Genomic DNA, 224140 nt, shown 5'->3' with positions numbered 1-224140 from the left:
TCCTCGGCCTTTGGTTCGACCACGATGCGCGCCTCGCCGAATAGGTTTTGCTCGTCGGCAAAGCGCGAGCGGCGATCGCGCGGATTGATGAAGGTGATGGCCGGGCGCCCAAGGCCGAGCGACTGGATCGTCGCGGTACCAGCCTGGCTCATCACGACATCCGAAGCCTCGATCAGATTACCCATGGCGCTGCCACGGGCCATATGGACGGTCAGATTGCCGTCGCTCAATTCCCCGAGGTCGGCCGATTCCGTGCTGAGGAGAGGCGTTCGCCGCAGGTTCGCGGCCTTGGCCAGTTCATCGACGCTGACGCTCCCGGCGACAGCGAGGAAAACGTCGGGCCTTTCGCTCTCGGGGATAAGGCGGAGGGCCGAAACCTGCAAAGCGAAGCTTTCCGCCGTCAGCGCCCGGCTACCCGGTAGCAGGGTCACCGCCAGTGGGGTGCGGCGCCGGGCGCGGGCGTTGTACTCGCCGACGGGAATGGCATCCATCATGATATTGCCCGCCGCCCGAGCGTCGACGCCGATATCGGTCAGCTTCTGTGCAAGGCTTTGCGCGCGGCAGAAGACGGTCTTGCAGGTGCGCTTGATGGCCCACGCTTCGGCAGCAGAATATAGTCTTGCCGAGCCGGTCTTATAGACATCGAGATAGATGAGATCGCAGAGACCAACGGCAAGCGCGGCGAGAACGCCGACCATATCGCCGATGACGATGATCTTGTCATAATGGCCGCGCACCGAGCGGAGGAATTTGAGCGCCGGCGGCACGGTGAGCAGGCCGCCGCTGACGACATCGCGGCGGAGCGAGCCTTTCACGTTGCGCCAGCCTTCCGAGGCAAGCGTGGCGCGCGGACCGACAATGGCACACGCGCCATCATAGGCCTTGCCGCTGCCGATCATGGGATAGGCTTCGACCACGGCCTCGCGCGACAGGCGCCGAACCAGCGCCGCCGCAATGGCGTCTTCGCCATGACCATTGGAGATGATGAGGTAGCGCTGACGCGTCGCTGCCTCGACCACCCCTAATTGCCTCGGCCGTAGCGGACGAAAGCCTCATGGGCGGTCGATGCATCGGCATAGGGCTCCTGCCGGTCGACGCTCCAATATTGGAGTTCTTCGAGGGGGATGGGCCGGCCGCTGATGGCGCAGCGCACGAAGGTCCCCTGCTTGAGCACCACATAATCTCCATCGAGATAGCGAATGCTTGCTTCGGAGGGCGAAAACCCCTTATCGAAGATATTCATCAGCCCGTTCCTGTTGATCGGTTCCGATATAATCGGAAAATCGGACAATCAAAAGAGACTTTCCTGCGTGCCGTCACCGGCAGGGCTGCGCGCGGGCTTTTTGCGGGCCGGCGGCGCCCCGGCGACGGTTGCGCCAACTTCGCCATCGGCAAAGGTCAGCTTCAATGCATCGCCCGGCGAAAGCGTTGCAGCCGCGGTGACGACGCCACCCTCGGCGTCCTGCACGAGCGCATAGCCACGGGCGAGAACGCTGCGATAGCTCAAGGTTTCGAGCAGTTTGGAAAGCTGCGTCAGCGTCTGGCGCCTTTCGGCCGTGATCCGCTCCGGGACTTGCTCCAGGCGCCGGGCCAGCGGCGCAAGTTCGGCCTGCGCCTGCCGTAGTTCGGCGCGGAGCGGTTGCGGCGTCAGGCGCGGTGCGAAACGGCCCAACTGCGTGCGCTTGCGCTCGAGCGCCTGGTCGGCCGCCTTGGGCAATCTCTGCGCGCAGGGATCGAATGTCAGGCGCGCGCGATCGACGGTCTTGTTGAGCCCGGCAAGGCCGCGATGATCAAGCGTCTCGAGGCGCCGCGCCAGTTCGGCGTGCCGCTGCGTAACGAGGCGGGGCTGGATGGCGCCGGCAGCCTTGGAGAAGGCAAGGCGCCGCGCCTGAACGAAATGCCTCAGGCCGCTAGAGAGCTGGGCAGCGGCCATGTCAAGGCTCTGGCGCTGCGTCGCCACGAGATCGGCGGCGCGGGGCAGGCCGGCACTCGCGGCGCGGAGGCGATCCTTGAGGCTCGCAAGACTGCGCCGCGTCGCCTGGCGCTGGCGTGCCCCTTGATCGTCGACATAGGCAATGAGTTCCGCGCGTACCGGAACTGCCGCCTCGGCTGCGGCGGTGGGAGTTGGCGCGCGTATGTCCGAAGCATAGTCGATCAGCGTCGTGTCGGTCTCGTGCCCCACTGCCGAAATGACGGGAATGCCGGACGCCGCGACGGCGCGAACCACGGCCTCTTCATTGAACCCCCAAAGATCCTCGATGGAGCCGCCCCCGCGGGCGACGATCAGGAGATCGGGTCGCGGGATGGGGCCGCCGACCGCCATGGCGTTAAAGCCTTCGATGGCATTGACGACTTCGGGTGCGCAGGTTTCGCCCTGCACGCGGACGGGCCAGACGAGCACATGACTCGGAAACCGATCCGCAAGGCGATGAAGGATATCGCGAATGACCGCACCGGTCGGCGAGGTGATGACGCCGATGACGCGCGGCAGATAGGGGAGGGGACGCTTGCGCTCACGGGCGAAAAGACCTTCGGCGAGTAGCTTTTTCCGCCGCTCCTCGAGAAGCGCCATCAGCGCACCGGCACCGGCCGGCTCGATCTGCTCGATGACGATCTGATATTTCGAGGAGCGCGGGAAAGTCGTCAGGCGCCCGGTGGCAATGACCTCGAGGCCTTCCTCTGGCTTGAAGGCGAGGCGCCCGAAACTGCCCTTCCAGATGACGGCATCGATCGAGGCGGCGTCATCCTTGAGGGTAAAATAAGCATGGCCCGACGAATGCTGTCCGCGATAACCGGAAATTTCGCCGCGCACGCGCACGTGGCCGAACTCATCCTCGACCGTCCGCTTGACCGCCTGAGCGATCTCGGACACGGAAAATTCGGCGGCATTGGTCAGAACCTGAGACATGGGTTCTTGGTGCGGTAAATGCCGCACCGGGTCAAGGCCGCCCGGCGACTACTCCGCCGCTTCGGACTGGTGCGGGTGGTCGAGATTGCCCATGGACTGGACAATGTGGTTGGCAAGGGCGTCGTAAATGCCGCCATAGGCGTGGCTCGCGCGCATCAGGGCGATCTGTGCGTCGGGCAGCGGCGGCAGGCCGTGATTGTCGGAAACAACGCGCATGCCCGGCTGCAGCGCGCTTTCCGGCAAGAAGCCGATGGCGAGGTCCGAGAGGACCGCCGAGGAAATCGCCGTGGCATTGGAAGAGGTATAGGCGATGCGGTAATCGGTGGCCGAACGCTCGAGCGCTTCCATCGCATCCTTGCGCCAGATGCAATATTGGGGTCCGCAGGCAATGGCGATAGGCTCGCTGGCAATAGCGCGGCCGCCATGGCTTGCCACCCAGAACATCTTTTCGGTGCGGAACAGCTCGCCGAAATTCTGCTCGGTGCCTTGCGTGAAGACGATCAGATCGTAACGCCCCGCGCGCATGCCTTCGAGCAAATGCTCGGACGCCATGCAGGAGACGTCGACGACGATCTTGGGATGGGTGCGCTGAAAACTTGAAAGGATGACCGGCAGGAGGCGGACCGCGTAATCATCCGGGACGCCGAAGCGGATCGAGCCGGCGAGGTCGCCGTCGGAAAAATGGTCGAGGATCTCGGCATTGGTTCGCAGCATCTTCCGGGCGCGCTCATAGAGCACCTCGCCATGATGGGTTAGCGTTACGCTGCGCCCATCGCGCGTCAGGAGGGTATGGCCGAGCCGTTCTTCGAGACGCTTGATCTGCATCGAGACGGCGGATTGCGTCTTGTTCACGCGCCGTGCGGCTTCGGTAAAACTGCCGCAATCGGCAATGGCGCAGAAGCTTTGCAATTGGTCGAGATCGAGGGGCGTTGCCATGGCGATCCACCATCACTCAAATTGATTGATTGGATGAAATCTATTTGTTGGACGAATGGATGTCCAGCGCGTTACCTCACTATCGTCGCTCGATAAGCGCACCGGCCGACTTCCCTCTGGCCAGACCCTGAATTTTGGAGACTTGAAATGGCTCTCTCGCTGCCCGGCGAGCGGTCAGTTGCGGCCGCCATGCCGACTACCCCTGTTCGCGCCTTCTTTGCGTGGCTTGCGAAGGGAAATGCTGACCGAACCCGCCGGAATGCCCTCAAGAGCCTTCTCGCTCTCGATGTCGATCGCCTCCATGATCTCGGCATTACCCATCAGGATATCCATGCAGCCATTCGGGCCGGCAACGGCCAGACCCCGGGCATGGTGCTCAACGCCGCACGCGCGCGCCGATCTCGCGCTTAAGGCTTTCCCATTCCCCGGCAACAACCGCCGGGTTTCTGCCTTGGTTCGGGCATTTTGCCATGCTCGTTCCATCTCCCGGGCCAGTTTTGCCGCTGGTCCCGTTTCCTGAAGACTTGCCGGGCGGTGCACTGCACTTGCCCGGTTTTTTTGCCGAGGATTTTGGATCGCCCGGCCAGCATGGCGGCGATAAGACCCGCAAGATCAGGACGAAAGAAACTTTACGCCGATTTCGGTCTCGGTGTGCCAGACCATTTCGCAATCGAAGCGCCGGCCATCCTGTAGCGCCAGGAGAAAGCGCTGCGGCAGTCCGATGATGCTCGTCACCGCGAGCTTGGCCCCTTCATCGGAAAGATTGCGAATGGTGCAATCGAAGGTCGAATGACCGTCATTGGTCACGATCCGTCCACCCTTGAGGGTCCGATTGCGATGATTCTTGCGCTGGTCGTCGTCCATCGCTGTCCTCTCGATCAGGGGAGGGCGGCAAAGCCTTCAGAGAAACCTTCGAGCGAAACGGGGATGCCGACGCCTTCCTCGGGTGTCTTGAAGACGACAAAAATGGCGCTCGTGCCCTTCGAGAGCACATCGATAAGGTCGTCGTCGAGTTCGACTTCGGCAACGCAGCCATTGGGAAGGCAGCGCACAAAGGCGACGCGCCCCATATCGGTGCCATCGACATTGAGCCCCAGGCCGTTGGGCAGGAGAACGCCGAGCGGGGCAAGGACGCGCAGGAGCCGGGCTTCACGATCGGCCGTGCGCAGCACGATGACCGAAAGCCCGACATTGGGCTGGTCTTCGGCAAGAACGTTCTGAATGATGGCACATTGTTCGGAGCTGGCGCCCGGCGGCGTGTCGCAGCTCATCTGCCAGTCGCCATATTCGCCCCGCACCGTGCCTTGGGCCTGGGCTGGGCTGGTTCCGGCAAGAGCAGTCAGGGCGAGGGCTACGCCCATCAGCCGCTTCGAAAATTCCATCACTTGCATTCGTCTCCTGGCGAAAGCTGGCCGCGGATCGGTCGGACCTGTTTCGGTTATCCTCGCTGGCCTGTCAACCAAGCGCCCGGTCGGCTGGCGATCTGGCGGCGCAACTGCGGCGCCCTTGAGGCAAAGGCTGCTGATTTTGTCCAGTTTTAAACACGTTCAACTCTTTCAAGCCGCAATAGACTCGGCTCAAGCAATGTGATTTAGGTCGAGCCTGAGTTTTGCGCTCCGAGGTTGAGTCGGGGCGGCGTGAGCTATGCCGCTGTTTTGCCCTCTCTTTCTCGGTGCTTGCCACCGGAATATATCAATTAGGGGGTTTATGGTGACCGGTCAGTTCTTGAGGAAGTTGGGTGCTGCCGCAGGCGCCGCACTGGCGCTGTCGCCGGCCCTCGCTTTTGCGCAGGAAGTCGGCAAGGGGCATCCCGAGCCGGGCCAGTTCCATCTGCAGCAATCGGTAACGCCGATCATGGATTCGATCGTGGCCTTCCACGATGGTCCGCTGATGTGGACGATCACGCTGATCGTCCTGTTTGTCCTGGCGCTCCTGATCGTCATCGTGGTGCGCTTCAACGCCAAGGCCAACCCAGTCCCGGCGCGTTTTACACACAATACCTTGATAGAAATCATCTGGACCGTGGTGCCCATCATCGTCCTGATCGTCATCGCCGTGCCGTCGTTCGGCGTCTTGTCCGATCAGCTGACGACGCCCGATGGCGAGCGCAAATATCTTGGCGCCAATATCTTCTCGTTCGGCGAAGTCGAGGTGCCGGCGGCATCTCTGACCATCAAGGCGACGGGCCAGCAGTGGTATTGGGACTATGAATATGTGCAGTACGACAACTATGTCGAAGGCGCTTCTCCAGACCAGATTCTTGGCTTCAGCCAGAACATCATGCCCGAAGACGACACCCCGGGCGTCAATGGCGCTGCACCAACGCCTGGCCGCAAGAGCGCCAAGCCGAACCAGCCGCGTCTTCTTGCCGTCGACAACGAGCTGATCGTGCCGGTCAACACCACCGTGAGCATGCAGGTCACCGCCGACCCGGCTGGCGTGATCCACGCCTTTGCCGTGCCGTCCTTCGGCATCAAGGTCGACGCCGTACCGGGCCGTCTCAACGAGACATGGTTCAATGCGCGCGAGACCGGTCTTTACTATGGTCAGTGCTCCGAGCTTTGCGGCAAGGATCATGCGTTCATGCCGATCGCCGTGCGCGTCGTCACCGAAGAAGAATTCCGAACCTTCATCACGGCCTATGCTGCCAACCGTGATTATGCCGCAGCCGCCGCGCTGCTGCCGGCAATCCAGTAGTCTTGGGTCAGGGGAGACCTTTAATGTCTGAAGCACACCTCGAGGCCCATGCCACTGGGCATGATTATGCATCCCAGCATGACCACCACACCCCCACGGGCTGGCGGCGCTGGGTCCTCTCGACCAACCACAAGGACATCGGGATCATGTATCTCGTGTTCTCGATCATCACAGGCATCATCGGTGGCCTGCTCTCGGGCGTGATGCGCCTCGAACTGCAGGAGCCGGGCATCCAGATTTTCCACGGCCTTGCCGCCATGGTTTATGGCCTCGATGCATCGACGGTCAGCGCGGTCGATGCTGGCAAGCAGATGTATAACGTCTTCACCACGGCGCACGCGCTTATCATGGTGTTCTTCGTTGTCATGCCGGCAACGATGGGCGGCTTTGCCAACTACTTCGCGCCCCTCATGGTCGGTGCACCCGACACCGCCTTCCCGCGCATCAACAACATCGCCTTCTGGCTTTTGCCGGCTGCCTTCATCCTGCTCCTCATGAGCCTTTTCTTTGAAGGCGCGGGTGGCGTTGGTGGTTTCGGCGGCGGCTGGACGATCTATCCCCCGCTTTCGACGACGGTGGGTCACCCCGGCCCGGCGATGGATTTTGCCATCCTTTCGCTGCACGTCGCAGGCGTGAGCTCGATCCTTGGCGCGATCAACCTCATCACCACCATCTTCAACATGCGCGCCCCCGGCATGACCATCCACAAGATGCCACTCTTTGCCTGGTCCGTGCTCGTGACTGCGTTCCTGCTGCTCCTGGCGCTTCCGGTTCTCGCCGGCGCCATCACAATGCTGCTGACGGACCGCAACTTCGGCACCAAGTTCTTCTCGCCTGAAGGCGGCGGTGACCCGATCCTCTTCCAGCACCTCTTCTGGTTCTTTGGCCATCCGGAAGTGTACATCATGATCCTGCCCGGCTTCGGCATCGTGTCGCACATCGTGGCGACCTTCAGCCGCAAGCCCGTGTTCGGCTACATGGCCATGGCCTACGCAATGGTCGCCATCGGCTTCGTCGGCTTCGTTGTGTGGGCCCACCACATGTATACGACCGGCCTCAGCCTCGACGTCCAGCGCTACTTCGTGGCCGCCACCATGGTTATCGCGGTGCCGACGGGCGTGAAGATCTTCTCCTGGATTGCGACCATGTGGGGTGGCTCGATCACCTTCCGCATTCCCATGCTCTGGGCCATCGGCTTCATCTTCCTCTTCACCGTCGGCGGTGTGACGGGTGTGGTTCTGGCCAATGCCGGTGCGGACCGCGCGCTTCACGACACCTATTACGTCGTGGCGCACTTCCACTACGTGCTTTCGCTTGGCGCTGTGTTCTCGATCTTTGCCGGCTGGTACTACTGGTATCCGAAGATGTTCGGCTACATGTACAACGAGTTCCTTGGCAAGCTGCACTTCTGGACCATGTTCGTCGGCGTGAACCTGATCTTCTTCCCGCAGCACTTCCTCGGCCTTTCGGGCATGCCGCGCCGCTATATCGACTATCCGGACGCCTTCGCGCTCTGGAACCGCGTCTCCTCGATCGGCTACTATGTCACCTTCGTTGCGATGATCATCTTCTTCTACGCAACCTGGGAAGCCAGCCGTAAGAAGCGTCCGGCCGGTGACAATCCGTGGGGCGATGGTGCAACGACCCTGGAATGGACGCTCTCGTCGCCGCCGCCGTTCCACCAGTTCTCGACCCTGCCGCGCATCGACTCGACCAACGCGCACTAAGACGTCATTTGAAAACTCGGTGGATCGCGCCTTCGGTGCGGTCCACCCGGAAGGACCTGAGCAGTGACCTATATCGACGACAGCAAGGGAATGCCCGCCATGGCGGGTGAGGCACGGGTCGAGGATTACCTCGCCCTGCTCAAGCCCCGTGTCATGTCGCTGGTGGTCTTTACCGCACTTGTCGGCATGCTGGTCGCGCCTGGCGGTATCAATCCGGTCCTCGGTCTGATTGCCATCGTCTGCATCGCCATCGGCGGTGGCGCCTCGGGCGCGCTCAATATGTGGTACGATGCCGATATTGACGCGATCATGAGCCGTACGCAGAACCGGCCCATTCCGGCCGGCCGCATCACTTCGGGCGAGGCGCTCAGCTTCGGACTCGTGCTCGCGGCCTTTTCGGTATCGCTTTTGGGCCTTGCCACCAATTGGGTGGCAGGCGGGCTCCTTGCCTTCACGATCTTTTTTTATGCCGTCATCTATACGATGTGGCTCAAGCGTTCGACGCCGCAGAATATTGTCATCGGCGGCGCGGCCGGTGCATTTCCGGCCATGATTGGCTGGGCTGCCGTTACCGGGACGATCACCTGGGAAAGCCTGTCGTTGTTCCTGATCGTCTTCCTCTGGACCCCGCCGCATTTCTGGGCGCTGGCACTCTACAAGCAGGGCGACTATGCCGCCGCCGGCATCCCGATGATGCCCAATGTTGCCGGCGAAGCATCGACCAAGCGGCAGATTTTCGTTTATTCGATCATTCTCGCCGTTTCCGCCTTCGTGCCGGTCTATCTGGGCATGGCCGGCTGGATCTATGGTCTCGTGGCCGCCGCGACCGGCGCCGCCTTCGTTTATCTCGCGATCCGTATTCTCCGCGCGCCGAACGGCGTCGACATGAAGAAGGCGGCGCGCAAACTGTTCACCTATTCACTGAGCTATCTTTTCGTGCTGTTTCTCGCGCTGCTCGTCGATAATTTCGTTGCCCGCATGGGAGGGCTCTGGCCGTGAGCAAGGATAGCCCAAGCGTGCCGCAGACCGAAGCCGAGCTCGAGGCGCTCAAGCGCGTGCGTCGCCGCCGCTCTATCGCTCTTGCCGGCGCTCTCGCGCTCTTTGCCATCACCTTTTACGTGTTGACCATCGTCAAGATGGGCCCGGCAATCTTTGATCGGGCGCTCTGATGACCACTATCGCTCCGGAAAATACGCCCAACACTGCAGGCAAGCGCAACCGCCGGGTCGGCGTAATGCTGGCTGGCATGGCTGCGGGCATGGTGGGGCTCGCTTTTGCCTCCGTGCCGCTTTACCAGCTCTTCTGCCAGGTGACCGGCTATGGCGGGACCACGCAGACCGCCGACGCCAACCCCAAGGGTGTTATCGCGCGCGAAATGAAGGTCCTCTTTGACGTCAATGTCGAATCGAGCCTGCCATGGACCGTGCGCCCGGCCGCGCCGATCACCGACAAGATCGGCCAGGTCGATACCGTCAACTATGTCGCGACCAACAATTCGGACAAGCCGATCACCGGCCAGGCGATCTTCAACGTCGTGCCTGAAAAGGCCGGCGTCTATTTCAACAAGATCGAATGCTTCTGCTTCACCGAGCAGACCCTGCAGCCGGGCGAGACAGTCGACATGCCGATCGTGTTCTTCGTCGATCCCGATCTCGACGAAAACCACGAACTCAACACCATAAAAGAGATTACGCTCTCTTATACATTCTACGCTTCAGACAGTGAGGGAAGCTGAACATGGCCGCCATTGAGAAGAACCATGACTACCATATGGTAGAGCCGTCGCCCTGGCCGTTCGTCATGTCCGCCGCGGTGCTGGTCATGATGGTCGGTGCGGTGTTCTGGATGCACCAGTGGACCCCATGGGTGTTTTTCATGGGCCTGGCTGGCGTGCTTTACACCTTCTATGCCTGGTGGGCGGACGTGGTGAAGGAAGCCAATGACGGCGTCAGCCATACTCCGGTTGTGCAGATGCACCACCGCTATGGCATGATCCTCTTCATTGCGTCCGAAGTCATGTTCTTCGTCGCCTGGTTCTGGGCCTATTTCGATGGATTCTTTCGCCTCGATGACATTGAGCAATATGCCCGTGTTGCTGCCACCGGTGGTCATTGGCCGCCGACCGGCGTCGAACTCTTCGATCCCTTCCACCTGCCGCTCTTCAACACCCTGATCCTGCTCACCTCGGGCACCACCGTCACCTGGGCCCATCACGCGCTGCTCGAAAACGACCGCCAGGGCCTGCGTTGGGGCCTTGTGCTCACCGTGGCGCTGGGCGTGCTGTTCTCCTTCGTTCAGTATCTCGAATATACCCATGCCGGCTTCATGTTCGGCGGCGATGGCGCGACCATGTATGGCGCAACCTTCTTCATGGCGACCGGCTTCCACGGCTTCCACGTCCTGATCGGTACCATCTTCCTTGCCGTCTGCCTGATCCGTGCCGAGCGCGGCGACTTTACCCCAGAGCGTCACCTGGGCTTCGAATTCGCCGCCTGGTACTGGCACTTCGTGGACGTCGTATGGCTCTTCCTCTTCGCCTCGATCTATGTATGGGGAAGCTGGGGCGTGGCGCTCAACCACTAGGGCGAGCCAAGATCTTTTCAGGGGCGCGGCGAGGCTGCGCCCCTTTTCGCTTCTGACGAGACCTGATGCTCCAGCCCCACCCGATCCTGACTGGCCTTCTCGGCCGCTGCCCGCGATGCGGCAAGGGCAGGCTGTTTTCCGGCTACCTGAAACTGGCACCGGCCTGCGATATGTGCGGCCTCGATTTCAGCTTTGCCGATAGCGGCGATGGTCCAGCGGTGTTCGTGATTTTTCTCGTGGCGCCAATCGTCGTGATCCTCGCGATGGTCGTCGGCGCCATCTATCCGATCGCGCCCTGGATGCATCTGGTGCTCTGGATCCCGGTAACCATCGGGCTTAGCCTCGCGCTCCTGCCGCCTTTCAAGGGCGTGCTCGTCAATCTTCAATATCGCCACGATGCGCATGAGGGCCATCAATGAACCTGCGCGCTCTACGTTGGACAGATTGGGTCTTTGCGGTTCTGATGCTTGGGCTTGCCGGCGTCTGCTTTTATCTTGGCAATTGGCAGATGAGCCGCCTTGCCGAGAAGGAAGCGCTGATCGCAGCGGTCGATAGCCGGATCGATGCTGCCCCCATTCCTGTGCCCGCACCTTCTACTTGGGACAGCCTTAAAGTTGAGGACCTCGTCTATCAGCCTGTCGAACTAACCGGCACTTACCGATACACTCAGACAACGACGGTCTTCACGAGCCTCGCCGATCCGAAGGGGCCTCTGGGCGGGCCGGGATACTGGGTGATGACCCCGTTCGAACTGGTCGGCGGCGGCACGGTGTTCATCAATCGCGGCTTCGTGCCCCAGCAATATCAGGAGGTCGCAGCGGTCGGCGATCTTCATGGCGACGACCCGGGTCCGGTGACCATCACCGGGCTTTTCCGCGCGCCCGAATCTGCCGGCATGATGACGCCCGAGGCGGATATGTCGAACCGAATCGAATGGGTGCGCGACCCAAAGCGCCTCGCAGCCATGGTCGATCCCTCGCTGGCCCCGATCGCGCCGTTTTTCATCGATCTGCCGGCCGGCGCTGCCGGTGACCTGCCGCAATCGGGCGAGACCACGGTGAGTTTCCCTAACAACCATTTCGGCTACGCGCTGACCTGGTATGGCTTTGCCATTATCGCCATCGTCATGCTCGGCTTCTGGCTCTGGAGCCGCGGCAAGCGCTCAACGATCGAGCCATAGCGCGGCAAAACCTTGCGGCGGAGCGTCGCATTCACTAGGTTGCAACAATTCTAAAAGGGCTTTCCCTTCCGATGCAGTTTGTTTCGACGCGCGGCCAGGCGCCGGCGCTAGGTTTCTCCGATGCGGTACTGGCTGGTCTTGCAGCCGATGGTGGCCTTTATGTTCCCGCCTCCTGGCCGCAGCTGAGCCACGACGACATCGCCGCCTTCGCCGGAAAGCCTTATGCCGATGTCGCCTATGACATCATCTCGCGATTCACCGGCGACGAAATTCCGGCGGGCAAGCTGCGCGCCATTATCGACGCTGCCTATGCGAGCTTTCGCCACCCCTCGGTGACCCCGCTCGTCGAACTCGAAACCAATCACTTCGTGCTCGAACTGTTTCATGGTCCCACGCTTGCCTTCAAGGACGTGGCCATGCAGTTCCTCAGCCGCACCATGGACTACATCCTGACCGAACGCGGCCTCAGGGCTACCATTGTCGGGGCGACCTCTGGCGACACGGGCTCTGCCGCGATCGAAGCCTTCCGCGGCCGCGACACCACCGACATTTTCATTCTCCATCCGCTCGGGCGCACCTCCGAGGTGCAGCGCCGGCAGATGACGACCGTGTTGGACGCCAACGTCCACAATATTGCGCTCGAGGGCACGTTCGACGATTGCCAGGACGCGGTAAAGGCGATGTTCAATCACCACGCCTTCCGCGACTCCGTGCGCCTTTCCGGGGTCAATTCGATCAACTGGGGGCGCATCGTCGCGCAGATCGTTTATTACTTCACCGCCGCCGTGTCGCTCGGCGCGCCGCATCGCGCGGTGAGCTTTACTGTGCCGACGGGCAATTTCGGCGACATTTTTGCCGGTTATTGCGCCAAGCGTATGGGTCTGCCGATCGACCGGCTGGTTATCGCGACCAACGCCAATGATATCCTCCGGCGCACGATAGATACCGGCCGCTACGAGGTGACCGGCGTCGCCCCCACCATCAGCCCGTCGATGGATATCCAGATTTCGTCCAATTTCGAACGGCTGCTCTTCGAAAGCGCCGGCCGCGACGCTGAGGCTGTCACGAGGATGATGGCCGCGTTGAAGCAATCGCGCGGCTTCGATCTGCCGGATGCGTCGATTGCCGCCATTCGCGCCGAATTTGCCGCCGGTACGTCCGACGAAGCGGCAACCGCTAAAACCATTGCCGACACTTGGGCAAGATCGTCCTATCTGCTCGATCCGCACACGGCGGTCGGCGTCAGCGTAGCGCGCGGCCTCGGCTCTGGTCCGACGCCGATGATCACGCTGGCTACAGCGCATCCGGCGAAGTTTCCAGCAGCCGTCAAGGCAGCGAGCGGGGTCGATCCGGCCCTGCCGGCCTGGCTCGAAGATCTTTATCAGCGGCCCGAGCGGGTCGATATCTTGTCCAACGACCAGAAGGTCGTGGAAGACTTTATCGGGACGCGCAGCCGCGCGGCCTGACCGAACAATCGGGCCCGGCGGCAGAGGCATAAGCCCGCCCGCTGGCTCAGGAGGATGAGTGTGACGGTACAAACGACGACTCTCGACAACGGCATGGTGGTGCTGACCGACGACATGCCGCACCTCGAGAGTGCTTCGATCGGCGTGTGGGTGAAAGCCGGCGCGCGATCCGAGCGAAAGGCGGAACACGGCATTTCCCATCTTCTCGAGCACATGGCGTTCAAGGGCACAAAGACCCGCACTGCCCTCGAGATCGCCGAGGCGATCGAGAATGTGGGTGGCGATCTCAATGCCGCGACATCCATCGAGCACACGGGATATTTTGCCCGCGTGCTCAAGGACGACGTCAACCTGGCCGCCGATATTCTCTCGGACATCCTGCAGAATTCCGTTTTCGACGAAGGCGAGATGACCCGCGAGCAGCAGGTTATCGTTCAGGAAATCGGCGCCGCGCGCGACAATCCCGACGACCACGTCTTCGACCTTTTCCAGCAGGCTGCCTATCCGAGCCAGCCCATCGGCCGCACCATTCTCGGCACCGTCGATTCGGTCCGCGAGTTTTCGCCCGAGATGGTCCGCAAATATATGCGCCGGAACTATGTGGGCGACCATATGGTCATCGCAGCGGCCGGCAATGTCGACCATGACAGCCTCGTCGAAGTGGCGCGGGACAGGTTTGCCGATCTTGCTCCGAGTGGCGCACCGGCGCCGCAACGCGCCGAATATCAGGGCGGCGAAGAGCGGCTGATTTCGGACCACGAACAGGCCCATATCGTCCTCGGCTTCGAAGGCCGCGCCTATAACTCGGATGGGTTTTACGCCGCGCAGGTGCTCGCCTCCATTCTTGGTGGTGGCATGAGTTCGCGCCTCTTTCAGGAAGTGCGGGAAAAGCGCGGCCTCTGCTATTCGGTCTATGCCTTTCACTGGGCGTTTGCCGATAGCGGCGTGTTCGGCGTTGCTGCCGCAACCGGCGAAGACGAGGTCGGCGAACTCGTGCCCGTCGTTCTCGACGAGCTGAAGCGTGCCGCCCAGACCATTTCCGACGATGAAGTGGTGCGCGTCCGCAACCAGATTCGCGCCGGGCTTCTCATGTCGCTCGAAAGCCCTTCGGCACGCGCCGGTCAGCTGGCCCGCCAGCAGATACTCTGGGGCCGTCCGATCCCGATGGCCGAGACGGTCGAGCGCATCAACCGCATCACCGCCCAGCGCGTGAGGGACGTGGCCGAACAGATCTTCACCCAGGCCACGCCGACGCTGGCCGGCATTGGCCCGATCAGCGGCCTGGCCGATGTCGAAAGCATCGGTGAGACGCTCAAGCGCTGAACCATGTTCTGGCCCTGGTCGACGCCGCAGCAGTTGATCCACCTGCGGGGGCAAAGCGTGTTTTTGCGCCTGCCGCAGATGCGCGACTATCAGGCCTGGTATCAGCTCCGCCGTTCGAGCCAAGAGTTCTTAAAACCCTTCGAACCGCGATGGACCGAGGCCGACCTCAGCCGTCGCGTCTTCGCCATGCGCGTCAAGCGCGCACGGCTCGAAGCGGAGCAGGGCTCTGACTACACCTTCTTTGTCTTTCTCGACGACGGCACGGAAACCCTGGTCGGCGGCATCACGCTCTCCAATGTGCGCCGGCGCGCTGCTCAGTTCGTAAGCCTCGGCTACTGGATGGGAAAGTCCTTTGCCGGGCGTGGGCTGATGTCGGAAGCCGTCGGCGTCGCACTCGGCTTCGTCTTCGAGACCCTTGATCTTCACCGGGTTCACGCCGCTTTCCTGCCGCACAACATCGCCTCACGCCGGGTGCTCGAAAAGAATGGCTTCGTCGAAGAGGGCTTCGCCGAGCGCTATCTGCAGATCGACGGACGCTGGGAAGACCACGTGCTGATGGGCCTGACCCGCGAGCGCTGGGACAGCCTGCGTCTGGCGCCAAGTCGCCATCGGGTGGCTTGAAACCTCGGCAGCTTTGCGCTGCTTCGTCGAGGGGAGTAGTGCGGCGCTGGTGGATGCCAAGAAACCGCGACAAAGGCGGGCATCCGCATCGCTAAAACCCTGTTGGACGCCACGCTGACTTGCCGCACGCGTCAATCTCTCGTACCAAGGGCATGCCCCTTCGGAGGTTGCCAACGATATTGGCTCGTCCGCCTGGCTTTCGAACAGGCCGACTGCCGCCACAATGAAGCCTTGTGTGGGAATTAGCTGCTTTTGATGCGTCCCTTTTTTGCTCTCGCAATCTTTCTTGCGTTCGCGCTGTTGCAGCCCGTAAAGGCCTTTGAAGTCATTTCCGTCCCCGAGGACGTAAATGCCGTCAATCTCTCCGACGTTGTCGAAATCGTCCCGGGCACCGATGGGCGCGTGCAGCTTTCGACTGCGCCCGACGCCGATGGCATCATCAGGCGCATCGAGGTTCTGGCGAGCGAGCAGGGGACCAATCCCTCCTTTGCGCTCTTTGCCCTGCGCAACGATTCCGACCAGCAGATCGAGCGTTTGCTCGTTGCGCCATTCTACCGCCTGCCGGGGTCCGGCGTCTTCCAGCCCGACCTTGGCGATGCGCGCATCAGCGCGGTGACGCCCAGCGCCGGTATCCGTCCGGTCCAGCTTGCCGATCCCGAAGCCGACGTCTTCGAGGTCACCCTCGACCCCGGTTCGACCGTGACGCTGGTTGCCGAACTCACCTCCGGCCAATTGCCCGAGCTTTATCTCTGGCAACCCAATGCCTATCGCGACTACATCAACTCGTTCACGCTCTTCCGCGGCGTGGTGCTTGGCGTCGCCTCGCTTGCCGCGGTCTTCCTCACCATCATGTTTGTCGTCAAGGGCCGGGGTGTTTTCCCTGCCACGGCAGCCTTTGCTTGGGCGGTGCTAGCTTATCTCCTTATCGACTTCGGCATTTTGGGGCGCCTTTTCGGCATTTCCGCCGGAGGGTTGCAGCCGCTTCGCGCTGCTGCCGAAGCGGGCATTGCGACAACGCTTGCCGGGTTTCTCTTCATCTATTTGAACCTCCATCGCTGGCACTTGCGCTTTATCCATCTCGCGCTCGGGCTTTCGGCGCTGTTCCTTGCCCTCTTTGCCTTCGCTTTCTTCCAGCCCGAGATCGCTGCGACCATTTCGCGGCTGGTTCTGGCGCTTCTTGGCCTTTCAGGCTTCTTCCTGATCCTCCTGCTAGCGCTTCGCGGCTACGATCGCGCCGTGCTCCTGGTGCCGACCTGGATTATCTTCATCGCCTGGCTCTTTTATTCCTGGCTGGTGATTTCGGGGCAGGTGAGCAACGACGTGGCGCAGCCGGCCGTCGGCGGCGGGCTCGTGCTCGTCGTCATGCTGCTAGGCTTCACGGCGGTGCAACACGCCTTTTCGGAAGGCCAGGTGACGATCGGCACGCTGAGCGAGGTCGAACGCCGGGCGCTGGCCCTGACCGGTTCAGGCGACTTCGTCTTCGACTGGAACATCGACCGCGACCGCGTGACCGTCAGCGATGAGCTCTCGACCCGTCTCGGGGAAAAACGCGGCGCGCTTCGCGGGGCCATCAAGCGCTGGCTCGATCGCGTCCATCCCGACGATCGGGATCGCTTTCGCACCGCGTTCGACACGCTTGTCGAATTGCGGCGCGGCAAGGTGTCGGCCGATATGCGCATTGCGGGCCATGACGGCAATTACCGCACCTTCCGCATGCGCGTAAAACCCGTGCTTGGCGGCGATGGGCAGGTCAACCGCATCGTCGGCACGCTGCAGGACGTCACCGAGGATCGTGCCGCGCGTGAGCGCCTGCTCCACGATGCCGTTCACGACAGCCTGACCGGCCTTCCCAATCGTCAGCTTTTCCTCGACCGTCTCGAGCGCGCCCTGACGCGCGCGCGGACGCCGGGCGGGGCCAAGCCGGCTGTGTTTCTCATAGACATCGACCGCTTCATGGAGCTCGAAGAGCGTATCGGCCATTCGGCCGGCGATTCCGTGCTTCTCGCCATTTCGCGCCGCATCGCGCGCGTCATGCGCCCGCTTGATACGGTGGCCCGCATTGCCGGAGATCAGTTTGCGGTGATCCTTGCGTCCGAGCAGGCTGCCGGCAAGATCGCCGAGGGCGCCGAGCAGATCCGCAAGGCGCTCAAGGCCCCGTTCAATTTCGGCGACCGCGATCTCACCATTTCCGCGTCCATCGGCGTCACGATCTATGACGGCAATCCTGCGAGCGCCGAGGATGTGCTGCGCGACGCCGAACTGGCCATGTATTACGCCAAGCGCCTCGGCGGCGATCGCATCGAAGCCTATCGCGCCTCTGCACGCTCCATCGCGACCTATAATCGCGCCAGCGAAGAAGATCTCGAACGCGGCATGCGCCAGGGCGAGCTGCACGTGCAGTATCAGCCCGTGATGAACGTCGTTTCCGGCCAGATCGTCGGCGCCGAAGCCTTGATGCGCTGGAACCATCCGACACGCGGCGTCGTCAATCCCGATGAGTTCGTGCCGCTCGCCGAGCGCTCCGGCCAGATCGAAAAGCTCGGCCGTCTTGCCTTCGAGCAGGCTGCCGCCCAGGCACGGGATTGGATGAGCACGATCGGTGTCGCCGAAGATTTCTTCATCTCGGTCAATCTTTCGCCGACCCAGCTCGCCACCGAAACGCTTCTTGGCGACATGCGCAATCTCGTCGCGCAGGACCGGACGCTGGCGCGCCATCTCAAGCTGGAAATCACCGAGGGGCAGGTGATGAGCAATCCCGAGCATTCAGCCTATATGCTCGAAGCTCTGCGCAGCCTTGGTCTTGGACTGGCGCTCGACGATTTCGGCACCGGCCACTCGTCGCTGAGCTATCTTCACCGCTTTCCGTTCGACACCATCAAGATCCCGTCGGCCTTTGTGAAAATGGGCACCGAGACCGGTATTCCTCATACGCAAGCGCCGATCATTCGCGCCATTGTCGGCATGGCGGAGGATCTCGATCTGATGGTGATCGCAGAGGGCGTCGAAACGCTCGACGAAATCGAGCGCCTGCGCCAGCTCAACTGCCGCTTTGCCCAGGGCTTTGCCTTTGGTGCCGCGATGACGGGTTCGGAAATGGCCAAAAAGCTGATCGCGCAGGCTGGGCGATAAGCGCCGCCAGCTCCCACAAACTCCAGGTTAACCCGCCAAAGTGGGCGCCTCTGCTGGCGACGCTGCAAGTGAAATTCCCGCGTTCGCGGAAATGACATGGTGATGGCAAGAATGCCTCGGCCCTAAGCGTGCCCGGCGTCGGTGCTGAGCGTGGCTCGCGTGATGTGAAGGCTTTCAAGCGCCTTCTGGTAGCGTTCTTCGACCGGTGTGTCGAACAAGAGCTTGGAATTGAACGGCACGGTCAGCCAGCCGTTTTCGCCGATTTCGTGCTCCAATTGCCCCGGGCTCCAGCCACAACAGCCGAGCGCAAAAAACGACGCTTTGGGCGCAGGGCCAAAGGCCATGGCGCGCAAGACGTCGAGCGTTGCGGTCAGCCCGATTTCCTCGGTCACCTTATAGGTGTTGCCGCTATGGTAGTCGGCCGTATGAAGGACGAAACCGCGCCCACGCTCGACCGGCCCGCCGCGCATGACGATCCGGTCGCGGATGCGGTCTGGCAGGCGGATCACAGCATCGGGATCGCCAAGATCGAGTTCATCGAGAATGTCGGCAAATTTGAGCGATCCCAGCTCCTGGTTGACGACGAGCCCCATGGCGCCTTCGTCCCCATGGCCCACGAGCAGAATGACGCTTTCGGCGAAGCGCTCATCCTCCATACCGGGCATGGCCACCAAAAACTGTCCTTCGAGAGAATTCATATCGTAAGTTTATTGACTGTTGGCGCTGATGCCAAGCCAATGTCGCCCGGCGCGCCAGCGTTCCACCATCACGAAGGACTGATGGTGCGTCAGCTATTCCTTCACCCTTGCCTGCGTTAATGGCTTGCCCATGCGAATTCCGATCCTTGCACTCGCCGCCGCTCTGCTTCTGCCTGCCGCTATCCAGGCGGGCGAAACGCTATGGCAGGAGGTTGTGCCGGGGGTGCAGTTGCGGCTCGTCAGCACCGGCGAGGTCAAGCCCGATGGCACGACGCTCTTCGGCCTCGAGATCAAGATGCCGCCGACGACCAAAACCTACTGGCATGTGCCTGGGGAAACCGGATTTCCGGCCGAACTCGATCTTGCAGGCTCCAAGGGCGTCGCCTCGGCAGAGATCGTTTGGCCCCACCCGGCGATCGATGTCAGCACGGGCTATCTCGATTACGCCTATTTCGGCGATACGCTGCTGCCCATCGCCGTCAAGGTCGACGACGCCTCGGGAGTAGCAAAGGTTTCCGCCCTTCTCGGTATCTGTTCCGATATCTGCCTGCCCGCCCAAGCCAGCTTCACTTTGCCGGTGCGCGATGCTGGACCCGATCGTCCCAATGGTCTTCGCATTCGGCAAGCGTTGGCGGAGGCGCCAATTCCCTGGGCCGGTGGCGCCGAGCCCCTTGGAAAGGTCGAATATCTCGAAGCGAAAAAGGCTTTGGCGGTGGAGGTCACCGATCCGAGCCTTGATGTTTCGAGCCTGATTGCCGTGACCGATAGCGGCGAACCGCTCTTCGGCATGCCGCAAAAAAGCCCGCAAGGCGATCTAGTGCTGCTTCCCATTCTGGCAAAAACCAAGAATATTGAGCTCAAAGGCCGGAATATTCAGCTCACATTCATGACCGGCATGGGAGCATTCGAACTTCGCCGGACCATCGAAAGTGACCTGGCGAGCAAGTAGTCTTCCGTTTCGCACTGGGCAGGACGGCGGAGGGCAGGTTTGGAATATGGCGGCTATGGCTGCCAATGGGCATGGGGCAATCCTGTTTATGATTGAACGTGGTGAAACGGTTCCGTCCGTCGGGATCAAGCTGGTCAATGCGTCCGGCGTCTCGGAAACCACCAGCGACGCCGTACTCGGCGCGGGCACGGTGGTTTTCTTCGCGGTGCCGGGTGCCTTTACGCCCACTTGCCATGTCAATCATCTGCCCGGCTTCCTCGCCAATGCCCATAAGCTGCGTGCCGCGGGTGTCGATCGCATCGTCTGCGCGTCGGTCAATGACGCGCATGTGATGAAAGCGTGGGCGGACGCCTCCAATGCCATCAATGACATCGAGTTCATCGCCGATGGCAATGCCGATCTGGCGCGGGCCCTGGGCCTGGCCAAGGACCTTTCCGCCAATGGCATGGGGACGCGCTTTTCCCGCTCCGCCATGATCGTCCGCGATGGCGTTGTGGCCGACGTTTTCGTCGAGGATGCGCCCGGCGTGAGTGCCAGCGGCGCCCCGGCGATACTGATGGCACTCGAAACTGCAAAAGTATAACAAAGGCAGGACCAGACCATGACCAAGCCGAACTTTTTCCGACTTGCCGCCCTGGCCGGCCTTGCCGTTTCGCTTTCCGCCTGCTCCATGGGCAGCATGTTTGGCAGCGGTACCAGCACCAATGCCAATCTCCAGAACGCGACAGCCGCGCCGGCTGCCGTGGCCCAGGCCCAGACCAACGCGCTGCCGGCCATCGCCACCGAGTGTCCGCCTATCAAGGTGCGTGTCGGCGGCGAGGCGATGTTCTACTATGGCAATGGCCGCACTGGCGACGCCAAGGCCCTGCAATATCAGGGCGTTATCGACGAAGTGACGCGCAATTGCGTCGTGTCCAACGGGCTGATCACGGTCAATATGGGCGCCTCAGGGCGTGTCCTTCTGGGGCCCGCCGGCAAGCAGACTTCCGTCAATGCTCCGATCCGCTTTGCCGTGGAGCGCGATGGCCAGGCGATCTTCTCGGAAAAATACACCATCCCCGTCGCCCTGACGCCGCCGGCACAATCGGCCGAATTCGTCAAGGTCGTCCAAAACGTCGCCATTCCCTATCTCGGCGGCGAGACGATCACGATCTGGGTTGGGTTTGATACAAGGGGCTGAGAACGGTCCCATAGGGCAAATCCCTCCAGTGGAGGGATTTGAGGCGATCAGGCCATAAGCGCCATGCGCGAATGGCAAGGCGCCGCACAATTCTCCCTCCGTCGTCATTGCCGTGCTTGTCCCGGCAATCCGTCTCGCCTCTGCATGAACCACCCGGACAAGCCCGGCGGTGACGACAGTGACCATCCCTGCTTGGTCGATTTGCATCTAGAAAGAAAAAGGCGGCCCCTCGGCCGCCTTTTCTTATTCCGCCGCCTGCGGCAGGTCCGCCGGCTTTTCCCACTTCAGCACCGGTTGCCGGGCTGCCCGTGTTTCGTCGAGGCGTCGACGAGGCGCCTTGACCGGAGCTGCGGTGAACCGGGCTGCATTGCCAGCCTTGGCGTCCGTCGCGAGTTCTGCCATCACGTCGCAGAAGCGATCGAGCGTTTGCTTGCTCTCGCTCTCCGTCGGCTCGACCAGCATGGCGCCATGGACAACCAGCGGGAAATACATGGTCATCGGGTGGAATCCCTCGTCGATCATTGCCTTGGCAAAATCGAGGGTCGTGACGCCGGTATCTTTGAGGAAGCTGTCGTCGAAGAGCGCTTCGTGCATGGTCGGATAATTGGGGAAGGGCACCGAGAAGATATGCTGCAGCCGCGCCTTGATATAGTTGGCATTAAGCACCGCATCCTGCGCTGCCTGAGCAAGGCCATCGCCACCGTGGCTGAGCATATAGGTCAGCGCGCGGACATACATGCCCATCTGCCCGTGGAAGGCCGTCACGCGGCAGAGGGCGTGCTCTTCGACATGTTCGACCAGTTCCAGCCCTTTCTCGCCCTTGCGCACGAAGGGGACCGGCGCGAAGGGCGCCAGCGCCTGCGAAAGCACGACGGGGCCCGCGCCCGGACCGCCGCCGCCGTGGGGCGTCGAAAAAGTCTTGTGAAGGTTGATATGCATGGCGTCGATGCCGAGATCGCCCGGACGGACGACACCCATGATGGCGTTGAAATTGGCGCCATCGCAGTAAAAGAAGGCGCCCGCATCGTGCACGGCTTGGGCAATCTCGATGACCTGCGGCTCGAAGAGGCCGCAGGTATTGGGATTGGTCAGCATGATGGCTGCGACTTCAGGCGAGAGGGCTGCCTTGACCGCTTCCACATCGACCGTGCCATCGGCCTTGGCGGGCACGGGTTTGACCGTGTAGCCGAGGAAGGCGGCGGTCGCCGGATTGGTGCCATGGGCGCTTTCTGGCACGAGGACCACCGTACGGTGGGCCTGCCCGGCGGCGTCCTGAGCGGCCTTGATCGCCATCATACCGAGAAGCTCGCCATGGGCACCGGCCTTGGGCGAAAGCGCCACGGCGGCGGTGTTGGTGAGGGTAAGGAGCCAGTGCGAAAGCTGGTTCATCAGCTCGAGCGCGCCTTGCACGGTCGAGACCGGCTGCAGCGGATGGATATCCGAGAAGCCCGGCAGGCGGGCCATTTTCTCGTTGAGGCGCGGATTGTGCTTCATGGTGCACGAGCCGAGCGGATACATGCCGCTGTCGATCGAATGGTTCATTCGGCTGAGGCGCACATAGTGGCGCATGGCTTCAGGCTCGGTGAGCCCCGCGAGATCGAGTTTGGTCTTGCGCTCGAAGCCGCCGAGGAAGCTGTCGTCGATCGTGACCTCGGGAAGATCGACGCCGGAATGCTCGGTGTCGCCGATTTCAAAGAGAAGTGGTTCATCGGGAATAAGCGCCGAGCCGGAGGCGGCGGTGCTGCCGCTGGTGCCGGTGCCGGTGGGGCGGCCTTGGGTGTTCATGCTCATTGCGCGTCCTCCTCAATGGCGGCGTGGAGGCACTCGGCCAGCATTTCAATATCGGCGTGGGTGGTCAGTTCGGTCGCCGCCAGCACGATCAAGTTCTCGACGTTAGGGTTGTACGGCTCGAGCCGGCTGACCGGGACGCCGGCCAAAACCCCAGCCTGCGCAAGCATTTCGACCACGGGAGCGGCCGGCACCGGCAGGCGGATGGTCATCTCGTTGAAGAAGCTCTTGTTGAGCAGTTCGACGCCGGGGACGGTGCCCAGCATGCGGGCGAGCTTGACCGCGTTGTGATGGTTGAGGCGGGCAAGGCGGGTGAAGCCGGCTTCGCCGAGGAGCGACATGTGGATCGAGAAAGCGAGGGCGCAGAGGCCGGAATTGGTGCAGATATTGCTCGTCGCCTTCTCGCGGCGAATGTGCTGCTCGCGGGTCGAGAGCGTCAGCACGAAGCCACGATTTCCGTCTGCATCAACGGTTTCGCCGCAGAGGCGGCCGGGCATCTGGCGGATGAATTCTTTTCGTGTCGCCATGAGGCCGAGATAGGGGCCGCCAAAGTTGAGGGCGTTGCCGATCGACTGGCCTTCGCAGACGACGATGTCGGCGCCAAGCGCGCCCGGGGCCTCGAGGAGGCCGAGGGAAACGACTTCGGTGATGACGACGATAAGCAAGGCGCCGTGCGCGTGCGCGGCATCGGCAGCAGCCTTGAGATCGCGAAGATGCCCATAGAAATCAGGGGTTTGGACGACAATGGCAGCGGTGTTGCCGTCGATCTGGCTGAGAATATCGCCTTGGCCCTCGGGGGAGGGGGAGAGGCAGACGAGGTCCGGATCGTCCTTGAGATAGGCTTTGACCACATCGCGATAATGCGGGTGGAGGCCGCCGGAAAGGACGATTTTGTTCTTTTTTGTCAGACGCTTGGCCATGAGCACGGCTTCTGCTGTGCCGGTCGAGCCATCGTAAAGCGAGGCGTTGGCGACATCCATGCCGGTGATCTTGGCGACCTGGGTCTGGAACTCGAACAGCATCTGCAGGGTGCCCTGCGAGATTTCCGGCTGATAGGGCGTGTAGGCCGTAAGCCATTCGGAACGCTGGATTAAATGGTCAACGGTAGCCGGCACGTGATGGCGATAAGCGCCCGCGCCAACAAAGAACGGACCATCGCCGGCGGCGTGATTTTTGGCGGCGAGCGCGCGCATATGGGTTTCGACGAGGAATTCCGGCTGATGGGCGGGAAGGCCGAGATCGAAGCTTTTGAGGGCGGATTTGGGGACGGCGGAGAAGAGCGCATCGACATCGGCGGCGCCGATGACGCCGAGCATTTCTGCGCGTTCGCTGGCGGAATGGGGAAGGTAGCGCATGATCAGAGGGTCAATTCCGCATAGCCGTCGGCATCGAGGAGCGTGTCGATTTCGCTGGTATCGGCGATTTCGATCTTGAACATCCAGCCGGCATTTTCGGGATCTGTGTTCACCAAACCGGGTTCGTTTGTTAGCATTCCGTTAACCTCGACGATCGTTCCGGTTACTGGCGCGTAGATTTCGGAGGCGGCCTTGACGGATTCGACGACCGCGGCTTCCTCACCCTTCTTGAGAGCCTTGCCGACGGCGGGCAGTTCGACAAAGACGATGTCCCCGAGCTGCTCCTGCGCATAGGGCGTAATGCCGACAATGCCGGTCGAACCCTCGACGCGGATGTATTCGTGGTCGGGCGTGAACTTGGTGGTCATGGCGGGGGCCTCAGATCGATTTGCGGAAATAGCGGTGGGGAACGAAGGGGGTCTGCACGACCTCGGCCGGCTGGGCGCGGCCACGGACGGAGACCTGGAGTTTTGTGCCTGGTGTCGTAAGGGCGGGGGGCACGAAGCCGAGGGCGATGGCCTTGCCCAGAGATGGGGCGAAACCGCCACTGGTGACGGTGCCGACGACCGCCCCGGAGGCATCGAGGATTTCGGCGCCTTCGCGGGCTGGTGCGCCTTCGACGAGGAGACCGACGCGCTTGCGGGCCAGGTTTCCGTCGCGTTCGGTGAGAATGCGCTGTGCGCCAGGGAAGTCGGCTGCTTCGCGGCGGCGCTTGGAGACGGCAAAGCCGAGATCGGCTTCGATGGGGGAAATGGTTTCGTCGAGGTCGTGGCCATAAAGCGGCAGGCCGGCCTCGAGGCGGAGGCTATCGCGGGCGCCGAGGCCGATGGGTTTGACCCGCGGGTCGGCGATGAGTGTATCCCAGAGGTTTTGGGCCTCTGCGGCTTTGACGAGGATTTCAAAACCGTCTTCACCGGTATAGCCGGAGCGGGAGACAAGGAGGGTGCTGCCACTCCAAGCAAAGGCGCCATAGGTCATGAAGCCGAGATCGGCGGCGCCGGAGACGAGGGCGGCGATGACGTTGACGGCCTCTGGGCCCTGAAGCGCGAGCAGCGCGTGATCTTCGTCAGCGCGCCTCAGCGCGGCTTTATCGCCAGCGGCCTTTGCGATCTGGGCAAAGTCGGCTTCCTTGGTGCCGGCATTCACGACGATATAGAGGCCACCGTCAGCAAGAGGAGAACGCGCGATCATCAGGTCGTCGAGCGTGCCGCCGGTTTCGTTGAGGAGCAACGAGTAGCGGATCTGGCCGGGTTTCAGGGCGGCTATGTCCCCGCAGATCAGGGGCTCGATAATGGCGGAGAGGGCGGCATGATCGGCCGCGGGGTCGCCGCTGGGCGCATTAAGCTCAAGAAAGCTCGGGCCCATATGGCTCACGTCGAAAAGGCCTGCATGCTCGCGCGTCCACTTGTGCTCTGTCATGATGCCGGTGGCATATTGGACGGGGAGCGCATAGCCACCGAAGGGCACGATGCGGCCGCCGGCGGCAACGTGGGATGCGTAGAGCGGGGTCTGCTTGAGGTCTTGGGTCGAGGCTTCGGCCATGGGCACTCTCGGGTTGGAAGCGACACGTCAAGGCTCCGCCGGTGAAAGCGGAAATGCGTGCCCCCTCTGTCCTTGCCCTGAGAGATTTCCCGGCTGAGCGCCGGTTGCTCCTTCGGAGAGGCCCAAGCGAGCCTGCTTTCCAGAGTGTTTGACCTGACTGCGGTCCCTTTTGCCTGAGAGTTTCCGGGGCGGTTGCTCCTTCGGCGCTGGCGTTTTCAGCCAGTCTCTCCCGCAGTCACCGGCACCATGGGGGAGTTTTGCGGTGGCGTCAACGGCAGGCGCGAGGATGTGCACGGAAGGCGTGGGTGCTAACGCTGCAGAAAGGCCAACGACGCTTGGGTCCACCGTCCACCGCCGGGCTCGTCCCGGTGGTCCATGCCCTTGGCAAGATGGATTGCCGGGACGGGCCCGGTGGTGGACGGCGGCGGGGAGGGCGGCGTGACGACAGGCCAGCCGCCTAGAGGACAAACAAAAAGGCGGACCCGAGGGCCCGCCTTTCAAACTGCAAAAAGTTCAAAAAAATCAGTTCAGGCGACCGGCGACGTCGGCGATGGCCTTGTCGATGACATGGCCGCCCTTGACGTTCATTTCGTCGGTAAGGACGAGGCGGGCGGCTTCGACGGCGAGGTCGGCCGAGCGAGCGCGGACTTCGCCGATGGCCTGCGCTTCGGCCTGGGCGATCTTGTCTTCGACGGCCTTGGTGCGGCGGGTCACGAGATCTGCCAGCGAGGCCTGGGCTTCTGCGGTCAGACGGGTCGCTTCTTCCTGTGCGGCAGCGATGATGCCCTGGGCTTCGCTTTCAGCGGCGATGCGCTTCTGCTCATATTCGACGAGCAGGGCAGCGGCTTCTTCGCGCAGCTTCTTGGCCTGAGCAAGTTCATCGGCGATCTTCTGGATCTGGCCGTCGAGCATTTTGCCCACGATGCGCGGGATGCCGAAGAACAGCGCCATGCCTAGGAAGATGACGAGCGCGACGAGGGCGTAGAACGAGTTATCCATCCATTCCATCTTCGCTTACTCCTTGCTTGCCTTGGCCACGGCAGCGCGGACGCTGTCGGCGGGAACATCGCCGATGATCTGGGCGACAACGGTTTGAGCCGTCTCGACCGCGATCTCGTCGACATGGGTCAGGGCATCGCGCTTGGTGGAAGCGATACGGGCTTCGGCTTCGCTCACCTTGGCGGCAAGATCAGCTTCGACCGCGCCGCGCTTGGCAGCGAGATCGGCCTGGATTGTTTCGCGGGTCTCGTTGGCAATGCCTTGCGCCTTGGCGCGGGCATTGGCGAGGGCCGACTCGTAAGCCGCAATCGCAGCGTCCGTCTTTTGACGGGAAGCATCGGCAGCAGCCAGATCGGCATCGACGATCGCCTTGCGGTTCTCGAGGATATTGCCGATGCGCGGCAGGGCCACCTTGCTCATCAGCAGATAGAGCACGCCGAAAGTGATGGCGAGCCAGAGAAGCTGGCTGGGAAAGGTCGCGGGGTCGAAGGGCGGGAAGACGCCTGAATCATGCTCGCCACCATGAGCTTGGGTGGTGGCATGGGTGTCAGCGGTCGGGTCATGACCCGTTGCGCCCGGCACTGGCTCGCCGTGGGTGGCATCGACGGCGTGGTCGAGGTTTTCCTCGGTCGGCGTCGTGGCCTCTTGGGCGTAAACTTGCGTTACCATCAGGTGAGGTCCCGTAAAATCCGGTCAACCGGCCGTGGCCGGACAAGAACGCGCAGCCGGGAATGCCCCGGCTGCGAAAGATCGTGGCTGGGCCGAATTAGGCGACGAACAGCAGGATCAGGGCAACCAGGAACGAGAAGATGCCCAGAGCTTCGGTCACGGCGAAGCCGAAGATCAGGTTCGAGAACTGGCTCGGGGCGGCAGACGGGTTGCGCAGGGCGCCCGAGAGGAAGTTGCCGAAGATGTTGGCCACGCCGATGGCAGCACCGGCCATACCGAAACAAGCAATACCGGCACCGATGAACTTTGCGGCTTCAGCTTCCATTTTTAAGTCCTTTCAAGCGACTTTTAGCGGGGGTTCTGGCGGAACAGCCCGCCGTGACTGGTGATTAGTGAGACGGGTGGATCGCGTCGTTGAGATACATGCAGGTCAGGACGGCGAAGACGTATGCCTGAACTGCACCGACGAGAAACTCGAGGCCAGTGAGCGCAATGGCCATGATCAGCGGCAGCGCCGAACCAAGAATGCCGAGGAAACCCAGCGAACTCATGGTGACGATGAAGCCGGTGAAGACTTTGAGCGTGATGTGACCGGCAAGGATATTGCCGAAGAGACGCACAGAGAGCGAGATCGGGCGGCTCATGAAGGAGATGAACTCGATAGGCGCCACGATGGGAAGGATATAGCCCGGCACGCCCGAGGGTACGAAGAGCTTAAGGAACTTCGGACCGTTCTTGACGAAGCCATAGATGACGACGGTCAGGAAGACCAGCATCGAAAGGGCGAAGGTGACGATGATGTGGCTGGTGACGGTGAAGAAATACGGCACCATGCCGAACATGTTGGCCACGAAGATGAAGGTGAAGAGCGAGAACACCAGCGGGAAGAACTTCATGCCCGCCGTGCCTGCTGCACTTCTGACCATATTGGCCACGAACCCATACAGGAGCTCGCTCACAAGCTGCGCACGGCCCGGAATGACGCTTTTGGCCGAGGTGGTGAGGATCAGATAGAGCGAAATCACCGCTACCGTCGCCACCATGAACAGGGACGAATTGGTGAAGGAGAAATTGAGGCCGCTGCCGGCCGTGCCATCACCACCGAGGTGAATGGGGATCATGTCCTCGATGACGAACTGGTGGATCGGATCAGTACCGGCCAAGATAGAGCCCTCTAAACGTCATCATTTTTCTGTTTCGTCTGTTCCGGCGGGCGGAACGGGCGAAGCGGCGTTCATTTGCGCCACCACACGGGTGACATTGAGTATTCCAGCGGCGAAGCCCACCAGGAACATGATGAGCAAGCCCCAGGGGCTGGTTCCCAGGCCAAGATCGATGAGGTAGCCGAAGCCTGTCCCCACCAGAATCGCGGCGATGAATTCGGTCCCGATGCGCATGCCGCGCGCCATCCCGCTCATCTGCCCAGGATCAGCCCCCGCGGATCTGTTGTCCTCGAGGTGCCGCTCCTGCTTGGCTGAAGCAATACGCGATGCAAGATCACGCGTCGCTTCGCTGGCATTTTCGGGCTGGCCCTGGTTTTTGGGCGGTTTTTCCATCCGCTTACTCCCCCTTGGCCTGCCTCTTCCCGGATTTATCCGGATGCCTTCTCAGGTCGGGCGCAACATAGTGGCGGCCCCAAAACGTGTCAAGGCGCGTAACGTTCTGGTAAGACATTGAATTTGCGAGATTTTTCTGGCAAATCGCCGGGTGCGGCATGCTGTCCACAGTTCAATTGTGGTGGAGTCGTGGCTGATGGGGAGATTCCCGGGAGGGGATTGATCAGTCTTAACTGGCACCGCGGTCATCATCCCACTCATAGTCGAAGTCATCGTCAGATGTCAGCGAGCGGGAAATCACACTAGACCACTTCGCGATAACTTTCCGCCGTCTGCAGATCCACCGACACCAGCTGGCTGACGCCGCGTTCGGCCATGGTGACGCCGAAGAGGCGGTCGACGCGGCTCATGGTAATGGGATTGTGCGTGATGACCATGAAGCGGGTATTGGTGCGCTGGCGCATGCTTTCAAGGAGATTGCAGAAGCGCTCGACATTGGCGTCGTCGAGGGGCGCGTCGACTTCGTCGAGGACGCAGATGGGCGCGGGGTTAGTGAGGAAGACGGCAAAGATCAGGCTCATGGCGGTCAGCGCCTGTTCGCCGCCGGAGAGGAGCGTCATGGTCTGCGGCTTCTTGCCAGGCGGGCGGGCGATGATTTCAAGGCCTGCTTCGAGCGGGTCGTCGCTTTCGACGAAGGTGAGCTCGGCCGTGCCGCCGCCGAAAAGGGTGGTGAAAAGCTCCTGGAAGAAGGCGTTTACTTTTTCAAAGGCCTCGGAGAGGCGGGCGCGGCCTTCGCGATTGAGGGCAGAAATGCCGCTGCGCAGTTTGGCAATGGCCTCGATGAGATCGTCGCGATCGGCGACCATGGTGTCGCGCTTTTCCTGAACCTCGGCGGCTTCCTTTTCGGCAGAAAGATTGACGCCACCAAGGCGCTCGCGCTCAGCTTTGAGGCGCTCAAGCTTTTGCTCGATGCTCGATTCCGGTGGGAGCGCCTGTTCGGGGCGAATGCCGGAGGCTTCGAGGGTTTTGCTGGCGGGGATGCCGAGGGTTTCTTCGATCTGGCGCTCGATCTGCTGGCGCTGGGCCATGGTGCCCTTGAGACGCTCTTCGATGCGGGTCAGCTCGATCCGGACTTCGGAAAGAGCATCAGCGGCGGTGCGGAGGCTTTTTTCGTGGTCGCGCCAGGCGGTTTGCGCTTTCGAGAAGCGGTCGCTGGCCTCCTGATAGTCGAGGGTGGCGTCGCTGATCTGGTCTTCGAGCTGGGCCTGGCGATTGGCGAAGCCATCGGGGGCGGTGTCGAGTTCGGCGAGCTGGGTGTTGATGGCGGCGATGCGCTGGTCGAGGGTCGCCAATTGCGACGAGGCGGCTTCGTGGCGGCGGCGCCAGGCAGCGCTGTCGCGGGCGATCTGGTCGAGCCGGGCGCGGCGCATGCGGGCGGCGTTTTCGAAAGAGCCGAGGCGGAGGCGGGCTTCGTCGGCTTTTTCGCGGAGGCGGGCGAGGTTGGCCTGCGCGGCGTCGAGCTGGGCGCTGTTGTCGGCTTCGTCGCCGAGGTCTTCTAGGGCGATCTCGGCCTCTTCGCGGATGGCGACAGCCTCTTCGAGGCTCGCGCGGAGGCGGGCTTCGGCTTCCTCGAGGGCGGAGTGGCGAGTGGCGATTTCGCCCTGGGCTTTTAGGGCGGTGTCGAGTTCGGCCTGGGCGACGCCGATGCCGTGCTGGGACTTGCGCCAGTCGTCGCGGCGGAGGCGCTCTTTCTGGCGGGCGAGGTCGAGCTTTTGGGTTTGGGCGTCGATATCGCGGCGATAGGCATTGCGCTCGGCCTTGGTGCGGAGGATTTCTTCGTCGAGTTCGGCGAGGCGATTGCGTTGGGCGAGGCGAAGGGCAGCGGCGGTCGGGGCATCGGCGGCAGCGACGAAGCCGTCCCAGCGCCACATGGCCCCGGCGAGCGTGACGAGACGCTGGCCGGGCCAGAGGGCGGGCATGAGGCCTTCGCCGTCGGCATCGCTGACAAGGCCGATCTGGTCAAGGCGGCGCTTTAGGAGCGGCGTACCGGTGACGTAGCGCGAAAGCGGTTCGGCGCCTTGGGGCAGGGGCGGATCGTCATAGCCTTCGATGGCGATGGACCAGTGGAGCGGCGCGCCGGCATCGGAAGAGGCATCGAGATCATCGCCGAGCGCGGCGCCAAGGGCGGTTTCGTAGCCGGGCTCGACCTTGAGTTCATCGACGATTGCCGGCCAGAGGCTGGCGCCGACATTGAGCATTTTTCCAAGCGTCGACGCTTCCGATTCGAGGCCGGCGAGGAAGGCATCGAGTTCGGCAAGGCGCGGGCGCATGTCGTCGAGTTGCGCCTGGGCGATGGCGGCGTCTTCCTCGGCGGTGAGGGCGGCCTCTTCGGCAGCTTCGGTGATGGCCTGCGCTTCGGCGAGACCGGAGCGGGCGGTGATGACGCGATCGTCGCTGTTGAGGCTCAGGGCCAGTTCGGATTTTTCGGCTTCGACCGTCGAAAGCTCGCGTTCGAGCCGGTCGAGGCGGATCTGGGCATCTTGCGCGGCGCGGAGGAATTGCGTGCGGCGGGCGCGGATCTGGGCGAGGGCGTCGGTGAGGCGGCGGACTTCGGCTTCGGCGGCAAGGGATGCGTCGCGGGCTTCGTCGGCGGCAAGGCGCGCGGTGTCGAGACCGGCCTCGGCTTCTTCTTCCTCGGCAGAAAGTTGGGCTTCTTCCTCGGCAAAGGCTGCGAGGCTTTCCTGGCTTTCCTCGACAAGGGCGCGTTCGTGCGCGCCGTCCTCGCCGATCTGGCGGAGACGCTCTTCGAGTTCGGCGCGGCGCTGGCTCATGCGGCGCGCTTCCTCGCTCAATTGCTCGTAGAGGATTTTGTAGCGCTGCAGGATGGCGCTGGTGACGGCTTCCTTTTCGCGGAGCGGCTGCAGGGCGGCCTCGGCTTCCTCGACGTTTTTTTGCGCCATGCGCTCGGCATGGGTGGCGTCGGCAAGTTTACGGATGAGAACGGCCTGAGCCGCTTCGCCATCTTTTTCGGCGACGCGGGTAGCGACCCAGCGGATGTGAAAGAGCGTGGCTTCGGCGCGGCGGATATCGCCGGAGAGACCACGATAACGGATGGCAAGGCGCGCCTGGCGTTTCAAGGTTTCGAGCTGGGTCTCGATCTGGGCGATGACGTCGTCGACGCGTTCGAGATTGGCTTCGGCCGCCTTGAGGCGCAATTCGGCTTCGTGCCGGCGCGAATGGAGGCCTGAAATGCCGGCGGCTTCTTCTAGGAGCGCGCGGCGAGCAGTGGGCTTGGCGGCGATCAGTTCGCCGATCTGGCCCTGCCGCACCATTGCGGGGGAGTGGGCGCCGGTCGAAGCATCGGCAAAGAGCAATTGCACGTCGCGGGCGCGCACTTCCTTGCCGTTGACGCGATAGACCGAGCCCTGTTCGCGTTCGATGCGGCGGGTGACTTCGAGAACATCGGCCGTGTTGAGCGCGGCGGGCGCGGTGCGGTCGATATTGTCGAGGACGAGGGTAACTTCGGCACTGTTGCGGCCGGGCCGATTGCCGGAGCCGGAAAAGATGACATCATCCATGCCCGAGGCGCGCATGGCTTTATAGGAGTTTTCGCCCATGACCCAGCGCATGGCTTCGACAAGGTTGGATTTGCCGCAGCCATTGGGGCCGACAATGCCGGTCAGCCCGGGTTCCATGACGAGCACTGTCTCGTCACAGAACGATTTGAAACCGTGGAGTTTGAGGCGGGTGAACTTCATGAGCTCACGCCATATAGCATAATCCCCGCCACTGAGGACGGGGATCTTGCAGAGGTGTTACTGAGCCGGGGTGACCGGCGTCATGGTATCGGCCGGGGCCATCGTGTCGGTCGGCGTGACGGGCGTTGCCGGTGCCGGCGTGGTAGTCGCGGGAGCCGGTGTGGCCGGTGTCATCGCATCGGTGGCCGGAGCAGCCGGGGTGGTTGCGGCTGGAGTTTCTGTGCTGGTGCCTGTCGTCGGCTTGAAATCGGCCGGGATCAGCGGGTCGATCTCGGCAGAGAGCTGTTCCAGCGTTTGCGCGCCCGAGAGCGTCTTGCCGTTGATGTAGAAGGTCGGCGTGCCCTGGAGGCCGAAATCGTTCAGCGCCTGGTCGCGCATCGCTTCCATGCCGGTGAAGAGATCCTGATTCGTCAGGGCCGCATCAAAGGTTTCCTTGGTGAAGCCAAGCTGGGTCGCGATGTTGAAGATCGCATCGCGCGGCGTCTGCGACACGCCCCATTCGCCCTGGGTGCGGAAATAGGTGGCGAGGACGTTTTCATAGTTCGTTTCGCCAGCAGCTTCAGCGAGCATGAAGATGGCGGCATCGAGGACGTTGCGCACGAAGGGGCGAACGACGAACTTTACCTTGCCAGTGTCGATGTAATCGGCCTTGAACTGGGCATAAGTATTGTTGTGGAATTCGGCGCAATGCGGGCAGGTCGGCGACGCATATTCGTACACCGTGACCGGTGCGTCGGCGGAGCCTTCGACCTTATCGGCGATATTACCGGCCGGAGCGGCAAGCTTGGCAGGATCGACCACATCGCCATCGGCTGCCTGGGCAGATCCGAGGCCGGTCAGGCTGAGTGCCGAAACGGCCGCACCAAGAACAAGGGTGTCACGGCGATTGAATTTCACGGGTTACGCTCCTGATTATTGTCTGCGCGACACTACACAAGGGTTTGATGTCGGCAAGTGGGCACGATTATCACTTGGGGGTGAACACTCTATCCGCCCTTTGGCTCCGATCTGCCGGAGAGCGCGAGGCCTAAGACCCGCAACGCTTCCCGCAGATCGTCATCTTCGACCTTTTCGATCGCAGCGCCGACCTTTGCAATTTCGCTCTGGCTCGGTTGACGATGTTTTTGCCGCTTGTCAGCTGAACCGGAAGTGAACGGTTCGGCCGAAAGGCGGATTTCGCTGACGAGGTGATAGCCAAAGTAGCGATTGACGGACTGGGCGATTTCCGGTGCGGCATGCTGGACAAAGAGCGCCTGCCCCGGACCGCAGCGCAGATAAAGCACGGCGCCCTCGTGGCCATGTCCGGTACTGCGCGGCCAGACCAGCTTGTCCGGCATGGTGGTCTGATCGTAAGGCGGCGGCGCGATCGCCCGCCAATGGGTGATGATGTCGCGGCTCGCAAAACCGCGCTTCTTGAGCACCGGATCGAGCGCTCCCGAAAGCACGTCAGCAACGCTGAGCGTCTTATTCCGGCGCTTGGGTTCGGGCGGTTCCTTTTCGGCCATGACGAGGAAGTAGCGAGTGAGGCGGATTGGGGCAAGGGGGGCGCTGCGGCGATGGGGTGTGAGGTTCACCCCCTCCCATCCTCCCCCATCGAAGTGGGAGGTGTTGGATTGAGTGCTTGGCTCGATTTGCCGAGCGCACAATCCGCACCCAGGAGAGGGCGAGGCAATCACCACACTTGCGGCTCATTGGCCCGGCCCTATATCCCTGCGCCATGCCCCTTATCGATCCCCACCCCATCAACGCCGCTGCTGTTCTCGCCTGGTATGATCGGCATGCGCGCGACCTGCCTTGGCGCGTTTCGCCGGCCGACCGGGCAAAGGGCGTCTCTCCCGATCCCTACAGGGTCTGGCTCAGCGAAGTGATGCTGCAGCAGACGACGGTGGCGGCCGTGCAGAAGTATTTTTTGCGCTTCACCCAGCTTTGGCCAACGGTTTTCGACCTCGCTGCCGCGCCCCTCGATGCGGTGCTGCGCGAATGGGCAGGGCTTGGCTACTATGCCCGGGCGCGGAACCTGCACGCTTGCGCGATTGCGGTGGTCGAGCGCCATAGCGGTATTTTTCCCAAGACATCGGAGGGGCTGCAAAGCCTGCCAGGCATCGGCGCCTATACGAGCGCGGCCATTGCGGCGATCTGCTTTGATGAACGCATCGCGGTGCTCGACGGCAATCTCGACCGGGTGCTGGCGCGATACTATAGGCTTGATGTGCCGGTACGCGACGCCAAGGACGAATTGCGGGCGGCGCTGCAGGCCAACGTGCCGGGGCGGGCGGGAGATTTTGCGCAGGCGATGATGGATCTGGGTGCAACAATCTGCGCGCCGCGGGTCGCCTCCTGCCTTATCTGTCCGCTCCAGCCTGACTGCCTCGGCACGCGAACGGGCGATCCAACGATGTTTCCGGTCAAGCCTGAGAGAGGCGAAAGGCCGGTGCGGCGAGGCCATGCCTTTGTCATGACGGATGCAGGCGGCGACGTTTACCTCCAATCGCGGCCAGGCAAGGGCCTGCTTGGTGGCATGACGGAAGTGCCGACCTCGGAGTGGGCAACCGACCTTTCCGAGGTCGCCTATCCCGTCGCCGGGAACTGGCGCCATCACGGGCAGGTGGTCCATATTTTCACCCACTTCCGGCTGGAGCTCGAAGTGTGGTCCTCCGAGGTGCCGGCGGATGGGCTTGCCAATGGCTGGTGGAGCCCGCGATCGGCGCTGAAAGGCGAAGCGCTGCCAACGCTTTTCAGGAAGGTTTTGGCGCAGGCGGGGCTGGATTGACGCCGTCCCGTTGGTTTTCCCGAGAATGAGTAATACCTGAAACTGTGAGAGGTATTACCGAGGTGGACCATGAGTACGACCGTGGCGGTCAAGGGGCAGGTTACCATCCCCAAATCCATCCGCGACCATTGAGGGATCGTGCCCGGCAGCCGGGTCGATATTCGCCGCACCAATGATGGGCAGATTGTCATCGAACCTGTGGGGGCAAAGCCTGAAAGAAAGTTCGCCCAGCTGCGCGGGCACGCTGGCGAAGGCATGGCCACCGAAGAGATCATGGCGCTGACGCGGGGCGAGCAGTGACGTTGGTCGATAGCAATGTCCTGCTCGATCTTGTTGCTGCCGATCCCCAATGGGCCGACTGGTCTATTGCCTCTCTCGAAGCGGCCAGATTGCGCGGCCCGCTCTTCATCACAGATGTCGTTTATGCCGAACTCGGCGTCCGCAATCAGCGCATCGAATTGCTGGACGAATTCGTCGCCAAGGCGGGTTTGGAATTGGTTGGCTTGCCAAGGCCAGCCCTATTCCTAGCCGGCAAAGCGTTCGCCGAATATCGCATGAAAGGGGGAACGCGCACCGGCGTGCTGCCCGATTTCCTTATTGGCGCCCATGCTGCCATGACGAAATTGCCGCTGCTGACGCGCAACGAAAGGCGATACCGGACTTACTTTCCAACGATTGAACTGATTTTACCGGTATCTGCCGGCCCCGGATGAAACCCACTGCTCTGCCCGCTTGAATGGGGAAGATCAGGCAGCAAACAAAAAGGCCGCTGGGGCAAACCAGCGGCCAGTTTTAGAGCCTGAGTGATTGGAGGTCAGGATCAGGCAGAAAGCAAATCAAGTTTTTGGCGAACGCTTGCCCGGAGGACATCGATGGGCTCGAGAACGCCAAGATATTCGTGATGCCAGAAGGTCCACCCGTTGCATGCCTCGGCGCCCTGAACCAGCGCACCGACCTTGTGGATCGAACCCTGGTGTGGACCCGAGACGAGCGAGCCGTCTGCACGAACCATGGCAGAGTAACGTTTCGTTAAGTCGAAAAGTTGCGCCCCTGGTTCAATGAGGCCTTGTTCGACCAGCGAACCGAAGGGAATGCGTGCTTCCTTGCGCTTCGGCGTCACCGATTGGAGCGCGTCGAAGACGGCGGGACGGATGGAGGCGATACGGTTGCGCGCGGCCTCGATATAGGCCGGTTCGCGCTCGATGCCGATGAAATGGCGGCCGAGCTTGCGCGCGACGGCGCCGGTCGTGCCGGTGCCGAAGAATGGGTCGAGCACAATATCGCCCGGCTTGGTCGTTGCATTGAGTATGCGGAACAACAGGGCTTCGGGCTTTTGCGTCGGGTGGACCTTGCCGTCGTCCTCGTCCTTGAGCCGTTCGGCGCCAGTGCAGATCGGAAAGAGCCAATCCGAGCGCATCTGCGTATCGTCATTGGCAAGCTTCATGGCTTCATAGTTGAAGGTCACGCGGCTCTTCTGGCTCTTGGCAGCCCAGATCAGCGTCTCATGCGCATTGGTGAACCGGGTGCCACGGAAATTGGGCATCGGGTTGGCCTTGCGCCAGATGACGTCGTTGAGCATCCAGTAGTCGAGATCCTGGAGCGCGGTGCCGACGCGGAAGATGTTGTGATAGGAGCCGATGACCCAAAGCGCGCCATCGGGCTTGAGCACGCGGCGGGCGGCCTTGAGCCAGTTGCGCGTAAACGCATCGTAGTGGGCAAAGGAATCGAACTTGTCCCAATCATCGTCGACCGCGTCGACCTTGCTCTGGTCGGGGCGGGTGAGCCCCTCGGCCAATTGCAGGTTATAGGGCGGATCGGCGAAAATGAGATCGACGGAGCCGGCCGGCAAGGCATTCATGTGGTCGATGCAATCTCCCACGAGAATGGTGTCGATCGGGAGGCGAACAGCCTCCTCCGCATCGGCCAACAGGGCCGTACGCGCGGTACGCAACATGCAACTATCCCTAACGCAGTACTAACCCGATCTTTGTAATCCAGTAGGGTTAAAGGAGCGTGTGCAAGGGGTTAGCGAGGGGTTAAGCCTCGATCGGGACAGTCACGGATAGGGTGAGGAGGGCAGCGACGGGGGCAAAGGCCGCCCGATGGTGCCGGCAAGGCCCATGGGCGGTAAGGGCGGCGAGGTGTGCGGCGGTGCTGTAGCCCTTGTGTCCGGCAAAGCCGAAATGGGGGGCGTCGCAATCCATAATGGCACACATGCGATCGCGCATGACCTTGGCAACGATCGAGGCTGCCGCGATCGAGACGCTGCGCCCATCGCCACCGATCAGCGCGATGCCGGGGCAGGGCAGGCCCGGCGGCACGTCGCGGCCATCAACAAGAACCCGGTCGGCGGTGCAATGTAGGGCGCGGACGGCGCGGCTCATGGCGGCAAGGGTGGCACCGCGGATATTGAGGGTCAGAATATCCGAGGGCGGGGCGCTGACGACGGCGACATCGGCGACTTCCATGATCTCGGCGAAAAGTTCTTCGCGCCGCTCGGGGGTAAGTTTCTTGGAATCGTTGAGCCCCTCGGGAATGCGATTGGGGTCGAGGCGCACGGCGGCGACCACCACAGGCCCGGCGAGCGGGCCACGGCCCGCCTCATCGACACCGGCAACGCATCGCGCGCCACGGGCGTAAAGCATCGCCTCATGGCTGAAATCGGGAAAATCGGGTTCGGCGGCAAAGAGCTCGGCCGGGGCCACCTCTGCGGTCTGCTTGCGGGGCATCAGCTTTTCCGCCTGAGGTTTTGTTCGACCTGGGCAGCACGGATTGCTGCAGAGCGGAGGGGGGTGCCGTCCGCGTCGGTCAGCATCACGGTGAGGTCATTGATCCGCGCCGTCGTCAAACCCGTTGGTCCTCTATCCAGTGTCGCTCCCCTCCTGATATAAGAGTCGGGCCGGGGGGCAAAGACGAGAGTATCTGATGCGCCATCTCGCCGGTCTCGCTGCCCTTCTGCTTGCCAGCCCCGCCACGGCGGAGCCTTTTCATCATCCCTATGGAGAATGGCGGGAATATAACCGCGATTGGCTGGCTGCCTGCCCCGATGCGATCGAGGAAGATGCGACGACTTACTATGGCTATTCGTGCTTTGCCAGCACCGGCAGCCAATTGCTCAATGCCGCCAACCAGCCGGCCTATAAGCTGACCCTCATCCGCAACCGGCTCGATGGCGAACTCGATATCGCCATAACGGTGTCGACCGATGCTGGGTCGTATGATGAAACGCGGCCCATGCGTCTGGTTTTTGCCGGTGATCCGCCGGTGCTGCTGGCGGCGGGCACGGAGCTCGAGACGCGCTACAATACGGTCAATCAATATTTCGTGGTGGACGCGGCGCTGAGGACCGAACTTATCGAGCGGATGCAGGAGCGCACCTCGCTCAAGCTGATCGTGCCGATGACGGGAGGCGCTTCGGACGCCGAGACCTGGCTATCGCTGCAAGGGGTGATGGCGTCGCTCGACTTCATGTCGACCTATGCGCGCAAGGTGGCGCAGTATTAGGGGTGTCCGCACTTGTCCGTTTTGCCTCGTTGACGGCGCGCGGATTTCGTGGCGGTTTCTCGCGCGATCAACCGACGGAACCACCATGACACTCAAGCCCGGCGCAGGCCTGCTTTTCGATATCGACGGGACGTTGGTGGAAAGCGATCCGCTGCATCTTGAAGCCTTCAATCGCGCGTTTGCGCCATATGGCCATCAATTCGACCGCGAGCGGTTCGGGCGCGAGTTGCAGGGGCTGGCCAACGAGGCCATCGGCGCCCGCTTCCTGCCGCACGAGAGCAAGGAGCGGCAATGGGACATCATGATGAACAAGGAAGCGCTGTTTCGTGAACTCGCCGCCGAAGGCGTCGAGCCGGTGCACGGGCTTTTCGAACTTCTCGACTGGGCCGATTCGATCGGGCTGCCGGCCGTGGCGGTAACCAATGCGCCGCGCCCCAATGCCGATCTGCTGCTCGACAGCATCGGCGCGCGGCATCGGTTCAAGGACGTGGTGATCGGCGATGAACTGGCGTACGGCAAGCCGCATCCGCTGCCCTATCTCAAGGGCCTCGAAATCCTCGGCGCCAGGGCCGAGCATTGCGTCGCTTTCGAAGATTCCCGCACCGGCCTCATGTCGGCGACGGCGGCGGGAATCGCCACGATCGGCATGGCGACAGGTCTCGAGCCCGGCCAGTTGACCGAAGCCGGCGCCAGCCTCGCGGCTCGAGACTATAGCGGCGCCGAGCTGCTCGACTTCATCAAGACAAAGGTTCTCGCTTAGAAAAGGCTCATCTGCCGGCTTTCGAGCTTGGGCGCGATGAAGAGGTCGTTGCGCAGCGGCGGCAGCTTGGCATCGAGACCATAGCGCTCGCGGGCCTTGTCGAACCGCTGGCGCAGGAGCACTGCATAAGGGCCTTCGCCCGTCATGCGCACGCCAAAGCGCGCGTCGTAATCCTTGCCGCCGCGGGTGTCGCGGACGAGCGAGAGAACGTGGCGCACCCGATCCGGGAAATGGCGCAGCAGCCACTCGCGGAATACGTCGCGGACTTCGCCGGGAAGGCGGAGGAGGATCATCGAGGCGCTGACCGCGCCCTGGGCCTTGCCCGCGTCGAGAATGCGCTCGAGTTCCATGTCGTTGATCGCCGGGATCATCGGCGAAGCAAAGATCGCGGTCGGCACGCCGGCTTCGCTCAGGGCGCGGATGGCTTCGAGCCGGCGCGCGGGCGAAGAAGCGCGCGGCTCCATCTTGCGGCTGAGCTTGTGATCCATCGAGGTCACCGAGATCGCGACCTTGACGAGATTGAGCTTGGCCAGCTCGGTCAGGATATCGAGGTCACGCAGAATCAGCGCCGACTTCGTGGTGATCATCACCGGATGGCGTGTTTCGAGCATGACTTCGAGAATGCCACGCGTCAGCTTGTGCTTGCGTTCGGCCGGCTGATAAGGGTCGGTATTGGTGCCCATGGCGATCGGCTTGACGCGATAGTTCTTGGCGCCGATTTCATTGCGCAGCGCTTCGACCGCATTGGTCTTGATGTAGATTTCGCGCTCGAAATCCACCCCGGCCGAGTGCCCGAGATAGGCGTGGGTCGGCCGTGCGAAGCAATAGGAACAGCCATGCTCGCAGCCGCGATAGGCATTGATCGAGCGGTCGAAGCCGATATCGGGGCTGTCATTGGTGGTAATGATGGTCTTGGCGCGCTCGGCATGCTCGACCGTTTCAAAGGTCGGCAGCGTTTCGACACTTCCCCAGCCGTCGTCGAAATTCTCGCGCGCATGGACCTCGAACCGCCCGGACCGGTTGGTCTGCGCGCCGCGTCCGCGGATACGATCCTCGTTCAGCAGTTCGCGCCGCGCCAGGTCGGCATCGCGGCTCTGGCTCAGGCGTTCAAGCGCTTCGAAAGACGGGGCCTGGTAAAGGGCCATGGCGGATCTCCCAAGGAATGCAGCGATGAATCGGCGCTGCACGGCATGACCCGAATCTAGCAATGGCGAGGGAACGGAACAAGAACAATGTTCGGATTTCGTTCTCACATTTTGTTTCGCATTTCTGCCTTGCGAAAGCTTTGATGGACGCCGGATCGCCATCGGCGTAGAGACTCCAGCCCGCGGCATTCGAGGGTTTTGGCTGGACGGACCATCAGCGCGGCCATGGCGTAGCGCGAGGGTTTGAGCGCCTCGCCTTGAAAATCGGCTGCTGACAGCCGCTGTCGCAGAAAAGTTTATAAGTGCTGTCGAACCCGGTTGGCCTCATGCGTCGTCACCGTGTCACGCGCTTGAAAAAGGGTAGAGAAATGACAACCGAAACAGCAAGCTTTGATGCGTTGCCCGAACGCGAGGCGCACCATCCGGACAATGCGGCGCGCAACCGTCTGGTGATCGGGCTCTTGCTCGTATCCACCTTCGTGGTCTTTCTCAACGAAACCATTATGAGCGTAGCGATACCACACCTGATGGTCGACCTCGGCGTGTCCGCGAGTGCGGCGCAGTGGTTGACGACGGCGTTCCTCCTGACCATGGCCGTGGTCATCCCGGTGACCGGCTTCCTTCTGCAACGGCTCAACACAAAGCCGATGTTCATGATCGCCATGTCGGTTTTTACGGCCGGCACGCTTGTTTGTGCGCTTTCGCCCGGGCTCGAACTGCTGATCGTGGGACGCGTGGTGCAGGCAATTGGCACGGCTATCATGATGCCGCTCCTGATGACGACGGTCATGTCGCTCGTGCCGCCCGAAGGGCGTGGCAAGATCATGGGCAATATCTCGATCGTCATGTCGGTGGCGCCGGCGATCGGCCCGACGATCGGCGGATTCATCCTCGCCCATTTCGACTGGCGTTATATGTTCTATTTCACCTTGCCGATCGCGCTCCTGACCCTGATCATCGGCTCGACCCGGATCCGCAACGTGTCGACGCCGCGTTATGCGCCGCTCGATGTTGTCTCGGTGATCCTGTCAGCCTTGGCCTTCGGCGGCCTCGTCTATGGTCTTTCAAGCCTTGGGGAAGGCGCGAGCCATCCTTCGCCGATCCCGGCCTGGGCGCCGATCGCGGTTGGTCTTGTTGCCATGTCGATCTTTGTCTGGCGCCAGTTCAGCCTGCAAAGCCAGGACAAGGCTCTTCTCGACCTGCGCACCTTGCAACACCGGAACTACAGCATCTCGCTGATCACCATGGCGATCGCCATGGTGGCGCTGCTCGGCTCCTCGATCCTGTTGCCGATCTATACGCAGAACGTTCTTGGCCTCGACACCCTGCAGACCGGCATGATCCTCCTGCCTGGCGGCCTGATGATGGGCGTTCTCGGCCCGGTGGTCGGACGCCTCTATGACCGCGTCGGCCCGACGCCGCTGCTCGTGCCTGGCGTCGTGGCGGTTTCTGCCGTGATGTGGGCGCTGACCATGGTCGGCTCGGCCACGCCGATCTGGGCGGTGGTTGCCGGCCATATCGTGCTCAGCATCGGCCTGGCCTTCACCTTCACCCCGCTTTTCACCGCGTCCATGAGTTCGGTGCCGCCACAGTTCTATTCGCATGCCAGCGCCATTCTGGGCTCGGTGCAGCAGGTGGCCGGCGCGGCGGGCATTGCGCTCTTTGTGGCCGTGATGAGCCTGCAAACTGCCGCTGGTGCTGCGGCGGGGCTGCAGGGCGTCGAGCCGCTTGCCGCGGGTATCCGCTCAGGCTTTCTCTGCGGCGCGGTGGTTTCCGTGCTGATGGTCGTGGCGGCCTTCTTCGTCCGCCGGCCTGAAGGCGGTGGCGCCGGCGGCATGAGCCACGGCCATTGATCCTGGGTTCAAGCGGCGCCCCACGGGGCGCCGTTTTACTTTGGCGGAAGAATTCTTAACCGCACCTCTATAGGATCGGCAGCCATCAATGCCCGGCGAAGCTGCCTGGAGAGCCATGGACAATTTCGCCTTTCTGTTGCCGGTGACCATGACGCTGTTCGGTGTCGTCTTTCTCGCCATCGGCTGGCGGGGGCATGCGGCGGCCCGCGCCTGGAGCGCGGGTTTTCTCCTGGGCGCTGCAGGCTTTCTCGCGCCCATCCTGCCTCTGCCCAACAAGCTGCAATCGCTTTTCGGCAATGCGGTCTTTCTTGCCTCGTTCTTCTATTATGGCGAGGCCTTGCTGCGCCAGTTTGCGGCGCCGCGCATCACCGGATTGCGGCTTGCTTTTTGTCTCCTCGCTTACGGGGCGATCCTTGTTGTCGTCGTTGGGCTGGAAAGCCTCAATCTCGAGCTCGCTGTCAGCGACACGGCAATCGCTGCGCTCCTTGGTGTGCCAGTCATGCTGGTCAGTCATCGGGCGCGAACACTGGTCGATCGCGTGCTGGTCGGCGTCGCCACCATCGTGGTTATCGACATCCTCGTACGGTTGCTGATCTTCAACGTTTTTATCGGCATGAGCGATAATCTCGCCGCCTTTGCCAGCTCCACCTACACCTATTACATGCAGGTCAGCGCCGGGGTGTTGAGCGTCGGCTTCGCTTTGTCCGCGCTTGGTTCGGTCGCGTTTCAAACGCTCGACAGATATCGTGCCGAAGCAGAGCGCGATCCGCTGACCGGCCTCTTCAATCGCCGGGGATTCGATGCTGCGGTCGCGGCTTTATCGCCCATCGAGCGGCATGCCGGCGTGGTCCTGACCTTCGATATCGACCATTTTAAAGCGGTCAATGACAGTTTTGGGCACGCGGCAGGAGACAGCGTGCTCACCAGTCTTGCCGAACTTCTGGGCCAGCGCCTGCCGCCGCAGGCGATCATCGCACGCTTTGGCGGTGAAGAGTTCGTGGCGCTGGTGCATTCCATGCCGCTCGCTGCCGGGACCGCACTAGCGCAATCGATCCGCGCCGAATTTTCAGCGCGGGACTGGCGCCCGGCGGGTGTCGAGCATGCCGTCACGCTCTGTGTCGGGCTGACGAGCCTTTCTCCGGCAGACCTGTCGATCCATGATGGTTTGGCGCGAGCCGACCGGGCGCTCTATGCGGCCAAGGCCGCTGGCCGCAACAGGGTTATGATCGACGCGGGCGAAGCCTATGTGCCCGGCCTGCGCGTCGTTACGACGGCTGACCGGGCAAACCGCGCCTAGCGCTCGTCGAGCCGCGGCATCAGCTCGACGAAGTTGCACGGCTTGTGCCGATAATCGAGCTGGTGGCTCAAAATGCCTTCCCAGGCATCGCGGCAGGCCCCGCGCGACCCCGGAAGGCAGAAGACAAAGGTCGTTCCGATCAACCCAGCCGTCGCGCGCGATTGCAGCGAACTCGTGCCCACCGTCGTCGCCGAATATTGGTGGAAGAGCACCGAAAAGCCTTCCATGCGCTTGTCGAACAGCGGCTCTATTGCCTCGGGCGTCACGTCTCGCCCGGAAAAGCCTGTGCCGCCGGTGGTGAGGATCACGTCGACATCCGGGTTGGCGACATAGGCCTGCACGGCTGCGCGGATCAGCTGGACGTCGTCGCGCACCACCTGCCGATCAAAGCAGCGGTGGCCATCGGCTTCGAGAAGCGATATGAGCAGCGCCCCGCCTGTGTCGGTTTCAAGCGTTCGTGTGTCGGAAACGGCGATGACCGCGATGGAAAGGGGCTTGAAAGCGCGGTCTTCAAACCGTTCCGTTCTGAACATTTCGCTGCGGCTCCACTGTTTCGATCAGCTCTTCGGGAACGGCCGGCTCATGCCGCACGATCACCTCGTCTTCCGCATCACTATCAGCCCGCGGATCGAGCACAATAGATTCGGGCGTCACCTGCTTGTCATTGCCCATGGGCTGGAAGGGGGCCCGCTCGGCGGCATCGACGCTCTTGCGCACGCGCATGCGGAGGAAGGCGAAGCCCGCGACGCAAGCGTGGAAAATCGCGGTGATGATGAAAAGCGCCATGGGAGCGATATTGCTCATCAGCACTGAAGCGATGGCCGGGCCTATGGCGAGCCCGACGCCCAGAATCAGCAGCATGCCGCCGGCGATCTTGGCGAAATCGCCATCGCGCGCGAAGTCGTTGGCATGAGCGACCGCGATCGGATAGAGCGGATTGGCTGCGAGGCCATAAAGGCCAAAGAGCACATACATCAGCCAGCCAGCGCTCGGGTTGAGGATGACCATCAGGAGCCCGACGATTGAGGCGCTGGTGGCGAGCCCCACCATCACGAGCCGCCGGTCGATCCTGTCGGAAAGGCGGCCGAACGGAATTTGCGCGACGGCGCCGGCGATGGCGGCGATGGCAAAAAGCAGTGCGATGCCCGAGGCATCGAGCCCCTGCTCATAGCCATAGACCGGCGCCAGCGTGCCGAAGGACCCGTTGGCCATGCCGCAGCAGAAGGCAGCGACAGCGGCGACGGGGGACGTCTTGATGAGAAGCGGCAAGTCGAGCTTGGCCGAAGCGAGCGGCCGCGGCTGTGGACTGGAAGTGAGGGCGGGCGGCATCAGCGCGCAAATGAAGCTGATGGCGCCGATGACGAATGGAATGTAGCCAGCCGTGCCGGTGATCGACATGGCCATCTGCCCGACAGTGGAGGCGGCAAGGTTGATGGTCACGTAGATCGAAAAGATCGTGCCGCGGCTCTTGTTGTCGGCCACTTCGTTGAGCCAGCTTTCGACGATCATCGCCGCGCCGGCAAAGCAGAAGCCGGAGAGGGCGCGCAGGACAATCCAGCCGACGTCGTTGATCCAGAGCAGATTGAGCAGAATCGTCACCGTGCCGATCGCCGCCATTACCGAGAAGGCGCGGATATGGCCGACATTGCGCACGATCATCGGTACGGCAATGGAACCGGCGACGAACCCGACCGACCAGCCGGTGCCGATCAGGCCAAGGGCAAGGAGCGAAAAATGCTCCTCTGCACCACGCACGGAAAGCAGCAGACCCTGGAGGCCGCCGCCAAACATCAGGAGGGCGGAGCCGAGGAAAAGGGCATAAATTTTGACGACGGAAGCCATGGCGCTCTGGAATGAATGGCAGCGAAACGTTGCAAATCACGCGATGGTGACCATAGCGCGACAGAAGCGAAGCGATAGGGCGGAAATAGGGAGGCTTGGCAAAAAGTTGCGGCAAGGGAGGGATGCGCTCTGCGGTGTGCCGTCTAAGAAAGCCCGAGTGCGTCCGCTTTCATCTTGAGGCTCAGCAGATCCTGCCAGGCCTGCTGCTTGGCGGCAGGGTTGCGGAGGAGATACGCTGGGTGCAGGGTCGGTAGGGCCTCGGTGTCATGGCTGCCGATGGCGACACTCTGCCAGCGGCCGCGCATCTTGATAATGCCGGCACTGGTCTTGAACACCGTCTGCATGGCGGGGCCGCCAAGGGTCATGACGAGCTTGGGGGCGACGAGTTCGACCTGGCGATTGAGGAAGGGAAGGCAGAGCTCCATTTCCTCGGGCGTCGGCGTGCGATTGCCCGGCGGGCGCCAGGGGACGGTATTGGCGATATAGACCTTGGTGCGATCAAGCCCGATGGCCTTGAGCATGCGATCGAGCAACTGCCCGGAGCGGCCGACGAAGGGTTTTCCCTGGCGGTCCTCCTCGGCGCCCGGCGCTTCCCCGATCAGCATGATCCGGGCTTCCGGATTGCCATCGGCAAAGACCAGCTGCGTCGCGCGCAATTTGAGGCTGCAGCCATCATAGGCTTCGAGCAATGTGCGCAACTCGTCGAGCGTCTTGGCCGATGCAGCGAGCCGGCGGGCTTCGCTCGGATCGCCAGTGATCGCGCTCGTTGCTGATGGGAGTGGGGCGGTTGGCGTTGCCGCCGGAGCGCGGGCCGGGGCGTTGGGGCGCGGGGCCATGGCGGGCTGGGCGAAGCGGTCGACAGGCCCTTCGCCAACGGCAAGATCCACGCCGGCGGCACGATACCAATCCAGCACGGCCAGCATTTCGGCGTTGTTGAGTTCTCGACCTTGAGACATGGGCCACGTTATGTCACACCGCGTTCGAGGCATAAAGCGCCTCCCGATCACGAGGACGACGAGGCATGGCCGAGGCCGGTAACCGCGAGACGATTTCGACCGATGTGCTGATCGTGGGCGCCGGTCCTGCGGGTCTTTCCGCCGCCATTCGCCTCAAGCAGCGCAATCCCGACCTGTCTGTTACCGTGGTGGAAAAGTCGGCCGAAATCGGCGGGCATATCCTTTCGGGCGCGGTTATGGATCCGGCCGGGCTCGACGCCCTTCTGCCCGATTGGCGCAACAAGGGTGCGCCGGTCGGCCCGAGCGTGACGGCCGACACCTATCACTATCTGACGGAAAAGGGTGACATTGCCGTTCCGCATGCCCTCGTCCCGCCGCAGATGCAGACGCCCGGTGCCGTCATCGTCAGCCTCGGCCGGCTAGTGCAGTGGCTTGGCGAAGAGGCGAGCGGGCTGGGTGTCGATATTTTTCCGATGACCGCCGCCGTCGACGTGCTGCGCTCGGGCGATGGCCCGGTGCGCGGCGTCATCACCGGCGATCTCGGACGGGACCGCGAAGGCAATCCGAAGCCCGGCTTTGCTGAGGGAATTGCCCTCGAGGCCAAGTATACGCTGATCGCCGAGGGCGCGCGCGGTTCGCTTGCCAAGGCCATCATCGGCGAATTTGCGCTCGGCAAGGAGCCGCAGAAATATGGGCTCGGCATCAAGGAAGTCTGGGAAATCCCGGCCGAAAAGCACCATGCCGGGCAGGTCGATCACTATCTCGGCTTCCCGCTCGACAATGGCACCGCGGGCGGCGGCTTCGTCTATCATGCCGAGGATCGCAAGCTCTATGTCGGGCTCGTGACCTATCTAGACTATGAAGATCCGACGCTTTCGCCCTTCGACGAATTCCAGCGCTTCAAGCTTCATCCCTCGATTGCCAGGATTCTCGAAGGCGGCACGCGCGTCAGCTATGGCGCGAGGGCTGTGACGGCAGGCGGCTGGCAGTCCGTCCCGAGCCTCGCCTTTCCCGGCGGCGGCCTTATCGGATGCGCGGCCGGCTTCATGAATGCGCCGCGCCTCAAGGCCATCCACAATGCCATTTTATCGGGGATCGGGGCTGCGGATGCGGTCGGCGAGGCGATTGCGGCGGGCCGGCAACATGACCTCGTTGCCGATTTTGCCGATCGCATCTTTGCCACCGGCATCGAGCGGGAACTCAAGGCCGTCGCCAATGCCAAGCCGCTCTGGAGCCGGCTCGGAACCGTCGCCGGTTCGCTCGCCATTGGCGCCGACCTGTGGGTTGCTTCGATTTTCGGACGCTCGCCGCTCAAGCTGACGAAGCATGGCGCGCCCGATTACACCAGGCTTCGCCGCCGTAAGGATGTGCCTGGACGCACTTATGCGCGGCCCGATGGAAGGCTGAGCTTTGATCGTGCGTCCTCGGTGTTTCTTGCCAATATCGCCCATGACGAGGATCAGCCGATCCACCTCAGACTGGCCGACCCCAGCGTGCCGGTGCGCGAAAACCTGCCCAAATATGGGGAACCAGCACCGCTTTATTGCCCGGCGGGGGTCTATGAAATCGCCAAAGAAGATGGCCAGCCGGTCTTCAGAATTCACGCGGCAAACTGCGTCCACTGCAAGACCTGCGATATCAAGGACCCGGCCCAAAACATTACCTGGGTCCCACCCGAGGGTGGTAGTGGACCCAATTACAGCGGAATGTGACCGCTTCGCCGCGTTGCGACCTTGCGGAGCAGTCGCAAAATGGACAATCTTTGCCGCCAAATCCTGCCCTGAGTGGCCCTGGGAGAAACCTGCGACGTGACCCTCCTCTCCAACCGACTGGCGCGCCCGCTGCTTGCGGCGATCATGGCTCTTGCGATCGTGCCCGCAAGCTTTGCCCAGAGCAGCGCTCCGAACCTGACGGACATGCTGCAGCTGTTCCGGGCCAGCGCGACCGGGTCTTATCTGGCAGGGCGCCAGGCGCTGAGCGAATTGCGGACGGACGAGTCGGCACGCTATTTCAACGAAGCCGCGCAAAGCGACTGGGACAATCCGGTCCTCGTCGAGCGCTCCTTCATCGCCTTTGCCGCCAATGGTCAGGTCACCCAATCCGCCGGAGTTGCCAAGCATCTGATCGAACTCGTCGGCCAGAATGAACTGGCCGAACTCGTCGTTGCTTCCGAGGCGCTCAAGGAGCGTCGCTATGGCGCTGCCGAGGAAGCCCTCGCCAAGATCTCGCAGGATACGTTCACCGGCATTACCGCAGGCATCCTTCGCGCTTGGGCGCTGGTGGGAGAAAAGAAGTTCGACGAGGCCGATGCGCTGATGGTCAAGCTCGGCGATACCGGGCTCGAAGATTTCCTCGTGTTTCACCGCGCGCTGATGGCCGAAGTTGCCGGCCAGCGCGTCAAGGCGCTGGAACTGGCGCAGAAGGCCTATGAGAACGAGCCCTATGTCGCTCGCATGGTCGAAATCTATGCACGCATGCTCGCCAATGACGGCAAGTTCGACGAGGCGTCCGACGTCATCGCGGAGTTCGAAGCCCAGGGCCTGACCCATCCGCTCGTCACCATCGTCAAGGACGCCGTTGCTGCCAAGCGCCGCCCGGGCGTGTTTGCGACCAATGTCCAGATCGGCGCCGCCGAGATGTTCCATGGTATCGGCGTCGCACTGTCGCGCGATGGCAGCTCGGACCTGGCTTTGGTGTTCCTGCGCCTCGGACACTATCTCGATCCCAGTTCCGACGTGATCGCGCTTGCCGCCGGGCTCCTGCTCGATAACGCGGCCCAGCACGAGGCGGCCAATGTCATTTATGACGCGGTACCGGCCTCTTCGCCGATGAAGCCGACGGCAGTGGTGCGCGTTGCGCAGAATCTTGACGCGACCGGTAACCGTGCCGAAGCGTTGCGTCGCCTGCGCAATATCGTGGTAACGAGCCCCGAAGATCTCGATGCCGTCTCCGTGCTGGGCGATCTCCTGCGCTATGACGAGCAATACACCGAAGCGGCCGACGCCTACACCAAGGCGCTCGAAATCACTGGCGGGGAGTCGCCGGCCGATTGGCGCTTCTATTATGTGCGCGGCATCGCCTATGAGCGTGCCAAGCAATGGCCCAAGGCGGAAGCCGACTTCCTCAAGGCACTCGATCTCAGCCCGGACCAGCCATCGGTCTTGAACTATCTCGGTTATTCCTGGATCGACATGGACATGAACCTCGAGCGCGCCCTGGGCATGATCGAGCAGGCCGTCGATGCACAGCCGCAGGATGGTTATATCGTCGATTCGCTTGGTTGGGCTTTCTACAAGCTCGGCCGCATCGACGAGGCCGTCGAAACGCTGGAACGCGCCGTGATGCTGCTGCCCAACGATGCCGAGATCAACGATCACCTGGGCGATGCCTATTGGAAGGCTGGCCGCCGGCTCGAGGCGGGATTCCAATGGAATATCGCCAAGTCGGTGGACGAAGTCGGCAATGTCGCCGAACGCGTCGGGCCGAAGCTGCTCGAAGGCCTGACACCCGGCACGGCTACGGAATAGCCTCGGCATGCCGAATGCGATCGTTCAGGCGGCGCCGGCCAAGATCAACCTGGCGCTGCACGTCACGCGTCGGCGTGACGATGGCTATCATGATCTCGAAAGTCTCATCGTCTTCGCCGATATCGCCGACGAACTCGAAGCCGAGCCCGCTGCGGCCGACGACCTAACGATTTCGGGTCCGTTTGCCCATGCCTTGGGAACCGGCACCAGCAATCTTGTGATGCGGGCGCTCGCCGCCTTCCGGCAACGCTGGCCGGACAGGGTGCCCGACGGCCTCGCCATCCATCTCGTCAAGAACCTGCCGGTCGCGGCAGGGATTGGCGGCGGTTCGGCGGATGCGGCGGCAGCGCTGCGCATCCTCGCCAGCATGTCGAGCCAACCGATCCCGATCGTCGAGCTGGCCGATCTTGCGGCAACGCTCGGCGCAGACGTGCCGGCATGCCTGATGAGCCGGCCGCTCGTCGCCCGTGGCGTCGGTGAAATCTTATCGCCGCTGCCCGAGTTTCCGGCCTGCCATATCGTGCTGGTCAACCCGCTGGTGCCCGTTGCGACCGCAGACGTTTTTCGCCGCTTGCGGGCGCATGACAACTACGCGCTGCCGGCGCTCCCCGAACCGCTGACCCGCCCGGCCCAGCTTGGTCTGTGGCTTGCCGAGACACGCAACGACCTGCAGCCGCCTGCGGTCAAGCTCGTGCCGGAAATCGGCTTTATCGTAGACGATCTGGGCCAGACGCAGGGCTGCATGCTGTCGCGGATGTCGGGGTCAGGCGCGACGGTCTTCGGGCTTTTCGGCTCGGAGGGGCAGGCGCATCAGGCAGCGCAGGTGATGCGCGAACGCAATCCCGATCACTGGGTGGCCGCTGCGCCGCTGATTACGCCCTAATGCTCAGGATGCGCGGCGGACGCTGTGCATCACGACGTCGGCGAGAATGGTCTTCATCTCGCTTTCCGGCAGGATGCCCAGAGCCTCGACGGCCGTGCGCGCATGCGCGTCGGCCTTTTCGAGCGTGCGGTTGAGCGTATCGTGACGATTGAAGATTGCCACCACCTGGCTGACTTCGAGATCGGAAGCGTCCGCCTTGCCGAGCGCGCTGGCGATGATGGCTTTTTCCGCCTCATTGCCTGCGGCGAGCGCCAGGATCACCGGCAGCGTCATCTTGCCTTCGCGCAGGTCGTCGCCGACATTCTTGCCCAAGGCACCTGACTGCCCGCCATAATCGAGTGCGTCATCGACGAGCTGGAAGGCATTGCCCAATTCCAGGCCGTAGCGCGCCAGCGCTGCGCGGCCGGCGGCATCCGCCCCGCCGGACATGGCGCCGACTTCGCAGGCTGCTTCGAACAATACGGCCGTCTTGGCGCGGATCACTTCGGCATAATCGGCTTCGGTGGTCGCCAAGTCGCCGGTCTTGGCGAGCTGGAAGACTTCGCCTTCCGCCATGACCGCAGAGGCAGCGGAAAGAACGCCGAGCGAGCCGATATCGCCCGTTTCGACCATCATCATGAAGGCCTGTCCGAGAAGGAAATCGCCAACGAGGATCGACGCCTTGTTGCCCCAGACCATCCGCGCTGCGGGCTTACCACGGCGCATATCGCTCTCGTCAACGACATCGTCGTGGAGGAGGGTCGCATTGTGCATGAATTCGACGGCGGCAGCGAAATTGACGGCATTGCCGGCGCCGCCACCAAAGAGCTGCGCGGCAGCCACGGTCAGCATGGGGCGAAGGCGCTTGCCGCCGCTGTCGATAAGATAGCGGGCAAGCTCCGGCACCATGTCGACATGAGATTCGGCACGGCTCAGGATCAGGCTGTTGACCCGCGCCATATCGTCGGCCGTGGCTGCAAGCAGCCTTTCGACCGGATTGCCTGCGGGCATGTTTTTCTTTTGGGTCAGAACTGAGACCGCCATTACCGTCCTCGTTTGCCGCCGCGGGCAAATCGGTTGAGCCTGCACTATCAGGGCATGTAAGCTCGCGCTGAACCAGCCTTCGGGGTCCGATGTCCCTAGACCAGCCACGTGACTTTGTAAAACACCAAACCGCAACGCGCGACGCCTTTTTAGGAGGCCGGATCACTCTGTCGCAACCCCGCACCGGCTTCCGGGCCGGCTTTGACAGCGTGCTGCTCGGTTCGGCGGTGCGGCCAGGGCGCCGACACGTGCTCGATCTCGGCGCTGGAGTTGGGACCGCGGCGCTCGTGGCCCTGGCTCTAGGACTGGCGGAAAACGCCACGCTGGTCGAAAAGCACGAGGACACCTTTGCGCTGGCGAAGGACAATATCTTTGACAATGGCTTTGGAGAGCGCGCCGAGGCCCTGAACCTCGATATCCTCTCAAGACCCGCCGATCGGTCGGCCGCCGGCCTTAGGGATAACCACTATGATGCGGTGATCGCCAACCCCCCGTTCTTTGGCGAAGGGCAGGGGACCTTGGCGCCGAACTCGAGCCGCGCCGATGCGCGGCACATGGGGCTCGATGAACTCGACGCCTGGATGCGCTGCGCTGCCGGGGCGGCGGCGGCAGGAGGGGAGGTGATCGTCGTTTATCCCGCCTCGGGTCTCGGCTCGCTGCTTGTCGCCATGGGGGCGCGATTCGGCGCCCTGACCGTCCTGCCGATCGCGCCGCGCGAGGGACAACCGGCGACCCGCATCCTCGTGCGCGGCATCAAGGGCTCGCGCGCGCCTTTGACCCTTCTGTCGAGCAGGGCGCTCCACGGCGAAAGCGGGCGTGACTTCGCGCCGCAATTTGACGCTATTTTTCGGGGGACCGCCGCTCTCGACTGGTAATCCCGGCCTCGTATGCCTAAATCTGGAAAAAATTCCGGAGAGGACATGGCCGAAACACCCGCCCCGAGACCGAACTGGTTACGCCGCCTGTTTCGCCGCCCACCCGTCATTCCCGTGATCCGCCTCCATGGCGTCATCGCCGCCGAGCAGCGGCCGGGCCGGCTCAATATCGAATCCGTCGAGCCTTTGCTCAAGCGCGCCTTTGCCATACGTAGCGCCCCTGCGGTCGCCGTGGTGATCAATTCGCCCGGCGGCTCGCCTGTCCAGAGCCGGCTGATCTCGCGCCGCATTCGCCAGCTAGCGGACGAGAAGAACAAGCCGGTTCTGATTTTCGTTGAGGATGCAGCGGCTTCCGGCGGCTATTTCATTGCCGTGGCGGGCGACGAAATCTTTGTCGATCCATCCTCGATCGTCGGCTCCATCGGCGTCATCATGGCTGGCTTTGGCTTTGTCGGCGCGCTCGAAAAGCTCGGTATCGAGCGGCGTGTCCACACCGCAGGGCGCAACAAGTCGACGCTCGATCCCTTCCTGCCCGAAAAGCCGGAAGACATCGACCGCATCAAGCGCTTCGAACTCGACGTGCATCAGGTGTTCATCGATCACGTCAAGGAGCACCGAAAGGGCCGGCTCAAGGCCGATGACGATAACCTCTTTACCGGCGAATGGTGGACGGGCCTCCGCGGCGTCGAGCTTGGTCTCGTCGATGCCATCGGCGATCTCCAGACGGTATTGCGCGAACGCTATGGACCCTCGGTCCAACTGCGGACAATTGCGCCCAAGCGCCCATTTCTCGCCTTGCCCCGCTTCGGCTTTTCCACCGCCGCGCTTTCCAACGATATTGCCTCGACGCTCGATGATCGCGCCTATTGGGCGCGTCTCGGCCTTTGAGCGGATAGGACCATGCTGCTGCGCATTTTGATTTTTACCGTCCTGGCCCTGATGGTCTACTTCGGCATAAGGCGGATCTGGCGCGACTGGACGCGCAAGTTCGACAATGACGCTGCCGAAGAAAAGCGCCTGCGCCACCAGCGCGACCTTGCCGAACGCCAGCGTCCCGACGTGATCGACCTCAAGCGCGGCGACGATGGCACGTTCCGGCCCGATGGGCGCAAGGACGATCGCCGCAGCTGATTCCGCACCAGAATAGCGGCAACCCGTTGACCCCGCTGGGTCCGCCGACTACGTTCCGCGCGCTTTCTCCCGCCGGACCCATTGCCGATGACCAACCGCCCCGCTCACATGGACCCGAAGAATTCCTTCCAGGGCCTCATCCTGACGCTCCAGAATTTCTGGGCCGAGCAGGGCTGTGTTGTCTTGCAGCCTTACGACATGCAGATGGGCGCAGGTACTTTTCACACCGCGACCACATTGCGCGCGCTGGGGCCGAAGCCATGGAAGGCGGCCTATGTGCAGCCCTCGCGCCGCCCCAAGGACGGTCGCTATGGCGAAAACCCCAACCGGCTGCAGCACTATTATCAGTTCCAGGTTATCCTCAAACCATCGCCTGACAACATCCAGCAGCTCTATCTGGATTCGCTTGCGTCAATCGGCCTCGATGCTTCGCTGCACGATATCCGGTTCGTCGAAGACGATTGGGAGAGCCCGACGCTCGGCGCCTGGGGTCTTGGCTGGGAATGCTGGTGCGACGGCATGGAAGTCAGCCAGTTCACTTACTTCCAGCAGGTAGCGGGATTTGAATGCTCGCCGGTGCCGGGCGAGATCACCTATGGGCTTGAACGCCTCGCGATGTATGTGCAAGGCGTCGAAAACGTCTACGATCTCAACTTCAATGGCCGCGAGGGCGCCGAGAAGGTGACCTATGGCGACGTGTTCCTGCAGAACGAACAGGAATCCTCGAAGTATAACTTCGAGGCCGCCGACACGGACATGTTGTTCCGGCATTTTGAAGATGCAGAAAAGGAGTGCCGCGCGATCCTAGCCAAGGGCGCCGATGGCAATCGCCAGACCATGGCCATCCCCGCCTATGAGCAGGTCGTCAAGGCATCACATAATTTCAACATGCTCGACGCACGCGGCGTGATCTCGGTCACCGAGCGCCAAAGCTATATTTTGCGCATCCGCGAGCTGGCCAAGGCGTGTGGCGAGGCCTGGCTGCAGACCTCGGGCGGCGGCGCGGAGTAATGGCTGAAGCGTCGGAAGGCATTAGTGCTCCGACGCTAGACCAGCTGGCGCACATTCTGGGTCTGCTCGATCTGGCTTCGCCTTCGAGGGTTACCAGACAGCCGGGCGGATCAAATGCGGTTTTTCGCATCGATCTCTCTGATGGCAGCAGCGTCAATCTCAAGACCTATGATGAGTTACGCGGCAAGTCGCCTGAGCGCGAGGCCCGGGCCGCAGGTCTTTTGCAGGATGCAGGGGTGAATGCGACGCGGTACTTGCTGGTCGATGAATCGCGCAATCGCCTGCCTTATCGGTTCGCCCTAGTCAGCCATTTGTCCGGACAGACGATTGATGAGCTAAGACATATCGAGCCTATGGGCCTCGACGCTCTATACCGACAGATGGGTGTGCTGCTGCGAGAAATTCACGGCATTGCGTTACCTCGCTATGGCGCGATTGATGAAGGTCCCGAGGGGCATCGGACCAATAGCGCGTTCGTTTCCGCGTTTGCTGCATCTTCTCTGGAGCAATTCGAAAAGGCAGGCGGCAATATCGAGCTTGCCGCAAGGCTTAGAGCTGCGGTTCGGGATCAGCTTGAGATTGCTGCGCACAGTTCAGGCGCCGTTTTGGCACATAATGACTTTCATCCCGGCAATGTAATCGCCGACTGCGCCAATGGATCATGGCACATTTCCGGCTTGATCGATTTTGGCAATGCAATCGCGGCCGATCCGCTCTTTGATCTCGCCAAGGCGCTCTTTTGCACAGAGCATATGGCGCCCGGCGCGGGCACTAAGATGCTGGATGGATACGGTCCCATCGATCATCCAGACCCGAAACGCACACTATGGCTTTACACCTTGCTGCATCGGGTCTCGATGTGGGCCTGGCTGAGGCATACCGGCGCTATTGCGTCCAGCCAGCACAATATTCTGATCGATGATCTCGAAGCCATGCTGGCTGAGATCAGCAACTAAGCTTCAGCTTGAAAATACCCTCGGGTCAGGCCCGAGGGTAAGAAGCTGCATTGTCTCAGACCGTCTCCGCCGTTTTTACCGCTTCCACTGTCAGCTTGTGCCGTTTGTCGGCACGGTCGCGCCAGGTGATGGATTGGCCGGTCTTGAGGCCGATGAGGGCGGTGCCGATTGGCGTCATCACCGAGATGCGGCCTTTTTCGATATCTGCGTCGGCGGGGTAGACGAGGGTCACGGTCTGCTCCTGTCCGGCATTGGTGCGATAGGTGACGGACGAGCCCATGCGAGCGATTGTGTCGGGCACCTTATCGTCCGGGACGACCTTGGCGCGTTCGAGTTCTCCAAGTAGGCGATCGGCGAGATCGGGCCAGCGGTCGAGGCCGGCTTCGGCGAGGGCGGTGAGTTTGGCATGGTCGCTCTTGCCCAAAACGATGGCAGGAGCGAGGTCTTTGCGGATGTCAGTCATGATAGGTCCCGTAGGCCCGGCGCGCAAAACTGCGGCGGCTGGAGCCGTTGTGAAAAAAAGAAGAAAAGATGCCGGTGTGGCGAAGTGCCGAGCCCTAAGCAGGCTCCGGCGGGCGCATGCCTAGGGTGTCTATCCTGCGAGGAGGACGATACGGCGATAGGTGTGGCGCGATGTGTTCATGCGCACAAAGCTAATTATCGGGCGTCGGAAGTCAAGCCCGCCTCTCCTGCCCCCGTTGCATTGACCAAGCCAAACTGCCAGTGTCCGCTGCGTTGGCTTGAGGGAGTTGAGCGCAATGGAATGGGTCATTCTTGCCCTGGTCGTGGGCGTAGTCGGTTATGCCATCGTCATCTACAATGGCCTTGTCCGAAACCGGCAGATGGTGGCCGAGGGCTGGTCCGGCATCGACGTGCAACTGAAGCGCCGCACCGATCTCATTCCCAATATGATGGAGACGGTGAAGGGCTATATGGGCCACGAGCGCGAGACGCTGCAGGCCGTGGTCGAGGCGCGCGCCAAGGCGACGAGCGCCGCGTCCTCGAGCCCGGAAGCTCGCGCCAAGGCAGAAGGCGAGCTTTCCTCGGCGCTCGGGCGACTGATCGCGGTGGCTGAAGCCTATCCCGACCTCAAGGCCAACACCACTTTCCTTGAATTCCAGACGGCGCTGCAGAGTGTGGAAGACGAAATCCAGATGGCGCGGCGCTACTACAATGGGGCCGTTCGCAACCTCAATATCCAGGTCGAATCCTTCCCGTCCAACCTCGTTGCCAGTGCCTTCAAGTTCGAGAAGGCGCAGTATTTCGAGCTTGAGAACGAGGCGGACCGGCAAGTGCCGAGCGTGAAGTTCTAAGCAGATGAAGGCCTTTGCCGTCTGGTTCGCCGCGCTTTTTGCGCTGGTTTTTCTGGCCGTCCCTGCCCTGGGGCGCGAGGAAATCCGCGCCTTTGCTTCGGACGTGACGCTGCGCACCGATGGTTCGGTGCGTGTGATCGAGACTGTGGACGTTAACGCCGAAGGGCTCGAAATCCGCCGCGGCATTTATCGCGATATTCCGACCGTGCTGCAGGGGCCTTCAGGCAACAAGATCCGCGTCGGGCTTGAGGTCGAATCGGTGACGCGCGACGGCAGCGCTGAAATCTTCCGGGTCGAGCGGATGGGCAATTTCGAACGCATCTGGATCGGCAATCCGGACGAGTTCATCGCCCGTGGCCAGCATCGCTATATCATCACCTATGCCATGGATCGAATGGCGCGCCCGTTCGACACCTATGACGAGCTTTATTGGAACGCGACCGGCAACTACTGGAATTTTCCGATCCTGCGGTCGGTGGCGCGGGTAACCCTTCCGCAGGGCGCGGTCATCCAAAACATGTCCGCCTTCACCGGTTCTGTCGGCTCGACGGAAACCGCCGTCACGATCACCCGCAATTCCGACAATCAGGCGACGTTCCGGACCGAGCGTGAACTGGGACCGGGCGAGGGAATGAGCTTTGCCATCGCCTTCCAGAAAGGCGTCATCGCCTTTCCAGCGGGGGTCGATGCCCTGCTGCAGGAGGCTTCGGACCTGCGGGAAGTCTGGCTGCCCGTCGTCGCCGTGCTCCTGCTGCTGCTCTATAATTTCGGCGCCTGGCTGCGCGTCGGGCGCGATCCGCCCAAGGGCACGATCATTCCGCTCTTTCATCCGCCCAAGAATTTTTCGCCGGCCCTGACCCACTATGTCCACAAGTGGGGGTTTGCCAATTCCGGTTGGACGGCGATGACGGCGTCGATCTTCGACCTTGGGGTCAAGGGGCTGGTCACGATCAAGAACCCCGACGGCAGCCTTACCGTCGAGGCAACGGGCAAGGCGCCTGACGGGCCGCTGCCCGTGGGCGAAGAAGTGCTTTATCGCTATTTTTCGGGCCAGGGCGCCGTGACCGTCGACAAGTCGACTGGGCCCGAACTTGCGCGACAAAGCCGCGCCTTCATGACGGCGATCCAGCGCGAGAACCAGAAAATCTGGTTCAACCATAATTTCGGCTTTGCCGCGCTCAGCGTGGTTTTGACCATCATCATGCTCGTCGGCATGGTGGCGCTCGACGTACTCGAGCCCGTCTGGCTGATCGTTGCCTTTGTCGGCGGCATCTTTGCAGCCGTGATCGGCTCGGTCATCTTCGGCGTGCTCAAGCAGGGGGGCTGGCAGCGCTACATCGTGCTCGTCTTCGTCGGCATTTTCGGGTTCAACTTTCTCGGCGGCTTGCTCGAAACCTTCTCGGGCGTGACCATCAATTCCGCTGCGGTCGCTGCGGGCTCGATGGTGCTGATCACGGCGATCTTTGCTGTCCTGATGCGCGCGCCGACCGTGCAGGGGCGCAAGGTGATGGACGAAATCGAAGGTTTCAAACTCTATCTCGAAACGGCCGAAAAAGAGCGTCTCAACATCACTGCCGAGCCGCCGATGACGGTCGAACGGTTCGAACGCATCCTGCCCTATGCCATCGCCCTGAGCGTCGAGAAGCCGTGGTCGGAGCATTTCGAGGCCGAACTGGCACGTAACGCGGTCAGCGACGTATCGAGCACTGGCTACAATCCCTATTGGTATTCGGGAGGCTCGCGCGGCTTCTCGACGGGCTCGATTTCCAACACGGTCAGCGCGGCAACGACAGGCATGGCCGCGGCAATGGTGGCCGCGCAACCGGTGCAGGCAAGCTCTTCGGGCAGCAGCGGAGGCGGCGGCGGCTTCTCCGGCGGCGGAGGCGGTGGCGGCGGAGGCGGCGGCTGGTAAGTGGCGGCACACCCATACGACCAGGACGTCATCGCGCCCATCGCCATCCGCCACCTCGTCGAGTTCGGCGATCCGGACCCCAATCTGCCGGGCCAGTTCGGATATTGGTATAATTACATCGACTACGATTTCGCCGAGGGCGGGCGGGTTTTGACGGCGCGGCATTATCTCGACGAACCGCCGCGCGCCATTCTGCTCGGCCAGCCGATCGAGGACGAACTGACGCTTCTCGTCTTGCAATTCCTGCTGATGCGCTACGACACGCTCGAATGGCTCGGGCGCGATGGCTATGTGGCGGTGCCAAAACCCATCATGAAAGAGGTGCGCCATCGCCTCGACCTGCACCTGGCGCGCGAAGCATAAGCGCTCGGTGGACATTGGCCGATGCACTTGCTAGGCAAACACGCGCTCTTTGACCGGTTAGATCATGCCCGAACTCCTGCTTGAACTTTTCTCCGAGGAAATCCCCGCCCGCTTCCAGCGCCGCGCCGCCGAGGACCTCAAGAAAGCCGTCACCAATGCCCTGGTCGATGCAGGTCTTGTCTATGAAGGCGCCAAGGCCTTTGCGACGCCGCGCCGCCTGGCGCTGACCGTCAATGGCCTACCGGCACGCTCGCCGGATACGCGCGAAGAAAAGAAGGGGCCCAAGGTCGGCGCGCCGCAGCCGGCGATCGATGGGTTCCTGCGCTCGGCCGGTTTGACCTCGCTCGATCAGGCCAAGGTCGAAAGCGATCCGAAAAAGGGCGATTTCTACGTTGCTGTGATCGACAAGCCCGGCGCCGACGCCGTGGCGCTACTGTCGGGCATCCTGCCGAAAATCCTCAATGAATTTCCCTGGGTGAAATCCATGCGCTGGGGCTCGGGTAGCTTTAACTGGGTCCGTCCGCTGCGCGCCATCACCGCGACCTTTGGCACGGAAAACGACGAGCCCATCGTCGTGCCGTTCACCATTGCCGGCACCGAAGCAGCGCAGACGACGTTCGGTCATCGTTTTCTCGCACCCGACGCGATCCGCGTGCGCCGGTTCGACGACTATGTGACGGCGCTGGAGCGCGCCAAGGTCGTGCTCGATATCGACCGCCGCAAGGAGATCATCCGCGGCGAAGCCGATCACCTTGCCTTCGCACAGGGGCTGACCGTCATCCATGACGAGGGCCTGCTCGAGGAAGTCGCCGGTCTCGTCGAATGGCCTAATGTGATGATGGGATCGTTCGATCCAGACTTCCTCAAGCTGCCCGAGGAAGTGATCATCGCGACCATTCGCGCCAACCAAAAATGCTTCTGTCTGCGCGATGCCAGCGGCAAATTGGCGCCCAATTTCATCATCACGTCCAACACCATCCCAACCGATGGCGGCGCAGTGATCGTTGCCGGCAACGAGCGCGTCATTCGCGCCCGCCTCTCGGATGCGGCATTCTTCTATCAGGGTGATCTCGCCATTCCGCTCAAGCATGGTCTGCCCAAGCTCGAAGACATGGTGTTCCACGCCAAGCTCGGCACGCAGTTCGCCATGGTCGAGCGGCTGGTCAATCTTGCCGCCGAAATCGCGCCGCAGGTTGGCGCCGATGTCGAAAAGACGAAGCGCGCAGCGATGCTGGCCAAGGCCGACCTCGTCACCGGCATGGTCGGCGAATTCCCCGAATTGCAGGGCCTGATGGGGCGCTATTATGCAATCGCGCAGGGCGAACCCGCTGAAATCGCCAATGCGCTTGAAATGCACTACAAGCCCGTCGGGCCTTCGGATCGCGTGCCGACGGAGCCGGTTTCGATCGCCGTAGCGCTGGCCGATAAGCTCAATGTTCTCTCGGGCTTCTGGTCGATCGACGAAAAGCCGACCGGCTCGCGCGACCCGTTTGCGCTGCGCCGTGCGGCGCTCGGCGTCATCCGTATCATCACCGAAAATGGGCTCAAATTCCCGCTCAAGGTCGATGCCGATCTCCTGGCGTTTTTCCATGATCGCCTAAAAGTGTCGCTGCGCGATGCGGGGGCGCGGCATGATCTCGTCGATGCCGTCATTTCCAGCGATAGCAATGACATCCTTCAGATCACGCAGCGGGCTGAGGCGCTGTCGACGCTGCTCTCGAGCGATGATGGCAAGAACCTCCTCGCCGGCTATCGCCGCGCGGCCAATATCCTGGCGGCAGAAGAAAAGAAGGACGGCAAGTCCTTTGGCGGCGCGGTCGATCAGGCCACGCTGAAGCTGCCAGAGGAAGAGGCGCTGGCTTTTGCAGTCGATGGGGTGCATGCGGCTGTGGCAAGCCACGTGGCGCGGGACGACTACAAGGGCGCGATGGCGGAACTCGCAACGCTCCGCGCGCCGGTCGATGCGTTCTTCACCGCCGTTCTTGTCAACGATGCGGATCCGGCCGTGCGCACCAATCGGCTCAATCTCCTGGCGCGGCTGCGCGACACCATGCATCTCGTGGCCGATTTCGGCAAAGTTGCCGGCTAAATGCAACCACGCCCCTTTGGCGCGGTTCTGCTTTCGTATCAACGATTTGAGGACCGTCGATGAGTGTTGGCCTGTTAGCTCTGCTCGATGACGTCGCCGGGCTCGTCAAGGTTGCGGCGGCCTCGCTCGACGATGTTGCGGGGCAGGCGGCCAAGGCTGGCGCAAAGGCGGCAGGGGCTGTCATAGACGATGCGGCGGTGACCCCCAACTATGTGCAGGGGTTCAACGCCGATCGGGAATTGCCGATCGTGGGCAAGATCGCCTGGGGCTCGATCAAGAACAAGCTGTTGTTCCTTTTGCCGGCAGCGCTGCTGTTGAGCTTTTTTGCCCCCTGGCTGATCACGCCGCTGCTGATGATCGGCGGCGCCTATCTTTGCTACGAAGGCGCCGAAAAGGTCTTTCATATGTTCGCCCCGCACGAGGCCGAGCACCATGAAGCCAGCCTAGAGCCCGCAGCGATCGATCCGCAGACGCTGGAGGACCAGAAGGTCGGCGGCGCGATCAAGACCGATTTTATTCTTTCCGCCGAGATCATGACGATCATCCTCGCAGCGATCGAAGTCGGTGACTTTTGGACGCAGGCAGCGGTGCTCGCCGTGGCCGGTATTGGTATCACCGTGGTGGTTTATGGCGCCGTGGCGCTGATCGTGAAGGCTGACGACTTCGGGCTGTTCATGGCCAAGAATGGCAAGACCGGGGCCGGGCGCGGCTTTGGGCGCGGCCTGGTGGTCGGCATGCCCTATTTCATGCAGGCGCTGAGCATTATCGGCACCGCGGCAATGACCTGGGTCGGCGGCTCGATCGTCGCGCATGGGCTTTATGAATTTGGGCTTGATTGGCCGGAGCACGTTATCGAGGCCGCGGCGCATTGGGCCGAGCATGTCTTCCCATCCATCGCTGCGGTGGCAGGGTGGTTTGCGACGGCATTCGTCGACTTTTTCTTCGGGCTGGCGCTAGGCGCGCTGCTGATCCCGGTGGCGGGCTACGTAATCGCGCCGGCCTGGAAGGCCATCAAGCGCCTGCTGCCAAAAGGGCGTAAGGTTCGGGCCTAGCACTTCTCTCTAAGGGATAGGGCCAAAAAACCTCAAAAAGGCGGCGCGAAGCTTTGCGCCGCCTTTTTCTGCTTGAAGGGCGCCATGCCTTCGCGTGCGAGTTCGTCGGCGCGTTCATTGAGTTCGTCGCCGGCGTGACCCTTGACCCAGTGCCAGGAAATCTGGTGGCGCTTGGTCGCTTCGTCGAGCGCCTGCCAGAGTTCGACATTCTTGACCGGCTTCTTGTCGGCGGTTTTCCAGCCGTTCTTCTTCCAGCCGTGAATCCAGCCCTGAACGCCATTCTTGACGTATTGGCTATCGGTGTGGAGTTCGACCGTGCAGGAGCGCGTCAGGGCGTTGAGCGCCTCGATGGCGGCGGTCAACTCCATCTTGTTGTTCGTTGTCAGCGCTTCGCCGCCGTTCAGCTCCTTGCGGTGCTGGCCGAACTGCAGGATGGCGCCCCAGCCGCCGGGGCCGGGATTGCCCGAGCAGGCGCCGTCGGTATGGATGATCACAGGTTCAGCCAACGTTGGGTCGCCTCAGGATATGGAACTGGCAGGTCAGCCCGCCGGGCTCGACGGCGACATGGGTCGGCTCCATGCCGATCTTGCGCAGGACGGCGAGCGAAGGCGCATTGCGCGTGTCGGCAAAGCCGATGAAATGGGTGCCAGCGGTTTCGCGAAAGTACCAATCGCGCAGGCCCGCGGCCGCTTCCTTGGCGTAACCCTCGCCATGATAGGCTTCAAAGAGCGCGTAGCCGATTTCCGGTTCGCCCGTCGGACCATAGATGCCGAAGCCGGCGCGGCCAATAAAGGCGCCATCGCTCTTGCGCGTCAGGCGCAGCTTGCCGAGCTGGCGGGTTTCAAAAAGTTCGATCCAGCCGCGCAGCGCAGTTTCGGCCTTTTCTCGCGTCCACGGCTCCCCGCTTGCCGAGAGAAACCGCGCGACATTTGCCGTGCCGTGGAGGGCTACCAGATCGTCAAGTTGATCGAGCCGCCAGCCGGACAACACCAGCCGGTCCGTCTGGAACAGGGCGAGGTCGCTCATCGTCCGGCGGCCACTTCCAGATTGCGCAGGACCTTTGGAATATTGAAGGCGATGTTCTCTTCAGCCGTCGTCTTGGTTTCGACGCTGAGCTCATAGCGCGCGGCAAAGGCGTCGATCACCTCTTCGACGAGGCTTTCGGGCGCCGACGCCCCAGCGCTGACGCCGAGCGATTTGATGTCGCCATAAAGCGACCAGTCGATTTCGCTGGCGCGATCGACGAGCGTGGCGATCTTGCATCCGCTGCGCAGGGCGACCTCGACGAGCCGCTGGGAATTGGAAGAGTGGGGTGAGCCGACGACGATCATGGCTTCGACGAGCGGCGCCACGGCCTTGATCGACTCCTGCCGATTGGTCGTTGCGTAGCAGATGTCTTCCTTGTGCGGTCCATTGATGGCCGGGAAGCGCGCCTTGAGCGCTGCTACGATTTCGCGGGTGTCGTCGACGCTCAGGGTTGTCTGGGTGACGAAGGCCAGGGTCTCGGGATTTTTTGGAACGAAAGTATTGGCGTCTTCGATGGTCTCGATAAGCGTCACGGCGCCTTCGGGCAACTGGCCCATGGTGCCGACGACTTCGGGGTGACCGGCGTGGCCAATCAGCACGATTTCGTGGCCTTCCTCAAAATGACGGGTGGCTTCGACATGCACCTTGCTCACGAGCGGGCACGTGGCGTCGAGAAAGAACATGTTGCGCGACTTGGCATCGGCCGGCACGCTCTTGGGCACGCCATGAGCGGAAAAGACCACCGGAGCATCGCCCTCGGGAATTTCGGCAAGCTCCTCGACGAAAACCGCGCCTTTCGCCTCGAGCCCCTGCACGACATATTTGTTGTGTACGATGGCGTGGCGGACATAGACCGGTGCGCCATATTTCTGCAGCGCCAGTTCCACGATCTGGATGGCGCGATCTACCCCGGCGCAGAATCCGCGGGGAGCACAAAGCATGACGTCGAGGTGTGGCCGTTTTTCCATGAGAGATCAGATGCTTTCGCTATGGTGCCAAGTCAAGTGCTGTTGCACGCGGACAAGCGCCTGAGGCAAGATGAGGCAGTGACGATGTCAGGGACGGTACACCGGTGAGTCTTGCGCAGGAAATGTTTGCCATCGCTCCTGCGCAGGGAAAAGCCAACCTTACGGCGGGACAGCTCAAGCTTCTCGCCGGCAAGGCGCGCTGGATCTTCCGGGTCGGCGAGGCAGGGTTCCCCACTGTCCCGACCATCGCCATTACCAGGGCGGCCTGGGAGGCACTGCAGTCGGAGCGTGCACGCCTCGATACGCGCCTGCGCAATCATTGGGTCGCTTGTCTTTTCAGGCTCGTCGACAAGGACGGAAGGCCGCCTCTCCTCGTCGTGCGCACTTCGGCGGCCAATCACAACAGCGGCTTGCAGCCGGCCCGGATCGGCATCGCTGCGCCCACGGCCCCGGAAGATTCCGTTGATCCGGCGCGACCACTCGCCAAGGCGATCAAGCAGGCCTTTGACAGTTACGGTTTTTCCCAGCGCAGCTGGACGGGCTTCCGCCAGGAAGACGACCGCGCGCGCCAGATCGTACTCGTTCAGGCCGCCGCCGATGGCCAACTCGAACAGTTCTTGACGCGCAACGCCTCGAGCGGGGCGATCGGACCGGCCCCGCTCGATGGCTCGCCGCTGCCGCGATTGCCGGAGGCGGTCGGGGCGCTGATATCCCTCCTCGATGCCAAAGCCGGCCGGCACATGGCGTGCCTCGTTTCGGTCAACCGGGGGCAGCTCAAATTTCTTTCGGCCCGCCCGGTGCAGGCGTCTGCTGCGGCCGAACTGGAAGCGGCAGTCGACCGCGTGCAGCGCAAGATCTGGTCGCCCCATAATGCGGTGAGCCGTGTCGACCCAAACCGACTGCCGCAATTGCTGCATCCGCGCATCAAGTCGACGGAGGATGTGACCCCGATCGCAACAGGCCTAGGCGTTTCTCCGGGCGCGGCAAGCGGTATCATCACCTTCTCCGCTGAGGATGCCGCCCGCCTGCGGGCCCGTGGCAAGCACTGCATTCTCGTCGTCAACGAGACGGGCCCCGCCGATATCGAAGGCATGAAAGCCGCGACCGGCATTTTGACAGCGCGCGGCGGCATGACGAGCCATGCCGGGGTGATCGCACGCATCACCGGCAAGCCTTGTGTCGCCGGCGTCCGCACGCTCTCCGTCGATACGGTCGAAATGGTCTGCCGCATAGGCGCGCGAGAGTTTCGGCCCGGCGACAGGCTGACCATCGATGGCAGCGACGGCTCGGTCTATGTCGGTAATCTGCCCCTGTCGCAGCCCCATATCGGCGGCGCGATCGGCACGCTCCTCGGCTGGTCGGACGCCAGCCGCTCGATCGCGGTGCGCACCAATGTCGAAACCACGGAATCGGCGGCGACGGCCTTGAGCTTTGGGGCCGAAGGCATCGGTCTGGCCCGCTCGGAACACATGTTCTTTTCGCCCGAGCGCATGGTGGCGCTGCGGCGCATGATTCTTTCCGAGGACGAGGACGCACGAAGCCGCGCCGTGAACGGTCTCGTCGATTTTCAGACCGGCGACTATTCGGCGCTGTTTTCGGTGATGGAAGGGCTGCCGGTCACTGTGCGCCTCTTCGATCCGCCCTTGCATGAATTTTTGCCCCGCACCGATGAAGAAATCGAGGAAACGGCAGCGTCCCTCGGCGTTGCCGTGCGTGCGTTGCGGCTTCGCCTCGAGCGCATTGCCGAGGTCAACCCGATGCTGGGCCATCGCGGGGTGCGCCTTGCCATAACCTATCCCGAAATCCTGCAGATGCAGATGCAGGCGGTCATCGCCGGGGCGCGGGTCGCCAGCGAGCGGCTGAACAAGCCCATTCCGGTCGAAGTCATGGTGCCCTTCGTTTCGACCGCGAGCGAAGTCGCCTGGGTGCGCGACCGCACCATGGCGATCGTCACCAATTCGGGTCTCCTGCGCTCCGAAAAGATCAAATTCTCGTTTGGCACCATGATCGAATTGCCACGCGCCTGCCTTCGCGCGGGGGACATCGCCAACATGGTCGACTTCATTTCATTCGGTACCAACGACCTGACGCAGACCACTTTCGGCATTTCGCGCGACGACGCGCCGACCTTTCTTGCGGTCTATCAGCGAAAAGGCATATATGAGCGCGATCCCTTTGTAACCATTGACGAAAAAGGCGTCGGCGAAATGATCTCCATCGCCATCGAGCGGGGTAGGGCGGCCAATCCGCGGCTCAAGATCGGCATCTGTGGCGAGCATGCCGGCGATCCGGTCTCGCTCAAATATTTCGCAGGGTTGGGGGTCGATTATGTCTCCTGCGCGCCCTATCGCGTGCCGGTCGCTCGGCTGACCCTGGCGCAGGCCGCCACCTGATTTCGTTGCTGGCCATTTCAATCCTCTCCCTTGGTCACGATATGAGAACGTGACAAAAGAGTTTTGGAGGAATGGGAGGATCATGCCGTTGTCTCGATCGCACGCTTTGCTTGCCGTGATTTTGCTTGGCCTTGGGGGAAGCAGTTCGGCTCTGGCGCAATCGGGACAAGACTGTGCGGCCGTTGTTGCGGACGGAGAACGGCTTGCCTGCTACGACGCCGTGTTCCGCAATGGCGCGGCGGCCGGCGATGCGCTGACAGTCAGCTTCCAATCCCAGCAACTCATCCCGGCGCGCCCCACCGGCCGTGCGCCAGCGACCATGACGGTTTCCTGCGCTGCCGGAAATCTCACAGTCGCCTTCGCCTATGCCGGCAACACCATGTCGGCGCTTGGGCGCGATGCCGGGATCACTTTCCAGATCGACCAGCAGGCGGCACGCAGCCGCACGCTGCTGGCTGATGCGAGCAATACCGCGCTGATCATCGGCAATACCGCCGACAGCGAGGCTTTTCTCAACATGCTCGAGGGCGCCAATAACCTCACGACACGCGTGACCCCGGTCAATTCCCGCTCTTTGTCTGTGCGGTTCAGCCTTGCGGGCGTGCTCGACGCAGTCGAGCCGGTGCGCGCCGCTTGCTCCTGAGCCGTTCACAAATCCGCCAGTCACAATGCTGCCGCGCTTTGATCCCGCGTGTGCCGCCTTGGCCATTTACTCCGCGCTAACCTTAATAAGAGATCATCACAGCTATCGGCATTTTAGCGTCACTTTTGCCGGTTTAGTTCGTGTTGCGTAGCGTTGAGAAGTGTTTATGGCCCATCCACACCGGCCGGTCGTGCGTTTGCACGCGGCCAGAGCGGTTCGCCGGGGATTCCCTGTCGCCAAATCCATGGCGCTGGGCCTTATGGCTTCCCTTGCCTATCTGGGGCTTGCCGCCGGCGCCTTCGGCCCGTCTTCGGACTTGCCTGCTGCGCCCGGCACCGAACTGACGCCCGATCTGATCCTGGCGAGCCTGAGCTATTCCGGCGCCGACCCGGTCATCACCGGATCCGTCGGTCATCTCTTTGACTCTGCAAGCTTTACCGGCCCCAATCGGGCGCAGAAGACCGATCGGTTCAAGCCACCGGTCGATATCGTCGCCTTTTCGCAGAATTTCGAGGAAGCGCGCGTCCGCATTGCCGCCCTGCGCGATCCGGCCGGGGGCGATCCCGGCATGCTTGGTCAATCGCGGATTGCCTTGCTCGAAGACACAAACGCAGTGGCCGAAGACGGGCCGCGGATGTCGGTCGCCTCGATCGATCCAAATACGGCGGCCGCGCTCGACGCCATCGCCGGCATCGCCCCGCAAACGGTCAACGCCTCGCTTGCACCGGCCCTGCCGATGCCCGCCGTCGCGTCCGAGCAACTGGCCTATGCCCGCGCCAATGCCCCGGTCACCGGGGCTTTCTCGACCGTTCCGGCGGTGGAGGTATCAGATAAGGAACGCTGGTGCCTAGCTACGGCGATCTATTTCGAAGCGCGTGGCGAAAGCTATCGCGGCCAGGTGGCGGTGGCACAGGTGGTGATGAACCGGGTCAAGGATCACCGCTATCCCAACACGATCTGCGGCGTCGTCTACCAGAACCAGACCAAGCGCAATGCCTGCCAGTTCTCGTTTGCCTGCGACGGCATTCCCGAAGCCATCACCGAGCCCAAACCCTGGGCGCAGGCCGAAGACATTGCCAACCGCTATCTCAATGGTGAGCTCTACCTGACCGAAGTAGGCGACGCGACACATTACCACGCGACCTATGTCCGCCCCGCATGGGCGCCGCGCATGACCAAGGTCACCCAGATCGGGCTGCACGTTTTCTACAAGTTCAAGCGCGGTTGGCTCTTCGGCTAGCAGGCCCAGCTGATCGTCGACACACAAGTCGCGGTCCTGGCCGGGCCGCGATGGGTCTTATAGGTCGAGACGGACACGTAGGAATTGCCATTGTAGGCGCTGATGCGGTGCCAGCTGCCATGGCTCCAGCTCGAAAACGTGAATTCGTTCCGTGGGTTACTGGGCTTGGTTACGCCCGGATACTGAACGTGGGCGGACTCGAACCCATCGGTGGAATAGGTACCGGTCGCGGTCTGGGTGATGGTCACATAGCGGACCTTCCCCGCCTCGATCTTCTTGACCGTCACTGTACTCACCGGTTCGGTTGACACCCAATCCTCATAGCTGACGCCATTCTGCTCTCCGTAGCGGACGAGCCCGCTTGGATCGATGCCATCGGCAAAGGTGGGTGCGGTCGTTGCGCCGATCAGGCCGACGGCGAATATCAAACATGCGGATCGAGTCAGCAATGCCATCCCAAGCGTCCCATTCTGATCCAGAGTTGTCTTGCGACATTAACGGATCAGTAACCATTTGGACGCAGGCGAGCCAAGACCATCTTCGCGCACTGGTTAATTCTCGCACGATTATCAGGGGGCGGGGATAAGTTTGGCGATGGCTTCGAAGCTGGCGATAAAGCGATCATGCGCTTCGCGCGTCGGCCAGGGCTGGATCAGCCGGTCGAACTGCTCGATTTCGAAGGCCGGAACGCCGGGCTCGCCGAAGAATTTTATGGCTTCGTTCGGCTCGAAACCGGCGAGGGTTGTGGCCTCGAAATAGGCGGCTTCCTGGTCGGCTTTTTTCATCTGCTTCTTGAGTGCGGCGGGGACCGTCGCAGGAAGCGAGAAGCGGAGATAAATGGCGGACATCAAGCGATTTTCGACATCCTTGTAGTTTCCACCCATGGCCGTTTTGAAGGGGGAGATGATGTCGCCCATGACATATTCGGGCGCGTCGTGGAGAAGCGTCTGGAGGAGGGCAGCGGTGGATGAGCCGGGGTTCGAGGCGCGAAAGAGTTCGAGCACGAGGACCGAGTGCTGGGCGACCGAAAACGGATAATCGCCAAGGGTTTGGCCATTCCAGCGGGCGACGCGGGCAAGGCCGTGGGCGATGTCGGAAAGTTCCACATCGACCGGGGACGGATCAAGAATATCGAGGCGGCGACCCGACAGCATGCGCTGCCAGGCACGGGTGCTCGTGCGGGCCATCTGGGTCTGGTTCGGTAGCATTACGTTAGCGGCGAGACTAACAGATGGCGCCGATTCGATAAGGTTTGGTTAGTTGGGGGTTCGGTGTTCGCCGAGGCCCCCCACCTAGCCTCGCCCTGTGCGGGGGAGGGACGCATTGGGGAGGCGGTTAGTCTTCGGACGGGACCGAATCGCCGAATTGGTAGGTGGCCCAGGCGGGGAGAGAAAGGTTGACGGTTTTTCCGTCGACGGTCGCGGCGGCAGGATCGGTGATGCGATCGAGGCGGAGGATGGCGACCGCTTCGCCATCGACGACCTGGCCGATGGTGCCGGCGTCGCGGCCACCTGCGATCACGGCGGTGCCGGCGGGGGCATCGACGCCCGAGATGAGTACGGGGCGGCGGCGGGCAGTACCGCGGTGCTTCATGCGCGAGACGACTTCCTGGCCGACATAGCAGCCCTTGGCGAAGTCGATGCCATCGAGAATGTCGAGGCCGATGTCGTGGGCAAAGGCATCATTGGCGGGGAAGTCATTGCCTTGGTGGAGGATGGCGTTGGCGATGCGGGCGGTGTGATAGGGGTTTTCGTCCTCCGACCAAGCGGCAGTGGCGTCGGCTGGAGCGATGATGCGATAGCCTATCGAGACGGGGCCGAGACGATCTTGGTGCGCGAGGTTAGACGGCTCCATGGCAAAGCCGACGCGGTGCGTGTCGCGCAGATCATCGATATCGACCTTGGCGCGGAGGCGGTACATTTTCATGCGCTTGAAGAAGTCGTCGGCGACGGAAGCGTGGACGTCGAGCCAGAGCCCGTCTTCGGCAAAGCCAGCGAGTCCTTCGGCGAGGATCTTGCCTTGGGGGGAGAGCAGGGCCCAGGCGGCGGCAGTGTCGCCTTCGGTCGGGATTTGTCCGGTGACCACATCGTTGATCAGCCGATGCGCGTCAGGGCCCGAAAAACGGAAGACGGCACGGTCGCTGCGCAGATGAATGGTCATGGAATGCCTTGCCTCGCGGAGTTTTCCTCCGCTAAACCAGCCCGGAACCGAACCCGCGGAGGCCTCAGACATGGCGCAGTACGACACGATTTTCAAGAACGCGACCGTGGTGAACCATGACGGCGAGGGGCAGGCCGATATCGCGGTCAGAAACGGGAAGATCGTCGCGTTGGGGACCGTGACGGGCGATGCGGCGGAGGTGGTCGATTGCAAGGGGCTGCATATCCTTCCGGGCGTCATCGATACGCAGGTGCATTTTCGCGAGCCGGGGCTGACGCATAAGGAAGACCTGGAGACGGGCTCGCTCGGCGCGGTGATGGGTGGGGTGACCGGCGTTTTCGAAATGCCGAACACCAATCCGCTGACGACGACGCGCGAGACGTTCGAGGCCAAGATCGCGGCGGGTACGAACCGCATGCATTGCGATTTTGCCTTCTATATCGGCGGGACGCACGAGAATGTCGGCGAACTGGCCGTTCTCGAAAAGCTGCCCGGCTGTGCGGGTGTGAAGGTTTTCATGGGCTCGTCGACCGGCTCGCTGCTGGTGCAGGACGATGCCGGGGTCGAGGCTATTCTGCGGGCGATTTCCCGCCGCGCGGCCTTCCACTCGGAAGACGAATATATGCTCGAAGAGCGCAAGTATCTGCGCGTGCCGGGCGATCCGTCGAGCCATCCCGTCTGGCGCTCGCCGGCAGTGGCGATGAGCTGCACCACGCGGTTGGTCAATCTGGCGCGCAAGACCGGCAAGCGCATCCATGTGCTGCATATCTCGACCAAACAAGAGATGGTCTATCTTGCCGAGCATAAGGACGTGGCTTCTGTCGAGGTGACGCCGCACCATCTGACGCTGGACGAGACGGCTTACACCCGCCTCGGCACCTATGCGCAGATGAACCCGCCGGTGCGAGATAGAGATCATCGCGAGGGCATCTGGAAGGGTGTCGCCAATGGCGTTGCCGATATTCTGGGTTCAGACCACGCGCCGCACACGCGCGAGGAAAAGGATCACGAATATCCCGCGAGCCATTCGGGCATGACCGGGGTGCAGACGCTGGTGCCGACCATGCTCGACCATGTCAATGCCGGGAAGCTGAGCCTGCAGCGGTTTGTCGACATGACGAGCCACGGGCCGAACCGGCTGTTCGGTATTGCCGGCAAGGGGCGGATTGCGGTGGGCTATGATGCGGATTTGACCGTGGTGGATCTGAAGCGCCGCGAGACCATCACCAATGACTGGATCAAGAGCCGCGCCGGCTGGACGCCTTATGATGGGGTGACGGTGACCGGCTGGCCGGTGGGCACGATTGTGCGTGGGCACAAGGTGATGTGGCAGGGCGAGCTGGTGACCGCGAGCCAGGGTCAGCCGATGCGGTTTTTGGAAGCTTTGCCGACGCAGGGGTAGGCGAGGGCACTGAACTTTCAAGTCGTCATTGCCGGGTTTGTCCCGGCAATCCAGTTTGCGGCGACGCTCCATCTACCGTCACCACCGGGACACGCCCGGTGGTGACGGTAGATGGGGCGGCGCCGCCAGTTACTCCGCCGCGGGCACCTTGATCCGCAGGATGTCGTTGGTTTCCGAACCGAAATTATACCTGTCGGACAGGATGGTGTCGGCGCTTTCCCAGACCAAAGACCCGAAATAATCGATGGAGGGCAGGATGAGGAGCGTCTTGCCGGTTTCGTAGTCCCAGACGGCGAGGGCGGTGGCCACTTTCCCCCAGCGTTCGGGACAGGAAAATTCGGCGGCGACTTGCTTGCCGAAAGGGCTGAAGGAGATTTCGCTCGCAGCATAGGAGCAGCCCGGGCGCAGGGTCAGGCCATAGAGCGTGCCGGCATTGGTTTCGTTGTCGGTGGGGCCGATGCGCAGGCCGGTGACGCCGCTATCGCTGAGCTGGTCTATTTTTTGGGCGAATATTTTCCCATCGGGGCTAAGGGCGGCATTGGTGCCGTGGAGGTAAAGAGCAGAGATATCAGCGACATTGGCGGGAATTGGGTCCGGGCTGTCTGAGGTGACGAGCCAGCCTTGGGCCTGATCGGTATCGGGCATGCCGGCGAGGCTGGGACCTATATCCGTGAGAAGCCAGCCTTGTTTGTCGAAGGCGAGATAGCGGGGCATCCAGCGCTCGACCGTGCGCAGGATTTTGCCATCGCCGCGGCTGATCACCTTTGTGGGTTGGTGGATGAAGGAGAGGGCTACAGTCTGGCCATCGGGGCTGACGGCCATATTGGTGACGCTCGCTTCGGTCGGCATGTCGTTGACAAGCGTCGAATGCACGGGCTCGCCGGATTGGGCGTCGATCTCGACGAGGGCCAGGGGATCGGAACTACTGTCTTCTCCAGCAGAATTGACGACAAGCACATTGCCATTGGGCAGGAGACCGATGGGGCCGACCTGTCGCGCGTCGAAATGGGCGACCTTCTGGCAGGCGCCGTTATTCAACATCAAACCCAAGGTCTCGCAGGGCCAGAACCAGCCCGCGCCCCAGGCATAAATACTGCCACCAACGGCCGCGATGGTGGCAACGCTAACCAGGCTTTCGACCAATCCCCACCGCATGCATGTCTCCCTGAGCCTTTGTCCCTGCATTGCGACAAAGGCAGATTTTTTTATGGCGAGGCTTTCTTAACCCTCGCGCAGATTTGCGCCGGGCGCATTGCTCCAAGGCCCACGGCACAGCTTTCATTTAGTAAGAAGGCATATTATATGTACGCTTACTAAAGCGGGTGCGCCGATGAAAAGCATGGAGACAGCGCCGATTTTTTACCTGATCCACGAGGTGTTCCGGGCCTTTCGCCGGCAACTCGAGGAGCAGACGCGCGGCAATGACCTGACGCTGCCGCAATGGCGAACGGTGACCAAGCTTGGCCGCGAAAACGGTATGTCGCAGGTCGCGCTGGCTTCGGCGCTCGATACCGACCCGATGACCATGAGCAGCATCCTGAAGCGCCTCACCGAACGCGAGCTGGTGCAGCGCGAGCCGGACCCACAGGACGGACGCGCCAAGATCGTGACGCTGACGCCGGAAGGCCGGGCGCTATTCTCCCAGGTCGAGGGGATGGGCGTCGAACTCTACAAGACCGCCATTGCCGGTATGGCGCCGGCCGAGACCGCAGCCCTGATCGAGGGACTTTCCAGAATTCGCGATAATCTGAGCGGCGGCGACGCCGAGACCAAGGACTGACCGATGAACGCCCATGCAAAAGAACCAAAGCCCGGCGAAGCTACCCCTGTTGCTGCCAACGAGGTCACGTCGCCGTTGCCGCCAACCGAACCCACGAAGAAGAAGCGCCGGCCGGGCCGGCTGCTTTTGATGGTCAGCGTGCCGCTGCTGCTCGTCGTGGGCGGCGGCTATTTTTACCTGACCGGCGGCCGGTTCGAAGAAACCGACAATGCCTATGTGCAACAGGCCAAAGTTGCGCTTTCTGCCGATGTCGCCGGGCGCATCACCGAGGTTGATGTCAGCGAAAACATGATGGTGCATGCCGGGGACGAGATCTTTGCGATCGATCCCGAGCCGTACCAGATCGCGCTCGAACAGGCCAACGCGGCCCTCGGCACGGCACGCGTCAATGTAGAGCAGCTCAAGGTTGCCTATGCGACGGCGACCAAGGCGCTCAACGCCGCCAACGAGGTACTGGCTATCCAGCAATCCAAGTTCGACCGGCAGAATACGTTGGTGACCCAGGGGATCGCCTCGACGGCAACGCTCGATGACCCCAAGCTCGCGCTGCAGCAGGCGCAGAATGCGGTCTCGACGGCGCAGCAGCAGGTGGACAATGCGGCGGCCGCACTTGGCGGCAATGCCGATATCGACACCGACGCGCATCCGGCGGTCAAGACTGCACTGGCAGCGGTGAGCCTGGCTGAGCGTAACCTGGCAAAAACCAAGGTGGTGGCCGTGACCGATGGCGTCATCAGCCAGGTGGCGAGCCTCAACGTCGGGCAGTTCGTCGCCGCCGGCACGACCATTGCGAGCCTTGTCGAAACCAAGGCGAGCTGGGTGGAGGCCAATTTCAAGGAAACCCAGCTAGCCGGCATTCGCGTCGGCATGAAGGCGGACGTGGCGGTTGACGCCATTCCGGGCAAGCCGATCGAAGGCACGGTGACCAGCATCGGTGCAGCGACGGGCTCGGAGTTTTCGCTGATCCCAGCCCAGAACGCGACCGGCAACTGGGTCAAGGTGACCCAGCGCATCCCCGTGCGCATCGACTTTGGCCACGCAGTGCCGGCCGATCTTCTGCGCTCGGGCATGAGCGCGGTGGTCAGCGTCGATACCGGCGCCAATACGCTTGAGCGCATAACGGGCGAAGCCAAGCCCCTCTGATCTGACGGGCCCACGGACCCGCCTCCATTTCTCCCGAGGAGGCCAAGATGGCCGAAGCGATTTCCCAGCCCGCTCTTGTGGTCAAGAACAAGGGCATGCTCACCCTGGCGCTGATGATGGGCACCATCATGCAGGTGCTCGACACGACGATCGCCAATGTGGCGCTGCCGCATATGTCGTCTTCGCTCGGCGCGGCGCAAAACGAGATCAACTGGGTTTTGACCTCCTATATCGTGGCGGCCGCCATCGCGACGCCGCTGACCGGCTGGATGAGCGATAGGCTCGGGCAGCGGCGGCTGTTTTTGGGCGCAGTGATCGGGTTCACGGTCGCCTCGGCGCTCTGCGGGATCGCTTCGAGCCTGCCGGAAATGGTGCTGTTTCGCGTGCTGCAGGGGCTTTGTGGCGCGATGATCGCGCCCCTGGCGCAGACCATCCTCCTCAACATCAATCCGCGCGAAAAGATCGGCCAGGCCATGGCGCTCTATGGCATGGGCATCATGGTGGCCCCGATCGTCGGCCCGACCTTGGGCGGCTGGCTGACCGAAACATTCGACTGGCGCTGGGTGTTTCTGGTCAATGTGCCGGTGGGCGCTGTCTGCGTCGCCATGCTGGCGCTCTACATGCCCAATACCGAAATCAAGAACCGCCGCTTCGACTTCTTCGGCTTCGGCATGCTGGCGCTGGGCGTCGGGGCGCTGCAGATGCTGCTCGACCGGGGCGCCGAGAACGGCTGGTTCACTGCCGTCGAAACCTGGATCGAACTCGGCATCTTCATCGCCGGGCTCTGGGTGTTCGTCGTGCACTCGCTGACATCCAAGCAGCCCTTCGTCGATCTGAGGATGTACAAGGATTTCAACTTCTCGCTCGGCTCGCTGCTGATGGGCGTGATGGGCATCACGCTCTTTTCCGGCCTCGCGCTCCTGCCACCCATGTTGCAGAACCTGATGGGCTATTCGGTGATCTTTACCGGCCTCCTGATGGCGCCGCGTGGTGCTGCGACGCTGGTTTCGATGATGATCGTGGGGCGGCTGAGCGGCAAGGTCGATGCGCGCATCATGATGCTCGTCGGCTCGGTGATCATGAGTTATTCGCTCTGGCAGATGACGAGCTTTTCGCCCGACATGGACTATTGGCCGGTGATCATCACCGGGGCGATGCAGGGCTTTGGCATGGGCTTTTTGTTCGTGCCGCTCTCGACCATGGCCTTTGCCACCATTGCGCCAAGCGTTCGCGCCGACGCGACCGCGATGTTTGCACTGGTGCGCAATGTGGGGCAGGGGATCGGCATTTCGCTCGTGAGCGTGGTGCTGACCAATATGATGCAGGTGAACCATGCCGAACTGGCCGAACGGCTGACCCCAGAATCGATGGCGGTGCAGACGCAGATGCCGGGCCTCCTGACCGGCAATGGGCAGATCGTCGCCATCATCAATGGCTTGGTGCAAAAGCAATCGGCGATGCTGAGCTATCTCGACGATTTTTGGCTGATGCTCATGCTGAGCCTAGCCTCGATCCCGCTGATCCTGCTGCTGCGCGGTCCGAAGAAGGATAAGGGGTTCAAGCCCAAGACCAAGGAAGAGCTGGCAATCGAGCGGGCCCACGCAATGGCGGAGTAAGGGGAAATCAATACCCCCCACCCGACCTCCCCCTGGTATGGGGAGGAGCGCGCCAGTGCTTGGCGCGGCGTAAATTCCAAAAATTACTGGAGGATGCGCTCGAGATTGTATTCGCCGGTGCGGATCCGATCGGGCAGCTGGGCGATGAGGTCGGCGGTGGCTTCATCGCCGTGCATGCGCACGAAGGTCGCAAGGGCGGCAAAGAGCGAGGCGTGGGCGAGCGCTGCGGGTTCGAGGCCGTCTTCTTCGGCGCTGTTCCAGGCCTCGGCGAGGTATTCGAGGGCGATCTGGCGCTCGACCTGACCCTGTTCGAAAGGGCCCTGGCCCGAAGCCGGCGCAAACATGGATTTGGTGGTGCTCATGAAGGTTCCGTAGCACGCACCCCGTCCATTGGCGCGGCAGAAGTAAGCCGAAGGTTAACGGGGAGTAGGCAATTGCAGGCTTTTGCCGCCCTGCCTATTCGGCAAAACGCGTATGAATGCTGCGAACCAATTGCTGCGCTTCGACGAGCAGCCGGGTGAGCGCTTCGCGCGAGGCGGAGGTACATTGGCGGTGGAGGCGCGAGAATCCGGTATAGCCGGAGTTGAACGCACCTGCGAGGCGCTGGCGGCGGTCTTCGTCGGGCTCGTCGAGGGTAATCAACTCGGACATCTGGGCGCGCCAATCCTCGGAGCCGGCTTTGCAGAGGGGCTGGAGGTAATAGAGGCTGCCCATGACCTCGGCGAGCCGCTCCATCTGGCGCTGATAGGGCGGATCAATGGCGAGGGCTGGAGCGGTGAGGGTGAGGGTGAGGAAAAGGGGGGCGAGGGTTTTGGCGAGGATTGAGCGCGTCGAGACCGCCACCCGGCCTCCCCCTGGTAGGGGGAGGAGAAAAGGAGTGGAGCCACGATGGGTGAGGGTCGGCTTCGTCATGCCCGCCTCTTACCAGTTCTGACCCAAAATCTTAAAACACTCTTTGATCACGTCATCGAGGCGCGAAGTGGTGCGCAGAGCCAGCAGCATGCCGGGGTCGGCCCATTTGTGGTCGAGGATTTCGCTCGAGGGCTTTACGGTGCCGACATAATCGGTGGTGGTGAAGACGGCGAGGCGATAGGTGCCGTCGCGGCCCAGTTCCTGGGTCATCACGTGGCGCGGATTGCGCACGGTGAGGCCGAGCTCTTCCTGCACTTCCCGGATGGCGCATTGTTCGATGGTTTCATTGACCTCAAGGCGACCGCCCGGAAAAGTCCAAAGGTTCTGATAGGGCGGCAGAGCGCGCTTGATGAGCAGGATTTTGCCGTGGCGTACGATGCCGACGCTGGCGGCATTGGGGAGAGCGGTCATGGCCCGAGCAGTTTGCGATTCGTCTGCAATGACATTACCTCGTGAGAAGTAAAGGAGACACGCCATGTGCGGACGCTATGCGGCGACTTTGCCGCCCGAAATGATGGTCGAGCTCTTCAAGATCCTCAAAGAGCTGCCCATGGTGCCGCGCTACAATATTGCGCCCACTCAGCCCATAGCCGCCATCTGGGAAGAAGGTGGACGGCGCGAGGGTCATTTTGCGCGTTGGGGGCTCGTGCCGCGCTGGGTCAAGGACCCGCGCGAATTTCCGCTGCTGATCAATGCGCGGGCCGAGACGATTCGGGAAAAGGCGGCATTTCGCGATCCGCTCAAGCATGGGCGCTGCATCGTGCCGGCGAGTGGCTATTATGAATGGCACACGGGGCCGGACAAGAAGAAGCGCCCCTATTACATCACCCGCGCCGATGGCCAGCCGATGGCGCTGGCGGGGCTTCATGCGACCTGGAGCGGGCCGGAAGGCGAGGAGGTCGATAGTGTTGCGACCATCACCGTTGCGGCCAATGCCCAGCTTTCGGCGATCCATGATCGCATGCCCGCGATCCTGATGGATGAGCGGCAGATCGATGATTGGCTCAATGTGCGCGAGGTCGGGGCGCAGGAAGCGGCGCAGATGGCGCTGCCGCTTCAGGATGGCGTGCTGAAATTTCACCCGGTGTCCACGCGGGTCAATTCGGCGCGGGATGATGATCCGGGGCTGATCGAGGAAGTGACGGAGGAAAAGCCGGAGCCGGTAAAGATGAAGCCGAAGAAGGTTGCCGGCGGTGGCGGGCAGATGGATTTGTTTTGAAGGGGTCTTCCGCCGCTTATTATCGAGGGTGATGCAGGCGAAAACGACGTTCTCATTCTCACCGTCATTGCCGGGCTTGTCCGGCAATCCAATTTGGCCCGGCATGGACCACCGGGACAAGCCCGGTGGTGACGACAGAATTGAGAGTGAGGACACGACTACATAATCTCAAAATATCCCAGCGCATCGCCCATGGCTTCTTCTTCCCAGCCGAGGTGAGAAAGGAGCACGCGTTCAAGGGCTTGGTAGATGTCGCGGGCGTTCGTGTAGCGCGAGGGGCTGGGCTCGCTCGCAAGCGCATTGAGGGCTTCGACGAGGTGCTCGAGTAATTCGTGCACAACGACATGCTCGGCCTTCAGCCGCTCGGCGATTGCCTTGAAGGCAGGACCTTGCTGTGCAAGCACCGGAAAGAGGTGATGATCCTCGATCGTGTGGTGGGTGTTCACAATACCGCAATGCTGCCCACAAAGATTGCCGAAGCGCCGGTAATTGGCGAGCATGGCCATGTCATTGGCTTTGGCGGCGATCTCGGCTGGGGTGACCTCGTGTGCATTGGCCCGCTCGATCAGCTTGGCGAGCGTTTTCATGTTGTCACGCAGGTGATCGTGAATCATGCGCAGGTGATGGCCTGCCTGGCGCTGGCGATTGGTCAGATTTGGCAGCGCGGGCACGGGCGGACGCGTGGCGTCGTCGAGGAAATTGACATTGAGGAGCATGGCCGAAAGATGGGGCAGGCGGAAGCTTGGCGCAAGAACGCACATCGGGGGTACTGGGTTACATAGGGCCGCAAACGCCTGATCTGCCTCTCACTTGCGGGAAAAGCTGCCCGAAGGGCGGATGAGGGATATGCGATGTCTCTCAACATGCTCGGAGCGTGGGAGAGAACCCCTCACCCTGACTTTCTGCTGAACGCAGAAAATCTGTCCCTCTCCCGCAAGGGGCGAGGGGAGGTTCGGTGAACTAGCCCAGCATCTTTCCCGGATTGAGAATGCCGTTGGGGTCGAGGGCGGTCTTGATGGCACGCATCATATCGAGCGCGACGGGGTCTTTGACTTGCTTCAACAGATCGACCTTGAGCTGGCCGATGCCGTGTTCGGCAGAGACCGAGCCGCCCAGTTTGAGCACTGTTTCGTAGATGACCTCGTGCACGGCTTCGTCATATTGGGCCATAAAGGCCTTTGGGTCGGAGCCGGCGGGTTGGGAAAAGTTGAAGTGAATATTGCCATCGCCCATGTGGCCGAAGGGGACGGGGCGGATGCCGGGGGCGATGCGCGCAGCGGCGGCGGAGCCTTCGGCGATAAGGGCCGGGACGGCGGCGATGGGCACGGAGACGTCGTGCTTGATCGAGGCGCCTTCCTTGGACTGGCACTCGCTCATCTGCTCACGAAAGGTCCACATGCGGGTGCGTTCAGCGAGGGACTCGGCGAGCGTCGCATCGGTGATGAGCTCGCGTTCGAAGGCGTTTTCGAGGGCCGATTGCAGCGCGCCGGGCTCCGTGCCGGCCATGCGGGTGACTTCGATCAGCGCATACCACGGCGAGGGGCTGGCGGTGGGATCGGCATCGAGCATGCCGTGGCGCAACTGGAATTCAAGGCCGATCTGGGGGATGAGCTCGAAGGCGTTGAGGCGGCCGCCGAGACGCTGGCGCATGAGTTGGAAGAGAGTCAACGCGGCATCGGGGGAAGTGACGTTAACGAGGGCCGTTTCGTGGTCCTCGGGAAGCGGAAAGATTTTGAGCGTCGCGGCCGTGATGATGCCGAGCGTGCCTTCGGCGCCGACGAGCAAATCCTTGAGATCGTAGCCCGTATTGTCCTTCTTGAGGGCGTTGAGGCCCTGGTAGAGCCTGCCATCCGCGAGGACGGCTTCGACGCCCATGGTGAGCTCGCGAGCATTGCCATAGGCGAGGACATTGACGCCGCCAGCATTGGAGGAAAGGACGCCGCCGATGCGGGCTGAGCCTTGCGAGGCGAGCCAGAGCGGGAACATGGCGCCTTGGGCTTCGGCGGCTTTGTGGGCGTTTTCGAGGATCACGCCGGATTCTGCGGTCATGACGCCGGCGGCGGTATCAATCGCGCGGATGCGATCGAAACGGGCGAGGGATACGATGACCTCGCTGCCAAGCAGCGGCACCTGAGCGCCGACGAGGCCGGTATTGCCGCCCTGAGGAATGATACCGACGCGGTTTTCATTGGCCCAGCGGAGGAGGGCCTGGAGGGCCGGAACGTCGGGCGGCGTGACAACGGCAGCAGCGGGCGCATGGAAGCGCTTGCGCGGCTCCTTGAGATAGGCGTCCATTTTTTGCGCGTCGGTTATGACTGCATCGTGTCCCAGAATGGTGGAGAGACCGCTGGCGATTTCGCTTTGTGACAGGGACATGAGGCCTCCGGACCGGCGCGCAGGATGGGTCACTTCCTCTGCCACAGGCGGAAGCGGGATGCCAGAAAGACGTGGCGGGCATGGCACATTCCCGTTTCTGTCTCTGGCATCATGGGGCAAATCGGGTACGGTACCGCCGGGTTCGGGATTTCGCGCAAAGAGCGGTTTCGGCCCGGAACGGGCGAATGGGCGTTCGTTTCGACTCTAGTCCAAGGTCGCGCCGCTTTTGGCGCGTTTATGCGCATGACCACCCCTGACTGGCCCGATTTCTACTTTGCCCGGCACGGCGAAACCGACTGGAACCGCGAACGCCGCTATCAGGGCAGCATGGACATTCCGCTCAACCGGGTTGGCCAATTGCAGGCCGACGCCAATGGCGTGTTGTTGCGGCAATTGCTCGAGCAGGATGGCGTCGATCCCGCTTCGCTCAATTGGTTTGCCTCGCCGCTGAGCCGGGCTTCGGAAACCATGGACCGCATGCGGGCAGCCTTCGATGTGAAACTGCCGCCGGTGATCCATGATCCACGCTTGATCGAGATTTCTTTCGGCGATTTCGAGGGCATGTTGCACGCTGAGGTAGCGCGGGAGCACGAGGCCCTGGCACCGGGCGAGCGCGACGAGAGCTATTGGTCGTTTCGGCCGAATGGCGGCGAGAACTACGATGATGTTTCGGCGCGGCTGGTCGATTTCGCGCATGATCTGACCCATCAAGCCGTCGTCGTTGCCCATGGCGGCGTGTTGCGCGTCTTGCGGCATCTGGTCGAAGGCACGCCGCGCGGCGACGTTCTCAACTGGCCCCCGCCGCAGGGGGTTATTGCGCATTTTGCCAAGGGGCGGATGACGCTGCACGCGGCAGAGAACAGCTGGGATGCGGCTTCCGCTTGAGCATGGCGATTGACCTCAGGGGGAGGGCTTTCTAGAAAGCCCACAACCCAAGGGGCTGCGCTATGTCTTTCAATACGTTCGGGCATCTTTTCCGTTTCACCACCTGGGGCGAGAGCCATGGGCCGGCGCTGGGCGTGGTGGTGGACGGGGTGCCGCCGGGCATTTTGCTGACCCCGGAAATCATCCAGCGCGATCTCGATCGCCGGAAGCCGGGGCAGAGTAAATATACGACGCAGCGGCGCGAAGCGGACGAGGTGAAAATCCTGTCGGGTGTGTTCGAGGACGAACGCACCGATGGGCCGCGCACGACCGGGACGCCTATTTCGCTCTTGATCGAGAATACCGACCAGCGCTCCAAGGATTATTCCGATATTCGCGACAAGTATCGGCCCGGCCATGCCGATTTCACCTATGACCAGAAATATGGAATCCGCGACTATCGCGGCGGCGGTCGCACTTCGGCGCGCGAGACGGCGGCGCGGGTTGCGGCGGGCGCAGTGGCGCGGCAGGTGCTGGCTGGCGTAACCATCCGCGCGAGCCTTGTGCAGGTTGGGCCGCACAAGATCGACTACAATAGTTTCGATTGGAATCAGGTAGGGGAGAACCCGTTTTTCTGCGCCGATGCCAAGGCAGCCGAATTCTGGGCGGACTATCTCGACGGGATCCGCAAGGATGGCAATTCGGTGGGCGCGGTAATCGAGGTCGTGGCCGAGGGCGTTCCAGCCGGCTGGGGCGCACCGGTTTACGGTAAGCTGAGCGCGGACCTTGCTTCGGCGATGATGAGCATCAACGCGGTCAAGGCCGTCGAGATCGGCGACGGTTTTGCAGCGGCAGCACTGACCGGCGTCGAGAACGCCGACCAGATGCGGGCCGGGGCGGACAAGCCCTATTTCCTTTCCAACCATGCCGGCGGAATTTTGGGTGGAATTTCCAATGGCGATCCGATCGTTTGCCGCTTTGCGGTCAAGCCGACCTCATCGATCATTACGCCACGACAGACGGTGACCTCGGCCAATGAGGATGCCGATATCATCACCAAGGGCCGGCACGACCCCTGCGTGGGCATTCGCGCAGTGCCGGTGGGGGAGGCGATGATGGCACTGGTTTTGGCCGATCACATGCTGCGCCATCGGGGCCAGACGGGACGCGAAGGCGCGGTTGGGTTTCAGCGGAACTGAGGGACTGCGCTCAATTGCCCCCAAGCGGAGAGCCGAGGAGGGGCTAAGCAAGCGATAGCCGCATGCCAAACAAGCCTCGGCTGACCTTCAGGGCGCCGCTGTCTTCGAGAAATTCGACATGGGCCGCCATGGTCATGCGCGCAGCCATGCGGATTTTGGTGGGTTGGGTGGGGTAGATTGCCTTGACCACCTGGCCGATCGTCGTTGCTCCCTTGCTCACCGCTGCGAGGAGCTGGTCATTGCGCATCTGGCGGTGCGCCTTGAGAGCGCGGGCGTGCGCGGGCCCATCGGCGATGGGGCCGCCATGGGCGGGGTGATACCGGCGATAGGGCAGCGCCATGACCTCATCGAGCGAGGCAAGGTAATCCGCCATTGAGCCATCCGGGACGGCAACGAGTGTCGAGTTCCAGCCCATGACATGATCGCCCGAGAGAAGGATATCCCCGTCGCTCAGGCCGAAAGAAAGATGGTTGGCGCAGTGGCCGGGCGTCGCGTGGACGGTGAGCGAAAGATCGCCGGCGGTGATGGTCTCGCCATCGACCAGGGTCCGGTCGGGGACAAGGTCCCAATCGCAGGAATTCTTTATCGGATTGCGCTCGAAGCGCCGGAGGGGGCGGGAGAGGCGGTGGCGGCCGCCGAACCAGAGTGGCGCACCGTATTGTTTGGCAAGGGCTTCGGCCGAAGCGCTATGATCGCGATGGGTGTGGGTGAGAAGGATAGCCGAGACCGGTCGGCCGGCGATGGCGCTCTCGATTGCTGCAAGATGCGCCAGCTCATTGGGTCCGGGATCGAGGAGAGCAATCGTGCTGTCGCCGAGAAGAAACGTATTTGTTCCGGTGAAAGTATAGGGCGAAGCATTGGGCGCGGTGAGGCGCACAAGGCCTGGGGCGACAGGCACCGCGGCGCCCGGATCGGGCTTGAAACTTGTATCGAAGACGGGAGCGGAGAGCGGGGCCATTGCAACGACAAAAATGACAGATTAGAACGGGACGGATGAGCGCGCTGGCCCCAAGGGGCCGTGCGGCGCACTAGCAAGAAAGGTACGAAATGGCCGTCACTTTGACCACGCCCAATACGTTGCTCGGCATTTTTCAGCCCAAGACCGATGCGGCCAAGCTGGCGACCAATATCGCAACCGTGGTGCTTGGCACCCTGGTGATCGCGATTGCTGCCAAGACCAACGTTCCGGTCTGGCCCGTCCCCGTGACGCTGCAGAGCCTTGCGATTGCAGCGCTCGCCGCAGCGTTCGGCGCCCGTATCGGCGTTGCCACCGTGGCGCTTTACCTGATCGAAGGCGCAGCCGGCCTGCCGGTTTTCGCTGGCGCGACGGCCGGCCTGCCTTACCTCCTCGGACCGACCGGCGGTTTCCTCCTCGGCTTCCTCGTCATGGCCGGCGTCATTGGCTTTGCTGCAGATCGCGGAGCGTCGTCCAAGCCACTCACGCTGTTTGCAGCGATGATCGTTGGCGAAGCGGTTCTGCTCACCCTCGGCTTTGCCTGGCTTCTGTTGCTGTCCGGCCAGGCGCAGTGGATCGACCAGACCAATGTCGTTGCTTCCGCCTGGGCCGGTGCGGTCCAGCCGTTCCTCGTCTGGGATGTGTTGAAGATGGCCCTGGCTGCGCTCACCGTCAGCGGCGCCTGGGGTCTTTCGGGCAAGCTGCGCTAATACGCAAAGCTAATAGTCCAATTTGGGGCTGGCCTTTGGGCCAGCCCTTTTCGTTTCAGGTTGCAAGCGACTTGAGGAAGGCCAGCGCAGCGCATTCTTCCTCGTCGAGCCCCGGTATCGGATCAAGGCTCGCCGGCTTTGGCAGATTGCCCGCCTGCCAGTGCTCGAACACCGCGGGGTGGATATAGCTTTGCCGGCAGACCGCCCGGGTATTGCCGAGCCGGTTGGAAACCACATCGACGATGCCGGTCAAAAGCTTGGTTTGCGCACGCTGACTTTCGGGCACGGGTTGACCTGCCAGCAACCCGAAGGCGCGAACCGTGCCGGCCCAGGTGCGGAAATGCTTGGAGCTGAAACCGGGCCCGGCATTGCCCGAAATATAGTCGTTGATGTCGCGCGAACTGATGGCGTGAAAGCCATTCTCGTCTTCGTATTTAAAGAGGTGCTGACCCGGCAAATCCTGAAGCGACTTGACGATACGCGCCATGCGTCGGTCGACAAGCTGCAGGTTCCAGTCCTTGCCGGATTTGCCCTTGAACTTGAAACGGATCTTTTGGCCATCTATAGCCACGTGGCGATTGCGGAGCGTCGTCAGCCCAAAGCTCTTGTTGTCACGGGCATAGGTTGGGTTGCCGACGCGAATGAGGCTGTTGTCGAGAAGCCAGACGACTGAGGCTGCAACACGGTCCAGCCCCAAGGTGCGCTTGCGCAGGTCGGCTTCGACCTGCTGGCGCAGGTTTGGGAGAACTTCGGCAAAGCCCACCAGACCACCGAATTTGGTGCTGGCGCGGTGGGATGTCCAATCGGGATGATAGCGATATTGCTTGCGGCCGCGTTCATCCCGTCCCGTCGCTTGAATGTGACCCTGAGGATCGGCGCAAATCCAGACGTCGCGCCAGGCCGGCGGAATGGCGAGCGACTCGATCTGGCGGCGACGCTCCGGAGAAAGGGTGTCACCCGAAGCGCTGATATAGGCAAAGCCACGCCCGCGCTTTTGGCGACGCCAGCCTTCGTCGAGATCGGAGGAATAATTGAGGCCCGGCGCCGCGACGATTTCATCGGCGCGCATCCGGTCCCAGACGACTGCAGACATCAGCATGACTGCCTCCATTTCTCCGCCTCAAATGAGATTGGATCGTGCCGAGTTCCGAGCCGCGCGATCACGAGCGCAGGCGGGAACGTTTTTGCTTTCCCGCGCTTTTGCCGGAAAGGAGGGCGCCATGCAGCACTTTCGGAAAATTGCGATAGGCGAGGCGGCAGAAAATGCCGTCACGGTTGGCATCGAGCAGAACGCGGACGGCAAGGTGCATGCTGCCGTCTGGTGGCCGGCGAAAGGCGACGTCGACGGAGATGAGGTCGATTATGACAGCGTCAAGGAAGCGTTCGAGGCTGCCGAGGCGGCGCGAGCGCTCCACGGTTTCGCCGAGGTCGTGGTAACCTTGCAAGACGATGTTCTTTGGCGGGATGAATGGGGCACGATTGACCCCGCGACGCTTACCGATGACGAAGCGTTCGAACTGGCGCGGGCGACCGAGGCCATGCGCGACGCTTAGGCAAGTTCCTGTTGTGCGGTAAACCACGCATAGGTTTGGGCCAGACCTTCGCGAAGCGGAATGGCAGGACGCCAGCCGAGCGCTGATATTTTATTCGCGCCCATCAGCTTTTGCGGGGTGCCGTCGGGCTTTGACAAATCGTGCTCGATGCTGCCCAAAAAACCGACGACGTCACAGATCATTTCTGCAAGCGCCAGAATGGTGAGATCGTTGCCTGAGCCGACATTGATATGTTCGGCGTCAGAATAGTGCTGGAGAATGTGGACGAGCGCGTCGGCGCAATCGTCAACATGGAGGAATTCGCGACGTGGACTGCCGGTGCCCCAGAGGATCATGCTCTGTTTGCCGCAAAGCCGCGCTTCATGGGCCTTTTTCATCAAGGCGGGAACGACATGGCTCGAATAGGGGTCGAGATTATCGCCGGGGCCGTAGAGGTTCGTCGGCATGGCGGAGATATAGTCCCGACCATATTGCGCTCGATAGGCTTCGGCGAGTTTGAGCCCCGCGATCTTGGCAAGGGCGTACCACTGATTGGTCGGCTCGAGCGGGCCGGAAAGAAGCGCCTCTTCACCGATGGGTTGAGGCGCTAAACGTGGATAGATGCAGGATGAACCCAGAAACAGCAGGCGGTCGACGCCGGCCTCATGGGCGGCGGCCATGACATTCGTTTCGATCTGGAGATTATCGAGAAGGAAATCGACCGGCTGGCGTTGATTAGCGAGAATGCCGCCGACTTTGGCTGCAGCAAGAACGATCGCATCGGGACGGCTTGCGCGAAGAAACGCTTCAACCTCGCTTTGACGCCTGAGGTCGAGCGTCGCGCGATCGACAGTGAGCGTGTGACAATCTTCTCGAGCGAGGCGCCTGACGAGCGCCGAGCCGACCATGCCGCCATGGCCTGCGATCCAGATCGTCTTGCCTTGGAGATCAAAGTGCATCGGGATGCGTTTCAAAGGTCAAGGCTGGCAGGTAACGCCATGCCGCGCGAGACGAGAAGCGACTGTCGCCTTGCGGCCTGATAGTCGTGATCCATCATTTCGGTGCAGAGCGCGCGGGCCGAGATCTCAGGCACCCAGCCGAGTTGGCGCTGGGCCTTGCTCGCATCGCCCGGAAGGCTCTCGACCTCGGCGGGGCGAAAGTACTTGGGATCGATCCGGATAACGACATCGCCGGGACGGACAGCCGGCGCGAGATCGCCGTCGACGCGGCGGACGATGCCGCGCTCCTGGCTGCCCGTGCCGATGAATTCCAGCGTAATACCGAGATCTGCCGCCGCCCAGGTGATGAAGTCTCGCACCGAGTGCTGTACGCCGGTCGCAATGACATAGTCTTCAGCTTGCTTTTGCTGCAGCATCATCCACTGCATGCGAACGTAGTCGCGGGCGTGCCCCCAATCGCGCAGCGCGTCGAGATTGCCGAGATAAAGATTGGTCTCTAGTCCAAGCGCGATATGGGCGAGAGCGCGGGTGATCTTGCGGGTCACGAAGGTTTCGCCGCGGCGCGGGCTTTCGTGATTGAAGAGGATGCCGTCGCAGGCAAAAAGGCCATAGGCTTCGCGATAGTTGACCGTGATCCAATAGGCATAGAGCTTGGCCACGGCATAAGGCGATCGCGGATAAAACGGTGTCGTCTCGTGCTGCGGCACGGTCTGGGTGAGCCCGAAGAGCTCGGAAGTGGACGCCTGGTAGAACCGCGTGTGGCGCTCGAGCCCGGCAAGGCGAATGGCTTCAAGCAGGCGCAGCGTGCCTAGCGCGTCGATGTCGGCGGTATATTCGGGCTCTTCGAAAGAGACCGCGACATGGGATTGGGCCGCAAGATTATAGATCTCGTCCGGCACGATCTTTTCGATGAGCCGCGCGACGCTGAGGGCATCGGAAAGGTCGCCGTAATGAAGGATCAGCGAGGGTTCGCTGGCGTGGCAATCCTCGTAGAGATGATCGATCCGCTGCGTGTTGAACAATGAACTGCGCCGCTTGATACCATGCACTTCATAGCCCTTTTCGAGCAGAAGTTCGGCAAGGTATGAGCCATCCTGGCCGGTAATGCCAGTAATCAGCGCTCGGCGTTTCATGGGCGATACTCGCGTGAGATCGCGTTACTGTCGGTGACTGCAGGGTAACTGCATATTGGGAATTACCGAGATTTATCTGGCGCTGACATTAGGATAATGTGCGCGCGCAAATGAGCGGTCGACGGGCGCCAGCCTTGGTTCGACAATCTAGAACAGGTCTTGCTGAGCAGGCGCGATGGGCTTGGGTTCGGCACGTTCGCCGCGCCGCTTGAGTTCGGTCGTGGCGCTGAAACGCGTGTCGAGGTCGCGGTCGCGCGACAGTTCCTCAAGGGCGTGTTCGTCCAGCATCGACCAGGGCTTGCCGCGTTCGGGGCCGGAGCGGACGCGGGGTAGGAGGCCGGGCTCGCGGCTCCAACGGATCAACTGCTCGGGGCCGACTTCGTTGAGCATGTCGCGCAGATGGTGGGCGGTGACATAGGCATCCGGCATCGCGCGATGGGCAGGAAGGCCCAGTTCATGGATAAGCCCGGCCGGCATCCGCTGATACCGGAGCATTTGATTTGAAAAGCCCTTCAAATCTGGCCAGAGGCGGAGAGCGCATTTCCAGGTGCAGATCCAGTCGGCACCGCCCGTGAAGCGTGGGGTGCAATAGCGCTGCTCGAAGGCAGCGCGGTGGGCTGAGAGCGCGATGACGCCACCGTCGGGCTGGAGGATTTCGGCTGCCATCTCTTTCCAGAACGGCGCGCCGGCGACCCATTCGTCCAAGATATGATGGATCGACATAGTTTCTGCCGAAATCGGCTTGCCCGGATTGACGAAGCGGGCAGCGCGTTCGTCCGAAAGTGCCCAGGGATTGCCGTCGACGGAAACGACATCCTGCCACCCGATCTCGCAGACATCGGTTGCCGCGTCGCCAGCGGTTTCGAGGTCGATCACGCGGATACGGCGAATGCTCACATCTTGGCTCCGGCTTTGCTGTCGCTTCAACGCATAACGGCGCCGATGGTCGCCTTGATGTTTCCACCCCGGCACGAAAACTGCGCTCGATTGCCGCAGAGGGTCTTGATATTTCGCGGCGACGCTCCAGATAATCGGCCGTGACCGGGCCCCTCTGGCGTCGGCAGCCACGCTGCCCCGCGATGTCGGATCACCTCGGCGGCGCCGCAGGGGCACCGCGTCTGGTGCCCGATCGAACGGTCTTCCGACGCGCTCCCCTCCGTGCCCCGAGTGGCACTTTGAGAGGAGTTTTAGATGCCCAAGACCAAAAGTTCTGACGACGATCTTTTCCTGCGCGGCCACCAGATCCGCGCGCTTCATGAGCTTTCCGGCCGCAACCTGCAGGCCGAAGCGGGCCGTGCCCGCGCCGGGGATTATCTCGAGGGGCTCGTGGCAGCAGCCGCCATCATCGCCCATGCCGACGGCCGCCTCGACCTCGACGAGCGGCGCAAGCTTGTCGAAGTGTTTTTGGCGAGCCCCGCCTCGGAGGGATTTTCGGTGGCCGAACTTGCCGAAGAACTCGCCGATCACATGCGCGCCTATAGCTACGATCCGCTGATTGCGCAGGATCGTGCGCTTGAAACGCTCCGGACCCTTGCTTTGACGCGGAGCGAGAGGCAAGCCATCCGCGACATCTGTCACAAGGTCATCATTGCCGATGGGCTCGTCCACCCGGTCGAACTCGGCGCGCTGCACCGCATAGAAATGGCATTCGGCATCGAAAGCACGGGCGAGGAGCGCTAAGCCATGGAGCTTCTGACGCTTGCGTTTCTCGGCCAGCCGCTCTGGATGTGGCTCGGCTTCTTCAGCCTTGTCGTTGCGCTTCTCGCCTTCGATCTCGGCGTCCTCCACAGGGACGGACACGAGATCGAAGTGCGTGAAAGCCTGATGCTCTCGGGCTTTTATATCGCCCTGGGCCTGGCCTTCGGCGGTTTCGTCTGGTGGCAGCTCGGCGCGCAATCGAGCGTTGAATACCTGACCGGCTTCGTGGTCGAAAAAAGCCTCGCCATGGACAATGTCTTCGTCATTGCCATGATCTTCGGCTACCTCGCCATCCCCCGCCACCTGCAGCACCGGGTGCTGTTCTGGGGTATCCTGGGCGTGATCGTGCTGCGCGCCATCATGATCGGTTTCGGCGCAACGCTGGTGTCCGAGTTCGGCTGGCTCCTCTATATTTTTGCGGCCTTCCTGATCTTTACCGGCGCCCGCATGCTCATGGGCGGACATGGCGAAATGGATCTCGCCAAGAACCCCGTGCTCAACTTCATGAAGAATCGCTTCAGGGTGACCGAGACACTCCATGGCGATAGGTTCTTCGTGCGCCAGGTCGATCCGGCAACAGGCAGGATGCACCGCTTCATGACGCCGCTCTTTCTGGCGCTCGTCATGATCGAGATTGCGGACGTGATCTTTGCGGTCGATTCCGTACCGGCGATTTTCGCCATCACCACCGACCCCTATATCGTCTACACCTCGAACATCTTCGCGATCCTGGGGCTTCGTGCGCTCTATTTCGCGCTTGCCGCCATTATCCACCGCTTCGCCTATCTCAAGCAGGCGCTGGCCGTGTTGCTTGTCTTTGTCGGCTCGAAGATTTTCGTGGCCGATCTCATGGGGTGGGACAAGTTTCCCGCCGAGTGGTCGCTCGGCATCACCTTCGTGATCCTCGCCAGCGGCATCGGCTACTCGCTCTGGCGCACCGCGCGAAAGGACGAGCTGGAGGCTTAGGATTGACCAGAGGGGGAGCCGGGAAACCGGCTCCCCTTCATGGGCGCGACGTCTTTCTCGCAGCGATCCCATATGCGGCCTGGTGCAGACTTGGGTGCCAGATGCTCGCCTTGCACAAGCGTTCTGGCACCGTGCGGATATGGCGCTGGACGTTGGTTATTCCACACCCATGATCTCAGCGTGGTCGTCGATATAGTTGTCGAAATGAACAGTTGTCTGGTCGGCGGTGCCGATGACGAAGGCCATTTGGGCGGGGCCGCGGAGGCGGCGCATGGGGACATGCGGCTGGTCGACGGTGCAGTAATAGTGGCCGCCGGCGAGTGTGGTGAAGGGGATGCCGCGCCAGAGGGCGGTCGAGGTCAGGTGCACGTGGCCGGCTATGACCTGGCGGATATCGGGGTGGGCCTTGAGCGCGGCGAGGAAGGGCTCGGCATCGAGAATGCGGATATCGTCGGATTCGATATGGAGCGCGTTGGCGTTGTGATGGAGGATCACGATGACGGGGCGGTCCATGGCCTCGGCAAGACGCGCCTTCAGCCAGGACATCTGCGCGTCGGTCAAAAGGCCATCGACCCGGCCGGGCTCGGAAGAGTCGAGCAGGATGATACGGTAGCCCTTGGCGTCGAAAGCCTTATCGATCTTGCCGGTCTCGGCGACGTGAGCCTGACCGAAGACGGAGAGGAAACTCTCGCGATCGTCGTGGTTCCCGAGCGTCAGGTGGACCGGAATATTGATCTTTTCGACCAGGGAATTGAAGCGTTGATAGGCAGCGGGCTGACCGAGATCGGTAAGGTCGCCGGCCAGGACGCAGAAATCGACATCGTCATAGCGGGCAGCGATGGTTTCGACCGCCCGTTCGAGCCGGGCGCCGGTGTCGAGCGTCAGGGAAAGTTGGCCTTCGGGCATGACGTGGAGGTCGCTGAGAACGATGAATTTCAGGGTCACGGTGATCCTCCCTTTAAGGCTCCGGCGCTTCTTATCCGCGTTTGATGTCAGACGGATGAGAATGACGGATTGTGGCTTGCGCGGGCCATGACCAGTTCGATCTCTTCAAGCAGAGCCGGGAGTTCGCCGGGGGTGCGTATGGTATAGCGCGGCACTTCGTGGCTGAATTCGGGAATGTGGCTGCGCTTTTTGGACCAGCTCTGCCAGATGCTGATGATACCGAGCTTGTTGGCGCCACCGATGTCGCGCTCAAGATGGTTGCCGACCATGACGATGGATTGTGCGTCGTCTGAGCCTAGATCAAGTGCGCTCATGGCCTTTTCGAACATGCGCCGATCGGGCTTTTCGCAGCCTTCGGCCTCGGAAATGACCTGAGCGTGAAAGTGGGGTTCGATGCCGTGGCCGCCGAGGATGGTGGCAAAGCTGCGGACGCGGCCGTCGGCGACGAGGGCGAGGCGATATCCCTCGCGGGTGAGCGCGTTGATCATCTCCAAGGCCCCGGGGATAAGTCCGGCTTCGACAACATAGCCTTCTGCGTCGAAGACTTCGGTGGCTTCGTTGACGAGCGTATCGCCGCTGTCGAGAAACACAGCTTTGAGAAGGGGTTGGCTTGCGCGGACCTGAGCCGCCACTTCTCTAACGCGACCGGGAATCCACGCGGCGAGATCGTCCCAGGATGAAAATTCGACCGAGGAAAGATCGAAACGCTGGGTAAAATTGAAGGACGGCAGGAAGGCGCGCGCCTGGAGGTAACGCTTGACCGCGCGGTGGTCCTCATAGGTCAGGTCATCGAGTGGGAGGCGGAACGTGTCGTTGACGAGGATGGCGCCGCGGCCGGCCAGTTCCTGACAGCTCAGCACCGTCATTTCAGCGGTCGCCAGCTGATCATCCACGGTGGCGGTGAAGGCGTGCTTGCCGGGGGCTGAAAAGAGCGTGATGCGGCCGTCTTCGAGGGGGAGGGCGCCATTGGGAAGGGTCATGGCGAAGATACCGCCATGGGCGCTGGCTTCGACGGCGATCACGGCGTCGCTTGCGTCGAGCTTGAGCCAGATGTGCTCGAGTTCATAGAGGTGCTGGATGTCCCAGTCCCACCAGATGGCATATTCGATGACCTGGGCGACGCCGGGCCCGAAGGTGATCTCGAGCGGCGCCGAGGGCGAGCGACCGGGCTTTTCGAGCACCGAAACGCCGACACGGCTCGGCAGGAAAGGCTCGTTGTCGCTGAAGCGGATGACCGGCGCGAGGCGCTGCGCCAGTTTGATTTCGGCACCGCTGGTGGCCAGGTTTGACGACGACATGAAACTTTCCTCTGACCGCGCGGGTAACTCCCATTCTTGTAATCGTTTTCAATTATCGATCGCAAGACGTGTGTGATTGAAAATTTTGAGCGCTGCTTTTTCTCCGGATTCCGATTTGGCGCTGCGTGGGGCTGCGCCTGTTGGCGGAGTATAGCGCTGCGGGCGAGGGGTGTGGATTAGTCCTCGAGCGGGATGGTCGAGGCGCGCTGGATGAGGGTGTTTTCGAGCACGGTCTGGCGCGGCGACTTGCTCGCTTCGCTCATGTGGTCGATCAGCGTCATGGCGGCGATCTGGCCCATTTCGTGGATAGGCTGGGCGATGGTCGAGAGCGTCGGGAAGGTGACGGCGGATTCGAGGACGCCGTCATAACCGAGGATCGAGAGATCGCGCGGCAGGTCGAGGCCGAGCGCGTGGGCGGCGTGCATGACGCCGATCGCCAGCATGTCGGTGGTGCCGAAGATGGCGGTGATGCCGGCGTTTTCCGTGATCATCGCGGCGCCGACCTCGCGGCCGACGTCGAAACTGGCAGTGTCGAATGGGTGAGAGAAGACGATCTCGACATCGTCGGCGAGATCTCGCGCCGCCTGGCGAATGCCGCGCACGCGTTCGCTGCCGACATCATGGCTGCCGCCGCGCTGGGCGACGCCGCCCGCGACAACGCCGATCTTGCGATGGCCAAGCTCGATCAGGTGGCGCATGCCCTGGTAGCCGCCGGAAAAATTGTCGCAAACCACTGAACTGACAGCCGCGATTTTGGGCTTCATATCGACGAAAGCGACGGAAATCCCGCGTTCGCGCAGGAGGTTGACTTGCTTTACGGTTTTGGCGGTGGTCCCTGATGGGCGGATGATGACGCCCTGCACGCGCATATCGAGCATAGTTTCGAGATAGGCCTGCTCGCGATCGGCATCGCCATTTGTCGAGCAGAGGAGCACGCGATAGCCCTGATCGAACATGGTGGTTTCAATGGCATAGGCGAGGGCGCTCGAAAACGGGGTGCGCTGCTGGCGTAGCAAGACGCCAACGATATTGGACTGCTGGGTGCGGAAGGAGCTGGCCAGGCCATTGCGGCGATAGCCGAGCGCGTCGATGGCTTTGTTGACCGCGTCGCGCACATCGGGACGCACATGGGCATAGCCATTGACCACGCGCGAGACCGTGGCGATCGACACGTCGGCGAGCTTGGCAACGTCCTTGATGGTGACCATTCGGGTAGCATTCCGTTGACGTTGAGTGCGGTCGATCGGGCTTTCCGATAGCACTCCGCTAACGTCCTGCGCCATGTCGATTTTGGTATCTTGTTTTGAAAACGTTTACAAGATAGCGTCACCAAACCGATAGATGTGGGGACTAGTCATGAGGGGCGTTGCGCACCCTCGACACGGTGAGACGTTCGGCCCAAAACCCCATCGGCCGGACCTCGGAGGATGCGAAGTGTTCATTTCGTGGGAGGGAAGCAAATGCAGAAGGATCGTTTCGGAGTAACGCGGTTGATGGCAGCATCGCTGCTCATGAGCGCAAGTGCCATGCCCGGCGCACTGGTGCTGCCGGCGCAGGCGCAGGACGCGGCCGCCAATGTCTGCGCCAGCGGCTTTACCGAGGCGCCGCAGCTCAAGGCGATGGTCGATGCAGGCACCTTGCCTCCCGTCGCCGAGCGCCTGCCGCTCGAACCGCTGGTGATCCAGCCGGCCGAAGAGGTTGGCGTCTATGGTGGCCAGTTCATCGACTCTTGGGGCGGCGGCAATATCGCCGATATCAGGCAGTTCGGCTACGAACCGCTGGTGCGCTGGAGCGTCGATGGCTCCGAAGTCGTGCCCGGCATCGCCAAGAGTTGGGATATTTCGGAGGACGCCCGCAGCTATACCTTCCACCTTCGCGAAGGCATGAAGTGGTCCGACGGCCAGCCCTTTACCGCCGATGACATCATCTTCTGGTGGGATCGCGTCGAGAACAACCCCAAGGTCATGACCGGCGGGCCGCGCGCCGAGCTCAAGAACAACGGCGCCGTGCCGACGGTGACCAAGGTCGACGACTATACTGTCACGTTTGAATACGAAGAGCCGAACGGGCTGTTCCTTCAGAACATGGCCGGACCCTATGGCCAGCGCGCCGTGCAGTTTCCCAAGCATTATATGGAGCAGTTCGATATCGACCTGAATCCCGATGGCGTGGCCGAACTGATGGCTGCCGCCGGCACGACGGATTATGCCGCCTGGTGGAAGGGCAATGTCGGGTCCTACAATGACCCTGCCCAGTTCAACGACCCCAAGCGCCCATCCGTGCATGCCTGGATCGGCACCGATACGCTGCTCGGCAAGGAGCGCGTGACCTATATCCGCAATCCTTATTACTTCGCTGTCGATCCGTCCTGCCAGCAGCTGCCCTATATCGACGAGCGCGTCTGGGCGGTGGCGGCCGATCCGGAAGTGACGCTCCTGCAGGCGATCCAGGGCCAGATCACCATGTCGCCACGCAATGTGTCGACACCGCAAAACCGCGCCGTGTTCTTCGACAATCAGCAGGCGGGCGACTATCGGCTCGTGCCGGCAACGAGCTGCGACTACAATACGGCGGTGCTCGGCTTCTCGGTGACGCATCCCGATCCGGTCAAGGCGGAGGTGTTCTCGAGCAAGGATTTCCGCGCCGGTGTCTCGCTCGCCATCAATCGCCAGGAAATCATCGACACGATCTATCTCGGCCAAGGCGAGCCCTTCCAGCCGGCGCCGCTGCCGAACTCGCCCTTCTATAATGAAAAGCTGGCCAAGGAATTCACCGAGTTCGATCTCGCCAAGGCTCAAGAGCATCTCGACAAGATCATCCCCAAGGACGCGAGCGGCGTGCGCGTCGGGCCGGACGGCAAGCCGTTCAGGTTCTCGGTCGAGATCAATGCCGACTTCAAGCCCGACACGGTCGATGCCTTCCAGCTGATCGAGCGCACATGGAAGCAGGCGGGTCTCGATGTGACGGTCAATTATCACTCGGACGAATTGTTCGGGAATGCCCGCGCCAAGCCTGACGCCGACGCGGCCGTATGGGTGGGTGAGAACGGGTGCGGTCAGCTGCCGTTGCTCAATCTCAGCCGCTTCATGAACGATTATGGCTATTGGTCGCTGGGTAACTGGTCGGGCTGGGCGGCGTGGGATGCGAAGCGCCTCAACCCCGATGCTGAACTGGCCGAAGGCGTCACGGTGGTCGAGCCGCCCGCCAATGTGCAGCGGCTTTATGAACTGCGCTCGACCATTCCAACCACGGTCGGAGACGAGCAGGCTGCGCTGATGAAGGAATTCACCGACCTCCTGGCCGAAGAGTTCCTCACCATCGGCATCGCCAACCCGGCGGGCTACTACCGTTCGGTCAAGAACAACCTGCACAACGTGCCGGCGGAACTGATCGAGGGCTGGCTCTATCCTGGTCCGGCGCCGGCGAATTTCTCGACCTTCTTCTTCAAGTAAGTTCACTCCCTGCAAGCGGGGCAGTCGCGGGACACCGCGGCTGTCCGATCTTGGAGTTTGGTGGCGTGGCGTATCCACACACTGGATGGACACCCTCCCCTTGACGGGGAGGGCTGGGGAGGGGGGCTCACGAGCTCGCAGTCCGTGGCTCCCGCACCCCCTCCCATCCTCCCCCATCAAGGGGGAGGTGCCGGCTCGGTGGACCGGAAAGCATCGTGCCAAAGCCTTGGTAGAAAGGAGATCGGGATGGGTTCATTCATGATACGGCGGATCCTTTATGCGATCCCGGCGCTCATCGCCGTGTCGCTGATCTCGTTTCTCGTCATTGCCATTCCGCCCGGCGACTATGTCACGCGCCTGGCCGAAATGTCGGCGGCGGCTGGCGACGTCATGCCGATTGCCGAGCAGGAGGCCTTGCGCAAGGCCTATGGGCTCGATCTGCCTGTGATGGTGCAATATTGGAACTGGATTTCCGGCGTCGTGCTGCGCGGGGATTTCGGCTTTTCGTTCTCGTTCAACCTGCCGGTCAAGGATGTCATCTGGCCGCGGCTGGGGCTGACCATTGTGCTCTCGGTCGCGAGCCTTCTGTTCATCTGGGTCGTCGCCATTCCCATCGGCATCTATTCAGCCGTGCGGCGCTATTCGGCCGGTGATTATCTCGCGACATTTCTGGGCTTTCTGGGCCTGGCTGTGCCGAATTTCCTCCTGGCGCTGGCAGCGATGTATATCGCCTTTGCCTGGTTCGGCGTGAATGTCGGCGGGCTCTTCTCGCCCGAATATGTCGAGGCGCCGTGGAGCTGGGGCCGTTTCGTCGATCTTCTCGGGCATCTGTGGTTGCCGATGATCGTGCTCGGCACGGCGGGCACCGCGAGCGTCATCCGGGTAATCCGCGCCAATCTGCTTGATGAGTTGCACAAGCCCTATGTCACAGCCGCGCGGGCCAAGGGGAAGGGCGAGTTCGCCCTGCTGATGAAATACCCGGTGCGGCACGCGCTCAATCCGTTCGTCTCGGGGCAGAACGACATTTTCGTCGACATCGTCTCGGGTGGGACGATCGTCGCCATCGTCATGGGGCTGCAAACGACCGGGCCGCTGCTGCTCGATGCGCTGAGGACCCAGGACATGTACATGGCCTCGAGCTTTATCCTTATGCTGAGCGTGCTGGTGGTGATCGGGACGCTGCTGAGCGACCTGCTGCTCGCCTGGCTCGATCCGCGCATTCGATATCAGCAGGGCTAAGAGGCAGTGATGAGTACCTTTGACGAAACCACCGGCCTCGTTTCTCCCGTTGCCAAGACCCATCAGCGCGGGCGCGGCTTTGATGGCCATTGGGCGCTAGTCTGGCAAAAATTTCGGCGGCATCGGTTGGGTGTGGCGGGTGGCATCGTCGTCATCCTCGCCTATCTCGTCGCAGCCATTCCCGAATTTTTGGCTCCGGTGACGCTGGAGGCCTATAACCCGGCCTATAGCTATGCGCCGCCGCAGCCGTTGCATCTGGGGCGCGACGACGGGACCGGCTGGACGTTCGGGCCGCATGTGAACGCCTATAAGTCCGAGATCGACTACAATTCGGGGCGCCGGACCTTTGTCGAGGACGAAACGCAGCCGATATATTTGGGCTTCTTTGTCGAGGGCGAGAGCTACAATCTGCTCGGCTTCATTCCGACCAATCGGCACCTCTTCGGGCCGGTGATCGAAGGGCAGCCGTTTTTCCTTTTTGGCGCTGATCGGCTGGGGCGGGATATCCTGAGCCGCACCATTCATGGCACGCGCATTTCCATGACGATCGGTCTTATCGGCGTGGCGCTGAGCCTAGTTTTCGGCATTCTGATCGGCGGAATTTCGGGGCTCTTTGGCGGGGTGACCGACAATGTCATCCAGCGCTTTATCGAATTCATCCAGTCCGTACCGGCCATTCCGCTCTGGATCGGGCTGGCAGCAGCGATCCCGGCCAGCGTGCCGCCTTTACAGGTCTATTTCCTCATCACCATCATCCTTTCGGTGCTGGGCTGGACGAGCCTGGCCCGTGTAGTGCGCGGGCGGTTTCTCGCCATGCGCAACGAGGATTTCGTCAAGGCTGCGCGGCTCGATGGCTGCGGGCCGGTGCGGATCATTTTCCGGCACATGCTGCCCAGTTTTTTGAGCCACATCATCGCAACCGTATCGCTTGCCATTCCCGGCATGATCCTTGCGGAAACGGCGCTCTCCTATCTCGGCATCGGGCTGCGGACGCCGATTGTCTCCTGGGGCGTGCTGCTGCAGGAGGCGCAGAATGTTCGCACCATTGCGTCCGCGCCCTGGCTCTTGCTGCCGGGTGTTGCGGTGGTGATCGCCGTTCTGGCGCTCAATTTCCTCGGCGATGGCCTGCGCGATGCCGCCGACCCCTATGCGGACTGAAACCATGGAAAATCTCGTCGAAATTCGCGATCTGCGCATCACCTTTGCCGGGGCCATCGACGTGGTGCCGGGGCTTGATCTTAATATTCCGGCGGGCAAGACGCTGTGCCTTGTCGGCGAAAGCGGCTGCGGCAAGTCGGTGACGGCCAAGGCCATTTTGCAGGTGATCGATCATCCAGGCCGCGTCTCGGGTGGCTCGATCAATCTGCGGCGCCCCGATGGGTCGGTGCTCGATATCGCCAAGGAAAAGCCGACCAGTTCGGTGATGCGGCAGGTGCGCGGTGGCGATATCGCGATGATCCACCAGGAGCCGATGAGCTTTCTGTCGCCGCTTTACACCATCGGCAACCAGATCAGCGAAGCGCTGATGCTGCATCGGCAGGTCAGCGAGACGGAAGCGCGAGCCGAGGGCATAAAAATGCTCGAAGAGGTCGGCATGCCCGATCCGGCGCGGCGTTATGACAGCTACACCTTTCAGCTTTCTGGTGGGCAGCGGCAACGCGCGATGATCGCCATGGCGCTGATCAACAAGCCGCGGCTCTTGATCGCCGATGAGCCGACGACGGCGCTCGATGTGACGACGCAGGCCAATATTCTGGACCTCTTGGGCGAGCTGCAACGCGAAACGGGGATGGTGGTGCTGTTCATCACCCATGATCTCGGCGTGGTTGCCGAAATCGCCGACGAGGTGGCGGTGATGTATCTGGGGCGCATCGTCGAGCGGGCGCCGGTCAAGGAACTGCTGGAGAACCCCAAGCATCCCTATACCAAGGGGCTGCTCGCCTCGATGCCGCGGCTTGACGGGGATTTCAAGGCGCCGCTGAAAGCTATTCCAGGCATGGTGCCGCCCCCGGCGCTGCGACCGGCGGGGTGCTCGTTTCATCCGCGTTGCGAATGGGCGCGCAAGGACATGTGCGGGCATGTTGCGGTGCTCGATACCGATCTGGGGCAGGGCCATATGGTGGCGTGCCACGCCTATGGGCCGCAGGCGCATAAGTTCGATCGGGTGAGCAGGGTCTCGGAGGTCGTGTCGCCAGTGCAGGGAAGGGCGCGGGCAGCGGGAAAGCCGCTGCTGAGCATCAAGAACCTGCACAAACATTTCCCTATTCGCGCCGGGTTCTTCCACCGCCAGGTGGGAGCGGTGCGGGCGGTCAACGATATCTCGCTCGATGTGTTTCCCGGCGAAACGCTGGGGCTTGTCGGCGAGAGCGGTTGCGGCAAGTCGACCCTGGGGCAGACGCTGGTGGGGCTGCATCGGGCCGACAGCGGCGCGGTGCAATTTGACAATGTGGATGTCCGGGCGGCGCGGGGAGAAAATGCCAAAAAGCTGCGGACGGATATCCGCATGGTGTTTCAGGACCCGACCGGGTCGCTCAATCCGCGGATGCGGGTGCGCGACATCATAGGGGAAGTGCTGCAGGTCAATGGCAATCATTCGCGCGCCGAGATCGAGGATAAGGTCCAAGATCTCTTGGCGCGGGTGGGGCTGAGCCCGGACTATGCCGAGCGTTATCCGCACGCCTTTTCCGGTGGCCAGCGGCAGCGCATCGCCATTGCGCGGGCGCTGGCTTCGGACCCGAAACTTGTGATTGCCGACGAGGCGGTGTCGGCGCTCGACGTGTCGGTGCAGACCCAGATCATCAACATGATGAAGGCGCTGCAGGCAGAAATGGGGCTGACCTATATTTTCGTCAGCCACGACCTCGGCGTCATCGCCAATATCAGCGACCGGGTGGCGGTGATGTATGCCGGACGGATCGTCGAACTGGGCGAAACCGACCAGATCTTCCGTAATCCACGGCACCCCTATACCGAGGCGCTATTGGCGGCCATTCCGGGGCGCGGGGCGCGCAAGAGCGGGCCGCGCATCCGGTTGACGGGGCATGTGCCGGATACGAGCGCCCCGTTGCAAGGCTGCGCATTTGCCGATCGGTGCCCCTATGCGCTCGAGGCCTGCCGGCGGATCCAACCCACGCTCAAGGGAGCGGCGGGGCATCTTGACGCCTGCATCCGGTCCGACGAATTGCGCATGCAGCCGGTTGCGCCCAAGCACACAACGGTACCAGCCTGATCGACGAAATTTCGTTTTATTGTGATTGTCGGCGTATGCAACGCCGGCTTCAAGACGTGCTGCGCGCGAAAAAATCGAAAAAATGGAATGGTAGCGGAGGAGGGATTTGAACCCCCGACACACGGATTATGATTTGGAAACGAAGCGACTTAAGTGGCTGTCGTAATACGATAATTTCCAGTCTGTGCTAGATCTGTGCTAAGTTCGCCAACCGTTCTTGCAGGGCGCCCTCAAGATGGTGCTAGTGCTTCCTGGAGCTAACGGACCGAAACTTCGTGATAACCCAGTCTACCTTTACCTCCAAACACTCGGGCGCAAAAGCCTCGAGCAATCGCGGTCATTGACGTCTGACACATCAATTGTTCTGTTGGACGAACGAACCGATCACTTGTGCATCACAACATCATGGGCGAGAGTTTTATGAGCAGCACCGCGGAGGAAGTGCACGCCCTTGGCTTCGAAACTAAACAACAACGCTGAACCACAAGTAGCAGCTGCCATTCTGCAGCTGGAGCGCGCGCTATATCATCTCGCTCTAGCAAAGCGTGACGACATAGTCGCAGTTGAAAGAGTAGATGACGTTTCGGTTCATCGAGCGGACACGGTTGAGCTCCAGGAGCAGGACAAGCATAGCATAGTCAGAGCTGGAACGGTGCTCGGCGACCGGAGCAGAGGTCTGTGGCGAACATTACAGATCTGGCTGACCCAAATGGAGGAGCGTGGAACCGCGTGCGCGAGGTACATGATAGTCACCAATGTGGTTGCTGAAGGGGCCATAGCATCCGCGCTCCGAGCATTTGCAAAGAACGAGGTCAGTATTGCTGATGTCCTTCTTACTGCGCGCACTGCGGGCAAAGGGAGAGCAGGAACCCAAATCCAAGCTTTGATAAATGAAGTGCTCGGTCGGAGCGACGATCAGCTTAGTACCCTCCTCTCGCGTGTCGAACTTGTTGAGAATGTGTCTTGGCCTGAGGCGCGCGCAATCATTGCAAATGGGTTTGCCATTGATCCAGGTGTCGATCAGCAAGTCGTAGTTCAGGGACTACTCGGCTGGATGACGGAGACACTCGTAACAGCGTGGCGCAATGGCGAAGTTGGAATGATTTCGCGAACTGCTTGCCTAAAACAAGTTCACGCCATAACGCGGCAACTCGTGCGTCAAAGACTATTGCCTCGTCCTGCCGCGGACGTCACGGTTTCAGAGGTTGAACACAGAGCCGCCCAGACCCGCGATTTTGTCGCTCGGTTAGTCGAGGTTCGTGCAGACGATGAAACTATCTTCGAGGCCGTAGAGCATTTCCTCCGGTTCAGTGCTGAGAGGTATCGTCTCGCTGCAGAGGGAGAGATTCCCGCCCGAGAATGGGTTGACCGCGGCAATCGGCTTAAACAGCGATGGCGCGGTGTTGCTCGTCAAACCGTTATCGAAGAAGTAGGCCGCTCAGAAGATGAGTTGGGACGGTTGATACTGGCTCGGACCACATTCTCGCATTATGAGCCTATTGGGCAAGATCCGTGCAACGAGCTCTATATGACTTCTGGTCACTATCATCGCCTTGCCGATGACAGCGACGTTTGGTGGACACCTTCGCGGCCGAGGCATGGCGATGCGAGCTGATCACGAAGAGCTAATACTGCGCAACGTAAGTCTCACGGCGCGGGCCTGTTGGTCTCTCAGCAGAGCCTACGCAGATAGAGGAGATGGCACTCCTCCAATGCTGATTCACTTTATTGTAGCTGGCGGCTTGTTGTTTCATCGCATGGCGGCAGCAAAGATAAGCCGAATGCAATTCGACAGCGGCCTGCTCAAGGTGGTGACCGATGAGCCTGAGTTGATTGCTGATATCCAGTCCCGAATGGAAGACAATTTTGAACGGATCGTGCACGGCTTACAGGTGGGTGTGGCCAGCGGCATCCTCGCGCGAGAACTCACGCCCTTGGGCCCCTCGTTTCGCGCGCTCGGAATGGTCTTGCCCAAAGAAATAAGAGACCTCGGTGGCCATGGTGGCGAGATCGTAGCGGCAGCAAAACGTCTCGGCCACTGGTTCTCTGACGACCCATTAGAAACAGTCGCTACCCGCCTCCGTGTGGAGTTTTGAATGAAGTTTCATATTCGTGAGTTGATTATTTGGCCTGACAACCCAGCACATGATCCCAGAATTATCGAGTTCGATACCCAGAAGGTTAACGTAATTACCGGTTGGTCCTCGACCGGAAAGTCGGCGATCACCTCGATCATCGATTATGTACTTGGCGCGGGAAAATGCGCCATCCCCGTAGGCGTTATCCGGGATAAAGCAGCTTGGTACGGTTTAACTTTAGACACTGCGATCGGCCCCGTCCGCGTCGCTCGTCGAAGACCTGATGGCAGGCAAGCCTCAGACCAGTATTGGTTGCAGCAGGGAGATGACACAGAGTCGGGAGTGGGTAACCCCCACGCTAACGCGACGACTGAAAGGGTGAAACAGCTCTTTGATGATCTTTCCGGACTGTCGAACCTAAGCCTAGAACCTGAAAGCAAATCGTTTGGTGGACGTGCAAGCTTTCGAGACATGGTGGAGTGGACCCCGTTTGACCGGACAGGCGACGGTTGGGTTTAGGCACTGAGGCGCAGGAACTCGCGTGGTGAGCGATACTTGAGCCCGGAGTGCGGGTGGACCTCACAGTAATCGTCGATCCATTCTGGCAGCAAGGCCAAGATGGTCTCGGCGTCTGGGAGGATAACGGTTGAGGCGTAGTCCCTTTTGAGGGTTTTGACGAAGGCCTCGGACATGCCGTTGCTTTGCGGGCTTCGAACCGGGGTGAAGAGCAGGTCGATGCCCAATGCCGCTGCCACCTGTGCGGTCTGCCGGGCGATATAGGCACTGCCGTTGTCCGACAGCCATTCGAGCCGGTGCGGGACCTTGAGGGTTTGGAAGCGGCGCTCGACAGCCGCGATCATCAGATCACAGACCATCTCGCCGGAGATGCCGGCATTGGCAACGGCTGACCAGGCGATGATCTCGCGGTCACAGGCGTCGATGACGAAGACGATCCGCACCACCTCTTCATTCCGGGCGTGGATCTCCAGATGATCGGAGCACCAACGGATATTGGAGCGCAGGGCAACCACAACGCCGTCGTGGGTGCGGGTGGGCCGCAGAGCTGTATGCTTTTGAAGGGTGAGCCCGTTCTGCTGCATGACCCTGAGGACACGCTTGGTGTTTACGGTGGGCTTGCCCTCCCTGCGCCGTTGCCGGTTGAGCAATGCCGTCAATCGTCGATAGCCATAGGTGGGCCGCTGGTCGATGATCGGGCGCAGCTCGGCAAGAAGGGTAACATCCTCGGGCTTGCGATATGGTCCTCTCGGCCGTGAGGGCTTGCTGGTGCGCTCAATGAGATTGGACCTGGAGACACCCAGAGTGCGGGCGATGGCGCTCATTGGGTATCGTCCTCGGGATTGCTCCATGACAGTAAGGGCGAGGTCCGTTTTTTTGGGCGGGCGAGATCCAGGGCTTCCTTGAGGATCTCGGCTTCCATCGTCTTCTTGCCAAGCATGCGCTCGAGGTCACGCACCCGCTTCTCCAGCTCGCGGACCTGCGAGGCGCCCACAACATCTTCATCGGCCTGAACGGCAGCATGGCCGCCTTCGAGCATGCGGCGCTTCCAGGCGAAAAGCTGGGACGGGGAGATGCCGGCTTGGCGGGCTACATAGGAAACGCTCATGCCAGGCTGCATGGCTTCCTCCACCAGCCGCACCTTCTCGGTTACTGACCAGCGACGGCGGCGCTGAACGGAGGTGATGACTTCGACCCGTCGAAACGGCTCGTCGGAACTCTTGGACATAGTCGTACTCATAGGCGCATGCCTATGCCTTATCGGCTATGCCGCCTGTCCGGTCAAAATGGGGTGCGCTCCACATGGCAGCGTTCAATTTCCTGCCGCAACATATCGTGGCAAATCCTCACACCATGTTTTTCAAGACGGATTCCTCCGAACATCGTGAGAAACTTCGAAATGTGTTGCCCCTCGCACTAGGCGTAATCACTAACGACGATCTTGTGCGGCGCCATACACTGCATTTGCTTTCTCAAGAATATCGCCGTCTTGAGGCCGAACTTCGTCTTCGTCGTAACGGCCTTGAGACTTGGAGAGCGAACGCGACCGGAGCGTTCTTCCGCGCTCAGGAACTAGGGCTTATACCAGCAGGCGAACCGCCGAGTAGCTTGGGGTCTTTGCTTGAGCGTCTGCAGGCTATGGTGACGGCAGCAGGTGTAGGGAGCGGCGCTGCTGGGCGTACGACTACGGCAACGCGGCGGCTTGAAACACTTAGAGAGCAGGAGCAAACGGCGAGCAAGGCGTTATCAGATAGTCGTCGGCGGCTAAAGCGCCTGCGCAGTTTACACTCTTCTGCAAGCGTATACGAAGCGGCGCTCACTGATCAGTCGGTGCGTGTACAAGGAACAGGTTGGTTTCGCCAAGCTATCGACGCAGAAAGCTGCGTACTTTGCGGTTCTAACACTCAACCCGCACGGCACAGCCTGCATGAACTCAGTGAAGCGATAACTGAGTTAGAAACGCTGTCCGCTGGGACGCGGCAAACCATGCCCGTAGTTGATCGTGAAATCATCGCCCTGGAAACCAGCGTGCTTGAGCAAGAACGACTCCTTAACGTGGCTCGCCGCACGAGGCAAGCTGCCGAGAAGGCTGACGAAATTGACGCAGGCCGCGAACAGACCCTTGAAGCGGTGTATCGTTTCATCGGTAGTACGGAACAAGCACTGGCAATGCTTGGTGATGTTGAAGGGGAGAGCGGACTTGCCGCTCAACTTGCAGATCTGAACGTCCGAATACGCCGCTTGCGGGAGGAATTGGACGAGGATGAGCGGGAGCAGCGGCACCAGGACGTTTCGAGCAAGATCTCAAGTTATGTAATCCGGTTCGTTGATAGCCTAGCAGTTGGGGGAGCTGAGGGCATTCCAGTTCTCGACTTTCGCGAACTGAACCTGCGTTTCGATCGAGAGAAGAGTAACAAACCTGATTTCCTTTGGGAGATCGGCAGCGGCGAAAATTGGATGGCCTATCATCTGGCTACCCTTATTGCTCTGCACGGCGTCTTTCTACAACGCGAACCGACGAACCCTGTGCCGACCTTTCTAGTCATTGATCAGCCCACACAAGTGTATTTTCCGAGCGATACCTTTGACAAGGCGGTAGCCGAAAACCAGGATGACAGCGATCTCGGCAGTCACACAGAGGACGACCTCGAGCGGACAAAGCGTATCTTTGCTGCCATATCACGCGCGTACAATAGTTTGGGTGGTAGGCTGCAGATAATTATCGTAGATCACGCCGACCACCATGCCTGGGAGGAGCATGACAACATTAGGCAGATTGCCAACTGGCGTGGTGATACTGATTATCTCATCCCCCGGGCATGGCTGACTGAAGATTGAAGCTTCAGGTCCTGAAGCTACCACAGGCCCGAACAGCGCATCAGACAGGTGTTCTGCCTAACGCAGCCGGTACAGCTTGCTAATAGTCTCGGACGATACGCCGCGAAACGCAACTGCTCCAGCAGAACCGGCACTGACCTCGCAAGCGAGTGCTTAGCCAATTCTCCAGTAAGATGTCGGTCGTGACTGGTTCAATCAACCACGACGATGGGATGTCCACGATCGCGCGGAGTACCGGGGAACTTACTGTAGACTATTTTGCCGTTTCTTCCGGCGTCTGGACGACGCGGACCGTAAGCGCTTTCCATGCTAAAGAATACCGTGCCACTGTCGCCGGTAGCAAAGCCGCTATAGCCATTCTGAATGAAGTGGTCGATTGTGCCGACATGACGCTCGACGTTAATGTAACATAGTTCCCCACAGAGCTTTACTATCTGGTCTGCCGTGGGTCGGGATGCCGGGTCGTAGTTCAGACACTGCTCAACCACAGCCTGAAGCTCCAAAGACAAGGGCTTGTACTGCGAGTTTGACGTCATGAAAGCCGGCCAAGCAGCACGAGTTTTGTTTTTCACATTTACTGCGGCATCCAGATAGACCCCAAAGGGATACTCCCCAGACAAGATCCTAAACATCATCGCGCCAAGCGACCATATGTCGGATGGCTTGTCCGGATGATCACCTGGTTTCCGAAACATCATTTCCGGTGCCATGTAGGGTAAGGCGCCGCGGATCGTGCCAGACGTGGAACGAGTAAGGTCTCCATCTTTAGCCGCTTCATCGAAGACTTCCTCAGTGAGCGTCGCAATTCCGAAATCGGTGATCTTCAACTCATGAAGATTTACACCATCCTCCGCGATCACATTACTAGGCTTCAAGTCGCGATGCACGACACCTGCGTGGTGCGAGGCGGCAATCCCTTTTGCCAAATGGTGTAGAACGCGAGCACCTAAGTGGGGGTCAAGTGCGCCGAAGCGGCTGAGCTTCAATTCGAGATTTTCACCGACGACAAACTCTTCAATGAGAAAACGTTGATTGCCTTCTTCCACGTAGTCCAGTGTTTTCGCCACGTTGTGGTGATTAACGCGAGCTGCGAATTTTGCACTGCGCGCAAAACGTTTATCAGCCTGGCCCGCCTGCGGAGTTTTTAGAGCCACGTTGGTGTTGAGTAGCTTATCTGTAGCAAGATAAACGTCCTGCATGCCGCCGCTGGCAAAATGCGACTGAACCACATAGCGATCCGAAACTACGTCGCCAGCCTTCATGGCATCACCTCGGGACTTGATACGTCAAAAGTCACAAACCGCCGATTGCGGTCAACTCCAAAGGTAATAACACAGCAGCCGGGTAGGACATTGCCTGTAACGATACTAGTGTTGTTCAGGAAAACGTTTCCAGAAACAGCTGTAACCCTAAAGTCGAGACCATCGTATTCGATCGCGAGGCTACCCACGCCTGCGGCATTCAATTTGATCGCGCGGTTCTTAGAATTTAGAAAGTTCGGTGTTCCGTTCAAGACCACCGTTGCACGGTGTTGGTCCTTAAGGAGATGCCGCGAAATGGCATCAGCGACGACGCTCATTTTGGGCCTCTTAGCTGCGTCCGAGGCGAAGCAACTGGTCAAAAGGTTGATTAGTGGGGCTGGATAGCCTGCAAAGCTCTTGGAAAGAGTGGCGCCACCTACCGGAAGTGGAGGCCGTGCTATTAATTCGGTGGGCGGGGTAGTATCAACCAGGGCTAATGCCGTAACACCGAAGGCATAAACGTCAATTTTCTCATCGAACGATATCGCACCCCCTTGCCAAAGCTCCGGCGCCATAAATAACGGGGTACCGATAACGCTGTGAGTTTTGGCATCCATTCCCATCGACCTCGCTAGTCCGAAGTCAATAATCTTAACGACACCCTCCCCGTCGATCAGAATGTTACCTGGTTTCACATCACGGTGGACGATGCCCCTGGCGTGGATATCTGCAAGTCCACAGGCAATTTGCCAAAGCACGGCCAGCGAAGCTTTATCGGCCTTATATGCTCCTGGGGTAATCGGCTTCCCATTAATCTTTTCGAGAACCAGACCAAGCTCTTTTGGCCCCCGATCCGTTAGCTCGATGATATCGAAAAGCTGGACGACATGCTTTGAGCGTAGTGCAGCAAGTGCCTTTTGTTCATCAACAATCCGGCGCTGTTCAACGCCGGGCTGAAGGCGCTTGATGATAACCTGACGCTCGAGGTGGATGTCCGTGCATTCGATGATCTCCCCCATGCCCCCCGGTGCTGTTGAACTAATTGGCGAATACCTATTTGCTATCGTCGTCATCAGTTAAATCGCTAGGTTCCTGCGCCTGCTCAATCTCGATCTCAAGCTGCACATCGTTTTGAGATTTCGGCTTAGCTCTTGTTCGGGACCGGGTTTTATTTTTAGCCTTGGGCTTTGCTCGCTCTTCGACTTTTCCAATATCAGACTGAACAGCAACTGCGGGAACAATATTGCGGCGATCTTCGGTATCGAGCCACATTAGCTGCAGTCCATTGACTGCGTCCCAAATCTGCAAGCCTTCGCCATCGGAGAAAAGCGTGGCGGAGAGAGCTTCGATATCGATTGCTGCGATCGAAGCGTTGTCCGGCCCCCCACACCACCGTGCAAGCGCAGTCAGTCGATCCACAACAGCTCTGAGATCTGTCGAGTTCACAACGACTTGCTCAAACACGTTCGGCTCTACAAAATGGATGCCGTCGGTTGTGAGCAATATTCTACTTTGGTCAGGGTCAATTTGCTTTATATGGGGTCGTATTCCTGGCCCCATTCCGACAAATTGCAGTAACTCACGCCCATGACCACCGACTGCTTCCGCAAGGGAATCATCGGTTGTTAAGCGATGAAGCGTTCGCATACCGCTTATGGAATACGCTCTACTATCTCCTACATGGACCACAACCGGCTGCCTGGTGTGATCGACAACTACGGCGGCAATCGTGGCTCCGCCATTCCCAGACTGAAAGCGAAAAACGGCGTCGTTGGCGTAGGAAACGGAGGAAGCTACTCGAGCTTCCAAATCCTGGCCGCGATGAACCGTTAGCGCGTGAAAAAAAGCTGATGCAGCTAGTACAGCACATAGCCTACCCTCCCGCATGCCGCCCATACCATCCACAACGATTACGGCTACTAATGGTCTTCCAGCCGAGGACTTAGACGTGATCCTGAAAGCTGCTGTGCGATCCTGATTCTCTTTTCGTTCGAGACCGAGATCCGTAGACAACACAACTGGCAAGCCTGTGGAGGCATTCACGGTTCTGTCAGGCATAGGCCTAGCAAGCCAGCTCTGGATTGTATCTTGCAGCATGAGCTCGCGTTCTAAGATGATACCCGCATGGGAAATCGTACATAGTTAAATTGTTGGATCAACCCGTCAGATTGGACCGGCTTTGCCCATCCACAGTTCTAAATTTTGCCGGCCGCAATAGCAACGCCCGCTGCTGCACAACTGGGGCCGAAGGCCCGCTTCGGAACGATCGCAAGTGCCGAGCGGACACTAACTCTAATTAGGAACAAGTTGATGCCGGTGCAAAAGTTACAACTTGTGCAACGAATTTCCCGGCCAAGGTTTTCAGCGGCTTGCGCGTTGCAGAATATCGTTGCAGAGCGATGGCATGATTTATGGCTATGCCCGCGTTTCAACTGATGGACAGACACTCGACGCGCAGCGTGAGGCGCTGACCTTCGCAGGAGCCGAAAAGGTCTTCGCGGAAACCGCCAGCGGGGCAAAGTCGGACCGGGAAGGATTGGCCAAGGTGCTGGCCCTAGTCAGCCAGGGAGATACCCTGCTGGTAACGCGGCTGGACCGGCTGGCACGATCCACCGTAAACCTGCTCAACATCTTGGACAGCCTCTCCCAGAGGGGAGCCATGTTCCGCTCCCTCACCGAAGGGTGGGCCGATACCACCACCCCGCATGGTCGCCTGACCGTTACCATCGTGGGCGGGGTGGCCGAGTTCGAGCGCGAACTGATCCGCGCTAGAACTGGCGAGGGCCGCGCCCGCGCCAAGGCACGTGGGCAGAGCCTGGGCAGACGTCCCACGCTCACTCGGCATCAGCAGGACGAGGTACGTCAGCGCAAGCTGGCCGGGGAAGCCGTGCGGGAAATCGCCCGGAGCTATAATGTCAGTGCCAGTACAATTTCCCGCATACCCATCTAGACGCGAAAAAGGAGCGGTCGAACTGCTCTGACCGCCGCCCACATTTCTTCTTAAAAGACGATCACCGCTCGTCGTCCTTGCTGTTCGACACCCCCGCATAGTGCTGAAGGAACTTCTTATAGCTCCTGAGATGCAAATCCGACTGGGTGGTGCCCCAGATCAGATCGAACGCCTCCCATGACCGCACGACATGCCACGGCGTGCCGCCGCCAACAGTCACCTCTGCTTCGGCCAGTCTATTGGCCTCGGCGATGGCCTGCACCTCTTTATAGACCTCGTGGTTCGACAGCATCATGAGGCCGGTCGTGTCCCAGCCGCCGACGGTGTTGGGATTGCCGGGGTTGAAATCCCCATAGGGGCAGAGATCACCCAAGGGGCTGGAGAACGGGAACCGCTGTGAACGATCAAGGGCGCTCGAATTCTTGGAGAATTGATAGGGCCAGAATGCAATGTCGCCGCCGATCTCGCGCAGGCCCCGCGTGATGATGTGGTTAGCCTGCACGTTCCGAAATGGCCGCGCACTGTCGTAGCTGATGCGGATATGCGGGTTAAGGTGTCGCCGTAGCGCCTTCTGCAAACCCGTCAGCATCACCCCAAACCCCGGCTGCGCCGTGCCAAGGACGTGTATCCATTGAAGGTTGTCCAAAAGCCCGGCATCGCGCATCTGGATCAGCCGCTTGTTCCAGAACCACATGTCCTGTTTGGTGTCGCCAGCCAAGGCGATACCCTCCAGCAGCCGCTGATATGGCGACATCCGCTCGAACCAGGTCTGTGCCTCTGCGTGATTGCGGCCCTGCATAACGTTGCACAGGATGAAATCGGACCGGCTACGGCTGCTGATGGCATATTGAGTGTTTTTCTCCGTCTGGTCCAAACACTGGTAGAACTGAGTATAGCCGCTGCCTCGCACGTCGAGGCTTCGGGTCGGAATGTCCACGGCTATCCCGACATCGCCAAACTGCTCCTGCCATTGCAGGACCTGAACGCGGTAGGTTGGTAGGGGGGTGGTGATGCCGCCACTGATAAGGGAATAGCCGCCGCTATCGACCACCAAGGTCGTCGTTGACCTGTCGCGGGTCGTTATCATGGTGGGGTTCAACTGCCCCACACCGAAGGCGGCACTGTAAAGCGCGGCCTCGTAGGTGAACAAGCCGCTCGTCGAGAGCAGGAAATTGAGGTCCGCCATGGTTAGTCCGGCGGGCAATGGCCGTTGGCCTGGCTTCATAACGGCATTGACGAAATTGGAGTTAGGAGCAGGCAAAAACAGGGCGTGCTCGGGTTTAGCCGAGATATTTGGCATAGCCGTTCTTCTTAGAAGAGGGGGAAAGGGGAACGTGGCGGGCCGCGAAGGCCCGCCACAGGGGTCATTTCACCTTGATCGGCGTAAAATAGCGGTTCGAGAGCGATTTATTGGCCATAACCGCCGGAAGGAAGACTGCGTAATTGGCCCGCGCGGTGCCAAAGGCAATCCTCACCGCACCGTCGCGGTCAGCGGCAAAGGTCATGCTGTCCTTGACCAATGGCAGGGTTGCGATGGTCATCAGCGCCGGCCGCAAATGCCTCGCCATTACGCTTACCTTCCCTTTGGTTGGGGTGGCTGCGTCCACGGTCTGAGAAGTCTTACCGAACACGAACTCGGCCTCCGAACCGTTCATGTTGATGCTGACGGCCCTGTCGCCAGGCGTCTTGATAGCCGAAACGAAGCTCATAAGGATCTGCCGGGCACTCAGGTCTAGTGGAAATTCCCAATCGGGCGCGAAGTCCCCGTGGCGCACGTCCAGCGGGTAGTTTTCCTGCTTGGACCGCAGCGGCTCGACCAGAACCCCCAACTCGACTTTGCCGTTTCTAGGCTCAACGGCAACCTCCGTGGCGAACACGAGGCGGCAATGCCCAAGGGTCTTGCCGGGCTCCACTACCCGCATCTTGAACAGTTTGCGGCGATCCGGGTTGATAATATTGGCCTCAATGATGCGGCGGCTCTGCGCCTGCAAATGGCATGGCATCGTGGGCCACTTCGGAAGCACCGGCTGCGAGGTCTGCACCAGTACGACCGGGCTATCGGGGTTTAGGATCGCAGACACTCGCATGGTGCCGTCTGGCATGAACACGACATGGCGGGACGCATCTCGCATTTCTGTGTCTTCGGCCTTGGGATCTGCCAAGTGGTCTTTAGGCTTGTCGGTTTCCACCTCCTCGATCACCCTGCCAACCTGGAGGATTTCACCGATGGTGTCCACGACCGGATCAACTGGAGCCTTCGCCTTCAGTGCCTGCGCAAGAACCGTGTCCGCCAAACCGGCATCTGCCTCGACATGGATTGTTTCATCGCCGACATTTATCGCGAGAGCCAGCGTGACAGTCGCGTCGTTGTCCCCAATGCCTTTCGCCTGAGCGAGCAGCGCCAGTTTTCCGGCTTCTGCCAGATATTCATTGGCCTTTGCGGGATCGAGGGCGATCTGATGATTGCGTTCCGCCGGGGTCTTGTTGTTGTCCGCTCTTGTAGCGGCGGCGACTGCGTTGATCCCGCCTGCCTTTTTGAGATACGGCACAACCTTCTCGGCCCCTTCGTCGTCGAAGGTAATCGCGTTCCGCTCCTCGAGAGGCAACTTTTCGATTAACGCCACCAGCCCCTCACCGGCAAGTGACAAACGATCCACTAGCTGCCCATGCTGCTTGGCAATTTCGGGGTCTGAGTGGCTCGGATCGAGGTTGAACGTCGCGGCAGTGGCGAAAGCAAGCTTGTGTTTGCTCTTGATCGCCCCGGTATTGATGTCCCGCCGCTTGACCTCCTCGGCCCATTCCCAACCGGGGAATGCGATCCAAGCTAATGCCAGCCACGACACACCCAGCAACATCAGTTTGTCGCCACGCAGGGCGCTTCTGGTGGCGTCGGCGCCGACCTCCAAGCGCCGGGGTGCGATGCGTTCGCTCAGGTTGCGCTTCTCAACTTCGAGCATGCCATCGGCATCAACGAGGGTGATGGCTTTGGCGTCGGAAACCGCCGGTGATGCGATGTTGGAAGGTTCGACCTTCACCTGTTCGGTGATGGACACCATGCCATCGGTGGCGATAGCGGCATTGGTGGTTTCGGACGTGGGGTTGGTATCGAGCGAAGTGCTCATAGGAAAACTCCTTGCATGACAATCACTCGGGTTGACCACTATGGGTTACCCGGCAAACACACGGCGATGTGCTTGGTGGTACGTGCGGCCTACGACGCCAGGGTCTTTCACCCCACGACCAAAGTGATTGCGATGAACAAGGACCTGACAAGCAGGTGTTCGGCTCTTCGCAATAACGCGGGCCAGAAATCACACCTTGGAATGCTGGTCAAGACGAAAATGCCGGTTACTCGAACCGGCATGCATTGGCGTAAAATTATGGTTAACTTGTTTTCTTCTTAGAAGAACCAGATGGGATTTAACCCCATGTCTGTGGTCCTGGTCTTCTTCGTGTGTTTGAGGTCTGGGTGTCTTGGTCATGTGGTTCTGTTCGAGTGTTTGTTTCAGTCTGTCATAGCAATTCAATTGCGCGGCTCCGAAGTTCGAAGCGCGCGCTGTCAAACTGCTATGCCGGTCCCCGCAATATCAGCCGCGCGTGGCACAGGCTGACCGCATCGGGACGGGATCGGCTTCACCCGCCGATGAGGTCTCGAAACAGGATGGCTTGCCGGAGGTCGTCATATCCCCAGGCTTCCATCTCTTTGGTGAGATAGCCAGACAAGTGCTCGTCTTTCTGCTCTTGCAGGTCGATGGTGCCGCCAGGACAAAGCTTGGTCCAGATCGCAGCACAGTGCTCGCGCAGGGTGGTCGTCGTTTCTCTTCCGGCGAACCGTACCATGGCATGGCCATGGATATGGGTCTTGATCTGCTCAAGGAACATGATGCCATTGGTGCGCTGATCCAGCGGCTTGAGGTGCGGCGGACGACGCAACAATTTGCGATCGAGCTGATGATGGAACTCGCTCACTAGCCGCACGAACTCAAAGGTTGGCATGTTGTGCTTGCTGGCAAGGGTCAGGAAATACTCGGGGAACTGGTCCGCATAGGCCATGTAGAGATCGCGTATCTTAGCTTGCCGCATGAAACGATATATCTCCGCCTCGTCTTCCCACTTGCCCATTGCCGAAACCTCCCACCTGCGGCTCCCCGCCGCTAAATACGGTTGTCAGCAGCCGTGTCAGGCCTGCTGCTAAAGTTCTATTTATGCGGGAGGGTCAGCGAGAATGACGCAGGGTATCGAATTTCTAGAAGTTATTTACGAGCAGCTTCACGAGGCTGGGATTATTCGGTCCAAGGGCGAGTTTTCCGAACGGCTGCTGGGGAAATCTCCGAGCTATCTGACCTCGATGCGCGCCAGGAAGCGGGTAATTTCCGGTGAGGTCATAATGGGTTTGGGCGACAGGCTCATGGCCGAGATCGCCGAACTTGGTTCGGACCCTTCCCATGCGCAAATTCGCTCTGAGCTGCGGCGAGCCGTGGCATGGGTGAACTATCATCTAGCCGATCAGACCATTCCGGACGGAATAGTGCCATGGGAGCAACCTACAGCCAAATCACCACAGGCGCCTAAACCGATGGCTTGGCTGCGTGTACTTGCCAGCATCCTGGCGATTGGATCAGTGGGCCGAATTTCTTCTTAGAAGATCGGCAGGGTCAACGTGAAGAGCTAGAGAAAGGCGCTCAAGCTCATCCAGGCTGAGATCGAACTTGTCGCCGTTCTCGATCTTATCGATTTCCACTAATGGCCAGTCGAGGAATTCCGCCAAAGCGCGAGCCGTCATTCTGCGCTGTTCCCGATACCGCCAGACGTTGCGAGCTAGCAGCCTCGGCGTCTCAGGGTGTTTCATGCGAGGCCGCATCAGCGCTACCTCTCCGGAACGAATAGCTCAAATGGATGATCCGCCAAGGCGTCACAGAGCTGGTCAATATCGTTGAGGGCGCGGTCGAACTGTTTGGCGGCCTCTATGTCCTCGATCATCGCCAGAGGCCAACCTACGGCCTTCGTCAGCATGTCAGCGCCGATCCCGCGTATTTCTCGCCAGCGCCAAACATTATGCGCGAGTAGTTCGTACCCCTGGCGGATCCGTGACTGCAATCAGCATCTCCGTCGCCGTGTCGATGCAGCGATAAAGCCAGAATGATGAGAAGCCAAGGAAAGATCAAAGACCCGCTTTTCAGAAAAAGGATCAGCAGAACCAATGCGTAAGGAAGGAGTTTTGCGCGTCCGTGCACTTTGGCAAAGGCCATAGAGCTATAGCCGATGGCTATAGCTCTATGGGTGTCATACGCGCATAGCGCGGTGGCCGAATGGGGGTGGATAGAGGACTGGCAGGATTTGTGTAAACCTCCGCGCTTGCAGACATTGGCGAGGAGCGCGTTATGGCATTGCAAGCCAGGCATAGTGTCCGAGTACTTGACGCGACTGAAGCGATAAGAGCGGCCGCGGGGTCGCGCCTGATTGCCATCGATGGCCTACCTGTGAGCGGCAAAAGTACTCTCGCTGACCGGATGATCGAGGCTATCGGAGCACAAGCGGTATACTTGGATGACTTCGTAAAGCCGGAAGCACAGTGGCGTGGATCGGTAAAGCCAAGCTTTCCGTTTCCGTACATCCGCTATGACGATTTTCTGAACACAGTGAAAACTCTGCACCGTGACGGAAGCTGTTCATATTTCCCATATGATTGGGGCACCGGGCGCGTCGCGGAGGAGGCCCGACATATCACCTTGGCTCAACCGGTGATTATCGAGGGAGTGTCATCACTACACCCTAATCTAAAGCCCCTCTACGACACATCATTCTGGGTAGAAAGTGACGCCAGAAGTACGCTGAAAGCAAGCTTGGAACGTGGTGTTGGCGACTGGGCCGGCGAATGGCGGCATCTCTTCATGCCTTGCGTCGATTTATATCTAGGCAGCAACCCAAAAGACCGCGCGGACCATATCGTCAAAGGGCGTGGGTATTTGGAAATGGCCGCTTCCTAGAAGCGTTCCAAAACTCGCGCATGGCGAGCATAGGATCGGCTGCCGCAGTTTTGGGTAGTTCGGTGTCGGTCGCATTTCGGCGAAGGTGGCGAAAGAGTGGGCGGGGACAAATGCTTGGACTGAAACACGGTGTGAACTATCTGGTTGACTACCAAACGTGTTGGAAGCTTGAATTTGAAGCCGAGAGCCGCCGGATCAAAGCTGCGCTTGGCAAGCTCGCCAAAGGTGTCGAGCATTACGGATCGACGGCCGTCGAGGGTATGAGAGCAAAGCCGATACTCGACATCCTGGTTGGTGTTGAGCCCCTGGAACTCTGGAAGGAGTGCTTTGGGCCACTGGAAAGTTTGGGATACGACTATGCAGAGCATGCCGGCGTCCCTGGTCACTTTGTTTTCGGCAAGGGAAGAGACAAGAGCGAACGGACGCACCTGCTTCATATCGTACAGTTTGAGGGACCATCATGGAGCTCAAACCTGCAACTGCGGGACGCTCTGAGGCAGGACGAACATCTTCGCGAAAGGTACGTAGCTGCTAAGGAGGCAGCGATTGCGTCGGCTCCAACGGGTCGAGTTCAGTACAACGAGTTGAAGCGAGCGTTCATTGACGAAGCAAAAGCCTTACTTCGCGACCAATCGTGGCGGAGACGGCAAGCGCCTCAGGACTTGATTACAGGCGGCGGCTTCCGTGACACACACGACAGATCGACGTATGGCCGCAAAGTAGTCGATCACGGACCGACGCCCTCGGGGTGGGGAACAGACCGGCAGCTTTTGGCGCTACGCAGGCGATAACGACCACCCCAGCTCTCAAGGATATTCGCGTAGTGCTACGGCGTAGGGCGAAAAAAGAGCCCATGGAGCTTACCATCGGCCCCCAAGAAGAAGCTCCACTCCATGTTGAAGTTTGCAAACCGAACCTCGTACACGTCCCAGCCAGCCTGTGAGACCCCTTTGTAGGCGATTTCATTGACATCGCCTGCACGATCCAGTTCGGCTCGAACTTGCTCGCTTTGTTGCTTCGCTAGCGCTGCCAAAGGCGGCGCCATGCCGTCATAGTCCGGTTGGCCTCGAACGTGCTCAGCAACAACCCGATGGATGATGGACTCGCTGTTGGGAAAAGGTGTCTTGTTACGGATACGGGCCATAAGGTCTTCTTCGGCCGTTTTGGCGATCTGAGCATCCACCCGAGTCGCGCGGATTTCGGCGCCATTCTGGTGGTGGGTCAGGCTGCTAACTTGGCCGTCATCACCGCGATGGAAGGTCACCTGAACGGGAAGCGCTTTCATGAAGAACTCGGTCTCGCTCTCAGGGAAAATCTCGATATCCGATTGACCTACCACCCTGGTGAAGAGCCGCCCGTCTTTCGCACTTACGATATAGTATGGGCCGTCCTGAAGCTGATAGGAGCCAGAGTAGTCCTCATAAATTGAAGGATTGATGGACACCTCAGTACGAGGGCGGTTTTGTTCATATCGCCGCCAAGCCACGGCGTCGTCGGTCGGCTCAACCATGCTGCTCTCCTTTGCCAGGTTCGTGAGGTCGGTGATCGTGAGGGAGGCTCCGCCGGCGAGCTTGTCCTGCAGTGTGCCGATCATTGCGAGGCCACGCTGTGCCCGCTGACATATGCCCTGTAACGCTTCACGCTGGACGGCAAGAGTGCGGCCCAAGTCCGTTGATTTTCCATCCAGCAGGTCGGCAATGCGGGAAAGACTGAGGCCAAGGGCCTTTAGAGCCAGCACCTCGTTTAGCCGCGCTACCTCATTGGCACCATATAGGCGCCAGTCCTTGCCCGTGCGCTGCGGACTGATCAGACCATGCCTTTCGTATACGCGCAGGGTCCGCACGCTCAGACCCATGCGACGAGCGCATTCAGACGCTGTCAGTCGAACTTCTGAGCGATGCTCATCCATCTCAAGCTCCCTTCATGGTCCTTGTAAGGTATGACCTAAGGTTCGGCTCAAGAGGCTTTTAACTTCGGCGCGAAAAATGTCGTCAATGACGCCGCGTCAGCTTTTAGGGTAGCAGGACAGAGCAGCGAACGGCTTAAATGGGGTCGAGATCTGCCGAACAGTGTTAGCCGTATTTGGCTGGGTGCTCCGCGGAAACCCTACGGCGCTCACTGGCGGGGATGACAGCTGTGGGGCAAGCGTTGCTGCTTCATTCGGGTCACCTCCCCGCTATGCCCGTCGCTGGGCGGCTGCCCGTAGTGAGGACATGGTCTATATAGGTGCCTACGTCCATTCCGAAACGGAAAGCAAGCTCGCGGCAGGCATCGCGGGTTTTCGGGACTGCCTCATAGGCATAGTCGAAATGCATCACTGCGATCTGCACGTCCTTGAACGCCGAGTGCGCCACATTGGCATCGAGCCAGCCGTTGCGGTCCATGTCGCGGCTGGCGAACAACATGGTTTTGGACCAATCACCGACCAGTTGCAGGACCGTCGCCCGGAGATTGGCGCAGTCTCGTTGTCCCTGTGCATCGCCAGCATCGACAGGAGTGGTCAAAGACAGAATTGCCGGGAACAACACAATGGCCATTCCCGGCAGCTGAAGGCATTTTGTGATGGTCGGGATCAACCGGCCTTGCGCAGCATGTGTCCGCGTTCGGCAGCAGCAGCCGCAAGCTGTGTGTCTAGTTCACCAGCACGAACAGCCTCGGTCAACTTGTCAAGGATCGCGGGAAGCGCAATGAGCTCGCCAACGGCGATAGCATTTTTGTCCTTGGCGAACTCGATGGGCTTTCCGGCATAGCGTAGACCGAAGAAGGTCTGGCCACTGGCATCAACGAACCAGCCCGCGCGAAGACGCTTCAGGGTTTCGACCCGGACCCGCTGACCTGCCTCGTTTTTGCGCCAGACCATATGGGTCTGCGCATAGTTCTGTCCTGCAAGCTTGGCTTCGGCCATGGCCTTCTGTTCAGCCAGAGCGGCGATCACCTTATTGCGTGCGCGATCCACCGGATCATTGCTGGTGCGAACCGGCTGGGCCCTGGTTAGCTTAAGGGTCTTAAGGATGCTCATGTGCTCTGGTGTCTCCATGTGAATTACTTTCCACATGCGTAGCGCCACAACTGCTGAAAGAGCGACCAGAGATTAGCTGTCGGCCCACTCCGGTCTCAGATGTTTCTTCATCCGCGCGTTTGACACCTGACCATAGAATTTGTCGATCATCTCAGAACTGGTGCCGGTATTTCGGGCTAGCGCGAATACATCGACCCCATGTGCCAGCTGCTGACTGATATAGAAGTGCCGGAAGGAATACATGGTGCGCTTCACGCCCCGGTAATCCGTCTCCAGCTTCGTAAATTTGAGCATCTCATTGAAGATTTTGACTGTAGAGCCCAGTCGTTTTCCGTCTCTAGTTGCCAACACGGGATGCGTGTCTTTCGGTTCACCTTTCTGATAGCGAACCCAAAAATCCCAGAGCATGTCCAAGGCAGGTATAGCTGCCTCTAGCGGTACAAACTCCCGACTTTTCCCCTTGCCCCTCACCCGAATGGTTATATCCCGCTCACCCACAGGTAGCTTCCTACCAGCCCTGTATCCCAGAACATCGCCCCAGTTTAGGTTTTTCATCTCGGTTGGACGCATGCCGCTAAAAGCCGCTAGGAGGATTTGAGCGTGCAGGACTAAGCGGGTCCATCTTTTGTCTTCTGGCAAAGACATGTTTGTCGACCAACTGAGGCTGAATTTCAGTAGCTTTTGAAACTCTGCCGGCGAGAAACTGGGCCGGTTAGTGGGAGCGCCTGCGCGAGGAACCCCTATCGGAGGTATCTGGGCGTGGTTCAAATTGCCAGCTCTGACGGCGTGCCTGAACAACTGGCGAAGGACCACCATTTCTCCTCGTTGGCGGCTGACCGTCGGCACCCGCTTCTCACCAACCGGGCGCCGAATTGAACGACCATTCCGTATGTAACGGATTTCGGTGACTTCTTTACCCGGCCCAGTCAGCCAGTAATCCTTGCGCCATTCCAAATAGCGCGTGATGTCGCGTTCCGTTATCGCGTCTATGTCCTTTTTGCCGAAGAACGCTATGAAGTAGCGGCGCACAACAGGAGGAATATCGCGGGAGTGATAAGCTGGCCGATCGCCACGTTCGACGTCGCGCTCCACCATGGCAATAAAATCCTCAGCCGCCTCGGCAAATGAGGTGGTTTGTGACTTCAACCCATTGCGTGCGCGATAGTTGGCCTCATACCAAACCGCATGCGCCTTCTGCTGTGCAATTTGCGGATCACTGGTGCCCAGCGATTTGCGCACCTGCCCCTCGCCCTTGATCGAAAATCGCACCCAAAGATTGCGGGTGCCGTCTTTTTGGAAGATCGAATAGGGCAGATCTGAACGATCAAGCATAGCGCGCACCTCCGATTATGGAGGTAGCTGGGCTGTGTTGAAAATGTGCTACCGAGCCCGGTGGGCTCAAAAGATTTGCCAATGATTCCAAGGGGTGTGCTCAGTCGCTGTGCTAGACTGTGCTAACACTAAACCCGCGCGCCGCAGCTTGCGACCAGAACATAAGTTGCTGATTTTTTAGAAGTTTTTGGTAGCGGAGGAGGGATTTGAACCCCCGACACACGGATTATGATTCCGCTGCTCTAACCAACTGAGCTACTCCGCCACTCGGCTTGACCGAAGTCGCGCTATGGGCGTCGTACTAGACGGGGGCGCATGTGCTGTCAAGCGGTTGGCGGGAATGGTCAGGCATTCATGGTGGAGAGGAGGTGAGGATGGTCCCCGGCCAGCAAATTCGTTCCGGCTGGTGGGTGTAGCGTGCTCCGAAAAGAACGCTCGAAACCAACGCAGGTTAAGATCGTGGCGAAACCGGAACGGTGACCGGGCGTTCTGGTTGGCTTGAGAGAACCCAGAAGCACAGCCTCCTCGGCCCTCTGGCCGTCTTCTTTGCTGCCTTCTGCCCAGTGGTACCTATGTTGACGCCGCTCCTTTCTGCCGCGGATGTTCCGCGGCACTTTCGATCTAGCACCGCAGGACGGAACAATTGTGCAGACGCATGGCCAGACACTCGACTTCCTTCCGCGTGCGGGCGCCTTGAGCCGGCTTGATGCCAGAGCCATCGAGAGTCTTGCATCCCTCCGTTGGAGCCGAAGTGACTTTGGCACTGGCGATGCGATCGAGCCGAAAGAAGGCATCTCGATCCTTTCAGCAGGATGGGCGGGACACTATCGCGAGTTGCCGAACCGGTCGCGCCAGATGGTGTCGCTGCTTTTGCCTGGAGACGTCTGTGACTTCGCATTCCTGACTGGACGCGTCGCGCGGCTGCCGCTGACTGCGCTCAGCCCCGTCGCCGTCTGGACGCTGTCGATCGAAACGTTCCTGAGTGCTGGCCATGCGTGCCACAGCGTGATTTCCGCAGTGCTCGCGGCAATGGAAACCGACCATGCCATCGTCGAGGAGCATCTCATCACCATCGGCTCGCTGAGCGCTATCGAGCGGTTGTCGCGCTGGTTGCTGGAACTGCAATTCCGGCTGGATCCTGTGAACCCGACATTCGACCTGCCGCTTAGCCAGGCACGGATCGGGGAATATCTCTGTTTGTCGAGCGTTCACGTCAATCGCACATTCCAGGCGTTGCGCCGCCTGCAAGTGATCGAGACACGCGGCAAGCGGCTAAGCATTATCGAGCCCGAGCGCCTTGCAGCGATCGGCAGCTTCAGTTCGGCCTATCTGGCGCCCGATGATCAGGCGCATTCCGGGCGATCGCATCAAGCAGCAGTTGCGTCATCGTTGGGAGTGCTGGGTTCCCGCCAGGCTTGATGGCCCGGGACCCGGCAGACGCCGATGGGAAAACGAGCCGCTCCATCGCCCGGAGTACGTCCCGGGTGCTATAGGGTTTCTGGAGACAGGCGGACGACCGGAATCGATCGGGCATGTCGTTCTGATCGAGATCGGTGACAAAAACCAGAGGCACGCCACGACGCGAGAGTTCGTCTGCAAGGTCGTATACCCGCTCGCGATGGAGGATCACGTCCAAAATGGCGCCATCGACCGGCCGATGGGTCAGAAGGCGAGCGGCATAAAAGGGCGTGGGCGCAGGACCCAGAACCGTGGCGCGGCACTGTTCGAGAGCCGCGCACAGCGCCTGGGCGAGCGGGAGATCGTCTTCGACGACAAGAATGCGCTTGCTTTGGAAATCCATGCTCGCCCACCCGTTCTGAAACGGCTGCATCATTCGACCCTCAGGCGCCAACGAGCGAGCGCCTGGATCGATCCGTCTCGCGATGCCGAGATCTGCATCCGGCAGCTGCCGCATTAACCAAAGTTAGGCGATGCCACGGGTTGGGCTTTCAGCCATTGGACCTTGGTGCAGGTCGGTTACTCCTGTCTATCGCCGCCTGCGCAGGCATGACGCAACTGGCCCCGGCATTCGCGGGGGCCTTTTTGCGCTGCAAGAACTTTCACCACACGCGAAAACGAAACTGGCGGCCAGGGGCCGCCAGTTCAGAGACATCAGAATGACGATCAGCGCAGGAGCAGGAGCGAGCGGCCCGGGAGCGTAACCGGCTTTCCAGCTTCGATGCTGGCGCCTTCGCCGATGACGTAGGACGTGTCGATCTCGACGGTCCAGCTATCGGCACCATCGCGGCCCGGCGTGACGAAATCGACGTCGCCATCATGGGGATTGAAGAGTACGACGAGCTCCCACCAGATACCGTCCTGGTTCTTGAGATCATCGCGCGAGAGGCGGATGCCGAGCGTCGTAGCGCCGCCATCGAGCCAATGGGCGGCCTGCTGTTCGCCGCCACCGGGATTGTGCCAGGTGACGCTCATCATGTCGCGCCAATTGGCGCGATGGACCAGCGGCTGGGCATGGCGGATGGCAACGAGCTTCTGGACGAAATCGTGCAGCGCCTTGGCGTTGTCGTTCAGATCCCAATTTACCCAGCTGATTTCGCTGTCCTGGGCGTAGCCATTGTTATTGCCGCCCTGGGTACGGCTGAACTCGTCGCCGGCAAGGATCATCGGCGTGCCGTGGGACAGCAGCAAGGTCGCAAGAAAATTGCGCTTCTGCCGCTCGCGGGTGGCAACGATGCCTTCGTCGTCCGTCTCGCCCTCTACGCCATAATTGAAGGAGCGGTTGTCGTTGTGGCCGTCGTTATTGTCCTCGCCATTCGCCTCGTTGTGTTTCTCGTTGTAGGAGACGAGATCATGAAGGGTGAAACCATCATGGGCGGTGAGGAAATTGACGCCGGCCCAAGGGCGGCGGCCGCGATGGTCATAGACATCGCCCGAACCGGTGAAGCGGGCCGCAAAATCGGTCGAGGTGTGGTCGGTGTTCTTCCAGTAGTCGCGCACCGTGTCGCGATACTTGTCGTTCCACTCCGCCCAGCCCGGCGGGAAGCCACCCACCTGATAGCCGCCGGGGCCGATATCCCACGGTTCGCCAATAAGCTTGACCTTGGCAAGGGCCGGATCCTGGCCGACGGCGTCGAAGAAGCCGCCGCGCTGGTCGAACCCTTCCGGCTCGCGGCCCAGAATGGTGCCGAGGTCGAAGCGGAAGCCATCGATATGCATGTCTTCGGCCCAATAGCGAAGGCTGTCGGTGACCATCTGCAGCACGCGCGGATGGCTGGTATTGACCGTGTTGCCGGTGCCGGTGTCGTTGATGTAGTACCGCGCTTCGCCGGGCATGGTGCGATAGTAGGAGAAGTTGTCGATGCCCTTCCAAGAGAGCGTCGGCCCCATCTCGTTGCCTTCGGCGGTGTGGTTGTAGACCACGTCCATGATGACTTCGAGCCCGGCATCGTGAAAGGCGCGGACGGTGTCGCGCAGGCCGTTGATGCCGTTCGGGCCATAATAGCGGCTGGCGGGCGCGAAGAAGCCCAAGGTGTTGTAACCCCAGTAATTGTGGAGGCCACGATCGATGAGGAATGAATCGTCGGGGAATGCGTGGATCGGCAAAAGCTCGACTGAGGTCACGCCCAGCGCCTTGATATAATCGACGATTTCCTTGCGGCCGAGGCCCTCGAACGTGCCGCGCAGTTCTTCAGGGATTGCGGGGTGCAGCTTCGTGAAACCCTTGGTGTGGGTTTCATAGAAAATCGTCTTGGTCCAATCGATGTTCGGCTTCTTGTCGCCGCGCCAATCATAGGCGCGCGGATCGACGACCCGGGCCTTGGGCATGAAGGGGGCGCTGTCCTCCTCGTTGAAGGACAGGTCCTTTTCTTCTGAATCCGTCTGGTAGCCGAAATGGGCTGGCGACCATTTGACCTCGCCCACCAGTTCCTTGGCATAGGGATCGACAAGCAGCTTGTTCGGGTTGAACCGGTGGCCCTGGAGGGGCTCATAGGGGCCATGGACGCGGTAGCCATAAAGCGTGCCCGGACCAACGCCGGGTACATAGCCGTGCCAGACTTCGTTGGTATATTCGGGCAGGGTGATCCGCTCGATTTCAGCACCACTCGCTTCATCGAAAAGGCAGAGTTCGACACGCGATGCGTGGGCGGAGAACAGCGCAAAATTGGTGCCCTCGCCATCCCAGTTTGCGCCCAGGGTAGAATAGTCGCCGGCAAGGATTTCGCGACTGACAGAGCGAAGATCGTTCATGGAAAACCCCAAGTTGAGTGAGCCTCAAACGGTGGATCACGAAGTTGGTTGCTCGGGCGCGATGCGGGGCAGGCATGCGCATGTCAGCAAGGGGATGGATTGGCATCCCGGCGATCTGATCGAAGTGTTTTGGATGCTTGGAAAATCTATAAAAATCTCCCCTCCCGGCGGGTCATCGGGAGGGGAGAAGGCATGACTTACTGGGCGGCAACAGCGTCGGGAATCGCGAGCCCGGCGAGTTGGCGCGCACGGCGCAGGCTTTCCGGCTGCTCGGCACGATAGCGGCGGCCGACTTCCATCATCAGGACGGTGTCGGGGAGGAAAGTGAGTTCGGAGAAAATCCGATCCCAATCGATATCGCCCCAGCCCAGCGGCATGTGGAGATCGCCGATCCCCATGGCTGTGTTTTCCTGCGGGTGGAAGGGCTTGTAGAATCCCTGTGGGCGACCAAAGCTGTCGTGAACGTGCAGGTGGCCAGTGACCGGCGCCATGGCGCTGATTTCGCTGAAGAAATCGAGGCCACGATAGGTGCTTTCGATATAGGCATGGCTGAAATCGATGAGCGCCACGACGTTTGGATGATTGACGGCCTTGACCGTCTCAGCCACCTGGCTCGGCGTCTGGCGATATTGGCCGAGTTCGGTCGTAAAAATGTTTTCGAGCGCGATGCGGACGCCATAGGGGCGGGCGAAGTCGGCGAGCTCGGTCAGGGCTTCGCGTTCACGCTCGTCGGCACCAGCACGCTCGGCGATCTGGTCGGCGCGGAGGCATCCGCCGTGCTGGACGATGACGCGGGCATCGAGACGATCGCAGACTTCGATCAGGGCCTTAGCGGCATCGATTTGATAGCGCTGCGTGACCGGGTCCATGAAGTTCGACGAAACGAGGCCGTGGACGGTGTAGCGGAAGTCGAACTGCTTGGTGATCGCTTCGAGCCGCTGCATGCGCTCGGGGATGATCCGTCCGCCCGAGATCAGGTCGAGGCTGGTGAGACCCAGTTCGACCGTATCGACGCCCATATCGGCGAGGGCGCGCATGTCTTCGTGAAAGCTGTCGAGTTCGCCGTCGGTCGAGCCGACATTAAAGCCGGTACCAATGATATTGCGCAAGATAATCTCCAGTGGTCAGGCGGAAACGGTTGCAGAGCTGCGGTGGGTGCGGCCGGGCGCATCGAGGCGGCGTCCGGTATCGTGGCTGAAAACGTGGACATCGGCTTCGTCGAACGCGAAGTGGACCGGCATACCAGTGCCCAGTGCGTCGCCGCGTGTATCGACGGCGATGATCGTGCTGCCATCGGCGCGGGCGTAGATCAGCCGCGAGGCGCCGAGCTCTTCGGTGTAGTCGACCGTCGCCTGGATCGCGTTTTTGTCCGAGGCGTCAACGCGGCGCACGAGTTCGGGACGAATGCCCACCGAAACTTCCTGGCTGAGGTGATGCGGCGCAAGACCCGGTAAGCGGATCATGCCGCCATTGCCGTGCCGGAAATAGCCGTCTTCGGCAAAGAAGCCGCGCACGAGATTCATGGCCGGCGAACCGATGAAGTCGGCGACGAAAAGGCTCGCCGGGTGATGATAGACTTCGGAGGGCTTGCCGACTTGCTCGACGATACCGGCGTTCATGACGATGAGCCGGTCCGCCAGGGTCATGGCTTCCGTCTGGTCGTGGGTCACGAAAACCGAGGTGACGCCCAGGCTGCGGTGGAGGTTGCGGACCTCGGCACGCATGGCAACGCGGAGTTTTGCGTCAAGGTTCGAGAACGGCTCGTCAAACAAAAACACCTTGGGCTCACGCACCATGGCGCGGGCCATGGCGACGCGCTGGCGCTGACCACCGGAAAGCTCGCCCGGCTTGCGGTCGAGATAGGGGTCAAGGCTGACCGATTTCGCCACCTTGAGCACCTTGGCGTCCCGCTCGGCCTTTGGCATGCCCGCGACCTTGAGCGCATAGCCGATGTTCTGGCGCACGCTCATATGCGGGTAGAGCGCGTAGTTCTGGAAAACCATGGCGCAGCCGCGTTCGCGCGGTTCGAGCTCGTTGACCACGGTGCCGTCGATTGAAATGGTTCCGCCAGAAATCTCTTCTAGCCCGGCAATCATGCGCAATAACGTAGACTTGCCGCACCCTGATGGCCCGAGGATGACGACGAATTCGCCCGGTTCAATCTCAACATCGACGCCATGGATGACGTCGTTCTTCTGGTAGCGCTTCTTGACGCCGGAAAAGCTGATCGCAGCCATGGATAGTCTCACTTGTCCTTGGTGATGAGGCCGCGCACGAACCAGCGCTGCATGAAGGCAACGATGAGAAGGGGCGGCAGCATGATGATGAGGGCGCCCGCCATGGTGACGTTCCAGTCGGGCGTGCCGTTCTGGGCTGGGATCAGGGCCTTCAATTGCATGACGACGGTGCCGTAATTGGCACGATCGGTGGTGATGAGGAGGGGCCAGAGATACTGGTTCCAGCTCGACACGAACATGATGGTGGCGAGCGCCAGCATATTGGTGCGCGAGAGCGGCAGCAGCACATCGAAGAAGAAGCGGACGGGGCTCGCGCCATCCATCTTCGAGGCTTCGACCAGCTCATCCGGAATGGTCATGAAAAACTGGCGATAAAGGAACGTGCCGGTGGCCGTCGCCACGAGCGGCAGGATCAGGCCGGTATAGGAATTGAGCAGATTCCATTCGAGGCTGATGCGCACGCTCGAAATGGCTTCGACGAGCCCGGTGATCCCCAGTGTGTCGAGGATGACCTGGAACGGCAGCAGCGCATTGGCCGCGATTGCGTAGGTCGGGACGATCCGCACTTCGAGCGGCAGCATCAGGGTGATGAAAATCAGCCAGAAGCAGACCATGCGTGCCTTGAAGTTGAAGAACACGATGGCAAAGGCCGAGAGCGAGGCGAGCACGATCTTGCCGGTCGTGACGCCGACCGCAACGATCAGCGAATTGAGCATTTTTGGGCCAAGGTCGGCCCGCGCCCAGGCAGTCCCAATATTGTCCCAAAGGTGGGAGGAGGGCCAGAGCACGATGGGCACGCGGCTGACTTCCTGCAGGGACTGGCTTCCGGCCACGATGACGATCCAGAACGGAACGAGCACCACGAGCAGCCCCAGCGTCATCGCGGCATAGGTCACGAAATTGAAGATAGGAGAGCGTTCGATCATCGGGACGTCCTCAATTGTAGTGGACGCGCTTTTCGACCCATTTGAACTGGACGAAAGTGAGCGCGATGACGAGGAGCATGAGGACGATCGACTGGGCAGCGGCGCCCGAATAGTCGAGGCCTTTGAACCCGTCGAAATAGATCTTGTAGACCATGACCTCGGTCGAGCCGACCGGACCGCCTTCGGTCATCGTGTCGATAAGGCCAAAGCTGTCGGTGAAGCTCGAGATCAGGTTCATGATCAGGAGGAAGAAGACGGTTGGCGCGATCAGCGGCAGTTGCAGATCGAACATGCGCCGTACCGGGCGCGCGCCGTCCATGGCCCCGGCCTCGGTAATCGAGCGCGGGATCATCTGGAGGGCAGCGAGAAAGAAGATGAAATTATAGCCGATGCCAAGCCAGGCATGGCAGATGATGATCATGATCAGCGCATGGACGCCATTGGTCGCCGGATCCCAGATGCCGGGCCAGATCTGGTTGATCGAACCAACGATGCCGGACTGCGGGGCGAAGATGAAGCGGAAGGCAACACCCGCGGCAGGGGCCGCAATGGCGTAGGGCCAGACATAGACCGACTGGAAAATCTTGGTGCCCTTGAGCGCGCGATCGACGAAGCAGGCGAGAAACAGCGCCACGGCCATCGAAAGTCCTGTCGTACAGAGCGCATAAAAGGCGCTGCGGGCGACGGTCAGCCAATATTCACCGTCCCGGAAGATGGCGAGGAAATTGTCGAGCCAGACCCAGCTGTTGCCGCCGCCCCAGGGCTGCTCAAGGGTGAATGCCCAATAGAGGGCCTGCGTCGTGGGCCAGTAAAAGAAAACGAGGACCAGGATCAACTGCGGGCCGATGAGAAGCCAGGGCAGGACCGGGTTGCGGTAATAGGCGCGTCGTTCCATCGCCGTCTCCCAAGAAAAAAGAAAATGCATGGGCAGCAGAGAGCCGCCCATGCGATCACGTCAGGCGATCAGGGGAGCTGGGCGCCCTTGTAGGTCTGTTCGAAGCGGCGGAGGATTTCGTTGCCCTTGGCGTCGAACGCCTGGAGCGCTTCGAGAACCGGACGGTCGTTGAAGAGGACGTCCTGCATGGTCTTGACCATTTCGGCGCGGATCGAGGCATAGTTGCCGAGGCGGATGCCGCGGCTGTTTTCGGTCGGCGGGGTGAAGGTCAGCGATTCAATGGCCAGTTCGCGGCCCTTGTAGGGAGCTCCGTCATAAAAGCCGTTGGCCTTCATCGCTTCAAAGCCTGCCATGGTGACCGGGACATAGCCGGTGATGGTCGACCAGGTCTGGGCCTGTTCGGGCTGGGCGAGATAATTGAAGAACGCGGCTGCGCCTTTGTATTCTTCGTCAGACTTGCCCTTGAGGGTCCAGAGCGAAGCGCCGCCCACGAGCGAATTGGTGCGTTCGGTGCCTTCCCAGATCGGCAGCATGGCGTCGGTCCAATGCACGCCCTCGGCGGCCTGCTTGCCGAAGGTGCCGTGGTCGGCGATCGAGGACGAGGTGATCTGGCACTTGCCGTTGACGAAGGCGTCGTTGGCGGTTTCGCCGGCATCCTTGGATTTGTGAACGATGATGCCTTCATCGTACATCTTCTTGATCCAGGTGAGCTGGTCGACGAACTTGCCCTGGCTCACGACCATTTCGGCATCGAGCCCGCCATAACCATTGCCCTTGGTGGCGATCGGCTGGTTGTGGATGGCGGAGAATTGTTCGAACCACTGCCAGGCGCCCGATGGATCGAAGGCGATCGGGCATTCGTAGCCGGCTTCCTTCATGGCGCGGGCGACGGTTTCGACTTCTTCCCAGGTCTGAGGCGTGCCTTCGAAGCCGACTTTTTCGAGCGCGTCGGTATTGTAATAGATGACGGCGGTCGAGTTGTTGAAGGGCAGCGAGAGCATCTCGCCCTTCGAGGTCGAGAAGTAGGACGCGATACCAGAGAGGTAGTTGTCCCAGTCGATATCGTAGCCATTGTCTTCCATGAGCTGGCGGACCGGCATGTAGGCGCCTGAAAGCATCAGGTCGAGCGTACCGGCGTCAAAAATCTGGGTGACGGTCGGCTGTTTGTTGGCGCGGTAGGCTGCAATCGTGTTCTGCAGCGTGTTGTCGTAGTTTTCCTGGCTGACGCAGACGATCTCGTAGTCCGACTGCGATTCATTGAAGCCGCGGCACATATCCTGCACGCGCTCGGAAAGGTCGCCGGAAAGGCCATACCAGAATTCGAACTTGGTCTGCGCGAAGGCCGGAGTGGCGAGGGCGAGAAGGGTGATGGACGACGCTGCAGTGAGCAGTCGGATATTGGTCATGAAGACGCTCCCGATGAGTGAGCCTGCTGAGGCGGCGCGACTCTTAGGGGGCGTGTCTGACGCTAAGCCGTCAGTCCGATGACCGTTCGCCGATAGTTCCGTGACAATAAGACGAAAGCTGGCCCGGAGGCTTGCACTCGCGTGCAGTGATTATTGTGCGGAGCGAGCGGGTTACGCAGACATGGCCGCGAGTTTGGTCCGCCTTAGGGTATCGTTTACCAAAACGCGTCACTATTGGCTGGCGCGATTAAGTATTGCGTACGCGCTGACGCAGTCCGCCGTCTTTTCAGACAAGAGAGCGCGCATGGATATCGCTATGATTGCCGGCGTCCTTTCAGGATGCATTCTGCTTATTTTGATTGGTGCGCCGCTGACCCGCATTTGGCGGCGGCGGCGCAGTCCCTGGTAACCCACTTTTATTGGGGTCGATAAGACCAGAGGCGCGACCGTGGGCGACCACGATCGCGCCGCCGGCCATGGCAAACGCTATTCAAATGATCCGCGAGGGTGAGGGGCGCCCCCTCGCCGTGAGGACAGATTTCGACATCGTTAAAGAGTGTTCGACGCCACGGCGCCGGCGTTTGCTGCCGAGCCAAGCAAGACTTCGGCTTGTGGCGAGGGGCCGGGGCGTGCCTAGATGGCGAAAACATCGAATCCCTGGAGGAGGTTCAAATGGCTCTCAATGTTCTGTTTATCGGCGGCACCGGGCAGATATCCTATTCGTGCGTCGAACGGGCCGTCGCACAGGGACACAAGGTTAGCGTGTTCAATCGCGGCAAGCGCCCAGAGGAGCTTCCGGCAGGCGTGACGTCGATCACGGGCGAACTGGGTGGCGATGACTATGCTGCGTTGGCAAAGGCCAATTACGACGTCGTCTGCCAGTTCATCGTCTTCAAGCCCGAACAGCTCAAGCGCGACATCGAAGTGTTTGCGGGCCATTGTGGGCAGTATGTCTTCATCTCGTCGGCTTCCGTCTATGAAAAGCCGGCGCGTCACTATGTGATCACCGAGGACACGCCGGCCATCAATCCTTATTGGCCATATAGCCAGGACAAGATCGCCTGCGAGGAAATGCTCAAGGCCTCAAGCGGGCTCAACTGGACCATCGTGCGCCCAAGCCACACGGTGCGCACCGGCCTGCCGGTGATGATCGGGGATAGCGACGTGATGGCGCGGCGCATGCTCGACGGCGAGCCGACCATCGTTGCCGGCGACGGGCATACGCCGTGGACGCTGACGCGCTCGGTCGATTTCGCCGCCCCTTTTGTCGGGCTTTTCGGCAAGAACCAGGCGCTTGGCGAAATCTTCCACATCACCAATGACCGCGCCCATATCTGGGACGATATCCAGACCGCCATCGGGCGCTTGCTCGGGGTCGAGGCCAAGATCGTCCATGTGCCGACCGACACCCTCGTCAAGTACATCCCGGAGTGGGTCGGGCCGCTGACGGGCGACAAGGCCTGGACGGCGATCTTCGACAATTCCAAGGTCAAGCGCGTTGCCGGCGACTTTACGTGTGCCGAAGACCTTGAGACGATTCTGGAGGAACCGATCCGGCATCTTCAGAAGCGTCTTGCCCAGAAACGGCCGGAAAAGGGGGAATTCGACGCCCTTGTCGATCGCATCTGCCGCGAGCAAGCGCTCTCGGATAGGCCATCAGGAGAATAATCATCCTGAGTTTACCGGGCTTCCTTTTATGGAACCGTGGCCGACGCCACTTGTTTGCGTAACAGAAGGAGACCCCTGATGCAGGACGAAAATTCCTTTGCTGGCCGCCGGATCATGGTGGTCGAGGATGATTATCTGGTCGTGACCGATCTCATCGAACGGCTGCAAGCCATGGGGGCCGATGTCATCGGCCCCGTTCCCAACCTTGAAAAGGCGTTCGAGCGGCTCGATCGTCTGCCGGACATCGCCGGGGCGGTGCTCGACCTGAATGTTGCGGGGCAAATGGTGTTTCCGCTGGCTGACGAACTCAGGCGCCGCAGCGTGCCGTTCATCTTCTCGACCGGATATGACGACGATTCCATCCCGGCTCAATATGCACAGGTGCTACGGTTCGCAAAGCCTGCGAGCGAGCGCCAGATTGCTTCTGCCTTGCTCGATGTCGTTGGACATGCCTAAGCCATTTTTTCATGCCAGATTGAACGCGTGTGCAATTGCGCAAACACTCATTAAGGAGCAGAGTTTACTCTGTTCCTGAATCGGCGTGCTGCTATCCTGAGGATAAATGGTCAAGACCGCTTCCGTCATCACTACCCGCGCCTGTCATCAGGTGGCAGCCCTACCATGGCGCCGCGAGGTGGATGGTACGCTGTCGGTCATGCTCATCACCTCCCGCACGAACGGGAAGTGGATGCTACCCAAGGGCTGGCCGATGGAGGGCCGGACGGACGCCGAGGCCGCGCGACGTGAAGCGCTCGAAGAAGCAGGCGTCGACGGCGTCGTCGAGCGCGATCCCGTTGGCGTCTACCACTTCGTCAAGCTTTTCAACGATGGCACCAGCAAGCCGGGCGAAGCGGCGATCTACGCGCTGGCAGTGACCCGCGAGCGCGATGCCTGGAAGGAAAAGGGCCAGCGCCGGCGTCAGTGGGTGCCGGCAGCAGACGCTGCAAAACTCGCCCATGAGCCGGACCTCGCGCGCTTTCTCGGTCAACTCGCTGCGGGCGAGATCGAACTTGCCGAAGGCCTCTTCCAGCGCTCCTCCGTCGCCTGACGCACTGACCCAAAAGCCGCTATCAGTCCAGAGGCTGAATCGGCCTGCGGGCTGATCCTGCATCTTGCATTTGCGTTGACCTTGGCATTCAAATGCCGCCATGCCGCGCTTGGGAGGGCAGCATGCTGGGTGGACACCGTTTGATCCGTTTCGTCATGGGCGCCGTTCTGCTGACAATGGCCGCCGTGCCGCTGGCAGCGGAAACCAAGATAAGCCGCATCGAAGACGTGGACCTGCCGGGGTTCGATTATGCGATCGTCAAGGACACCGACCTCGATGCGTGCGAAGCGGCGTGCACCGACGACAATATCTGCCGCGCCTTCACCTTCAACTCGCGCTCCAACTGGTGTTTCCTCAAGGGCAATGTCGGCGACGAGGTCGAGTTCGATGGCGCCATATCGGGCCGCGTGTCGCGCGCGCCATCGCCGGCGGTAACCGAGGCGGTGCGCCAGGCCGAACTACCATTTCCGGCGCAGGACATCATCGATGCTGCGCGCAGCTTTGCCAACGCGCTTCCCGAAACCGATGCTCCGGCGCCGAAGGCGGTTTATGCCGATCTCGTAGCCTCCGGCGATGAGGAGGTCGCGGCCGAAAACTATCCGGCGGCCATGGTGGCCTATCGCCAGGCGCTCGCGATCAATGGCAATGACCAGCGGATTTGGCAGGCTTTGGCCGAAGCGGCACTGCGCCGGGCCGATGCGGTCAAGGGGCTCGCCGAAGGCGACAACAGCTACGACCTTTCCCTTGTCGGCTCGAACGCGGCCATGAACGCGTTTCTGCGCGCGACGACGATCGAAGCGCGCGCTGCAGCGCTGCGCGCACTCGCCAACAGCATCGAATATCGCGAGATGTGGCGCGAGGCGATCGCAACCTATCGGCTGAGCCTCAAACTGGTGCCCGATGCCGATCTCGACGCCTATCTCGATACCGTCGTGGCCCAGCACGGGTTCCGCGTCACCGACCATGTCGTCGACGCCGAAGCTGCCGCGCCGCGCATCTGTGCCACCTTCTCGAATCCGCTGGCCAGCACCGATCTTTCCGCTTTCGTTTCCGTCGCCAATGCACCCCAGGTTTCGGTCGAGACCGAATATGACCAGATCTGCGTCGAGGGCGTGCAGCATGGCAGCCGCTACGCCATAAAAATCCGTGCCGGGCTGAAATCGGCCGATGGCGAAGAACTGGCCAAGGATGTCGATCTCGACGTCTATGTGCCGGATCGCGCGCCCTTCGTCGGCTTTGCCAACAATGCCTATGTCATGCCGGCCGGGCTTGGCGGCGGCCTGCCGATCACCTCGGTCAATGCCGAAGCGGCCGACGTGATGATCTATCGCATCGGCGATCGCAGCATCGCGACGGCTGTGCGTGACGGCATTTTCCAGGGCAGTCTTTCCGAATATGACGCCGAGGAAATCGCCGACCGGGTCGGCGAGCAGGTCTGGAAGGGCGAGGTCGATCTTGCCCAAGGCGATGTCAATGCCTTGACCACCACCGCCATTCCCGTCGCCGACACGCTCGGGCAGATGGAAGCGGGCGCCTATGTCATCACGGCAAAGGTCAAGGGCGAGGCCGAAGCGGACTATTGGACCGACCTGGCAACGCAATGGTTCATCGTCACCGATCTTGGCCTGACGAGCCTTTCCGGCGACGACGGCGTCCATGCCTTCGTGCGTAGCCTGGATACGGCGGAGCCCGTTGCCGGCGCGACGGTACGTCTTGTCGCGGTCAACAATGAAATTCTTGGGGAAGCGACCACGGACGGTGACGGCCGCGCCGTTTTTGCGCCGGGCCTGGCGCGCGGGGAGGGGGGCCGTGCGCCGCAATTGCTGGTCGCTGAAACATCGGACGGCGATTATGCCTTCCTCGATTTCACCCGGCCGGCATTCGACCTGACCGATCGAGGCGTCGAGGGCCGTCCCTCGCCGGGGCCGCTTGACCTTTTCATGACCACCGAACGCGGCGTCTATCGCCCCGGAGAGACGGTTTATCTCACGGCTCTCCTCCGCGACGCCAAGGCCGAGGCTGTTGTCAATTTGCCGCTGACCCTTGAAGTCGAGCGACCCGATGGCGTCGTCGCCGATAGCCAATTGCTCAATGACGAAGGCGCGGGCGGATATTTCACGGCCCTGCCGATGGCGAGCGAAGCCATGCGCGGCTCATGGACGTTGCGGCTTTATTCCGACCCCAATGCCGAAGCGCTGGCCAGCACGACGTTCCTGGTCGAGGATTTCGAGCCGGAACGTCTTGCCTTCGAAATCACCACCGCGGACGACGGCCCGTTCAGGGCGAACGAGGTCAACCGCATCGATATCGCGGCGAAATATCTTTATGGTGCAACGGCGCCGGGTCTTTCGATCGAGGCCGATGCGATCCTGCGGCCACGCACGACGCTGCCTGAATTCCCCGGCTTCACCTTTGGCCGCACTGACGACACGGTTGAAACGACCCGCGAGCCCCTGGGCACTGTGGGAGTGACCGACGAAACGGGCAATGCGGTCGCCGAGATCAACCTGCCAAGTGCCGAGGTGAGTACGCGGCCGCTCGAAGCCCAGATCCTGCTGCGCCTTGTCGACACAAATGGCCGCACCATCGAACGCAGTATCACCCGGCCGGTCATGGCGGAAACGACGCGGCTCGGCATCAAGCCGGTCTTTGCCGATGCCAGCGGGCTCGCGGAGGGCAGCGAGGCACAGTTCGAATTGATCGCCGTGTCGCCCGAAGGCGAAAAGATTGCCGCCGATCGCATCAGCTGGACGCTGTCGCGGATCGAGACGACCTATCAATGGTATCGCGATGGCAGCACCTGGAAATGGGAAGCCATCACCTCGACGCGCGACGTCGCCAACGGCACTGCCTCAACGCCAGAGGGCGGCTCGGTTACCGTCGGCGCCAATGTCGGCTGGGGTTCCTATCGTCTCGAAGTCGAGAACGGCGAGACCTCGTCGAGCTATGAATTCTATGCCGGCTACTATTATGCCGATGCCGGCAGCGACACGCCCGACACCTTACAGGTAGCCTTGGATAAGCCGGCCTATCGCGTGGGCGACACGGCCAACCTCAAGCTCGACCCGCAATTTGCCGGCAAGGCGCTGGTAATGGTGATCGACAATCGCGTCATCTCGATGGAAGCGGTCGATGTGCCCGAAGGCGGAACCACCGTGCCGCTCGAGGTGACCGAGGAATGGGGTCCCGGCGCCTATGTGACGGCAGTGCTCTATCGCCCGTCCGATGCTGCCGAAAAGCGCATGCCGTCGCGCGCCTTGGGCCTCGCCTTTGCCGATGTCGAGCCGGGCGATCGCAAGCTCGACTTCCAGCTTGATACGCCGGAGGAAACGCTGCCGCGCCAGAGCTTTACGGCCAAGGTCGAGCTCGGCAATCTCGCGGCGGGAGAAACTGCCTTCGTGGCCGTTGCGGCGGTCGATCTCGGCATTCTCAACCTGACCAACTTCAAGGTGCCGGCGCCGGATGACTATTATTTCGGCCAGCGGCAGCTGGGCATGGACATCCGCGATCTTTATGGCTCGCTGATCGATCCGACCCAGGGCCTTGCCGGCGCCATGCGTTCGGGCGGTGATGGCGGAGGCTCGCGCCTCGGCACGCCGCCGCCCACCTCGGTGCTGGTCGCGCTCCATTCCGGCATCGTCGAAGTCGACGAAAACGGCACCGCGACGGTCACCTTCGACATGCCCGACTTCACCGGTACGGTGCGCGTCATGGCCATGGCCTGGACGGCGTCGGCTGTTGGGCACGCCTCGGCCGATGTGATCGTGCGCGATCCGGTGGTCGTGACGCTGAGCCCACCGCGCTTCCTCCGCGTTGGCGACGAGACGCGGCTGCTGGTCGAAATCAACAATGTCGGCGGAGCCGCCGGCACCTATAAGGTCGCGCTATCGACCGGCGAGGGCATCTCGACGTCGGCTGAAACCAGCGATGTCGATCTCGGGGACGGAGAGCGCACCTCGCTCGACCTGCCTCTCAACGGCATGCAGATCGGCGATTGGCCCTTGCAGCTGACGATCACCGCGCCCGATGGATCGGGCCAGACCAAGGATCTGCTTCTTGGTGTGCGCCCGACCAGCGCGCCACTGACGACAAGCCGCCTCGTGCCGATCAAGGCCGGGGGAAGCGTCACGATCGACGACAGCTACTTTGATGACTTCATGGCTGATACGGGCGCCATGACCCTGGCGATCGGGCCGATCGCCCGGCTCGACGTGCCCGGCCTCCTGCTTTCGCTCGATCGCTACCCCTATGGATGCGCCGAGCAGACATCGAGCCGCGCGCTGCCGCTGCTTTATCTCAACGACGTCGCCAAGATGATCGGCATGGCCGAGGACGATAAGCTCAACCAGACGGTGATCGACGCGATTGCCAGCGTGCTAGCTAAGCAGTCCTCTTCGGGTGGCTTCGGGCTCTGGGGACCATTCGACGGTGGCGATCTCTGGCTCGACAGTTTTGTCACTGACTTCCTGCAGCGGGCCAAGGCGGCAGGCTACACGGTACCGGAGCAGGCGTTGAGCATGGCCTTCGATAATCTCTCGAACCAGCTCTCCTATGCCGCCGATTTCGACAATGGCGGCGAGGACATCGCCTATGCGCTCTACGATCTGGCCCGCGCCGGACGCGTAGCCATGGGCGATCTGCGCTATTATTTCGAAGCTCGGCTCACCGCCCTCGGGACGCCGCTGGCTCGAGCGCAGCTCGGCGCTGCACTGGCCCTATATGGCGACAGCACGCGTGCCAATGACGCATTCAAGGCCGCCCTCGACGGCTTCGATGCTCCGCGCAACAACGGATATCGCGCCGACTATGGCAGCAGGCTGCGTGATATGGCAGGTGTTCTGGCGCTGGCAGCCGAATTCAAGCCGACTGCCGTCGACCTGCGCGCCCTGGCCAATCAATTGGCCAAGCTCCGCGACCGGGCCGACTATACCTCGACCCAGGAAGACACCTGGACGCTCCTCGCCGCAGCCGCGCTTGGAGCGAGCAGCACCGATGGCTCGATTACCCTCAACGGCGAGGCGCTGACGGGACAGGTCTATCGCCGCTTTGACGAAACCGATTTCCAGCCGATCGAAATCGGTAATGCGGGATCGTCCGATACCGAGGCCAAGGTGACGGCGACCGGTTATCCTGAAAAGCCGCCTGCAGCCTCGAGCAATGGCTTCACCATCGAGCGCGACTATTATTCGGTCGATGGGACGCCGGTCGATCCGACCGACGGAACGTTGGCGCAGAATGACCGTCTGGTCGTCGTCCTGCGCATCCGGGCGGACAGCGTCGGTTCCGGGCAGTATGTGGTGGCCGATCCCCTGCCGGCGGGCTTCGAGATCGAAAATCCGAACCTGTCGGACGGCGAGGGTGTCTCCGATTTCAACTGGCTGAGCCTTAATACGCCCAACCACGTGGAATCGCGAACCGACCAATATGTGGCGGCGTATCGCTATTCTTCCGATGCCGGCACTATCACCACCGCCTATCTCGTGCGGGCGGTGACGCCGGGGACGTTCGTGCTGCCGGGCGCGACGGTGGAAGACATGTATCGCCCCGAATTCCGGGCGAACACGGATGCCGCCGCCATCGAGATCACCTCCAACACCCCATGATGGTGTTGGAGGAGAAGCCCGAGCCGCAACAGCCGCGCCCCTGGGTGGCGCGGCTGACGCTTTTGGGCTTTTCAGTCTTCGTGTTGGTGCTCGCCGGGGTGATCCAGCTTTCATCCTGGATGACGACGATCGCGCAGACGTTGCCGCCGACGCCGGACCTCGCGACGCTGCCGGTGTCGGCTGAGGTCGTCGATCGCGATGGGCTCTTGCTCCGGCCATTCACAACCGATGGTGGGCGCTGGCGATTGCCGACGACCCGGGCAGCGGTCGACAAGCGGTTCATCGACATGCTGCTCGCCTATGAGGATCGTGGCTTCATGAGCCACGAAGGCATTGCCTGGAATTCCATGGCACGGGCGGCGGGGCAATTTCTTCTGGCTGGCGGGCGCGTGGTGTCGGGCGGCTCGACGCTCACCATGCAGGTGGCGCGGTTGATCGAAGGCCAGCCGACGCGCAACGCCTATGGCAAGCTGAAACAGATGGTCCATGCGGGCCGGCTCGAGACGGAGCTCAGCAAGGACGAAATCCTCGATCTTTACCTGACGCTGGCGCCTTATGGCGGCAACATCGAAGGCATTCGCGCCGCGAGCCTTGCCTATTTCGGGAAGGAGCCGACGCGGTTGACGACGGCGGAGGCGGCGCTGCTCGTGGCGCTGCCGCAATCGCCCGAGGCGCGGCGGCCCGACCGCGATCATGCAGCGGCTCTTGCAAGCCGCAATATGGTGCTCGATCGGCTTGTGGCCATCGGCACGATCGCTGAGGAAGAAGCGCGGGCGGCCAAGCTTGAGCCGATCCCCACGGCGCGCCGGCCGTTCCCGATGATGGCCGCGCACATGGCCGAAGCGGCGGTGCGCGCCGAGCCAGAGGCGCGCACGATTGGACTAACGCTCGACAAGCGGCTGCAGGAAGCGCTGGAGCGGCTGGCTTCGGCGCGGGCGCGGTTGATCGATCCAAAGGTGTCGGTGGCCATTCTTGCTGCGGATATCAGGACGGGCGAGGTGCTATCATCGGTCGGCTCGGCTGGGCTGCTGGCAACGGAGAGTAGCGGCTTCGTCGATATGACCACGGCAATCCGTTCCCCTGGATCGACGCTGAAGCCGCTGATCTATGGACTGGCCTTCGAGCTGGGTCTCGCGCACCCGGAAAGCCTGATCGAGGACCGGCCGACCGCCTTTGGCGGCTATGTGCCGGTCAATTTCGACGGGTTCAACCGCGGCACGGTCACTATTCACGACGCGCTGACGGAGTCGCTGAACATTCCCGCCGTGGTCGTGCTCGATGCGGTTGGGCCAGCGCGCCTCGTCTCGCGCTTGCGGCGCGCCTATGCCGATCCGCGCCTGCCGGTCGATACCGCGCCGAGCCTTGCGGTCGGCCTTGGCGGCGTTGGCATCACGCTGCGCGACCTCGTTTCCGTTTATGCGGCGATCGGCAATGGCGGCAAGCCGGTGCATCTTTATGATGGGCTTGGTCCGTTGCCGGAGCCGGGGCTGACCGCGCCGGTGCTCGATCCCGTGGCGGCGTGGTATGTCGCTGATATCCTGGCCGACGTGCCGCCGCCCCTCAATGGTTCGCCGGGCCGGATCGCCTATAAGACCGGCACGTCCTACGGTTATCGCGATGGCTGGGCGATCGGTTTTGACGGCAAGACGGTCATCGGCGTTTGGGTTGGGCGGCCCGATGGCGCGCCGGTGCCGGGGCTTTCGGGGATTACCGGCGCGGCCCCGATCCTCTTTGAAGCCTTCGATCGCCTCGGCAGTCGCAAGGCCGCGTTGCCAAAAGCACCGCCGGGCGTGCTGTTTGCGTCCAACACTGAACTGCCTGCGCCGCTGAAGCGCTTCCGCCATCCGGACGAAGACCTCGTGGCCCGCGTGTCTTCGCCTGAAATCGCCTTTCCGGGCGACGGGGTCGATGTCGATCTTGGGCTCGGCGCAGGCTCGCAATCGCCGCTGGTGGTGAAAATCCGCAATGGCGTCCCACCCTTTACCTTCTTTGCCAATGGCGCGCCCTTCGGACGTTCGCAGTTTGCGCGGCAGGATACGTGGACGCCGGATGGGCCGGGCTATGTGACGCTGTCTGTGGTCGATGCCGAGGGCAGGGGCGACAGCGTCACGGTGTTCCTCAATTAGCCAAGCTTGCCCTTGAGGCTCTGCTTGATCTTGAAATAATCGGGCCACGGATTTTCGCTTTTGGCGCGCGCAGCCGCGGCGTCGAGCGAAAAGAGATTGGCAGCTTTCAATGTCTTGACCTCGTCCCATGACACCGGGACTGCCACGGGTGCGGTTTCGCGGGAACGGGCGGACCAGGGAGAGATGGCGGTCGAGCCGCGCTCATTGCGAAGATAGTCGAGAAACAGCCGGCCCTTGCGCTTGGCCTTCGACATATTGGCGGTAAAGCGATCAGGCTCGTCCTCGGCCAGGTTTTGGGCAAAGGTCTTGCAGAACTCCTTGACCTCGGGCCATTCGACTTCGGGTTTCAAGGGCACGATGATGTGGATGCCCTTGCCGCCCGAAACCATGGGATAGCTCTTGAGCTTCATGTCGGTGAGGCGCGCGGCAATCTCCTCTGCGGCTGAAATGACCGTATCGAATCCGAGGCCCTCATCAGGATCGAGGTCGAAGACCAGGCGATCGGGCGTTTCGACGGTTTGCCGGCGCGAGCCCCAGATGTGCCATTCGAGCGTATTCATCTGGGTGCCGGCGATGAGGCCGGCGAGATCGTCGACGTAGAAATAGTCCTGCTGTTCGCCGTCCTTTTCCGTGATGGTGGTCGACTTGATTTCTTCGGGAAATCCGCCGGTGTCGTGCTTCTGGAAGAAGCAATATTTGGCGCGGCCCTGTGGGCAGCGGACGAGGCTGAGGGGGCGGTCGGCGATATGCGGCAGCATGACCTCGGCTACGGCCTCGTAATAGGCGACGAGGTCGGCTTTGGTGATGCCCTGGCCGGGAAAGACGACGCGGTTTGGCGAGGTGAGGCGAACGCCGAGGCGCTCGGCGACTTCCTCGCCATCATGTTCGAGCGGTTGAGCCTTTTCCATCTTGACCTCCTCGGCTGGCTTGTCGCCGCGAAGACCAATAAACGAAGGGTGGCGGAGAATGTCGTCCTCGGTCAATTCGGTATAGGCGATCTCGGCGACGAGTTGCGGCTCGACCCAATGGACGCCGCGGACACGCTCGCGGGGCACAGCCTCGAAGGGATTGGTTTTTCGCGGTAGCTTTTCGAGTTTGGCATCCATTTCGACCAGCAGGTTCTGCGTAAAACCGGTGCCGACGCGACCGCGATAGAGGAGCTTGCCCTTTTCCCATGTGCCGAGGAGGAGAGAGGCAAAACCCTTGCGCTTGGTCGAGGGCGACCAGCCGCCGATGACGAATTCCTGGCGCTTGAGGCACTTGATTTTGAGCCAATCGCGATTGCGCTCGCCGCGATAGGGCGCGTCGGCGCGCTTGGCGATGACGCCCTCATGGCCATCCTTGCAGAGGGCGTCGAGCACCTTTTGACCGTGGCCACGGACGTGGGAAGAATATTGGACGGGGTGTTCGCGGCCGGATTTTCCGAGCAGCTTTTCGAGCCGCGCCTTGCGCTCGATGAGGGGGAGCTTGGTCAGGTCCTTGCCGTCGGCTTCGAGGAGGTCGAAGGCAAAGAATTCAAGGCGCCCGCCATTGGTGAGCGTGTTTTTGAGGGTCGAGAAATCCGTGCGGCCTTTGCTGTCGAATGCGCAGATTTCACTGTCGATCACCGCCGAGCCGATTTTTAGCTTCTGGAGCGGTTCGACAAGGGCGCCAAACTTTTCGGTCCAATCGAGACCGCTGCGTGTGAAGAGGCGAACAGCATCGCCTTCGATGGCGGCAAGGCAGCGATAGCCGTCATATTTCATCTCAAAGAGCCAATCCTGGCCGGATGGGACGGTATCGACGAGGGTGGCGAGTTGGACCGGGCGGAAATCGGGCGTTTTGCCCTTGGCTGATTTCCGAGCGGGTGTGCAGGTCTTCTGGTCGGCCTTTTCCGCCTCTTCCGTGTCGGAATGCCAGACGGCATCAGGCTCGACATCGGTCTCCTTGCTCGGCGCAGCGCCGCTGGCGATCTGCTTGAAATCGCGGCCGGAGGCGACGGAGCGCGTGAAGCGCGTCGTCAGGGTGTCCTTGTCCCGGGCGTAGGAATCCTTGTGCTTGATGAGGAGCCAGTTCTCGCGTGGGGGGCCGCTTTTGCGCTTGGTGTCCCTTCCCTTCATATGGACGAGGACATATTCGCCTTTGAGGCGCTCGCCAAAGATGCGCATCTTGAGGTCGCCGCTTTCGAGCCCCTCATGCGGATCGCCAATGGGCTCCCAGGTGCCCCTGTCCCAGAGCATGACGGTTCCGCCGCCATATTCGCCTTCGGGGATCATGCCTTCAAAGCCGCCATATTCGAGCGGATGATCCTCGACGCGGACAGCGAGACGCTTGTCTTCGGGATTGTTCGAGGGCCCCTTGGTGACGGCCCAGCTCTTGAGGACGCCATCGAGTTCGATACGGAAATCATAATGAAGGCGCGTCGCATCGTGCTTCTGGATGACGAAACTACCGCGCGCCGACTTGCCGGCCTTGGGAGCGGCGCCGGCCGGCTCCTGCGTCTTGGCGAAATTTCGCTTGGCCTTATAGTCCGTTAAGAGGTCCTGCGCCTTGCTGGCCATGATCGGCTCCCGAGGGTCGTTTCTGGCGACTCAACGTCGATGGGGCGAGCGCGTTCCGGCCCACAAAGCCCAGTTGACAATCACCCCGCGCCGGTCAAAATTTGACTGACTGGTCAAATTTCTTGGCCGAAGGGAACGTGGGGACGGGACGATGGAATTCGGCATCACCTTCAAGGGGTTCATCGAGGCAGAACGGGCGCGATACCTGGTGCGCGCTGCCGAGTTCGCCGGCTTCGATTATTGCTGGTTCTATGATTCACATATCCTGTGGCGCGACTGCTATGCGGCGATCGCCATGTGCATGGAGCACACGACCAAGATGCGGTTCGGGCCGCTGGTCACCAATCCTGACGTGCGCGACTGGTCGGTGGCGGCGTCGATCTTTGGCTCGCTTTCCAAGCAGAGCGGCGGGCGGTTTGATCTAGCGGTAGGGCGCGGGGACTCGTCCATGCGCGTCATGGGCAAGAAGCCGGCGACGCTGAAACGCGTGGCCGAATTCATCGACAAGACCAAGGCCATGGTGCGCGGTGAAGAGGTTTCCTATGGCGAAATCCCCGCGCCGGTGAAGTTTCCCTGGGCGGTTGGCCACGACATGCCGAGCTGGATTGCGGCCTATGGTCCGCTGGCGCTGAAGACAGCGGGCGAAAGCGCAGAAGGTGTAGTGCTGCAGATTGCCGATCCGGGGCTCTGCAAGTGGTTCACGGACCAATGCATCGAAGCGGGCACGGCTGCGGGCAAGGATATGTCTAACTATCGCTCGATGGCGGCGGCGCCGGCCTATTTTGGCGACAAGAAGCGGGCGATCGAACATGTAAAATGGTTCCCGGCGATGGTGGGCAACCACGTTGCTGATATCGTTGAAAAATATGGGACGGAAAGCGGCAAGGTGCCGGCGAGCTTGACGAGCTATATCGAGAAGCGCCGTGGCTATGATTACTCCAAGCACGGGCAGGCGGATAATCCGTTTCTCGATTTCATTACCGACGATGTGGTGGAGAGTTTCTGCGTACTCGGTGATCCCGACGAGCATGTCGCCAAGGTGCGTGAGCTCGAGGCGGCGGGCGTGACGCAGTTCAACATCTATCTCGATAGTGGCGATGAGGAAGAGATCATTGCCGGCTATGGGCGGCATGTGATTCCGGCGTTCCGCTGAAGGTTTGACCCCCACCTAACCTCCCCCTGGTAGGGGGAGGGATCTGCCGGTGGCTTATTGGCGACGCGGCAAGAACGGATTTGTCCCTCCCCCTTCGAGGGGGAGGTTAGGTGGGGGTACCCGCCGGGCTTCGGAGGAGACCAAAAATGCGGTTTGGATATAAGGCTTCGGCCGAGCAGTTTTCACCCAATAAGCTTCTGCAGTTCGCCATCGAGGCGGAGCAGGGCGGGTTCGATTCTGTGTTCGTCAGCGACCATTTCCAGCCCTGGAAACATACCGATGGCCATGCGCCGTTCGCACCGGCCTGGATGGCAGCGGTGCTCGCCAAGACGGAGCGGATAACGCTTGGGACATCGGTGCTGACGCCGACATTTCGGCTGCATCCGTCGGTCGTGGCGCATGCCTTTGGCACTTTGGGGGCGATGTTTCCTGGGCGCGTCATTTTGGGCGTTGGGACGGGCGAGGGGCTCAATGAAGTGCCGGCCACCGGGATCGAATGGCCGGAGCTGAAAGAGCGCTCGGCGCGGTTGCGGGAGGCCATAAAACTGATCCGGCAGCTTTGGAGCGAGGATCGGGTTAGTTTCGAGGGGCAGTATTACAAGACTGTCAACGCGACGATCTATGACAAGCCCGACGAGATGGTGCCGATCTATATTGCGGCGGGTGGACCACTGAATGCGAAGTTTGCCGGGCGAGAGGGTGATGGCTTCATCTGTACGTCGGGTAAGGGTGCTTCGCTCTATGTCGATGAATTGCTGCCCAACGTTGCCGTGGGATGCCAGGAGTCGACGCGGGCGGATAAGCCGTTCGAGCGGATGATCGAGGTAAAAGTGTCGTTCGATACCGATGCCGAGCGCGCGCTGAACGACACGCGGAACTGGGCGGCGCTGTCGCTTTCGGCTGAGGAAAAGCACTCGGTGCAGGATGCCGAAGAGATGGAACGATTGGCTGATCAATTGCCGATCGAGCGGGTGGCGAAGCGCTGGATCGTGTCGAGCGATCCCGAGGAGCACGTGGCGCAGATAAAGACCTATATGGACTATGGGTTCGACCACCTGGTGTTTCATGCGCCGGGGACGGACCAGAGCCGGTTTCTGAGCCTTTATGCCAAGGAAATCCTGCCGCGGCTGAAAGCGCTGGGCTGAAGGAGACGACGATGTCGGTGCCAGCATTCACTGTTTGGGGCGTGACCGGCATTCCCGAAATTGCCGAGGGCGATGATCTCGTGGCGCTGATCGGTGATGCGATCGCCGCCATGGGAGCAGAGCATGCGCTGAGGGATGGCGATATTCTGGTCGTGACCAGCAAGATCGTTTCCAAGGCCGAAGGGCGCATGGTGCCGGCCGTGGACCGCGAAAAGGCAATCGCCGACGATACTGTGCGGGTCGTGGCCGAACGCGTGCATCCTGGTGGCGTGACGCGGATCGTCGAGACCAAGCAGGGCATGATCATGGCGGCGGCCGGTTTGGACATGTCCAATGTGCCGGAAGGTTTTGCGTTGAAATTGCCGGAAGACCCTGATCGCTCGGCGCGGGCGCTGTGTGCGGGATTGCGGGATCGGTTCGGCGTTCGGCTCGCCATTATCGTGACCGACACTGTCGGGCGGCCATGGCGCGTGGGGCAGACGGATCTTGCAATCGGCGCAGCGGGGCTGCAGCTGACGGACGATCTGCGCGGCGCCAATGACGCCAATGGGCGGCCGCTGCATGTGACCATGGCTGTGGTGGCCGACGAGTTGGCCGGAGCTGCGGACCTCGTCAAGGGCAAGACTTCGGGCATTCCCGTCGCTGTCGTGCGCGGCATGGGGCGGCTCGTCGCTGGGCTCGACGCACCGGGGGCAAGAACCCTGGTGCGCACCGGCGATGACGACATGTTCCGCTTCGGCTCGGCCGAGGCCTATCGGCTGGGCTATGAGGCCGCGATGGCGGAAATGAAGCGCGGCAAGATTTCTCACGAACGCTCGAAAGAGCAAAAGCAGGACTGACCCATGCGTGTTTTCACGTATCTTTTGGCCGCCACCACGCTGGCCACTTTTGCCGTGCCGGCCTTCGCGACGGATTATCCGGTTGAGATCGACAATTGCGGCATGGCGCTGACGATCGACCAGGCGCCGCAGCGGGTCGTCGCAATCAAGTCGACGGCGGCTGAACTGTTGTTGGCGCTTGGGCTTGAGGACAGGCTGGTGGGCCTTGCTTTTCTAGATGGTCCGCTGCCTGAACCTTTTGCGAACAGCAATACTCCCGTGCTGTCCGACAAATTGCCGTCGCAGGAAGTTGTGCTCGAGACCGAGCCAGATTTCATCTATGGCGGCTGGGAAAGCAATTTTGCGGCTGATGGCGCAGGCGAACGGCCAGCGCTGGCAGAACTGGGGATAACGAGCTATGTCGCGCCGGCGGCTTGTCGCTCGGTTAAGCCGGAAAAGCTCAGCTTTGACCAGCTTTTCGCCGAGATCGCCGAGATGGGCGCGATCTTCAATGTCGAGACGGCGGCGGCAAATCTGATCGAGGAGCAGAAGGCGGCACTGACCGAAGTGAAGGCGGATGATCGTGGCCTGACTGCGCTCTGGTATTCCTCGGGCACCAAGACGCCCTATGTCGGCGCGGGCAGCAATGCGCCGGAAATGATCCTGGAGGCATTGGGGCTCAAGAACATCTTCGCCGATGTCGACGAAGGTTGGACGCAGGCGAGCTGGGAAGCGATCGTCGACGCCAATCCCGATGTGATCGTCCTCGTGGATGCGGCCTGGAACTCGGCCGAAGCGAAGAAGAAGCTGCTGGCGGAAAATCCGATCACCTCGAAGATGGATGCGGTGATCAATGAGCAGTATCTGATTATTCCGTTCCCGGCTTCGGAAGCGGGTGTGAGGAATGTGCCGGCGACGGTGGATCTGGCCGGGCAGTTGGCTGGGCTGAGTTTTTGAGGCTTGGTGATCACGTATAGACTTAATTCACCCCCTCCCAACCTCCCCCATCAAGGGGGTGGTGTCACATTGAGTTTCTGGCAGGATCGGGTCCCACGCACCGGCCTTCGCCTCCCCTTTGATGGGGAAGGTCGGGAGGGTGTGTTTGCGTGACCCGATCACTGCACACCACCGCCTTCGCGGCCCTCTGGCTCTTGCTTCTCGCCAGCGCTGTCCTCGCCGTCACTTTCGGCCCGGCAGACATTAACCCCGCTGAAGTCTGGACCACCATTCTCCATCACCTCGGCCTTATTCCCGAAAGCCCGGTGTCTCGGTTGCGCGATGCCATCGTTTGGGACTTGCGCCTCCCACGAGTGATCGCGGCGCTTGGCGTTGGGGCAGGGCTGGCGCTGGCAGGCGCCGTCATGCAGGCGCTGACGCGCAATCCGCTGGCTGATCCTTACCTGCTGGGGCTGTCATCGGGGGCGGCGCTCGGCGCTGTGGCGCTGGTCGTGGTTGGGCTGACGGCGTTCGTGCCGCTAGGCGCCTTCATTGGGTCGCTTGCAGCGTTAGGTCTGGCGCTTGCGGTGACGCAGGTTTTGGGCGGGACAACGCCAGTGCGGGCTATTCTCGCCGGCATTTCGATTTCGGCGCTGGCTTCGGCGGCAACCTCGTTCATCATCTTCTGGTCGGCTACGGGAGATTCCTATCGGGAAATCCTCAGTTGGCTGATGGGCTCGCTGAGCGGGTCGACATGGATCGATGCGGCGCTGGTTGCGGGGGCGATAATGATCTGCGCGCCGTTCATGGTCCTTTCGGCGCGCGGGCTCGATGCCTTTGCGTTTGGCGACAAGGCGGCGGCGAGCCTCGGGGTGGATGTCGTGCGATTGCGCTGGATGCTGTTGCTGGCTTCGGCGCTGCTTACGGGGATCATGGTCGCGATCGGCGGTGCCATTGGCTTTGTCGGACTGGTCGTTCCTCATGCCGTGAGGCTGGCAGTGGGGTCGGGGCACCGGCGACTGCTGCCAGCGACGATGCTGGTCGGGGCGATCTTCATGCTGTGGGCCGACACGCTGGCGCGGGCGCTGTTCGATCCACGCGAATTGCCGGTGGGCATAGTGACCGCGCTGGTCGGTGCGCCGGCGTTCCTCCTCATTCTCATGCGCTATAGGCGGATCACGTGATGACCGGCCTCGAAGTGCGAGGACTGACGATTTCGCTTGGCGGGCCGCCGATCGTCGATAGGGTCGATCTCACTGCACCACGCGGAAAAATTACCGGGCTCGTGGGGCCGAACGGCGCCGGCAAGTCGACGCTCATCGGCACTGTTGTCGGCTTGAACCGGCCCGTGGAGGGGACCGTCCATTTTAGCGGCGATGATTTGTTAGGTTTGGATAGGCGCGCTCGGGCGCGCCTTTGTGCCTATGTCGAGCAGGCGGCGACGACAGAGGAAAGACTCACAGTTGCCGAGGTCGTTGCCCTGGGACGCATCCCTTTTGCACCGGCCTGGGCCTCGGGACCGGATCCGGCCGACGAAAAAAGCTGCATGGAAGCCCTGTCACGCCTCGGAATGTCGGCATTTGCCGGACGGCAGTTCGCCACGCTGTCGGGCGGAGAGCAGCAGCGCGTGCACATGGCGCGGGCGCTGGCGCAGCAGCCGCAGCTCCTGCTTCTCGATGAGCCGACGAGCAGTCTCGATATCCGCGGTCAATTGCAGGTTTTTGCTCTACTCAGGAGTCTCGCAACCGAGGACTGCACCGTCTTGATGGCACTGCACGATCTCAACCTTGCACTGACGCGGTGCGATTGGCTCGTGGTGATGAACCATGGTCGCGTGGTGGCCGAAGGGGCGCCGATGGAAGTTTTGACCGAGCGTCTGATTGCAGACGTCTATGGCGTTGAGGCTCGACGCATTCAAGGGCCCGTCGGCCCAGTCATCGTTTTCGAGACGGCCTTATAACCCCGGTTAAGGTCGGATTCAGCATGGCACTCGGTAAAGCGGGATACGTAACGTCTCCGAAAGACGTACCAACCTAAGGTAAATAGGTATTTTTTCGGATGGCGAAACGTGCTCGCAATTCTCGATTTCTTTTTCCGGGGCCATGATCTGTGGTTCGTGGCACTCGCTGCTGCGGTATGCCTGCTATCTGCCTATGCCTGCATGAGTTTGTTGCGCCACGCCATGCGCATGACGGGGCGAATGCGCCGCATCTGGACGGCGGTCTCAGCCGTGTCGGTGGGCATGGGCATCTGGTCGACGCACTTTGTCGCCATGCTGGCCTTCCGCCCCGGCTTCGCGCTGCAATACGATGTTCTGCTCACCGGGCTGTCTTTGGTCATCGCCATCAGCGTCTGTGGTGCCGGCCTTGCCATGGCAATCCGCGGCGCCGGTCCGGCGGATCGGTTCCTTGGGGGCGCAGTAATCGGGGTCGGCATCTCCTCGATGCACTATGTCGGTATTGCCGCATTGCTGCTCGATGGCCAACTCGTCTGGGACAACGGTCTTGTCGTCGCCTCGATCATTGCCGGCATCATTCTTTCCGGTCTTGCAGTGGTCGTCGCGACCGACGGCGCGCGCTCGCGCCTCTTCGGTGGCGTGGGGCTGCTCACTCTTGCCATCTGCGCCATGCACTTCACGGCCATGGGCGCGTCCGACTTCAGCAATTGCATGCCCTTGCTCGGCGCCATGGCGCCGCTCGACGGGGGCGTGATCTCCGTCATCGCCGCTCTTGTGAGCCTTTTCATCATTGCCGCTGCGCTTGGCAGCATCGTGCTCGATGAGGCAGACCGCCGCCGCACCGAGCGCGAAAACCTGCGCCAGCTGGCCGACGCGGAGCGTATCGCCAGCGTCAGCCAGAAGCTTGAACTGGCGCTGACCCATATGGGCCAGGGCTTGGCGCTCTTTTCGGCCGAGGGGCAGTTGCTGCTTCACAACGAGCGTTTGACCGAATTGCTCGGCCTGCCGAAAGGCAGGTTGATCGAAGGCGAGATGCTCGAAGACATTTGCCGCGCCGCGGCCAATCTCTCGGATGCGGATGAACAGAGCCGCGAAGCGCGTGCTCGCGAACTGACAGAACAGCACCGGGCACTCGCCGCACAGGGCGGGCAGGTGATCCACAGCTTTGAGGGGCAGCGCTTTCTCAGGGTTCAGCATAATCCAACAGGCGATGGACGCTGGGTGACGCTGATGGAAGACATCACCGACACCAAGCGTAATGAGGCCGCCATTGCCCATCTGGCCAAGCACGACACGCTGACGGGCCTTCCCAATCGTGCACGGTTCGATGAACTGTTCGACATGGCCCTGTCAGAGGCCGCCGAGCGCGAAACGCAGATCGGCATCGTTGCCATCGACCTCGACCATTTCAAGGACATTAACGACAGCTATGGCCACGCAACCGGCGACCAGGTCTTGCGTGTGCTCGCCGAGCGGTTATCGAACGTCCTCCGGCCCGGAGAAGTAATAGCCCGGCTAGGCGGCGACGAGTTTGTGGCGCTGAAACCGTTCTCGGTGATCGAAAGCCTGCGTGAGTTTCTTGAACGCGTCGAGGGTGAGCTTTTCGGGAGCGTGCAGTATCAGGACGTGGTGATCGCCACATCGGGCAGCATCGGTGTTGCCATCTATCCACAGGACGGCCGCGATCACTCCAAGCTTTTGAGCAATGCCGACCTCGCGCTTTATCGTGCCAAGGCCGAGTTCGAAACGCGCGTCTGCTACTATGAAAGCGAAATGGACGAGCACGCGCGCCAGCGGCGCGCAATGGCCAATGACCTCTGGCAGGCGCTCGAAAACAATGCGTTCAACCTCGTCTATCAGGTGCAGAAATCGGTCTCGACGGGCGAGATCACGGGCTATGAAGTGCTCCTGCGCTGGGATCGCGAGGGATATGGTCCGGTGTCACCGGCCGAATTCATTCCTGTTGCCGAAGAATGCGGCGCCATCAATGCGATCGGCGCCTGGGTGTTGCGAACCGCCTGCACGGAAGCGGCAAGCTGGCCCGAGCCGCACAAGATCGCCGTCAATGTATCCGGGATGCAGCTCTCACAGATTGAACTCGTCGATCTCGTCAAGATCGTGCTTTATCAGTCGGGCCTTGCTCCCGATCGGCTGGAGCTCGAGGTCACCGAAACGGCCATCATCAACGACAAGAAGCGGGCGTTGAACATCCTGACCCAGATCAGGGCGCTGGGCGTGTCGATCGCGATCGACGATTTCGGCACGGGCTATTCCTCGCTTGCAACGCTGCGCAGCTTCCCGTTCGACAAGATCAAGCTCGATCGCTCCTTCATGAGCGAAGTGGAGCATTCCGAACAGAGCAAGGCCATCGTGCGCGCCATCTTGGCGCTGGGACGCAGCCTTTCGGTGCCAGTTCTTGCCGAAGGCGTCGAGACCATCGAGCAGCTCGATGTATTGCGTCTCGAAGGCTGCAATGAAGCCCAAGGCTTCTTTCTGGGCAGGCCAGCGGCGATGGACTGGGAGCCTTCCGCGGCGCTGCAGCGCGCCTGAGGCGAGAGCAACCCGCAAGCACAAAGGGCGCCACGAGGGCGCCCTTTGCATTTTCGCTTTTGTTGCCGATCAGAACGGGCTGTTTGGATCGAGGAATTCGGCGGCGTTGTCCTTGGTGATCAGGGTCGATTCAAGGATGAAACGGCCATTGACGTGGACGCCACCGACGAGGTGCGATGTCGTCAGTTCGATTGCCGTGGCGATCATCGCCGGGCTGTAGCTGACATCGACCGGGGTGAGTGCATCGCCGTTGGCGACGGCGTTGAGGATTTGCTGCATGCCGGCGCCGCCGACGATGAACATTTCCTTTTCACGGCCGGCTTGCTTGATGGCCTCCATGGCGCCGAGCGAGATGTCGTCGTCCTGGGTCCACACGGCCTTGATATCGGGGAAGCGGGTCAGGAAGTCCTGCATCACCTTGAAGCCGTCATCACGGTTCCAGTTGGCGAATTCGTCGTCGAGAACCTTGATGTTGCTGCCTTCGATGCCCGACATGAAGCCATCGAAACGCTGCTGGTCGATCGGGATCGGCAGGCCGCGCAAGATGACGATGTTGCCGCCGTCCGGCAGCTGTTCCTTGATATAGGCAGCGGCATTGGCGCCGAGGCCAGGATTGTCGCCGGCGACGTAGAGATCTTCGACGCCATTGATCGAGAGCTGGCGGTCGACGACGGTGACGAACTTGCCAGCATCCTTGACCTGCTTGATGGCGGAGGTCATGGCGTCTGGATCACCTGGCAGGATGACGAGGGCGTCGATGCCGCGGGTCGAGACCATATCTTCGATGTCGGCGATCTGCTTGGGCGCGTCAGGCGCGGAAGCAAAGACGAATTCGACATCGGGGTAGGTGGTGCTGAGGCGGTCGATCGCCTGCTGGGCGAAATAGTTGACGCCACCAGTCCAGCCATGGTCGGCCGCCGGCACGGAAACGCCAATGGTCACCTTATCCTGGGCGAATACCGAGCCCATGAGGCCGCCAGCGACAACCGCCGACGCCAGAAGGGTTTTTGCCAGTTTCATTTTTAGTCCTCCCGAAATGCCCTTTGTTGGGCGATGTAAACTGTATGATCAGGCGTTCTTGCGCCCGCGCTGCAGCAGCACGGCAAGAATGATGATGACGCCCTGGAAGGCCCCGTTGAGATAGGGGCTGATGAGGCTCTGAAGATTGAGGATGTTGCCGATGAGGCCGAGGATGACGACACCGACCACCGTGCCCCAGATCCGGCCATAGCCGCCCTTAAGGGTGGTGCCGCCGATGATCACGCCGGCGATGGCTTCGAGTTCCCAGAGGACGCCCGTGGTGCTCGAGGCGGAGCCGAGGCGCGGCACATAAAGCAGCACCGCGACGCCGACGAGTACGCCCTGCAGGATGTAGGTCAGGAGCCGCACGTTATCGACATTGATCGAGGAGTAGCGGGCGACCTGCTCGTTCGAGCCGATAGCAGCGCAATAGCGGCCGAAAGCGGTATAGCGCATCACGACCTCGCCACCGATGGCGACGAGCGCAAAGACGATGATCGGCCATGGCACCCCGAGGAGGCCGGCATAGTAGACCGGGCGATAAACGTCGGCGACCTGGAAATTCAGCGACAGCGTGCCGCCATCGGCGAGGAACGTCACGAGCGAGCGGAAAATGCCCATGGTGCCGAGGGTGACGATAAAGGCTTCGATGCGCCCTCGCGTGATCATGGTGCCGTTAAAGACACCTGCGACGCCGCCGAGCAGAATGCCCGTCGCCATGCCGGCGATGACGACGCCCCAGCCGATGCCCATGGTCGGGATCAGCCAGTTCATGACCATGATCATGACCCCGGCGATGACCGCAGCCATGGAGCCGACTGAGAGGTCGAGCCCTCCGGCGGTGATCACGAAGGTTGCGCCGATGGCAATAATACCAATGAAGGAAGATCGGGCGAGGACGTTGGTCAGGTTGTTGTAGCTCAGGAAATTCTCGTTAAGCGAGATGCCGAGCAGGACCAGCAGGGCGAGCGCCAGGAGCGGCCCCACAGTCTTGAGATCGAGGCGGAAGCCGCGCTTGGGTTTTGCCGGAATATCAGGCGCTGATACGCTCATCGTTTCCACTCTTGATGCCAGCGGCGTACCGCATGATTTCTGCTTCGGTGATTTCCGCGCCCTCAAGGACGCCCGTCAGACGGCCTTCGCGCATCACCACCACGCGGTGGCTGAGGCCGATCACTTCCTGCATTTCCGAGGAGATGAGGATGATCGATTTGCCCTCGGCAGCGAGCGCGGCGATGATGTGATAGATCTGCTGCTTGGTGCCGACATCGATGCCGCGGGTCGGCTCATCCATGATGATGATATCCGGCTCGCTCTCCATGGTCTTGCCCAGCATCAGCTTTTGCTGATTGCCGCCGGAAAGCCGCCCGACGGCGACAGATGCGTCGCGCGCACGGATATCGAAACGGCGCACGGCGCGCTCGAGAGCGCGATCCTCGCTGGAGCCATCAAGGAAGCCGGCCTTGATATGCTTGTCGAGCGTCAGGAGCGTCAGATTTGGCCGGAGGCCCATATTCAGCAAGAGGCCTTTGCCTTTGCGATCCTTGGTCATGTAGGCAAGGCCCGCATCGACCGATTGGGCGACCTGGGTGAAGTTGACCGGCTTGCCATCGAGCGCGATATCGCCGCCAGTGCGGTGGCTGAGGCCGACGATGGCTTCGGCAACGGCGGTGCGGCCCGAACCGATGAGGCCGGCAAAGCCGAGAATTTCGCCGCGTTTCAGGTCGAAGGAAATGTCGCGAACGCCCTTGGCCGACAGATTGCGGACGCCGAGCACGACGGGTGCATCGACATCGGGTTCGTGCTTGGGCGGATAGAGATTGGAAAGCTCGCGGCCGACCATCATCTGAGCGATGGAATCGGGCGTTAGCGCCTCGGTGCCAACGGTGGCGATCAACTGGCCATCGCGGAGAACCGTGACGCGATCGGCCAGTTCCATGATCTCATCGAGCTTGTGCGAGATGAAAATGACGGCGACGCCACGGGCAGTGAGGCGGCGGATCTGTTCGAACAGCGTCTGTGTTTCGCCCACCGAAAGCACGGCAGTCGGCTCGTCCATGATGAGAACGCGTGCGTCCCGGCTGATCGCCTTGGCGATCTCGACCATTTGCTTGTCAGCGACCGAGAGGGTGCTGATGCGGTCGTCAGGGTCGACGCGGACATGGAGCGTGTCCATCAGGGCGGCAGCGCGTTTGCGCATCTCGCCGATATCGAGAAAACCGAAGCGCTTGATCTCGCGGCCGAGAAAGATTGATTCCGAGGCGGTCAGATGTTCGGCAAGGTTCAGTTCCTGATGGATCAGCACGATGCCCATCCCTTCCGCCTTGCCATCGGGCGGGAGCGTTACCGTCTGGCCATCATAGGTGATGGTGCCAGAGGTAGGCTGCTCGATGCCGGAGAGAATCTTGATGAGCGTGGACTTGCCGGCGCCGTTTTCGCCGATGATGGCGTGAACTTCACCGGGCTTGATGTCGAAATCGATGCTGAACAGCACCGGAATTTCACCGAAGGATTTGGAAATGCGATTGGCCGACAGAATGGCAGGCGCAGGTGTGCCGTCGGCGCTGTTCATCGCAAAACCTCCCCCATGGACGCGGCCTGTTGACCCCGGCTCGTCGTCCTGATGCAATGATGTAAAGGTTTTCATGAATGATGTAAAGGTTTACACAGCGGCAAAAACAGATAGACCTTGGAAGAGGGTCTGGCGCTCCGCCTAGCTTCTGCTAGAGGCAGAATACGGGCGCCAGTGGGTGTGCGGGGCTTAAACGAGTGCAGCACCAGAAACTGGCCACGATCGAGGACGTAGCGGCGCTTGCCGGCGTGTCTATCGCTACGGTCAGCCGCGCCATCAATGAGCCTACCAAGGTCGCCGACGAGACCCGCCGCAAAGTGACCGAAGCGATCGCTCGCACCGGCTACACTACCAACGCCATGGCCCGATCGCTGCGCATGCGGCGGTCCAACATGATCCTTATTCTGGCGCCCGATGTGGGCGATCCGAATTTTTCCAATATTCTGGTGGGGCTCGAAACCGAGGCGAGCAAGCGCGGCTATGGCGTCCTGATCGGCAATACGCAGAACGACCCCGCGCGCGAGACGGACTATCTGCGGTTCATCAGTTCGAACCAGGCCGACGGGCTGATTCTCTTTACCGGTCATTTACCCTACGGCTTTGGGCAGGACGGCACCGAGGGACGCTTGCCGCCCATGGTGGCCGTCAACGAACCGGTGCCCAATGCCGACGTGCCCTATGTGGGCGTCGACAATTTCGAAGGCGCGCGCATTGCGACGGAGCACCTGATTTCACAAGGGCACAGGCGGATCGCCTTCGTCGGACGCTCGGGGGCACGCGAGGTCAATCGCCTGCGCGAGGAAGGTTATCGCAAGGCGCTGGCGGGAGCCGGGATTTCAATCGATCCTCGCCTCATCATCGATGGCGATGGCACAACCGAAAGCGGGCGGGCGGCCGCGGAGCTGATGTTCGTGCGCGATGCACTGCCAACGGCGTTCTTCTGCGTCAATGACGCGACTGCCTTGGGGGTGATCATTTCGCTCAACGCCCGGCACTACGACTTGCCGCGGCAGTTCTCCATCATGGGCTTTGACGACATTTCGTTTTCGAGCTTCGTCACGCCCTCGCTCACCACGATGAAACAGCCCCGCCACAGGATCGGCGAGGCTGCAATGGAATTGCTGTTGGAACTGCTCGCCGGCGAAAAGCCGCATGAGCAGCAAATCCTCTTGCGCGCGGAGCTGATAGTGCGGAATTCGGTGACCCGCTTCGGCTAAGGTTGATCAGAAGAGCCGGCTCGATAGACGAAGCGGGTCGCATTTTTCTGTCTTCGTCACCAGGCATCTGGGCCGGCTCCATGCCCGATCTGAGTTGGCAGGAAGTAGCATGGCATCCGCACGATTGCCTGGCTCTGGCTCGCGCTATTGCGGGTGCTTGGCGAGCCAGTCTAGCATGAACGCGATTTCCTTCTCCTGCGCCGCGATGATGTCTTCGGCGAGCTTTTTGACTTCCGGGTCGGAGCCATATTCGAGCACAACCTTGGCCATGGCTACGGCGCCCTTATGGTGCGGGATCATGCCACGGAGAAAATCGACGTCGGCATTGCCAGTATATTCCATGTCCATGTTTTCGTGCATCGACATGTTCGCGGCGCGAAAAGCGGCGGTCGACGGCGCTTCTTCGGCGGCAGCGGCGCCGTGGCCGGCATGGTTATCCTGCGCCCAAGCGGGGAAAGCCAGGGCGGTCAGAGCCAGGGCAAAAAGAGCAGACTTCATTTTTTGTCTCCTTTGATTGGTCCAGCATGCGGCCTTGCCAGATGGCAAGGTCAAGCATGGATCTGGGCTTTTATGCGGGCTCGGGGGTGTAGCCCGCTTCCTTGATCGCTTCTTCGCCCTTGGCGCGGTCCCCGGTGAAGCTCACCTTGTGCGTCGCGAGATCGACGTTGATTTCGGCGCCGGGCAAAGCCTCTTCTAGAGCCTTGCGCACGGTGCCGACGCAGTGGCTGCAGGTCATGTCGTTGACGGTAAGAATTGTTGCTTCGGTCATGTCAGTGTCCTTTCGATTTTGCAGTGGTCCCGGCGAGATCGTCGAGAATGGGGCAGTCTGGGCGGTTGTCGCCATGGCAGCAGTGGACGAGATGCTTGAGCGTCCCAACCATGGATTCGAGTTCGGCAATCTTGGTCTCAAGCGCCGAAATGTGTTCGGAGGCGATGTCACGCACTTCGGCGCTGGCGCGGGTCTTGTCCTGCCAGAGAGCGAGGAGCGCGCCGGTTTCCTCGATGGAAAAGCCGAGAGTGCGCGCCCGGCGGATGAAGCGCAGAATGTGCACTTCATCACTGCCATAGACACGGTAGTTGCTGCCGGTACGCGAGGGTGGGCGGATGAGCCCGATCTGCTCATAATAGCGAATCATTTTTGCGGAGACGCCGGAGGCGTCGGCGGCTTGGCCGATATTCATGCGGCTTCTCCCTTGATGGCGCGCAGGCGCTGGGCGTTGCCGACGACGAAGACGGAGGACAGGGCCATGGCCCCGGCGCCGAGCATGGGCGAGAGCAGGATGCCGAAAGCGGGGTAAAGGATGCCGGCGGCAACCGGGATCAGCACGGCATTGTAGCCGAAGGCCCAGAAGAGATTTTCCCAGATGTTCTTCATCGTGGCGCGGCTCACCGTCAGCGCATTGAGCACGCCTTGCAGATTGCCGCCGAGAAGCACGACATCGGCGCTCTCGATGGCAGCGTCCGTGCCGGTGCCGACAGCGATGCCGATATCGGCCTCGGCGAGGGCAGGGGCATCGTTGATCCCATCGCCGACATAGGCAACGACCCGTCCGCCCTGGCGCAGGGCCTTGATGGCAGCGACCTTATCGGCGGGTAGGACTTCGGCCCGCACTTCGTCGATGCCGACCTGGGCGGCAATGGCTGCGGCGGTGCGCTTGTTGTCGCCCGAGATCATCGCGGTCTGCAGCCCTAGGGCGTGCAGGCGGGCTATCACCGCCGTGCTTGTCGGCTTTACCACGTCGGCTACGACGATGGCTGCGGCGATCTTGTCGCCTATGGCGGCGAAGACGGGCGTCTTGCCCTCGTCGGCGAAGCGCTGAAGCGTGTGTTCGAAGTCGGAAAGATCAAGGCCCTCCATCATGCGGGCCGAGCCGACCCGCACCTTGCGACCGCCAATGGTGGCGATGACGCCGTGACCGGGGTCGGAATCGAAGTGCTCGACCTGAGGCAGGCTGAGGCCAGCCTCTTGCGCCGCAGCCACGATCGCAAGGGCGATCGGGTGCTCCGAGCGGCTTTCAGCAGCAGCAACCAGCGACAGAACATCGTCATGTTCGAAATCGTCGTCGAGGATCAGGTCCGTCAGGACAGGCTTGCCTTCGGTGAGGGTACCGGTCTTGTCAAAGGCGACGACGTCGGCCTCGCGCAGGCGTTGCAGGGCCTCGCTCTTTCTGAAGAGGACGCCGAGTTCGGCGGCGCGGCCGGTGCCAACCATGATCGAGGTCGGCGTCGCAAGACCCATGGCGCACGGGCAGGCGATGATCAGGACGGCAACGGCGTTGACGAAGCCGAAGGTCATGGCCGGGTCAGGTCCCCAGATGAACCAGACGACAAAGGTCAGAGCAGCAAGCGCCATCACGGCCGGCACGAACCAGGCAGTAATGAGATCAACGGTGCGCTGGATCGGCAACTTGCCGCCCTGTGCCTCTTCGACCATGCGGATGATCTGGGCCAACATCGTGTCTCCGCCGACCTTGGTGGCGCGGAAGCGGAAGCTGCCTGAAGTGTTGAGCGTGCCGCCGATAACGGTATCTCCGGATTTCTTGGAGACCGGCAGGGGCTCGCCGGAGATCATGGATTCTTTGACATGGCTCGTGCCATCGACCAGCTCGCCATCGACGGCGATCTTTTCGCCGGGGCGGACGACGACGATGTCGCCGACCTTGACCTGTTCGATCGGCACCTCATGCACCATTCCCTGGTGCTCGACGCGAGCGGTCTTAGCCTGCTCGCGCACGAGGCGCTGAATGGCATCGCCGGTGCGGCCCTTGGCCAAGGCTTCCAGCCAGCGACCGACGAGGATCAGTGTGACGATGACGGCAGCGGCTTCGAAATAGACATAGCGCGTTTCGGCCGGTACGAGCTGCGGTGCGAAGGTGACCACACTGGAAAAGAGCCAAGCGGCGCCTGCCCCCAGAGCAACGAGCGAGTTCATCTCCGGTGCGCCGCGGAAAAGAGCAGGGATACCGGTCTTGAAGAACCGCAGGCCCGGCACGAAGAGCACGAAGCTCGCGAGGATGAAGTAGGCCACATAAAGGACGTTCATCGGGACGACGGAGATCAGCCACATGTGGAAGGGCATGTAGAGATGGCCCAGCATCTCCAGCGCAAAGAGCGGGATGGTAGGGATGGCCGCAACGATGAGGTCGCGGCGGAGGATTTTTGCATCCTCGTCATGGTGATGATGAGCGTGGCCGTGGCCCGCGTGTTCGGGCTGGCGAAGGCTTCCCTTGTAGCCGACCTTTTCGACCGCCTTGAGCAGGGCCTCGGTATCGCCGCCAGTCACTGTGGCGCGTTCAGTCGCCAGGTTGACCGAGGCAGCTTCGACGCCTGGAACTTTAAGGAGAGCCTTTTCCACCCGTGACACGCAGGAGGCGCAGGTCATGCCCTCGATGTCGAGGGCGACGGGAGTTGGTGATGGTGTGTGATGGACGTGTGTGTTCATTGGTCTTTACCTCGTCCTCAACTAGATAGACCTTCCCATCATGGTAAGGTCAAGAGCCGTGTCGCCGATTTTTTTCGCCGATGCGACCAGTTGGCACAGCGTCATTTCTGACGATTATATTGGCGACACGGACGGACTATTGCAGACGATGTCAGGAGCTTGATCCATGCAGACGGTTCGCAAAGACATCCACAATTCGGACCTGCCCATTCTGTGCCAGAGCTGTGAAGCACGGCACCAGGGCATTTGTGGTGCAATGACCTCGGAACAGCTTCTCTCGATTTCTAGGCATACGCGCCGGGTGCGGCGCGAGCCGGGGCAGGAAATCATGGCCGATGCCATGCCTATCGCTTCCTACGCGAACGTGCTCAAGGGCGTGGTCAAGCTCAGCAAGGTCCTCGAAGACGGACGGCAGCAGTTGGTTGGGCTGCAATTTGCACCGGACCTTTTGGGTCGCCCTTTCGCGACCGAAAGCCGGGTGACCGCGGAAACGGCATCTGATGTCGAGCTGTGTCTTATTCCCAAGCCTGCGCTGGAAGCGCTGATGGCGGCGGGCGGGCCGGTCGAGCACCGCATCATGATGCAGGCGCTGCGCGAGCTCGACGAGGCGCGCGACTGGATGGTAACGCTGGGCCGCAAGACGGCAAGCGAAAAGGTCGCCAGTTTCCTTTATCTTATCGCCACGCACATCGATCCGACCGAAGATGATGCGCTGGCGACATTCGACTTACCGCTGAGCCGCGCCGATATTGCCGACTTCCTCGGGCTGACCATCGAAACGGTCAGCCGGCAGATGAGCAAGCTCAAGGCGGACAAGGTGATCGAGATCGCCAATTATCGGCACGTGACCATCGTCGATCTTGCCCAGCTTCGTTTTCGCTGCGGCTGAGCCGTTGCTCAGTCTCTGATCGTCCCATTGCGCATTTCAACCACCCGATCGACCGTGCCTGGTGGCACGTCTGCGTGGGTGACCATGATCACCGTCTTCCCGACCGTGGCAGCGCGGAGGGTTTCGAAAAATGCGATCTCATTGGCGCGGTCGAGGGCATCGGTCGGTTCATCGAGCAGAATGATCGACGCTTGCGAAAGCAATGTACGGGCAAGGCAGAGCCGGCGCATCTGACCGGCCGATAGCGTGCGGCCAGATTCCCCGACAACCGTATCGAGGCCCTGTGGCAGGCTCGCAACGAATGTGTCGAGGCGTGCAACGGCAAGCGCTTGCCAGAGTGCCTCGTCGTCGGCCGCGGCGCGGGCGACGCGCAGATTATTGCGGATCGTATCGATAAAGACCGGGCTGTCCTGGCTCAGTAGCGCTATGTGCGCATGAACCTCGCTCGACTTGATGTCGGAGAGCCGTGTCGTGCCAATGCGAATGGTGCCGCAATGAGGCTCGGCGAGACGCAGAAGCAGGTGGAGCAGGGTAGATTTTCCGCCACCGCTCGGGCCCGCAATCGCGATGCGTTCGCCCTGGGCCATCGTCAGGGTCACGCCTTTGAGGACGGGCGCACCGGCGTCGTAGCTGAAATGCACGTCGCTCAAGGTCACGCTGTGGTCTGTGGGGAATGGCTTGGGGTGGGCCGGCTCGACGATCGCAGGGGGCACTTGCGTGAGGGCATTGAGCCGTTCGGCGGCGGCAAAGGCAGCGAGTGATTTTCCGACGCTGCGAACGATGACGCCCGTAGCTTCAAAGCTGCCGAGCACGGCAAGGACGAGACCGACCAACACGGCAGGATCGAGCGTCCCAGCTTCCTGGGCCGCAAGACCCTGCCAGAGCGTGCCGACGAGAGCGAGGGCGGCAAGGAATTGGACGAGGACAGCGGCGCCAGAAGTCAATGCCGCGAGCAGCAGGCGCCGATCGCGAAGGCGTTCAGCAATGTCATTGAAGCGGGCGTGGGCGCTACCGAGGACGCCGAGAATGGTCAGATCGGCATGTCCATTGATGGCGTCGTAAACGGCGATGCGGGCATCGGCGGCGGCAAGCACGGTGTCGCGGCCGGCCTTGCGTGCAACCAGCACCAGGATGACGGGCACGGCGATGGCGGCAAGGCCAATGCATGCGCCATAGATGATCGCGGCGCCGGGGAGCAAAAGGGCCAGGACCACCGTCATGACCGTGCCTATGAGAAGGGCGCCAAGCATCGGACCGACCGCAACGAGGAAGGCGACGTCGAGCGCGTCGATATCGGCGGTGAGACGGCTGACGATATCGCCGTGGCGGATAGACCGATCAGCCAGTGGCAGGCGCGGAAAGAGGGCGCCAAAGAGCCAGCCGCGCAGGTCGGACAGGAGTTTCAACGTTGCATTGTGGCCGACGAAGCGCTCGCCATAGCGGGCGAGGATGCGGACGAAGGAAAAGGCGCGCACCATGGCTGAGGGGACGAAAAGGTTGAAGCCAAGGCCAAGCGTCGTCAGCGCGGTTGCGGTGATGAACCAGCCGGAAGTGCCCAGAAGCGCGATGCCGCTTGCAAGCGTGACGACCGAGAGCAAGAGCGTGAGGCTCAGGGCGCCGAGGCGGCGTTTGAAGAGCGGAATAAACATGGTGAGAACGCTCATGCGACGCCCTTTCGCTTGGCAGAGATAGCAACGGGCACGAGGCTTTGGCCGGCGATACGCCAGGTTTTATCGAGTTGAGCCGCGGCCGCATGGGAGTGGGTGGCAACGATCAGCGTGCGGCCGCGCGCATAGGCAAGCAGGGCAGACATGATTTCGGCTTCCAGCGCAGGGTCGAGGTGCGCCGTTGGCTCATCGAGAAGGATGAGACCTGCATCGCGCAGAAAGAGCCGCGCCAGCGCGACACGTTGGGCCTGACCACCGGAAAGGCCCAAACCATCCTCGCCGATAATGGTGTCGAGCCCGTAGGGCAGGGCGGCAGCGAATGGCATGACGGACGCCCTCTCGGCAGCTGTCTCGATATCCCTTCGGCTCGCGCCGGGGCGGGCAAGCGCGATATTGTCGGCAAGGCTTGCATGGAGAAGGCGCGGACGCTGGGTCAAAAGGAAGGTCCGGGCACGCAAATGATGTTCCGGCCAGTCGCCGAGCGGCTTGCCATCGAGAAGGATGTCGCCTTCATGGGTACGCAAGCCGGCAATGGCATCGAGAAGCGTCGACTTGCCTTGTCCGCTGGGGCCAAGAAGCGCGATGTGCTGGCCGGGCGCGATATCAAGCTCGATGTTTTCGACAAGGACACGCTGGTGATCGGGCGTGCGCAGGGTCACGCCAGAAAGAGTGACGGCCAACGCGCGGCCTAGACAGGGCGCTGCGTCGGAAAGCGTCGGAACACCGTCGGTCAGGAAACCAAGTTGCGCTTCGATTTCGGCCACGGCGGCCTTGGCGGCGGCGCGGTCGTGATAATGCGCGGCAAGGAGCCGCAGTGGATTATAAACCTCGGGCGCCATGAGGAGCAGGAACAGCGCCAGTTCCAGCGTCAGCGGCGACGAGCGCAGATGGAGGAAGTCGATGAAGGTCAGCCCAAGGTAGAGCGCGACGCCGGCCACGCCGAGCGCGGCGAAAAATTCAAGCACGGCGGATGACAGGAAGGCGATGCCCAGCACCCGCAAGGTGCGGCGGCGCAGGTTTTCGCTCGCAAGCATGATACCGTCGGTCTCGGCGGCTTCACGCCCGAAAAGCTTGAGCGTCAGCAGACCTCTCAATCGATCGGCGAAGCGACCGGAAAGCCGGCTGAGGGCCTGCGCCTGCCGGTCAGTTGCCGCCTGCGCGCCCCAGCCGACAAGCGCCATGAACAGTGGGATCAGCGGCGCCGAGACAAGAAACAGCGTGCCCGCGACCCAATCGAGGGGCAGGATGATAGCGCCGAAGACCAGCGGCAAGAGCGCAGCCTGTGCGGCGGCGGGAATATAGCGAGCAAAATACCCATCGAGCGCCTCGACCTGATCGATGATGGCGGTGACGGCGGCTCCAGAATGGGGCTGATCCTGGCGACGTGGCGAGCGGGCAAGGAGGCCGGCGAGAAGGTCCTGCCGCAGAGCCTGCTTGATGGCCTCCGCGCCCCGTGTGCCCAGCCAATCACCAATCCCGGAAAAGAGCGCACGGGCGCCCATCAACGCAAGGATAAGCGCGAGCGAAGGAAGAAGAGCGGTCAGTTCAACCCGGCTTTCGACCGCCTGACCGACAACATGGGCAAGCGTGGCTGCCTGCCACACGAGCAATCCGCCCGAGACCAGCGGGAGGGCAATGGCCCACCAGAGCGAGGCGCCGGCCCGGCGCTGCAATCTGGACAGGGTTTTGCCGGCCGACTTGGCTTGCTTGGTCATGAAGGATTCCAGGCGTCGTTCGCTGAGCTGACGAGAACAGCCCAACGCTTTCCTAAGGCCTTAAGGGCGCCGCGTCTTGATCTGGATCAAGGTGGATTGTCGCAGCCTCCCCTATCAGGGCGCTCATGCTGGCATCCCGCGCCAGCAGCAGCTGTGAGGCAAACCCTGCCATGATCGACATGACTGTCGTTGAACTCTCGCGCTGGCAATTCGCCGCCACCGCGATGTACCACTTCATCTTCGTGCCCCTGACGCTGGGGCTCTCCTTCCTGATGGCAATCATGGAAAGCGTCTATGTGATGACCGGGCGCGAGGTCTGGCGCAAGGCGACGCTCTTCTGGGGCACCTTGTTTGGCGTCAATTTCGCCATGGGTGTCGCCACTGGCATCGTCATGGAATTCCAGTTTGGCATGAACTGGAGCTATTACAGCCATTATGTCGGAGACGTGTTCGGGGCGCCGCTGGCCATCGAGGGCCTGATGGCATTCTTCCTCGAAGCCACCTTTGTAGGCCTCTTCCTTTTCGGCTGGGACCGGATGAGCAAGGTCGGGCATCTCGTCGTCACCTGGCTCGTGGCGCTCGGCACCAATCTTTCCGCGCTCTGGATCCTCATCGCCAATGGCTGGATGCAGAACCCGGTCGGCGCCAAGTTCAACCCGGACACCATGCGGATGGAAGTTACTGACTTCGTGGCGGTGCTGTTCAATTCGGTGGCGCAGGCCAAGTTCGTGCACACGGTCAGCGCTGGCTATGTCTGCGGCGCCGTTTTCATCTTCGCTATCTCGGCCTTCTATCTTGCTCGCGGCAAGCATGTGGAGATCGCGAAGCGCTCGATGGTGGTGGCGGCGAGCTTTGGCTTGGCCGGAGCGCTGTCGGTAGTCGTGCTCGGTGACGAGAGCGGCTATGTCGCGACCGAGCAACAGAAGATGAAGATCGCCGCGCTCGAAGCGAGCTATCACACCGAGGAAGCGCCTGCCCCCTGGACGCTCTTTGCTCTGCCCGAACCCGATGGTGGCGCGCCGAGCTTTGCGATCCAGATACCCTGGGTTGGCGGGTTGATCACGACGCGGTCGCTGGACGAGGAACTGCTCGGCATAGACGAACTTGTCGCGCACGCAGAAACCCGCATCCGCTCGGGCATGATCGCCTATGACGCCCTCCAGAAAATACGGGCCGATGGCACCGACCAGGCGGCGCGCGCGACGTTCGACGAGCACTGGGCCGATCTCGGCTATGGGCTGCTGCTCAAGAAATATCGCGACGATGTGGGGAATGCCACGGATGCGGAAATCGCGCTGGCGGCTAAGGATACGGTGCCAGATGTGTGGTCGCTGTTCTGGAGCTTCCGCGTTATGATGGGGCTCGGCTTCTTCTTCATCGCGTTCTTTGCCTTCTGGTTCTGGAAGGCATCGCGTGGAACGCTTGAGAGCGACAAAAACCTCCTCTGGCTGAGCTTTTTCCTGCTGCCCACGCCCTGGATCGCCATCGAAGCCGGCTGGTTCATCGCCGAATATGGGCGCCAGCCTTGGGTCGTCGAGGGCGTCTTGCCGACCTTTTATGCCGCCTCGGGTCTCAATTTCTGGGACCTCGTGATTTCGCTCGGTTTCTTCACGACGCTCTACACCGTGCTCTTCGTCATCATGATCATGCTGATGGTGCGCATCGTCAAAGCCGGACCCAAGGACCACCATTTCGCTGAGACCGGCGACGAGGACGATTTCGTCGTCGCCGCGCTTCCCGTCACGCCTCAGACCAAGGAGCTCGGAGCATGAGCGCCATTCCACTCGATTATGAAACCCTGCGCCTCATCTGGTGGCTGCTGCTCGGCGTTCTGCTAATCGGCTTTGCCATCATGGGCGGGCGCGATCTCGGCGTCGGCGCGCTCTTGCCCTTCGCTGCCCGGACGGACGAGGAGCGGCGCGTGCTGCTCAACGTCGTCGGGCCGACGTGGGAGGGCAACCAGGTCTGGCTGGTGCTGGGCGGCGGCGCCATTTTTGCTGCCTTCCCGCCGCTCTATGCGGTTAGCTTTTCCGGCTTTTATCTCGCGATGATCGTCATTCTGTTGGCGCTCATCCTGCGCCCGGTCGGCTTTAAGTTCCGCGGCAAGATTTCTGATCCGCGCTGGCGGCAGGTTTGGGATTGGGCGCTGTTCGTTGGCGGGGCCGTGCCGGCGCTGATCTTCGGCGTCGCCGTTGGCAATGTGCTTCTCGGCGCGCCCTTCCACTTTGACGGATCGATGCGGGCCTTTTACACCGGCAACTTCTTCCAGTTGCTCATGCCCTTCGCATTACTCTGTGGCCTTGTCAGTCTCGGCATGATTGTGACGCAGGGTGCGGCGGTGATTGTCGGCCGGACCAGTGGTTTACTTGCCGAACGGGCTCGGACCCATGGGACTTTGGCGGGTCTGCTGACTGTCGTGCTCTTTGCACTCGGCGGGTTTTGGGTTGCGTTTGGCCTCAACGGCTATGTCATCACCAGCGCCGTGGATCCCTCGGCGCCGATCAATCCGCTCAACAAAACGGTCGAACTGGTGCGTGGCGGGTGGCTCGCCAATTTTGGTGCGCATCCCTTGATGATTGTTGCGCCGCTTCTGGGCTTTGCCGGTGTGATTATTGCCGTACTCGCGCTACAGGCCCGCTGGAGGCTGGTGCCACTCTTGGCGGCCAGCGCTGGAATTTTCGGCATCATTTCCACGGCGGGTCTTTCGCTCTTTCCATTTCTGCTGCCATCCTCGACCATGCCCAATGCCGGGCTGACCCTCTGGGACGCCTCGTCGAGCCATCTGACGCTGTTCATCATGCTGCTCGTTACGGTCGTCTTTCTGCCGATCGTCCTTCTCTACACCGGCTACGTTTTCCGCGTGATGCGCGGGCCGGTCTCGGCAGCTTCGCTCACCAAAAACCCCAACGCCTACTAGGAGAAGCGCATGTGGTACTTTTCGTGGATCCTGGGATTGGGTCTCGCCTGCCTATTCGGCATTTTGAACGCCATGTGGTTTGAAATGCGCGAGGACCGGCGCGTTGCGCGCGAGGAAGGAAAAGAGCCTGCTCAATCGTTAACGCATGGCTCCTGACCATTTGGTCAAATTCCAAATGTCAACCGGGCGACGCATCTGCATTGCCCGGTTTTCCTTTGTTTTGCGTAGTTTGGTGATGCGCGGTCGCAGAGTTTGTTCGGTTTGTCAGCCACGCCCACCTAAACCGAATATGAACCATATGCCTCATTTGGATGCAGTAAGTGCATAACGGATGTGCAGAGAGACTGTCTACTAATCACGACTTAGTCGATCTACATAGAGGTCAGCAAACGAAGGGGAACCGAAATGAACTTTGCAAAGAAGCTTGCCGACTACGCCCGTTACCAGCGCACAATGCGCGAGCTGAACTCGCTCGACGCACGCCAGCTGACCGATCTGGGCATCACCCGCGCCGACATCAAGTCGATCGCTCGCGGCACCTACGCTGTCTGATTTTCAGCCAGTACGAGAATGATGATGAAGGCGTCCAATCGGGCGCCTTTTGTCATTTCCGGGTCCGGTTATCGGGTAAGGTCCGCGACGGCGCAGTCTAGCGCGGTGATAAGGTCGGCGGGCCTTATGCGGATTTGCAGGCCGCGCTGACCCCCGTTGAGAAAAATCTCTTCGTAAAGCTCGGCCATTTCATCGAGTGCCGTCGGAACGGGCTTTCGTTGACCGAGCGGGCTTATGCCGCCAACCTTATAGCCCGTCAGTCGTTCCGCATCGGCGGGCTTCATCATATGCGCCGACTTGCCACCGAGCGCGGCGGCAAGCTTCTTCATGTTGACCTCTTCATCCGACGGGACGATGGCGCAGACCGGCTTGCCATCAAGCTCGGCCATCAAGGTTTTGAAGACCTCGCCGGGAGAAACGCCCATGGCTTCAGCGGCTTGCAGCCCGACGCGTTCGGCGTTCGGATCGTAATCGTAGTGGGCCAGGGTAAAGTTGATCCCGGCCTTTATGAGCGCTTGGGTGGCGGGTGTGGTCTTGGACATGCGTCCTTTTTAGCCCGCTCGCGGCAAACGGCAAGCCTTGGCGCGCAAGGTCCAGACGCTGCTGAAGAGGGAGACGCGCTAACAGCCCCAACGGAGCGGGCAGGGACTACGTCAAAGGCGCGCTGATGGCGATGTATGCCGAAGTCGGTCTTTTGATGGCTTTGAGTGGCCGCTTGGGGGGGGCGGGAGAGAGCCGAAGCCGGGCTGGGCCGTTCCGGGGGGCGGGAGTTGATTTTGGTCGAAACGGCGGAGGATTATGGGTTGGATTATTTTGGGGGGCTGGTGCGGGGGTAGCGTCTACAGTGTGGTCTTAAGCGCTACTGCCTGTGAATTTGCTGTCACAAGGGCGCCGCGCAACGTCGTTACTACCATCAACATTCTCATTGTCAGATCGAAATCGTGGAAATCCTTACCTGCTTCTAGCCCCAGTTTGACATTCGTCTTTCGAATAGAAGTATGCATGAAGCCTCGGTGTTCACCGTCAAAGCTTTTCACCAAATCCTTCATTGCCTTTTCAGTTATTTCATACCCTAGCTGATGAGCATATTTGTTGCGGACATTGGCAAAAGACTTCAGTGATGACTTCAATTTTGCAGTGAGGCCAAAAGCAATCGAAAGATGGACCCACTGGTCAAATGTCAACTTCGCCTGATCGATCGCCTCGGCGTCGTACATGTGACTTTTGCAGAGCTTCTTAAGCTCCTGCTCAATGTACAATGCGCCCACAATTACGACCCCAAGCATGTCGTATGTGTGCAGGTGTTTTAAGAAGACTTGAAATTCTTCGGCCCGTGCCAGTTTTTGATCGTGCACACGAATCTCCTTTGCTTCACAATATCAAAAAGGCCCGGTGAGTGCTCGCCGGGCCTTTTTTCTGTCGCTACTTGGGAGAAGCGCTGGAACTCGTTGCTGGTTAGACGATACCGCCCGAACCGCCCTCAACAGTAGGACGGATGTCGGCAACCTTGGCGCGGTAGTTGCTGGCGCGGTAGGCCGCCAATGGGTCGATGGCGCCGCCGGCTTCGAGGCGGGCCAATGCAAGGATCGGCTCGACGTCGGTGCGGAAGGCTTGGCGCAGTTGCTGGGTGGCGGTCAGCGCGTCGTTGTCGGTCTGGGCGGCTTTGAGGGTCGCGCGGTCGACGAGGAGGGCCTGGGCGTAGGAGCGCTGGACGTCGGAGGCAGAGAGCATCAACGACTCGATCGGGTCGGTGACGTTGTGGCTCTGGTCGAGCATGTGGGCCGGGTGGAAGTCGGCGTCGCGGGCTTCGATGTCGACGAGTTCGTTGAAGACGAGGAACAGACGGTAGGGATCGACCGAGCCGGCGTCGAGATCGTCGTCGCCGTACTTGGAATCGTTGAAGTGGAAGCCGCCGAGCTTGCCGAACTGGGCAAGGCGCGAGACGATCATTTCAATGTTCACGTTGGGCGCGTGGTGGCCGAGATCGACGAGGCACAGGGCCTTGTCGCCCAGTTCCTTGGCGATGATGTAATTGGTGCCCCAATCCTGCACGACCGTCGAATAGAAGGCCGGCTCGTACATCTTGTGTTCGGTATAGACGTGCCAGTCGTCGGGCAGGGCGGCGTAGATCGCCTTGGCACTATCGAGATAATTGGCGAACTGGTCGGCGAAGTTGACCTGGCCGGGGAAGTTGGAACCGTCGCCGATCCAGATGGTCAGGGCCTTCGAGCCGATGGTCTTGCCGATCTCGATGCATTCAAGATTGTGCTCGATCGCCTGGTCGCGGGTCGCCTTGTCATAAGCCGAGAGCGAGCCGAACTTGTAGCTCTGCATCTGGCCCTTGGCGTCCGAAAAGGTGTTCGAGTTCATCGCGTCAAAGCCGAGATTGAAGCGGCTGGCGGCCTGCTTCAGACGGTTCGGGTCGGCCTTGTCCCACGGAATGTGGAGGGAGATGGTTTTCGTCGCCTGGGTCAGCTGGGCGATGACGGCGCAGTCTTCGATCTTATCGAAGATGTCGCGGGGTTCGCCCTTGCCCGGGAATTTAGCAAAGCGCGTGCCGCCGGTGCCGACGCCCCAGGAGGGGACGGCGACGGAGAATTTTGCGACTTTGGCTTTGACGGCGTCGATGGAGATGCCGCGACGGTCTAGGCGTTCGCCGAGGGTTTCGTAATCGCGGCGGAGGTCAGCCTCGCGCTTGCTGTTGTCGGCTTCAACGATGGATGCGTCGATGATGTGTTCGGTCATGTTTTTGCTCCTCCTCCCACACCCACCGGCTGTCATCCCGGCCTTCAGCCGGGATCCATCTTGAGATCTCAGGATGGGCCCCGGCTTGCGCCGGGTGACATTCAGTGGGTGGGCTAGGACTATGCCAAATTAACGCGGGAACGACTGGGCGTTGCCGGCGTCGACGTTGATGATGTTGCCGGTGGACTTTGCCGAGGCTTCCGAGGCGAAGAAATAGATGGCTTCGGCGATGTCTTCCGGGAACACCGAGCGCTTCAGCATCGAACGCTGACGATACATCTCTTCAAGGCCGTCCTTATCGGTCTTGTAGGTCGATGCGCGCTGTTCCAGCCATTCGCCGGCCCAGATCTTCGAGCCACGCAAAACGGCGTCTGGATTGACGACGTTGACGCGGATCTGGGCTTCCGCGCCTTCGAGGGCGAGGCAGCGCGCCAGATGAATCTCGGCAGCCTTGGCAGTGCAATAGGCGGCAGCGTTGGGGGAAGCGGCAAGGCCGTTCTTGGACGCAACGAAGACGACATTGCCGCCGATCTTCTGTTGGCGGAACAGACGGAAGGCTTCACGCGACACGAGGAAATAGCCCGTGGACAGGATGTCCATGTTCTTGTTCCAGAGGTCAAGCGAGGTGTCTTCGATCGGGGCCGAGGAGGCGAGGCCGGCGTTCGACACCAGGATGTCGAGGCCGCCGAATTCGACCACGGCGTGGGCGAAGCCGGCGAGGACCTGGTCTTCCTTGGTGACGTTGATGTTCACCGGGCGGACGAAATCGGCGCCAAAAATGCCGGATAGTTCGGCCGTGGCGCCATCGAGGGCGGTCTGGTCGATATCGGCGAGGACGACACAGGCGCCTTCGCGGAGGAGACGGGCGGCCGTTGCCTTGCCGATGCCGCCAGCGCCGCCGGTGACGAGGGCAATCTTGCCGGCAAGGGACTTTGGCTTGGGCATGCGCTGGAGTTTGGCTTCTTCAAGCAGCCAATATTCGATGTCGAAGGCCTCCTGCTCGGGCAGGCCCTGATATTCGCTGACGGTCGAGGCGCCGCGCATCACGTTGATGGCGTTGACATAGAACTCGCCGGAGATACGGGCCGTGGCCTTGTCCTTGGCGAAGGTCAGCATGCCGACGCCCGGGATTAGGTAAACGACGGCGTTGGGATCGCGGATGGCAGGCGAGTTGTCGTGCTTGCAGCGATCGTAATAGGCCTGATAGTCGGCGCGATAATCGGCGATCTGCTTGTCGAGGCCGGCAATGACGGCATCCACGTCCGGGTTGGCCGGGTCGAAGTCGATGACCAGCGGTCGGATTTTGGTGCGCAGGAAATGGTCCGGGCAGGAGGTGCCGAGGGCTGCGAGCGGGCGCAGATTCCTGGAATTGACGAATTCGAGCACGGCGGCTGAGTCATCGAAGTGGCCGAGCTTGTGGCTGTCTTCGGAGATGAAGCCGCGGATTTTTGGCATGAGTTTGGCCGCAACGGCGCGGCGGGCGTCGGCATCGAGCGACTGCACGGCTTGGCCACCGAAGATGGTCTTGCCTTCGGTCTCTTTCTCAAACCATTCGATGGCCTGATTGATGATGCCGATGGTCGTTTCGTAGCATTCCTTGGGGGTGTCGCCCCAGGTGAAGAGGCCGTGGGATTCAAGGATCAGGCCCTTGGAGTTGGGGTTCTCTTCACAATATTTGCCGAGCCAGAGGCCCAGCTCAAAGCCCGGCTTCTTCCAGGGGAGCCAGCCGATGGTGTCGCCAAAGATCTGCTTGGTGAGCTCTTTCGAGTTCTTGGAAGCCGCGATGGCGATGATCGCGTCGGGGTGCATGTGATCGACGAAAGGGTGGTTCACATAGGCATGGAGCGGGGTGTCGATCGACGCAGCGCGCGGGTTCAGGTTGAACGTCGCGTGGGGCAGGTAGCCCACCATTTCGTCTTCGAACTCGACGCCGCGATAGAGGCCCTTGAGGGCGCGGAGCTTGTCCATATAGAGCGTCGAAAAGCCGTCTAGCTTGATCGAGGCGCTGTCGCCGCCCGAACCCTTAACCCAGAGGACCTCGACCATCTCGCCCGTAAGCGGGTCCTTCTGCATAATCTTGGAGGAGGTGTTGCCGCCGCCATAATTGGTGACGCGTTTGTCCGAGCCAAGGAGATTCGAGCGATAGACGAGGCGCTCCGGCTCGGTCATGGACGCGGCTTTTGCATCGTCCCACTTGTTTTCAAGGCGCTTGGGCGCGGTGGACATGAAGATTCCTCCCGAAGTGGTGGCGCCGCTGGCGACGCTTGGTTCAGATCGTTTCCACCCACCAGGTGTCATCCCGGCCTTGAGCCGGGATCCATCTTGAGATCTCAGGATGGGCCCCGGCCTTCGCCGGGGTGACAACCGAGGGCGCGGCATCTGCTGCGCGATGCATGCAGGCCTTTGGCGCGGACATGGCCATAGAACGGTTCACGCTGTCAATCAGAAACGATCATCAATCGTCAGGTGTGCGTGAAGATGATTGTAAATGGCAAAATGCTGATTGACTCTGCTCGGAAAGAATGAAAGCACTGCGCCTGAGGAGTATCAGCATTGCACGAAACGGAACGCCACCGCGTTATTCTCGCCGCAGCCCAGTCCCATGCCATGGTGACGGTTGCGGACCTGTGCGATCTGACGGGCTCTTCCGAAGCAACCATTCGCCGGGACATTGCCGCGCTCGACGAGCAGGGCAAGGTGCGGCGCGTGCGGGGCGGGGCCGAGGCGATCAACCCGCCATCGCAGGGCGGATTGGTCGGGCGGCCATTTTCGGTCAATGAAACGATCAATATCGTGCAAAAGCGCGCAATCGCGAAAGCGGCGGCGGATCTCTGCAATGATGGCGAGCCGATCATCATCAATGGCGGCACGACGACCTATCAGATGGTGCATCATCTATCGACCAAGCGCGTCAGCGTCTTCACCAACTCCTTTGCGATCGCCGAATTCCTCATTCACAACTCGCGCAATCCCGTCGTCATTCCGGGCGGCACGGTCTATCGCGAGCAGAACGTCATCCTCTCGCCTTTTGGCGGGGTGGTGGCGTCGCACTTTTATGCCAAGCGCATGTTCATCGGCTGCCAGGGGATTGGCGCCCATGGGCTGATGGAGGCCGACCCCATGGTCGTGCAATCCGAGCTGGCGCTGATCGGGCAGGCAGACGAGCTGATCGTTCTTGCCGACTCTTCCAAATTTACCGGCCGCTCAAGTCTGATCTTGTGCGGCCTCGACAAGATTGCCGCTGTCATAACCGATGCCGGCATCCGCGACGAAGACCGACAGATGCTGGAAACGGCGGGCGTACGGTTGATCGTCGTGGAAACGCCTGCTCAGGCCGCCGTGGCCTGAGAAACAATCGAGAAATCCCAGGGAGGGAATTTATGAAACTCTTTAAGCTGATGGCCGCTACCGCTGCCGCCGCCATCCTTCTGGCGACACCGGCCTTTGCACAGACGCGCATTGCGCTCGTCGTTAAATCGCTCGGCAATGGCTTCTTCGACGCCGCCAACAAGGGCGCGCAGGACGCGGCCAAGGAACTCGGCGATATCGAGGTCATCTATACCGGCCCGACCACCGCGACCGCCGAAGCCCAGATCGAAGTCGTCAATTCGCTGATCGCCCAGCAGGTCGACGCCATCGCGATCTCCGCCAATGATCCGGATGCTCTCGTGCCCGTGCTGAAGCGCGCCATGGACCGCGGCATCAAGGTCATTTCCTGGGACTCGGGCGTTGCACCCGAAGGTCGCCAGATCCACCTCAATCCGTCGGAAACCGCGCTGATCGGGGAAACCATCATCAAGCTCGCGGCAGACTACCTGCCCGAAGGCGGCGATGTTGCCATTCTCTCGGCCGCGTCCACCGCGACCAACCAGAATGCCTGGATCGAAGCCGCCAAGGCCGTCATTCCGGAAAAGTTCCCGAACATCAACCTCGTCGCGACCGTCTATGGCGATGATGACTCGGTAAAGTCGACCGAAGAAGCCCGCGGGCTCATTGCGGCTTATCCTAACCTCAAGGCCATCATCGCGCCGACTACCGTTGGTGTTGTCGCGGCGGCTCAGGTCGTGACCGACCAGAACCTGATCGGCAAGATCAATGTCACGGGGCTCGCCCTGCCGTCCGAGTTCAAGCAGTTCATCGACAACGGCGCTTCGCAGGCCGTGGCGCTGTGGAACCCGATCGACCTCGGCTACTCGGCTGTTTATCTCGCCAATGACCTGATCAAGGGCGAAGAAGCCAAGCCAGGCGCAGTGTTCTCGATCGGCAAGGTGGGCGAAGTGACCCTCGACGACACGAACTCGGCCGCCATGGCTGCCCCGTTCCAGTTCGACAAGACCAATATCGAAGAATTCTCGAAGATCTATTGAGGTCCCGAGACTGCCAAAGCCCGGCGCCATGGCGCCGGGCTGACTATTTTCCGTTCCTTCGTCACCACCGGGCTTGTCCCGGTGGTCCAGTGGCGCGGAGCCATCGCATGGATTGCCCGGACGAGCCGGGCAATGACGAATGTGACTGGTACTGCGCTACACCGTGAGCATCGTTGCCAATGACCGACCCCATTCTGACCCTTTCGGGTATCACCAAGACCTTCCCTGGTGTGCGGGCGCTGCATAATGTGGCGCTGGAGCTTTATCCCGGTGAGGTAACGGCGCTGATCGGGGAGAATGGCGCGGGCAAGTCGACGCTGGTGAAGACCATGACCGGGATTTACCAGCCGGACGCTGGCGAAATCCGGGTTGGCGAAAAGGTCGTGACGCTGCCGACGGCGATTTCGGCGAGCGATGCGGGGATCACCGCGATCCATCAGGAAACGGTACTGTTCGATGAGTTGACCGTGGCCGAGAACATCTATCTCGGGCACGCGCCGCGCAATCGCTTCGGCATGATCGATTGGAAGACCATGAAGTCGGAGGCGCAGAAGACGCTCGACTCCATGGCTGCAGGGATCGATGCGGGTATTCCCCTGAAGGAATTGGGGATCGCCAAGAAGCATCTCGTGGCCGTGGCGCGCGCGCTCTCCGTCGATGCGCAGGTCGTGATCATGGACGAGCCGACCGCTGCGCTGAGCCAGAAAGAAATCGAAGAGCTTTATGTGCTCGTTGAGCTGCTGAAAAAGGAGGGCAAGGCGATCCTCTTCATCTCGCACAAGTTCGACGAGATCTATCGCATCGCCGACCGCTACACTGTGTTCCGCGATGGCGAAATGGTGGGCAAAGGCTTTATCAAGGACACGCCGCAAAGCGAGATCGTCAAGATGATGGTCGGCCGCTCGGTCGATCAGATTTTCCCGACTCGCGCGGCGACCATTGGGGCGCCGGTGCTTGAGGTGACGGGGCTCAGCCATCCGACCGAGTTCGAGAACATTTCGTTTTCGGTGCGGAAGGGCGAGATTCTTGGGTTTTATGGCCTCGTAGGCGCCGGGCGCTCCGAGGTCATGCAAGCCGTCTTCGGGATGACCGAAGTATCGGGCGGCACCATAGTGCTCGATGGCAAGACGATCGCGCCGCGCTCGCCGGCGGATGCGGTGGAAGCCGGCATCGTCTATGTGCCCGAAGAACGCGGCAAGCAAGGGGTCATTACCGGCGAGCCCATCTTCAAGAACGTGTCGCTGCCGAGCCTAGAAAAGACCAGCTCAAAAGGCTTCATTCGCATGGCGGAAGAATACAAGCTGGCGCGGACCTATACCGAGCGGCTTGATCTCCGCGCTTCTTCGCTGAGCCAGAATGTGTCGACCCTGTCAGGCGGCAACCAGCAGAAGGTCGTTATCGCCAAGTGGCTGGCGACGCTGCCTAAGGTGATCATTCTCGATGAACCGACCAAGGGCATCGATATCGGCTCGAAAGCAGCGGTGCACGAATTCATGGGGGAACTCGTGAGCCAGGGGCTCTCGGTGATCATGGTCTCGTCGGAACTGCCGGAAATTTTGGGCATGAGCGACCGCGTCGTCGTCATGCGCGAGGGGCGGATGGTCGAGACACTCGACAATACTAACTTGCAGCCCGAGACGCTGGTGCGTCTGGCCGCTGGCATTGCTGAGGAGAAGGCGGCATGAACCGGCTACTGAAAACCCGCGAACTCTGGCTGGCCCTCGGTATTCTCGCCGTTATCGTGCTGGTGACGCTGCGCTTCCCGCGCTTTTCCCAGCCCGGCAATCTTCTTACGATTTTTAATGACACCTCGATCCTGATGATGCTGGCGCTCGGGCAGATGGCGGTCATCCTGACGCGCTCCATCGACCTCTCGATGGCGTCGAACCTGGCGCTGACGGGCATGATCGTGGCCATGATCAATGCGGCGGCGCCTGGCGTGCCGATCCCGCTGCTGATCGCAGGCTGCGTCGTGGTCGGCGCAGCGCTGGGGGCGTTCAATGGCATTCTCGTCTGGAAGCTTGATATTCCGCCGATCGTTGTCACCCTGGGCACGCTGACGATTTTCCGCGGCCTCGTCTTCGTGATTTCCGGCGGCGCCTGGGTCAATGCGGCGCAGATGAGCCAGGAGTTCATCCAGCTCCAGCGCGGGTCGTTCCTCGGGCTGCCGATCCTGTCGTGGTTTGCTGTGGTGGTGGCGGGGCTCGTCTATCTCCTGATGACGCGCACGCCGCAGGGCCGGGCCTTTTATGCCATCGGCGTCAATCCGACGGCGGCGGTCTATACGGGCATTAATGTGGGGCGGACGAAGTTTCTCGCTTTCGTACTGGCCGGGGCCATTTCGGGGCTCTGCGGCTATCTCTGGATTTCGCGCTATGTGATCGCCTCGGTGGAAGTGGCCGGTGGCTATGAACTGACCATCGTTGCCGCCTGCGTCATTGGCGGCGTGTCGATTGCCGGTGGCATCGGGACGGTGGCAGGCGCGCTGCTCGGCGCGCTGTTCCTCGGCGTCGTCAACAATGCTTTGCCAGTGATCGGCGTCTCGCCATTCTGGCAGATGGCGATTTCGGGCGCGGCGATCCTGATTGCGGTCGTGCTCAATGGCCGCAGTGAACGGACCAAGGGGCGGATTATTTTGAAGAAGGCAGCAGCCGTATGACCGATTTCCCTGCAACCGGCCGCCAGCTTCCCGACCGCCTCGATAAGCCGCTGAAATCCGCTGTGCTCAGTTGGGAAAGCCTGCTGGTGCTTGTGGCGCTGGCGATCTTCATCGCCAATTCCTTCGCCTCGCCCTACTTCCTCAACGAGTGGAGCTTGAGCGATATGACGTTCAACTTCACCGAAAAGGCGCTGATCGCGCTCGCCATGGCGCTGATCATCATCACCGGCGAGATCGACCTGTCCGTCGCCTCGATCATTGCACTGGCTTCGACCATGATGGGGCTGGCGCTACAGGCTGGGGTGGATACGCCCGTGCTCGTCATGGTGGGGATCGGTGTCGGGTTGCTCTGCGGGGCGTTCAACGGGTTCCTGGTGACCGGACTGAAACTGCCCTCGATCGTGGTCACCATCGGTACGATGAGCCTCTTCCGCGGCATCGCCTATATCGTTTTGGGCGATCAGAGCTTTAAGGGTTACCCGGCGAGCTTTTCCTGGTTCGGGCAGGGCTATGTGTTCTGGGTTATTTCGTTCGAGCTGGTGCTCTTCGTCGTGGCGGCCGTCATTTTCTATGTGCTGCTGCAGCACACCAATTTCGGGCGTCGGGTCTATGCCATCGGCAATAATGCGACGGCGGCGCGCTTTTCCGGCGTGCGGGTCGATCGCATCAAGTTCGTGCTGTTCTGCCTGACCGGGCTGATGAGCGGCATCGCCGCGGTGCTTCTGACGGCGCGGCTTGGATCGACGCGGCCGTCGATCGCTGAAGGCTTTGAGCTCGAGGCGGTGACAATGGTGGTCCTGGGTGGGGTCTCCATCCTTGGCGGCTCGGGCACGATCATCGGCGTCGTGCTGGCCGCGCTGATCATGGGGCTCGTGACCTTTGGGCTCGGGCTTCTCAATGTGCCCGGCATCGTCATGTCGATTTTCATCGGCTCGCTGCTGATCGTCGTGATCGCGCTGCCGATCCTGTTTCGCATGTGGAGGCAAAGACGCGCATGATCACCGACAACGGCTACGAAAAGCACGCCTTCAAGATGCGGCTCAATCCGGGCATGACGGCGGAATATAAAAAGCGCCACGACGAGATTTTTCCTGAACTCGTCGACCTGCTGCACGAAGCGGGCGTGAAGGACTATTCGATCCATCTCGACGAAGAGACCAATACGCTCTTCGGCGTGTTGTGGCGCCGGGTCGATCACACGATGGCCGACCTGCCCAACACCGAGGTGATGAAGCGCTGGTGGGCGCATATGGCCGATATCATGGCGACGAATGAGAAGAGCGAGCCGGTGTCGGTGGATTTGTTGCCCGTGTTCTGGATGAAGTGAGGGGCAGGACCCCCACCTAACCTCCCCCTGCCAGGGGGAGGGATCTGCCGGTGGCTCACAAATGCCGAGCCAAACTCGATACGTCCTTCCCCTACCAGGGGGCTGGGTGAGGTTACTTACCCACTTCGTTCCGCCAGGAATACTGCGGCGAATAGCCTAGCATGCGTTTGGCTTTTTCGATCGAGAGCAGGGTCGAATTGGTGGCGATGTTGCCCTTGTGCGGCACGTCTGGGAAGACTTCGGCCAAAAGCGAGATGTTGGAGCGGTTCATTACTGAATCCGCATTGGCGATGATGAAGGCTTCAAAGCCTTTGAAATCGGCCTGAAGCGCGCGGCGGACGGCCTGAGCGCCGTCGCGGGCGTCGATATAGGCCCAAAGGTTCCACTTGCGCGCCTTGGGGTCGCTGTCGAACTTGGGAAAGGCTGCATAGTCTTCGGGATACATGACATTGGAGAACCTCAGGCCCACCATGCGCAATTCCGGGTCCCAACGGCAGAACTGGGCTGCCATGGTTTCGTCGAGCAGTTTTCCGAGTGAATAGGCACTTTCCGGGCGCGGGAAATATTCCTCGTCGACCGGTGCATAAGGCGGGGGCGTGTCGAAGGGGAGACCAAGGACGGTTTCGCTCGAGGCGAAGACGACGTTCTTGATCTTCGCGAGGCGACAGGCCTCGAAGACATTGTAGGTCGTCGGCACATTGTTGGCGAAAGTCTTGGCATTGGCGGCAAGGCCCGGCGCTGGGATGGCCGCGAGGTGGACAACGGCATCGAAGGGGCCGCCGCGCTCGTCGATGCCGCCGAGAATGGCGGAGGCGACTTCGCCGAAATTGGTCAGGTCGACTTTGACCGAGCGGCAGATGGGTTCGGGGAGGGCCTGGCTGTCGACATTGAGCACGTCATAGCCATGCGCTACGAGATCGCGCAGCACGGCGCGGCCGAGCTTGCCGCTGCCTCCGGTGACGAGAACCTTTTTCATCCGAACCTCCTCAAATTCCACGCGGATTTTCTGCGCTGGTCTTGAGGAGAACGTTAGGCGCAATTGCTAGCCTTGCCAACAGGCAGCGCCTTCCCGCGCGAATGAACCGAAACTGAACGGAGCCATCAGGCCGAGTTCAAGCGGATTGATCCATGTTGGCGCTATCATGAATTGTGTCGTCGGGGGACGAAAATGAACAAGCGCCAGGAAAAGGTTTTAGTCGCCACTCTCTGCGGTCTCGTGATCGCGGTGACTGCCGGGTTCGTGGTGCAGCCGGCCATGGCGGCGGGCTATGATGTGGACCAACCCGCGCAAGTGTCGCGCGTCGCGCCTTGGGACGCGCTGCAGGTGCGCAAATGGCCGGCGAGCTATTCGCAGAAGATCGGCAGCTTTGCGCCGGGAACGCCGGTCTGGGTCGAGCGATGTATCGAGGTGGCGAAAAGCTCGGACTGGTGCCTTGCCGATAATGGCGAAACGCGCGGTTGGGTGAACTCCCGCTACCTCTCGCCGCTTGGCGATAGAGATATTTGAATTTTTAGGCCGACCCCTCCATCGGCCTTTTTAGGGACCGTGTACCGACCCTCCCCATGCATTGACTTTTCCGGTTCAGAATTGTTCCTCGTGGACTATCTGGACCGGAGTTTTCTTTTATGGATGCCAATCCCGTTCTCGCCGAGGCCGTGCGCGGCAATTGGGTGGAAAATCGCCATCGCGGCGCCTTCGTCGTGATGGATGCCGATGGGCGGATCATTGCCTCGGCGGGGGATATCGAGCGGCCGGTCTTTCCGCGCTCGGCGATCAAATCAATGCAGGCCCTGGCGATCTTTGATCGGCATGCGGTCGAGCGGTTTCATCATTCCTCGGAAGAACTGGCGCTGGCGTGCGCCTCGCATCATGGCGAAGAGGTGCATACGAGCCGGGTGGGCAGATTCTTGGAGCGCATGGGGCTGTCGGAGGCGACGCTCGAATGCGGCGCGCACCAGCCGACCAATGGCGCGGCGCGGGAGGATCTGCGCGAAAAGCACGAGGAGCCGAGCGCGCTCCACAATAATTGCTCGGGCAAGCATGCGGGAATGCTGAGCGTGGCGCTGGCCATGGGCGTGCCGACGGCGGGCTATGTTAGCCGCGAGCACGATGTGCAGCGCGCGGTGCGGGCGGCGGTGGAAGCGGTGATCGGCGAAGGGCTCACCGAGGATCGCTGTGGGACCGATGGGTGCTCGATCCCGACCTGGGCGGCGCCGATCCGCGCCTGGGCGCATGGCTTTGCGCGCATGGCGACGGGGAAGGGCCTCGATGCCGGGCACGCGGCGGGGGTGCAGGCGCTGTTCAATGCGGCGACTACGCACCCGCTCCTCGTCGCGGGAACGGGGCATCTCGATACGCTGGTGATGGAGGCCTTTGGTGGCCGGGTGATGCAAAAGGGCGGCGCCGAGGGCGTGCAATGCGGCGCCATCCGAGACAAGGGTTTTGGCTACGCGCTCAAATGCGACGACGGCAATATGGCGGCGAGCCAGGCCATGGTCGCGGCGCTGCTGCTGAAGTTTGCGGAGCCGGATGAGGCGCAGCGGATAGTGCTGGAGAGTTTTGCGCGGCAGCCGACGGTCAATGTGCGGAAGACGGTGGTGGGTGAGATGCGGGCGGTCGGGTTCTAGCAAAACCCCACCTGGCCTCCCCCTGGTAGGGGGAGGGATCTGCTGGTGGTGCTCAGTCGTCTCAGCAAGTGTCGGACTGAGGTCAGGTGGATCCTACCTGATCGTCACATGCGGATATTTGTCTGCGACGGCGCGGAGGTCCGGTTCGGTGATCTCGGTCCATTCTAGGCCGACGATTTCGCCGACGCGGGGCTCATAGACCATATTATCGGCGATCAGTACCGGGCCGGGATTATCGGCAACGGTAACACCGATACCGATGTCGCTGGCATAGACCACATTATTGGAAATGATGATCGAGCGCATGAAGCGGCCGAAGCCGGCGGCAATGCCGATGCCGGGAACGTTTTCGACGATATTTCCCGTGACGGACACTTCGGCCTCGACATAGATGCCGACGGGGACGGTGTCCGGATTGACCGCTGATTTCGGCAGGATATTGCGCACGATATTGTTGGCGCAGGTGGCCAGGTGCCCCTCGCTGTCCAGATTGGTGATGGAAATGCCGGTGGCGGCGCCGTCGATGACGTTTTCTGCAATGACCGAGCCAGAAAAACCGAATTCGGAAAAGATCGCGACCTCGCCGCAGGTGCGGCACTGATTGCCTGAGACGACGGTGTTCTTCGTCGTGTTGAGACGAACGGCGGTGAAGGCGCAATCGCTGATGTGATTGTCTGAAACGATCACTTCATCGGCGAGATAGACATTGATGCCGTTGCCGTTCTGGCCGTTGCCGCCTGCCTTCCAATCGATATTGGCGATGCGGTTATTGGTGACGATCGAGCCATCGACACCCTGCGTGTCGCGCCAGATGCGGATGCCGGCATTGCCGCAGCCATCGATGTGATTGCCGGAGATGAGCACGCCCTGGCTTTCGAGGGCATGAATGGCGCAATCGGCATGATTGTTGAAGACGCAATCGCGGATGCGCGCCGAGGTGGCATGGAGGCCAAGAGCGATGCTCGAGCCATCGATAAAATGGCAGCGCTCGACTGTAATATCGGTGCCGGTTTCGATGCCCAAGAGCGGGTCTGTGCCGCTATTGCCGGTAAAGCCCATGTCGCGGACGATGGTGCTTTGCTGATTGGCGATGACGAGAGCCGGCCCGCCGGAAGCGACGAGCCAGGTGGCGCCGGGCACGCCTTCGAGCGTGAAATTGGATTTGAGATTGATCTGGCCGACGCGGAACCGTCCGGCGGGCAGGGTCAACCGATCTGTGGCGCCGTCGATGGCGGCCTGGAGGGCTGTGGTTTGATCGGCGTCGCTATCGGGCACGAGATCGGCCGTCTGCGCCTGAACGGGCGCCGAAGCGACCGCGGCAAGGGCGGATAGACCGAACATGGCATGGCGGCGGGTCATCGTGATGTCTTGGCGCATGACGGCATTGTGCCAGCTTTAAAAGAAGGCGCGAGGAAAAGCGGGGGAATTGGTTAGCGGCGCTCCAAATGCGGCGGGTCACCTGGCGAGGAGGGTGGTCGGGACGCCTGGGTCGCGGCTGCCGCACCCCCTCCCAGCCTCGCCCATGATGGGTGAGGTGCGGGCCGGTGGTTGGGTAGGCCATGCTCGCCAAGCTTGTTCGCTCCATAACGGCGTGGCTATAACGGGTTAGCGATTTTATTGAGAGGCATGGCAATGCTCGTCGACGGCAAGATCTATCTCGGGACGAGCACGCGACCAGAATATCTCAGCCTCAAATACGGCAATCGGCATGGGCTGGTGACCGGGGCGACGGGCACTGGCAAGACCGTGACGCTGCAGGCGCTGGCTGAGGGATTTTCGGCGGCGGGCGTGCCGGTCTTTGCGGCCGATATCAAGGGCGACCTTTCGGGGGTTGCCAAGGGTCAGCCGATCCAGGAATGGCAGACCAAGCGCGCCGAGGAGATCGGCTTTACCGACTATGCTAATGACGCATTTCCAGTGATCTTTTGGGACCTTTTCGGGACCAAGGGCCATCCGGTGCGCGCGACCATCTCCGAAATGGGGCCGGTGCTGTTGAGTCGCATTCTCGATCTCAACGACACGCAAGAGGGCGTGCTCAACATCGCCTTTCGCGTCGCCGACGAGGAAGGGCTGCTGCTGCTCGATCTGAAGGATCTGCGCGCGCTGCTGGTCAATCTCCAGGAGCGGGCCAAGGAGATTTCGGGGCGCTATGGCAACGTTTCCACCGCTTCGATCGGCGCGATCCAGCGAGCGCTGTTGGTTTTGGAGCAACAGGGCGCCGATAATTTCTTTGGCGAGCGAGCGCTCGAAATAGCCGACCTGATGCGCACTGATAGCGACGGGCGCGGATTCATTTCGATCCTCGCGGCGGATCAACTCATGGCCTCGCCGCGGCTTTACGGCACGTTCTTATTGTGGCTGCTGTCCGAGCTATTCGAAGAGCTGCCGGAAGTGGGCGATCCGGATAAGCCGAAAATGGTGTTTTTCTTCGACGAGGCGCACCTTCTCTTCGACGACGCCCCCAAGGCGCTGATCGATAAGGTCGAGCAGGTGGTCAAACTCATCCGCTCCAAGGGTGTCGGCGTCTATTTTGTGACGCAGAACCCGGTCGATATTCCGGAGAACGTTTTGGCCCAGCTTGCCAACCGCGTGCAGCACGCGCTGCGTGCCTATACGCCGCGTGAGCAAAAGGCCGTTAAAGTCGCGGCAGAGACGTTCAGACCCAATCCGGATTTCTCGACCGAGGAGGTCATCACGCAACTCGGCATTGGCGAGGCACTGGTGTCGGTGCTGGAGGATAAGGGCGTGCCCTCGATGGTGGGGCGGACGCTGATCCGGCCGCCTTCGGCGCAAGTTGGGCCGCTCAATCCGGCGGAGCGCGACGCGACGCTCGCCAATTCGCCGGTCGGCGGGCTCTATGACACGGTGGTCGATCGGGAATCGGCGTTCGAAATTCTGGAGCGGCGCGCTCGAGACCGGCAATTGGCCGACGAGCGGGCAAAGTATGCGGAAGAGGACCGGGTGCTGGCGCAGCGCCAGGCGCGGGCCGAAGAAGCCCGCCAGCCCCGGCGCACATCAAGCCGGCAGACGCCGGCCGAGGCCGCGATGAATTCCTTCGCCCGCACTGTCGCCAATCGGCTGGGCAGCGCCATCGTGCGCGGCATTCTGGGTAGCCTGAAGGGCGGCAGATAAATGGCTGAGCTGGCAAGAAACAATCCGGTCATCGGCATTTTCGCGTCCGACAAGGGGCCGGGCGATCCGGAACGTGCGAGCCTTATGACTCAGGCCGGCACGCTCTTTGCCAAGCGTGGAGCGCATTTGGTGTGCCTCTGGGAAAATGGGGCCGGGCCGTTGCCGCTGATGACAGCGGCGCAGACGGCAGGCGGGTCGGTCTCGATCTTGGCCGATAGCAGCGAGGGGCTGCCGCCGACCTTAGCCCAAGTGCCGGTGACGGTTGTGCCCGATGCGGCCGCGCGACACGCGCGGCTGGCTGAAGAGGTGCAGGTGCTGGTGGCACTGCCCGGATCGCTTGCGTCGGCCTCGGCATTGTTCGGTGCTTGGTCGGCGCGCGGCATGACACGACCCGTGGTGATGCTCAACCGGCACAAAGCCTTTGAGGTAATCAAGGGATTTGCGGGCGATGTGTTGTCCCACGCGCTGCCGGGCTACGACAAGAACATCCAGTTCTCCGACACGGTGGACGACCTGTGGAACAAGGTCAGCTGGGTGCTGGAGCAGAAGCGATAGGCCGTAAGTTTACCTAGGTCGTCACCGCCCGGCCTGTCCCGGTAGTCCATGCGGAGGCGAGATGGATTGCCGGGACAAACCCGGCAATGACGGCGAAATGGGATGATCGCTTTCGGCCGTTATCTGAAACCGCTACGATCTAAACCAGCGGTTCAAGTCCGGGATGCTTGGGGCGTCGGCGGTCGGGGAAAAGCGGAACGACGTTATCGGTCGTGCGGCGCGCCGGCTGGGGCTGTGGCTTTGCCAATGGAACGCGATCGCGCCGTTCGGGCCCGCGATAGCCTGAGCCGACCAAGCCGACGATCGAGCGATTGACGAGGCGAGCCTGGACGCGCTGCAACAGGTGGCGCGGCGACATGGGCTTGACCAATACTTCGTCGATTCCCGCGCTGATCGCCTGGTGGCGCATGGGGGGGGGTATGGAGCGGGTCAGCGCGATGACCGGAAGATCACGGCTGACAAAGCGCGGATCGAGGCGGATGGCTTCGACCATTTCATAGGCTGGGCGGCCTTCGCGATCGAAATCGACGACCAGCAGATCGAGCGGTGCGATGCGCATATAGGCGAAGAGTTCGGCTTCGCTTTCAAAGGATCGAACGCGCAGGCGCGTATCCCCCGCCAGCACCATGGTCAGCACAGCCGTCAGCGCGGTATTGGCGGCAAGAATTGCCACCGTTTTCGGCCGTGTCGTCAATGCTGCCCCCCGAAATAGTAAATGGTTCGTTAACACGCCGTAACGGAGCTGTGAAGGTTCCGGTTCCGGAAGGAGCAAGAAAGGCTTGGGAAAGTTAATCGGCGACAGGCGTTTGCCGATGCTTATGGCAAAAGAAAACCCGCCGGCTTGCGCGGGCGGGTTTCACCTGAGCATACCGCGAAAATTAGGCGGCGGCTTCTTCGAAGAGCAGCTCGACGTGTTCCCAGTTTACGAGATTGTCAAACCAGGCTTCGAGGTATTTCGGGCGGGCATTGCGGTAGTCGATGTAATAGGAGTGCTCCCAGACGTCGACGCCGAGGATCGGCTTGCCGCCGTAAACGAGCGGTGATTCGCCGTTTGCGGTTTTCGAAATTTCGAGCTTGCCGTTCTTGACGGCGATCCAGGCCCAACCGGAGCCGAACTGGGTCGTGCCAGCTTGGATGAAATCGGCGCGGAGTTTATCGAAGCCGCCGAGATCGGAATCGACTGCTGCCTGGAGCTTGCCGGGCAGCTTGTTACCGCCGCCATTGGGCTTCATCCAGTTCCAGAAGTGGACGTGGTTGTAATGCTGGCCGGCATTGTTGAAGAGGCTGGCATTCTTACCAAAACTTTCCTTGACGATGTCTTCGAGCGGCAAGATTTCGAGACCCGAACCTTCAAGCAGCTTCTCGCCATTGGTGACGTAGGCCTGGTGGTGCTTGTCATGGTGGAATTCAAGCGTTTCGGCAGACATGTAGGGCCCGAGCGCATCGTAAGCAAAGGGCAGGGGCGGCAGGGTGAATTTGGTCGACATGGCTTAGTCTCCGTTTCTGGAATGGATGACGCTGAGGCGAAACAGGAATTGCGGATTGGTTATATTCAGTCTGACTTGTCCCAACAATGACGAGGCCCGAACTAAGCGTCCAATCCCACTGACTTTATCGCAAAGGCATAGCACTCGGCAGTTTCCTTGAGACGATCGAAACGCCCCGAAGCGCCGCCGTGGCCGGCGCCCATATTGGTCTTGAGGTATAATGGCGCATCGCCCGTCGCGGTTGCGCGCAGTTTCGCCACCCACTTGGCGGGCTCCCAATAGGTCACGCGCGGATCGGTGAGCCCAGCGAGGGCAAGGATAGGCGGATAGTTTTGAGCCGAGACGGCCTCATACGGGGCATAGTCGGCGATGCGCTTGTAATCTGTTTCCGAAGTGATCGGATTGCCCCATTCTGGCCACTCGGGCGGCGTGAGCGGCAGGGTGTCGTCGAGCATGGTGTTGAGCACGTCGACGAAGGGCACCTGGGCGATGACGCCGGCCCAGAGATCGGGGCGCATATTGGCTATGGCGCCCATCAGCATGCCACCGGCGGAACCGCCCTGCGCGACGATTTTGCCTTTTTGGGTGTAGCCTGCCTCGATCAGCGCCTCGGCGGCGGCGATGAAGTCGGAAAAAGTGTTGGTCTTGTGCTCGCGGCGGCCGTTTTTGTACCAGGCATAGCCTTTGTCCATGCCGCCGCGGATGTGGGCGATGGCGTAGACGAAACCGCGATCGACGAGGGAGAGCACGGAGACGGAGAAGCTCGCGGGCATGGACATGCCATAGGCGCCATAGCCGTAAAGCAGGGTAGGGTTATTGCCGTCGAGCGGCGTGCCCTTTTTGTAGAGAAGCGTTACCGGGACTTCGGCGCCGTCGGCGGCTTTGGCGAAGATGCGGCGGGTTTCGTAAGCGTCCTTGTCGTGGCCGGAGGGAACTTCCTGGGTTTTGAGAAGGTTCCGCGAGCCGGTCGCGAGATCGACGTCATAGACCTGGTTGGGCGTCGTCGGCGAAGAGTAAGAGAGGCGGAATACGGTGGTGTCGAATTCGTAGCCCACCGACATGCCGAGCGAATAGGCTTCTTCTTCGAAGCGAACGACGTCTTCCTTGCCGGAAGTGAGATCGCGCACGACGATGCGCGGCAGGCCATCGCGGCGCTCGAGGCGGAGGAGATGGTTTTTGAGGACGATGGTGTCGAGGATCAGCGTGCCGGCTTCGTGGGGGACGAGGTCGGTCCAGTTCTCGGCGCCCGGATTGTCGATCGGAGCGGTAACGACTTTAAAATCCTCGGCGCCATCGGCATTGGTGCGGATATAAAGAAGGCCGTCGCGCTCTTCGACATCATATTCGCGATCGGTGAGGCGCGGCGAAACGAGGCGCGGTTCGCTGCCCGCTTCGGCGTCGATCAGATAGACTTCGGAAGTCTGGTGATCGTGGGCGTCGATGATGATGAACTTGTCGTTTTGCGTCTTGCCGACGCCAACGAAGAAGCCCGGATCTTTTTCTTCATAGATGATCGGATCGGCGGATTGCTCCGTGCCGATCGTGTGGCGGCGGATGCGGTAGGGGCGGTGGTTGTCATCGTATTCGGTATAGTAGATTGCCCTGGAATCGTTGCTCCAGACGTAAGAGCCGGCGGTCTCGGCGATGGTTTCCGGGCTATCCTTGCCGGTTTCGAGATCGCGGATGACGATGTCATAATATTCCGAGCCGGCGCGGTCGGCCGCCCAAGCGAGATAGCGGTGGCTGGCATCATGATCGGCGCCGGCAAAGCCGAAATAGCCGTCACCCGCTTCGACATTGCAATCGAGCAGCACAGTCTCTGAGCCACCGTTTCGCGGCGTCCGGACGACCAGCGGATATTGCTTGCCCTCAAGCATGCGCGAATTATAGGCCCAAGGGCCATCGGGCGAGGCAAGGCCGGAATCGTCCTCTTTGATGCGGCCACGGATTTCCTTGTAGATCTTGTCCTGCAATTCAGCAGTCGGCTTGCCGAAGTGGTCTTCGTAATAGGCATTCTCGGCTTCGAGATAGCCGCGGATTTCCCCATCGAGCGTTTCGGGGCTCTGCATGACCTCCTGCCAGTTGTGGGCACGCAGCCACGCCCACGGGTCCTCGCGGGTGACGCCATGATGGGTGTGGCTATGGGACACGCGCTTGGCTTGCGGCGGGGTGGTCTTGGTCATGAAATTATTCCGCTTTCGAGGCAGGATCGGTAGCTAGGACATAGGCCGCCCGAGAGCCGAATGCCAGAGCAGGCAAAAGCCTCTGCAAAAGCGGCGGGATTGGTGTGGAGCAGTCCGATTTGTCTTGTCGCGCGCCCGCGAGCGGTTAAGGATCGCCCAACAACAAATTCAAGCACCTTTCGGAGGGGCGAGTGGGGCTGTCCCTTGATGCGAGCGTGGCGCTCATTGCCATTGCGCCATTTCTTGCCGCCATTCTAGCGCCGCTCATTCAGTCCTTGGCAGGACGGTTCGCTGCTTGGATCCTCTTTATCGTCCCGGCGGGCATTTTCATCGTGCTGCTCGGCTTGGCCGAGCGCGTGGTTGCGGGACAGACGATCTCGACCGCAATCGGATGGGTGCCATCGTTTGGATTGACCCTAGGCTTTTTCGTCGATGGATTGAGCCTCGTTTTTGCCCTCACCATCTCCGGCATCGGGGCGCTGATTGTGCTCTATGCCGGCGCCTATCTGCGCGGACACCGGCATCTCGGGCGGTTCCTGGCTTTCCTGCTCGCCTTCATGGGCGCGATGCTGGGCCTTGTATTGGCTGACAACAGCCTGGCGATCTTCATGTTCTGGGAACTGACCTCGATAACCTCATACCTCCTGATCGGGTTCGACGCCGGGCGGCAGGCCGCGCGACGGGCGGCGATCCAGGCGCTGGTCATCACCAATATTGGCGGCCTCTGTCTGCTCGTTGCCATTATCGTCATGCAACAGCTTTCGGGGACGTGGCTCCTGAGCGAGTTGCGCGGGCTGGAAGGCGTCGTGCGCGATTCAGCATTCTATGGACTAGTGCTCACCCTGGTGCTGGCGGCCGCTTTTACCAAGTCGGCGCAGTTTCCGTTTCACTTCTGGCTGCCCAATGCCATGGAAGCACCGACCCCGGTTTCGGCCTTTCTCCACTCGGCGACCATGGTGCAGGGCGGGGTCTATCTGCTCGCGCGCTTGACACCGGTATTAGGGGAAACATCGGTCTGGACCGGAACGCTTGTCGCTTTCGGAAGCGTAACGCTGATCTGGGGCGCGATCGGGGCGCTGCGACAAACCGATCTCAAGCAAATCCTCGCTCAGACGACCATCGCGTCGCTCGGATTGCTCGTCGTCCTAATCGGGCTTGGCAGCAAGGCGGCAATCGCCGCGATGATCGTCTATTTCATCGCGCACGCATTCTATAAGGCCGGACTTTTCATGGTGGTTGGCGGTGTCGATCACGAAGCTGGAACGCGCGACATAACGGCGCTTGGCGGGCTGGCGGATAAGATGCCGGTCAGTTTTATCGGCGCAGCGCTCGGTGCGCTCTCCATGTTTGGCCTGCCGCTGACCGTCGGCTATTTTGCCAAGGAAGAAATGTATCTCGCCGCTTTTGGCGGTGATTGGCTCGCCTGGCTGGTGCTTGCCGTCCTTATTCTGGGGAATGCCCTTCTCGCCGGCATTGCCCTCCTGATCATGATCCGCCCATTCCTAGGCGATGCCTTGCCGACACCACGCAAGCCGCATGAGGCGCCGATCGCCATGCTGAGCGGGCCATTGATCCTTGGCGGTGTCGCCGTGGTGGGTGGTCTTCTTCCCGAGTGGTTGGGGCACGACGTATTGGCGCCTGCAACGCTTGCTGTCCTCGGCGTTGAAGCCGAGCCGCATCTGAGTTTGTCGTTCGATATCACCAACCCTGTGCTCTGGCTTTCCGTCATCACCTGGGGTCTTGGGATCCTGGTCTTCCGGCAAGCCCATCGCATCCGTGTGCTGCTGCGCCGCGCCGAACTGGCCATCGGCTGGACGGCGGATCGGGCGTTCGATGCCGTCATGTTCGGGCTCATCCGCTTTGCCGGTGCCGTCACGCGCTTCCTCCATCACGGGCGGCTCGAGATCTACCTTTTCACCGTCTTTGCCATGCTCGGATTGGCGCTCTTCGTCCCGCTATCGCTGCTTGGCGGTTTCGATTGGATCGTCCCGACGGCTGACCTCGGCGATTGGTCGAAACGCCTCGTTTTGCCGGATCTGCGGATATATGAATGGGGTATTCTGCTCTTTGTGCTGGTGGGTCTTCTCGCCGTGCTGATCGCGCAGAGCCGTTTGATCGCGATTCTCTCGCTCGGCATCCAAGGGACGGGGCTGGCACTGATCTTCCTGTTGTTCGGCGCGCCGGACCTCGCCTTCACCCAGCTGATGGTGGAGGTGCTTTCTGTCGTGATCCTTACGGTGGTGATGACCAACCTCCGGCTCGACGCGCGCGATCATCGGCCATTCGAAGACTGGGCCCGCGACGGGACACTGGCCGTGATTTGCGGCGCCGGCGTCAGTCACTTGCTGATGCTGGTCCTGACCGGCACGTTCGACAGCCGTCTCTCGGATTTTTTCGCAAAGACCAGCGTGCCGGTCGCGCACGGCGCCAATATCGTCAATGTCATACTCGTCGACTATCGCGGGCTCGATACGCTGGGGGAAATCTCAGTGGTCATGGGCGCGGGCATTGCGATCCTGGCGCTGCTGCGCCGCCGCAATAAGCCCGCCATAGCGGCAAGGGGGGAGCCATGAACACCGTGATCTTCCGCACGGCGGCTCCGCTGATCGTCGCGACCATGCTGGTATTTTCGCTCTATATCTGTCTGCGCGGGCATAACGAGCCGGGCGGTGGCTTTATCGGAGGGCTCATCGCTGCGGCCGCGATTGCCGTTTTCGGCATGGCCTCTGGCGTGCCGGCAGTGCGACGGGCGCTCAAGGTCGATCCGCTGGCCATCGCCGGGTTCGGCGTGGTGCTGGCAGGGGCTTCGGGCCTCCTCAGTCTTTTCACCGGCTCGCCCTTCATGACCTCGATCTGGCTCTATCTCGACCTCGGCGAAACCACGTTGCCACTCTCGACGCCGCTGATTTTCGATCTCGGCGTCTATTGCGCCGTGTTCGGCACGATTTCATCGATCGCCCTGGCCCTTGAGAGCGACCGCGAGGAGGACCTCTGATGGATTATATTCTCGCAGCGCTGGTCGGCGTTTTCGTAGCGCTCGGCGTTTACCTCCTGCTCTCCCGCGCCGTCATCCGCATGCTGATTGGCATGGTGGTGCTCGGCAATGGCGTCAATCTCCTGATCTTTACGGCCGGACGCGTGACACGCGAGGTAGCGCCGATCGTGCCGGAGGGGCTTGAAACGCCAGCGGGCGCTTTTGCCAACCCTCTGCCGCAGGCCCTGATCCTCACGGCCATCGTAATCGGCTTTTCGATGTTCGCGTTTCTCCTGGTTCTGGCCTATCGGGCCTATCAAAGCCTTGATGCCGACGATACCGACACCATGCGCCTCGCCGAGCCCGAGAACGCGCCGCAGCCGCCATTGAGCTATTGACATGAATGAGACCGCGACGCTCGTCGCAGATTGGCTGATCGTCCTGCCGGTGGTGCTGGCCCTTGTGGGTGCAGCGGCACTGTTGATGGTGCGGCGCGCCAACAGGGTGCCTGTCATCGGCGCACTCCTCTTTCTTCTTGGCATCATCGCTTGCGAGATAGGCCTCCTGATCCGCGTTGTGGAAGAGGGACCGCTCAGCATGACCATGGGCAAGTGGCTGCCGCCTTTTGGCATCAGCTTTACGGTCGACCTTTTCAGCGCCGCCTTCGCTTTGGCAGCATCGGTTGTGACGCTCGTGGTTGTCGTCTGCGCCGAGGCTGGCCGCGACGCCGACGATGGGCGCGATGCGTTCCACGCCATGGTGCTGCTGCTGCTGGCCGGCGTCACCGGGGCCTTTCTCACCGGCGACCTTTTCAATCTCTATGTCTGGTTCGAGGTGATGCTCATTGCCTCCTTCGGACTGATCGTTCTTGGCGGCAATCCGCTGCAGATCGACGGTGCGCTAAAGTATGGCTTCCTCAATTTTCTCGCGACGACGCTGTTTCTCCTGGCGCTGGGTCTTCTCTATGGGCTCCTCGGCACGCTGAACATGGCCGATATCATGCGCGTGGCCCCGGGTGCGAACCCAGCGGCGCTGACGGGGATTGCGGCTCTTTTGCTCCTGGCTTTCGGCATGAAGGCGGCAGCATTCCCGGTCAATGCCTGGCTGCCGGCGGCCTATCATACGCCCGCGCCAGCGGTGTCTGCCCTTTTTGCGGGGCTTTTGACCAAGGTAGGCGCCTATGCCTTGCTGCGCTCGCTGGTCATGCTCTTGCCAGCCAGCCGCGACCTGCTCGAGCCGGTGCTCGCGCTTTTGGCCGTCGCCACACTGGTTGTCGCACCGCTTGGGGCAATTGCCGAAACGAACCTGCGACGGGCAGTGGGTTTTGTCGTGATCGGCGGTATCGGCGCCATTCTGTCGGGCCTCTCCCTGGCCAGCGCCACGGGTATTGCTGGGGCGGGCATCTACATCTTCCAGGCTATCTTGAGCATGACGGCGCTCTATCTGACCGTCGGGCTAATCGAAGCGCGGACCGGCGCCATGGATACGCGCCAGATGGGCGGGCTTTATGAAGCAAGCGCGCCTCTGTCGATCCTATTCTTCGTGCTCGTTCTCGCCGCAGCCGGCGTTCCGCCTTTCCTTGGCTTCTGGCCGAAACTGCTGCTTCTGCAAGCAGGTGTCGCGGGCAGTGCGGAAGGTTGGGTCGGTGGTGTGCTTGTGGTGGCGCTGATCGTTAATGCCATCCTAACGCTGATCGCGGGAACGCGGCTCTGGTCCCATATTTTTTGGCGCAATGCCTCCGATGCTTTGCCGCTGGCACGCTCGGGACGACGCCTGCGTCTCGCAACGAGTGCAGTCGGTGTGCTGGTTCTGGCTATCGTTGCGCTGGGTCTCTGGCCCAATCCGCTCATCGAGGGCGGACAGCGGGCTGCTGCCGACTTGCTCGCACCGTCGCGCTATCTCGAAGCGGTTGGATTGGCGGAGGTTGAGCAATGAACAGCGCCTTCCTGGTGGTTATTCTGGCGTTGCTGTGGGCCGGCATCACTGGCAGCTTTTCCGGGCTGAACCTGCTCTTCGGCGGTCTGATCGGCGGCGCAGCACTCTTCATCTTGCGTTTTTCGATCGAGGGTAGGGGCGCGCTTCGCCGCGCCGGCAAGATCCTTTCTCTCGTCGCTCTCTTTGTCTGGGAACTCATCGTCAGCGCCGTACGTGTCGCTCACTTGGTCATCCGCCCCGACCTCAAGAGCGTTCTGCGACCCGCCATCATTGCCGTGCCGCTCACGGTAAAATCCGACGCGGAGATCACCTTGCTCGCCAACATGATCACGCTGACCCCCGGCACGCTCAGCGTCGACGTGTCCAAGGATAGGTCGGTGCTCTTTGTCCACGTCTTGACGCTCAAATCAGCCGAAGCGCTGATCGCTGACATCGCCAATGGCTTCGAGGCCCGAATCAAGGAGGTGTTCGAATGACTGCTTCGGCGTTTATCGATCTGACGAGCCTCATCGCTTTGATCATTCTCGGCATTGCGCTGCTCGTCTCGCTTGTTCGCATCGTCATCGGCCCGAGCATTGCCGACCGGGTTCTGGCCCTTGACCTCATGACGGTCATAGCCATGGGATTCATCGGCGCCATCGCCGTGCGCACGGGGCTGACGCTTTATCTCGATATTGCAATTGCTCTGGCCCTGCTCGGTTTTCTCGCGACCGTCGCGCTGGCACGATACATCCTCCGTCGTGGGCTCAAGGTCGACGCTGCAATGGAGCTGCAATGATGATTGCCGATCTTGCGCTTTATATTGGCGGTTTACTCCTCGTCTTTGGGGCCCTGTTCAGCCTCCTCGCTGCAATCGGAGTCTTGCGCTTTCCAGATCTCTTTACCCGTCTTCACGCGGCCTCCAAAGCTGGTGCGGTGGGCGGTGGAATGGTGTTACTCGCGGTAGCCCTGATCAGTCTTGATGCCGCCGTTTTTTTGCGGGCATTGATCGGCATAGTGTTTTTGCTGCTGACGACGCCGGTTTCGGCACACTTGCTCGCGCGCGCCAGCCATCTAACCGGTTATCGGGTAAGCGAAAGTACCATTCGCAACGATCTAAAGAACCCCGTGGAATAATTTTCCATCGCCTGAATAACCCCTAATGAAGACAATTTGTCCACCCAATAGCGGTTGCGCGGTTCACTAAACAGAATTAGGAATGCAGTAAGGTCGTAACTGCCCCGTTGCTGGCCAATAAAAAGTATAATGGAAGGTTCAAAACATGAACGACAACACCGCTGCGGCGGATGCAGGAGACTTCGAGCTCGTCGAGCTCAGCGCCGACATCGTCTCTGCATATGTCAGCAATAACGCCGTGAGCCCGTCGGACCTGACCCGGCTGATTGCCGATGTGCATGGCGCACTACGTGCCCTGCGCACCAACGAAGCGCCGGTGGTCGTCGAAGACCTCAAGCCGGCCGTTCCGGTCCGCAAGTCCGTTGCGCCCGACTACATCATCTGTCTTGAGGACGGAAAGAAGTTCAAGTCGCTGAAGCGCCACCTGCGCACGCACTACAATCTCTCGCCCGAGGAATACCGCGAAAAGTGGGGTCTGCCTGCAGATTATCCCATGGTCGCTCCGAGCTATTCGGCGACCCGCTCCAAGCTTGCCAAGGACAATGGCCTCGGTCGCAAGGCAGGCTGATTCTTTCAACCCTACCTCTGCTCAGTGGCCGCCCATCGGGCGGCCACAGTGTTTTCAGCCTCACGTTTTCCCCAAAATTGAGGACACTTATCCCCGGGGTGGAAAGATCCGTCAGAGTATAGGAATATAGTCCTAGAAACGATGGAGGTCGTCCGATGCGGCAGGAAACGCTAGAGGGCAATAGTGCAAGACCGGTGCCGCCCGCGCAACGTGAGGCTTTCGGACTTTCCGATGTCCTCGCGGTGGTCGCCCGCGAAAAGCATGTGCCTATCCGATTGCTGGTTCACGATTCGCGCTGCCGTGCCGATGCGGCGCGCGCCCGGCAGCTGGCGATGTACCTGGCTCACGTCGTCAAAGGAATAAGCCTCACGTCCATCGGCGCTGCCTTTGGGAGGGATAGGACAACAGTCTCCTATGCCTGCGGCTTGATCGAGGATCTCCGCGACGATGCGCGCTTCGATGCTGAGCTCGATCGGTTGGAGACCGAACTCAACCTTCTGGCGGAACAGCGCCATGACTGACGGGGCAGGCAACAGCGCGCCGGAGGTCGTTTCTCGCCTGGCAGTGCAGCGGGGCGGCGAGACGCCGTTTCTCCTGCCTCATCACGTCGAGGCGGCCCGGCGCCTGGCGAAAATCTTTGAACGCGCCCGCATCATGCAGCGCGTTACCATGTCCTATGACCCGGCGCGGCTTGGCGGAAGGTCAGGCGGCGGCGGAGCACAGGCCGATTTGTCCGTCAGCGCGGCGGATGCGCGGCGGCAATTGGCAGATCTCGGCCGGCAGATGCCAGCCGAATGCTGGAGCGTCCTCTTCGACGTCTGTGGCCTCGATCTTGGGCTACAGGAAATCGAGATCGAGCACGATTGGCCAAGGCGCAGCAGCAAGCTGGTGCTGCGGATCGCGCTCTCGCAACTTGCGGCCCATTATGGGCTCGATGCCGAAGGGCATGGGCGTCTACAGGGGCCGCAAAGGGGGTGGCTACCCGAGCGGCTTGCCATGTTCAAAGATGATGCAGGTTCTTAACCCTTTAAGGTTCTGTAATGTTTGCTTGAGACGCGCCATGATATTTGGGGTCGATCTCTCTTGGTGCCGATGCGATGCAGGGCAAGATTGTTGCGATTCAATATTTGCGAGCGCTGGCTGCCTTGCTGGTGCTGGCTTCGCACGCCCTGCTTTATCCCCTTGCAGCTGAAAATCTCACCTATGGTCGCCTCGGCTGGCTTGGCGTGATCCTGTTTTTCGTGATTTCTGGGTTCATCGTGGTCAGCGTCACGGAAGGCGGGCGCTTCGACGGGCGGCAGTTCCTGCGCCGCCGCATCCTGCGCGTCGTGCCGCTTTACTGGGGTTTCACTCTGATCGCGGCGGCCTTGGCGCTCGTTGCGCCGCAATTGTTCAAGACAACTGTCTTCGACGGGGAACAACTGGCGCTCTCGCTGGCTTTCATCCCGTTTTACAATGCCGCCAGCGAGGGGCTGCATCCGCTCTATAAGCTTGGCTGGACGCTCAATTACGAGATGTTCTTTTATGCCTGCTTCGCGCTTCTCGCCATGTTGCCAGCACGTGGGCGGGTGGTGTGGCTGACTTTGGGCTATTTGAGCCTTGCCGTCCTCGGCTTCTTTCTCGCGCCAAAGGCAGCAATCCCGCAGTTCTACACGAGCTTCCTGCCGCTCGCTTTTGTCGCGGGTTGCTGGATCGGGCTCCTGCATATCGAAGGCCGCGTCCTCCGGGTGCCGCGCCCCGTCATGCTCGCGATTATCCTGCTGGGATTCTTCGGACTACTCGAGGGCTTCGCCTGGGATCACGGACTGGTCGAGGACGCCACAGCCTTTGTCGGCCTTTTGGCCCTCTCGATAGCCCTCGTCATGCTGGCCCTGCGGATCGAGGGACGTTTGCCGCGCTTGATCTGGCTCGAAAAACTCGGCAACGCGTCCTATTCGATCTATCTCGTCCACATATTTGCCGTGGCCTTGCTGGCCGGCTTCGGGCTGCGCGTGCTCGGTCCGATCGTGCCTGGCGCGGTGGCCATCGTCACGGTCATCGCCATTGCCGGCGGCGTTTGGCTCGGTCTTTTGCTCTATCGCTTCGTCGAGCTGCCGCTCATGCACAGGCTGCGGCGGCGCAAGGACCCCTAGTGGGCCAGAGCGCGCGCATCCGTGCGGATCCGGTTGACCATGGCAACAAGCCCATTCGAGCGCTGCGTCGTCAAATGCTCGCGCAGGCCAAGTTGGTCGAAAATCGCCACGGCATCGGTCTCCGCGATTTCCGCGGCGGGACGGTCCGAATAAAGCGCGAGGAGAATCGCAACGAGCCCCTGGACGATCATGGCGTCGCTTTCGCCCTTGAGGTGAAGCGCGATCGTGCCGTCCTGCTTTACTGGCTGGGTGACGAGCCAGACTTGTGACACGCAGCCATTGACCTTGTTGGCGTCCGTCCGCTCGGTCGGCTCAAGCTTGGGCAAGGCCTGGCCGAGCTCGATGAGATAGCGATACCGATCCTCCCAATCATCAAGAAAGGAGAGGTTTTCGGCGATGTCCTGGAATGGCTGGGGCTGGGTCATATCCCCTATCTATGGCGCGCAAGAAAAAGCCGCAAGCACGGGGCTGACGTGCTTGCGGCAGGAGCCAGTGGTTGCTGGAATATCGTCGCCTGGGCAGGGGACGCAGCCACTGGATAGACTATCGGGCGCTGGACAAGAGCACCCTCAGCCCGCCCGATCCGGTCGAGGTCTTGGAAAAGGAACCGGATCGTCCTGCGGCGCGACGTCATGCATGAGTGTGCCGGAGGGCGGGATTGGCGGGAGGGCAGCGGCGATGACCGCCTTGCCCCCAAGACATTGCAGGCTGTCGCATTCGATTGCGTTGATCTGTTCGGCCACGAACTGGCTGCCGCGCGCCATGGCCTCGTTGGCCACCTCGCCTGCTGTTTCGCGCACGTCGACGCCTGGCCGGATGACCAGAAAAGCGACGGTGAGCCAAAATGCCGAACGCAGAAGAAACATCATCACAAAGCTTCCGAACGGGCCTGTCCCGATCTTGGTTTCAAGCTATGCGGCGGGTCTTAAGGGCGGCTGGGCTCAGTTCTTAAAATTTGAAACAAATGAGTTTCGCACTTTCGGAACGGGGCAACGCCTTGTTTACGCTAATGGGTGAAAGCCGCTCTGGCGCCCCTCCACTTAAGCCTGTCTTAGGGGGTGCCGCGCGAGTGTGAACGCGACAAAGATCTGATGGGCAATCAGACGAGTGGGGCCGCATGCGACCCTGCAAAACGGCTTCAGGGCCGGCATGAGTGGCGTCTCGAGTATGAGTAAAGTGATGCGTAGCCTCGGTATTTTCGGCATAGGCGGAAAGGGCGCGACCGCGCTGTCGGCCCAGCGCCCCGAAGTGCTGCGCCGCAAGACGATCGCCAACAATGCCCGCCTCATGATCGCTGCCTCCATGGTGCTGATGCCGCTCGCCATGTGGGCGCTGATCGGCAAATCCGCGCTCGGTTTTGCCTTGGCCTGCGTGGGCCTGACCGGCGGCATGCTCAGCCTTGCTCTTTATCACCGCGGTCGCCATGACGATGCCGCGCTTGCCCAGGTTGTCAGCATCATAGGCGCTGGCGTGGTGCTGACGCTGGTTGATTCGCGTCTTGCCGACATGGGTCTGACGGTGACACTGATGGGGCCGATCCTCGCGGCGCTTCTGGCCGACAAGACGATTCGCCTCTGGAGCTGGTTGAGCGTTGGCGGCGTGCTGCTATTTGGCGCCATAGGGTCCTGGCTCTCGGTGCCGACAGACGCGGCGCTAGCCAACGAAGCCATGATTGCCGGAACGTTTGCGTTCGGCGTTGCCGTGGCGCTCGTTGCGCATACGACCCACACGATCAATGCCGGCTATGTCGTCCACGACAAGGCTCAGATCAACACTTACCGGCACCTCGTCGATAATGTGCAGGATACGGTCCTCTCGTTTTCGGCCGAGGGCGATATCCTTTCCGCTTCGCCCTCCGCAGAGGCCCTTTTCGGCAGCCCGCGCTACCAGCTGAGCTCTGCTTCGCTCGGCGAACGCATCCATGTCATGGATCGGCCTGCCTATCTTACAGCCTTTGCCGATGCCAATTATGCCGGCCGCAGCCGCACCATCGAGGTGCGCATGCGCCGCGACGATCCGCATGGCGCGCGCGGCCTGCCGCTGTTCATCTGGGTGGAAGTGCGGTTCTCGCCGCTCAAGGAGCAGACCGGCAACGGGCGCTTCGAAGTCACGGCGCTGATGCGCGACATTACCGAGCGCAAGGATGCGGAAGCGTCCATGGCCGAGGCCAAGCGCTCGGCCGAAGAAGCGTTGCAGGCCAAGTCCAGGTTCCTCGCCACGATTGGCCATGAGCTGCGTACGCCGCTCAATGCCGTCGTCGGTTTCTCGGAAATGATGACCACCGGCATTGGCGGCGAGTTGTCGCCGACCCATCGCGAATATGCTGGCCTCATTCATCAAAGTGGCAAGCACCTGCTCGACGTTGTCGGCATGCTGCTCGACATGAGCCGTATCGAGGCAGGAAAATTCGAGATCATCACTGCGCGCTTCCAACCGGACGAGATCGTGCCAGCCTGCTTTGCCATGGTCGAATCCATGGCCAAGGGCCGCTCGATCACGCTTTTGGCCGAGATCGAACCGGACTTGCCTTCGTTGCTTGCAGACGAGCGCGCCTGCCGTCAGATCCTGATTAACCTGCTCTCGAACGCCATCAAGTTTAGCCACGAGGGCGACACGGTGACGCTCGTGGTCAAGCGTCAGGGCCAGTCACTGAGCTTTGCCGTACGCGACCAAGGCATCGGCATGGCGCCCGTCGCGCTTGAACGAATCGGCGAACCATTCTTTCAGGCGCAGGATGGGCTCAACCGGCAGTACGAGGGAACTGGCCTCGGGCTGTCGATCGTCAAGGGTCTTGCCGAGCTTCATGGCGGCACACTGCGCGCCATGTCCGAGATTGGAGCGGGGACAACCATGACGGTGCTGCTGCCCATAAACGGTCCGGCAACCAAGTTGGAAGAGACTGTCGCGGTTCTACCTCTTCACCGTGAGACAGCGTCGACGCCGAAAACTTCATGGCAAAACGAAAAAAGAAAAGCGCAATGACGGCTAGCACGCTGACCCAGCTACCGCTGATGGCCGGTAGCGTCCTCATGGCCAATCTGGCGCGTGGGGCGCAATGGGCATTTGCCCGCTACATGCGCGCCCCGGCCGCCTCGACCGGCGTGCTCGCCCTTGTCACGATGAGCGCGCTGGCGAGCAGCAACGCGCTCTATTTTCAGACACAACGGCATCCGGCGCCGTTTTTCGCCCATGACACGGCGGTCCCCTACGCCGTGCCAGTGACCGATGTTTCACCCGTCGCTCCCGTGCCGGCGCCCGCCTCGATGCGCCAGGAGGCTGCCGAAGCCGGCCAACCCGCGCCGGTCGTCGAAGCCGCGCCCCAGACGACAGGTGGCGTCGCGACGCAGCCACAGGTTATCCCCGATCAGCCGGTCGGCAATGCTGAAGTCTTTGCCGTGCAGAAAAAGCTCGCCGAGCTCAAACTCTTCGAGGGTACCGTCGACGGCTATTATGGTCCAATGACCGCCCGGGCTATCCGCGCCTTCGAAGAACGCAACGGCTATGCGCCGCAGGGCGCCTTGTCGAGCGGTGTCGTCGCCGCCATTCTCGGCTCCGACGCTGAGGGCCGCGCCGCCAATGCTGCTCCGGCACCGCAGCCAGTGACCCAGCCGGTTCCACAGCCTCAAGCCGTCGCCGCACCGGTCACGCCTGCACCAACCGTGCAGCTTGCTTCAGCCGCGCCTGCCCCTGCCATCCAGCAGCCCGCGCCGGTTCAGCAGCAGCAGGATCGTGTGGTTGAGCGGTTACCGCCGCTCGGACCGGTGGAGAATGCCGTCGACACTGTAGGCGTTGCCGCTGCCAGCACGATCGATTCGATCGTGGCCGCCGTTGATGGGGCGCGTACGCCGCAACCCGTTGCCAATCCGCCCATTCCGACGGTCAGCGTCCCCTCCCAAGCCATGCCGGCTCCCGTGCAACCCGCTCAAATCGCCACACCCCAGGCCGTGACGCCGCCGCCAGCGCTTGTCCAGCAGACACCGCCCTCGGCGCCTTCAGCGGCGCGGCCACAGGCAGCCCGGCCCGCGACCGACAAGGAACTGGTGTCCGATATCCAGCGCGGTCTGGCGAGCCTTGGCTTCTTTCGCGGCAATATCGATGGCAATCCTGGACCGGAAACGGCTCGAGCAATCCGCGAATTCGAAAATTTCCATCGCTACAAGATTACCGGTCAGGTGCAGCCTGATCTCGTCGACCTGCTGCGCGATGCCGGCGCGACGATCTAGTGGCCGGCAGCCTGAGAAGCGATATCTGGTGCATGGCCTTTGTGCGCCGGCACAATGACCAGGGCAATATGTGCGTGGTGGCCCGTCGCGGCGATCCGATCGCCGGTCAGGTCTTCATCGAGGTCGATCATCTCGATGGGACGCGCTCGCTGTTTACGCCGGCCCCCATGGTCAGTCGCGGTGACAGCGCCGCCCTGATGTTTCAACGCCGGTTTAACCGGGTCGAGCCTGACCTGGTGCGCCAGCGCATAGCGCGGGAAACCGAGTTCGATCCCGATTTGTGGGTGATCAGCCTCGACCTCCGCGGCGACGATCCGGGGATCGATATCGTCAAGAACCCCGGGCTAAGCTAGCCCGGGGTTCTCACTAAAATCGGGTGAGGTTGCCTAGCCCGCGCGGCGTGCGCCGATGCGGGAGAGGGCAACCATGGCCTGTTCGACCACGGCATTGCCCGAGCCTGCGCCCGTAGAGCCCGATGCGGCAGGGGCCGGCGTGCGGCGGCTTGGCATGGTGACGGGGCGATACTGGGGCTTGGAGAGGTCGAGAAGGTTAACTTCGCCGCGCCAGGCGCTCATCAGATAGGCCATCGATTCGGCCGAGACCGTCGCAAAAAGCGAGGCGAAATCGGCCAGGGCACGCGAGCGTTCGCTGTCGTGGCTCGTCGCGTGGATCAGAACCTTGAGCCCGTCATAGGCGGAAACGCCGAAGCCGCGCAGGACGACGAAGGTCGAAGCCCCGGTTACGTCATGGGCGATCTGGCCGCAGCGGACTTCGTCGAGCCCGGTAATCTGGGCGAGAAGGCGGGTCACTTCCGGACGGCGGTTTTCCGAGAAGAGCTTCATCAGCGCCTTGGTCAGTTCTGGCGTTGCCACCGACAGCTGCTCGATGGTGCGCTGGATCGGGGCGGCCGGAGTTTCGCGATTGGCGAAGGCCTGGATGACGCGGATACGGTGGGCATCGGAGAGATCGAAAAAGGCCGGCGCGAGGAGCGCGGCGTCGAAATCCTTACGGTTGCCAAGGGCTTCGGCAACGAGATGGTCCATCTGCGCGGAGCGGGCGAGGGCGCTGAGATAGGCGCCGCGCGGGCTGATGTCGAGATTGGTCGCGAGCGCCCGGTAGACCTTACGCGAATTCATCTGGAAGAGTTTGGCGAGGACGACATTAGTCAGGTTCTTGCGGCTCGCGATGGTGGCGGCTGCGCCGACATCGTAGCGGGCGATGACATCGAGCATGGTGCGGTCGGAAAGTTCCTGCGCGTGCTGGAGGAACGAGATGAGATCTTCCCCGATATGTTCGACCACGACCTGCTCGAGCGTTGGCGACAAAAGTTCGCTCCGGCCCAGGATTGCTGCGGCTTTGGCGCGGGCCTGGGGGCTCGCCGCCTGGAAGAGGCGGGTGGCGAGGGCCTCGAACTGTTCCATTTCAGGACCGGTCGGGCGACCGCGCCGGGCATAGGCGTCGCAGGCCGCGATCAGCAGGGTATTGGTGCGGTCGACACCGCCTGTTTCGATAAGGAGCTGGAAGGTTTCGTAAGGCTGAAAACCAAGCATGATCGGGCGGAACCATCGACATTTTTTGCGCCCTCGGCGCGTTCTGGTTTCACATTGCCTAAAATTCGTTAGCAGTCCGTTAACCTTGACGATCTCTTAATAGGGCCAGGCACGAAGAGCGTCGTCGTGCCGGGGGAATCACTAAACTCGCTGCCTCCACTAGGGACGGGGGAGCGGCGCGCCAAAGGAGGTCAGCTTGGGAAAGCTGCTTATGTTCCAATTGCGGGATCGACCCGCACGACCCGGGCCAAGACAACCCGGAGACGCTCAGATATTTTTGTTCACCGGGGTACGTTATGAACGCGGTACGCCGCCGCCACCCAATGACCGTCTCGACCCGTCTCGGCGTCGTCGCAAGCGCGTCTGAAATTTTGCCGCGCGCTCTTCGAGTGATTGGCACCGCGCTGATCGCCGGTCTGGTCGTTGCCTGTGCGGCGCGGCCGGTGGGCGATTTCGGCCGGGCGCGGCCGAGCGTGTTGCACGACGACGTGTTGCCTGCGGTCGGCACGTTCATGGCGCGGCAACGCGAGCCGGTTTCGAACTTCAACCAGACCGACCAGGAACGCGAGATGCATGACCGCACCTGGCGCTTTCTGGTCGCGGCCCAGGCCAAGGACTGGATGTTCGATACCCAGGCGGAAATGCAACGCACCCGCATCAGCCGGCCGAAGGACTTCACCTTCAAGACCGACCGCTATTATGCCTGGCTCAAGCGCGAATATTATCAATCGTCGCGTGTGCGCTACGCCACGCTCGAGCGGCATATCCTAGCCGATCTCGACACACTGCCGACGACGTTTGCGAGCATCTGCGCGGTGCTCGAAGTCGACCGCAACCGCGAGGTGGCGCTACAGAGCCTGACAAATCTCGACCCCAATGCCGCAGCCGATGTTGCGGCACGGCGGTTTGAGAACACGCATCACATCGAGTGGTTCGTGCGGGCGGTGAATTATCGCCATGACAGCTATTCCTATGCGCTCGATAATCTTCTCGTCGAAACGCCACATGAGCAATCCATTGGCGTCGATCGCTCGCTCCAGCAACTGAAGATCTGGGCCGATCGCGCAAGCCGCTATGACTTCTGCTCCGGCGCCGTCGTGGCCTATGGCCAGGGCACTGTCACCATACCGTCACGCTTCCAAACCATGGTGCATGACACGGAAGTTGTCGTGCAGAAATAAGGGCTTGGGATAGTGGACGCGAAGCGAGCCGGATCGGCAATCGAGGTCTTTCTCGCTTTTCTCAAACTCGGGCTTACCAGCTTTGGGGGGCCGATAGCCCATCTGGGTTACTTTCGCGATGAGTTCGTGACGCGCCGCGGCTGGTTCGACGACCGGGCCTATGGCGATCTCGTCGCGCTTTGCCAGTTCCTGCCGGGTCCGGCCTCTAGCCAGGTGGGTTTTGCCATTGGCCTCGAGCGCGCCGGGCCGCTCGGCGCAGCCGCAGCGTGGGTCGGGTTTACGCTGCCCTCCGCCCTCTTAATGGTGGCTTTTGCCTATGGCGCGGCAGCGCTCGATGGCCCCATCGCGCAGGGTGTTCTCCATGGGCTCAAACTCGTTGCCGTTGCCGTTGTGGCGCAAGCGGTACTGGGCATGGCGAGGAGCCTGACACCGGACCGGCAGCGTGCAGCGATTGCGGTGCTGGCTGTTGCTGTCATGGCGCTGCTCGGCGGCGTCTGGGCACAGGTGGGCGCAATCGTACTGGGCGGCATTTTGGGTTTGGCTCTCTGCCGTGATGGCAGCGCCCAACGCGAGACTATCGAAGAAGTACGAGTGTCTCGGCGTTCAGGGCTCTTGGCTCTGGTCCTTTTCGTGTTTCTCCTCGCCATCCTCCCCCTGATCGCTGCGGGTGGGCCGGGTCTGGCCTTGTTCGACACCTTCTATCGCGCCGGTGCTCTGGTGTTTGGTGGGGGGCATGTGGTTCTGCCTTTGCTCGAAGCCGGCACGGTTGGCCAGGGTTGGCTGACACAGGACACCTTTCTTGCCGGCTATGGCGCAGCGCAGGCCATGCCCGGCCCCCTCTTTACCTTTGCAGCCTATCTCGGTGCGGCGGGCGCGCAGGTGCCCAACGGCGTGCCGGGAGCCATGGTGGCCCTAGCCGGCATTTTTCTGCCGGGGATGCTGATCCTTCTCGCGGCTCTGCCATTCTGGCGGCAACTGCGCGCCGATGCCTTGGCGCAGGCCGCCATGCGCGGGGCCAATGCTGCCGTCGTCGGTATTCTGGCGCTGGCGCTCTATGATCCGGTCTTTACGAGCGCCGTCCTGACCCCACTCGATTTTGCCATCGCGCTGGCCGGGTTCGTCGCGCTGATAAGCTGGAAAGTGCCGCCGCTTTTCGTCGTTATAAGTTTGGCGACCACTGGCGGGCTCCTGGGTGCTGCGGCCTAGGATCAGGCGTGTACAGGGCGGATCCGCCGTGTGCCGGCAAAGAGGCGGGTCATTGGCCGCTCTATGGTGAAGTAGACGGCGATGCCGATGCAGGTGCTTGCGGCCATGCCGATGGTGACGAAGAAAGCGATGGCTGGCAGATCGCCGCCGAGGTCGAGTTTCTTCCAAACCTGCGTGAGTGCCGACAGGGTCATGCCATGCGAGAGATAGATGGAATAGGACGCGTCGCCGAGCAATTTGGGCACGCGCCAGCGGCCAATATCGCCGAGCCGATCGAGCATCACAAACCCGGCGAGAACCAGAGCCGTCGGGACGCCGAAGAACCAGGCGCGCGAGAGGCCGACGCTGGCGGAGTAGGGAATGAAAAGCATCAAGACGCCAAGAGCGATGAGCCCCCAGGCCGGCGCACGACTGAGCCGAATCCGATCATTGGTCAGCGCGGCGGCGATGATCATGCCGAACAGAAATTCGAGGATGATGGCATCGGTCCAGAATTCGAGCGCCGCATTGTTGGGGGAGAACAACCCGCCAAGAGCCGAAAGTGAGACGAGAACGGCGCCGACCGACCAGAGCCTTGCCTTGGCCGGCAGCAACAGCGCCATGCCGAAGATGGCGTAAAAATACATCTCGTAATTGAGCGTCCAGCCGGGCACGAGCACCGGGTAGATGGCGTCGACCACCGGATGCGGATAGGGCAGAAACAGGTAGGACGAGACGATGTGCGCGAGGTCGAACTTGCCACTGCCGAGAAGTCGTGGCGCGGCGAGCGCTGCAACCACCATTATGCTGGTGAAGAACCAATAAAGCGGCACGATCCGGACAATGCGCTTTTTATAGAACTGGACCGGGGTGACATCGCTATCCTTCGTCGTGACGAACATGATGAAGCCGCTGATGACGAAAAAGAGGTCGACGCCCGCAGCCAGAAGGTCGGTGAACCCGATCGGACTGCCAATGCGAGAGAACTGAATGCTCAGATGGTCGGCGACAACAGACAACGCTGCGACAGCTCGCAAATATTGAATTGAATTATATTCAATTCGCGTTGTCATTCTGCCTCGTGGAGCTCGTCGATCGTTTATCGATCATTAACCCTACAAGGCTCGACCTGCCAGATTTGCAGCAGGCAGCGCTGCAAATCTCTTTAATTAAGATTAACGCCCAACGGTCACGAGGTATGACGAACGCCGGCTAGCCGCGCGGCAGACTTGGGCGCGAAATCGGAGATAATGTCGATATCGCGCCACTGAGCGGCGTTGACCTCGTCGGCCTGGTAGACCAGCGGCAGGGCAGGATCGGCAAGAAAGAGAAATTGCAAGTCATGATGGACGTGATCGGGCTCCCGGCGGGAAGACTTGCCGGGAACATCATGGCTATCGATGACGAAGGGAAGATCCTGTCCGCGATGCCAGGGATGAAGACGGAGGCCCTGAACGCCGGTTTCCTCGACCGCTTCCCGGGCGGCGGAAAGATGGAAGCGATCTGTCGGCTCGTAATGTCCACCCGGCTGCAGCCAGCGGCCAATGGTGATGTGGTCGATGACCAGGATTTTAGCGTGATCAGGCGAGAGCACGATAGCGCTGGTCGTCAGGTGACCCGGCAATGTCTCGCGTTGATCGAGCCGATGACCTTCCGCCATCTGCCAGCGTAAGAGCGAAAGATGCTCGTTCTGCGCGGCAACTTCGGCGCGGTAGCGACTGACGGCGGTTTCGAGGGCGGCGGCAAACGATTCTGGAGACATGGATCGGGTCTATCCCAGGATCATCGCCGCAGCCAACGGATTAGGCTTACTTGAAGCCCGGCGGCGGTTCCGCCAGCGCGACGCGGTTTCCATCTGGATCAAAGACCTGAGCCACCTTGCCAAATGAACCGGAGGCCAGATTGACTGCCTCGATGCCCTGACCGGCAAGGCGCTCGATTTCAGTGGCGAGATCAGGGGTGACGATGGTCATCATCGATTTGCCGGCCGCCTGGGCATCTTCCCAAAGCTGCAGGCCGGCACCGCCGATATCGCGCCACTGAACCATTCCGGGAATAGGCTTATCATCGACCGCGCGGCCGATGAGTTTTTGATACCAGGCACGGGCGCGATCAAGGTCGGCAACGACCATTCCGGCATAGACGCCTTGGACGGCGATGGTTTGTTGAAGAGGCATGGCAATTCTCCTTCTGCAGACAAGACGTATGAGACGTCAGCAACTCGACATGGCCGCTCGATCAAAGATTAGAAGCGGGCGGAACGAATGGACTCCGCGCAAGTTTGGCATGGCATGGCAGTCCTGGACCTCATGGTTGGAGAAGACCTGCGCGCGCTGGCTCAAGGCACGTGGTACATTGCCATGACCAATTTGCCGCTTTGGAGAAAGCGCTCCGGCGCGATCACCTATGCACCACTCCCTGGCGGAGCGCTTTCGGATGTCGTGACCTGGCAATCTGGGCAACGCGAAGGCACTGTGGTGGGCATCGACCAACCCATCGATGACAAGCGCTGGCAATGGGAATGGCGCGGCGTCGAGCCGACGACATTCTTTGTCAAAAGCCGCTGGCGCTTTATCGCCGGCGACCTGCGGCATGGCTGGGCCGTTACGGAATTTGAAAAAACGCTCTTCACCCCAGCCGGGATCGACGTCTATTGCCGCCGCCCGCAGCCGTCTCATGCGCAATTGCGCGAGGCGCTGAGCGCCGTGCCCAAGGATTTGGCGCAAGAACTTTTCGTGCCCCCGACTTGGGGCCAGAACACGCTGCGCTAGGCAATCAGCCGCGTGGCATGAAGAGGATGATTCCGGCGCCAGCGATGGCAAGCAGGGCCCCGGCGATATCCCATTGATCGGGCAGGCGCCCTTCGACAGCCCAAAGCCAGAGGACTGACGAGGCGATGTATACCCCGCCATAGGCGGCGAAAGCGCGCCCGGCTTGATCGGAAGGGGCAAGGGTCAAAAGGCAGGCAAAGGCGATCAGCGCAGCAACGCCCGGCACCAGCCAGAAGGCCGATTTTTCGAGCCGGAGCCAGGCCCAGAACGCAAAGCAGCCGGCAATTTCGGCAAGGGCGGCCAGCACGTAGATCGCAATGGTCGGCAGAGCCGGCGCCATCATGGCCGCGGGCCGCAGCGGATGGCAGAAAGCCTTTCGGCAAAGCGGGCGCGCACGGCTTCATGGGGCGGGGCGAGGCGCAGGACCAGAGCCAGCCGATCGCTTTCGGCCTCGACGACGAGGAGGCCCTCTTCGATATCGAGCTGCTGCTGCGCCAGAAGCCGGGTCTGTGCCTGATTGAAGATGCCGAGTTCCACGGTCTGGCCAATGCCGTCGCGATTGGTGGTGGAATAGGTGACGGTTCCCGCTTCGTTGAAGATAGCCAGCGACCAGAAGGCGTCGGGCAAGATGCCGGAGAGATAAACGGGGCCCTGGGAGAGATCGACCTGGCAAAGACCATAAACCAGTTCCGGATCGAGCCCGAGCGGGTTGGGTTCGCCGGCCTTGATTTCGGGAAGGACCAGCATCTTGTTTTCCGCTTCATAAGCGGAAAGTCGCGACCAGGTGGTCTCTTCAGCCAGCATGGGCAGGGTGAGGATGACGACGACGTGGATAATGCCGCCGAGAAGGACGCCGCCGACCAGCCAGAGGATGATCCGCATCATGCGCAGTCTCCCCTTGTGATGGTGGGCATGGTGTCGTTATTCGAGCCGAAGCCGGAAAAGGCGGTGGTGTCGTATAGGGTGAGCCTGAGGGCAAACGCACCTTCGCCCTTGAGTTCGAGCCAATTGCCCGGCGACAGGAAGCGGCCGACATGAAGGGTCATGACGCCTTCATTGTCGCGCACGACTTCGCTCGAGCGGAGGGACAATTCGGCATCGGACGCGGCGAGATTGCGACCCTGCGGATCGACGGCAACGAGCGTCCAGAAGGTCGAAACGGGCACATGGCCGACAAGGGTATAGCTGCACGAGAGGTTGAGCGGTTCGCCGGCATTGTCGGTGGTCGAAACGAACTGCAGGCCCTCGGCGCGGCCCAATTGCAGGGCTGCTTCCCGCGTCAGGTGGCCGCGGGAATAGGGATTGGGCGCAGACGAGCCAAGGTCCGGCCACGAAATCCAGGGCCCGATTTCGGCAGCGCCGAACAGGCGGCCGTCGGTCAGCGCATAATAGCTGAGGCCAAAACCGGTGCACAGGGCCACCGCAATCGACGCCAGAAGCAGGAGAACGAAACGCACGTTGGCTCAGCGTCCTTGAGGGTTTGGCATGGCGTGCCGGCCCGGCACCGGTGCGAACACCGCTAGCCTATAGCAACCAAGCGCCCGGGGCGGAAGGGCGATCAAAGGCCGGTGGTCTGCATCGGTACGCTCGCCTGATCGGCAGGCGGGGCGAGGTCCTGGATGGCGGCGTCGAGCCGGCCGGCAAGATCGAGCAGCTTTCGCGCAGCAGCCGGCGTCAGGTTCGGCGGGCGCTCGATGGTTTCCTCAGCCGGGACTTCGGCATTGGCATCGGCGACGATGGTCTGCTGCGGCACGAAATCGACGCCGAAGACCGGCTGGATCTCGATATTGGTGTGCGCATAGGCCATGAACTTTTGCCAGGCAATCGCTGGAAGGCTGCCTCCGGTGAGGTTGTTGGTCGGCCGGTAGTCGTCGTTTCCGAACCAGACGGCGGCGACGTAATTGCCGGTAAGCCCGCAGAACCAGGCATCGCGATAAGAGCTCGTGGTGCCACTCTTGCCCAGTGTCGGTACGCCCTCGACGCGGGCACGCGTGCCGGTGCCGCTCTGGGTCACGGCGTACATCATCTGGTTCATATAGGCGACGGTCTGCTCGGAAAGGACCCGCTCGCGCGGCGCGTCGGGATCGGTCTCATAGACCGGATCGCCGGTGAGCGTGGTGATGCGGGTGATGCCGAAAGCCGGGGTCTTGTAGCCGTGATTGGCAAAAACGGCGTAGGAGGAGGTCATGTCGATAACCGAAACCGACGCGACGCCCAAGGCGAGCGAGCGGGTAACCGGGTAATCGGCGCGCAGGCCCATGCGGTGGCTGAGCGCGGCGATGGTGTCGCGGCCGGTCTTGATCGAGAGCGTCACGGGCACGGTGTTGAGCGATTGGGCAAAGGCGCTCTGGAGGCTGACGGTGCCCTTGTAGTTGCGGCCATAATTCTGCGGGCACCAATCCCCGATACAGACCGGGCGGTCGGTGATGGGGTCGGAGGGTTTCAGGCCAAGCTGCTCGAAGGCCTCGGAATAAACGAAGACCTTGTAGGCCGACCCCGGCTGGCGGGTTGAGACGATGGCACGGTTGAACTGGCTCTTGCCGTAATCCATCCCCCCCACCATGGCGCGGATGGCGCCCTGGGTATCGGTGACGACCATGGCGGCCTGGCTGACGCGATATTGCTCGCCCTGCTCGCGTACGACCGAGGTGACGGCCTCCTCGGCATACTTTTGGAGCGTCGTATCGATGGTGGTGCGGACGACGAAATTATTGCCCGGCGAGCCGGTCTCTTCGATCTTGAGCTTGGCCTCCTCGAAGGCGTAATCGAGAAAGTAATTGGGCGAATCGACGTCGGCCGTCCGATCAACGGGGGAGGCCGGATGGCGGCGGGCGGCGGTGACCTGGCCTTCTGTGAGGAAGCCGGCGGCGACGAGATTGGTGAGAACGAGATTGGCGCGGCCGCGCGCGGCGGCGAGGTCGACATGCGGCGCATAGCGCGTCGGGGCCTTGAACATCCCGGCGAGCATGGCGGCTTCGGCGAGATTGATGTCCTGCACGCGCTTGCCGAAATAATATTCGGCCGCCGCGGTGACCCCGAAATTGCCGCCGCCCATATAGGCGCGGTCAAAATAGAGCTTGAGTATCTGATCCTTGGAATAGTGCCATTCGAGCCAGATCGCGAGATAGGCCTCGATGATCTTGCGCTCGAACGTGCGCTCTGAGGAAAGGAAGAGGTTTTTCGCCAGCTGCTGGGTGAGCGAAGAGCCGCCCTGGGTGGAATTGTCGCCCTGGGCGTTCGAGGCAAGGGCGCGCAGCGTGCCGACGATATCGATGCCGAAATGGTCGTAGAAGCGCCGGTCTTCGGTGGCGAGCGTTGCCTTGATCAGATAATCGGGCATCTGGTCGAGCGCGACGCTGTCGTCCGAGCGGATGCCGCGACGGCCGATCTCGTTGCCGAAGCGATCGAGGAAGACGACGGAATAATCCTCGGCCTTGTTGAAGGCGCCACGATCGATGATGGAAAAGGCGGGAAGCGCAAAGGCCAGCATGATGACCGCGCCGATCGCCCCGAAGGTAAAGGCATCGGAAAGCACCTCGACAAAGAAGCGCTTGACGCCGCGGACGGTGAAGCGGCTCATGAAATCCTGGTAACGCGTGTACCAGCGGCCGAGCGCCTGCCAGAATTCATAGAGCGAGGAATCGAGCCAGGCATCCGCCGCCAGCATGCCGCCGGCGCGTTTTGGCCGCTTTTCCTTGCTATAGAACGGATCTTGCACGCCTTACCCCTTGCCCAGTCGCCGAATTTTGTCTTGCGCGCCGGAGCATTGCAATTGCATCGCTGGAATATGATTGCGCGCCACGCAAGACAAGCGCAAACCGGCAACAGAATGAACGAGACCGATTAACGCATGGCCTTCTGGGAAGAAAAAACCCTCGACCAAATGACGCCTGCCGAATGGGAGGCGCTCTGCGATGGCTGCGGGCGCTGTTGCCTCATCAAGCTCGAGGACGAGGATACCGGCACGCTGATCACCTCGGACGTGCGCTGCCAGTTGCTCGACGGCGACACCTGCGGCTGCACCGATTACCCCAATCGTCAAAAGAAGGTGCCTGACTGCATCAAGCTGACGCCGCAGAACGTCGTCGAAATCAAATGGATCCCGACCACCTGCGCCTATCGCCGGCTGGCCGAAGGCAAGGGCCTTGCCTGGTGGCACCCGCTGATTTCGGGCGATCCGCAAACCGTCGTCGATGTCGGTGTTTCGGTCAAAGGCCGGACCTTTCTCGAGACCGATGTCGATCCGGACGAGTGGGAAGAGCACGCAGTCGACTGGCCTGAATGGGAGCCGCCAGAACATCTTTGAGGCAACTAGAGTTGAAATTGTCACAAAAGCTGTTCCTTGTGACGATTATTTAATACTTACGTAGTTCGACACCTTGCCAAATCACCTGCTTCGGTAACTTCTCATTAACCATAGTGTGACCAGATCGGCGTCGGATCAGGCGCCCGGGGGGCAGGCACGATGAGCATGACCGAAACTGTGCAGGGGGATCGCTTTTGGCAGCGGGTGCGAGCGTTGCTCGGCCGGCAAGCCGACAATCGCCGCAATGATGGCGCGACGGTCCTACGGGCGCTGGGCAAGCGGCACGCGACTGGCCGGCCGCTCGAAGAAGAACTGCAGAATGGTTGGCTGATCGCTTCAGAGCGCAATGTATCGCTCTGCGTCCTGGCGATGGAAATCGACTGTTTCGACGAATATCTCGCAGCCTATGGACGCGACGCAGCAGAAGATTGCCTCGAGCAAATCGACCATGTGATCGGCAGCATGCTCAAACGCGACGACGATCGCTGCCTGCGGTTGGGGCAGAGCGGGTTTTTGCTGATCCTGCCCGATATGCCGGTCTTGATGGCGCGCGATCTTGCGGCCAGGATTTCCACAGCCGTGCGGCGCGCGGGTCTCGTGAACAAGGAAAGCCATGCCGGCGCGGTGACGCTTGGGGCGGGGCTGGCGGTGGTCAATCCGGAACCGCCCTACGATCGTTCTGTGTTCGACCTGGCCAAGCAGGCCTTGCGCAAGGCGCAACGGCGGGGGCTGGGCCGGCTCGATATTGCGGACCTGCGCGGCGAGAAGCAGAAAGTCGCAGCTTAAGCACCATCCTCCGAAGTGCGGCGGAGGGTTTTGCTTTGCGCCGGGGTGCAGCCCTGGATATTCCGCCTGCTAGATTTCCTTTTCCGCCTAATGCGTGGCGCCCTTGCGCTGCGCGATAAGGAGAAGGGCGGTTGCCAATCTTTTCCTCACCCCCTATAGAGCCCGTCCCCGCGCGGTTGCCGCGCATTTCCCTTTTCGTGGACGGTTTGCGATGGCGCTCAGCTGCGGCCTCGATTTCGGCACTTCCAATTCGACGCTGGGACGCATCGGCCCCGATGGACAGCCTGATCTTCTAGCGCTCGAAGGCAGCAGCAAGACCATTCCGAGCGTCTTGTTCTTTGGCTTCGAAGACGACCGGCTGCGGTTTGGGCGCGATGCTGTGGCCGAATATGTGAGCGGGGCCGATGGGCGCCTGATGCGTTCGCTGAAGAGCGTTTTGGGCACCGCGCTCTTCAACGACACGACGCGGATCAAGGGGCGACGGCTCGGGTTCGGCGAGATCATCGGCAGCTTTGTCGGGGAATTGAAGCGGCGCGCGGAAGCACAGCTTGGCGATGAACTGACCCAGGTGGTGATGGGCCGGCCGGTGCATTTCGTCGACGACGATCCGGTGGCCGATGCGGCGGCGCAGGGGCAGCTCGAAGCAGCAGTGCGGGCGCAGGGTTTTGAAGAGATCGCCTTTCAGTTCGAGCCGATTGCGGCGGCGCTCGACTATGAGCGGCAGGTCAATGGCGAAAGGCTGGCGCTAATCGTCGACCTTGGCGGCGGTACGTCGGACTTTTCGGTGGTGCGGGTTTCGCCCGAGCGAAGCGGGCTGGCGGATCGCAGCGGGGATATTCTCGCGACGGCGGGCGTGCATATCGGCGGGACCGATTTCGACCGGCTGCTGTCAATGGCCAAGGTAATGCCGGAGCTGGGGCTTGGCAGCGAAACCAAGGACGGCAAGCGGTATCTGCCAGTCGCGCCATATGTGGAATTGTCGACCTGGCACCGGATCAACCGGCTTTACGATGCGCAGGCGCAGCGCGACCTGCGCTCGACCATGCTCGAAGCGAAAGAGGCCGATCGGGTCGAGACCATGGTTATGCTGGTTGAGGACCGTCTGGGGCACAGGCTGATCGGGCGGGTCGAGGAGGCCAAGATCGATCTGTCGGATCGGGCAGAGACGCTGTTCGACTTTCCTGTGCGCGACCGGGACATCCGGACCACCATCACGGCGGCTGAATTGGGCGCGGCGCTGGCGGATTCCATCGGGCGGCTGGAAACAACGATCGGCGAGACGCTAAGACGGGCCGGGCTTGGGCGCGCGGCGGTCGATAGCTTGATTTTGACGGGGGGGTCGACGCTGGTGCCGGCGGTGGCGGGGCAATTGCAGGGATTGTTTCCGGACGCGGACGTGGTGCGCACCGATGTCTTGGGGAGCGTGGGGCTTGGTCTGGCGATGGAGGCCAAGCGGGTTTTTGGGTGAGGGGGTAGGGTTCGCCTTAGAAATCTGTGTTTGCCGGTCACCCCCTCCAGGCCTTCGCCATTCAGGGAGCACTTTGTACGCTGGACTGTCGGTAGCATGCCTTCCCAACCACGGACACGGTGGAAATTGGAAACGCCGCGCGGGTCCAAAGTGAGCACGCCCTATTCAGGGGGAGGTGGGGCGTCGAGTTTGCGGGGCTTTTGGTGGTGGAAGCGAGGGCCTGCTCATCCTGCGCAAACCAGCCTGCGGCTCTCGCCGAAACCGTAAAACCCAAAAACTTATGCATCTTATCCCCGCGTCACGGTGACCTGCTATTGTTTGGGTATGGTCGAAGAAGTGGGTGAGGCGGAGCGGATGGATTGCCAGCCTTTGTTAGGGTTGGCGGGCTGGACGACCGGGGCGCAATCGAAGCGCCCCTTGATGAAGCGATTGAAGAACTGACCCTGGCTGCCGGCTTCGCTGAACGCTTCATAAAGGTGCTGCGGCACGCCGAAATATTTGTAGCGGCGAAAGTCCGGGCCAAACCAGACAGATAGCTCCTGCTTATCCGGCTTGTAATGCATGTGGCGGATGGCGGTGGACATGGGTCTCTCCTGCTCGACTCCGCAAAGACGAATCCCGCCCGATTCCGGGAGGTTCCGGCGGCGGATTCACAATCGAGTCAATGACATGGATGACGTGCGCAAGCCCGACTGGGACACCATTCGGGAAGAGTATGAAGGCCGGCTGTTCCTACCCTCCGTGATCTGCCAGCGGCATGGGATCTCCGAAATGCAGCTGCGCTATCGCCGGCAAACGGAAGGCTGGCTCAGTTCGCGATCGAGAGTGCCCAAGCATGGCGACATCGTGGTGCGGATGCTCAAGGTTTTGGACAGCCAGGTGAGACAATTGGAGAAGGCAGTGGACGAACCGATCGACAAACAGGTGAAGGCGCTGAGCGAAACGGTGAAAACGCTCGATGCGCTGATCAAGCAGGGGGCGACCAAGCCCAATGTGGAACCGGCAAGCCGCAAGGATATGACGGATATGCGGGCCAAGCTCGTTAAGCGCCTGGAGCAGTATAACGCACGATAGGGGCGCGGCGTGACCGACACGGACGTTTGGGACAATGCGCCTTTCCAGGGGCCAAGGCTGCCTCCCGAGGAAGAGGTGAAGCGGCTCGACGACGAGGCCGCGGAGAAGAAATTATTCGACTGGTCGTTTTGGGCTTTTCCCAAGCAATTGCCACCGGCGGGCGACTGGACGACGTGGCTGCTGATGGGCGGGCGCGGCTCGGGCAAGACGCGGGCGGGAGCCGAATGGGTGCGGACGCTGGCGCGGGAGCGGGTGTCGCCGATAGCGCTGGTAGGCGAGACTATGACCGAGGCGCTGAGCATCATGGTGCGGGGCGAAAGCGGCATCATCGCGGTGCATCCGGACGATGAGCGGCCGATCCTGCGGGGCGGCAATCGATTGGTCTGGCCTAATGGGGTCGAGGCTTCGATCATGACGGCGTCGGACCCGGAACGCTTTCGCGGGCCGCAATTTGCTGCCGCCTGGTGCGATGAGGCCGGGAAATGGCCGCGGGCGGAAGAAACGTTCGATCAATTGCAGTTCGGGCTGCGGCTGGGGGAACGGCCACGCCAATTGGTGACGACGACGCCGCGGCCGACGAAGCTGATCAAGCGGCTGCTTGCGGACCCGCAGACGGTGACGGTGCGGATCACGACGGAAGAGAACAAGGCGCAACTGGCGCCGACATTTCTGGAGGCCGTGGTGGTGCGCTATCGCGGTACGGTGCTGGGGCGGCAGGAGCTTGAGGGCGAGCTGATCGAGGATCGGCCCGATGCGCTTTGGCAACGTGGGATGTTCCGCGAGGGCGGGGCCGTCGATGGGCGGATCGTCGTGGCGGTCGATCCGCCAGTGACTGGGACGGCGCGGTCGGATGCTTGCGGGATTGTGGTGGTCGGACGGAGCGGCGAGGGCGCGGTGGTGCTCGAAGACGCAACGCTCAAGGGTGTGGCGCCGCTGACCTGGGCGAAACGGGCGGTGGCAGCCTACGAGGCGCACCAGGCGGACGCGATTGTCGTCGAAGTGAACCAGGGCGGCGACCTGGTGAAGGGGCTGCTTACCCAAGTGAAGGCGACGGTGCCGGTGATCGAGGTGCGGGCGAGCCGGGGCAAGTGGGTACGGGCGGAGCCGGTGGCGGCGCTTTATGCGCGGGGGCTGGTGTCGCATGTGGCGGGACTGACGGCGCTTGAGGATGAGCTTTGTGCCTTTGGGCCGGATGGCAAGGCCGATGGGCATTCGCCCGACCGGGTGGATGCGCTGGTCTGGGCGCTTACGGAGCTGTTGTTGAAGGGGCAGGGGCCGCGGGTGCGGGTGATTTAGAGGAGTACCCCCACCTAGCCTCCCCCTGGGAGGGGGAGGGACGGATCGCGTTTGCCGACATGATTGTGAGCCGCTGAGACAACCTCTCCTCACAGGGGAGGTCGGGTGAGGGCTATCGAGGGGACCAAAAAATGCCGAACTGGATGGGCCGCCTGTTTGGCGGACGGACGAATGCGCCTGCTGAAGCCAAGAGTTTTGGCGGACATTCGTTGATGACGTTGAGCGCCTTGGGGCCGGCGCAGTGGAGCGGGCGGGGTTATGCGAGCCTTGTCAATCAGGGTTTCATGCGCAATCCGGTGGTCTATCGCTGCATCAGGCTGATTGCCGAGACGGCGAACCGGGTGCCGCTGGTGGTCAGGGTCAATGGCCGGAACGTGAGCGAGCATCCGCTCGTGGCGCTGTTGCAAAGGCCGAATGGGCGGCAATCGGGCGCGGAGATGCTGGAGGCGGTTTATGCCTATCTGCAGACTTCGGGGAATGCCTATCTGCAGGCGGGTATCGTCGATGGCGGGGTGAAGGCACTGTTTGTGCTGCGGCCCGATCGGATGCGGGTCGTATCCGGGGGTGATGGCTGGCCAGTGGGCTATGACTACACGGCCGGCGGGCGCACTGTGCGGATTTCGCAGGAGACGGCGCCGGTGCCAGGGGTGCTGCATGTGGCGCTGTTTCATCCCATGGATGACCATTATGGCATGGGGCCACTCGAAGCGGCGCAGACGAGCCTCGATATCCACAATGCCTCGGCGCAGTGGAACAAGGCGCTGCTGGATAATGCTGCGCGGCCGAGCGGGGCGCTGGTCTATTCGGCGGGTGGCGGCTCGCTGACGGAAGAACAGTTCCGGCGGCTCAAGGAAGAGCTCGAGGAGAATTTTTCCGGCGCCGCCAATGCGGGGCGCCCGATGGTTCTGGATGGCGGCATCGACTGGAAGGCCATCGCCATGAGCCCGCGCGAGATGGATTTCATCGAGGCGCGGCATGCGGCAGCGCGGGACATCGCGCTCGCCTTCGGGGTGCCGCCCATGCTGCTCGGCATCCCCGGCGACAATACCTATGCCAATATGGCCGAGGCCAATCGGGCGCTGTGGCGGCAAACGCTGGTGCCGCTGGTGGTGCGGGTGGCGCAGGAACTGAGCCTGTGGCTGGGGCCGGCCTTCGAGGGTGCCGAAGTGGTGCCGGATTTCGACCAGGTCGAGGCGCTGGCGGAGGATCGGGCGGCGCTCTGGGCGAGGATTGGCGGCGCGGACTTTTTGAGCGATGCGGAGAAGCGGGAGATGGTTGGTGTCTCGCCCGCCTGACTGCGCTGAGGGGACACATCATGGACGATCTGACGAGAACCATCGTCGAGCGCGCGGATCTTGCGCATCTGGCGCTGTTTTTGTGGGCGACGGGGGCGAGTTCGCTGCTGGTTTGGGCGCTGCGGGAAATGGCGGCGGGTAACAGGCGGTTCAATGATTTCGTGAGCGAGATTGCGAGCCTCAACAGGCTCTTTCGCAAGGGGGACGAATAATGACGGAAAAGCAGGGGCGGGAAGCGGGGGTTCAGACGTTTCGGCAATTTGCCTGGAGCCTGGCGGGGACGCTGGCGGACAAGGGGAGGCCGATGGCGAAACCGCCGGGTCGATCGGCTGCTCGGCCGCAGGGGCGGGCGGGGAGCAAGCGCTGATGGCGGGGCCAATTCCCGTCGATGCCGATGGACGCTTTGCCGGATATGCGAGCGTTTTCGACCGGCTCGATAGCGGCGGTGATATTGTTTTGCCCGGAGCGTTTGCCAAAAGCCTCAGGGAGCGTGCGGGGCGCATTCGGCTCTTGTTTCAGCATGATCCCAAGGAGCCGGTGGGCTTTTGGGAGGAGCTGCGCGAGGACGCGCATGGGCTGTTTGCGCGCGGGCGCCTGGTGCCGGGCGTGCCGCGGGCGGATGCGCTCAAGCGCCTGATCGAGGCCGAGGCGCTCGACGGGCTTTCCATCGGCTTTCGCACCGTGAAAGCCAGCCGGCAGGCGGGGAACCGGCTGCTGCACGAGATCGATCTTTATGAAATTTCGATCGTGACCTTTCCGATGATGGAGGCGGCGCGGATCGCTGTTCCCATTTCGGCCGGCGCCGCCATTGCGGCTGCCACGAGGACTATCCGTAACCGATAGAAGGATGCCGACATGGATCGGATTGACGACGGCCTTGAAACCAAGGCCGGCGCGGGGACTGACGTTGCCGCGCTGTTTGGCGAATTTTCCTCCGCGTTCGAGGAATTCAAGCGCACCAATGACCAGCGCCTGAAAGAAATCGAAAAGCGCGGCACGGCCGACGGCTTGCTGGAAGGCAAGCTCGAAAAGCTCAATGCCGTGCTCGACGGGCAGAAGGCGGCGCTCGATCGCGCCACGGCGGAGCGTGGCCGCCCGGCGCTCGAGGGCAAGGGCTCAGTGCCCAATGGCGAATACAAGGAGGCCTTTTCGGCCTATGTGAAGCGCGGCGAGGAAAAGGCGCTGCAGGTCGGCGTCGGCGCCGATGGCGGCTATGTGGTGCCTGCCGAGGTTGAGGTGGAAATCACCCGGCTGATGACGGGCATTTCCCCGATTCGCGCCATTGCCGGCGTGCGCCAGGTTTCGGCTTCGGTCTACAAGCGTCCGATCACGGTGACCGGGCCGCAGACCGGCTGGGTGGGCGAGGCGGCGAGCCGCCCGACGACATCGAGCCAGACGCTGGCGGAACTGACCTATCCGACGACCGAACTCTACGCCATGCCGGCAGCGACGACGGCTTTCCTCGACGATGCGGCGGTCGATGTCGGCCAGTGGATCGCCGACGAGGTCAATGCGGCCTTTGCGGCGCAGGAAACGACGGCCTTCGTCACCGGTAATGGCGTCAACAAGCCGACCGGCTTTCTGGCGGCGACGGCGGTGGCCGAGACGAGCTGGAGCTGGGGCAACCTTGGCTATGTGGCGACCGGAACGTCCGGCGCGTTGCCGGCCAGCAATGCCAGCGATGTGTTGATTGATCTCGTCTATGCGCTCAAGGCCGGCTATCGCCAGAACGCGACCTGGGTGATGAACCGCAAGACGCAGGGGACGTTGCGCAAGCTCAAGGATGCCGACGGCAACTACCTTTGGCAGCCTTCGGCGACCGCGGACGGTCGCGCGAGCTTCATGGGCTTTCCGCTGGTGGAGGCGGAGGACATGCCGAACGTAGGAGCAAACTCGCTTTCGGTGGCCTTTGGTGATTTCCGCCGGGGCTACCTGATCGTCGATCGCCAGGGGGTGAACGTCTTGCGCGATCCTTATTCGAGCAAGCCTTATGTGCTGTTTTATACGACGAAGCGGGTTGGCGGCGGGATCGCGGATTACGATGCGATCAAGCTGCTCAAATTTGGCGTCAGCTAACCCCCACCTAGCCTCCCCCTGGTAGGGGGAGGGGGACCTATCGAGTTAGAGATACCGGCAGAGAGCCACCGCAGCACCCCTCCCCCTATCAGAGGAGGAAGGGTGGGGGGTGCTGCGGCGTTCCCAAACAAGGAATAAAACAATGACGTCCTATCTCCTGGCGGGGCCCGCCGAGGAGCCGGTTTCGCTTGTCGAGGCGAAGGGGTTTCTGAAAGTCGAAGAGGCTGCAGAAGACGGTCTGATCACGACGCTGATCGGGGCGGCTCGGCTGCATGTCGAGGGTATTACTGGCAAGGCGTTCTTGGCGCAGAGTTGGCGGATGGTGCTCGACGATTGGCCGGAGAATGGCGTCGTCAAGCTGCCGGTGGCGCCGCTAATCGCCGTGACCGAGATTTCGGCGACCGATGGCAATGGCGCGAGCCATGAGCTGACGCTCGATCAGTTTCGGTCGGAGCCCGATCGGCTGATCGTGCCGCGGGTCGTAATGGGCATGCCGGCGCTGCAGGAGCGGCAGGGGATTGAGATCGATTATGTCGCGGGGTTTGGCACGGAGCCCGAAGAGGTGCCGGCTGATCTCAAACAAGCCATGCTCGGGCTGATCGCGCATTGGTTTGAGCATCGCGATGCCGTCATCGTGGCGGGTTCGGGGGCGGTGGTGCCCACCGGGTTCGACCGGTTGGTGGCGGCGCACAAGCGGGTGCGGCTGTGAGTGAGACACTGCCGCCGATCGGCACGCTGACCGATCGGGTGCAGCTTAGGCGGCGCGAAAGCGTGGCTGAGCCGGAAGGCGGGCATGCGCGGATTTTTGTGCCGATGGGCAATGCCTGGGCGCGGGTGCGCAGCCTTTCGGGGCGGCAGGGGAACAATGCCGACGGGCGCACGGTGGCGATTTCGCATGCGGTGGTGCTGCGGTTTCGGCCCGATCTGGGGCCGGGGGATCGGATCATCTATCGCGGGCGTAATCTCGATGTGGTCAGCGCGGCGGATTTGAACGGGCGGCGGGCTTATCTGAGCTGTTCGTGTAGCGAGACGCAGGTGACGGGATGAGCCATCCGATCGTTTTGCTGCAGGGGGCGCTGGTGGCGGCGCTCGAAGCAGATGCCGCGCTGATCGGGGCGGGCGGGGTGTTCGATGCGCCGCCGCAGAACAGGCCAGCGCCTTATGTGGTGATCGACCGGCACGATATGCGCCAGACCGATGGCGATGGGACGCCGGGGCAGGAGCACCGGGTGATGGTGCGTTGCTGGGCGGATCGGCCGAGCCGGAAGGCGGCGCTGGAAATTGCCGAGCGGGTGATGGCTGCGCGGAGCGGGTTGGCGCCGGCGGGATTGGCGGTGACGCTGGCGGAGCATGTGCGAACCGAAACCGTCATTGATACCGCGACGGGGCAGGCGCGGGCCGCGGTCTTGCTGCGGTTTTTGACGGAGTAGCGGGACCCCCACCTAGCCTCCCCCTCGGGAGGGGGAGGGACGCGCTGGTGGGTGTGGTGACACTGAGAGAGGGACCAAAAGAATGGCAGCCCAGAGCGGCAAGGATATGCTTCTAAAGCTCGACCAGACGGGGTCGGGG

General features: G+C 61.3%; 217 protein-coding genes, 1 tRNA gene, 1 pseudogene and 1 riboswitch (1 of these 220 cut by a window edge). Of the genes and pseudogenes, 123 read left to right on the top strand and 96 right to left on the bottom strand.

The annotated features are described in order from the left end of the window. The 4 genes in view from VW35_RS20785 to VW35_RS17560 are tightly spaced (at most 48 nt apart) and all read right to left on the bottom strand, a layout consistent with a single transcriptional unit that may run on beyond the window. A protein-coding gene (locus VW35_RS20785) for a glycosyltransferase family protein (protein WP_052951841.1) crosses the window boundary here: on the bottom strand, positions 1-1019 show its 5' portion. It extends 127 nt beyond the left edge of the window; 1019 of the gene's 1146 nt are visible here — the first part of the coding sequence; its start codon is at positions 1017-1019; the stop codon falls past the left edge of the window. A 2-nt stretch (positions 1020-1021) separates the two neighbouring features. Next, positions 1022-1243, bottom strand: coding sequence for a DUF2093 domain-containing protein (locus tag VW35_RS17570; RefSeq protein WP_046144563.1), 222 nt, complete (start codon positions 1241-1243; stop codon positions 1022-1024). A gap of 48 nt (positions 1244-1291) precedes the next feature. After that, entirely contained in the window at positions 1292-2908 is a 1617-nt protein-coding gene (gene xseA, locus VW35_RS17565; RefSeq protein WP_046144370.1) for an exodeoxyribonuclease VII large subunit, read from the bottom strand. A gap of 48 nt (positions 2909-2956) precedes the next feature. Continuing rightward, complete coding sequence (locus VW35_RS17560; protein ID WP_046144369.1) at positions 2957-3844, bottom strand: LysR family transcriptional regulator; 888 nt, start codon at positions 3842-3844, stop codon at positions 2957-2959. 147 nt (positions 3845-3991) lie between these two features. On the opposite strand from VW35_RS17560, the gene VW35_RS17555 reads away from it, so the two are divergent. Then, positions 3992-4255 (top strand): hypothetical protein, encoded by a 264-nt coding sequence (locus tag VW35_RS17555; RefSeq protein ID WP_046144368.1) that lies wholly within the window; start codon positions 3992-3994, stop codon positions 4253-4255. 201 nt (positions 4256-4456) lie between these two features. Here VW35_RS17555 and VW35_RS17550 read toward each other — a convergent pair whose 3' ends face one another. Together VW35_RS17550 and VW35_RS17545 are read right to left on the bottom strand one after the other, a co-directional pair. Then, positions 4457-4708: a PilZ domain-containing protein gene (locus tag VW35_RS17550; RefSeq protein ID WP_046144367.1), complete on the bottom strand. Its 252-nt coding sequence runs from the start codon at positions 4706-4708 to the stop codon at positions 4457-4459. 14 nt (positions 4709-4722) lie between these two features. Then, positions 4723-5226, bottom strand: coding sequence for an invasion associated locus B family protein (locus tag VW35_RS17545; RefSeq protein ID WP_052951840.1), 504 nt, complete (start codon positions 5224-5226; stop codon positions 4723-4725). Positions 5227-5551: 325 nt separating this feature from the next. On the opposite strand from VW35_RS17545, the gene coxB reads away from it, so the two are divergent. The 12 genes from coxB to VW35_RS17490 all read left to right on the top strand — a co-directional run bounded on the left by coxB (position 5552) and on the right by VW35_RS17490 (position 18570). Continuing rightward, entirely contained in the window at positions 5552-6541 is a 990-nt protein-coding gene (gene coxB / locus VW35_RS17540; protein WP_046144365.1) for a cytochrome c oxidase subunit II, read from the top strand. A gap of 23 nt (positions 6542-6564) precedes the next feature. Continuing rightward, the gene (ctaD, locus tag VW35_RS17535; protein WP_046144364.1) at positions 6565-8268 is read left to right on the top strand and encodes a cytochrome c oxidase subunit I; all 1704 of its coding nucleotides are present in this window, start codon (positions 6565-6567) and stop codon (positions 8266-8268) included. A gap of 90 nt (positions 8269-8358) precedes the next feature. Then, entirely contained in the window at positions 8359-9267 is a 909-nt protein-coding gene (locus VW35_RS17530; RefSeq protein WP_083983026.1) for a heme o synthase, read from the top strand. Beyond that, complete coding sequence (locus VW35_RS21765) at positions 9264-9437, top strand: hypothetical protein (RefSeq protein WP_162484856.1); 174 nt, start codon at positions 9264-9266, stop codon at positions 9435-9437. Before VW35_RS17530 ends, VW35_RS21765 begins: the two co-directional genes overlap by 4 nt. After that, positions 9437-10003 (top strand): cytochrome c oxidase assembly protein, encoded by a 567-nt coding sequence (locus tag VW35_RS17525; protein ID WP_046144362.1) that lies wholly within the window; start codon positions 9437-9439, stop codon positions 10001-10003. The genes VW35_RS21765 and VW35_RS17525 overlap by 1 nt, the downstream gene beginning before the upstream one ends. Before the next feature lie 2 nt (positions 10004-10005). Next, complete coding sequence (locus VW35_RS17520) at positions 10006-10851, top strand: cytochrome c oxidase subunit 3 (RefSeq protein WP_046144361.1); 846 nt, start codon at positions 10006-10008, stop codon at positions 10849-10851. A 65-nt stretch (positions 10852-10916) separates the two neighbouring features. Then, entirely contained in the window at positions 10917-11270 is a 354-nt protein-coding gene (locus VW35_RS17515) for a DUF983 domain-containing protein (protein WP_046144360.1), read from the top strand. Then, positions 11267-12031, top strand: coding sequence for an SURF1 family protein (locus VW35_RS17510; RefSeq protein ID WP_052951839.1), 765 nt, complete (start codon positions 11267-11269; stop codon positions 12029-12031). Before VW35_RS17515 ends, VW35_RS17510 begins: the two co-directional genes overlap by 4 nt. A 71-nt stretch (positions 12032-12102) precedes the next feature. After that, positions 12103-13497, top strand: coding sequence for a threonine synthase (gene thrC / locus VW35_RS17505; protein ID WP_046144359.1), 1395 nt, complete (start codon positions 12103-12105; stop codon positions 13495-13497). 60 nt (positions 13498-13557) lie between these two features. Beyond that, positions 13558-14820: a M16 family metallopeptidase gene (locus tag VW35_RS17500; RefSeq protein WP_046144358.1), complete on the top strand. Its 1263-nt coding sequence runs from the start codon at positions 13558-13560 to the stop codon at positions 14818-14820. A 3-nt stretch (positions 14821-14823) separates the two neighbouring features. Further along, a complete protein-coding gene (locus tag VW35_RS17495) occupies positions 14824-15441 on the top strand; it encodes a GNAT family N-acetyltransferase (protein ID WP_046144357.1) in 618 nt (205 codons plus the stop codon). A gap of 255 nt (positions 15442-15696) precedes the next feature. Further along, positions 15697-18570, top strand: a complete 2874-nt coding sequence (locus VW35_RS17490; protein ID WP_046144356.1) for an EAL domain-containing protein — start codon at positions 15697-15699, stop codon at positions 18568-18570. Between the two features lie 122 nt (positions 18571-18692). On the opposite strand, the gene VW35_RS17485 is transcribed toward VW35_RS17490, so the two are convergent. Next, positions 18693-19268: a YqgE/AlgH family protein gene (locus VW35_RS17485; RefSeq protein ID WP_046144355.1), complete on the bottom strand. Its 576-nt coding sequence runs from the start codon at positions 19266-19268 to the stop codon at positions 18693-18695. Between the two features lie 130 nt (positions 19269-19398). On the opposite strand from VW35_RS17485, the gene VW35_RS17480 reads away from it, so the two are divergent. From VW35_RS17480 to VW35_RS17470, 3 genes are all read left to right on the top strand, one after another. After that, positions 19399-20217: a protein-disulfide reductase DsbD domain-containing protein gene (locus VW35_RS17480; RefSeq protein ID WP_046144354.1), complete on the top strand. Its 819-nt coding sequence runs from the start codon at positions 19399-19401 to the stop codon at positions 20215-20217. An 88-nt stretch (positions 20218-20305) separates the two neighbouring features. Next, the gene (locus VW35_RS17475; RefSeq protein WP_046144561.1) at positions 20306-20800 is read left to right on the top strand and encodes a peroxiredoxin; all 495 of its coding nucleotides are present in this window, start codon (positions 20306-20308) and stop codon (positions 20798-20800) included. A gap of 18 nt (positions 20801-20818) precedes the next feature. Next, entirely contained in the window at positions 20819-21397 is a 579-nt protein-coding gene (locus VW35_RS17470; RefSeq protein ID WP_046144353.1) for a hypothetical protein, read from the top strand. Positions 21398-21640: 243 nt separating this feature from the next. On the opposite strand, the gene gcvPB is transcribed toward VW35_RS17470, so the two are convergent. From gcvPB to VW35_RS17410, 12 genes are all read right to left on the bottom strand, one after another. Further along, on the bottom strand, positions 21641-23188 hold the full coding sequence (gcvPB, locus tag VW35_RS17465) for an aminomethyl-transferring glycine dehydrogenase subunit GcvPB (RefSeq protein ID WP_046144352.1): 1548 nt from the start codon (positions 23186-23188) through the stop codon (positions 21641-21643). Continuing rightward, a complete protein-coding gene (gene gcvPA, locus VW35_RS17460) occupies positions 23185-24540 on the bottom strand; it encodes an aminomethyl-transferring glycine dehydrogenase subunit GcvPA (protein WP_046144351.1) in 1356 nt (451 codons plus the stop codon). Before gcvPA ends, gcvPB begins: the two co-directional genes overlap by 4 nt. Positions 24541-24542: 2 nt before the next feature. Then, positions 24543-24908: a glycine cleavage system protein GcvH gene (gcvH, locus tag VW35_RS17455; protein ID WP_046144350.1), complete on the bottom strand. Its 366-nt coding sequence runs from the start codon at positions 24906-24908 to the stop codon at positions 24543-24545. Between the two features lie 10 nt (positions 24909-24918). Next, positions 24919-26082, bottom strand: a complete 1164-nt coding sequence (gene gcvT / locus VW35_RS17450; protein ID WP_046144349.1) for a glycine cleavage system aminomethyltransferase GcvT — start codon at positions 26080-26082, stop codon at positions 24919-24921. A gap of 150 nt (positions 26083-26232) precedes the next feature. Next, a riboswitch (glycine riboswitch) is annotated at positions 26233-26324 on the bottom strand. A gap of 280 nt (positions 26325-26604) precedes the next feature. After that, positions 26605-27090 (bottom strand): F0F1 ATP synthase subunit B family protein, encoded by a 486-nt coding sequence (locus VW35_RS17445; protein WP_052951838.1) that lies wholly within the window; start codon positions 27088-27090, stop codon positions 26605-26607. Positions 27091-27096: 6 nt separating this feature from the next. After that, on the bottom strand, positions 27097-27753 hold the full coding sequence (locus VW35_RS17440) for a F0F1 ATP synthase subunit B (protein ID WP_161796947.1): 657 nt from the start codon (positions 27751-27753) through the stop codon (positions 27097-27099). A gap of 94 nt (positions 27754-27847) precedes the next feature. Then, positions 27848-28075: a F0F1 ATP synthase subunit C gene (locus VW35_RS17435; RefSeq protein ID WP_035087599.1), complete on the bottom strand. Its 228-nt coding sequence runs from the start codon at positions 28073-28075 to the stop codon at positions 27848-27850. A 64-nt stretch (positions 28076-28139) separates the two neighbouring features. Next, positions 28140-28913: a F0F1 ATP synthase subunit A gene (locus VW35_RS17430; protein ID WP_280136770.1), complete on the bottom strand. Its 774-nt coding sequence runs from the start codon at positions 28911-28913 to the stop codon at positions 28140-28142. Positions 28914-28934: 21 nt separating this feature from the next. Then, positions 28935-29306: an AtpZ/AtpI family protein gene (locus VW35_RS17425; RefSeq protein ID WP_046144347.1), complete on the bottom strand. Its 372-nt coding sequence runs from the start codon at positions 29304-29306 to the stop codon at positions 28935-28937. A gap of 302 nt (positions 29307-29608) precedes the next feature. Further along, on the bottom strand, positions 29609-33064 hold the full coding sequence (locus VW35_RS17420; RefSeq protein ID WP_046144346.1) for an AAA family ATPase: 3456 nt from the start codon (positions 33062-33064) through the stop codon (positions 29609-29611). Positions 33065-33121: 57 nt separating this feature from the next. Next, on the bottom strand, positions 33122-33961 hold the full coding sequence (locus VW35_RS17415; RefSeq protein ID WP_052951837.1) for a thioredoxin domain-containing protein: 840 nt from the start codon (positions 33959-33961) through the stop codon (positions 33122-33124). Positions 33962-34050: 89 nt separating this feature from the next. Continuing rightward, positions 34051-34638 (bottom strand): DUF721 domain-containing protein, encoded by a 588-nt coding sequence (locus tag VW35_RS17410; protein ID WP_152662651.1) that lies wholly within the window; start codon positions 34636-34638, stop codon positions 34051-34053. Positions 34639-34781: 143 nt separating this feature from the next. On the opposite strand from VW35_RS17410, the gene VW35_RS17405 reads away from it, so the two are divergent. From VW35_RS17405 to VW35_RS17395, 3 genes and pseudogenes are all read left to right on the top strand, one after another. Continuing rightward, positions 34782-35834, top strand: coding sequence for an A/G-specific adenine glycosylase (locus VW35_RS17405; protein ID WP_046144344.1), 1053 nt, complete (start codon positions 34782-34784; stop codon positions 35832-35834). A 69-nt stretch (positions 35835-35903) separates the two neighbouring features. Then, a pseudogene (locus VW35_RS17400) lies at positions 35904-36134 on the top strand (AbrB/MazE/SpoVT family DNA-binding domain-containing protein). Continuing rightward, on the top strand, positions 36131-36547 hold the full coding sequence (locus VW35_RS17395; RefSeq protein WP_046144343.1) for a type II toxin-antitoxin system VapC family toxin: 417 nt from the start codon (positions 36131-36133) through the stop codon (positions 36545-36547). Before VW35_RS17400 ends, VW35_RS17395 begins: the two are co-directional and overlap by 4 nt. 107 nt (positions 36548-36654) lie before the next feature. On the opposite strand, the gene VW35_RS17390 is transcribed toward VW35_RS17395, so the two are convergent. Both VW35_RS17390 and VW35_RS17385 read right to left on the bottom strand, forming a co-directional pair. After that, entirely contained in the window at positions 36655-37788 is a 1134-nt protein-coding gene (locus VW35_RS17390) for a site-specific DNA-methyltransferase (protein ID WP_046144342.1), read from the bottom strand. Positions 37789-37870: 82 nt separating this feature from the next. Beyond that, entirely contained in the window at positions 37871-38563 is a 693-nt protein-coding gene (locus VW35_RS17385; RefSeq protein WP_046144341.1) for a ribonuclease HII, read from the bottom strand. Between the two features lie 196 nt (positions 38564-38759). Between VW35_RS17385 and VW35_RS17380 the strand changes: the two genes are divergently transcribed. Together VW35_RS17380 and VW35_RS17375 are read left to right on the top strand one after the other, a co-directional pair. Then, on the top strand, positions 38760-39338 hold the full coding sequence (locus VW35_RS17380) for a hypothetical protein (protein WP_046144340.1): 579 nt from the start codon (positions 38760-38762) through the stop codon (positions 39336-39338). A gap of 85 nt (positions 39339-39423) precedes the next feature. Continuing rightward, the gene (locus VW35_RS17375) at positions 39424-40098 is read left to right on the top strand and encodes an HAD family hydrolase (RefSeq protein ID WP_046144339.1); all 675 of its coding nucleotides are present in this window, start codon (positions 39424-39426) and stop codon (positions 40096-40098) included. Here VW35_RS17375 and VW35_RS17370 read toward each other — a convergent pair. After that, the gene (locus VW35_RS17370) at positions 40095-41243 is read right to left on the bottom strand and encodes a PA0069 family radical SAM protein (protein ID WP_046144338.1); all 1149 of its coding nucleotides are present in this window, start codon (positions 41241-41243) and stop codon (positions 40095-40097) included. The two genes, VW35_RS17375 and VW35_RS17370, sit on opposite strands and share 4 nt — an antisense overlap. Before the next feature lie 368 nt (positions 41244-41611). On the opposite strand from VW35_RS17370, the gene VW35_RS17365 reads away from it, so the two are divergent. Together VW35_RS17365 and VW35_RS17360 are read left to right on the top strand one after the other, a co-directional pair. Further along, a complete protein-coding gene (locus VW35_RS17365; protein ID WP_046144337.1) occupies positions 41612-43096 on the top strand; it encodes an MDR family MFS transporter in 1485 nt (494 codons plus the stop codon). Positions 43097-43211: 115 nt separating this feature from the next. Further along, positions 43212-44393, top strand: a complete 1182-nt coding sequence (locus VW35_RS17360) for a GGDEF domain-containing protein (protein WP_046144557.1) — start codon at positions 43212-43214, stop codon at positions 44391-44393. Here VW35_RS17360 and moaB read toward each other — a convergent pair. The 3 genes from moaB to VW35_RS17345 all read right to left on the bottom strand — a co-directional run bounded on the left by moaB (position 44390) and on the right by VW35_RS17345 (position 47191). After that, positions 44390-44926, bottom strand: coding sequence for a molybdenum cofactor biosynthesis protein B (moaB, locus tag VW35_RS17355; protein ID WP_046144336.1), 537 nt, complete (start codon positions 44924-44926; stop codon positions 44390-44392). The genes VW35_RS17360 and moaB overlap by 4 nt on opposite strands. Further along, complete coding sequence (locus tag VW35_RS17350; RefSeq protein WP_052951835.1) at positions 44904-46235, bottom strand: MFS transporter; 1332 nt, start codon at positions 46233-46235, stop codon at positions 44904-44906. The genes moaB and VW35_RS17350 overlap by 23 nt, the downstream gene beginning before the upstream one ends. Positions 46236-46378: 143 nt before the next feature. Continuing rightward, on the bottom strand, positions 46379-47191 hold the full coding sequence (locus VW35_RS17345; protein WP_046144335.1) for a uracil-DNA glycosylase: 813 nt from the start codon (positions 47189-47191) through the stop codon (positions 46379-46381). A gap of 65 nt (positions 47192-47256) precedes the next feature. Between VW35_RS17345 and VW35_RS17340 the strand changes: the two genes are divergently transcribed. The 3 genes from VW35_RS17340 to VW35_RS17330 all read left to right on the top strand — a co-directional run bounded on the left by VW35_RS17340 (position 47257) and on the right by VW35_RS17330 (position 51601). Then, a complete protein-coding gene (locus VW35_RS17340) occupies positions 47257-48903 on the top strand; it encodes an electron transfer flavoprotein-ubiquinone oxidoreductase (RefSeq protein ID WP_046144334.1) in 1647 nt (548 codons plus the stop codon). A 96-nt stretch (positions 48904-48999) separates the two neighbouring features. Then, entirely contained in the window at positions 49000-50718 is a 1719-nt protein-coding gene (locus tag VW35_RS17335; RefSeq protein ID WP_152662650.1) for a tetratricopeptide repeat protein, read from the top strand. 7 nt (positions 50719-50725) lie between these two features. Further along, a complete protein-coding gene (locus VW35_RS17330; RefSeq protein WP_046144333.1) occupies positions 50726-51601 on the top strand; it encodes a 4-(cytidine 5'-diphospho)-2-C-methyl-D-erythritol kinase in 876 nt (291 codons plus the stop codon). 3 nt (positions 51602-51604) lie between these two features. Here the strand turns inward: VW35_RS17330 and VW35_RS17325 are convergent, their stop codons facing one another. Beyond that, a complete protein-coding gene (locus tag VW35_RS17325) occupies positions 51605-52624 on the bottom strand; it encodes a polyprenyl synthetase family protein (protein WP_046144332.1) in 1020 nt (339 codons plus the stop codon). Between the two features lie 89 nt (positions 52625-52713). Here VW35_RS17325 and VW35_RS17320 point away from each other — a divergent pair, with 89 nt between their 5' ends. From VW35_RS17320 to VW35_RS17300, 5 genes are all read left to right on the top strand, one after another. Further along, positions 52714-53499 carry a tRNA1(Val) (adenine(37)-N6)-methyltransferase gene (locus VW35_RS17320; RefSeq protein ID WP_046144331.1) on the top strand — a complete coding sequence of 262 codons (786 nt, stop codon included), beginning with the start codon at positions 52714-52716 and terminating at the stop codon, positions 53497-53499. A gap of 45 nt (positions 53500-53544) precedes the next feature. Further along, positions 53545-54387, top strand: a complete 843-nt coding sequence (locus VW35_RS17315; protein WP_083982980.1) for a S49 family peptidase — start codon at positions 53545-53547, stop codon at positions 54385-54387. Between the two features lie 12 nt (positions 54388-54399). Continuing rightward, positions 54400-54630, top strand: a complete 231-nt coding sequence (locus tag VW35_RS17310) for a hypothetical protein (RefSeq protein ID WP_046144330.1) — start codon at positions 54400-54402, stop codon at positions 54628-54630. Between the two features lie 108 nt (positions 54631-54738). Then, positions 54739-55641, top strand: coding sequence for a glycine--tRNA ligase subunit alpha (locus VW35_RS17305; RefSeq protein WP_046144329.1), 903 nt, complete (start codon positions 54739-54741; stop codon positions 55639-55641). Then, positions 55641-56597 carry a phosphotransferase family protein gene (locus tag VW35_RS17300; RefSeq protein WP_052951832.1) on the top strand — a complete coding sequence of 319 codons (957 nt, stop codon included), beginning with the start codon at positions 55641-55643 and terminating at the stop codon, positions 56595-56597. Before VW35_RS17305 ends, VW35_RS17300 begins: the two co-directional genes overlap by 1 nt. Before the next feature lie 55 nt (positions 56598-56652). Here VW35_RS17300 and rnk read toward each other — a convergent pair whose 3' ends face one another. Next, on the bottom strand, positions 56653-57060 hold the full coding sequence (rnk, locus tag VW35_RS17295) for a nucleoside diphosphate kinase regulator (RefSeq protein WP_046144328.1): 408 nt from the start codon (positions 57058-57060) through the stop codon (positions 56653-56655). 295 nt (positions 57061-57355) lie between these two features. Here rnk and VW35_RS17290 point away from each other — a divergent pair, with 295 nt between their 5' ends. The 5 genes from VW35_RS17290 (at position 57356) to VW35_RS17270 (ending at position 63326) form a co-directional block, all read left to right on the top strand. Beyond that, positions 57356-57910, top strand: a complete 555-nt coding sequence (locus VW35_RS17290) for a LemA family protein (protein ID WP_046144327.1) — start codon at positions 57356-57358, stop codon at positions 57908-57910. Positions 57911-57914: 4 nt separating this feature from the next. Then, the gene (locus VW35_RS17285; protein ID WP_046144326.1) at positions 57915-59822 is read left to right on the top strand and encodes a DUF2207 domain-containing protein; all 1908 of its coding nucleotides are present in this window, start codon (positions 57915-57917) and stop codon (positions 59820-59822) included. Next, positions 59823-60185: a hypothetical protein gene (locus tag VW35_RS21380; protein WP_046144325.1), complete on the top strand. Its 363-nt coding sequence runs from the start codon at positions 59823-59825 to the stop codon at positions 60183-60185. 64 nt (positions 60186-60249) lie between these two features. Next, complete coding sequence (gene glyS / locus VW35_RS17275) at positions 60250-62274, top strand: glycine--tRNA ligase subunit beta (RefSeq protein ID WP_046144324.1); 2025 nt, start codon at positions 60250-60252, stop codon at positions 62272-62274. A 59-nt stretch (positions 62275-62333) separates the two neighbouring features. Continuing rightward, on the top strand, positions 62334-63326 hold the full coding sequence (locus VW35_RS17270) for a DUF808 domain-containing protein (RefSeq protein WP_046144323.1): 993 nt from the start codon (positions 62334-62336) through the stop codon (positions 63324-63326). Between the two features lie 32 nt (positions 63327-63358). Here the strand turns inward: VW35_RS17270 and rnhA are convergent, their stop codons facing one another. From rnhA to ispH, 3 genes are read right to left on the bottom strand one after another with little or no spacing between them, the layout of a single operon-like run. After that, complete coding sequence (gene rnhA / locus VW35_RS17265; protein ID WP_046144322.1) at positions 63359-63832, bottom strand: ribonuclease HI; 474 nt, start codon at positions 63830-63832, stop codon at positions 63359-63361. Further along, positions 63825-64352 (bottom strand): GNAT family N-acetyltransferase, encoded by a 528-nt coding sequence (locus VW35_RS20780; RefSeq protein WP_052951831.1) that lies wholly within the window; start codon positions 64350-64352, stop codon positions 63825-63827. Before VW35_RS20780 ends, rnhA begins: the two co-directional genes overlap by 8 nt. Continuing rightward, positions 64349-65320: a 4-hydroxy-3-methylbut-2-enyl diphosphate reductase gene (gene ispH, locus VW35_RS17255; RefSeq protein WP_046144321.1), complete on the bottom strand. Its 972-nt coding sequence runs from the start codon at positions 65318-65320 to the stop codon at positions 64349-64351. Before ispH ends, VW35_RS20780 begins: the two co-directional genes overlap by 4 nt. A 104-nt stretch (positions 65321-65424) precedes the next feature. Between ispH and VW35_RS17250 the strand changes: the two genes are divergently transcribed. The 3 genes from VW35_RS17250 to VW35_RS22335 all read left to right on the top strand — a co-directional run bounded on the left by VW35_RS17250 (position 65425) and on the right by VW35_RS22335 (position 69596). Next, positions 65425-67713: a putative PEP-binding protein gene (locus VW35_RS17250; RefSeq protein ID WP_152662649.1), complete on the top strand. Its 2289-nt coding sequence runs from the start codon at positions 65425-65427 to the stop codon at positions 67711-67713. An 82-nt stretch (positions 67714-67795) separates the two neighbouring features. After that, positions 67796-68356 (top strand): hypothetical protein, encoded by a 561-nt coding sequence (locus VW35_RS17245; RefSeq protein ID WP_152662648.1) that lies wholly within the window; start codon positions 67796-67798, stop codon positions 68354-68356. Positions 68357-68522: 166 nt separating this feature from the next. Then, positions 68523-69596, top strand: a complete 1074-nt coding sequence (locus VW35_RS22335; protein ID WP_083982976.1) for a cell wall hydrolase — start codon at positions 68523-68525, stop codon at positions 69594-69596. On the opposite strand, the gene VW35_RS17235 is transcribed toward VW35_RS22335, so the two are convergent. The 3 genes from VW35_RS17235 to ygfZ all read right to left on the bottom strand — a co-directional run bounded on the left by VW35_RS17235 (position 69593) and on the right by ygfZ (position 71756). Further along, positions 69593-70024 (bottom strand): hypothetical protein, encoded by a 432-nt coding sequence (locus VW35_RS17235; RefSeq protein WP_046144319.1) that lies wholly within the window; start codon positions 70022-70024, stop codon positions 69593-69595. The genes VW35_RS22335 and VW35_RS17235 overlap by 4 nt on opposite strands. A 141-nt stretch (positions 70025-70165) precedes the next feature. Beyond that, positions 70166-70783 (bottom strand): HD domain-containing protein, encoded by a 618-nt coding sequence (locus tag VW35_RS17230; RefSeq protein ID WP_046144549.1) that lies wholly within the window; start codon positions 70781-70783, stop codon positions 70166-70168. A 148-nt stretch (positions 70784-70931) separates the two neighbouring features. Then, a complete protein-coding gene (ygfZ, locus tag VW35_RS17225) occupies positions 70932-71756 on the bottom strand; it encodes a CAF17-like 4Fe-4S cluster assembly/insertion protein YgfZ (protein ID WP_046144318.1) in 825 nt (274 codons plus the stop codon). 70 nt (positions 71757-71826) lie between these two features. On the opposite strand from ygfZ, the gene VW35_RS17220 reads away from it, so the two are divergent. Then, positions 71827-73158: a dihydroorotase gene (locus tag VW35_RS17220; protein WP_046144548.1), complete on the top strand. Its 1332-nt coding sequence runs from the start codon at positions 71827-71829 to the stop codon at positions 73156-73158. Positions 73159-73287: 129 nt separating this feature from the next. Here the strand turns inward: VW35_RS17220 and VW35_RS17215 are convergent, their stop codons facing one another. Next, positions 73288-74313: a WD40 repeat domain-containing protein gene (locus tag VW35_RS17215; protein ID WP_152662647.1), complete on the bottom strand. Its 1026-nt coding sequence runs from the start codon at positions 74311-74313 to the stop codon at positions 73288-73290. A gap of 175 nt (positions 74314-74488) precedes the next feature. Here VW35_RS17215 and VW35_RS17210 point away from each other — a divergent pair, with 175 nt between their 5' ends. The 3 genes from VW35_RS17210 to VW35_RS17200 are packed head-to-tail and all read left to right on the top strand — an operon-like array spanning position 74489 to position 77697. Beyond that, a complete protein-coding gene (locus VW35_RS17210) occupies positions 74489-74938 on the top strand; it encodes a MarR family winged helix-turn-helix transcriptional regulator (RefSeq protein ID WP_046144316.1) in 450 nt (149 codons plus the stop codon). A 3-nt stretch (positions 74939-74941) separates the two neighbouring features. Beyond that, positions 74942-76081 (top strand): HlyD family secretion protein, encoded by a 1140-nt coding sequence (locus tag VW35_RS17205; protein WP_046144315.1) that lies wholly within the window; start codon positions 74942-74944, stop codon positions 76079-76081. 47 nt (positions 76082-76128) lie between these two features. Then, entirely contained in the window at positions 76129-77697 is a 1569-nt protein-coding gene (locus VW35_RS17200) for a DHA2 family efflux MFS transporter permease subunit (protein ID WP_083982973.1), read from the top strand. Between the two features lie 83 nt (positions 77698-77780). Here the strand turns inward: VW35_RS17200 and VW35_RS17195 are convergent, their stop codons facing one another. From VW35_RS17195 to VW35_RS20770, 3 genes are all read right to left on the bottom strand, one after another. Further along, entirely contained in the window at positions 77781-78059 is a 279-nt protein-coding gene (locus VW35_RS17195; protein ID WP_244465934.1) for a hypothetical protein, read from the bottom strand. 94 nt (positions 78060-78153) lie between these two features. Continuing rightward, positions 78154-78609, bottom strand: a complete 456-nt coding sequence (locus VW35_RS17190) for a TIGR02301 family protein (RefSeq protein WP_083982971.1) — start codon at positions 78607-78609, stop codon at positions 78154-78156. Between the two features lie 9 nt (positions 78610-78618). Beyond that, the gene (locus tag VW35_RS20770; protein WP_052951827.1) at positions 78619-79020 is read right to left on the bottom strand and encodes an NUDIX hydrolase; all 402 of its coding nucleotides are present in this window, start codon (positions 79018-79020) and stop codon (positions 78619-78621) included. 64 nt (positions 79021-79084) lie between these two features. Between VW35_RS20770 and VW35_RS17180 the strand changes: the two genes are divergently transcribed. Continuing rightward, entirely contained in the window at positions 79085-79828 is a 744-nt protein-coding gene (locus VW35_RS17180; RefSeq protein ID WP_046144314.1) for an SOS response-associated peptidase, read from the top strand. Positions 79829-79986: 158 nt separating this feature from the next. On the opposite strand, the gene VW35_RS17175 is transcribed toward VW35_RS17180, so the two are convergent. Beyond that, positions 79987-80589 (bottom strand): hemerythrin domain-containing protein, encoded by a 603-nt coding sequence (locus tag VW35_RS17175; RefSeq protein WP_046144313.1) that lies wholly within the window; start codon positions 80587-80589, stop codon positions 79987-79989. 199 nt (positions 80590-80788) lie between these two features. Then, a complete protein-coding gene (locus VW35_RS17170; RefSeq protein WP_046144312.1) occupies positions 80789-82204 on the bottom strand; it encodes an FAD-binding oxidoreductase in 1416 nt (471 codons plus the stop codon). A gap of 243 nt (positions 82205-82447) precedes the next feature. Between VW35_RS17170 and VW35_RS17165 the strand changes: the two genes are divergently transcribed. After that, positions 82448-83089, top strand: coding sequence for a histidine phosphatase family protein (locus VW35_RS17165; RefSeq protein WP_046144543.1), 642 nt, complete (start codon positions 82448-82450; stop codon positions 83087-83089). Between the two features lie 62 nt (positions 83090-83151). Next, positions 83152-84267, top strand: a complete 1116-nt coding sequence (gene aroC / locus VW35_RS17160; protein WP_046144311.1) for a chorismate synthase — start codon at positions 83152-83154, stop codon at positions 84265-84267. Positions 84268-84310: 43 nt separating this feature from the next. On the opposite strand, the gene VW35_RS17155 is transcribed toward aroC, so the two are convergent. Then, on the bottom strand, positions 84311-85225 hold the full coding sequence (locus VW35_RS17155; RefSeq protein WP_046144310.1) for an MBL fold metallo-hydrolase: 915 nt from the start codon (positions 85223-85225) through the stop codon (positions 84311-84313). 89 nt (positions 85226-85314) lie between these two features. Here VW35_RS17155 and VW35_RS17150 point away from each other — a divergent pair, with 89 nt between their 5' ends. Next, entirely contained in the window at positions 85315-85932 is a 618-nt protein-coding gene (locus tag VW35_RS17150; protein ID WP_046144309.1) for a biotin transporter BioY, read from the top strand. A 55-nt stretch (positions 85933-85987) separates the two neighbouring features. Here VW35_RS17150 and VW35_RS17145 read toward each other — a convergent pair whose 3' ends face one another. Continuing rightward, positions 85988-87031, bottom strand: coding sequence for a DNA topoisomerase IB (locus VW35_RS17145; protein ID WP_244465933.1), 1044 nt, complete (start codon positions 87029-87031; stop codon positions 85988-85990). A 121-nt stretch (positions 87032-87152) separates the two neighbouring features. On the opposite strand from VW35_RS17145, the gene VW35_RS17140 reads away from it, so the two are divergent. Next, positions 87153-87485, top strand: coding sequence for a hypothetical protein (locus tag VW35_RS17140; RefSeq protein WP_046870475.1), 333 nt, complete (start codon positions 87153-87155; stop codon positions 87483-87485). Here VW35_RS17140 and VW35_RS17135 read toward each other — a convergent pair. The 3 genes from VW35_RS17135 to VW35_RS17125 all read right to left on the bottom strand — a co-directional run bounded on the left by VW35_RS17135 (position 87482) and on the right by VW35_RS17125 (position 90453). After that, a complete protein-coding gene (locus VW35_RS17135) occupies positions 87482-88423 on the bottom strand; it encodes a GDP-L-fucose synthase family protein (protein WP_046144307.1) in 942 nt (313 codons plus the stop codon). The two genes, VW35_RS17140 and VW35_RS17135, sit on opposite strands and share 4 nt — an antisense overlap. Before the next feature lie 11 nt (positions 88424-88434). Continuing rightward, entirely contained in the window at positions 88435-89556 is a 1122-nt protein-coding gene (gene gmd / locus VW35_RS17130; protein WP_046144306.1) for a GDP-mannose 4,6-dehydratase, read from the bottom strand. Between the two features lie 147 nt (positions 89557-89703). Continuing rightward, positions 89704-90453, bottom strand: a complete 750-nt coding sequence (locus tag VW35_RS17125) for a DNA polymerase III subunit epsilon (RefSeq protein ID WP_046144305.1) — start codon at positions 90451-90453, stop codon at positions 89704-89706. Between the two features lie 294 nt (positions 90454-90747). On the opposite strand from VW35_RS17125, the gene VW35_RS17120 reads away from it, so the two are divergent. Further along, entirely contained in the window at positions 90748-91236 is a 489-nt protein-coding gene (locus VW35_RS17120; RefSeq protein ID WP_046144304.1) for a TerB family tellurite resistance protein, read from the top strand. Positions 91237-91239: 3 nt separating this feature from the next. Then, positions 91240-92220: a TerC family protein gene (locus VW35_RS17115; RefSeq protein WP_046144303.1), complete on the top strand. Its 981-nt coding sequence runs from the start codon at positions 91240-91242 to the stop codon at positions 92218-92220. A 156-nt stretch (positions 92221-92376) separates the two neighbouring features. Here VW35_RS17115 and VW35_RS17110 read toward each other — a convergent pair whose 3' ends face one another. The 3 genes from VW35_RS17110 to VW35_RS17100 all read right to left on the bottom strand — a co-directional run bounded on the left by VW35_RS17110 (position 92377) and on the right by VW35_RS17100 (position 95671). Further along, a complete protein-coding gene (locus VW35_RS17110; protein ID WP_046144302.1) occupies positions 92377-93165 on the bottom strand; it encodes a metallophosphoesterase in 789 nt (262 codons plus the stop codon). Between the two features lie 47 nt (positions 93166-93212). Continuing rightward, positions 93213-94463: an HAD family hydrolase gene (locus tag VW35_RS17105; RefSeq protein ID WP_046144301.1), complete on the bottom strand. Its 1251-nt coding sequence runs from the start codon at positions 94461-94463 to the stop codon at positions 93213-93215. A 176-nt stretch (positions 94464-94639) separates the two neighbouring features. Continuing rightward, positions 94640-95671 carry a LacI family DNA-binding transcriptional regulator gene (locus VW35_RS17100; protein WP_052951824.1) on the bottom strand — a complete coding sequence of 344 codons (1032 nt, stop codon included), beginning with the start codon at positions 95669-95671 and terminating at the stop codon, positions 94640-94642. Between the two features lie 252 nt (positions 95672-95923). Between VW35_RS17100 and VW35_RS17095 the strand changes: the two genes are divergently transcribed. From VW35_RS17095 to VW35_RS17065, 7 genes are all read left to right on the top strand, one after another. Next, on the top strand, positions 95924-97915 hold the full coding sequence (locus VW35_RS17095) for an ABC transporter substrate-binding protein (protein WP_200896910.1): 1992 nt from the start codon (positions 95924-95926) through the stop codon (positions 97913-97915). Between the two features lie 246 nt (positions 97916-98161). Next, positions 98162-99154 (top strand): ABC transporter permease, encoded by a 993-nt coding sequence (locus VW35_RS17090; protein ID WP_046144299.1) that lies wholly within the window; start codon positions 98162-98164, stop codon positions 99152-99154. Positions 99155-99163: 9 nt separating this feature from the next. Further along, a complete protein-coding gene (locus VW35_RS17085; protein ID WP_083982965.1) occupies positions 99164-100312 on the top strand; it encodes an ABC transporter permease in 1149 nt (382 codons plus the stop codon). A gap of 4 nt (positions 100313-100316) precedes the next feature. Next, positions 100317-102383, top strand: coding sequence for an ABC transporter ATP-binding protein (locus VW35_RS17080; RefSeq protein ID WP_046144539.1), 2067 nt, complete (start codon positions 100317-100319; stop codon positions 102381-102383). Positions 102384-103125: 742 nt separating this feature from the next. Further along, positions 103126-103998 carry an ABC-three component system protein gene (locus VW35_RS17075; protein WP_152662646.1) on the top strand — a complete coding sequence of 291 codons (873 nt, stop codon included), beginning with the start codon at positions 103126-103128 and terminating at the stop codon, positions 103996-103998. Beyond that, the gene (locus VW35_RS17070) at positions 103943-104479 is read left to right on the top strand and encodes a three component ABC system middle component (RefSeq protein WP_342017640.1); all 537 of its coding nucleotides are present in this window, start codon (positions 103943-103945) and stop codon (positions 104477-104479) included. Before VW35_RS17075 ends, VW35_RS17070 begins: the two co-directional genes overlap by 56 nt. Further along, positions 104480-104980, top strand: coding sequence for a hypothetical protein (locus tag VW35_RS17065; protein ID WP_046144296.1), 501 nt, complete (start codon positions 104480-104482; stop codon positions 104978-104980). Here VW35_RS17065 and VW35_RS17060 read toward each other — a convergent pair. Further along, positions 104977-106205, bottom strand: a protein-coding gene (locus tag VW35_RS17060) for an IS3 family transposase (RefSeq protein WP_152662645.1) whose coding sequence is annotated in 2 segments (ribosomal slippage) — positions 104977-105857 and positions 105857-106205 — 1230 coding nt in all. Because the reading frame shifts where the segments join, the coding sequence is not laid out codon by codon here. The genes VW35_RS17065 and VW35_RS17060 overlap by 4 nt on opposite strands. 74 nt (positions 106206-106279) lie before the next feature. On the opposite strand from VW35_RS17060, the gene VW35_RS21115 reads away from it, so the two are divergent. After that, entirely contained in the window at positions 106280-107815 is a 1536-nt protein-coding gene (locus VW35_RS21115) for a DUF3732 domain-containing protein (RefSeq protein WP_046144293.1), read from the top strand. Between the two features lie 191 nt (positions 107816-108006). On the opposite strand, the gene VW35_RS17045 is transcribed toward VW35_RS21115, so the two are convergent. Genes VW35_RS17045 through VW35_RS21110 form a run of 3 tightly spaced genes read right to left on the bottom strand, consistent with a single transcriptional unit; the run spans position 108007 to position 111153 of the window. Beyond that, on the bottom strand, positions 108007-109077 hold the full coding sequence (locus tag VW35_RS17045) for a serine/threonine-protein kinase (RefSeq protein WP_046144292.1): 1071 nt from the start codon (positions 109075-109077) through the stop codon (positions 108007-108009). Next, positions 109074-110075 carry a serine/threonine-protein kinase gene (locus VW35_RS17040; RefSeq protein WP_052951822.1) on the bottom strand — a complete coding sequence of 334 codons (1002 nt, stop codon included), beginning with the start codon at positions 110073-110075 and terminating at the stop codon, positions 109074-109076. The genes VW35_RS17045 and VW35_RS17040 overlap by 4 nt, the downstream gene beginning before the upstream one ends. A 34-nt stretch (positions 110076-110109) precedes the next feature. Continuing rightward, a complete protein-coding gene (locus VW35_RS21110) occupies positions 110110-111153 on the bottom strand; it encodes a PP2C family protein-serine/threonine phosphatase (protein ID WP_083982961.1) in 1044 nt (347 codons plus the stop codon). Between the two features lie 307 nt (positions 111154-111460). On the opposite strand from VW35_RS21110, the gene VW35_RS17030 reads away from it, so the two are divergent. Then, positions 111461-112006 carry a recombinase family protein gene (locus VW35_RS17030; RefSeq protein WP_046144537.1) on the top strand — a complete coding sequence of 182 codons (546 nt, stop codon included), beginning with the start codon at positions 111461-111463 and terminating at the stop codon, positions 112004-112006. Between the two features lie 61 nt (positions 112007-112067). Here VW35_RS17030 and VW35_RS17025 read toward each other — a convergent pair whose 3' ends face one another. The 3 genes from VW35_RS17025 to VW35_RS17010 all read right to left on the bottom strand — a co-directional run bounded on the left by VW35_RS17025 (position 112068) and on the right by VW35_RS17010 (position 116089). Continuing rightward, positions 112068-113306 carry a hypothetical protein gene (locus tag VW35_RS17025; RefSeq protein ID WP_046144290.1) on the bottom strand — a complete coding sequence of 413 codons (1239 nt, stop codon included), beginning with the start codon at positions 113304-113306 and terminating at the stop codon, positions 112068-112070. A 64-nt stretch (positions 113307-113370) separates the two neighbouring features. After that, complete coding sequence (locus VW35_RS17020) at positions 113371-115128, bottom strand: hypothetical protein (protein ID WP_046144289.1); 1758 nt, start codon at positions 115126-115128, stop codon at positions 113371-113373. 511 nt (positions 115129-115639) lie between these two features. Beyond that, entirely contained in the window at positions 115640-116089 is a 450-nt protein-coding gene (locus VW35_RS17010) for a hypothetical protein (protein ID WP_152662644.1), read from the bottom strand. A gap of 142 nt (positions 116090-116231) precedes the next feature. Between VW35_RS17010 and VW35_RS17005 the strand changes: the two genes are divergently transcribed. Further along, positions 116232-116648, top strand: coding sequence for a DUF6626 family protein (locus tag VW35_RS17005; protein ID WP_046144286.1), 417 nt, complete (start codon positions 116232-116234; stop codon positions 116646-116648). Here the strand turns inward: VW35_RS17005 and VW35_RS21105 are convergent. After that, complete coding sequence (locus tag VW35_RS21105; protein ID WP_046870478.1) at positions 116625-116855, bottom strand: helix-turn-helix domain-containing protein; 231 nt, start codon at positions 116853-116855, stop codon at positions 116625-116627. The two genes, VW35_RS17005 and VW35_RS21105, sit on opposite strands and share 24 nt — an antisense overlap. Positions 116856-116902: 47 nt before the next feature. Between VW35_RS21105 and VW35_RS21680 the strand changes: the two genes are divergently transcribed. The 3 genes from VW35_RS21680 (at position 116903) to VW35_RS20755 (ending at position 118784) form a co-directional block, all read left to right on the top strand. Beyond that, positions 116903-117073 carry a hypothetical protein gene (locus VW35_RS21680; RefSeq protein ID WP_161796939.1) on the top strand — a complete coding sequence of 57 codons (171 nt, stop codon included), beginning with the start codon at positions 116903-116905 and terminating at the stop codon, positions 117071-117073. A 314-nt stretch (positions 117074-117387) separates the two neighbouring features. Next, positions 117388-117993: a nucleoside/nucleotide kinase family protein gene (locus tag VW35_RS21675; RefSeq protein ID WP_046144285.1), complete on the top strand. Its 606-nt coding sequence runs from the start codon at positions 117388-117390 to the stop codon at positions 117991-117993. 110 nt (positions 117994-118103) lie between these two features. Then, on the top strand, positions 118104-118784 hold the full coding sequence (locus VW35_RS20755; protein ID WP_052951820.1) for a GrpB family protein: 681 nt from the start codon (positions 118104-118106) through the stop codon (positions 118782-118784). A gap of 35 nt (positions 118785-118819) precedes the next feature. On the opposite strand, the gene VW35_RS16990 is transcribed toward VW35_RS20755, so the two are convergent. The 5 genes from VW35_RS16990 to VW35_RS16970 all read right to left on the bottom strand — a co-directional run bounded on the left by VW35_RS16990 (position 118820) and on the right by VW35_RS16970 (position 122609). After that, positions 118820-119902 carry a MerR family transcriptional regulator gene (locus VW35_RS16990; protein ID WP_046144284.1) on the bottom strand — a complete coding sequence of 361 codons (1083 nt, stop codon included), beginning with the start codon at positions 119900-119902 and terminating at the stop codon, positions 118820-118822. A gap of 256 nt (positions 119903-120158) precedes the next feature. Continuing rightward, positions 120159-120530 (bottom strand): hypothetical protein, encoded by a 372-nt coding sequence (locus tag VW35_RS16985; protein WP_046144283.1) that lies wholly within the window; start codon positions 120528-120530, stop codon positions 120159-120161. A gap of 35 nt (positions 120531-120565) precedes the next feature. After that, positions 120566-121012: a hypothetical protein gene (locus VW35_RS16980; protein WP_046144282.1), complete on the bottom strand. Its 447-nt coding sequence runs from the start codon at positions 121010-121012 to the stop codon at positions 120566-120568. A gap of 72 nt (positions 121013-121084) precedes the next feature. Next, the gene (locus VW35_RS16975; RefSeq protein WP_046144535.1) at positions 121085-122344 is read right to left on the bottom strand and encodes a tyrosine-type recombinase/integrase; all 1260 of its coding nucleotides are present in this window, start codon (positions 122342-122344) and stop codon (positions 121085-121087) included. 188 nt (positions 122345-122532) lie between these two features. After that, positions 122533-122609 (bottom strand) — tRNA-Met (locus tag VW35_RS16970). A gap of 590 nt (positions 122610-123199) precedes the next feature. Here VW35_RS16970 and VW35_RS16965 point away from each other — a divergent pair. Beyond that, positions 123200-123763 carry a Crp/Fnr family transcriptional regulator gene (locus VW35_RS16965; protein WP_161796938.1) on the top strand — a complete coding sequence of 188 codons (564 nt, stop codon included), beginning with the start codon at positions 123200-123202 and terminating at the stop codon, positions 123761-123763. Next, positions 123684-124262, top strand: coding sequence for a hypothetical protein (locus VW35_RS21670; RefSeq protein ID WP_161796937.1), 579 nt, complete (start codon positions 123684-123686; stop codon positions 124260-124262). Before VW35_RS16965 ends, VW35_RS21670 begins: the two co-directional genes overlap by 80 nt. Positions 124263-124468: 206 nt before the next feature. On the opposite strand, the gene glgX is transcribed toward VW35_RS21670, so the two are convergent. After that, a complete protein-coding gene (gene glgX / locus VW35_RS16955; protein ID WP_046144279.1) occupies positions 124469-126553 on the bottom strand; it encodes a glycogen debranching protein GlgX in 2085 nt (694 codons plus the stop codon). On the opposite strand from glgX, the gene VW35_RS21665 reads away from it, so the two are divergent. After that, a complete protein-coding gene (locus VW35_RS21665; protein WP_046144278.1) occupies positions 126552-126749 on the top strand; it encodes a hypothetical protein in 198 nt (65 codons plus the stop codon). The two genes, glgX and VW35_RS21665, sit on opposite strands and share 2 nt — an antisense overlap. A 1-nt stretch (position 126750) precedes the next feature. On the opposite strand, the gene VW35_RS16945 is transcribed toward VW35_RS21665, so the two are convergent. The 5 genes from VW35_RS16945 to VW35_RS16925 all read right to left on the bottom strand — a co-directional run bounded on the left by VW35_RS16945 (position 126751) and on the right by VW35_RS16925 (position 132017). Continuing rightward, positions 126751-127662, bottom strand: coding sequence for a TIM barrel protein (locus VW35_RS16945; protein WP_046144277.1), 912 nt, complete (start codon positions 127660-127662; stop codon positions 126751-126753). Positions 127663-127677: 15 nt separating this feature from the next. Next, a complete protein-coding gene (locus VW35_RS16940; protein ID WP_046144276.1) occupies positions 127678-128790 on the bottom strand; it encodes an ABC transporter ATP-binding protein in 1113 nt (370 codons plus the stop codon). A gap of 8 nt (positions 128791-128798) precedes the next feature. Next, on the bottom strand, positions 128799-129716 hold the full coding sequence (locus VW35_RS16935) for an ABC transporter permease subunit (protein ID WP_046144275.1): 918 nt from the start codon (positions 129714-129716) through the stop codon (positions 128799-128801). 10 nt (positions 129717-129726) lie between these two features. After that, positions 129727-130611 carry an ABC transporter permease subunit gene (locus VW35_RS16930; RefSeq protein ID WP_046144534.1) on the bottom strand — a complete coding sequence of 295 codons (885 nt, stop codon included), beginning with the start codon at positions 130609-130611 and terminating at the stop codon, positions 129727-129729. Between the two features lie 68 nt (positions 130612-130679). After that, positions 130680-132017, bottom strand: coding sequence for an extracellular solute-binding protein (locus VW35_RS16925; RefSeq protein ID WP_046144274.1), 1338 nt, complete (start codon positions 132015-132017; stop codon positions 130680-130682). Positions 132018-132689: 672 nt separating this feature from the next. On the opposite strand from VW35_RS16925, the gene VW35_RS16920 reads away from it, so the two are divergent. From VW35_RS16920 to pbpC, 5 genes are all read left to right on the top strand, one after another. Beyond that, the gene (locus VW35_RS16920; RefSeq protein ID WP_046144273.1) at positions 132690-133685 is read left to right on the top strand and encodes an SDR family oxidoreductase; all 996 of its coding nucleotides are present in this window, start codon (positions 132690-132692) and stop codon (positions 133683-133685) included. A 78-nt stretch (positions 133686-133763) separates the two neighbouring features. Next, a complete protein-coding gene (locus VW35_RS16915) occupies positions 133764-134141 on the top strand; it encodes a response regulator (protein ID WP_046144272.1) in 378 nt (125 codons plus the stop codon). A 106-nt stretch (positions 134142-134247) separates the two neighbouring features. After that, entirely contained in the window at positions 134248-134733 is a 486-nt protein-coding gene (locus tag VW35_RS16910; protein WP_046144271.1) for an NUDIX hydrolase, read from the top strand. Between the two features lie 122 nt (positions 134734-134855). Continuing rightward, entirely contained in the window at positions 134856-140336 is a 5481-nt protein-coding gene (locus VW35_RS16905; RefSeq protein WP_052951819.1) for an alpha-2-macroglobulin family protein, read from the top strand. Next, positions 140333-142462, top strand: a complete 2130-nt coding sequence (pbpC, locus tag VW35_RS16900; RefSeq protein WP_244465932.1) for a penicillin-binding protein 1C — start codon at positions 140333-140335, stop codon at positions 142460-142462. Before VW35_RS16905 ends, pbpC begins: the two co-directional genes overlap by 4 nt. Here the strand turns inward: pbpC and ligD are convergent. Further along, positions 142459-145002 carry a DNA ligase D gene (gene ligD, locus VW35_RS16895; RefSeq protein ID WP_046144270.1) on the bottom strand — a complete coding sequence of 848 codons (2544 nt, stop codon included), beginning with the start codon at positions 145000-145002 and terminating at the stop codon, positions 142459-142461. The two genes, pbpC and ligD, sit on opposite strands and share 4 nt — an antisense overlap. A gap of 151 nt (positions 145003-145153) precedes the next feature. Between ligD and VW35_RS16890 the strand changes: the two genes are divergently transcribed. From VW35_RS16890 to VW35_RS16860, 7 genes are all read left to right on the top strand, one after another. Next, on the top strand, positions 145154-146155 hold the full coding sequence (locus tag VW35_RS16890) for a TIGR03842 family LLM class F420-dependent oxidoreductase (RefSeq protein ID WP_046144269.1): 1002 nt from the start codon (positions 145154-145156) through the stop codon (positions 146153-146155). A gap of 146 nt (positions 146156-146301) precedes the next feature. Continuing rightward, on the top strand, positions 146302-147300 hold the full coding sequence (gene fgd / locus VW35_RS16885) for a glucose-6-phosphate dehydrogenase (coenzyme-F420) (RefSeq protein ID WP_046144268.1): 999 nt from the start codon (positions 146302-146304) through the stop codon (positions 147298-147300). An 11-nt stretch (positions 147301-147311) separates the two neighbouring features. Then, positions 147312-148139: a coenzyme F420-0:L-glutamate ligase gene (gene cofE / locus VW35_RS16880; RefSeq protein WP_046144267.1), complete on the top strand. Its 828-nt coding sequence runs from the start codon at positions 147312-147314 to the stop codon at positions 148137-148139. A 3-nt stretch (positions 148140-148142) separates the two neighbouring features. Then, positions 148143-149075, top strand: coding sequence for a putative F420-0 ABC transporter substrate-binding protein (locus VW35_RS16875; RefSeq protein ID WP_046144266.1), 933 nt, complete (start codon positions 148143-148145; stop codon positions 149073-149075). 149 nt (positions 149076-149224) lie between these two features. Next, positions 149225-150238 carry an iron chelate uptake ABC transporter family permease subunit gene (locus VW35_RS16870; RefSeq protein ID WP_152662642.1) on the top strand — a complete coding sequence of 338 codons (1014 nt, stop codon included), beginning with the start codon at positions 149225-149227 and terminating at the stop codon, positions 150236-150238. After that, positions 150238-151014, top strand: a complete 777-nt coding sequence (locus tag VW35_RS16865) for an ABC transporter ATP-binding protein (protein WP_046144265.1) — start codon at positions 150238-150240, stop codon at positions 151012-151014. The genes VW35_RS16870 and VW35_RS16865 overlap by 1 nt, the downstream gene beginning before the upstream one ends. A 108-nt stretch (positions 151015-151122) precedes the next feature. Continuing rightward, a complete protein-coding gene (locus VW35_RS16860; RefSeq protein WP_046144264.1) occupies positions 151123-153561 on the top strand; it encodes a bifunctional diguanylate cyclase/phosphodiesterase in 2439 nt (812 codons plus the stop codon). A gap of 69 nt (positions 153562-153630) precedes the next feature. Here VW35_RS16860 and VW35_RS16855 read toward each other — a convergent pair whose 3' ends face one another. From VW35_RS16855 to VW35_RS16845, 3 genes are read right to left on the bottom strand one after another with little or no spacing between them, the layout of a single operon-like run. Then, a complete protein-coding gene (locus VW35_RS16855; RefSeq protein ID WP_046144263.1) occupies positions 153631-154581 on the bottom strand; it encodes a substrate-binding domain-containing protein in 951 nt (316 codons plus the stop codon). Between the two features lie 48 nt (positions 154582-154629). Further along, positions 154630-155634 (bottom strand): ABC transporter permease, encoded by a 1005-nt coding sequence (locus tag VW35_RS16850; RefSeq protein ID WP_035082583.1) that lies wholly within the window; start codon positions 155632-155634, stop codon positions 154630-154632. Further along, entirely contained in the window at positions 155615-157153 is a 1539-nt protein-coding gene (locus VW35_RS16845; protein ID WP_046144262.1) for a sugar ABC transporter ATP-binding protein, read from the bottom strand. Before VW35_RS16845 ends, VW35_RS16850 begins: the two co-directional genes overlap by 20 nt. 197 nt (positions 157154-157350) lie before the next feature. Here VW35_RS16845 and VW35_RS16840 point away from each other — a divergent pair, with 197 nt between their 5' ends. Next, on the top strand, positions 157351-158370 hold the full coding sequence (locus VW35_RS16840) for a LacI family DNA-binding transcriptional regulator (RefSeq protein WP_046144261.1): 1020 nt from the start codon (positions 157351-157353) through the stop codon (positions 158368-158370). A 144-nt stretch (positions 158371-158514) separates the two neighbouring features. Here VW35_RS16840 and copM read toward each other — a convergent pair whose 3' ends face one another. The 4 genes from copM to VW35_RS16820 form a co-directional block, all read right to left on the bottom strand. Continuing rightward, the gene (copM, locus tag VW35_RS16835; protein WP_046144260.1) at positions 158515-158868 is read right to left on the bottom strand and encodes a CopM family metallochaperone; all 354 of its coding nucleotides are present in this window, start codon (positions 158866-158868) and stop codon (positions 158515-158517) included. Between the two features lie 70 nt (positions 158869-158938). Beyond that, on the bottom strand, positions 158939-159139 hold the full coding sequence (locus tag VW35_RS16830) for a heavy-metal-associated domain-containing protein (RefSeq protein ID WP_046144259.1): 201 nt from the start codon (positions 159137-159139) through the stop codon (positions 158939-158941). A gap of 1 nt (position 159140) precedes the next feature. Further along, on the bottom strand, positions 159141-159551 hold the full coding sequence (gene cueR, locus VW35_RS16825; RefSeq protein ID WP_046144258.1) for a Cu(I)-responsive transcriptional regulator: 411 nt from the start codon (positions 159549-159551) through the stop codon (positions 159141-159143). After that, positions 159548-161812, bottom strand: a complete 2265-nt coding sequence (locus tag VW35_RS16820) for a heavy metal translocating P-type ATPase (RefSeq protein ID WP_046144257.1) — start codon at positions 161810-161812, stop codon at positions 159548-159550. Before VW35_RS16820 ends, cueR begins: the two co-directional genes overlap by 4 nt. Positions 161813-161978: 166 nt before the next feature. Here VW35_RS16820 and VW35_RS16815 point away from each other — a divergent pair, with 166 nt between their 5' ends. Further along, positions 161979-162701, top strand: coding sequence for a Crp/Fnr family transcriptional regulator (locus VW35_RS16815; RefSeq protein WP_046144256.1), 723 nt, complete (start codon positions 161979-161981; stop codon positions 162699-162701). 8 nt (positions 162702-162709) lie between these two features. Here the strand turns inward: VW35_RS16815 and cydC are convergent, their stop codons facing one another. Both cydC and cydD read right to left on the bottom strand, forming a co-directional pair. Next, entirely contained in the window at positions 162710-164365 is a 1656-nt protein-coding gene (gene cydC / locus VW35_RS16810) for a thiol reductant ABC exporter subunit CydC (protein ID WP_046144255.1), read from the bottom strand. Then, positions 164362-166083 (bottom strand): thiol reductant ABC exporter subunit CydD, encoded by a 1722-nt coding sequence (gene cydD, locus VW35_RS16805; protein WP_046144254.1) that lies wholly within the window; start codon positions 166081-166083, stop codon positions 164362-164364. Before cydD ends, cydC begins: the two co-directional genes overlap by 4 nt. Before the next feature lie 170 nt (positions 166084-166253). On the opposite strand from cydD, the gene VW35_RS16800 reads away from it, so the two are divergent. From VW35_RS16800 to VW35_RS21095, 4 genes are all read left to right on the top strand, one after another. Then, positions 166254-167855: a cytochrome ubiquinol oxidase subunit I gene (locus VW35_RS16800; protein WP_083982953.1), complete on the top strand. Its 1602-nt coding sequence runs from the start codon at positions 166254-166256 to the stop codon at positions 167853-167855. Further along, positions 167852-169000, top strand: a complete 1149-nt coding sequence (gene cydB / locus VW35_RS16795) for a cytochrome d ubiquinol oxidase subunit II (RefSeq protein WP_046144253.1) — start codon at positions 167852-167854, stop codon at positions 168998-169000. The genes VW35_RS16800 and cydB overlap by 4 nt, the downstream gene beginning before the upstream one ends. A gap of 9 nt (positions 169001-169009) precedes the next feature. After that, on the top strand, positions 169010-169156 hold the full coding sequence (gene cydX, locus VW35_RS21100; protein WP_083982951.1) for a cytochrome bd-I oxidase subunit CydX: 147 nt from the start codon (positions 169010-169012) through the stop codon (positions 169154-169156). A gap of 249 nt (positions 169157-169405) precedes the next feature. After that, positions 169406-169552, top strand: coding sequence for a DUF1127 domain-containing protein (locus VW35_RS21095; protein WP_083982949.1), 147 nt, complete (start codon positions 169406-169408; stop codon positions 169550-169552). A gap of 68 nt (positions 169553-169620) precedes the next feature. Here the strand turns inward: VW35_RS21095 and ybaK are convergent, their stop codons facing one another. The 4 genes from ybaK to VW35_RS16775 all read right to left on the bottom strand — a co-directional run bounded on the left by ybaK (position 169621) and on the right by VW35_RS16775 (position 174523). Further along, positions 169621-170094: a Cys-tRNA(Pro) deacylase gene (ybaK, locus tag VW35_RS16790; RefSeq protein ID WP_046144252.1), complete on the bottom strand. Its 474-nt coding sequence runs from the start codon at positions 170092-170094 to the stop codon at positions 169621-169623. 297 nt (positions 170095-170391) lie between these two features. Further along, the gene (locus tag VW35_RS16785; protein ID WP_046144251.1) at positions 170392-170907 is read right to left on the bottom strand and encodes a hypothetical protein; all 516 of its coding nucleotides are present in this window, start codon (positions 170905-170907) and stop codon (positions 170392-170394) included. Between the two features lie 100 nt (positions 170908-171007). After that, complete coding sequence (rhaI, locus tag VW35_RS16780) at positions 171008-172297, bottom strand: L-rhamnose catabolism isomerase (RefSeq protein ID WP_046144250.1); 1290 nt, start codon at positions 172295-172297, stop codon at positions 171008-171010. 129 nt (positions 172298-172426) lie between these two features. Next, positions 172427-174523 (bottom strand): bifunctional rhamnulose-1-phosphate aldolase/short-chain dehydrogenase, encoded by a 2097-nt coding sequence (locus VW35_RS16775; RefSeq protein ID WP_046144249.1) that lies wholly within the window; start codon positions 174521-174523, stop codon positions 172427-172429. Between the two features lie 327 nt (positions 174524-174850). On the opposite strand from VW35_RS16775, the gene VW35_RS16770 reads away from it, so the two are divergent. The 6 genes from VW35_RS16770 (at position 174851) to rhaM (ending at position 180650) form a co-directional block, all read left to right on the top strand. Then, the gene (locus tag VW35_RS16770) at positions 174851-175645 is read left to right on the top strand and encodes a DeoR/GlpR family DNA-binding transcription regulator (RefSeq protein WP_046144248.1); all 795 of its coding nucleotides are present in this window, start codon (positions 174851-174853) and stop codon (positions 175643-175645) included. A 32-nt stretch (positions 175646-175677) separates the two neighbouring features. Continuing rightward, on the top strand, positions 175678-176664 hold the full coding sequence (gene rhaS, locus VW35_RS16765; RefSeq protein WP_046144247.1) for a rhamnose ABC transporter substrate-binding protein: 987 nt from the start codon (positions 175678-175680) through the stop codon (positions 176662-176664). A 179-nt stretch (positions 176665-176843) separates the two neighbouring features. Beyond that, the gene (locus tag VW35_RS16760) at positions 176844-178349 is read left to right on the top strand and encodes a sugar ABC transporter ATP-binding protein (protein WP_046144246.1); all 1506 of its coding nucleotides are present in this window, start codon (positions 176844-176846) and stop codon (positions 178347-178349) included. Further along, positions 178346-179323 (top strand): ABC transporter permease, encoded by a 978-nt coding sequence (locus VW35_RS16755; RefSeq protein WP_046144245.1) that lies wholly within the window; start codon positions 178346-178348, stop codon positions 179321-179323. Before VW35_RS16760 ends, VW35_RS16755 begins: the two co-directional genes overlap by 4 nt. Beyond that, positions 179320-180321 carry an ABC transporter permease gene (locus VW35_RS16750; RefSeq protein ID WP_046144244.1) on the top strand — a complete coding sequence of 334 codons (1002 nt, stop codon included), beginning with the start codon at positions 179320-179322 and terminating at the stop codon, positions 180319-180321. The genes VW35_RS16755 and VW35_RS16750 overlap by 4 nt, the downstream gene beginning before the upstream one ends. Further along, entirely contained in the window at positions 180318-180650 is a 333-nt protein-coding gene (gene rhaM / locus VW35_RS16745) for an L-rhamnose mutarotase (RefSeq protein WP_046144243.1), read from the top strand. Before VW35_RS16750 ends, rhaM begins: the two co-directional genes overlap by 4 nt. A 112-nt stretch (positions 180651-180762) precedes the next feature. Here the strand turns inward: rhaM and VW35_RS16740 are convergent, their stop codons facing one another. Next, positions 180763-181626 (bottom strand): NAD-dependent epimerase/dehydratase family protein, encoded by an 864-nt coding sequence (locus VW35_RS16740; RefSeq protein ID WP_046144242.1) that lies wholly within the window; start codon positions 181624-181626, stop codon positions 180763-180765. A gap of 192 nt (positions 181627-181818) precedes the next feature. On the opposite strand from VW35_RS16740, the gene VW35_RS16735 reads away from it, so the two are divergent. Beyond that, a complete protein-coding gene (locus VW35_RS16735) occupies positions 181819-182157 on the top strand; it encodes an SH3 domain-containing protein (RefSeq protein ID WP_046144241.1) in 339 nt (112 codons plus the stop codon). 119 nt (positions 182158-182276) lie between these two features. Continuing rightward, positions 182277-183278 (top strand): asparaginase, encoded by a 1002-nt coding sequence (locus tag VW35_RS16730; RefSeq protein WP_046144240.1) that lies wholly within the window; start codon positions 182277-182279, stop codon positions 183276-183278. A 93-nt stretch (positions 183279-183371) separates the two neighbouring features. Here VW35_RS16730 and VW35_RS16725 read toward each other — a convergent pair whose 3' ends face one another. Beyond that, positions 183372-184637 carry a TIGR03808 family TAT-translocated repetitive protein gene (locus VW35_RS16725; RefSeq protein WP_161796936.1) on the bottom strand — a complete coding sequence of 422 codons (1266 nt, stop codon included), beginning with the start codon at positions 184635-184637 and terminating at the stop codon, positions 183372-183374. Positions 184638-184910: 273 nt separating this feature from the next. Between VW35_RS16725 and VW35_RS16720 the strand changes: the two genes are divergently transcribed. After that, positions 184911-186410: a helicase HerA-like domain-containing protein gene (locus VW35_RS16720; RefSeq protein ID WP_046144528.1), complete on the top strand. Its 1500-nt coding sequence runs from the start codon at positions 184911-184913 to the stop codon at positions 186408-186410. Next, positions 186411-186965 carry a hypothetical protein gene (locus VW35_RS16715; RefSeq protein WP_046144239.1) on the top strand — a complete coding sequence of 185 codons (555 nt, stop codon included), beginning with the start codon at positions 186411-186413 and terminating at the stop codon, positions 186963-186965. Positions 186966-187104: 139 nt separating this feature from the next. On the opposite strand, the gene VW35_RS16710 is transcribed toward VW35_RS16715, so the two are convergent. The 3 genes from VW35_RS16710 to VW35_RS16700 all read right to left on the bottom strand — a co-directional run bounded on the left by VW35_RS16710 (position 187105) and on the right by VW35_RS16700 (position 190635). Then, on the bottom strand, positions 187105-187659 hold the full coding sequence (locus tag VW35_RS16710; RefSeq protein ID WP_152662641.1) for a response regulator: 555 nt from the start codon (positions 187657-187659) through the stop codon (positions 187105-187107). A 184-nt stretch (positions 187660-187843) separates the two neighbouring features. Further along, positions 187844-188452, bottom strand: coding sequence for a superoxide dismutase (locus tag VW35_RS16705; protein WP_046144237.1), 609 nt, complete (start codon positions 188450-188452; stop codon positions 187844-187846). Between the two features lie 101 nt (positions 188453-188553). Further along, positions 188554-190635: a S9 family peptidase gene (locus VW35_RS16700; protein WP_046144236.1), complete on the bottom strand. Its 2082-nt coding sequence runs from the start codon at positions 190633-190635 to the stop codon at positions 188554-188556. A gap of 191 nt (positions 190636-190826) precedes the next feature. On the opposite strand from VW35_RS16700, the gene mbhE reads away from it, so the two are divergent. The 11 genes from mbhE (at position 190827) to VW35_RS16645 (ending at position 199360) form a co-directional block, all read left to right on the top strand. Next, on the top strand, positions 190827-193208 hold the full coding sequence (gene mbhE, locus VW35_RS16695) for a hydrogen gas-evolving membrane-bound hydrogenase subunit E (RefSeq protein ID WP_046144235.1): 2382 nt from the start codon (positions 190827-190829) through the stop codon (positions 193206-193208). Beyond that, on the top strand, positions 193205-193630 hold the full coding sequence (locus VW35_RS16690; protein ID WP_046144234.1) for an MnhB domain-containing protein: 426 nt from the start codon (positions 193205-193207) through the stop codon (positions 193628-193630). The genes mbhE and VW35_RS16690 overlap by 4 nt, the downstream gene beginning before the upstream one ends. Continuing rightward, the gene (locus VW35_RS16685) at positions 193630-194007 is read left to right on the top strand and encodes a Na+/H+ antiporter subunit C (protein ID WP_046144233.1); all 378 of its coding nucleotides are present in this window, start codon (positions 193630-193632) and stop codon (positions 194005-194007) included. The genes VW35_RS16690 and VW35_RS16685 overlap by 1 nt, the downstream gene beginning before the upstream one ends. A gap of 1 nt (position 194008) precedes the next feature. Beyond that, the gene (locus VW35_RS16680; protein WP_046144232.1) at positions 194009-195544 is read left to right on the top strand and encodes a proton-conducting transporter transmembrane domain-containing protein; all 1536 of its coding nucleotides are present in this window, start codon (positions 194009-194011) and stop codon (positions 195542-195544) included. After that, the gene (locus VW35_RS16675) at positions 195541-196020 is read left to right on the top strand and encodes a Na+/H+ antiporter subunit E (protein WP_046144231.1); all 480 of its coding nucleotides are present in this window, start codon (positions 195541-195543) and stop codon (positions 196018-196020) included. The genes VW35_RS16680 and VW35_RS16675 overlap by 4 nt, the downstream gene beginning before the upstream one ends. Next, entirely contained in the window at positions 196017-196322 is a 306-nt protein-coding gene (locus VW35_RS16670; RefSeq protein ID WP_046144230.1) for an MrpF/PhaF family protein, read from the top strand. Before VW35_RS16675 ends, VW35_RS16670 begins: the two co-directional genes overlap by 4 nt. After that, positions 196322-196660 (top strand): monovalent cation/H(+) antiporter subunit G, encoded by a 339-nt coding sequence (gene mnhG / locus VW35_RS16665; RefSeq protein WP_046144527.1) that lies wholly within the window; start codon positions 196322-196324, stop codon positions 196658-196660. The genes VW35_RS16670 and mnhG overlap by 1 nt, the downstream gene beginning before the upstream one ends. 145 nt (positions 196661-196805) lie before the next feature. Further along, complete coding sequence (locus VW35_RS16660) at positions 196806-197228, top strand: Ros/MucR family transcriptional regulator (protein ID WP_046144229.1); 423 nt, start codon at positions 196806-196808, stop codon at positions 197226-197228. Positions 197229-197383: 155 nt separating this feature from the next. Continuing rightward, a complete protein-coding gene (locus VW35_RS16655) occupies positions 197384-197749 on the top strand; it encodes a helix-turn-helix domain-containing protein (RefSeq protein ID WP_083982948.1) in 366 nt (121 codons plus the stop codon). Continuing rightward, the gene (locus VW35_RS16650) at positions 197742-198251 is read left to right on the top strand and encodes a DUF6456 domain-containing protein (protein WP_052951817.1); all 510 of its coding nucleotides are present in this window, start codon (positions 197742-197744) and stop codon (positions 198249-198251) included. The genes VW35_RS16655 and VW35_RS16650 overlap by 8 nt, the downstream gene beginning before the upstream one ends. Positions 198252-198325: 74 nt before the next feature. Further along, the gene (locus tag VW35_RS16645; protein WP_046144227.1) at positions 198326-199360 is read left to right on the top strand and encodes an acyltransferase family protein; all 1035 of its coding nucleotides are present in this window, start codon (positions 198326-198328) and stop codon (positions 199358-199360) included. Here VW35_RS16645 and VW35_RS16640 read toward each other — a convergent pair. Then, a complete protein-coding gene (locus VW35_RS16640) occupies positions 199357-199785 on the bottom strand; it encodes a SufE family protein (protein WP_046144226.1) in 429 nt (142 codons plus the stop codon). The two genes, VW35_RS16645 and VW35_RS16640, sit on opposite strands and share 4 nt — an antisense overlap. A 144-nt stretch (positions 199786-199929) precedes the next feature. Next, entirely contained in the window at positions 199930-200229 is a 300-nt protein-coding gene (locus VW35_RS16635; RefSeq protein WP_046144225.1) for a hypothetical protein, read from the bottom strand. 298 nt (positions 200230-200527) lie between these two features. Here VW35_RS16635 and VW35_RS20750 point away from each other — a divergent pair, with 298 nt between their 5' ends. The 3 genes from VW35_RS20750 to VW35_RS16620 are packed head-to-tail and all read left to right on the top strand — an operon-like array spanning position 200528 to position 203936. Then, complete coding sequence (locus VW35_RS20750) at positions 200528-202342, top strand: PAS domain-containing sensor histidine kinase (RefSeq protein WP_210165917.1); 1815 nt, start codon at positions 200528-200530, stop codon at positions 202340-202342. After that, complete coding sequence (locus VW35_RS16625) at positions 202339-203583, top strand: peptidoglycan-binding domain-containing protein (RefSeq protein WP_046144224.1); 1245 nt, start codon at positions 202339-202341, stop codon at positions 203581-203583. Before VW35_RS20750 ends, VW35_RS16625 begins: the two co-directional genes overlap by 4 nt. Further along, positions 203583-203936, top strand: a complete 354-nt coding sequence (locus VW35_RS16620; protein ID WP_280136769.1) for a DUF1491 family protein — start codon at positions 203583-203585, stop codon at positions 203934-203936. Before VW35_RS16625 ends, VW35_RS16620 begins: the two co-directional genes overlap by 1 nt. 33 nt (positions 203937-203969) lie before the next feature. Here the strand turns inward: VW35_RS16620 and VW35_RS16615 are convergent, their stop codons facing one another. Continuing rightward, positions 203970-205133, bottom strand: a complete 1164-nt coding sequence (locus VW35_RS16615) for a DUF2336 domain-containing protein (RefSeq protein ID WP_046144222.1) — start codon at positions 205131-205133, stop codon at positions 203970-203972. Between the two features lie 296 nt (positions 205134-205429). On the opposite strand from VW35_RS16615, the gene VW35_RS16610 reads away from it, so the two are divergent. Continuing rightward, a complete protein-coding gene (locus VW35_RS16610) occupies positions 205430-206314 on the top strand; it encodes a hypothetical protein (RefSeq protein ID WP_046144221.1) in 885 nt (294 codons plus the stop codon). A 12-nt stretch (positions 206315-206326) separates the two neighbouring features. Next, entirely contained in the window at positions 206327-207520 is a 1194-nt protein-coding gene (gene chrA, locus VW35_RS16605) for a chromate efflux transporter (RefSeq protein WP_083982942.1), read from the top strand. 2 nt (positions 207521-207522) lie between these two features. Here chrA and VW35_RS16600 read toward each other — a convergent pair whose 3' ends face one another. The 3 genes from VW35_RS16600 to VW35_RS16590 form a co-directional block, all read right to left on the bottom strand. Continuing rightward, complete coding sequence (locus VW35_RS16600) at positions 207523-208572, bottom strand: acyltransferase family protein (protein WP_083982940.1); 1050 nt, start codon at positions 208570-208572, stop codon at positions 207523-207525. Positions 208573-208688: 116 nt separating this feature from the next. After that, on the bottom strand, positions 208689-209261 hold the full coding sequence (locus VW35_RS16595; protein ID WP_052951815.1) for an NUDIX hydrolase: 573 nt from the start codon (positions 209259-209261) through the stop codon (positions 208689-208691). Between the two features lie 46 nt (positions 209262-209307). Next, entirely contained in the window at positions 209308-209676 is a 369-nt protein-coding gene (locus tag VW35_RS16590) for a VOC family protein (RefSeq protein WP_052951814.1), read from the bottom strand. Between the two features lie 114 nt (positions 209677-209790). On the opposite strand from VW35_RS16590, the gene VW35_RS16585 reads away from it, so the two are divergent. After that, positions 209791-210270 (top strand): hypothetical protein, encoded by a 480-nt coding sequence (locus VW35_RS16585; RefSeq protein ID WP_152662639.1) that lies wholly within the window; start codon positions 209791-209793, stop codon positions 210268-210270. 4 nt (positions 210271-210274) lie between these two features. On the opposite strand, the gene VW35_RS16580 is transcribed toward VW35_RS16585, so the two are convergent. The 4 genes from VW35_RS16580 to VW35_RS16565 form a co-directional block, all read right to left on the bottom strand. Continuing rightward, complete coding sequence (locus tag VW35_RS16580; RefSeq protein WP_244465931.1) at positions 210275-210613, bottom strand: YnfA family protein; 339 nt, start codon at positions 210611-210613, stop codon at positions 210275-210277. Continuing rightward, positions 210610-211155: a DUF1254 domain-containing protein gene (locus tag VW35_RS16575; protein WP_046144218.1), complete on the bottom strand. Its 546-nt coding sequence runs from the start codon at positions 211153-211155 to the stop codon at positions 210610-210612. Before VW35_RS16575 ends, VW35_RS16580 begins: the two co-directional genes overlap by 4 nt. Further along, positions 211152-211727, bottom strand: a complete 576-nt coding sequence (locus tag VW35_RS16570; protein ID WP_052951813.1) for a DUF1214 domain-containing protein — start codon at positions 211725-211727, stop codon at positions 211152-211154. Before VW35_RS16570 ends, VW35_RS16575 begins: the two co-directional genes overlap by 4 nt. Positions 211728-211828: 101 nt before the next feature. Then, on the bottom strand, positions 211829-213988 hold the full coding sequence (locus VW35_RS16565) for a transglycosylase domain-containing protein (protein WP_046144217.1): 2160 nt from the start codon (positions 213986-213988) through the stop codon (positions 211829-211831). Positions 213989-214120: 132 nt separating this feature from the next. On the opposite strand from VW35_RS16565, the gene VW35_RS16560 reads away from it, so the two are divergent. The 3 genes from VW35_RS16560 (at position 214121) to VW35_RS16550 (ending at position 216830) form a co-directional block, all read left to right on the top strand. Beyond that, positions 214121-214576: a YcgN family cysteine cluster protein gene (locus VW35_RS16560; RefSeq protein WP_046144216.1), complete on the top strand. Its 456-nt coding sequence runs from the start codon at positions 214121-214123 to the stop codon at positions 214574-214576. A 159-nt stretch (positions 214577-214735) separates the two neighbouring features. Beyond that, entirely contained in the window at positions 214736-215362 is a 627-nt protein-coding gene (locus VW35_RS16555; RefSeq protein ID WP_046144215.1) for a diguanylate cyclase domain-containing protein, read from the top strand. Between the two features lie 211 nt (positions 215363-215573). Next, positions 215574-216830: an Hsp70 family protein gene (locus VW35_RS16550; protein WP_046144214.1), complete on the top strand. Its 1257-nt coding sequence runs from the start codon at positions 215574-215576 to the stop codon at positions 216828-216830. A gap of 311 nt (positions 216831-217141) precedes the next feature. Here the strand turns inward: VW35_RS16550 and VW35_RS16545 are convergent, their stop codons facing one another. After that, positions 217142-217414, bottom strand: a complete 273-nt coding sequence (locus tag VW35_RS16545) for a KTSC domain-containing protein (RefSeq protein ID WP_046144213.1) — start codon at positions 217412-217414, stop codon at positions 217142-217144. An 85-nt stretch (positions 217415-217499) separates the two neighbouring features. Here VW35_RS16545 and VW35_RS16540 point away from each other — a divergent pair, with 85 nt between their 5' ends. The 9 genes from VW35_RS16540 to VW35_RS16500 all read left to right on the top strand — a co-directional run bounded on the left by VW35_RS16540 (position 217500) and on the right by VW35_RS16500 (position 224001). Beyond that, complete coding sequence (locus VW35_RS16540) at positions 217500-217904, top strand: hypothetical protein (RefSeq protein WP_046144212.1); 405 nt, start codon at positions 217500-217502, stop codon at positions 217902-217904. Positions 217905-217913: 9 nt separating this feature from the next. Continuing rightward, a complete protein-coding gene (locus tag VW35_RS16535) occupies positions 217914-219200 on the top strand; it encodes a DNA-packaging protein (RefSeq protein ID WP_083982938.1) in 1287 nt (428 codons plus the stop codon). Between the two features lie 131 nt (positions 219201-219331). Continuing rightward, positions 219332-220495, top strand: coding sequence for a phage portal protein (locus VW35_RS16530; RefSeq protein ID WP_083982936.1), 1164 nt, complete (start codon positions 219332-219334; stop codon positions 220493-220495). 20 nt (positions 220496-220515) lie between these two features. Continuing rightward, positions 220516-220707: a hypothetical protein gene (locus VW35_RS16525; protein WP_046144209.1), complete on the top strand. Its 192-nt coding sequence runs from the start codon at positions 220516-220518 to the stop codon at positions 220705-220707. Positions 220708-220861: 154 nt separating this feature from the next. Continuing rightward, positions 220862-221338, top strand: coding sequence for an HK97 family phage prohead protease (locus tag VW35_RS16520; RefSeq protein ID WP_046144208.1), 477 nt, complete (start codon positions 220862-220864; stop codon positions 221336-221338). A 12-nt stretch (positions 221339-221350) separates the two neighbouring features. Then, complete coding sequence (locus tag VW35_RS16515; RefSeq protein ID WP_046144207.1) at positions 221351-222571, top strand: phage major capsid protein; 1221 nt, start codon at positions 221351-221353, stop codon at positions 222569-222571. Between the two features lie 142 nt (positions 222572-222713). Then, positions 222714-223280 (top strand): head-tail connector protein, encoded by a 567-nt coding sequence (locus VW35_RS16510; protein WP_046144206.1) that lies wholly within the window; start codon positions 222714-222716, stop codon positions 223278-223280. Further along, positions 223277-223618 (top strand): phage head closure protein, encoded by a 342-nt coding sequence (locus VW35_RS16505; RefSeq protein ID WP_046144205.1) that lies wholly within the window; start codon positions 223277-223279, stop codon positions 223616-223618. The genes VW35_RS16510 and VW35_RS16505 overlap by 4 nt, the downstream gene beginning before the upstream one ends. After that, positions 223615-224001 (top strand): DUF3168 domain-containing protein, encoded by a 387-nt coding sequence (locus VW35_RS16500; RefSeq protein ID WP_046144204.1) that lies wholly within the window; start codon positions 223615-223617, stop codon positions 223999-224001. Before VW35_RS16505 ends, VW35_RS16500 begins: the two co-directional genes overlap by 4 nt. The last annotated feature ends 139 nt before the right edge of the window (positions 224002-224140 follow it).

Origin of the sequence: Devosia soli (assembly GCF_000970455.1) — a bacterium.
Lineage (GTDB): Bacteria > Pseudomonadota > Alphaproteobacteria > Rhizobiales > Devosiaceae > Devosia > Devosia soli.
Note: the sequence above shows the minus strand (reverse complement) of the source record. Positions and strands in the feature narration are given on the sequence as shown.

Bases quoted from the DNA above. Each gene is read 5' to 3' on its own strand.
- VW35_RS17570 (WP_046144563.1), bottom strand. From the start codon at position 1,243: ATGAATATCTTCGATAAGGGGTTTTCGCCCTCCGAAGCAAGCATTCGC.
- xseA (WP_046144370.1), bottom strand. From the start codon at position 2,908: ATGTCTCAGGTTCTGACCAATGCCGCCGAATTTTCCGTGTCCGAGATC.
- VW35_RS17560 (WP_046144369.1), bottom strand. From the start codon at position 3,844: ATGGCAACGCCCCTCGATCTCGACCAATTGCAAAGCTTCTGCGCCATT.
- VW35_RS17555 (WP_046144368.1), top strand. From the start codon at position 3,992: ATGGCTCTCTCGCTGCCCGGCGAGCGGTCAGTTGCGGCCGCCATGCCG.
- VW35_RS17550 (WP_046144367.1), bottom strand. From the start codon at position 4,708: ATGGACGACGACCAGCGCAAGAATCATCGCAATCGGACCCTCAAGGGT.
- VW35_RS17545 (WP_052951840.1), bottom strand. From the start codon at position 5,226: ATGGAATTTTCGAAGCGGCTGATGGGCGTAGCCCTCGCCCTGACTGCT.
- coxB (WP_046144365.1), top strand. From the start codon at position 5,552: ATGGTGACCGGTCAGTTCTTGAGGAAGTTGGGTGCTGCCGCAGGCGCC.
- ctaD (WP_046144364.1), top strand. From the start codon at position 6,565: ATGTCTGAAGCACACCTCGAGGCCCATGCCACTGGGCATGATTATGCA.
- VW35_RS17530 (WP_083983026.1), top strand. From the start codon at position 8,359: ATGCCCGCCATGGCGGGTGAGGCACGGGTCGAGGATTACCTCGCCCTG.
- VW35_RS17525 (WP_046144362.1), top strand. From the start codon at position 9,437: ATGACCACTATCGCTCCGGAAAATACGCCCAACACTGCAGGCAAGCGC.
- VW35_RS17520 (WP_046144361.1), top strand. From the start codon at position 10,006: ATGGCCGCCATTGAGAAGAACCATGACTACCATATGGTAGAGCCGTCG.
- VW35_RS17515 (WP_046144360.1), top strand. From the start codon at position 10,917: ATGCTCCAGCCCCACCCGATCCTGACTGGCCTTCTCGGCCGCTGCCCG.
- VW35_RS17510 (WP_052951839.1), top strand. From the start codon at position 11,267: ATGAACCTGCGCGCTCTACGTTGGACAGATTGGGTCTTTGCGGTTCTG.
- thrC (WP_046144359.1), top strand. From the start codon at position 12,103: ATGCAGTTTGTTTCGACGCGCGGCCAGGCGCCGGCGCTAGGTTTCTCC.
- VW35_RS17495 (WP_046144357.1), top strand. From the start codon at position 14,824: ATGTTCTGGCCCTGGTCGACGCCGCAGCAGTTGATCCACCTGCGGGGG.
- VW35_RS17490 (WP_046144356.1), top strand. From the start codon at position 15,697: ATGCGTCCCTTTTTTGCTCTCGCAATCTTTCTTGCGTTCGCGCTGTTG.
- VW35_RS17485 (WP_046144355.1), bottom strand. From the start codon at position 19,268: ATGAATTCTCTCGAAGGACAGTTTTTGGTGGCCATGCCCGGTATGGAG.
- VW35_RS17480 (WP_046144354.1), top strand. From the start codon at position 19,399: ATGCGAATTCCGATCCTTGCACTCGCCGCCGCTCTGCTTCTGCCTGCC.
- VW35_RS17475 (WP_046144561.1), top strand. From the start codon at position 20,306: ATGATTGAACGTGGTGAAACGGTTCCGTCCGTCGGGATCAAGCTGGTC.
- VW35_RS17470 (WP_046144353.1), top strand. From the start codon at position 20,819: ATGACCAAGCCGAACTTTTTCCGACTTGCCGCCCTGGCCGGCCTTGCC.
- gcvPB (WP_046144352.1), bottom strand. From the start codon at position 23,188: ATGAGCATGAACACCCAAGGCCGCCCCACCGGCACCGGCACCAGCGGC.
- gcvPA (WP_046144351.1), bottom strand. From the start codon at position 24,540: ATGCGCTACCTTCCCCATTCCGCCAGCGAACGCGCAGAAATGCTCGGC.
- gcvH (WP_046144350.1), bottom strand. From the start codon at position 24,908: ATGACCACCAAGTTCACGCCCGACCACGAATACATCCGCGTCGAGGGT.
- gcvT (WP_046144349.1), bottom strand. From the start codon at position 26,082: ATGGCCGAAGCCTCGACCCAAGACCTCAAGCAGACCCCGCTCTACGCA.
- VW35_RS17445 (WP_052951838.1), bottom strand. From the start codon at position 27,090: ATGGAATGGATGGATAACTCGTTCTACGCCCTCGTCGCGCTCGTCATC.
- VW35_RS17435 (WP_035087599.1), bottom strand. From the start codon at position 28,075: ATGGAAGCTGAAGCCGCAAAGTTCATCGGTGCCGGTATTGCTTGTTTC.
- VW35_RS17425 (WP_046144347.1), bottom strand. From the start codon at position 29,306: ATGGAAAAACCGCCCAAAAACCAGGGCCAGCCCGAAAATGCCAGCGAA.
- VW35_RS17420 (WP_046144346.1), bottom strand. From the start codon at position 33,064: ATGAAGTTCACCCGCCTCAAACTCCACGGTTTCAAATCGTTCTGTGAC.
- VW35_RS17405 (WP_046144344.1), top strand. From the start codon at position 34,782: ATGCCCCTTATCGATCCCCACCCCATCAACGCCGCTGCTGTTCTCGCC.
- VW35_RS17390 (WP_046144342.1), bottom strand. From the start codon at position 37,788: ATGTTGCGTACCGCGCGTACGGCCCTGTTGGCCGATGCGGAGGAGGCT.
- VW35_RS17385 (WP_046144341.1), bottom strand. From the start codon at position 38,563: ATGCCCCGCAAGCAGACCGCAGAGGTGGCCCCGGCCGAGCTCTTTGCC.
- VW35_RS17380 (WP_046144340.1), top strand. From the start codon at position 38,760: ATGCGCCATCTCGCCGGTCTCGCTGCCCTTCTGCTTGCCAGCCCCGCC.
- VW35_RS17375 (WP_046144339.1), top strand. From the start codon at position 39,424: ATGACACTCAAGCCCGGCGCAGGCCTGCTTTTCGATATCGACGGGACG.
- VW35_RS17370 (WP_046144338.1), bottom strand. From the start codon at position 41,243: ATGGCCCTTTACCAGGCCCCGTCTTTCGAAGCGCTTGAACGCCTGAGC.
- VW35_RS17365 (WP_046144337.1), top strand. From the start codon at position 41,612: ATGACAACCGAAACAGCAAGCTTTGATGCGTTGCCCGAACGCGAGGCG.
- VW35_RS17360 (WP_046144557.1), top strand. From the start codon at position 43,212: ATGGACAATTTCGCCTTTCTGTTGCCGGTGACCATGACGCTGTTCGGT.
- moaB (WP_046144336.1), bottom strand. From the start codon at position 44,926: ATGTTCAGAACGGAACGGTTTGAAGACCGCGCTTTCAAGCCCCTTTCC.
- VW35_RS17350 (WP_052951835.1), bottom strand. From the start codon at position 46,235: ATGGCTTCCGTCGTCAAAATTTATGCCCTTTTCCTCGGCTCCGCCCTC.
- VW35_RS17345 (WP_046144335.1), bottom strand. From the start codon at position 47,191: ATGTCTCAAGGTCGAGAACTCAACAACGCCGAAATGCTGGCCGTGCTG.
- VW35_RS17340 (WP_046144334.1), top strand. From the start codon at position 47,257: ATGGCCGAGGCCGGTAACCGCGAGACGATTTCGACCGATGTGCTGATC.
- VW35_RS17330 (WP_046144333.1), top strand. From the start codon at position 50,726: ATGCCGAATGCGATCGTTCAGGCGGCGCCGGCCAAGATCAACCTGGCG.
- VW35_RS17325 (WP_046144332.1), bottom strand. From the start codon at position 52,624: ATGGCGGTCTCAGTTCTGACCCAAAAGAAAAACATGCCCGCAGGCAAT.
- VW35_RS17320 (WP_046144331.1), top strand. From the start codon at position 52,714: ATGTCCCTAGACCAGCCACGTGACTTTGTAAAACACCAAACCGCAACG.
- VW35_RS17315 (WP_083982980.1), top strand. From the start codon at position 53,545: ATGGCCGAAACACCCGCCCCGAGACCGAACTGGTTACGCCGCCTGTTT.
- VW35_RS17310 (WP_046144330.1), top strand. From the start codon at position 54,400: ATGCTGCTGCGCATTTTGATTTTTACCGTCCTGGCCCTGATGGTCTAC.
- VW35_RS17305 (WP_046144329.1), top strand. From the start codon at position 54,739: ATGGACCCGAAGAATTCCTTCCAGGGCCTCATCCTGACGCTCCAGAAT.
- VW35_RS17300 (WP_052951832.1), top strand. From the start codon at position 55,641: ATGGCTGAAGCGTCGGAAGGCATTAGTGCTCCGACGCTAGACCAGCTG.
- rnk (WP_046144328.1), bottom strand. From the start codon at position 57,060: ATGACTGACATCCGCAAAGACCTCGCTCCTGCCATCGTTTTGGGCAAG.
- VW35_RS17290 (WP_046144327.1), top strand. From the start codon at position 57,356: ATGGAATGGGTCATTCTTGCCCTGGTCGTGGGCGTAGTCGGTTATGCC.
- VW35_RS17285 (WP_046144326.1), top strand. From the start codon at position 57,915: ATGAAGGCCTTTGCCGTCTGGTTCGCCGCGCTTTTTGCGCTGGTTTTT.
- glyS (WP_046144324.1), top strand. From the start codon at position 60,250: ATGCCCGAACTCCTGCTTGAACTTTTCTCCGAGGAAATCCCCGCCCGC.
- VW35_RS17270 (WP_046144323.1), top strand. From the start codon at position 62,334: ATGAGTGTTGGCCTGTTAGCTCTGCTCGATGACGTCGCCGGGCTCGTC.
- VW35_RS20780 (WP_052951831.1), bottom strand. From the start codon at position 64,352: ATGAGCGACCTCGCCCTGTTCCAGACGGACCGGCTGGTGTTGTCCGGC.
- ispH (WP_046144321.1), bottom strand. From the start codon at position 65,320: ATGGAAAAACGGCCACACCTCGACGTCATGCTTTGTGCTCCCCGCGGA.
- VW35_RS17245 (WP_152662648.1), top strand. From the start codon at position 67,796: ATGCCGTTGTCTCGATCGCACGCTTTGCTTGCCGTGATTTTGCTTGGC.
- VW35_RS22335 (WP_083982976.1), top strand. From the start codon at position 68,523: ATGGCCCATCCACACCGGCCGGTCGTGCGTTTGCACGCGGCCAGAGCG.
- VW35_RS17230 (WP_046144549.1), bottom strand. From the start codon at position 70,783: ATGGCCCGCACGAGCACCCGTGCCTGGCAGCGCATGCTGTCGGGTCGC.
- ygfZ (WP_046144318.1), bottom strand. From the start codon at position 71,756: ATGACCATTCATCTGCGCAGCGACCGTGCCGTCTTCCGTTTTTCGGGC.
- VW35_RS17220 (WP_046144548.1), top strand. From the start codon at position 71,827: ATGGCGCAGTACGACACGATTTTCAAGAACGCGACCGTGGTGAACCAT.
- VW35_RS17215 (WP_152662647.1), bottom strand. From the start codon at position 74,313: ATGCGGTGGGGATTGGTCGAAAGCCTGGTTAGCGTTGCCACCATCGCG.
- VW35_RS17210 (WP_046144316.1), top strand. From the start codon at position 74,489: ATGAAAAGCATGGAGACAGCGCCGATTTTTTACCTGATCCACGAGGTG.
- VW35_RS17205 (WP_046144315.1), top strand. From the start codon at position 74,942: ATGAACGCCCATGCAAAAGAACCAAAGCCCGGCGAAGCTACCCCTGTT.
- VW35_RS17200 (WP_083982973.1), top strand. From the start codon at position 76,129: ATGGCCGAAGCGATTTCCCAGCCCGCTCTTGTGGTCAAGAACAAGGGC.
- VW35_RS17195 (WP_244465934.1), bottom strand. From the start codon at position 78,059: ATGAGCACCACCAAATCCATGTTTGCGCCGGCTTCGGGCCAGGGCCCT.
- VW35_RS17190 (WP_083982971.1), bottom strand. From the start codon at position 78,609: ATGACGAAGCCGACCCTCACCCATCGTGGCTCCACTCCTTTTCTCCTC.
- VW35_RS20770 (WP_052951827.1), bottom strand. From the start codon at position 79,020: ATGACCGCTCTCCCCAATGCCGCCAGCGTCGGCATCGTACGCCACGGC.
- VW35_RS17180 (WP_046144314.1), top strand. From the start codon at position 79,085: ATGTGCGGACGCTATGCGGCGACTTTGCCGCCCGAAATGATGGTCGAG.
- VW35_RS17175 (WP_046144313.1), bottom strand. From the start codon at position 80,589: ATGTGCGTTCTTGCGCCAAGCTTCCGCCTGCCCCATCTTTCGGCCATG.
- VW35_RS17170 (WP_046144312.1), bottom strand. From the start codon at position 82,204: ATGTCCCTGTCACAAAGCGAAATCGCCAGCGGTCTCTCCACCATTCTG.
- VW35_RS17165 (WP_046144543.1), top strand. From the start codon at position 82,448: ATGACCACCCCTGACTGGCCCGATTTCTACTTTGCCCGGCACGGCGAA.
- aroC (WP_046144311.1), top strand. From the start codon at position 83,152: ATGTCTTTCAATACGTTCGGGCATCTTTTCCGTTTCACCACCTGGGGC.
- VW35_RS17155 (WP_046144310.1), bottom strand. From the start codon at position 85,225: ATGGCCCCGCTCTCCGCTCCCGTCTTCGATACAAGTTTCAAGCCCGAT.
- VW35_RS17150 (WP_046144309.1), top strand. From the start codon at position 85,315: ATGGCCGTCACTTTGACCACGCCCAATACGTTGCTCGGCATTTTTCAG.
- VW35_RS17145 (WP_244465933.1), bottom strand. From the start codon at position 87,031: ATGCTGATGTCTGCAGTCGTCTGGGACCGGATGCGCGCCGATGAAATC.
- VW35_RS17140 (WP_046870475.1), top strand. From the start codon at position 87,153: ATGCAGCACTTTCGGAAAATTGCGATAGGCGAGGCGGCAGAAAATGCC.
- VW35_RS17135 (WP_046144307.1), bottom strand. From the start codon at position 88,423: ATGCACTTTGATCTCCAAGGCAAGACGATCTGGATCGCAGGCCATGGC.
- gmd (WP_046144306.1), bottom strand. From the start codon at position 89,556: ATGAAACGCCGAGCGCTGATTACTGGCATTACCGGCCAGGATGGCTCA.
- VW35_RS17120 (WP_046144304.1), top strand. From the start codon at position 90,748: ATGCCCAAGACCAAAAGTTCTGACGACGATCTTTTCCTGCGCGGCCAC.
- VW35_RS17115 (WP_046144303.1), top strand. From the start codon at position 91,240: ATGGAGCTTCTGACGCTTGCGTTTCTCGGCCAGCCGCTCTGGATGTGG.
- VW35_RS17105 (WP_046144301.1), bottom strand. From the start codon at position 94,463: ATGTCGTCGTCAAACCTGGCCACCAGCGGTGCCGAAATCAAACTGGCG.
- VW35_RS17100 (WP_052951824.1), bottom strand. From the start codon at position 95,671: ATGGTCACCATCAAGGACGTTGCCAAGCTCGCCGACGTGTCGATCGCC.
- VW35_RS17095 (WP_200896910.1), top strand. From the start codon at position 95,924: ATGCAGAAGGATCGTTTCGGAGTAACGCGGTTGATGGCAGCATCGCTG.
- VW35_RS17090 (WP_046144299.1), top strand. From the start codon at position 98,162: ATGGGTTCATTCATGATACGGCGGATCCTTTATGCGATCCCGGCGCTC.
- VW35_RS17085 (WP_083982965.1), top strand. From the start codon at position 99,164: ATGAGTACCTTTGACGAAACCACCGGCCTCGTTTCTCCCGTTGCCAAG.
- VW35_RS17080 (WP_046144539.1), top strand. From the start codon at position 100,317: ATGGAAAATCTCGTCGAAATTCGCGATCTGCGCATCACCTTTGCCGGG.
- VW35_RS17075 (WP_152662646.1), top strand. From the start codon at position 103,126: ATGATAGTCACCAATGTGGTTGCTGAAGGGGCCATAGCATCCGCGCTC.
- VW35_RS17070 (WP_342017640.1), top strand. From the start codon at position 103,943: ATGACAGCGACGTTTGGTGGACACCTTCGCGGCCGAGGCATGGCGATG.
- VW35_RS17065 (WP_046144296.1), top strand. From the start codon at position 104,480: ATGAAGTTTCATATTCGTGAGTTGATTATTTGGCCTGACAACCCAGCA.
- VW35_RS21115 (WP_046144293.1), top strand. From the start codon at position 106,280: ATGGCAGCGTTCAATTTCCTGCCGCAACATATCGTGGCAAATCCTCAC.
- VW35_RS17045 (WP_046144292.1), bottom strand. From the start codon at position 109,077: ATGAAGGCTGGCGACGTAGTTTCGGATCGCTATGTGGTTCAGTCGCAT.
- VW35_RS17040 (WP_052951822.1), bottom strand. From the start codon at position 110,075: ATGGGGGAGATCATCGAATGCACGGACATCCACCTCGAGCGTCAGGTT.
- VW35_RS21110 (WP_083982961.1), bottom strand. From the start codon at position 111,153: ATGCTGCAAGATACAATCCAGAGCTGGCTTGCTAGGCCTATGCCTGAC.
- VW35_RS17030 (WP_046144537.1), top strand. From the start codon at position 111,461: ATGATTTATGGCTATGCCCGCGTTTCAACTGATGGACAGACACTCGAC.
- VW35_RS17025 (WP_046144290.1), bottom strand. From the start codon at position 113,306: ATGCCAAATATCTCGGCTAAACCCGAGCACGCCCTGTTTTTGCCTGCT.
- VW35_RS17020 (WP_046144289.1), bottom strand. From the start codon at position 115,128: ATGAGCACTTCGCTCGATACCAACCCCACGTCCGAAACCACCAATGCC.
- VW35_RS17010 (WP_152662644.1), bottom strand. From the start codon at position 116,089: ATGCGGCAAGCTAAGATACGCGATCTCTACATGGCCTATGCGGACCAG.
- VW35_RS17005 (WP_046144286.1), top strand. From the start codon at position 116,232: ATGACGCAGGGTATCGAATTTCTAGAAGTTATTTACGAGCAGCTTCAC.
- VW35_RS21105 (WP_046870478.1), bottom strand. From the start codon at position 116,855: ATGAAACACCCTGAGACGCCGAGGCTGCTAGCTCGCAACGTCTGGCGG.
- VW35_RS21680 (WP_161796939.1), top strand. From the start codon at position 116,903: ATGATCCGCCAAGGCGTCACAGAGCTGGTCAATATCGTTGAGGGCGCG.
- VW35_RS21675 (WP_046144285.1), top strand. From the start codon at position 117,388: ATGGCATTGCAAGCCAGGCATAGTGTCCGAGTACTTGACGCGACTGAA.
- VW35_RS20755 (WP_052951820.1), top strand. From the start codon at position 118,104: ATGCTTGGACTGAAACACGGTGTGAACTATCTGGTTGACTACCAAACG.
- VW35_RS16990 (WP_046144284.1), bottom strand. From the start codon at position 119,902: ATGGATGAGCATCGCTCAGAAGTTCGACTGACAGCGTCTGAATGCGCT.
- VW35_RS16985 (WP_046144283.1), bottom strand. From the start codon at position 120,530: ATGGCCATTGTGTTGTTCCCGGCAATTCTGTCTTTGACCACTCCTGTC.
- VW35_RS16980 (WP_046144282.1), bottom strand. From the start codon at position 121,012: ATGAGCATCCTTAAGACCCTTAAGCTAACCAGGGCCCAGCCGGTTCGC.
- VW35_RS16975 (WP_046144535.1), bottom strand. From the start codon at position 122,344: ATGCTTGATCGTTCAGATCTGCCCTATTCGATCTTCCAAAAAGACGGC.
- VW35_RS16965 (WP_161796938.1), top strand. From the start codon at position 123,200: ATGGTGTCGCTGCTTTTGCCTGGAGACGTCTGTGACTTCGCATTCCTG.
- VW35_RS21670 (WP_161796937.1), top strand. From the start codon at position 123,684: ATGATCAGGCGCATTCCGGGCGATCGCATCAAGCAGCAGTTGCGTCAT.
- VW35_RS21665 (WP_046144278.1), top strand. From the start codon at position 126,552: ATGGAAAACCCCAAGTTGAGTGAGCCTCAAACGGTGGATCACGAAGTT.
- glgX (WP_046144279.1), bottom strand. From the start codon at position 126,553: ATGAACGATCTTCGCTCTGTCAGTCGCGAAATCCTTGCCGGCGACTAT.
- VW35_RS16940 (WP_046144276.1), bottom strand. From the start codon at position 128,790: ATGGCTGCGATCAGCTTTTCCGGCGTCAAGAAGCGCTACCAGAAGAAC.
- VW35_RS16935 (WP_046144275.1), bottom strand. From the start codon at position 129,716: ATGATCGAACGCTCTCCTATCTTCAATTTCGTGACCTATGCCGCGATG.
- VW35_RS16930 (WP_046144534.1), bottom strand. From the start codon at position 130,611: ATGGAACGACGCGCCTATTACCGCAACCCGGTCCTGCCCTGGCTTCTC.
- VW35_RS16925 (WP_046144274.1), bottom strand. From the start codon at position 132,017: ATGACCAATATCCGACTGCTCACTGCAGCGTCGTCCATCACCCTTCTC.
- VW35_RS16920 (WP_046144273.1), top strand. From the start codon at position 132,690: ATGGCTCTCAATGTTCTGTTTATCGGCGGCACCGGGCAGATATCCTAT.
- VW35_RS16915 (WP_046144272.1), top strand. From the start codon at position 133,764: ATGCAGGACGAAAATTCCTTTGCTGGCCGCCGGATCATGGTGGTCGAG.
- VW35_RS16910 (WP_046144271.1), top strand. From the start codon at position 134,248: ATGGTCAAGACCGCTTCCGTCATCACTACCCGCGCCTGTCATCAGGTG.
- VW35_RS16905 (WP_052951819.1), top strand. From the start codon at position 134,856: ATGCTGGGTGGACACCGTTTGATCCGTTTCGTCATGGGCGCCGTTCTG.
- pbpC (WP_244465932.1), top strand. From the start codon at position 140,333: ATGATGGTGTTGGAGGAGAAGCCCGAGCCGCAACAGCCGCGCCCCTGG.
- ligD (WP_046144270.1), bottom strand. From the start codon at position 145,002: ATGGCCAGCAAGGCGCAGGACCTCTTAACGGACTATAAGGCCAAGCGA.
- VW35_RS16890 (WP_046144269.1), top strand. From the start codon at position 145,154: ATGGAATTCGGCATCACCTTCAAGGGGTTCATCGAGGCAGAACGGGCG.
- fgd (WP_046144268.1), top strand. From the start codon at position 146,302: ATGCGGTTTGGATATAAGGCTTCGGCCGAGCAGTTTTCACCCAATAAG.
- cofE (WP_046144267.1), top strand. From the start codon at position 147,312: ATGTCGGTGCCAGCATTCACTGTTTGGGGCGTGACCGGCATTCCCGAA.
- VW35_RS16875 (WP_046144266.1), top strand. From the start codon at position 148,143: ATGCGTGTTTTCACGTATCTTTTGGCCGCCACCACGCTGGCCACTTTT.
- VW35_RS16865 (WP_046144265.1), top strand. From the start codon at position 150,238: ATGACCGGCCTCGAAGTGCGAGGACTGACGATTTCGCTTGGCGGGCCG.
- VW35_RS16855 (WP_046144263.1), bottom strand. From the start codon at position 154,581: ATGAAACTGGCAAAAACCCTTCTGGCGTCGGCGGTTGTCGCTGGCGGC.
- VW35_RS16850 (WP_035082583.1), bottom strand. From the start codon at position 155,634: ATGAGCGTATCAGCGCCTGATATTCCGGCAAAACCCAAGCGCGGCTTC.
- VW35_RS16845 (WP_046144262.1), bottom strand. From the start codon at position 157,153: ATGAACAGCGCCGACGGCACACCTGCGCCTGCCATTCTGTCGGCCAAT.
- copM (WP_046144260.1), bottom strand. From the start codon at position 158,868: ATGAAGTCTGCTCTTTTTGCCCTGGCTCTGACCGCCCTGGCTTTCCCC.
- VW35_RS16830 (WP_046144259.1), bottom strand. From the start codon at position 159,139: ATGACCGAAGCAACAATTCTTACCGTCAACGACATGACCTGCAGCCAC.
- cueR (WP_046144258.1), bottom strand. From the start codon at position 159,551: ATGAATATCGGCCAAGCCGCCGACGCCTCCGGCGTCTCCGCAAAAATG.
- VW35_RS16820 (WP_046144257.1), bottom strand. From the start codon at position 161,812: ATGAACACACACGTCCATCACACACCATCACCAACTCCCGTCGCCCTC.
- VW35_RS16815 (WP_046144256.1), top strand. From the start codon at position 161,979: ATGCAGACGGTTCGCAAAGACATCCACAATTCGGACCTGCCCATTCTG.
- cydC (WP_046144255.1), bottom strand. From the start codon at position 164,365: ATGAGCGTTCTCACCATGTTTATTCCGCTCTTCAAACGCCGCCTCGGC.
- cydD (WP_046144254.1), bottom strand. From the start codon at position 166,083: ATGACCAAGCAAGCCAAGTCGGCCGGCAAAACCCTGTCCAGATTGCAG.
- VW35_RS16800 (WP_083982953.1), top strand. From the start codon at position 166,254: ATGATCGACATGACTGTCGTTGAACTCTCGCGCTGGCAATTCGCCGCC.
- cydB (WP_046144253.1), top strand. From the start codon at position 167,852: ATGAGCGCCATTCCACTCGATTATGAAACCCTGCGCCTCATCTGGTGG.
- cydX (WP_083982951.1), top strand. From the start codon at position 169,010: ATGTGGTACTTTTCGTGGATCCTGGGATTGGGTCTCGCCTGCCTATTC.
- VW35_RS21095 (WP_083982949.1), top strand. From the start codon at position 169,406: ATGAACTTTGCAAAGAAGCTTGCCGACTACGCCCGTTACCAGCGCACA.
- ybaK (WP_046144252.1), bottom strand. From the start codon at position 170,094: ATGTCCAAGACCACACCCGCCACCCAAGCGCTCATAAAGGCCGGGATC.
- rhaI (WP_046144250.1), bottom strand. From the start codon at position 172,297: ATGACCGAACACATCATCGACGCATCCATCGTTGAAGCCGACAACAGC.
- VW35_RS16775 (WP_046144249.1), bottom strand. From the start codon at position 174,523: ATGTCCACCGCGCCCAAGCGCCTTGAAAACAAGTGGGACGATGCAAAA.
- rhaS (WP_046144247.1), top strand. From the start codon at position 175,678: ATGAAACTCTTTAAGCTGATGGCCGCTACCGCTGCCGCCGCCATCCTT.
- VW35_RS16760 (WP_046144246.1), top strand. From the start codon at position 176,844: ATGACCGACCCCATTCTGACCCTTTCGGGTATCACCAAGACCTTCCCT.
- VW35_RS16755 (WP_046144245.1), top strand. From the start codon at position 178,346: ATGAACCGGCTACTGAAAACCCGCGAACTCTGGCTGGCCCTCGGTATT.
- VW35_RS16750 (WP_046144244.1), top strand. From the start codon at position 179,320: ATGACCGATTTCCCTGCAACCGGCCGCCAGCTTCCCGACCGCCTCGAT.
- rhaM (WP_046144243.1), top strand. From the start codon at position 180,318: ATGATCACCGACAACGGCTACGAAAAGCACGCCTTCAAGATGCGGCTC.
- VW35_RS16740 (WP_046144242.1), bottom strand. From the start codon at position 181,626: ATGAAAAAGGTTCTCGTCACCGGAGGCAGCGGCAAGCTCGGCCGCGCC.
- VW35_RS16735 (WP_046144241.1), top strand. From the start codon at position 181,819: ATGAACAAGCGCCAGGAAAAGGTTTTAGTCGCCACTCTCTGCGGTCTC.
- VW35_RS16730 (WP_046144240.1), top strand. From the start codon at position 182,277: ATGGATGCCAATCCCGTTCTCGCCGAGGCCGTGCGCGGCAATTGGGTG.
- VW35_RS16725 (WP_161796936.1), bottom strand. From the start codon at position 184,637: ATGACCCGCCGCCATGCCATGTTCGGTCTATCCGCCCTTGCCGCGGTC.
- VW35_RS16720 (WP_046144528.1), top strand. From the start codon at position 184,911: ATGCTCGTCGACGGCAAGATCTATCTCGGGACGAGCACGCGACCAGAA.
- VW35_RS16715 (WP_046144239.1), top strand. From the start codon at position 186,411: ATGGCTGAGCTGGCAAGAAACAATCCGGTCATCGGCATTTTCGCGTCC.
- VW35_RS16705 (WP_046144237.1), bottom strand. From the start codon at position 188,452: ATGTCGACCAAATTCACCCTGCCGCCCCTGCCCTTTGCTTACGATGCG.
- VW35_RS16700 (WP_046144236.1), bottom strand. From the start codon at position 190,635: ATGACCAAGACCACCCCGCCGCAAGCCAAGCGCGTGTCCCATAGCCAC.
- VW35_RS16690 (WP_046144234.1), top strand. From the start codon at position 193,205: ATGAACACCGTGATCTTCCGCACGGCGGCTCCGCTGATCGTCGCGACC.
- VW35_RS16685 (WP_046144233.1), top strand. From the start codon at position 193,630: ATGGATTATATTCTCGCAGCGCTGGTCGGCGTTTTCGTAGCGCTCGGC.
- VW35_RS16680 (WP_046144232.1), top strand. From the start codon at position 194,009: ATGAATGAGACCGCGACGCTCGTCGCAGATTGGCTGATCGTCCTGCCG.
- VW35_RS16675 (WP_046144231.1), top strand. From the start codon at position 195,541: ATGAACAGCGCCTTCCTGGTGGTTATTCTGGCGTTGCTGTGGGCCGGC.
- VW35_RS16670 (WP_046144230.1), top strand. From the start codon at position 196,017: ATGACTGCTTCGGCGTTTATCGATCTGACGAGCCTCATCGCTTTGATC.
- mnhG (WP_046144527.1), top strand. From the start codon at position 196,322: ATGATTGCCGATCTTGCGCTTTATATTGGCGGTTTACTCCTCGTCTTT.
- VW35_RS16660 (WP_046144229.1), top strand. From the start codon at position 196,806: ATGAACGACAACACCGCTGCGGCGGATGCAGGAGACTTCGAGCTCGTC.
- VW35_RS16655 (WP_083982948.1), top strand. From the start codon at position 197,384: ATGCGGCAGGAAACGCTAGAGGGCAATAGTGCAAGACCGGTGCCGCCC.
- VW35_RS16650 (WP_052951817.1), top strand. From the start codon at position 197,742: ATGACTGACGGGGCAGGCAACAGCGCGCCGGAGGTCGTTTCTCGCCTG.
- VW35_RS16645 (WP_046144227.1), top strand. From the start codon at position 198,326: ATGCAGGGCAAGATTGTTGCGATTCAATATTTGCGAGCGCTGGCTGCC.
- VW35_RS16640 (WP_046144226.1), bottom strand. From the start codon at position 199,785: ATGACCCAGCCCCAGCCATTCCAGGACATCGCCGAAAACCTCTCCTTT.
- VW35_RS16635 (WP_046144225.1), bottom strand. From the start codon at position 200,229: ATGATGTTTCTTCTGCGTTCGGCATTTTGGCTCACCGTCGCTTTTCTG.
- VW35_RS20750 (WP_210165917.1), top strand. From the start codon at position 200,528: ATGAGTAAAGTGATGCGTAGCCTCGGTATTTTCGGCATAGGCGGAAAG.
- VW35_RS16625 (WP_046144224.1), top strand. From the start codon at position 202,339: ATGACGGCTAGCACGCTGACCCAGCTACCGCTGATGGCCGGTAGCGTC.
- VW35_RS16615 (WP_046144222.1), bottom strand. From the start codon at position 205,133: ATGCTTGGTTTTCAGCCTTACGAAACCTTCCAGCTCCTTATCGAAACA.
- VW35_RS16610 (WP_046144221.1), top strand. From the start codon at position 205,430: ATGAACGCGGTACGCCGCCGCCACCCAATGACCGTCTCGACCCGTCTC.
- VW35_RS16600 (WP_083982940.1), bottom strand. From the start codon at position 208,572: ATGACAACGCGAATTGAATATAATTCAATTCAATATTTGCGAGCTGTC.
- VW35_RS16595 (WP_052951815.1), bottom strand. From the start codon at position 209,261: ATGTCTCCAGAATCGTTTGCCGCCGCCCTCGAAACCGCCGTCAGTCGC.
- VW35_RS16590 (WP_052951814.1), bottom strand. From the start codon at position 209,676: ATGCCTCTTCAACAAACCATCGCCGTCCAAGGCGTCTATGCCGGAATG.
- VW35_RS16585 (WP_152662639.1), top strand. From the start codon at position 209,791: ATGGCAGTCCTGGACCTCATGGTTGGAGAAGACCTGCGCGCGCTGGCT.
- VW35_RS16580 (WP_244465931.1), bottom strand. From the start codon at position 210,613: ATGATGGCGCCGGCTCTGCCGACCATTGCGATCTACGTGCTGGCCGCC.
- VW35_RS16575 (WP_046144218.1), bottom strand. From the start codon at position 211,155: ATGATGCGGATCATCCTCTGGCTGGTCGGCGGCGTCCTTCTCGGCGGC.
- VW35_RS16560 (WP_046144216.1), top strand. From the start codon at position 214,121: ATGGCCTTCTGGGAAGAAAAAACCCTCGACCAAATGACGCCTGCCGAA.
- VW35_RS16555 (WP_046144215.1), top strand. From the start codon at position 214,736: ATGAGCATGACCGAAACTGTGCAGGGGGATCGCTTTTGGCAGCGGGTG.
- VW35_RS16550 (WP_046144214.1), top strand. From the start codon at position 215,574: ATGGCGCTCAGCTGCGGCCTCGATTTCGGCACTTCCAATTCGACGCTG.
- VW35_RS16545 (WP_046144213.1), bottom strand. From the start codon at position 217,414: ATGTCCACCGCCATCCGCCACATGCATTACAAGCCGGATAAGCAGGAG.
- VW35_RS16540 (WP_046144212.1), top strand. From the start codon at position 217,500: ATGGATGACGTGCGCAAGCCCGACTGGGACACCATTCGGGAAGAGTAT.
- VW35_RS16530 (WP_083982936.1), top strand. From the start codon at position 219,332: ATGCCGAACTGGATGGGCCGCCTGTTTGGCGGACGGACGAATGCGCCT.
- VW35_RS16525 (WP_046144209.1), top strand. From the start codon at position 220,516: ATGGACGATCTGACGAGAACCATCGTCGAGCGCGCGGATCTTGCGCAT.
- VW35_RS16520 (WP_046144208.1), top strand. From the start codon at position 220,862: ATGGCGGGGCCAATTCCCGTCGATGCCGATGGACGCTTTGCCGGATAT.
- VW35_RS16515 (WP_046144207.1), top strand. From the start codon at position 221,351: ATGGATCGGATTGACGACGGCCTTGAAACCAAGGCCGGCGCGGGGACT.
- VW35_RS16510 (WP_046144206.1), top strand. From the start codon at position 222,714: ATGACGTCCTATCTCCTGGCGGGGCCCGCCGAGGAGCCGGTTTCGCTT.
- VW35_RS16500 (WP_046144204.1), top strand. From the start codon at position 223,615: ATGAGCCATCCGATCGTTTTGCTGCAGGGGGCGCTGGTGGCGGCGCTC.